Genomic DNA, 230686 nt, shown 5'->3' on the forward strand with positions numbered 1-230686 from the left:
TGGGCTGAGACGCCCCGGCTGGTGGACGGTAGGGTGCCTGTCCTGTTTCACCTGCTGTCTCCTGCGCGGCGGCCGCTCGCCGTGACGGATGACCTGGCCTCCTTCTGGTCCGGGCCCTATGCGCAGGTGCGGTCCGAGATGCGCGGCCGGTACCCCAGGCATCCGTGGCCCGAGGATCCCTGGACGGCTCAGCCGACTGCCCGGACCAAGGCCCGCATGTAGCGCCGGTCCGTCGGGAGGCTTTCTTGCGCCGTTTGCACAGGTGAGATGTCCGATACGTGGCCGAAACGTTGCGTCGACGCGCTGAAACATGGCGCAGTTAGGCTCGTTCCTACTTGGACAACGTGGTCCAGACCACCACACGAAGGGACACAATTATGTTGCTTTTGAGTAGCCTGAACTTCCTCTTTGACGCCGGCCGCGGAGAGGGTAGCCGCCCGCACAATGGCGGGATTGCGAAGACCGATTTCCCCACCGGCCGGCTGACCTCCACCGCATGGGAAGGCTGGTGGCACGAGGACGCTGCGTAGCTGACGATGGACGCGTCAGCCGTGGCTCCGCATGAACCCGGCCACCTTCGGCGCCAGCGACCCGCCGATCTCTGCTGCGTCACGCTTCTTCCCTGCGACGGCGAAGGAGTGGTCACCGCCGTCGATCCAGTCAAGGACGGCTGACGGGCCGATCCGCGACACCACTCCCTCCAGCAGGTCCGCTGTCGCGAAGGTGTCGCGGGTGCCCTGCAGGAACAACATGGGGAGCGTGAGCCCGTAGAGGTGCTCGTCGCGGAGCTTTTCCGGCTTACCGGGCGGGTGCAGGGGGTAGCCAAGATAGACGAGTCCGGCACTATCCATTCCGTCGGCAACGGCCATGGACGCCATCCGGCCGCCGAACGATTTACCGGCCGCCCACACCGGTCCGGTATCACCGTGCTCGGCTCCGAGCCGCGTTGCTTCATGCATGGCGGCACGCCAGGCGGCGATGGCTGCGGGAGGCCGGTCCGGGAATTTCCGTCCTGCTTCGCGGTAGGGGAAGTTGAAGCGCAAGGTGGCAACGCCGTCGTCGTTCAGTCCGCGGGTGAATCCGCTCATAAAGGGATGCTCCATACCTGCCCCGGCGCCGTGCGCCAGCACCAGGGTTCCAAAGGGGTTGTCCGGGCGGGCGTAAACGCCGGAGACTTCGACGTCGCCGACGGGGAAGGTGACAGGGAATTCAGCAGCGGCCATAGGTCCATGATGCCGGATCGCAGGCAACCACGCGCCGAGGTACTGACGCCGCGCGCGGCGCAGGGTAGGTTGTCCCCATGGCGAGCGAACAGACCACCCTCACTGTCCCCGGACCGCACGGCGAGCGCGAAATGCGCGTTTCCAGCCCCAGCAGGGTGCTCTGGCCGGACTTGGGCCTGACCAAGCTGGACCTCGCCCGCTACATGGTGGATGTGGGGGAAGCGTTCATTGCCGCGAACGGTGACCGGCCGGTGGCGCTGCAAAGGTACTCTGACAACGTCGACGGGGACCAGTTCTTTTCGAAGAACCCGCCCAAGGGAACCCCCGAATTCATCCGGTCGGTGAAGGTGGTCTTTCCAAGCGCACGCTCGCACCCCATGCTGGTCCTGGACGAACCTGCCGCGGCCGTATGGGCGGTGCAGATGAATACGGTGGTGTTCCACCCGTGGCCGTCACATACAGCTAACACCGACAACCCGGACCAGCTGCGCATCGACCTTGATCCCCAGCCGGGCACGGACTTCGACGACGCCGTCCCGGCCGCGCTGGCGCTGAAGGACGTGCTGGCGGAGGCCGGGCTGGAAACGTTCATCAAGACATCGGGGAACCGCGGCCTGCACGTCTACGCGCCCATCGAGCCCACCCATGAATTCCTGGACGTCCGCCACGCGGTGATCGCAGCGGCCCGCGAGCTGGAGCGGCGGTTGCCGGACAAGGTCACCACCGCCTGGTGGAAGGAGGAACGGGGCGTGAAGGTGTTCGTGGACTTCAACCAGGCGAACCGCGACCGGACCATCGCCGGCGCGTACAGCCCCCGCGCGCTGGCCCATGCGCCGGTCTCCTGCCCCATCAGCTGGGACGAACTGGGCAACGCGGATCCCAAGGACTTCACCATCCTGACGGTCCCGGAACGGCTCAGGACCCTTGGCGATCCCTGGGCAGACATGAAGGCGCATCCGGGCACCATCGATGTGCTGTTGGAGTGGTGGGAGCGGGACCTCAAGGCCGGCCTCGGCGAGCTGCCCTTCCCGCCGGACTACCCGAAGATGCCCGGAGAGCCCCCACGGGTACAGCCGAGCCGCGCCCGCAAGCAGGACTGAGTCCGTTTGAGCCGGTCCCCGTATACAGGAAGGGCTTATTCGAACCGGGACGGGTCGCCGGTGCCGCGACGAACCACCTCGGCCACCCCGCTCGAATAGTCGATAACCGTGGTGGGCTCCGCCCCGCAGTCGCCGGAATCGATGACGGCGTCAACCTCGTAGTCGAGGCGTTCCTTGATTTCCCAGCCCTGGGTCAGTGGGTCTTCCTCGTCCGGGAGCAGCAGGGTGCTGGAGAGCAGCGGCTCGCCAAGCTCGGCCAGCAGCGCCTGGACCACGCGGTTGTCCGGGATCCGCACGCCCACCGTCTTTTTCTTCGGGTGCAGCAGCCGGCGCGGAACTTCCTTGGTGGCAGGCAGGATAAATGTGTAGCTGCCGGGCGTGACGGCCTTAATGGCGCGGAAGACGTCGTTGCCAATGTTCACGAACTGGCCCAGCTGGGCGAAATCCTTGCACACCAGCGTGAAGTGGTGCTTGTCGTCGAGCTTGCGGATTTTACGGATCCGATCCAGCGCATCCTTGTTGCCCAGCTGGGCCCCGAGGGCGTAGCAGGAGTCCGTGGGGTAGGCGATCAGCCCGCCGTCGAGCACGATTTTCACGGCCTGTGTGATGGCGCGGGGCTGGGGATCCTGGGGATGAACATCAAAGTATCTGGCCATGCTCCTGAGCCTACGACAATTGCCGCCCTGGTCAGTAGACAAGGACGGTCCGTGCGCCCAACGCCCTAGGAGTATAGGTTCGTGGAGGATAGGTTCAGGGCGTAACGGTTCAGTCCGTCGTGTGAGCCCCGGGCGGACAAACGAAAGGTGGCAGCATGCCGGTGTGGCTTCAGGCGTTGACGTGGGGAACCCTGGCTGGTGGCGCCCTGGTGCTGGGGGCGGCCGCGTCCTGGAAATGGGCCATCCCGTCCAAACTCGTCTCCTCGATCATGTCCTTCGGGGCGGGCGTGCTGATATCGGCCCTGGCGTTCGAGCTCGTCGGTGAGGCGGTTGAAGGAGGGGGCCTGTGGCCCACCGTGGCCGGATTCCTGGCCGGCTCCGTGGTCTACGTCGGAGTTAACATGCTCCTGTCCCGGGCCGGCGCTAAACACCGGAAACGCTCCGGCGGCCAGCAACCGTCGGAGCAGGATTCCCCGGGCAGCGGCACGGCCATCGCCTTCGGCGCCCTCCTCGACGGGATCCCCGAGTCCATAGTGCTCGGCGTCGGATTCATCACCGCGGGATCGGTCAGTCCGGCCATGCTGGTGGCGGTGTTTATCTCCAACGTTCCCGAAGGTCTGTCCGGAACGGCCGGGATGAAGAAGGCAGGCCGCAGTACCGGCTACATCTTTGGGGTGTGGGGAGGCATTGCCGTGATGTGCGGGCTCGCCTCACTGCTCGGGTACGTAGCGCTGGAGAACGCGCCGGCAGCTGTCGTCGCCTTCATTACCGCTATCGCGGCGGGCGGGATCCTGGCGATGCTCGCAGACACGATGATCCCTGAGGCGTTCGAGGAGCATCACAACCTCACGGGACTCACAGCTTCCGTTGGGTTCCTGACCGCTTTCACAGTCCACCAGCTCGGGGGGTGACCTCCCGCCGTCGTCAACGGTCAGCCCACGTGCACCCACGGCCGCTTGGTGATATCCGGCTCGGCTTCGCGCAGAATCTCGCGTGTCACGGGAGCGATCTCGCCTTCGCCCAGCACCAGGAAGCGCAGGAGGTTCACTGCGGGATTGCCCTCGGTCCAGCGGAAGTAGACGTGCGGCATCAGCCCGGTCACATCGCGGATGTGCAGGAGCACCGAGGCGATGGTGTTGGGGACGCCTGGTCCGTGCACCTCAAGGACGGCAAACCCATGCCGCACCACGCCCCGGACTTCCAGGGCCGTCTCGAAGTCGGAGGAATCATCCACGATGACTTCCAGGAACAGTGTCTGGTAGTCGGCGGGGAAGTGGCTAGCTTCGGTGGCGGACGCCAGCTTCTGCCGGTAGGCGTCCGCTGACTGGCGCAGCGGTTCATGGGCGATGATCCCGATGGGGCCGGACAGATTCTCCGCCATGAACTCCAGGGCCTGGGTGTCCAACCGGACGTGCGTGGCGTGCAGTTCGAAGGAGCGCAGCACCCTGGAAAGCAGCGAGATGCTGACGATCCCCAGGATGAAGAAGCCGGCAATCCGGATTCCTTCAGGACGTTCAAAGATATTGGCCACCGTGGTGTACACAAAGAGCACCGTGATGATGCCAAAGCCGATGGTCCGCTTGCGCTGTTTAAGGCGCCGGGCCGAGAGCGTCACGGCAACGGCTGCGGAGGTCATCAGCACCAGGACGCCGGTGGCGTACGCACCGCCCTGGGCATCGACGTCGGCCTTGAACAGCCAGGTGATCAGGAATCCGATCAGCGTGAAGACGAGCACGAGGGGCCGGACTGCTTTCGCCCACGCAGGGGCCATGCCGTACCTCGGCAGGTAGCGGGGGACAAGGTTCAGCAGACCGGCCATCGCGGAAGCGCCGGCGAACCACAGGATGGCGATGGTGCTCAGGTCATACAGTGTTCCGAAACCCGGCCCAAGGTATTCGTGCGCCAGGAACGCCAGTGCCCGCCCGTTCGCCTCCCCACCCGGCAGGAATTCATGCTCGGGGATCAGGACCACCGTGGTGAAGCTGCTGGTGACCAGGAAGGAACTCATGATCACGGCCGCAGTGGTCAGCATCCGGCGGGTCCCCTGGATCCGCCCGGCGGGGTTCTCCTCGGTATCGCCCGCGCCGCCACGGATCTGCGGCATCACCGCGACTCCCGTTTCAAAGCCGGACAGCCCCAGCGCCAGCTTAGGGAAGACGAGCAGGGCGATCGCCACCGCCATCAGCGGATTCCCATGCGACGTGTTCAGGGTCTGCCACCAATCACCGACGGCCACCGGATGGGCCGCTGCCTCCACCAGAGATCTGGCAATGACCACCACGTTGAGCCCCAGGTACAGGACCACCAGTACAACGGCGACGCCGATGGCCTCCTTGAACCCGCGCAGGAAGACCGCAGCGAGCAAAGCAAGCAGCACCAGCGTCACGGCCACCTCCTGGCCATGCAGGACATCCGGGGCAAACGGATTCTCGATCAGGTGTGCCGTGGCATCCGCGGCGGACAGCGTCATGGTGATCATGAAGTCCGTCGCCGCGAACCCGAGCAGCACGAGCACCAGGAGTTTGCCCCGCCACTTGGGGAGCAGCCGCTCCAGCATCGCGATGGAACCTTCGCCGCGGTGGCTTTCGCCGGCAACCCGGCGGTAGACCGGGAGCGCGCCGAACAAGGTCACTGCCACAAGCACAAGGGTGGCCAGGGGAGAGATGGCGCCGGCAGCGAGCGCCGCAATGGCCGGCTGGTATCCGAGCGTGGAGAAGTAGTCCACGCCGGTCAGGCACATCACCTGCCACCAGTGGTGCTTCCTCTCCTGGTCCGCGAGACCGCCCGGACCCGGATGGGTGCCCTTGGCGTCCTCCAGCCCGAACATCAGCCAACTGCCGAGGGCCGACTTCCGCGTAGGCCGGAGGGCCGAGGGATCGGCGGGGGGCCTGCTCATGGTGGTCATAGAAGCCTTTCAGCCTGCGGCACAGCACCGCGGGCACACCCGAATCTAGTCCGCGCAGCACGCCTCGAAGCCGGATTCCGGCGGATCTTGACGCATCCTTAACGCCCCTACGACAGACAGCACAGCGCTGCCACGCGGCCGGCGAAAGTGGTCCGGTTAGTGGTGGGAGAATGGCGGCATGGCATGGGTACGGATAGTCATTGGCCTCAACGGCAGCGACGACGCAGAACAGCTCATCCGCCGCGCCGCCAGGATTCTCGAAAGGAGCGACGGCGGCGAGCTGGTGGCCGTCCACGTCCGCACCACCGGTGGTGCCGCGGGCGAGTCGCCCCAGGTCTTGGACGCACAACGGCGGCTCGTCAACGACTTAGGCGGGACGTACCATACCGTCTCCGCGGGGGACGCGGCCACGTCGGTTCTGGACTACGCCCGCAAGTCCGGCGCCACCCATATTGTCGTGGGGCAGTCCCGCCGCGGGCCGCTGGCCGGTGCGCTGGCAGGTTTGCTCGCCGGCGGCACCGTGGAAGCCCGGGTGGTCCGCGGTGCAGGGGACGTAGATGTCCAGGTGGTTCCCCGCGTCCCATCTCAACAGAACGCGCGGCGCTCGCGGCCTGACCTGGGCCGGACCAGGGTTGGCCTTGGCTTTGCGCTCGCAGCATCCCTTCCGGTACTGCTGCAGCTCCTGCTTACAGCCTTCGACCACAGCGTTGCCACCGCTGTCCTGATCCAGCTCGCGGGCGCCGTTGGAGTGGCGCTGGTGGGCGGGTTGTGGCCTGCGGTCGTCGGCGCGTTGTGGAGCAGCGTGCTGGTGAACTACTTTTCCACGCCGCCGCTGGGGGATTTGGCCATCAGTGATCCGCAGGATTTCCTCTCCCTGGGCGTATTCGCGGGGGTCTCCGTGGCTGTCGCCGGCGTGGTGGACCGGTCTGCCCGCCGGTCTAGGGAAGCCGCCCGCGCCCGGGCGGAGGCGACCACGCTGGGCGACCTTGCGTTGGGTGCCTCCCGTTCGGAGGACACCCTGGAGGGGATACTCGCGGAGGCCCTCGACGCTTTTGGGGCCACCGGCGCCGGTGTGTTCAGCCGCCGGGAGGGCATAGCGGAAGGTTCCGGCCCGGCGTCGGGAACCTCCGCAGTCCGCGGCGCGGACGGCCGGGTCTGGCGGCTGGTGGCCGGCGCGGGGGACACCGCAGGGTGGGAGCATGGCGACACCGGCGTGCCGGGCAGCACCGCAGAACCGGTCGACGCCGACACCCGGCTGGTGCTGTTCGGCCGGGAGGTGCCGGCGGCGGAAAGCAGGCTCCTGGGTGCGTTTGCGGTCCACGTGAAAGCCCAGCTGGAACGTCGCCAGCTGGCCGTCAGCCGGCGCGAGGTGCTGCGGCTGGCCGAGGGGAACACCATGCGCACGGCGATCCTGCGGGCTGTGTCACACGACCTGCGGACGCCTCTGGCCGGAATCAAGCTCGCCGCCGGCGGCCTGCTGCAGCGGACCGTCACCTATACCCCGGCGGAAGAAAGGGAGCTGCTGGAAACCATCGACGAGTGCACGGACCGGCTGGACCAGCTGGTGGGAAACCTCCTGGACATGTCAAGGATCACCGCCGATTCCGTCCGGCCGTTGCTTGGACCCGTACGTTGGAGCGAGGTTGTGGCTCCGGCCCTCCGCGGGCTCCCGGACGGAACGGTCAGGGTGGAACTCCCGGCCAACATGCCCACAGTCGAAGCCGATCCGGTGCTGCTCGAGCGCGTTATCGCGAACATTGTGGAAAACGCCGTCAAATACGCGCCGGGTGCGGGAATCACCATCACGGGCGCTTCCGATGGCATGGGCGCGGCCACCCTGGACGGCTATCCGTCCGGTGAACTGCGGATCATCGATCACGGCGCCGGTGTGCCCGCCGGGAAGGTGCTGGAGATGTTCCGGCCGTTCCAGCGGCTCCACGACCGGCCCCAGGCCACCGGGGTGGGACTGGGCCTGGCCGTCGCTGACGGTTTCGTCAAGGCCATGGGCGGCACGCTGACCGCACAGGAAACTCCCGGCGGCGGACTGACCATGGTGATCAGACTGGCCCTATCGACCGGCTCGCCGGGCGCGCGCCACGCGGCCGGGCAGCCGCGGCAGGAGGCCACATGAACACGGACCATAGGGGTTCTTCCGTCACGCAGGCCGGCCACCGCACCAGTGTCCTGGTGGTCGACGACGATCCCCACCTGCTGAAGGCGCTCCGGATCACGCTCCAGGCCCACGGCTACGCCGTGGACACAGCGTCCGACGGCGGCACCGCCCTGCGTGCCGCATCCCACCGTCCGCCGGACGTGATGATCCTGGACCTCGGACTGCCGGACCTTGACGGGGCCGAAGTACTGCGGGAACTCCGCCGGTGGAGCACCCTGCCGGTGCTGGTGCTGTCCGCACGCCACGGCTCAGCGGACAAAGTCGACGCCCTGGACGCCGGTGCGGACGACTACATCACCAAGCCGTTCGGACTGGACGAGCTGTTGGCCCGCCTGCGTGCGCTCCTCCGCCGTGTTCCGGAACCTGCGTCGGTGCCCACAGTGGCCGCGTCCTCCTTCACCGTGGACCTGGCCCAGCGGCAGGTCACGAGAGCGGGGAACGTTGTCCGGCTGACGCCGACCGAATGGAACATCCTGGAACTGCTGGTCCGGAACCCTTCGCGGTTGGTGACCCAGCAGCAGCTCCTCCTGGACGTCTGGGGACCGGCCTACGAGACTGAGGCCAACTACCTGCGCGTGTACATGGCCCAGTTGCGGCGGAAACTGGAGGCCGACCCCGGGAAGCCGCGCCACCTGCTGACCGAACCCGGCGTGGGGTACCGTTTTTTGCCCTGAATCAACCACCGGTGGTTGAGCCTGCCGAACCCCGTGAACCCTATGAACGCGGCTGGAAGTGCGGCAGGATGTTGACTGTTCCGAATCCTTTTCACTTCCGCACCACGAGGAGAACCGGCCATGCCAACGACGCTCAACCCCTACCTTGGCTTCCGCGAGAATGCCCGGGAGGCGATGACCTTCTATCAGTCCGTGTTCGGCGGTGACCTGGCCCTCAGCACTTTCGGCGAGTTCCACGCCAGCGAAGATCCGGCGGAAGCCGACAAGATCATGCACGGCATGCTGACGGCCAGCAACGGCCTGGTCCTGATGGGGGCTGACACGCCCAACGGCATGGACCTCGCGAGCGGCAGCTCCATTTCGGTTTCGCTCAGCGGCGACGACGAAGCTGAACTGCGCGGCTACTGGGACAAGCTGTCCGCCGACGGCGGCACTGTCACCGTTCCGCTCGAACCGGCACCCTGGGGCGACATCTTCGGCATGTGCACCGACCGGTTCGGTACTGCCTGGCTGGTCAACGTCAACAACCCGCAGGCGGCTCCCGCGACCTAGCTGCTGCACTTCAACCCATACCTACCAGAACGGAGCAGCGGCGGGAATTCCCGCCGCTGCTCCGTTTCCTGGTGTCCGTGCTGTGCCGGCTACCCCGAGGCCACAGACTCAGATCCACTGGGGGGCTGCGGGCGCTTCGGCCAGGCGTGCCCCGTTGTGTGTTGCCGTAACGGCGTCGATGCTGCGTCCCGCGGCCCATTGGACAACGCCGGGCAGGGTGCCTGTGATGAGGGTCGGGTACTGGGCAGTCGTGTCGCCGAATGTCAGGTCCGTGCCGGAGCCCGTACCGTCTGGCCTGATGAGCAGGCCGGTGTCGGTGCCGCGGGTTTTCCAGGCTCCGGCGATGTCTCGCAGGAGCCGTTCGAGGACGGGTGCGGGGATGTCGGCGAAGGTGGCCCCGTTGTCCAGGTCAACGGCGTGGGTCCAGACTTCGCGGGTCCGCATCCACACGGTTTCTGTGGCGGGGACTTCCCGGCCCTGGATGGTCTTCACTTTGTGCTGCCAAGCCTGTTCCGGCAGGTCACGCCATTCAACGTTCAGGTGCACGGCGGAGTGGTCAAAGAGGTTCCGCAGCGCGATCGGGGACAGGGTCGCCCCGAAGCTGATCTCGTGGTCCCGCACCTCGACGGACGCATACATGGGTGTCTCAACCCCCGTTGCTGCCCACTCGATCAGCCGGGCGATGGCACGGGCGTTGTAGCCGATGTGCGCGGTGACATGCCGGCGGTTCCAGCCCGGCAGCAGCGAGGGGCCGTCGAGGTCCTCGTCGGAGAGTTCATTGAGCTTCCGGGCGAAGAACGCGGTCCCGCGCCGGGCCTGGAGCAGCGCTTCGAGCAGCTCCGGGTCCGTCGCCTGGTCCTGGCGGGCAACCATCAGGCTTCCTTGACCACACGGTTCTTCAACTGTCCGAGCCCTTCGATGGTGGTGACCAGGACCTGGCCTTCCTGCAGGTAGCGCTTGGGGTCCTGGGCGTGGCCCACGCCGCCCGGAGTGCCAGTGGCGATGACGTCACCCGGGTTCAGGGTGATGATGGTGGAGATGTAGGAGACCAGGAATTCGGGGGTGAAGACCAGATCGGATGTGGGGGTCTGCTGCTGGATTTCCCCGTCCACGGCGCTGGTCATCAGCGGGCCGGCGGTGAACTCGTCTTTAGTGACCAGGGCGGGGCCGAACGGGGTGGAGTTCTCCCAGGTCTTGCCCTGGAGCCACTGGATGGTGCGGAACTGGTAGTCCCGCATCGATACGTCGTTGAGCACGGCGTAGCCGGCGATGTGGTCTGCCGCGTCGGCTTCGGAAATGCGGCGGCCGGTCTTGCCGATGATGACGGCGAGTTCGGCTTCCCAGTCCACGGTGTCGGATTCCTGCGGCAACGCGAGGTCGTCGTTTGGCCCGATCAGGGATTCTGCGTACTTGGCGAACAGGGTGGGGTACTCGGGGACTTCCCTCCCCATTTCCTTGATGTGGTTGCGGTAGTTGTGGCCCACGCAGATGATCTTGCCGGGGGAGGGGACGACGGCGGCGAGGTCAGCGCCGTCGAGGGCATGGGTTGCGCCGTTGGCGGCCTTCGCGGTGGTTTCCCAAGCGGGGTCCTTCAGGAGGGCCCCGACGTCGGTGAACCCGTCGATCTCGGTGAGGGTATCGCCGTCCTGGCGGACCGCCACGGTGTTGGTGCTGCTGCCGGTGCCGGTTTCGGTGCGGAGGGTGAGGAGTCTCATGCGTTGTTGCGTCCTTCGGTGTAGGTGCGGTTGAAGTTTAGGCGTTCGAAAATGGGGGCGTCGCTGAACCGGAACAAATCAAACTCGGCAGTCCCGTCCGACGTCAGGGACCATTCGGTCCAGGACGGGACTACGAAGAGGTCGCCCTTGGCCAAGGCTTTCGTCTCACCGTTCAGGGTGGCGGTTCCCGAGCCTTCGAAGACCTGCCAGACACTCGATCCGACTTCACGCAGGGGCTCGGTGGTGGCGCCGGGCCGGAGGCGGTGGAATTCGGCGCGGATGGTGGGCATCACGTCCCCGCCGGTGGTCGGGTTCGTATACCGGACGGCGGCGTGGCCCTGAGACACGGTTGCCGGGTGGCCTTCGTCCTCCAGGAGCAACTGTTCGCGCAGGGCGGCGTCGGTGTGTTCCCAGCGGTACGCGGCGATGGGTGAGTTGACCGTGTCCTGGAGCCCGGAGAGAGGGCGCAGGCCCGGGTGGGCCCAGAGTCGCTCGGATCGGGAAATATCCGGGGTGGCTTCGTCGGTGACGCGTTCGGTGCCGAACTCGAAGAACCCGGCGTCGGCGTAGTGCACAAACGGGATGTCCAGGCCATCGATCCAGGCCATCGGGGAGTCGGTGTCGTTGTGGTGGCCGTGGAAGTTCCACCCCGGTGTGAGCAGGAAGTCCCCGCGGCGCATCGCCACCGGGTCACCGTTGACCACGGTCCACACGCCTTCGCCTTCGACGACGAAGCGGAAGGCGTTTTGGGAGTGCCGGTGTTCCGGTGCGGTCTCGCGGGCGCCCAGGTACTGGATCGCAGCCCACAGGGTAGGGGTCGCGTAGGGGGTCCCTGCGAGACCCGGGTTCGCCAACGCGATCGCGCGGCGTTCCCCGCCGCGGCCCACGGGAACCAGGTCACCGGCACGGGCGGCCAGCGGGTACAGGTCATTCCACCGCCACACGTGCGGCACGGCCTTCGGCGTCGGGACCATCGGCATCAGGTCCCCGATCTGCGTCCACAAGGGAATCAGGTTCTCACTCTCAAAATCCTGATACAGCTTCTCCAGCTGTGCTGCCTCCCCCGGGGACGGCTCCGGAACAACGTGGCCGGCGGCAACAGAAGCATGCGTAAGATTCTCAGCGTTTACGGACACAGGGGGCCTCCTTGATGGTGCGATGAGCGTTCGAGCGTACGAACGACTCTAAGCAGCGGAGCATGTGACCCCCAGCATATTCTGCCTGGCAGAATCTTCGGCAGGCCCCGGCTTGCAGTGTCAATCCCTGCTGGCGGGGTTGGCGGCAATGTCGATTTCGAGTTGGCGCCGGGTTTCCATCATTACTCCAACCAGGCCGCCGTCGAACAGCCGGCGGAATCTTGCCACTGGCGTCGCCACGCTGAGCGCGCCCACAACGTCTCCGGCCCGGTTATGCAGGGCCATCCCGAACGCGCTGATACCTTCCTCTGTACCTTCGAAATTCGCAGCGAACCCGTTGCTCCGGACGGCTTCCAGTTCCCGGAGGAAGGCCGGATATTCGGCGTCCGGGATGTTGTCTCCACCGATCTCGGCGTTGCTGCTGCGGAACAGCTGGGCCAGCATCGCGGGTTCCAGTTCTGCCAGCATCGCCTTCCCGCCGGAGGCCTTGTTGGCCGGCAGGACCGTCCCTCGCCGGTCGCCCACGCGCAGGGCGGTGGTGCTCTCGACAGTCTCCAGGAATCTGACTTTCGTGCCCACCCGGATCATCAGGTTGACCGTTTCGTTGACCCGCGCCGAGAGCATCTCCATGTGCGGCCTGGCGACGTCCCGCAACAGCCGCGACCAGCTCACGCCAGCCGGACCGGCGCCCATGGCGGGGCCGGGCACGTACTGGCGGGTTTCGTCCTGGATGGCAAAGCCCCTATAGACGAGCATTGCCAGGAGTCGATGGGCAGTGGACGGGGCGACGCCGAGCTCGTTGGCGGCGTCCTTGAGCCTCAGGCTGCCTCCGTCACGCAGGAGCTGCAGCAACAGCAGTGCGTTGTCCACCGCTTCGATGGGGTAGGTGGGCTTTCGCTGCGCGGGTAAGTTCTGCATGCCAGAATTCTATAGCCGGGTCCGAGCGAGGTGGCCGACAGTGGTGGGATGAATCACACACCTACCGCCGCGGCGCCGGGCATCTCAGGCGGCGTCGGCCATTTTTCCCGTGGCCCATCGCGGTTCTCGAAGCCGTCCGCCATGGCTGTACTCGTTTGCTGGCTCCTGGTGGTCTTCGACGGCTACGACCTCATTGTGTACGGCACAGTGCAGTCGTCCCTCATTAATGACACCGGCTGGGGGCTGACGAAGGCCACAGCCGGGACCATCGGCTCGATGGCGTTCGTTGGCATGATGATCGGTGCCGTCTTCGCCGGTCGGATGTCGGACACCTGGGGACGCCGGCGGACCATCATCGGCTGCGCCATCCTCTTCTCCGTCTTCACCATCTTGTGCGCGTTTTCCCCCAACGCCGTCGTCTTTGGCGCCCTGCGCCTGCTGGCCGGCATCGGCCTCGGCGGCCTGGTTCCCTCAGCCAACGCGCTGGTGGCTGAACTGGTCCCCACCAAATGGCGTTCCACGGTTGCCACGCTCATGATGTCCGGCGTGCCGATCGGAGGCTCTATCGCCGCGCTTGTCGGGATCCCGCTGATTCCCGCCTTCGGCTGGCCGGCGATGTTCCTGGTCGCGGTGTTGGCCTTGATCGTGGTCATTCCGCTGGGCTTCCGCTACCTGCCTGAAACCCTGGCATCGCCCGCGCCCTCCGACGCTTCAGTAGCCCGGGAACCTGCCGGTTTCGGGTCCCTGCTCCGGGCGCCATTCCTCGGCATGAGCCTGCTCTTCGCCGTCGCCACCTTGGTGACCCTGTTCGCCTGGTACGGCCTCGGCACCTGGCTGCCCAACCTCATGCAGCTCGCCGGCTACAATCTCGGCTCTGCCCTGACTTTCGCCCTGGCACTGAACCTGGGTGCCGTCGCAGGTTCTATCATCACCGCCTGGGCCGGAACCCGGTTCGGCCCGATACCGGCGGCGATCGCTGCCGCCGCCGTTGCTGCTGCGGCGCTGCTGGTGCTGGTCACCGGCCCTCCGGTCGCCGTCGTCTACCTCATGCTGGTCCTGGCCGGCGTGGGAACCCACGGTACTCAGTGCCTCATCATTGCTGCCGTGGCCAGCCATTACCCTTCGCATTTGCGCGGAACGGCCCTTGGCTGGGCCCTCGGCGTCGGCCGCATCGGCGCCGTCGCGGCACCCCAGGTGGGCGGGCTGTTGCTCGCTGCCGGGCTTGGCGTCGGCTCCAACTTCTTGGCGTTCGCAGGCGCGGCGGCCGTAGCCGCCGTCCTCTTGGCCGCCATCAGCACCAAGATCAAATCCACTCGCAAAATCCCAGAAGGAGTCAGCAATGCCTGACCTGAAATCGTCCACCGAAGTCCTCGTTATCGGCGGCGGAATGGCCGGCCTGGCCGGCGCCCTCGCGCTGCGTGAGAACGGCGCCGAAGTCACCCTCGTGGAGCGCGCTCCCGAGTTCGGCGAGGTCGGAGCAGGCCTGCAGATGGCACCCAACGCATCCCGCGTGCTCAAGCGCTGGGGCCTGCTCGAGAAAGCCCTCGAAATCGGGGTGCGCCCCAAGCACCTCGTGTTCCGTGACGCTGTTACCGGTGAGGAACTCACCCGCCAGACGCTCGGCGCGGAATTCGAAGTGATCCACCGCAGCGACCTGCACCGTGTCTTGCTCGAAGCCTGCCAGAAAGCCGGCGTCAGGCTCGTCAACGACGTTATGGTCGAAAGCGTGGAGACAGTTGGCGGTCGCGGCGTTGCCCACACTGCCGCCGGCGTCGACTACGAGGCTGATGTCATCATCGGCGCCGATGGACTCAAGTCCACTTTGCGTCCGCTGGTGGCCAACGACCAGCCGGTGTCCTCGGTGTACGTGGCCTACCGCGGCACCGTACCGATCACCGAGGAGACGCCCAAGGCCGACCTTGAAGACGTCATTGTGTACCTCGGACCGGACTGCCATCTGGTGCAGTATCCGCTTCGCAAGGGTGAACTGCTGAACACCGTGGCCGTTTTCAAGTCCCCGTCCTTCGAACGCGGCGAAGAGCAGTATGGCGGAGTGGACGAACTGGAAGCTGCCTACAAGGACTGCGTTCCGGCCGTCCAGGAAGCACTCAAGAATCTGGCCACCGGCATCCGCTGGCCCATGTACGACCGCAACCCGATCGAAGACTGGGTAGCTGGCCGCATGGTCCTGATAGGCGACGCCGCCCACCCCATGCTTCAGTATCTGGCCCAGGGCGCCTGCCAGGCACTCGAAGACGCCGCGGTACTGCAGGACGTCAGCAACGGCACAGTCTTTACGGCGGAGGGGATCAACCCCGAAGCCTGGGACGGCGCCATCGAGGAGTTCAACACTGTGCGCGCCGGCCGGACCGCCCGCGTCCAACGCACCGCCCGCGTCTGGGGCGAATCCTGGCACGTCGCAGGACTGGCGCGGACGCTCCGGAACCTGCTGTTCAAGAGCCGCAAGGACGGGGACTTCCAGTACAACGACTGGCTCTACGGCCAGGACCAACCCGGAACTCCGGAGCGCCGCGACGCTGCCCGGTCGGAGACGCTTGCTGTCTGAGGACCCGCTCCAGCGGTTTGACTGCTAAGCGTCCTTGATGAGGGGCTGCAGGCAATGTAACGATTAATGCGTGCAGCCCCTCATCCACTTCATGGCCGGTCCGGGTCTGCCGGAGTGACGGAGAGCGGCCTTGCGGAACGTCACCCTCTACCTGGACGTCGACGGCGTGGTGTGCCCGTTTGGTGCAACGGACAACACGCCGTGGGGTTCCGGCTGGCGCCTCGCGAACGCCGGCGTGCTTGAAGTGGCATATGCGCGCCACCTGGTTGACGGGCTGAACCAACTTTCCCGCGTCCCGGGAGTCCGGTTTGTGTGGCTTACCAGCTGGGAGGACATGGCCGCGGATTACCTATGCCCTGCCGTTGGCCTGGCCGGCGGCCACTGGCCGTGCCTGACGGCGGAGGGTGGCGGAACGGGGGAGGCCTGGTGGAAGCTCGCTGCGCTCCAGGAGGACCTGGCGGCCAACACCCCGGATGGCATCGTGTGGATTGACGACCAGCTCCGGTATGAACAGGAAGCACTGGCCTGGGCAGCATTCCTGGGCCCGCGTATCCTCACAGTCTCGCCCGATCCGCGCCGGGGAATCTCGCCGGCCGAACTGAACGCCGTCAGCACCTTCGTCGCGAACCAGCTGTTTTGACCTCATGCCGTGGACGCGTACGATCGATAAGGTTTCAAGCCGGTTCTGTTAACGCCACAGGTCATTTCACGTGAACTGCAGGTGAATTATGCTGCAGGGCAGGCGGGGGTAAAGGAACTGCTGAACGTCGTCTCTGCAGATTGGGCAACAGGTGGATATCACCTTCATGGTGGCGCTGGTCATCGGACTGGCACTTTTTTTCGACTTCACTAACGGCTTCCACGACACCGCCAATGCGATGGCTACACCCATCGCCACCGGCGCCATCAAACCGAAGACCGCTGTGACACTCGCCGCAATCCTGAACCTGGTTGGCGCCTTCCTCTCAACGGAAGTGGCCAAAACAGTCTCCGGCGGCATCATCCGGGAAGGCTCCGACGGTGTCCAGATCACCCCGGACATTATTTTCGCCGGCCTGATGGGTGCCATCCTTTGGAACATGATCACCTGGCTCAAAGGCCTGCCCTCCAGCTCGTCCCACGCCCTCTTTGGCGGGCTGATCGGCGCAGCCATCGCCGGCATCGGTTTTAATTCCGTGAACCTGGAAACCCTGCTCCAGAAGGTCATCCTGCCCGCGATCTTTGCCCCGCTCATCGCCGGCCTTGTGGCGTACCTCTGCACCCGGCTCGCGTATGCCCTGACATCCCGGCACGATCCGGAAACCGGCAGCAAGCTGACGCAGAAGCGTGGCGGATTCCGCACCGGCCAGATCTTCACCTCCAGCCTTGTGGCGCTGGCCCACGGAACCAATGACGCCCAGAAGACCATGGGCATCATCACCCTGGTCCTGATTTCCGCCGGTACCCAGGCCCCGGGCTCAGGCCCACAGTTCTGGGTCATCACCGCGTGCGCCGTCGCCATCGCTGTTGGCACCTACGCAGGTGGCTGGCGCATCATCCGGACCATGGGCTCCGGGCTCACCGAGGTCAAGCCCGCCCAGGGTTTCGCAGCCGAGACCAGCACCGCCTCAGCCATCCTGGCGTCCTCCCACCTGGGTTTCGCCCTCTCCACCACGCAGGTGGCGTCCGGCTCCGTGATCGGGTCCGGCATGGGCCGTAAAGGCACCACGGTGCGCTGGAACATGGTGGGGAAAATCGCCCTGGGCTGGCTGTTCACGCTTCCCGCTGCCGGCATTGTGGGCGCGCTGACCGCGTTGCTCGTGAAGACGGGCGTGGTGGGTGTGGCGATTGCCGCCGTCGCCGGCACCGCCGCGGTGCTGTTTATGTTCGTCTACTCCCGCAAGTCGTCGGTGGGCCACCACAACGCCGTGGAAGTCGAAGAAGCGGGCCAGACCGTCCGCTTCGCCAAGAAGAAAGCCCTCGCCCGGGTCCGAGCCAGGGCGAACCAGCAGAAGGACGCCGCCGCCCAGGCGAACCAGCAGAAGGACGCCGCCGCCCAGGCGAACCAGCAGGACGCCGCCCAGGCAAACCAGGAGAAGGACGCTCAGCTATGAAGTGGTTAGAACTTTTGACTGTGGCCGGCACCACCCTGGTGTCCGCGGTAACGGTTGTGGTCCTGTATTCGCTGGGCGTGCGGCTGACGGCCATCGCCGGCGACGCCCAGCAGGCCTCACCCCGCGCCAAGCGCTACTTCGCCTACACCTGCTTTGGCCTCTGCGGCCTGGCTGTGCTGTTCGGGCTGTACCTGATCATTCCTTACTTCAGCAAGTAGCCCTTCAGCCCGTCAATACCGGAGGGCTACTCTGGTTCCATGTCCAGGATCCAGTATTTTGTCGCGGCCTCCATCGACGGGTTCATTGCCACCACCAAGGATGACCTCGCCTGGCTCCTGGAGTTCGACGGCTTCGAGGGCGGCAAGGAAAGCTACGAAACCTTCATGGCCGGCGTCGGCTGCATCGTGATGGGCGGCGAGACGTACGCCTGGCTGATGGAGCACGAACCCGGCAACTGGCCGTACCCTTCCACGCCCTGTTATGTGTTCACCCGGCACGAGCACATTGCGCCGGCCGGCACAGACATCACCTTTATCCGCGGACCCGTGCAGGAGTTCATCCAGGACTTCAAGGACCACGCCGGCGGGAACAACGTCTGGGTGGTGGGCGGCGGTAACCTCGTTGCGCAGTTCGCCAACGCAGGACTTCTGGATGACCTCATCCTGTCGGTCATCCCGGTGGTCCTCGGCAACGGCAAGCGGCTGCTCCCTTTGGAAGGCCCGACGGCGCCGCTGGAGTTGACGGCGTCCCGCACCTTGGGCCGGGGGATCGTGGAGTTGCGCTACACCCTCACAGCCCCGGATCCGGCCCGCTAGGGACCGAACTGACTGCGGCGGTTATCCCTCCGCCGGCTCGTTGTCCCGCAGCATGTTGGTGATGCGTGCGGTGGACAGGCGGCGGCCTTTCTCGTCGGTCATCAGGATTTCATGCGTTGTCAGGGTCCGGCCCAGATGGATCGCCGTGCAGGTACCTGTCACGGTGCCCGCAGCGATCGCACGGTGATGTGTGGCGTTCACTTCGATGCCCAGGGCGTGCCTGCCGGCGCCGGCGTGCATGCCGGCGGCGAAGGATCCGAGCGTTTCGGCCAGCACCACGTGGGCGCCGCCGTGCAGGATTCCCGCCACCTGGGTGTTTCCTTCCACCGGCATGGTGGCAACCGTCCGTTCCGGGCTCATCTCCAGGAAGTGGATCCCCATCTTTACCACCAGGGCGCCGATGCCCATGTGGCCGAGCCAGTCGTGGAGGTGCGCCGGGATACCTGCTGTGACCAATTCCTCAGTGAAGGGCCCGGGCGTGAAATTGTCCATCATGGGAACTAGGCTGGCACCTGTGAGTGAAACTACCAAACCGGCCCCCTTCCCGACCGAAACTACCGCGCTTGACGCTGCTGATGCCTTACAGGACATCAGTGTCCTGCCGGTCGGAGGCCAGGTTTCCGCCACGGATGCCCCCGTGGTTCCCATCACCGGCCAGCCACGGCTTCTGGTGCTTGACGGCCATTCGATGGCGTTCCGCGCCTTCTTCGCCCTCCCGGCGGATAAATTCTCCACCGCCAACGGACAGCACACCAACGCCATCCACGGCTTCACCTCCATGCTCATCAACCTGATCAAGGACCAGAAGCCCACGCATATTTGTGTCGCCTTCGACGTCTCGGATGACACCACGCATCGCAAGGCGGAGTACAGCGGGTACAAGGGCGGACGCAATGAAACGCCCCGTGAGATGAGCGGCCAGATCGACCTCATCGACCAGGTCATGGGCGCCTGGGGTATCAAAACCATCAAGCTGCCCGGCTACGAGGCTGATGACATCCTGGCAACCCTCGCCGCCATGGGGGAAAAGGCAGGTTTTGAGGTATTGCTCGTCTCGGGCGACCGTGACGCCTTCCAGCTGATTACGGACAACGTATTTGTGTTGTACCCGCGGAAGGGCGTCAGCGACATCCCCCGGATGGACGCGGCCGCCATCCAGGAAAAGTACTTTGTGACTCCTGCCCAGTATTCGGATCTCGCCGCGTTGGTGGGGGAGACGGCGGACAACCTCCCGGGCGTACCCGGCGTCGGCCCCAAGACGGCGGCAAAGTGGATCAACCTCTACGGCGGTCTCGAGGGGGTCCTCGAGCACTTGGATGCCATCGGTGGAAAAGTAGGGGAATCCCTGCGCGCCAACGTCGAGGACGTCAAGCGCAACCGACGGCTGAACAGGCTCCACACGGACCTCGAACTCCCGCTCACCCTGGACGACCTCGCGGAACCGCGGCCGGACGAGGCCGCCCTGGAGACGCTGTTCGACGAGCTCGAATTCAAGACCATCCGCACCCGGCTCTTCGCCCTGTACGGCAGTGAGGAAGTGGAATCAGCGGAACGCGAAAGCGTCGCCACGCCGGACTTCATGGTTCCCGCCGGGGCAACCGAGCTGGGCGCCTTCCTGGCGGCTGGCTCTGGCAAGACGTCGGCAGTCGCCGTCGATCTGGTGCCCGGGCGCATCGGCGAGGACGCCGCCGCGCTGGCCATCGTCCGTGACGACGCCGCCGTATATGTCGACCTCGCCGCCCAGGATGCCGCCGCCGAAAATGTCCTCGCGGACTGGCTGCGTGATGAAAACTCCCCGAAGGTCATGCACGGTTACAAGGCTGCCCTAAAAGCCCTCTCCAGCCGTGGCCTGGGCCTGGAAGGCGTCGTGGACGACACCTCCATCTCCGGGTACCTCATCCAGCCGGACCGCCGCACGTATGAACTTGCGGAGCTGGCCCAGCACCACCTCAACGTCAGTGTCCCGTCGGAGACCTCCAAGGCGGGCCAGCTGGAGCTGGCGTTCGACGGCGACGACGCCGCCGCTGCCGCTGCGCTGGTCCAGGTGGCGGCTGTGGTTCAGGCCCTGAGCCGGCACTTCGAATCAGAACTCACAGAACGCAAGGCGGGGGACCTGCTGACCACCCTCGAGCTGCCCGTCAGCCGGGTACTGGCCGACATGGAGACCGCGGGCATCGCCATCGACCTGCCGCGCATGGACGAGCAGATCGCCGATCTGGCCAAGGTGATCGACAACGCGCAGGAACTGGCTTTCGCCGCGATCGGCCACGAGGTTAATCTCGGATCGCCGAAGCAGCTGCAGACCGTGCTCTTTGACGAACTTGAGCTGCCGAAAACCAAGAAGATCAAGTCCGGCTACACCACCGATGCCGCGTCGTTGAAGAACCTCCTCGAAAAGACCGGGCATGAATTCCTGGTCCAGCTGATGGCGCACCGGGAGTCCTCGAAGCTGCGCCAGATGCTGGAGTCACTCAAGAAGTCCGTGACCGAGGACGGCCGGATCCACACCACCTACGCGCAGAACGTGGCAGCGACGGGCCGGATCTCTTCCAACAACCCGAACCTGCAGAACATCCCCATCCGCAGCGAGGAAGGCCGTCGCGTCCGCGGCATCTTTGTGGTCAGTGACGGCTACGAGTGCCTGCTGTCCGCGGACTACTCGCAGATCGAAATGCGGATCATGGCGCACCTTTCGGGGGACGCGGGCTTGATCCAGGCGTACCAGGAGGGCGAAGATCTCCACCGTTTTGTGGGCTCGAACATCTTCCACGTGCCCACCGAGGAAGTCACCAGCGCCATGCGCTCCAAGGTCAAGGCCATGTCCTACGGACTCGCTTATGGCCTGACTTCGTTCGGGCTGTCCAAGCAGCTGGAAATTTCCGTGGACGAGGCCCGCACCCTGATGAAGGACTACTTCGACCGGTTCGGCGCTGTCCGCGACTACCTTCGCGGTGTGGTGGACCAGGCCCGGGTGGACGGCTACACGGCCACCATCGAGGGGCGTCGCCGCTACCTGCCGGACCTCACCAGCACGGACCGGCAGCTGCGCGAAAACGCGGAGCGCATCGCCCTGAACTCACCCATCCAGGGGTCGGCCGCGGACATCATCAAGCGCGCCATGCTGGGTGTGCACGCTGAGCTGGCGGCCCAGGGCCTGAAGTCGCGCATGCTCCTGCAGGTCCACGACGAACTGGTGCTTGAAGTCGCCGCCGGTGAGCGGGAAGCCGTGGAGAAGCTCGTTACCGAGCAGATGGGTGCTGCCGCGGACCTCAGCGTCCCGCTGGATGTCCAGATCGGCGTGGGCCCCAGCTGGTACGACGCCGGCCACTAGGAACGGGCTGCCGGGACGGGCCTACCGGGAACGGGACTTGCGGAACGAACGGGGCGGGGCGCGATGGACAAGTACGACGTCAAGAAACAGTTCAAGGAGCTGTACGCGCCCCGGACCCGGGACTTCGACGTTGTCACCGTCCCGCCACTGAACTATCTGATGCTGGACGGGCAGGGAAATCCGGGGACGGCCCCCGCCTACGCTGACGCCCTCGAAGCACTGTACTCGGTGTCGTACGCCGTCAAGTTCGCCAGCAAGCATGCGGGCCGGGACTACGTCGTCGGGCCGTTGGAGGGCCTCTGGACTGCGGATGATCCAGACGCCTTCACCCGCGGCGAAAAGGACAGCTGGAAGTGGACCATGATGATCCAGCAGCCGGACTGGATCGGCGCCGGCGAGGTGCAGGACGGTATCGGGAAAGCGGCGGCAAAGAACGTTCCGGGGCTGGACCTGCTCCGTCTTGAGACCCTCGACGAAGGCCTTTCAGTGCAGATCCTGCACGTCGGCAGCTACGACGACGAAGCCCCCACTCTGGCCCGCCTGCACCATGACTACATGCCGGCCAACGGCTTTGGATTTGCCGGCCCGCACCATGAGGTCTACCTCAGCGACGCCCGCCGCGTGGCACCGGAAAAGCTCAAAACCATCCTTCGCCAACCCGTGCGGCGGCTCTGAGCCATTTCCTGCCGGCGCGCGCGTGTTGCTGCTGGCCAGGCGCCGGATTCATTGGTTAGGCTCGGCGGTGTGGCTGAACTGAGTGATGACTATGAAATCCGGCGCTTCGACCCGGCGGCCAAAGACGACCCTGCCTACCCGCAGTCGGTTGCGTGGATGCGGGCTGTGGCGTTCGGCTTCCACGACGTGCGCCGTTCCGATGAGCGGGTGGACAAGGGAATCGAGATGCAACGCGCCGACGGCCGGGTCATGACCGGCGTCTACCAAGCGGGAACGGTCGCAGGTCATTCACTGGGTGCCGACGTGCCGGTCGCAACGTTCGGGACCATGGTCAAGACCTTGAATATCGGATTCGGACGGCTGCTGGCCACCCGGCTGGTGACCGCGGTGACCGTCCGGACCTCACACCGCCGCCGCGGGCTGCTGCGCCGCATGATGGTCGAAGACCTGACGCTGGCCAGTAGGGACGGCTTGGCCATGGCTGCACTCACTGCCTCCGAAGCGTCCATCTACGGCCGGTTTGGATTTGGTGTGGCCACGTCCGAACAGTCCATAACGGTGGACACCACAACCAGGTTCAAGCTGAACCACACTCCTGTGGGAAGCGTCGAAGTAGCCGACCCTAAAGTCCTCCTGGACCTGGCTCCGGCGGTCTTCGACCGAAAGCACCGCCTCACGCCCGGGTCCATCGACCGCCATGAGTTCTACCGCGAGTTCATTTCCGGATCCATCAGCCGTGACGGCGGCGAGGACCCGAAGGTCAAAGTGGCGTTGCATTACGCGCCCGACGGCGAGGTAGACGGCTACGTCTCCTATAAGTTCTCCGGCTGGTCCAGCAAGCCATACACCATGGAAGTGCTTGACCTCGTGGCGGCGAACCGCGCAGCGTACCTGGAATTGTGGCAGTACCTTGGGGCCATTGACCTGGTTGAACGGGTTTCCTGCGACGAAGCCCCTGTGGATGACTCACTGGGCTGGGCGCTTGAAGATCCCCGTTGCGTCGAGACTTCGGCGGCCCGCGATATGCTCTGGCTTCGGATCCTGGATGTGCAGCGGGCCTTGGAAGCTCGCCATTACCCGGCTGACGGACGGCTCGTGCTGAAAGTGGCTGATCCGCTCGGTCTGTCGGACGGCACGTTTGCCTTGGCGGTGACGGGCGGATCCGCCGTCGTCACGGATGCGGGCACCACTGCAGCCGACCTTGAACTGGATGTGGCCTCGTTGTCGTCGATTTACCTTGGCGGCGTGCATCCGGTGACGCTGGTTGACGCGGGGAGAATCATCGAGCACGCGCCGGACGCGGCGTTCCGCGCCGCCCGGATGTTCGCCGTCGAACGCGCGCCCCACTGCCTGACGCACTTCTGAGCACCGGCGTTGCAGGCACCCCCGGCCAGGATGGTCGTAGTCATGCGCTTTGACCCCTGTTGGCCGCTGCGACTAGAATAAGTGGGCGCGTACTACGTGCACGTTTCTAAAATCCACAAATCAGGAAGACCCGGCAGGTCCTTGCGAGCTGCTGAGACCTGCGCCTGCGTTCCATAACGCGGGCGCGGTGGTTTGCCTGACCGACTAACTATCCACAACGGAGCCCCTACTACATGACCATCACCTCCACCGAGAAGCCCGGTACCCCCGTAGTCGCGATCAACGACATCGGTACCGCTGAGGACTTCCTCGCAGCAGTCGACGCCACCATCAAGTACTTCAACGACGGAGACCTCGTCGAAGGTACCGTCGTCAAGGTCGACCGCGATGAAGTTCTGCTCGACATCGGTTACAAGACCGAAGGTGTCATCCCCTCCCGCGAGCTGTCCATCAAGCACGACGTTGATCCCGGAGACGTTGTCTCCGTTGGCGATCTCGTCGAGGCCCTGGTGCTCACCAAGGAAGACAAAGAAGGCCGCCTGATCCTCTCCAAGAAGCGTGCTCAGTACGAGCGCGCCTGGGGCGACATCGAGAAGGTCAAGGAAGAAGACGGTGTTGTCACCGGTACCGTCATCGAGGTTGTCAAGGGTGGTCTTATCCTCGACATCGGTCTGCGCGGCTTCCTGCCCGCATCCCTCGTCGAGATGCGCCGTGTGCGCGACCTCGCTCCGTACATCGGTCAGAAGATCGAAGCCAAAATCATCGAGCTGGACAAGAACCGCAACAACGTTGTGCTGTCCCGCCGTGCATGGCTCGAGCAGACCCAGTCCGAGGTTCGCTCCACGTTCCTCAACAAGCTGGAAAAGGGCCAGGTCCGGCCCGGCGTCGTTTCCTCCATCGTCAACTTCGGTGCCTTCGTGGACCTGGGCGGCGTAGACGGCCTCGTTCACGTTTCCGAGCTGTCCTGGAAGCACATCGACCACCCGTCCGAGGTTGTCGAAGTTGGCCAGGAAGTCACCGTCGAGGTTCTCGAAGTCGACCTGGACCGCGAGCGTGTTTCACTGTCGCTCAAGGCTACGCAGGAAGATCCGTGGCAGACCTTCGCCCGCACCCACGCCCTCGGGCAGGTTGTTCCGGGTAAGGTCACCAAGCTCGTTCCGTTCGGTGCGTTCGTACGCGTCGAAGACGGCATCGAAGGCCTCGTGCACATCTCCGAACTGGCAGTCCGCCACGTGGAGCTGGCTGAGCAGGTTGTCTCCGTTGGTGACGAGCTGTTCGTCAAGGTCATCGACATCGACCTCGAACGCCGCCGTATCTCCCTCTCCCTCAAGCAGGCTAACGAGGGCGTTGACGCCGAGTCCACCGAATTCGATCCGGCTCTCTACGGCATGTCCGCTGAGTACGACGAAGAAGGCAACTACAAGTACCCGGAGGGCTTCGACCCGGAGTCCAACGAGTGGCTTGAAGGCTACGAGAACCAGCGCGCCGTCTGGGAGCAGCAGTACGCTGACGCCCAGACCCGCTGGGAAGCACACAAGAAGCAGGTTGCCCAGCACGCTGCAGACGACGCTGCGGCTGCAACGTCCGGTGACAGCGATTCAGGCACCACCAGCTACTCCTCGGAGCCTGCTGTAGCCGAGTCCAACACCGGTGGCGGCACGCTCGCTTCGGATGAGGCTCTTGCAGCTCTGCGCGAGAAGCTGACCGGCAACTAATTGCCACCGGTCCGGGACTTCCCGGGCCAACACAGCGGGCCCCTGCGAAAGCAGGGGCCCGCTGTGGTTAACCCACTATGTTCTACCCGCCGGGTTTAGCCGGCCACCTGACCAGCACTTAACGCTCCCAAAGGCGTGGTTCGGTACGCTACTGCGAGTCAGTTGAGAGTAGGACGGCGGCACTCACGGTGCCGCCGTCGTCGTGCGTCAGGACCGCACCGGCGGCGGTGAGGAGCCGCTGCGCGCCGATGTTTCCGGCAGTGGTGGAGGCCACCACGTTTCGCAGGCCGGCGCGTCGGGCTTCCGCCAACACCAACCGCATCGCGGCGCCGCCGATACCGTGGCCGCGATAGGTGCGGCCCAGCCAGACGCCTGTTTCCGCCGTTCCGTCGTCGATCCTTTTAAGCCTGATGGAGCCAGCAGGCTTACCGGCGCAGAGCACGGCCCAGCTCTTTTCCGAGGCCGGGCCGTCCAGGCCCGCGGCCGCGGCCCGGTGGTAGGTACGGAACCAGTTAATGCGTTCCGCGTTCCAGCCCTTCCCGTTGCCAAGTGGCGGCGTGACGTCAGCCGCGGACGCGTCCCGCTGTGCCAGTTCCAGCAGCTGCTCCAGCATGGGTTCGTCGACGTCTGCCAGGCGGACCTCAGGGGAGTGGGACATCGATCCACTCCGTCCCGTCCGGTGTGAGATCCGTCCTCCCGGCGGTGAGGGACAAGACGCGTTCGGTGGCTGCGGCGATTTCCGTGGCACCGTCAGGCACGGCCAGGCGCAGGATGGTTGCCTGCGCTCCGTAAGTGGTTTCCGCCATCACGAACCCGGCCGCCCGAAGATCGTTCTCCAGCCGTCCTGCAGCGGCGTGCGGCACCGGTGCCGAGCAGATTCGGAGCCGGCTGCGGCGGACCAACGGGGCGCGTTCCAAGGCGGCGGACACCGATTCCGAATAGGCGCGCACCAGTCCGCCTGCGCCCAGCAGGATGCCACCGAAATAGCGGACGACGACGGCACTGACGTCGCTGAGGTCCGTCACCCCCGGTGCCGTTTCCCTTTTGACGATGGCCTCAAGCATGGGGATGCCGGCGGTGCCGGAGGGCTCGCCGTCGTCATTGGAGCGTTGGATGTCCCGGTCCGGTCCCAGGACGAACGCCGAGCAGTGGTGGCGGGCGTCGTGGAACTCGCGGCGCAGGCCGGCCACCAGGTTCCGCGCAGTGTCCTCAGTGTCGGCGCGGCGCAGCACGGTGATGAACCTGGAGCGTTTGATCTCGATCTCGTGCCGGAAGTCTTGGCCCGAGGCGAGCGTGGCGTAAGTGGCGGCACGGCTGTCTTGCTCTTGCACCGCCCAAGTCTAGCGGGGCGTGGGCCCACGCCGCCGGGGTTCCCTGGCCGAGCGGAGCGAGGCGAGGGGGGCGGTGGGTGGGCCCACGCCGCCGGGGTTCCCTGGCCGAGCGGAGCGAGGCGAGGGGGGCGGTGGGGACTAGTAGGGTGGTGGGATGCTCAAGATTGGTTTGACGGGCGGCATCGCCTCGGGGAAGTCCGTGATCGCCTCACGCCTCGCCGGGCTCGGTGCGGTGCTGGTGGACGCGGATGCGCTGGCCCGGGAAGTGGTTGAGCCGGGAACGCCGGGACTGGCCCGGGTCGTGAAAGCCTTTGGACCGGACATGCTCGACGCCGGGGGCCGGCTGGACCGGGCAAGGCTCGGTTCCGTGGTGTTCGGTAACCCCTTGCAGCTGGCCGTGCTGAACGGCATCGTCCACCCCCTGGTCCGGGCCGCGGCGACGGGCATCATCGCCACGGCCCCGGCCGGCGCCATTGTGGTCCAGGATATTCCACTGCTGGTGGAGACCGGTCAAGGCAGCGGCTTCCATCTGGTCCTGGTGGTGGATGCACCCGATGACGTCAGGATCGGCCGGATGCTCGAACACCGGGGCATGACGGCCGGGGACGCCCGGTCGCGGATGGCGGCCCAGGCTTCGCGTGAGGCGCGGCTTGCTGCTGCCGACGTGGTCCTGGACAACTCCGGATCGCTGGCGGACGTGACCGCGCAGGTGGACCGGCTGTGGACGGAGCGGCTGGTCCCGTATGCGGACAATATCCGCCGCGGCGTCAGGGCGGCTAGGACCGGCACCGCGGAATTGTCTGCGCCGCAGGGGGATTGGGCGGCCCAGGCCGCACGGCTGGGATCCCGGATCAGGGCCGCGGCACCGGATGACATCCTGGCGGTGGACCATATTGGCTCCACGGCGGTGCCGGGCCTGGCAGCCAAGGACGTCATCGACCTCCAGGTCACCGTCTCGGATCTCAACGCCGCTGACCGGATCGCACCGCTGCTGGCGGCCGCGGGGTTCCCGGCCGTGCCCGGGGCCGGCTTCGACACCCCCAAACCGACGGAGCCGGATCCGGAGCAGTGGCGGAAACGCTTCCACGCCAACGCGGACCCAGGCCGCGCCGTGAACCTGCACGTCCGGGCAGCCGGATCGCCCGGGTGGCGGTACGCCCTGCTCTTCCGCGACTGGCTCCGGAACGACCCGGAAGCCGCCGCCCTCTACGGGGACCACAAGCGTGCGTTGGCCGAACTGTTTGCGGCCACAAACGGGACACGGGCTTACGCGGAGGCTAAGGAGCCGTGGTTCACGGACGAAGCCTGGCCACGCATGAAAGCGTGGGCCACGCGCGCAGGCTGGGCGCCGCCGTCGTACATCCCCCGAACTCCGCGCCCCCGGGACGGGATGTTCGCCGGTAACTGATCCGGCTTCCACTGTCGGTCCCCGGTTGTAGATTAGATGCATGAGCCTTGCCCAGGAGATCAACCGCGTTGTCGCTCCCTTTGAAGTCATCAGCGAGTTCCAGCCGGCCGGTGACCAGCCTGCCGCCATCACCGAACTGACGGAGCGGATCAGGAACGGCGAAAAGGACGTAGTCCTGCTGGGTGCCACCGGTACCGGCAAGAGCGCCACCACGGCCTGGCTCATCGAACAGGTCCAGCGGCCCACTTTGGTCATGGTTCAGAACAAGACCCTGGCCGCCCAGTTGGCCAACGAATTCCGTGAACTGCTGCCCAACAACGCAGTAGAGTACTTCGTTTCGTACTACGACTACTACCAGCCTGAGGCGTACGTGGCGCAGACGGACACCTTCATTGAGAAGGATTCGTCCGTCAATGAGGAAGTGGAGCGGCTCCGCCACTCCGCCACCAACGCCCTGCTGACCCGCCGGGACGTCATTGTGGTCGCTACGGTGTCCTGCATCTACGGCCTGGGTACGCCGGAAGAGTACATTGCCGGCATGGTCACACTGCGCAAGGGGGCGCAGATGAACCGTGACGACCTGCTCCGTAAATTCGTCTCCATGCAATACGCGCGCAATGACATGGACTTCCACCGCGGCACTTTCCGGGTCCGCGGCGACACCGTGGAGATCATCCCGATGTACGAGGAACTGGCCATCCGGATCGAATTCTTCGGAGACGAGATTGAGAACATCCATACCCTCCATCCGCTGACTGGCGAACTGATCCGGGACGAAGAGGAGATGTACGTCTTCCCGGCCTCGCACTACGTGGCCGGGCCGGAGCGGATGGGCCGGGCCATCAAGCGGATCGAGGACGAGCTCGCCGAACGCCTTGCCGTCCTGGAAGGCCAGAACAAGCTGGTGGAAGCCCAACGGCTCCGGATGCGCACCACCTACGACCTCGAAATGATGCAGCAGATGGGCTTCTGCAACGGCATCGAAAACTACTCGTCGCACATTGACGGCCGCGCCCGCGGGACCGCTCCGCACTGCCTCATCGACTACTTCCCGGACGACTTCCTGCTGGTGATCGACGAATCCCACGTCACCGTGCCGCAGATCGGCGCCATGTACGAGGGCGACATGTCCCGCAAGCGGAACCTTGTGGACTTCGGTTTCCGCCTGCCGTCGGCCATGGACAACCGCCCGCTCAAATGGGACGAATTCCTCCAACGCGTTGGCCAGACGGTCTACCTGTCAGCCACTCCCGGCAAATACGAACTGGGCAAGGCCGACGGCTTTGTGCAGCAGATCATCCGGCCCACCGGACTGATCGACCCCGAGGTGGTGGTCAAGCCCACCAAGGGCCAGATCGATGACCTGCTCGGCGAGATCAAAACCCGCACAGCAAAGAACGAACGCGTGCTGGTCACCACACTGACCAAGCGGATGGCCGAGGACCTCACCGACTACCTGCTGGGCCACGGCATCAAGGTCGAATACCTGCACTCGGACGTGGACACCCTGCGGCGGGTCGAACTGCTCCGTGAACTCCGGATGGGTGTCTTCGATGTCTTGGTGGGCATTAACCTGCTCCGGGAAGGCCTGGACCTGCCCGAGGTGTCCCTCGTGAGCATCCTGGACGCGGACAAGGAAGGCTTCCTGCGCTCGGCCACTTCCCTCATCCAGACCATCGGCCGCGCCGCCCGCAACGTCTCCGGCGAGGTCCATATGTACGCCGACCGCATCACCGACTCCATGGCCAAGGCTATCGATGAGACCAACCGTCGCCGCGCCATCCAGGTGGCCTACAACACGGAACGGGGCATCGATCCGCAGCCGCTGCGGAAAAAGATTGCCGACATTACCGACCAACTGGCCAAGGAAGACGCCGACACCCAGGAACTGCTCAACAACAACCGGCTGGCCAAGGGCGCCAAGCGTGGCAAGTCCGCGGCAAAGGGCGCAGCGCAGGTCCGCAAGGACGGCCTTGCCGCGGCACCGGCCGAAGACCTCGTGGGCCTCATCGAACAGCTGACCGAGCAGATGCATGGCGCTGCCGCCGAACTCCAGTTCGAGCTGGCCGCGCGGATCCGCGACGAGGTCAGTGACCTTAAGAAGGAGCTCCGCCAGATGCAGGCGGCCGGCCACGCCTAGGCCACGCCCGGGGCGGTGGGGGCACGCAGCGTTCGTGGCATGTTCCCGCATATGGGGGCGCCTGCTGTACAGTTAACGTCACGTAGGGGAGTATCCCGAGCGCTACGATCGTCAACACGCCAAGCACAGTTGCTTGGCCGGGCGTAGCGGGCCGCCATTTCAGCACCAAGTGCACAGGCTGGCCGGAGAGACTTACACCATTTCTCTGTACCCTGCGAAAGGCTACCTGTGCCCGAATTACCCGTGTGGTTCGAGGTCGGCTCACTTGTCGTCCTCGGACTGATCCTCCTCATTGACCTTCTGCTGGTCGTCCGGCGCCCCCATGAACCTTCCATGAAGGAAGCCGGCCTGTGGGTTGCGTTCTACGTCTCCCTTGCCCTGCTGTTCGCCGGGGCCATGTTCTTCTTTACCGGTGCCGAGTTCGGCGGCCAGTTCGTGGCCGGCTGGGTTACTGAATACAGCCTCAGCATCGACAACTTGTTTGTCTTCATCATCATCATGGCCCGCTTCTCCGTGCCCCGTAAGTACCAGCAGGAAGTCCTGATGGTGGGCATCATCATCGCCCTGATCCTCCGCGGCATCTTCATCCTCCTCGGCGCCATCGTGATCGAGCAGTTCAGCTGGGTGTTCTACATCTTCGGCGCGTTCCTGCTCTGGACTGCCTGGAAGCAGGCCCAGGATGAAGGTGAGGACGAAGAGGACAAGGAAAACCCGCTCATCGCCGGGATCCGCAAGATCATCCCCATGTCGGAGAAGTTCGACGGCGGCAAGCTGCGCACCACGGTGGACGGCAAAAAGGTCTTCACCCCCATGTTGGTTGTGTTCATCACCATCGGCATGACCGACCTCCTCTTCGCAGTGGACTCGATTCCCGCGATCTTCGGCCTGACGCAGAGCCCGTTCATCGTCTTCACAGCCAACCTGTTCGCCCTGATGGGCCTGCGCCAGCTGTACTTCCTGCTGGGTGGCCTGATGAACCGCCTGATCTACCTGAAGCACGCGCTGTCCTTCATCCTGGCGTTCATCGGTGTGAAGCTGGTGCTGCACGCCATGCACGTGAACGAACTGCCGTTCATCAACGGCGGGAACCACATCGAATGGGCCCCGGAGATTCCGACATTTGTCTCCCTGGCCGTCATCGTGGGCACCATCATCGTTGCCGTGGTTGCCAGCCTCCTGAGCTCCAAAGCCAAGACGGCCCACCTGGATCCCCGCCTCGAGGAAGACGCCAGGAAGAGCCACAGCGACGCCGAGTAAGTTGTACCCGCGTTTCCTTGACGCACCCAGCATTTTCGCTGACCCCGGCCGTACTTCGGCCGGGGTCAGCGGCGTTAAGGAATCCCTGCGTTGGCGGCCAGGGGAGGACTATGCTCGGAGCATGGCCCGCATCCTCATAACGGAAAGTGGAGTGCGCCAGGTGCAACGGCGCACTGTGGTGCTGCTGAGTGCGGCCCAGGTTTTTGGTGGCATCGGCACTGGAGCCACGGTTTCCATTGGTTCCATCCTGGCCGTGGAGCTTTCAGGTTCCAGCGCGTGGGCGGGAGCCGTGGCCACAGTAATGACCTTAGGGGCGGCGCTGACAGCCCTGCCCCTCGCTTCGCTGGCGGACCGTCGGGGCCGCCGGGCCGGGCAGGTCACGGGGCTTTCAGCCGCCCTGGCCGGCACAGTTCTGATTGTTCTTTCGGTGGTGTCCGGCTTGTTCGTCCTGCTGGTGCTGGGGGCCGTGGGCATCGGGGTGGGCACCGCGGCCAGCCTGCAGGCACGCTTCGCCGCCGTCGACCTTGCGGATGCTGAACACCGCGGCCGGGCGCTGTCAGCTGTTGTGTGGGCTGTGACGGTGGGCGCCGTGGCCGGCCCCAATCTGATCCAGCCTGGCACCGTTGTGGGCCTGGCCCTCGGCCTGCCGCCCGTCGCCGGACCGTTCGTGATCTCCGCAGCTGGACTACTGCTGGCGATCGTGCTGCTCTTCGCCGGCCTCAGGCCCGACCCGCTCCTGCTCGCCCGGGAAATCGCCGCCCGGGACCTCGCTGAACAGGAACCCGGCGCCCAGGACCTCGGCGCCCAGGAATCAGCCGCCCCTCCGGCTGGCGGGAAGACTCAGGCCACGCCGCCAGGTACGGCAACCCAGCAAGGCGGCCCCGCGCGGAGCGCAGCCGGGGGATCGCTGATCCGCGGCCTGCGGGCCATCCGCCACTCCAGGGCGGCCTGGCTGGCGCTTGCCGCCGTCGTCGGAGCGCACGCAGTGATGGTGGGCGTGATGTCCATGACCCCGCTGCACTTGCAGGAACTCGTGGCCGGACCGGGTTCCACCCATGCCGGCCACGCCGCCTCCGGCGATGTCCTGGTGATTATCGGCTTCACCATCTCCCTGCATATAGCCGGTATGTTCGCGTTGTCGCCCGTTATGGGCTGGCTGACTGACAAGGCAGGCAGGACTGAGACGATCATCATCGGCTTCGCCACGCTCATCGCGGCCGTCGCCGTCGCAGGGTTTGGCCAGACATCAACAGTGGCGGTTGCCGTGGGACTTGTCCTGCTGGGCATTGGCTGGTCTGCGGCCACGATTTCCGGCTCCACGCTGCTGGCGGAGAGCGTTAGCCAGGAGTCCCGTGTGGTGGTCCAGGGTGTGTCGGACATGCTGATGGGCGCCGCCGGCGCAGTGGGCGGGGCAACCTCCGGCCTGATCCTCGGCTGGGCCGGCTACCTGGGACTGAACATGGCAGGCGGCCTGGTGGGAGCCGCCGTGCTGACTGCAGCCGTCATGGTCCTTGTGGCGCGTCGCCGCAGCCCCACCGCCGGCACAGCCACCCGTTCAGTTGGCGGCCCTGCTGCCCGCTGAGCCGGCAACCGAGCGCACCATCCCCAGCAGACGACCGAAAATGGCCTCGCCGTCGTCGGCGATGCCGTCATGGTGGAAGTCGGCTGTCTCCCATACCTGGAGTCCGTGCACGGCAGCTGCCGTTTCCAGGGACAAATCGCGGTCCACGTAAATGTCGTCGCGGTAGACCGCGGCGGCTGCCGGAACGCTGTTCGCGGCCAGCTGCGTAGGGTCATACAGGGGCTTCCAGTCCGGCTTGGCAGCCAGCAGATGGGCCACCTGCCTCAGGGGCACCAAGGCGGCGTCCTGCTCGAAATACCACGGGTACACCATCTCGCCAGTCAGCAGCAACGGCTCCGCATCCGGGCGGAATGCCGGATTTTCCTGCAGCACCCGCCAGGCAGCCCAGTCGGTGGCCTGTCCCTGACCGTAGATGGACTCATGCAGCAGGGCGTAGAGCGGGTTCGCCAGTCGGGACACGATGCCCTGGACCTGCTCGAGGAAGGCATCCGAGAGCCTGTTCCCGTGCGGTGTCTCGGTGAAGGCGTCCTCCAGCAGGTAGTGCAGGCCGTCCACGCGCGTGTTTCCGCCCAGGAAGGAGCCCACCATCTGGAACCGTTCCGGCGTGAGCCGGTCGCCGTCGGGAAGGAACTCCTCGGTCTGCCGAAGATGCGATGCGATTGCGTTCACTGTCCGCCGGTCCTCCGGATACCAGCTGAAGTATTCGGTGTTGCGTGCCGCAACCCGCGCGAACGTGGAGCGGTAGACGTCGTCGGCGTGGCCGGCAAGCGGCGCCAACCCGCCCGTGATGAGGGCTTCCTTCAGCCCGTCCGGGGCAAAGGACAGGTACGTCAGCGCGCAGAATCCGCCATAGCTTTGGCCGTAGATGCTCCAGGGGCCGGAGCCGAGCGCCGCCCGGATGAGTTCCGCGTCGGACACGATGGAATCGGCACGGAAATGCTCAAGGTACGCAGCCTGTGCCTCGACCGTTCCACGCGCGGGCAGCGTGTTCCGGTCAAGGGGAGTCGAAAGCCCGGTGCCGCGCTGGTCCAACATCAGGATCCGGAAGTGCCGGGCCGCCGCCTTGTTCCAGCCGCTCAGCGAAGCCAGCCGGTTGCCGCGGCCGCCCGGGCCGCCCTGGAGGAAGAGAAGCCAGGGAAGCGCTTCGGCTTCAGCCTGGGTGTGGGCCGACGAGACGTACTCACGGGCGAAGACGGTGATAGTCTCGCCGTCGCCGCTTTCTGGCGCGAAGTGGTCCAGGGGAACGGTGAAGTAGTGCTCGGCGGTGCGCATGCCCCGGAATTCGTGCCTGGCCTTCACAAAATGCGGAGCAGGGGTCCGCGTCTGCGTGGTTTGGGCGGAAGCGTCGCGCTCAGCCACGGATGGACGCTGCCGTCCTGGTGCCAAAGCTCTCCAGCGCGTCGCCGGTCAGCCGGAACGTGGACCAGCCATCCAGGGGACGGGCGCCGAGGCTGCGGTAAAAGTTGATGGACGGCTCGTTCCAGTCCAGGACGCTCCACTCCACCCGGGCGTAGCCGTTCTCGACGGCGGTGGCAGCCAGGTGCTTCAGCAGCGCCTTGCCGTGGCCCTCGCCTCGGGCGTCCGGGCTGACGTAGAGGTCCTCCAGGTAGATGCCGTGTACGCCTTCCCACGTGGAGTAGTTCAGGAACCAAAGGGCAAACCCCTGGACCTCGCCCGCACTGTTCTCGGCCATCGTGGCAAACACGCGCGGGTTCTCGCCGAACAGGGCCCCGGCCAGCATTTCCGGGGTATTGCGGACCGCGTCCGGCTCCTTCTCGTAGATCGCCAGTTCGTGGATCATCTGGAGGATGGAGGGGACGTCTTGGCGGGTGGCGGGGCGGATTACACTCATGGTCCGAGTTTACTAGCGGGGCCGTGATCGCTACTGCCAGCGAAGCTGGGATGTCCCGTAGCGGACGGGACCCTTGGTGTACTCAAGCGGCACACCGTCCACCATGATGGGCGGCCCGACATACCGCAGGCGGCCGTAGGGGCTGTCCATCACGCGGAAGTCCGGTTCGGAAAGGGAAGCACCGTGGCCGGCCAATGCGGGGAGCCGGAACAGTTCTTCAGCGGTGCGTGCCAGGGAAAGCCGGGCCGCGCCGCCGCGTCCGTTTCGGAGCCGTTCGGCCAGCAAGGCAAGTGCTGCCGCCGCCAGGCCATATCCGGTGGCATGGTCCAGTGCCTGCACTGGCAGCGCCCCAGGTTGCCACCCGTCATCAGTGGTCCGGCCGTACCGTTCGGATATGCCGCAGGCGGCCTGCACCAGGCTGTCGAAACCGCGCCGTGCCTTCCAGGGACCGCCGCTACCCCACGCGCTGAGGGTGACTATCACGAGGTCGGGCCGTGCCTGCAGCAGCGCGTCGGGCGCCAGTCCGAAGCGGTGCAGCGCGCCGTCTCGGTAACCCATAACCACCACGTCGGCGGACTCAAGGAGACCCCTGATTGTGTCCAAGGCCTCCGGATCCCGGAGGTCCGCCTCCGCGCTTCGCTTATCAAAGCCGGAGTCAATGAACGCGTCGCTCAATTCCGGAAGCTGGGGCGGGTCGATGCGCAGCACGTCAGCACCCAGCGCGCCCAGGAGGCGGGTGGCCGTGGGACCGGCAATGACGCGCGTCAGGTCCAGCACCCTGAGCCCGGTCAGGGTGTGGCGCGGCACAGCCCCTGGAACCCACCGGGGGAGCTGCCGACTTTCACTGGCGTCCGCCGCTGGACGGGAGACGCTGATCCATGGCCCGGCGCCAGCCGCCTCATACATTGGGGTCGCGTTCCACTCCTCCCGCATGCGCACGGCAGCAGCGACGCCGTTCTTAGCCGTGATGGCGTCCTCGGCTGCCAGTGACGTCATGCCTAGAAGAGCGGTTTCCACATCCTGTGGCGTGCTCACGGAGAGTGCAGCCATCAGCCGGGCTGCGTGATGGGGATAGTTGGCGTGCAGACGGATCCAGCCGTCCGACGTGCGCCGAAAGCCGGACGTCGGAGCAAATCCTTCGGGCTTCCCGCCCGCGATCCGCAGGTGGCCGAGCGAATCGAAGGACGCTGCCGTGGCTCCGGATGCCAACGAGTACCTCCCGGGCACACCCACCAAGGCGTTCAGCGACGTCGCTGCTGCCTGGACCGCTCCCAAGGCCAGCCCCTCGACGTCCAGCGGGCCGTTCCACCACTGCCGTGGACCGTCGGCGGGCGCCACTGGCTGGGCCTTCAGGGCTTCCAAAACCCGAAGGCTGCCCGTCAGGTCGGGAACGGAGTCCACGGGGTCACAGCCTAGAGCCGGTTGACGTCGGTGACCCGGACCACTGCCGTCCCGGATTCGTCGGAAGCCGCCAGGTCCACTTCTGCGGAGATGCCCCAGTCATGGTTGCGGGCCGGATCGTCGAAAATCTGCCGGACCTTCCACAGCCCGGGCTCTTCGGTGATCATCAGGAGCCCGGGGCCGCGGGCATCAGGGCCGGTGCCAATATCGTTGTGTTCGTCGAAGTAGTCGTCCAGGATGTCTTCCCAGCGGTCGGCACCCCAGCCTGCGCCGCCGTCGAGCTCGCCCAGGGCTGCCGCGTTTTCGTCCGCGAACAGTTCCACGCGGCGGAACATCTCGTTGCGGACCATCACACGGAAAGCACGGATGTTGGACGTCAGCGACGGCGGCGGGGGAGGCGGAGCGTCGTGCGGGGTGGGCATCGCGCCGGACGTCAGCTCCTCCCATTCGTCCAGGAGGCTGGAGTCCACCTGCCGCACCAGTTCGCCAAGCCAGGCGATGAGGTCCTCGAGGTCCTCCCGGAGCATGTCCTGCGGCACGGTCTGGCGCAGCGCCTTGAAGCAGTCGGCGAGGTAGCGCAGCACGATTCCCTCGGAGCGGGCCAGCCCGTAGAACTGGACGAACTCGCCGAAGTTCATTGCACGCTCGTACATGTCGCGGACCACGGACTTGGGCGCCAGTTCAAAGTCCCCCACCCACGGCGCGGCCTTGCGGTAAACCTCGAACGCTTCGCCCAGGAGTTCCGCGAGTGGCTGCGGATAGGTGACGTCCTCCAGCATGGCCATCCGCTGGTCATACTCGATGCCGTCAGCCTTCATCGCGGCAATCGCTTCCCCGCGGGCCTTCTTCTGCTGGGCGGAAAGGATCTGGCGGGGCTTTTCCAGGGTCGCTTCGATCACGGACACCACGTCCAGGGCGTACGACGGCGAGTCCGGGTCAAGCAGCTCCAGCGCCGCCAGTGCAAACGGCGAGAGCGGCTGGTTCAGGGCAAAATTGGCCTGCAGGTGGACGGTGAGCCGGACTGTCCTGCCGTCGTGGCCCTGCTCTTCTGCCGGGATACGCTCCACCACCTCGGCGGCGAGGAGTTCGCGGTAGATTCCCAGGGCTTTTTTCATCAGCCGCAGCTGCGAGGCCCGGGTCTCGTGGTTTTCGGTGAGCAGCCGTCGGGCCGCCGTGAACGGGTCGCCGGGCCGTTCCATCAGGTTCATCAGCATCGAATGCGTCACGCTGAAACTTGAGGTCAAAGGATCGGGCACGGATTCCACCAGGCGCTTGAAGGTGGGTTCACCCCAGGAAACGAAGCCCTCCGGCGGCTTCTTCTTGACCACCTGGCGGAGCTTCTTCTGGTCATCACCAAACTTGGCGGTGGCCTTGGCCATAGCCTTCACGTTTTCGATCACGTGCTCCGGCGCTTGGACTACCACTGTCCCGGCGGTGTCATACCCGGCGCGGCCAGCCCGTCCGGCAATCTGGTGGAACTCCCGGGAGTTAAGCGGGCGGGTGCGGACGCCGTCGTACTTGCTCAGCGCGGTGAGCAAAACAGTGCGGATGGGCACATTGATGCCGACGCCCAGCGTGTCCGTACCGCAGATCACCTTAAGCAGGCCCGCCTGGGCGAGCTGTTCCACCAGCCGCCGGTACTTCGGCAGCATACCGGCGTGATGGACGCCGATACCGTGCCGGACCAGCCTGTTGAGCGTCTTGCCGAAGCCTGCGGCGAAACGGAAGTTCGCGATCAGCTCGGCGATCTTGTCTTTTTCCTCGCGGGTGCACACGTTGATGCTCATCAGCGTCTGGGCCCGGTCAATGGCCTCGATCTGGCTGAAGTGCACCACGTAGACGGGCACCTGGCGCGTGGAGAGGAGTTCCTCGAGCGTTTCGTGGACCGGTGTCTGGTGGTAGTAGTAGTGCAGCGGAATGGGACGCTCGGCTGAACTGACCGTGGTGGTGGGCCGTCCCGTGAGCTCGGTGATGCCGGTCTCGAACCGGCTGACGTCACCCAGGGTGGCGGACATCAGGAGGAACTGGGCCTGGGGCAGCTCCAGTAGCGGGACCTGCCAAGCCCAGCCACGCTGGGGGTCGGAGTAGAAATGGAATTCGTCCATGATGACCGCCCCGAGTTCGGCGGAGGTCCCTTCGCGGAGGGCGATGTTCGCGAGGATTTCTGCCGTGCAGCAGATGATCGGCGCGTTCTGGTTGACGCCTGAGTCGCCGGTGATCATGCCAACGTTTTCTGCGCCGAAGATGTCGCACAGCGCAAAGAACTTCTCGGAGACCAGCGCCTTGATGGGCGCGGTGTAGTAACTGCGCTGGCCCCTCGCCATGGCCTGGAAGTGCGCGGCGATGGCCACCAGCGATTTGCCGGAACCGGTCGGTGTGGCGAGGATGACGTTGGCGCCGGTGGCGAGCTCCATGATGGCCTCGTCCTGGGCAGCGTACAACTCCAGGCCCCGGCTTTCGGTCCACTCCAGGAATTGGGTGTACAGGGCGTCCGGGTCGATGCCTGCGCCGGAGGGGTTTGTGGCGGGCAGGACAGGCAGCTGGTCAACGAGTTTCATTGATTTCCAGCTTAGTGCCCAGCCGGTGCCTGATATCCGGGCGGGCCCGGGTTAGGCTCGCGGTACTGCCAGACAGCACCCGGCGATGGAGGTAACTGTGAAGTGGGACCCCGTAAAGTACGTCCAGTTCGGCGACTACCGCGACCGGCCCTTTTTCGACCTGACGGGCCGGATCCAGGCGGACCGGCCGCAGCACGTTGTGGATCTGGGCTGTGGTCCGGGGAACCTCACGGCGACGCTCGCCCGGAGATGGCCGGAAGCGAAAGTGGTGGGGATCGATTCGTCCGGGGAGATGCTGGACAAGGCTGAGGTCCAGGCCGGGAAGCATTCGGGCCTCAGCTTCGGGCTGGCGGATATCGCAGACTGGACACCTCCGGCTGAAACCGACGTGGTGGTCACTAACGCCGCACTTCAGTGGGTGCCGGGCCATCCGGAAATGCTGGCAGGCTGGCTGGCGGCGCTCAAGCCCGGTGCCTGGTTCGCCATGCAGGTGCCCGGTAATTTTAACGCCCCGTCCCATGCCCTGATGCGGGACCTCGCAGGTTCCACCCGATGGTCTCCCCGGCTCGACGGCGTTCTTCGCGGTGGAGAATCCGTGGGGGAGCCCACAGATTACCTCCGCCTCATGCTGGACGCGGGCTGTACAGCAGATGCCTGGGAAACCACGTACCAGCAGGTCCTCACGGGGGCGGACCCGGTGCTGAACTGGGTGCGCGGCACGGCGTTGCGCCCGGTCGTGGCGGCCCTTTCAGCCGAGGACGGCTGCGCCTTTGAAGCTGAGTATGCGGCAGCCCTGCGGGCCGCGTACCCGGAAACGGTCCACGGCACGGTGTTTCCCTTCCGGCGGATCTTTGCCGTAGCGCAAAAGAAAACCAGCACATAAACTCCATTCGTTTGAAGTTCTCGACATGGTCGGTAATGCCCTATGACTAAGAAGAGAATGTGATGCTGGTTACAATGGCGCAAGCGGCTTCTGGGGATGGCAAAACGGCCGAACCCTCATCAGCCTCCCAAAGCCCGTCCTGGAGGTGCGATGCTTTTCGGCTTAATGGCCCGGCTTCTGGCTGGCCATAAGGGTGCCGTAGCCGCGATCGTTGCTCTCCAGCTCGTCCAGACCGCAGGCAACCTGCTCCTGCCCACCATTAACGCTGCCATCATCGACGACGGCATCGTGGCCGGGAACACTCCGGAAATCTTCCGCTTGGGCACTGTGATGGCTTTGATCGCAGCGGTCCAGGCGGCGGCGGCCATCGCCGCGGGCTACTTCGGGGCAGTGGTGGCCATGAAGATCGGGCACCGGTTGCGCGGCGAGCTCTTCACCAGGATCCAGTCGCTTTCTTCCCAGGAAGTAGCAGCCTTCGGCACACAAAGCCTTGTCACCAGGGCCACCAACGACACCCAGCAGATCCAGTCGTTCGCCGTCCTGGTTTTCACAATGTTGGTGGCGGCGCCGGTCATGGCGGCCGGGGGCGTCCTGCTGGCCTGGCAGCAGGACAAGGTGCTTTCAAGCGTCGTAATCGTCATCATGCCCATCCTGTTGCTGATCATGTATCTCATCGTCCGGCGCCTGGTACCCCTTTACCGGCAGGGGCAGGAACTCCTGGACCGGACGGGGGAGATCCTGCGGGAGCAGATCATCGGCGCGAATGTGATCCGGGCCTTCGTCCGGCAGGGACACGAAACACGCCGGTTTGCCAAGACCAACAGCAGCCTCACCGGCAACAACCTTCAGTCCTCGCTGCTCGTTGCCGGGATGCTGCCGCTGATCATGATTGTGGTTAACCTGTCATCAGTGGCCGTGGTGTGGTTCGGTGGCCACCGGGTTTACGACGGCGGGATGAAGATCGGTGCCCTCACGGCCTTTATCGCCTACATCCTGCAGATTCTCCTGGCAATCATGATGGCCATGTACGTTTTTATGACGGCTCCGCGGGCCGCCGCTTGCGCTGAACGGCTGAGTGCCGTGCTCGACGCAACACCGTCCGTCCAGGACTACAAGACGCCCCCTGGGACCAGCCATGGTGGCATCTTGGACGGTGCCAGCGTAGCTTTCAGGAACGTCAGTTTTTCCTACCCCGGCGCCGAGAATCCAGTATTGGAAGACATCTGCTTCACGGCCGGACCAGGAACCACTGTTGCCATCGTCGGCTCAACGGGGAGCGGTAAATCGACCCTCCTGAGCCTGGTGCCCCGGTTCCTGGACTCCACGGCCGGAACCATCAGCATCGGCGGCCGGAACATCTGTTCCATGCCCTTGGACGACCTCCGCAGGACCATGGCGGTGGTGCCGCAAAGATCGCATCTTTTCTCTGGAACCATTGCCGACAACTTGCGCGTGGCAGCTCCGGAAGCATCCGACGGCCAGCTATGGGAAGCCATGGAGACAGCCCAGGCCGCCGGCTTCGTCCGTGCGCTGCCGCTGGGTATGGAGACAAAGGTCGGGCAGGAAGGAACCACCCTCTCCGGCGGCCAGCGGCAGCGCCTCTGCATTGCGCGTGCCCTCCTGCGGAAAGTCCCCGTCTACCTATTTGACGACAGCTTTTCCGCGCTGGACTTCGCCACCGAGGCCCGGGTCCGGGATGCCCTGGAGCTTGCCCTTGACGGCGCAGTGGTCATTGTCGTGGCGGAGCGGATCTCCACCGTTGCCGGCGCCGGCCAGATCCTGGTACTCGACGACGGCAGGTTGGTTGCAGCGGGGACGCACCTGCAGCTGCTGGAGACATCTGCCACCTACCGGGAAATCGCCGAGTCCCAACTGGCTCTGGACGACGCGCCATGACACCTTCGCCCGGCACCGGGGCGGCGCCCGACGGCTTCTGGCCCACAGCACGCCGTCTCCTTGCGTTGCTGCGCCCGTCACGGGGCCGGATGCTGGGTGCCGTTGCGGCCACCTGCGCTTTTGTTGTCCTCAATGTCGCGGCGCCGAACTACCTCGGTGATGCCACCGATGTGGTGGTGGATGGGGTCTCCAGCGGAGTGCTCGACGGGCAACGGCTGGGGATCCTGCTGGCCGCCGTTGCTGCGATGTACGTTGGTGCTTCCCTGTTCAACTGGATTCAGGGAGCCGTGACGGCCAGCGCGGTGCACGGCCTGATGTATAGCCTCCGGGCATCGGTCCAGGCAAAGCTGCACCGGCTTCCTTCCACGTTCTTCCAGACGCAGTCCAGGGGCGACGTCCTGAGCCGCGTCACCAACGACATCGACAATATTTCGCAAGCGCTCAGCCAGGTCCTCACGCAGCTGATCATGTCTGTCCTAATGCTGTGCGGCGCCCTGGCCATGATGCTGTGGATCTCGCCGCTCCTGGCACTTATCGCCCTTGTTTCAGTGCCGCTGTCCACGCTGATCACCTTTATGGTGGCCCGGAAATCCCAAGCACATTTTGCCCGCCAGTGGACCGAAACAGGTGAATTGAACGCCCACGTGGAGGAGTTTGTCACCGGGCACGAGGTCATTAAGGCCTTCGGGTACCAGGACCAGGCGGCGGCAGCCTTCAAGGCAAGCAACGACCGCCTTGCCCGTGCATCGGCACGTGCCCAATATTCATCGGGCATTGTCCAGCCGTTGATGGTCCTTATTGCCAATGTCAACTACATCGCCGTGGCGGTGGTGGGGGCGCTCCAGGTCACCACCGGGGCGATGACCATCGGCGGGATCCAGGCGTTTATCCAGTTCAGCCGGCTTTTCACCCAGCCTGTGGGCCAGATCGGCGGCATGCTCAACGTCATCCAGTCCTGCGTGGCGTCGGCGCGCCGCGTGTTCGACTTGCTCGATGGGGAGGAAATACCTGCTGAACGTGAAAGTAGCGGCCACCAAGCCGGTCCGGGCGGCCGGATTGTGTTCAGCGATGTCACTTTCGGCTATGTCCGGGCTGACCCGGTGGTCCGTGGACTCTCGTTCGCGGTGGAACCGGGTCAGACTGTCGCAATTGTCGGCCATACGGGCGCCGGCAAGACCACCGTTGTTAATCTCCTCATGCGGTTCTATGAGGTCGACGCCGGCAGGATCACCATTGGAGGTACCAACATCGCCGACATTCCGCGGGACGTCCTGCGTGAGGGGTTCGGGGTGGTGCTCCAGGATGCGTGGCTGTTTTCCGGCACCATCAGGGAGAACATCGAATACGGCCGGCCGGGGGCAACAGAAGCGGAGGTTACCGCGGCAGCAGAGGCGAGCCACGTGGATCACGTCATCAGGTCGCTGCCCGCCGGATACGACACCCTGCTGGGCAACGGCGGAGAGCCGCTCAGCCAGGGCCAGCGCCAACTGATATCCATCGCCCGGGCACAGTTGGCGGACCGCGCCGTCCTGGTCCTGGACGAGGCGACGAGTTCGGTGGATTCCCGGACCGAGGTCCTGATCCGCCAGGCAACGCGGAGGCTGCGCCGAGGAAAAACCAGCTTTGTCATCGCCCACCGTTTGTCCACGGTTCGGGACGCTGATCTAATTCTGGTCATGGATCACGGACGCATTGCAGAGCAGGGAACCCATCGAAGCCTCCTGGCAGGCAACGGCCGCTATGCGCGGCTCTACAACGCGCAGTTCGCCGGACGTGCGGGCCGCGCCGGCACGTTGGAGGCCGGACGATGACCTCGGGCGGCCCGTTCCCCGGCACCTGGAAGCCCAATCAGTCGAGCACGGTGCCACTGTTTGAACAGCTGCGCCTCCACGTGATCCGCCTTGCGGACAGTGGCGCCCTTCCTCCGGGTACCAAGCTGCCTGCGGTGCGGACACTGGCGGGGCTGCTCGACGTCGCGCCCCACACCGTTGCCCGGGCGTTCAAGGAGCTGGAGGCAGCCGGTGTGGTGGCCACGAAGGGCAGGAACGGCACTGTGGTGTGCGCGCGTGATGAGCGGGAGGATGCGCTGTCCCTTGCCGCCAACTCGTATGCGTCGGTGGCCAAGGCACAAGGTGCCACCTTTGCCGAAGCAGTCAAGCTGCTGGCAGCAGCCTACGACGCCAGCTAGCCGGACCCCGCATGGATATTCGAAGAAGTTTTCGATTAGCATTAGTGGGTGCCTAAAGCCGTAGCTGAAGAAACAGCAGTCGAATCCGTCCCCGTCGCCGTTACCCAGGCCCCAGCCACGCCTGCCCGGCCAGACCTCTCCCGCCTTGTGGTCAAGGGTGCGCGCGAGCATAACCTGCGCAATGTGGACCTGGATCTGCCCCGTGATGCCATGATCGTCTTCACCGGCCTATCTGGCTCCGGGAAGTCATCGCTGGCATTCGACACCATCTTCGCCGAGGGCCAGCGGCGCTACGTTGAATCCCTGTCGGCCTATGCCCGCCAGTTCCTCGGCCAGGTGGATAAACCGGATGTCGATTTTATCGAAGGCCTCTCGCCAGCGGTATCGATTGACCAGAAGTCCACCAGCAAGAACCCCCGCTCCACGGTTGGCACCATCACCGAAATTTATGACTACATGCGTCTGCTGTGGGCACGCGTGGGTCGGCCGCATTGCCCGGTTTGTGGTGAGGTTGTGGCCCGGCAGACGCCGCAGCAGATCGTGGACCAGCTCCTTGAGCTCGAGGAAGGCACACGCTTCCAGGTCCTGGCGCCGGTGGTACGTGGGCGCAAGGGCGAGTTCGTGGACCTCTTCAAGGAACTGACCGCCAAGGGCTATTCGCGTGCCCGGGTGGACGGCGAGCTGATCCAGCTGAGTGAGCCCCCCAAACTCGGCAAGCAGTTCAAGCACACCATTGAAGTGGTGGTGGACCGCCTGGTAGTCAAGGAAGGCATCAGCCAGCGCCTCACGGATTCCGTTGAAACGGCACTTGGCCTGGCTGAAGGCCGGGTACTGGCCGAGTTCGTCGATCTGGACGCAGACGCGCCGGGACGGCTGCGGGCATTTTCCGAGAACCTGGCCTGCCCCAACGAACACCCCTTGGCCATCGATGAAATCGAGCCGCGCTCCTTCTCCTTCAACAATCCCTTCGGCGCCTGTTCCGCCTGCAGCGGCATTGGAACACGGCTGGAGGTTGACGAAGAACTGATTATTCCGAACCCTGAGCTGTCGTTGTCCGAGGGTGCCATCGCGCCATGGTCACTCGGCACAGCAACTACCGAGTATTGGAACCGCCTGCTCGAAGGGCTGGCCAATGAGCTTGGCTTCTCCATGGACACGCCGTGGGAGAAGCTGGGCGACGACGTCCGCCAGACCGTCCTGCACGGCAAGGACCACAAGGTGGTTGTCCAGTACAAGAACCGCTTCGGCCGGGAACGCAAATACAGCACCGGCTTCGAGGGCGCCATCCAGTACGTCCACCGCAAGCACGGCGAGACGGACTCCGAGTGGGCCCGCGACCGCTATGAAGAGTACATGCGGCAGATCGCGTGCCCCGCTTGCAATGGCGCCCGGCTCAACCCCGCCTCGCTGTCCGTCCTGATCAACGGCAAGTCCATCGCCGATGTCGCGGCCATGCCCATGCGGGCGTGCGCGGACTTCCTGAACAACCTGGTCCTGACCGGCCGTGAGGCCCAGATCGCCCACCAGGTGCTTAAGGAAATCCAGGCCCGGCTGACGTTCCTGCTCGACGTCGGGCTGGAGTACCTGAACCTGGAGCGCCCTTCCGCCACCTTGTCCGGCGGCGAAGCGCAGCGGATCCGGCTCGCCACCCAGATTGGTTCCGGCCTCGTGGGCGTCCTTTACGTTCTGGACGAGCCCTCCATCGGCCTGCACCAGCGCGACAACCGCCGGCTCATCGACACCCTGACGCGCCTCCGGGACATGGGAAACACGCTCATCGTTGTGGAACACGACGAGGACACCATCCAGGTGGCGGACTGGATCGTTGACATCGGCCCGGGCGCGGGCGAGCACGGCGGCCAGGTGGTGCACTCGGGCTCGTACCAGGACCTCCTGGCCAACACCAACTCCCTGACCGGTGATTACCTGTCCGGCCGCAAGAAGATCGACATCCCCAAGAAGCGGCGCAAATACGACAAAAAGCGTGAGCTGAAGGTCGTCGGGGCCCGTGAGAACAACCTGGTCAACGTTGATGCGGCCTTCCCGCTAGGCCTGTTCACTGCTGTGACCGGCGTCAGCGGCTCCGGCAAGTCCACCCTGGTCAACGAGATCCTCTACAAGGTGCTGGCCAACAAGCTCAACGGCGCCAAGCAGGTGGCCGGACGCCATAAGAGCATCGTGGGCCTGGAGCACCTGGACAAGGTGGTGCACGTGGACCAGAGCCCCATCGGGCGCACCCCCCGGTCCAACCCGGCCACCTACACCGGTGTCTTTGACAACATCCGCAAGCTCTTCGCCGAAACCACCGAGGCCAAGGTCCGCGGCTACCTGCCAGGCCGGTTCTCCTTCAACGTCAAGGGCGGGCGCTGCGAAGCCTGCGCAGGTGACGGCACCCTGAAGATCGAAATGAACTTCCTGCCGGACGTCTACGTTCCCTGCGAGGTGTGCCACGGCGCACGGTACAACCGCGAGACCCTGGAAGTGCACTACAAGGGCAAGACCATCGCGGATGTGCTCAACATGCCCATCGAAGAAGGTGCGGAGTTCTTCGCGGCCTTCTCGCCGATCGCCCGGCACTTGAACACGCTTGTGGACGTGGGCCTCGGCTACGTCCGGCTGGGACAGCCGGCAACCACCCTCTCCGGCGGCGAGGCCCAGCGAGTCAAGCTTGCCGCGGAACTGCAGAAGCGCTCCAACGGACGCAGTGTGTATGTCCTCGACGAGCCCACCACGGGCCTGCACTTCGAGGACATCCGCAAGCTCCTGATGGTCCTTCAGGGGCTGGTGGACAAGGGCAATACAGTGATCACCATCGAACACAACCTGGATGTCATCAAGAGCGCCGACTGGATCGTGGATCTTGGCCCGGACGGCGGTTCGGGCGGCGGCCAGATCGTGGCTACCGGTACTCCGGAGCAGGTGGCGAAATCCACAAAAAGCCACACGGCATCCTTCCTCGCGGAAATACTGAGCTAGGCGGTTGGCTTCCAAGGACGTATGCCGTGTCGGGCATGCGAGTTTCAGGCATGCTCGGTGTCATGAGAAACTAAGCCGGTGACTCAAACAACAGTGCCCGTGATCTTTGACCTGGACGGCACTCTTGTCGATCCGGCCGGCGGAATAACCGACGGAATCGCAGCAGCCCTTGCCGCCGCAGGTCTGCCGGTTCCCGGCCGTGACGTCCTGCAGTCGATGATCGGCCCGAAACTCAGCGACGCCCTCCAGAGTGTCTGCAAGGTTCCGGCCGAGATGCTTGAGGAGGTCATCCGGACATACCGGCAGTATTACCTGGCCACGGGCATAGCCCAGGGCCGGCTATACCCCGGGATCAAGGAAGTGCTGGAGGCTTTTGCGGCGGAAGGCAGGCCGGTGGCCGTCGCCACGCAGAAGCCCGAGGGGCTGGCCCAGATTGTGCTGGGCCACCACGGCATCGCCGGCCTGTTCCAGTCCATCAGGGGCTCGTCGGACAACGAATCGTCAACGGATGGTCCGGTGGGGAAGGCAGAAATCATCGCCGCGGCCCTGGCTGACCTGTCCACCCAGCATGCCGTGATGGTGGGTGACCGCGCCCAGGATGTGGCCGGCGCTATCGCGAACGGGCTTGACTGCATCGGCGTGGGCTGGGGATTCGCGCCCGACGGCGAACTCGAGGAAGCCGGTGCCTTCACCGTGGTGGACACCGCCGCGGTCATGGTTGCGGCCATTGGGCGCCTCGAAGCCATCCACACTGCCGCCATGAGTGAGGTGCGCAACGATGGCGCTGTTTGAAGCAGTCCGCTGGACATTTCGCGGCCTCGTGGCGGGCACCTGCCGGCCCACCGTCGTCGGCCTTGAAAACGTCCCAAAAGAGGGGCCCTTTATTGTGGCCCCGAACCACCTCTCCTTCTTTGACAGTGTCATTGTCCAGGCGCTGATGCCGCGGCCGGTGGCCTTCTTCGCCAAAGCCGAGTACTTCACCACGGGTGGCGTGAAGGGCAAAGTCATGAAATCTTTCTTCGAATCCGTGGGCTCCATCCCCGTCGAGCGCGGTGAGCAGGCAGCAAGCGTCCAGGCGCTCAAAACCCTCCTGGACATCCTGGAGGCAGGCAAGGGCATTGGCATCTACCCAGAAGGCACACGGTCGCGGGACGGTATCCTCTACCGCGGCCGCACCGGCGTGGGCTGGCTCGCCCTGGCAACCGGAGCTCCCGTGGTCCCGGTGGGCCTGATCGGGACCGAGAGCCTGCAGCCAGCCGGTGAGAAGGGCTTCAAGCCGCATCACTTCACCATGAAGGTGGGGGAGCCCCTGTATTTCGACAAAACCGGCCCGGATCATTCGCTGCCGGCCCGGCGCCAAGTGACGGACAGCATCATGGATGCAATCGCCGAACTCAGCGGCCAGGAACGCTCCACCAGCTACAACCAAAGTAAAAGCACGGATTAGTAGAATGAAGTAGTGGCAGATCCAGCAACTTACCGGCCCCAGACGGGTGAAATTCCCACGAACCCCGGGGTATACCGGTTCCGCGATCCACACGGCCGGGTCATCTACGTCGGCAAGGCCAAGAGCCTTCGCTCGCGCCTGAACTCCTACTTCGCGAACCCGGCGGGCCTGCTGCCCAAAACCCACGCAATGGTCCACACGGCCAGCAGCGTCGAGTGGACAGTGGTGGGCAGCGAACTGGAGTCGCTGCAGCTCGAATACACCTGGATCAAGGAATTCAAGCCCCGGTTCAACGTGGTCTTCCGCGACGACAAAACCTATCCGTACCTGGCCCTCACCATGAGCGAGAAGCTCCCCAGGGTCCAGGTCATGCGGGGGGACCGCCGCAAAGGCACCCGGTACTTCGGCCCCTATACGGCCGGCGCCATCAGGGAAACCATGGACACGTTGCTGCGGGTTTTTCCCGTCCGCAGCTGCAGCGCCGGCGTCCTCAAACGGGCCCAGGCGAGTGGCCGGCCCTGCCTGCTGGGCTATATCGACAAATGCTCCGCCCCCTGTGTTGGCCGGGTATCCCCGGAGGAACACCGGGTCCTGGCAGAGGACTTTTGCGCGTTTATGGGCGGCGAGGCCAAACGTTTCATCACCAAGCTCGAAAAGCAGATGGCCGAGGCTGTTGGCACCCTCGACTACGAACGTGCCGCGAGGCTCCGTGATGACATCACCGCGTTGCGGAAGGTCTTTGAGCGTAATGCGGTAGTGCTCGCCGACGATACCGACGCCGACGTCTTCTCGCTGCACGAGGACGAGCTGGAAGCCGCCGTCCAGGTCTTCCACGTCCGGGGCGGCCGGATCCGTGGACAGCGCGGCTGGGTGGTGGAAAAAGTGGAGGATGCCACCACCCCGGACCTCGTGGAACACCTGCTGCAGCAGGTCTACGGCGACGACGGCGACAGCCATGGCAGGTTGCCCCGCGAAGTCCTGGTGCCCGTTGAGCCCAGCAACGCCGCGGAACTGACGGAATGGCTCGGCGGCCTGCGGGGAGCCAAAGTGGATATCAGGGTCCCGCAGCGCGGCGACAAGGCCGCGCTGATGTCCACCGTCCGTGAAAACGCCGAGCACGCGCTCAAACTGCATAAAACCCGCCGCGCCGGGGACCTCACCGTACGCTCCCAGGCACTGCAGGAGCTGCAGGAAGCCCTGGACCTGCCCGTGGCGCTCCTGCGGATCGAATGCTATGACGTTTCCCACGTCCAGGGCACCAACGTCGTGGCGTCCATGGTGGTGGTCGAGGACGGGCTTCCCAAGAAGTCCGATTACCGGAAATTCTCGGTCACCGGGGCCGCCGCTGCGGATGACACTGCCGCCATGCACGACGTCCTGACGCGGCGCTTCCGGTATTACCTGCAGGATAAGTCGGCGCAAGTCGAGGCGTCCGCCCTGCCGGGGCACCAAGCCGCAGTGGAAGCGGCCGCCGACGCCGCCGTCCTGGACACCACTACTGCGGCGCCGCGGGCGAAGTTTGCCTACCCGCCCAACCTTGTGGTGGTCGACGGCGGCCAACCCCAGGTCAACGCGGCAGCCCGGGCGCTGGCAGATCTTGGCATCGATGATGTGTACGTGGTGGGACTGGCCAAACGGCTTGAGGAAGTCTGGCTGCCGGACAGCGACTTCCCTGTGATCCTGCCCAGGACATCGCAGGGACTCTATCTGCTGCAGCGGATCCGGGACGAAGCCCACCGCTTCGCTATCACCTTCCACCGGCAGAAGCGCGGCAAGGCCATGACCGTCTCGGCGCTGGACGGAGTTCCAGGCCTCGGTGAGTCCAAACGCAAGGCACTGCTCACCCACTTCGGGTCCGTCAAGGGTGTCAAAGCTGCCACCGCGGCCGAGCTCACGTCGGCCAAGGGCATCGGCCCATCCCTCGCCAACGCCATCGTGGCCCACTTCAGCGGCGAAGACGCGGCCGGCGAGGCAGTTCCGGCCGTGAATATGGCCACCGGCGAAATCATTGAAACCTAGGTAGGGTAAGGAACGCAGGTTTCCGGCATTGCGGTTGCCTGCGTTCATCTGGACAGAAACGGGGCGGAACGAATGGCAGACTCTACGGCGGAATCCGGGACAGGGCAGGACGGAATGACGCCGGTCAAGCCCGTCGAAGCGGAACTGCTGGTGGTCACCGGTATGTCGGGGGCGGGACGCAGCACCGCCGCGGACGCGCTTGAGGACCATGGCTGGTATGTCGTGGAAAACCTGCCGCCCCAGATGCTGGGCACGCTGGCGGAGATCGTGTCCCACGCGCCGCAGTCCATTCCGCGGCTGGCCGTGGTGATGGATGTCCGCAGCAAGGGCCTCTTTGTCGATGTGCGTGCGGCTCTGGGTGCCCTCGCCGCCAGCGGTGTAACGTTCCGCGTACTTTTCCTGGACGCCAACGACGGTGTCCTGGTCCGCCGCTTCGAGCAGGGCCGCAGGCCCCACCCCCTCCAGGAAGGCGGCCGGATCCTCGACGGCATTGCCGCCGAACGGGAGGTGCTCAAGGAACTGCGCGACAGCTCCGACGTCGTACTGGATACCTCCACCTACAACGTCCACGCCCTGGCTACCGCCATCACTGAACTCTTCAGCGAGACCGGCCCGGTGGCCCTGCGGCTCAACGTCATGAGCTTCGGCTTCAAGTACGGCCTGCCGGTGGATTCCAACTACGTGGCGGACGTCCGGTTTATCCCGAATCCGCACTGGGTCCCGCAGCTGCGCCCGCACACGGGCCTGGACAAAGATGTCAGCGACTACGTCCTAGAGGCGGAAGGCGTGAAGAATTTCGTGGACCGCTATGTCCTGGCGCTTGAGCCCGTGCTGGACGGATACCGGCGTGAAAACAAGCACTACGCCACCATCGCGGTCGGCTGCACGGGTGGCAAGCACCGGTCCGTGGCGGTCGCCGTCGAGCTTTCCAAGAAACTGGCACAGTATCCCCGCGTGACCGTGACCACCACCCATCGGGATCTGGGCCGCGAGTAATGGGGATGTTCACCGGGCCGCTGCCGTTGGTACCGATTTCCAGCGGAACAGCGGTCGGCCAGCAGGACAAGGGCCCCAACGTTGTTGCGCTGGGCGGCGGGCATGGCCTGTCCGCTTCGCTCTCGGCGCTGCGGTTGCTCACCTCGGAGCTGACCGCCATTGTCACTGTGGCGGACGACGGCGGGTCTTCCGGGCGTCTGCGCGACGAGTACGGCGTCCTCCCGCCCGGAGACCTGCGGATGGCGCTCTCCGCCTTGTGCGATGACACGGACTGGGGCCGCACGTGGCGCGACGTGATGCAGCACCGGTTCCGGCCCGGCGAAGGCCGCGGCGGATCGCTGGATGAGCATGCAATGGGGAACCTGCTTATCGTCACCCTTTGGGAGCTTCTGGGCGACACTGTGGCCGGACTGAAGTGGGCCGGCGCCCTGCTCGGCGCCCGCGGGCAGGTACTGCCCATGTCCACCGTGCCGCTGACCATCGAAGGCGACATCCGCGTCACTGCACCTGACGGCACGTCCGCGCTCCAGACAATCCGCGGGCAGGCGCGGTGCGCCGTTGCCGGCTCGTTGGAACAGGTCAGGCTCCTGCCCGAACAGGCGCCGGCATGCATTGAAGCCCTGACGGCCATCGAGCTGGCCGACTGGGTCATCCTCGGGCCGGGGTCCTGGTACACGTCCGTGCTGCCGCACCTGTTGCTCCCCGAAATGCGGGCCGCACTGAGCGCCACAGCGGCAAAACGCTGCCTCACCATGAACCTGGCAACGGACACCAAAGAGACCACGGGCATGTCTGCGGCGGACCACCTGTACGCACTGCACCGGTACGCGCCCGACTTCAGTGTCGACGTCGTCCTCGCGGATCCCGCGTCGGTGCAGGACCGGCAGGAGTTCGAGAAAGCGGCCGGGATGATTGGAGCCGAGGTTGTCTTGGGTAAAGTGGGGGCGTCGGGCCGCCGACCCGTCCATGACCCCCTGCGTCTGGCAGCGGCGTACCACGACATTTTTGGGAACAGTTAGGAAGGTGCCATGGCACTGACATCATCGGTCAAGGAAGAACTGTCCCGTCTGGACATCAAGAAATCGTCTGTCCGCAAGGCAGAGGTTTCGGCCATGCTGCGCTTCGCCGGCGGCCTGCACATCATCTCGGGCCGGATCGTGATCGAAGCCGAGGTTGACCTCGCATCCACGGCCCGCAGGCTCCGGGCAGCCATCGCCGAGGTTTACGGGCACCAGAGCGAGATCATCGTTGTGTCCGGCGGGGGACTGCGCCGCGGCAGCCGGTACGTGGTGCGGGTGGTCCGCGACGGCGAGTCGCTGGCCCGGCAAACAGGGCTCCTGGACGGCCGCGGCCGTCCGGTGCGGGGCCTCCCCTCAGCCGTGGTCAACGGCTCCGCCGCCGACGCCGAGGCCGTCTGGCGTGGTGCTTTCCTGGCCCATGGATCCCTCACCGAGCCGGGCCGTTCGTCATCGCTGGAGGTCACCTGCCCGGGCCCCGAGTCCGCGCTGGCCCTCGTTGGCGCTGCCCGTCGTCTCGGCATCCAGGCGAAAGCCCGCGAAGTCAGGGGAGTGGACCGGGTTGTGATCCGCGACGGCGACACCATTGCCGCCCTGCTCATCCGCATGGGCGCCCACGATGCCCTGATGGTCTGGGAAGAACGCAGGATGCGCAAAGAAGTCAGGGCCACGGCCAACAGGCTCGCCAACTTCGACGACGCCAACCTGCGGCGCTCCGCGCAGGCGGCCGTGGCCGCCGGTGCCAGGGTTGACCGGGCACTTGAAATCCTGGGCGACGATGTCCCGGACCACCTCAAATACGCCGGCGAACTCCGCGTGGCCCACAAGCAGGCAAGCCTGGACGAGCTGGGACGCCTGGCCGATCCGGTGATGACCAAGGACGCCATCGCCGGCCGCATCCGCCGGCTTCTGGCCATGGCGGACAAGCGGGCCATCGATCTGGGGATCCCCGGCACTGATGCCAATGTGACGCCTGAGATGCTGGACGAGTAGCGGCGCCCCTAGAATCAGAGCGTTCACCCTGATCTTCCGGATGCCAGTCATCCGGATGCACAATCCGAGAGTTACAACCCGGACAGACCGTCCACGACATTGGAGGATTTTGTGACCGAGTACGTATTGCCAGAACTCAGCTACGACTACGCAGCGCTTGAGCCGCACATTTCGGCGCGCATCATGGAGCTGCATCACAGCAAGCACCACGCCGCATATGTTGCAGGCGCCAATAATGCCCTTGCCCAGCTGGCAGAGGCACGCGACAAGGGCGACTTCGCCAACATCAACCGCCTTTCCAAGGACCTCGCGTTCCACACCGGTGGCCACATCAACCACTCGGTGTTCTGGAACAACCTGTCCCCGGACGGCGGCGACAAGCCCGAGGGTGAGCTGGCAGCTGCCATCGACGACGCCTTTGGTTCCTTTGACGCCTTCCGTGCCCAGTTCTCCGCGGCAGCCCTCGGCCTGCAGGGATCGGGCTGGGGCTTCCTGGCCTACGAGCCGATCGGTGGCAACCTGGTCATCGAACAGCTCTACGACCAGCAGGGCAACGTAGCACTCGGTACCACGCCGCTGCTGATGCTGGACATGTGGGAGCACGCCTTCTACCTGGACTACGTCAACGTCAAGGCTGACTACGTCAAGGCATTCTGGAACATCGTCAACTGGGCAGATGTCGCCAAGCGCTTCGATGCTGCACGCACCAACGCTACGGGCCTCATTACCCTGCCATAGTGACCTGCAGTACATGTACGTGTAACAAACTTCACATTTCGGCGTGATTTCGGCCGGAAAGTGGATGGTCCGCCCCCGCACTTGCGGGGGCGGACCAACTTAAACGTAAGATGGATCACGGAAGGCGGTCTGCCTTCAGCAACGTGGCTGGTCGCCCTCCGATCTGTTAATCATCTCTGCCCAATGGCGTGCGGGATCTGTTAGTTGGCTTCAACGCCCGCTCAACTAGTTTGTGCTTAATCAAGCACCAAGGAGACTGAACAAGTGACGACCCGTATTGGTATCAACGGCTTCGGCCGCATCGGCCGCAACTACTTCCGCGCAGCCCTCGCCCAGGGCGCAGACCTGGAGATCGTTGCCGTCAACGACCTCACCAGCCCCGAGGCACTGGCCCACCTGCTCAAGTACGACTCCGTCGGGGGCCGCCTCAAGGAAACCGTTGAAGTCAAGGACGGCAACATCGTCGTCGACGGAAACGTCATCAAGGTTCTCGCCGAACGCGATCCCGCCAACCTGCCCTGGGGCGAGCTGGGCGTAGACATCGTCATCGAGTCCACGGGCTTCTTCACCAAGGCCGCTGCCGCGCAGAAGCACATCGATGCAGGCGCCAAGAAAGTCCTGATCTCCGCACCGGCCTCCGACGAGGACATCACCATCGTGATGGGTGTCAACGACGGCCTGTACGACAACGCAGCGCACAACATCATTTCCAACGCGTCCTGCACCACCAACTGCCTGGGCCCGCTGGCAAAGGTTCTCAACGACACCTTCGGCATCGAGCGTGGCCTGATGACCACCATCCACGCCTACACGGCTGACCAGAACCTGCAGGACGGCCCGCACAACGATCTCCGCCGTGCCCGCGCCGCCGCCATCAACATGGTTCCCACCTCCACGGGTGCGGCCAAGGCGATCGGCCTGGTCCTGCCGGAGCTCAAGGGCAAGCTGGACGGCTACGCCATCCGCGTGCCCGTCCCCACCGGCTCGGCCACCGACCTCACGGTCACCGTCTCCCGCGAGACCACTGTCGAGGAAGTCAACGCAGCACTGAAGAAGGCTTCGGAGTCCGAAGAGTTCCAGGGCATCCTCACTTACACAGACGCTCCGATTGTTTCCTCGGACATCGTTGGGGACCCCTCGTCGTCGATCTTCGACTCGGGCCTGACCAAGGTCATCGGCAACCAGGTCAAGGTTGTTTCCTGGTATGACAACGAATGGGGCTACTCCAACCGCCTCGTGGACCTCACGGAGCTCGTCGCAGCCAAGCTGGGCTAGGGTTAGACACATGACATTCCACACCCTCAACGAACTGATCGCTGAAGGTGTCCGCGGGCGGTACATTCTTGTCAGAAGTGACCTGAATGTGCCGCTCGACGGCTCTACAGTGACTGACGACGGCCGTATCAAGGCCTCTCTGCCAGTACTGGGAAAGCTCACGGACGCCGGTGCCCGCGTGCTGGTAACAGCCCACCTCGGACGCCCCAAGGGGGCTCCGGAGGAAAAATACTCCCTCCAGCCTGCCGTAGCGCGGCTCGCAGAAATTGCCGACTTCAAGGTCTCGCTAGCGCAGGACACTGTAGGCAGCTCCGCGAAGGAACTCGCTGCCTCGCTTCAGGACGGCGAAGTCCTCGTCCTGGAGAACGTGCGTTTCGACGCCCGTGAGACCAGCAAGGACGATGCCGAACGCGGCGCTTTCGCGGACGAACTGGTGGCCCTGACAGGGGACAACGGTGCCTACGTTGACGACGCCTTCGGCGCCGTACACCGCAAGCACGCCAGTGTCTTCGACGTCGCCACCCGGCTCCCGTCCTACCAGGGCGATCTCGTACACACCGAGGTGGAGGTCCTGCGGAAGCTGACGGCTGACACGCAGCGGCCGTACGTGGTGGTTCTCGGCGGCTCCAAGGTCTCCGACAAGCTCGCGGTCATCGATAACCTCATCGGCAAGGCCGACACCATCCTGGTGGGCGGCGGCATGCTGTTCACCTTCCTGGCGGCAGAGGGCCACAGCGTGGCCGGCAGCCTCCTGGAAGAAGACCAGATCCCGGTTGTCCAGGACTACCTGAATCGGGCTGCCGGAGCCGGCACGGAATTCATTGTGCCCACGGACGTTATCGTGGCCAGTAAGTTCGCGGCAGACGCAGATCACGAGACCGTGCCGGCGGACGGCATCGAAGGCACCAGCTTCGGCGCTCAGGGCATCGGCCTGGACATCGGACCGGACTCTGCAGCGGCTTTTGCGGACCGGATTAAAGGCGCCAAAACGGTGTTCTGGAACGGGCCCATGGGAGTCTTCGAGTTCGAAGCATTCTCGGGCGGAACCCGCGCCGTGGCCAAGGCCCTCACTGAGTCCGACGCGTTCACCGTGGTGGGCGGCGGGGACTCCGCTGCCGCCGTGCGGACGCTGGGCTTCGCTGACGACCAGTTCGGACACATTTCGACCGGCGGCGGCGCCAGCCTGGAGTATCTCGAAGGCAAGGAACTCCCGGGACTCAGCGTCCTGGACCGTTAGGAACCTGGACTGCCAAGTCCTCCGGCCGGCAGGGTGCCCGCGGGCACCCTGCCGGCCGCACACATATCAAGTACTTTTGGAGAACACGTGACTACGTCAACGAACGGCGCTTTTGACCGCACGCCTCTCATTGCAGGCAACTGGAAGATGAACATGGACCACGTCCAGGGCATCACCCTCCTGCAGAAGCTGGCCTGGACCCTGTCTGACGCCAAGCACGACTACAGCCGGGTTGAGGTAGCAGTCTTCCCGCCATTCACCGACCTCCGCGGCGTGCAGACCCTCGTCCAGGGCGATGAACTGGACATTGCCTACGGCGGCCAGGACCTCTCCCAGTTCGACTCGGGCGCCTACACCGGCGACACGTCGGGCCAGTTCCTGAGCAAGCTGGGCTGCCGCTATGTCCTGGTGGGGCACAGCGAACGCCGCACCATCCACCAGGAATCCGATGACGTCCTCAATGCCAAGATCAAGGCCGCATTCAAGCACAATGTCACTCCGGTCCTTTGCATTGGCGAGGGCCTGGAAATCCGTCAGGCCGGCACCCATGTCGAGCACACCCTGACACAGCTCCGGGCGAACGTCGACGGACTGGCGGCCGAGCAGGCGGCAGAGCTTGTGGTGGCCTACGAGCCCGTCTGGGCTATCGGCACGGGTGAAGTGGCCGGGCCGGAGGACGCCCAGGAAATGTGTGCTGCCATTCGTGCGGAACTGGCCACCCTCTTCGGCGACGATGTTGCGGCGAAGATCCGGCTGCTCTACGGCGGCTCGGTCAAGGCCAACAATGTTGCCGCGATCCTGAAGGAACGCGACGTCGACGGCGTGTTGGTCGGTGGGGCCAGCCTCGATCCCGCAGAGTTTGCTAATATTGTCAGGTTCGAGAGTCACCTGGTGACGGACTAGTCCGCCACGCAGTTCCAGGCTCCCGCAATTCCAATCTTCTGAAAGGCCGTCGTGGACGTTCTTCATGTCATTCTGCAGATTCTCCTGGGCATCACCAGCCTTCTGCTGACCCTGCTTATCCTTCTCCACAAGGGACGGGGTGGCGGGCTGTCGGACATGTTCGGCGGCGGTATGAGTTCCGGCCTCAGCTCGTCCGGCGTCGCCGAACGAAACCTGAACAGGTTCACCGTGATTCTGGGCGTCACCTGGGGCGTCGTGATCATTGCCCTCGGCCTGATTATGCGCTTCAGCGGTGCAGGGGACTCATAGCCCCCTGCAATTGATCGTCGCCCGGCACTGCCGCGATGAAGATCTCCGAACTAAACTGTGGCTGTTGGCTTCCAACAGCCACAGTTTCGTTTAAACAGCGTCGTTTAAGCAGCCAGGAGACCCGATGGTACATAGTGCGTCAGCGTTCCGTGGCACCCGGGTGGGTGTGACAGAGGGGGCCGGTCCCAAGAACCAGTCAGAAGCTGCCCCCAGCGAGAGGGTTCCCCGGATGCGGGTTTCCTTTTGGTGCGCCAAGGGGCATGAGACTCGGCTTGTCTTCCTGCGGTTACCGGACGAGCAGATTCCCTCAGTGTGGGACTGCCGGCGTTGCGGTGCGCCGGCATCTCGGGATGGCAAGGACGCCATCCTGCCCGACTCGCTGGACGAAGGCTTCAAGAGCCATCTTGAATACGTTAAAGAACGGCGCTCCGACCAGGACGCCGAAGCTGTCCTGGCCGGAGCGCTGGAAAAACTACGCGCCGGTGGCGTCCTTCCGGACGAGCTGCTGCGGGACACGTGACGCCGCGTTTTCATCGATAAGCCACAGGGTGCGGGACGTTCCGCGCGGGCCTGCCGCCGGAACCTGGACCGGGTTGGCGCCCGCCAGGGCCAGGCCAACCGCGCCGGCCTTGTCCTCGCCGGCAACAACTATCCAGACCTCGGCCGCAGTGTTAATGGCGGGAAGCGTGAGTGAGATCCGCTGGGGCGGCGGTTTGGGCGAATTCCTGACGCCTACTACCGTCAGTTCCTTCTCCCGGATTCCGCCCTGTTCGGGGAAAAGCGAGGCGACATGGGCGTCCGGGCCTACGCCCAGCAGCACAACATCCAGCCGCGGCAGTGCCCCCGGCTGGTCCGGGCGGTCGTCGGACATGTCGGCAGCGTGTTCGGCCTGGGCTGCTTCCCGGAGCCTGCGAGCGTAGTCTTCGGCGGCTTCCTCAGGCGTGTCGAAGTCATCCGAGGAGGCCGGCTGGTTGATCCTTGCGGGATCAACCGGAATGCCCGAGAGGAGTGCATCAAACGCCTGCTTGGTGTTCCGGTCGGGATCGTCTGCACCGACAAAGCGCTCGTCACCCCACCAAAAATTCACCCTGGACCAGTCGACGGCGGGCGCTGCGGGAGAATCCGCAACCGCCTTCAGCGTTCCGATGCCTACTGTCCCGCCGGTCAGCACCACCGTGGCCTCACCGTGCTTATCCTGCACATCCACCAGCTTGGTGATCAGGCGGGCCGCGATGGCGGCCATCAGGACGGAGGAATCTGGATGGATGCTAACTCTTGGCTCAACGCTCACTGGGTCGGACGCTCCTTAGATTGGTACGTGGCAGTCCAATAGTAATCACTTCGCCGAACACTTCGTCGGGGTCGAGGCGGCGCAGCTCTTCGGCGAGGCAGTCCTTGAGGCTGCGCCGCGGCAGGGAGATGCGTTGGGCGGGCTGGCCGGGCTGGGTGAGTTCCGCGACGGAGAGTCCGGGCCGGAAGAGCTGCACGTCGCCGCTGTGGCGGGTGAGCCTTACGCGGCGGATGCCGGTGCCGGCGGGGTCCGCGACGATGGTCACTGGCGCGTCCAGGGCCAGGGTCAGCCAGGCCGCTAGGAGGATGGTGGAGGGGGAGTCGGAGGCTCCTTCGACGGCGACGGCGGTAACGGGTGAGGAGTCCACCTGGTCCAGGACTGCCGCGAGCTGGATCCGCCAGTTGGTGAGCCGGGTCCAGGCGAGGTCGGTGTCACCGGCCTTATAGGTGGCCCGGATGTTCTCCAGCGCAGCCTGCGGGTCAGTTTCGTTCGCGGAGTCCGTGATCCTTCGGTGCGCGATCCGGCCCACGGAAGTTTCGCAGGCGTTCTCCGGTGCCCCGTGCGGCCACCAGGCCACGATCGGGGCGTCCGGGAGGAGCAGGGCCGCAACCAGGGATTCGCTTTCGTGCGCGAGTTCGCCGTAACCGCGGAGCACGATGACCTCCGAGGCGCCGGCGTCACCGCCCACCCGGATCTGCGCGTCCAGCCGGTTTGGAGCCTTGGCCCCGGCGTCCGCGAGGACGATGATCCGGCAGGGGTGCTCGCGGCTGGCCTCGTTCGCGGCCTCGATCGCTTCTTCCTCGAGCCCGGAGCGGGTCACGACCACCAGGGTCAGGACCCGGCCCAAAGCGATCACACCGCCCTGCTCACGCAGGGACATGATCTTCTTGGAGATCTTCGAGGTGGTGGTGTCCGGCAAATCTACAATCATGGCCTTCTCCAGGTTCGTCCGTCGCGGGCCAGCAGCTCATCCGCACTGGCAGGGCCCCAGGACCCCGGGGCGTAAGGCTCTGGCTGCTCAGCCAACCCGGCCCAGTAATCTTCAAAGGGGTCAAGGATCTTCCAGGACAGCTCCACTTCCGCGTGCCGCGGGAACAGCGGCGGCTCGCCCAGGAGCACATCGAGGATCAGCCGCTCATACGCTTCGGGGCTGGACTCGGTGAAGGAGTGCCCATAGCCGAAGTCCATGGTCACGTCGCGGACTTCCATCTGGGTGCCCGGGACCTTGGACCCGAACCGGATCGTCGCACCCTCATCGGGCTGGACACGGATCACCACGGCGTTCTGGCCGAAGTCATCCTCACCATGATCACGGAACAGCAGGTTCGGGGCGCGTTTGAACACCACCGCGATCTCCGTCACCCGCCTACCCAGGCGCTTGCCCGCCCGCAGGTAGAACGGCACACCGGCCCACCGGCGGGTATGGATGTCCACCCGGATCGCCGCGAACGTCTCGGTCTTCGAATCAGCCGGGATACCCTCTTCCTCCAGGTAGCCCTGGACCTGCTCCCCACCCTGCCAGCCGCCAGCGAACTGCCCGCGCGCCGAATGGGTGGACAGATCCTCCGGGAGCTTGACCGCGGCGAGGACCTTTTCCTTCTCCGCCCGCAGGTCATCGGCGTTGAAGGAAATGGGTTCCTCCATCGCGGTCAGGGCCAGCAGCTGGAGGAGGTGGTTCTGGATGACGTCGCGCGCAGCGCCCACACCGTCGTAATACCCGGCGCGGCCACCGGTGCCGATGTCCTCGGCCATCGTGATCTGGACGTGGTCCACATAGTTCGCGTTCCAGAGCGGCTCGAACAGCTGGTTCGCGAACCGCAACGCCAGGATGTTCTGGACCGTTTCCTTACCCAGGTAATGGTCGATCCGGAACACCGCGTCCGGCGGGAACACCGACTCCACAATGTCGTTCAGCTGCCGGGCGGACTCCAGGTCATGCCCGAACGGCTTCTCAATCACTACCCGCCGCCACTTATCCCCGTCAGCCTGCGCGAGGCCGTGCTTGGAGAGTTGCCGGCAGACCTGCTCGAACGCCTTCGGCGGGATTGAGAGGTAGAACGCGTGGTTACCCCGCGTTCCGCGGACCTCATCGAGTTCAGCGACCGTGTCGCCGAGCCGCTCGAAGGCGTCATCGTCGTCGAACTCGCCCTGGACAAAACGGATACCCTCAGCGAGCTGGTTCCACACCGCCTCATCAAACGGCGTCCGCGCAGACGCTTTCACCGACGACTTCACCTCGGCAGCGAATTCCGCATCCGACCAAGGACGGCGGCCGAAGCCCACCAACGCGAAACTCGGCGGCAACAGCCCCCGGTTCGCGAGGTCATACACGGCCGGCATGAGCTTCTTACGGGCAAGATCCCCGGTCACCCCGAAGAGGACCAACGAGGACGGACCGGCAATACGGTTCAGGCGACGGTCACGCGGATCCCGAAGCGGGTTACGCCCTGGCCGTCCCGAGCGCGTCGCGGAATTCCTGCCGTTTTCAGTTTCTGGCATGTTTGCTGTTGAGCCTTAGTTTTCGGTGACGGAAGCTGACCGGGCTGCAACTGCTGCAATGATCTCCTGCAGCTGTGCAACGCCGGCGGCGCGGTCGGTCAGGTGCAGTCGCAGGACGGGGCGGCCATGGCCGGCCAGGACCTGGGCGTCGCCCGCGGCCTGGGCGGAAATCAGTTCCCCGAACGTGAATGGACGGTCCGGGATGGCCAGGTCTTCGGCAGGAGCGGCCGTGACCTGAAGAAAAACTCCAATGGCGGGTCCGCCCTTGTGGAACTGACCGGTGGAGTGCAGGAACCGCGGGCCCCAGCCGAACGTGACGGGACGGCCGCTGACGCCGGCAAGCGGGTCGCGGATGCCTTCGAGCTCCGCGAAAGCCAGCCGGTCAAAGTAGGCCTGGACACTAAGGTAGCTGTCCTCGGCGAGGGTTCCGAGCAGTGCATTGACTGCATCCTCTGCAGTCGCTGCGTCGCCCAGCCAGTCCCCGCCGCGGACTTCAATGACGCCGTCTACGAAGGCGGCCGGAGTCGGTTCGGGCTGGGCGTCCAGCAGGCCGCGGGCGGCAACCTTGGCTGCCTCCACGTCCGGCTGGTCATACGGGTTGATGCCGAGCAGGCGCCCGGCCACCGCGGTGGCGAACTCCCACACCATCATCTGGGTGGCCAGGCCGCCCGCAATGGCCACCTCGTTCTCACCGAGTTCGACGTCGGCATCAGCCGCTACCAGCCGCACCACCAAGACGTCGGCGGCGCCGGACGTGGCCTCCGGGGACGTGGGTCCGGCCACGACCGGCAGCACGCCGGTGCCGAGCTTGCCGGTGGATTCGGCGATGAGCTGTTCGGCCCAGTCGGCAAAGCCCACGATGCCGGAGCCGTCCTCGGCGATGACAATCTTGTTGCGCAGCGGGTTGGTGCCGCCCAGCGCCGTTCCAAGGGCCAGCCCGATGTTCTCGGGGGCGTCCTCGTTCAGGATCTCGGCGGCTTCCTCGGCCTCATCCAGGAAGGCTTGGATGTCCACACCGGCCAGGCCCGAGGGGACCAGCCCGAATGCGGTGAGGGCTGAGTAGCGGCCGCCCACGTTCGGATCGGCGTTGAAGACAGCGCGGTAGCCGGCCTCGCGCGAGGCCTTGTCCAGCGGGGAACCGGGATCGGTGACGATGATGATCCGGCTCTTCGCATCGATGCCGGCTTCGGTGAAGGCGTGCTCAAAGATCCGGCGCTGGGAGTCGGTTTCCAGGGTTGAACCGGACTTGGACGAAACCACAATCGCGGTTTCGGCCAGCCGGTCGGCGAGGGCAGCCCGGACCTGGTCGGGGTCGGTGCTGTCCAGCACTGTCAGCTCGACGCCAGCGGTGCCGGCGATGACCTCGGGGGCCAGCGATGATCCGCCCATGCCGCAAAGCACGATCCGGGTCACGCCGTCAGCCTTGAGGGCATCTCGGAGCTCGAGGATGCCGGCCACGAGGGCCTGTGAGACGGTGGCCGCCTCAACCCAACCGAGGCGGACGGCGGACTCGGCTTCGGCGTCGGGACCCCACAGGGTATGGTCCTTGGCGAAGATCCGGGTGGCGATGCGGTCCGCCACGAGGGCGGGCAGGTGCTGCTCGAGTGCCTGCTGCGCGGCACCGGTGGCGTCGTAGCTGAGAGTGCTCATAGTGGGTTAGGAAGCCTTCCGTGCGGCGACAAGGGCACCTTCGACGTCGCCCAGGAGTTCCTTCCAGCTGGCCACGAACTTGTCCAGGCCTTCGGATTCGAGGAGTGCGACAACCTCGTTGTAGGAGATGCCCAGCGCGTCCAAAGCGTCAAGGGTGGCGTTGGCCTCCGCGTACGTGCCGGAGACGGTGTCACCGGTGACCACGCCGTGGTCGAACGTGGCGTCCAGGGTCTTCTCCGGCATGGTGTTCACGACGCCGGGGGCGGCCAGCTCGGTGACGTACAGGGTGTCGGGGTAAGCCGGGTCCTTGACACCGGTGGAGGCCCACAGCGGACGCTGGGGGAGCGCGCCGGCTTCGGCCAGCAGTGCCCAGCGCTCGGTGGCGAAGAGCTCCTCGTAGACCTGGTAGGCCAGGCGTGCGTTGGCCACGCCTGCCTTGCCCTTGAGGGCCTTGGCTTCATCGGTGCCGATGGCGTCGAGGCGCTTGTCGATTTCGGAGTCAACGCGGGAGACGAAGAACGACGCGACCGAGTGGATCTTGGACAGGTCGTGGCCGTTGTCCTTGGCCTGCTCCAAGCCGGACTGGAAAGCGTTGATGACGGCCCGGTAGCGCTCGAGCGAGAAGATCAGGGTCACGTTGACGCTGATGCCCTCGGCCAGCGTAGCGGTGATCGCTTCGAGGCCTTCAAGGGTTGCCGGGATCTTGATGTGGACGTTGTCCTTGTTGACCTTCTTGTACAGGTGCTTGGCTTCGGCGATGGTGCCGGCCGTGTCCCAGGCGAGGCGCGGGTCAACTTCAATGGACACGCGGCCGTCGACGCCGTTGGTGGCGGCGGCAACCGGTGCGAAGAGGTCGCAGGCGTCGGCGACGTCGGTGGTGGTGATTTCGAATATGGTCTCTTCGACGCTGGCGCCGGCTGCTGCCTGGGCCGCGATGGTGGCGTCGTAGTCCGTGCCGGCCGTGATGGCGGCGTGGAAGATGGACGGGTTGGTGGTCACACCAACAACGTTCTTCTCTTCGATCAGCTTCTGCAGTGTGCCTGTTTCAAGGCGGCTGCGGGAAAGGTCATCGAGCCAGATGGATACTCCGGCGTCGGAGAGCTGCTGTGTAGGGGTAGTCATGGTGATATCTCCTAAAATCTGTTTCAGGCCTGCAGGCCAGCGAGGGAGTCCTTGGCAGCGGCGGCGACAGCCTCCGCGGTGATGCCGAACTCCTGGAAAAGGCGCTTGTAGTCGGCGGAAGCGCCATAGTGCTCGAGCGAGATGGAACGGCCGGCGTCGCCGACGAATTCCCTCCAGCCCAGGGACAGTCCGGCCTCGACGGAGACGCGGGCCTTGACGGCAGCGGGGAGCACGGACTCGCGGTAAGCGGCGTCCTGCTTGTTGAACCACTCAACGCAGGGCATGGAGACAACTCGGGCAGCGATGCCGTCGGCCTGGAGCGCTTCGCGGGCCTGGACGGCCAGCTGCACCTCGGAGCCGGTGCCGATCAGGATTACGTCGGCGGGTACGGTGGCGCCGTCCTTGGAAGCTTCAGCCAGAACGTAGCCGCCCTTGGCCACACCGGAAACGGAACCGAACGTGTCGCCGTCGGCTTCGCTTTCACCACGCGCGTAGGTGGGGATGTTCTGGCGGGTCAGCACAATGCCGGCCGGGTTTTCGTGGTTCTCCAGCATGGTCTTCCAGGCCACGGCAACCTCGTTGGCATCGCCGGGGCGGACCACGTCAAGGCCCACGATGGCGCGCAGGGTGGCGAGCTGTTCCACCGGCTGGTGGGTGGGGCCGTCCTCGCCGAGCCCGATGGAGTCGTGCGTCCAGACATACAGGGACGGAACACCCATCAGGGCGCCGAGGCGGATGGCGGGCCGCTGGTAGTCGCTGAAGATCAGGAACGTGCCGGAGAACGCGCGGGTCCGGCCGTGCAGGGCGATACCGTTCACGATCGATGCCGCGGCGTGCTCACGGATACCGAAGTGCAGGACCCGGCCGTAAGGGTTGCCGGACCAGGTATCGGTCTGCTTGGAAGCAGGCACAAACGACGGCGAGCCTTCGATCGTGGTGTTGTTGGACTCCGCGAGGTCGGCCGAACCGCCCCAGAGTTCCGGCATGACCGGACCAATAGCGTTCAGGACCTTGCCGGAAGCCGCGCGGGTGGAGACGTCCTTGCCGGCCGGGAAGACCGGGAGGGCGGCGTCCAGGCCGTCGGGCAGTTCGCGGGCCTCGATGCGCTGCAGGAGTGCGGCGCCTTCGGGGTTGGCGGCCTGCCAGGCGTTGAAGGACTCTTCCCATTCCTTCTTGGCAGCGGCACCGCGGTCAACGACCGAGCGGGCGTGGGCCAGGACTTCCTGGTCAACGTCGAAGGACTTGGCGGGGTCGAAGCCCAGGACCTCCTTGAGGCCTGCGACCTCTTCGGCACCCAGCGCGGAACCGTGGATCTTGCCCGTGTTCTGCTTCTTGGGCGCCGGGTAGCCGATGATGGTTCGCAGCGAGATGATGGAGGGCTTGGACGTCTCGGCCTTCGCGGCGAGCAGGGCCGAGTACAGCTCCTGCACGTCCTCCTTGTATTCGCCGGTCTTGGTCCAGTCGACGCGCTGGGTGTGCCAGCCGTAGGCCTCGTAGCGCTTGAGGACATCCTCGGTGAAGGAGATGTCGGTGTCGTCCTCGATGGAGATGTGGTTCTCATCGTAGACAACTACAAGGTTGCCCAGTTCCTGGTGCCCGGCCAGCGAGGAAGCCTCGGACGTGACGCCTTCCTGGAGGTCGCCGTCGGAGGCAATGACCCAGATGGTGTGGTCGAACGGAGACGTTCCCTCGTCGGCGTCGGCGTCGAACAGGCCGCGCATCCGCCGCTGTGAATAGGCGAACCCTACCGAAGAGGCCAGGCCCTGGCCCAGCGGGCCCGTGGTGATTTCGACACCGGCCGTGTGCTTGTATTCAGGGTGGCCCGGTGTCAGGGAATCCCAGGTACGCAGCGCCTCAAGGTCCTTCAGTTCCAGGCCGTAGCCGGACAGGAACAACTGGATGTACAGGGTCAGCGACGTGTGGCCGGGGGACAGGACGAACCGGTCGCGTCCCAGCCAGTCGGGGTTGCGGGGGTCGTGGCGCATGAGCTTCTGGAAGAGAAGGTATGCGGCGGGCGCCAGGCTCATGGCCGTGCCTGGGTGGCCGTTACCGACCTTCTCCACGGCATCTGCAGCCAGTACGCGGATGGTGTCCACCGCGCGCTGGTCCAAGCTGGTCCATGACAGTTCTTGCTCTTCCAAATGTGGCACGAAAACCGGGCCCCTCTCTGTGCTGATGGTGGGCGGTACACGGGATCCGTTCCGGGGCACGCTGTGGTGCCCGCTGCGGTGTGTACCAGCCGTTCACCATCGAAACGTTGATCTATCATTCAGCAGGGCTGTGGGAACGCGTTTTCCAACGCTTTTCTGCCGCGTGCTGATCTGGTGACAGCTTAGCTCCATTCCACTCTCCGGTCAGCGCAAATCTCACCTTTTGGACGCAATTTCGCCTTATGTGAATCGTCATTTCGTGAGGTTGAGTTAATCTGCTCGAATCACCCTGCGCGCAATCATCAGGGCCTAATAGCGGGGCATCTGTTACAAATGCGCACGGTATGATATTTGGAGGCCGACGCCGGTAGCCGAGCCCTTGTATGGGCGGCGGCAGACTCCAGGCGTTGCCGGGACCTTCTTCTGATGACCATTGGCGGGCTGCCCGGCGAACGGCCGCATAACACAGCTGCACCGCCAGACAGAACTGCCAACCAGAACGGGTGACTGCCACCGTGAGCACAACAGATACGCCCCTTAATGCTTCCCGCACCAGAGGGGGAGCCGGGTTCGCCCGTAAGGCCAAGGCGTATTTCGCCCTCACCAAGCCGCGTGTCATTGAGTTGCTGCTGGTCAGCACCCTGCCCACCATGATCTACGCCGAGCGCGGCTTCCCGCCGATCGGGCTGATCCTGGCCACCTTGGTAGGCGGCGCGTTTGCTGCCGGCAGCGCCGGTGCCTTCAACTGCTACCTGGACCGCGACATCGACAAACTGATGCACCGGACCGAGAACCGTCCCCTCGTCACCGGCGAGGTGACGCCCCGCGAGGCACTGGTGTTCTCCTGGCTGCTCGGCGCGGCCGCAATTGTCATCCTCTGGTTTGGGGCCAACCCGCTGGCCGCGTGGCTCGGGCTGGGCGCGATCTTCTTCTATGTGGTCATCTACACCATCATCCTCAAGCGCCGCACCGCACAGAATATTGTGTGGGGGGGCGCTGCGGGCTGCTTCCCGGTGCTTATTGCCTGGGCCGCCGTGACCAACACCGTCGAGTGGCCGGCCGTCATCCTGTTTATGGTCATCTTCCTCTGGACGCCGCCGCATTACTGGCCGCTTTCCATGCGCTACGGCGAGGACTACCGCAACGCCAATGTCCCCATGCTGGGGGCTATCGCCGGCGCCAAGGTGGTTTCCGTCCAGGTGGTCCTCTATGCCTGGGCGATGGTGGCCTGCTCGCTGCTGTTGGTCCCTGCCGGTGGCGCGGGCTGGGTCTATACGGCCACCGCAGTCCTGGCGGGTGCCTGGTTCCTGTACGAGTCGCACGCCCTGTACAACCGGGCGCAGCGCGAGGACATCTCGGACAAGCGGGCCATGAAGGTCTTCCACGGCTCCATCAGCTACCTGACGCTGCTCTTCATCGCATTGGCCGTGGATCCGTTCGTCGGATCAGCCATCATCGGCTAGCACTCCCCACCACCCCGGACGCTCTCTCACTTAAGGTGGGTTTTTTACCGACCCTCTATCAGTACCTGGAGCTTTCCAAGCGACCCTCTCTCACCACCGTGAAGGAGGGTCGCTTCTTTGTCTCCAGGAAGTACGGAAGATACGAAACACCGCAGCAGTGAGAGAGCGTCTGCCGATTCCCTGCATTATGTGAGAGAGCGTCCTTTAATGCGGAGTGCCACGGTTCGTTGGGAACCGTGGCACTCTGTCGGGGCCAAAACAGTGGCAGCTACGTGACCGGGCTTGAGCGGGCGAGGTCGGCGGTGTTTGTTGCCGCACTCATCAGCAGTGCCGCGCCGAGCATGTGTGCGCCCACCAGCAACGCGGGGATGCCGTTGTAGTACTGGGTGAAGCCGATGACTGCCTGCAGCAGGGTTACAGCCAGGAGCAGAAGGACGGCGGTGCGGAACGGGCCCTGGATACGGCGGACAATCACCAGCACCAGTGCGAACAGTGTTCCGGCCGTGATCACGTAGGCCGGAACTGCGTGGATGTGGGAAAACAGGTCCCAGTCGAGGCCGTTGCGGGGAGCGTCGGCGTCACCGGCGTGGGGGCCGGAGCCGGTCACCACAACACCAAGCATCACGGCAAGAGCGGAGAAAAGCGCGACGGCGGCTGCCACCGGACGCATGACGCCCGGCAATGCGGGGAGCTGGATGCCGGCGTGGCGGCCAGTCCTGCCGTAGGCCCGGTTGACGAGCAGCGTGGCAATCACTACCAAGGCCATGGACACGAGGAAGTGCAGGCCCACCACCCACGGATTGAGGTTGGTCAGCACCGTGATGCCACCGATCACCGCCTGTGCCGGAATGCTGGCCAGCAGGCCAAGCGCCAGCAGGAAGAGGTCCCGGCGTTCCTTGCGAAGGTTCCACAAGTACACCAGCATGGCCAGCGCAACCGCTGCCAGCGCGAACGTCAGGAGCCGGTTGCCGAACTCAATGAAGCCGTGGATCCCCATTTCGGCCGTGTTCACCAAAGAGGTGTCCGTGCAGCGCGGCCAGGTGGGGCAGCCGAGGCCGGACGCGGTCAGCCGCACCGCGCCGCCGGTAACCACCAGTAGTGTCTGGCCAACCAGGGACGCCACCGCGAGGCGGCGGACGCTGGCGTCCACGGTGCGGGGCAGCCTCGCGATGAGGCGGCCGGCGATCTGGGGGAGGCGTGAAGCCGTACTCACGGATATCTCAATTCCACTTGAACCAACGGATGGCTGCTGCACCGGCAAGAACCGTCCAGAGCAGCAGGATAAGCGCGGCGCCGACGTTCAGCGAGCCGTGCAGGAAAGCTTCGCGCATGGCCTCGCCGAGTGCGCCGGAGGGCAGGTAGTGGACCACTTCCTGCGCCAGTGCGGGCAGCCGTTCCGCAGGGATCACGATCCCGCCCAGGGCGCCCAGCAGGATCCAGAGCAGGTTGGTGATGGCGAGGGTGGCTTCGGGCCGCACGGTGCCGGCCACCAGCAGCCCCAATGCGGTGAACGCCACGGCGCCCAGGGCCAGCAGCGACAGCCCGGGGAGCCAGCCGGAGGGAGGCGGCTGCCAGCCCAACGGAAGTGCCACCACTGCCACCACTGCAACCTGAAGGCAGAGCACAGCCAGGACCGCCAGCACTTTACCCGCGATGAGGCCTTCGCGGCCCAGGGGTGTGGTGGACAGGAACCGGAGAACCCCGTACCGGCGGTCGAAACCGGTGGCGATGCCCTGCCCGGTAAAGGCCGTGGACATTGCGCACAAGGCCAGGATGCCGGGGACCGCCACATTGATGCGGCTGGCTCCAAAGCCGTCCAGGAAAGGAGTAACAGTGAGCCCTACCAGCGCAAGCAGCGGCAGGACCACGGCGAGGATCAGCTGCTCGCCGTTCCTGAGCATGGCCAGTGATTCATACTTGCCCTGCAGCAGTATGCGGCGCAGCAGCGTGGCCGGTGCTCCTTGAGTGGCAGTGGATGCGGGAGCCGTCATCGGATGTCCTTTCCCGAGATGTCGAGGAAGACATCTTCCAGGCTTCGTGCCGCGAGGCTCATGGAACCGGGCATAACGTCGTGGGCGGCCCACCAGGCGGTCAGCGACGCGAGATCGTGGGGAGTCAGTGCACCCGAGGCCGTATAGCTTCCGGCCCGTGTTTCAGAGACGGCGATGGCAGCCGGCAGCACGCCGCTGAAATCCAGCCCAGGGGGCGCTTCGAACACCAGGGTGCGGACATGGTCCGCGCCGGACTCCACGGCCGGGTCCCGCTGCAGCAGTTGGGCAACTGTTCCCTCTGCGACGTTCCTGCCGGCGTCGATGATGTACACGTAGTCCGCCAACCGCTGGGCGTCGTCCATTAAGTGCGTTGTCAGAATGATGCCTATCCCAGTGGCCCGCAGTTCCGAGATCAGCTCGAAGACCAACTGCCGCGACTGGGGATCCAAGCCGGCGCTGGGCTCGTCCAGGAACAGGACTTCCGGATTTCCGATCAGGGCCGCGGCAAGTGCCAAGCGTTGTTTCTGCCCACCGGAGAGCCTGCGGACGGTGGTCCTGGCAAAGGTGTCAATACCGAGCCGTTCCACCAGTTCCTCAACGGAGCGGGGCTTCGCGTACATTCCGGCGATGTGCCGGAGGAGCGGGATGGGACGGGCCGACGGCGGGAGGCCGCCATCCTGAAGCATCACGCCTACGCGGGACCGCAACTCGGCGCCTGCTCGGCCCGGATCCTGGCCGAGCAGCGAGATGCTGCCGCCGCTGCGCTTCTGCAGGCCCTGCGCGCATTCGATGGTGGTGGTTTTTCCGGCTCCATTGGCGCCCAGGAGGGCTGTGACCTGACCGCGTTCGGCCATAAGGGATACGCCGTTGACCACCCGGAGCATTTTTCCGTCGAGGCTGGCCAGCGGACCAACATCCTTAATTAACCCGCTGATGGACAGAACCGGGGATTCGGGGGATCGCACCCCAGCATTCTACGCGATGTAGTACTGGCGGGTCGGCGGGGGACACCACCGTAGGTCAGCCTGACCTTACTAGTACACGGGAGTAAATTACGACATGATTGTGTTGTGTATTCCATGACCAATGCTGCTGCTGTGCCGTTTGCCGGGCACGGGGCGCCGCGTACCGCCGCTGATCGCGGCCACGTGGCCGCTGTGCCGGTGGCGGACTCCGACGAGCGTACCCGGGACCGGGTTCTTGGTGCCGTGCTTGAGCATGGCCCCATCAGCGCGGCGGAACTCGGCGACATGCTCGGCTTCACGCCGGCCGCGGTCCGGAGGCACCTTGATCATCTCGCCCGCAGCGGGGTTATTGAGGTCAAGCGCGTGGCCAAGGCCGGCGCCGGCGCGGGACGTCCCGCCCGCCGCTATGTCCTGAGCTCGCAGGGCCAGTCCACGCTCGGCAACGATTACCTCGACATCGCCACCCTCGCGCTCAAGCAGCTCCAGGCAGTGGCGGGCGAACAGGCAGTCCGCGCGTTCGCCGTCGAACGTTTTGCCGACATGGAACGCCGTTACGCACCGGAGGTCGAACTGGCCGGACCGGACATCACCGCCCGGGCGCAGGCACTGTCCACGGCGCTGAGCCGGGATGGCTTCGTAGCGTCCGCCGCCTCGATCGAGGCCAAGGCCCCGCTGCCGGCAGCACTGTCCAGCGTCCAGCTATGCCAGGGGCATTGCCCCATCCAGCAGCTCGCCGCCCAGTTCCCCGTCTTCTGCGATGTGGAGACCGAAGTGTTCTCCCGTCTCGTAGGCGTCGATGTGCGCCGCCTGTCCACGCTGGCGCGCGGTGGACACGTCTGCACCACCCACATACCCACAGGCCGGCTGGCTGCCGGCGGACCCCAGGTCCCGCAGGCAGCCCCCGCCAGCCTGGATGAAGTAACCAACCATCAGCAAGAAAGGCCGTGATGACGGACCAACTATCAGAGAAAGCGGTAGCCGAAGACACTGTGATCTCGGAGATTCTGCAGAAGAATCCCGAGCTCCACGGCATCGGCACCTACGAGTACGGCTGGTCTGACAAGAACGACGTCGGTGCCAACGCCCGCCGCGGTATCAATGAAGAAGTCGTTCGTGACATCTCGGCCAAAAAGAGCGAGCCCCAATGGATGCTTGATCTCCGGCTCAAGGGCCTGAAGTACTTCGACCGCAAGCCCATGCCCACCTGGGGTGCAGACCTCTCGGGCATCGACTTCGACAACATCAAGTACTTCGTGCGGTCCACCGAGAAGCAGGCCACCAGCTGGGAGGACCTGCCCGATGACATTAAGAACACGTACGACAAGCTCGGCATCCCCGAGGCCGAAAAGCAGCGCCTGGTTTCCGGCGTCGCCGCCCAGTACGAGTCCGAGGTTGTCTACCACCAGCTGCGTGAGGACCTTGAAAAGCAGGGCGTCATCTTCCTGGACACCGACACCGCGCTGCGCGAACACCCGGAGATCTTCCAGGAATACTTCGGCACCATCATTCCCGTGGGCGACAACAAGTTCGCGTCGCTGAACACGGCCGTCTGGTCCGGCGGCTCCTTCGTGTACGTCCCCAAGGGCGTCCACGTGGACATCCCGCTGCAGGCATACTTCCGCATCAACACGGAAAACATGGGCCAGTTCGAGCGCACGCTGATCATCGCCGACGAGGACTCCTACGTCCACTACATCGAAGGCTGCACCGCGCCGATCTACACCTCGGACTCGCTGCACTCCGCCGTGGTGGAAATCATCGTGAAGAAGGGCGCCCGCGTCCGTTACACCACCATCCAGAACTGGTCCACCAACGTGTACAACCTGGTGACCAAGCGTGCCATCTGCGAAGAAGGCGCCACCATGGAATGGGTTGACGGCAACATCGGCTCCAAGGTCACCATGAAGTACCCGGCCGTTTACCTGGTCGGCGAGCACGCCAAGGGCGAGACCCTGTCCATCGCCTTCGCCGGCGCCGGACAGCACCAGGACACCGGCTCGAAGATGGTGCACATCGCGCCGAACACCAAGAGCTCCATCATTTCCAAGTCCGTGGCCCGCGGCGGCGGGCGTGCTGCCTACCGCGGCCTGGTCCAGGTCCGTGAAGGTGCCAAGCACTCGGCGAACACCGTCCGTTGCGACGCGCTGCTGGTGGATACCATCAGCCGTTCGGACACGTACCCGTACATCGACATCCGCGAGGATGACGTGGTGATGGGCCATGAAGCAACTGTTTCCCGGGTCAGCGAAGAGCAGCTCTTCTACCTGATGTCCCGCGGCATGCGCGAAGACGAGGCCATGGCGATGATCGTCCGTGGCTTCATTGAGCCCATCGCCCGCGAACTCCCGATGGAGTACGCACTTGAGCTGAACCGCCTGATTGAACTGCAGATGGAAGGGTCCGTCGGATAACGATGACTGAAATCACTACTGAAAAAGCGCGCATCGGCGCGCCCTCGGCCCAACCGTTTATTAACGGTTTCACGGAAGAGGGCGAAAGCCTGTCTCCGATCAACGCGAACGCCTCCAAGGCCCCGCTGGCCGGCGAAGCGGTCAAACGCCACTCACACGGCGGCGGCATCGGCATTCCGGACAGCTCACGCGCCGGCCGGCTGACCTCGTACAACCTCGCGGACTTCAAGCCACTCACCGGGCTTGAGGAAGACTGGCGCTTCACCCCGCTCAAGCGCCTGCGCGGCCTGCACAGCGAGGTCCTGGCAGGAGCGGCTCCCACCGTTACCGTCAGCGGCCCGGAGCAGGTCACGGTTGAGACCGTGGCACGCGGCGACAAGCGCATCGGTTCGGCCGGGATCCCGGAGGACCGCGTGTCCGCCAACGCCTGGGAGAACTTCAGCGAAGCCACCGTCCTCACCATCCCGGCAGAATTTGAAGCCGACACCGAGGTCACCGTCGTGATCGAAGGCACCTCTTCAGAGGCAGCTGCCCAGCACCTGGTGATCGTGGCAGAGAAATTCTCAAAGGCCGTTGTGGTCCTGAACCACCAGGGCTCGGCCGTGGTGTCCGAAAACATCGAAATCGTTGTTGAAGACGGCGCCAACCTCACGGTTGTCTCGCTCCAGGAATGGAACGACGACGCCGTCCACGCCTCCTCCCAGCAGGCAAAGATCGGCCGCGACGCCAAGTTCAAGCACGTCGTGGTCAGCCTCGGCGGGGACCTGGTCCGCGTCACGCCGTCGGCCCGTTTCACCGCCCCCGGCGGCGAAGCGGAAATGTTCGGCCTGTACTTCGCCGACGCCGGCCAGCACTTGGAGCAGCGGCTCTTTGTTGACCACGCGGTGGCGAACTGCACCTCCAACGTGCTCTACAAGGGCGCGTTGCAGGGCCGGAACGCCCACGCTGTGTGGGTAGGCGATGTCCTGATCCGCAAGGACGCCGAAGGCACCGACAGCTACGAGGCCAACCGCAACCTGCTGCTCACGGACGGCGCCCGCGCCGACTCCGTGCCGAACCTCGAGATCGAGACCGGGCTGATCAAGGGAGCCGGCCATGCCAGCGCCACCGGCCGGCTGGACGACGAGCACCTGTTCTACCTCATGGCCCGCGGCATCCCCGAGGATGTTGCCCGCCGCCTGGTGGTCCGTGGCTTCCTGCACGAGATCATCCAGCAGATCAAGGTACCGGCCCTCGAAGAGCGGCTTACCGAGGCTGTTGAGCGCGAACTCGCCGTGACGAACAACTAGACGGCGCGGGAAACAGATGACTGACCAGCCAAAGGGCGAATTTGTCTGCAAGACGGATGAAATCCAGCTCAAGCAGGCGCTCCGGATCCTGATCGATGACTACCCCGTAGCCATCGTGAAGGACTCCATGGGAGACATCCACGCCATCGGGGACACCTGTTCGCACGCGGACATCTCACTGTCCGAGGGCGAAGTGGAAGGGTGCATGATTGAATGCTGGGGCCACGGCTCCCAGTTCGACCTGCGCAGCGGCGAGCCGCTCCAGCTGCCGGCCTACGATCCCGTCCCGGTGTTCGCCGTTGAGATCGTCGGCGACGAGGTCTACGTGGACTTCACGAACGTGCTCAACGGAGCGGAAGCCCCGAACTTCAGCTAGCAGCATCAGCCGTACAGATCAGCCGCGAGCGGCAATACTAAGCAACAGAACCTAACTTCCAGATACAGACCGCACCACCGCCGGAGGGCGCGGTGCAGAGGAGAACAAGACCTATGTCTACTCTTGAGATCAAGGACCTGCACGTCAGCATTGACACGGAGCAGGGCACCAAGGAGATCCTGAAGGGCGTCAGCCTGACCATCAAGACCGGTCAGACCCACGCCATCATGGGCCCCAACGGTTCGGGCAAGTCCACCCTGGCATCCACCATTGCCGGGCACCCGCGCTACAAGGTCACCAGCGGAACCATCACGCTCGACGGCGAAGATGTCCTCGCGATGAGCGTTGACCAGCGCGCCCGCGCCGGCGTTTTCCTGGCCATGCAGTACCCCGTGGAGGTCCCCGGTGTGAGCATGACCAACTTCCTGCGCACCGCCAAGACCGCCATCGACGGCGAAGCACCGAAGCTGCGTACCTGGACCAAGGACGTCAAGGCGGCCATGGCCCAGCTGCGCATCGACGCTGACTTCGCCGAGCGCAACGTCAACGAAGGCTTCTCCGGCGGCGAGAAGAAGCGCGTCGAGATCCTCCAGCTGGAGCTCTTCAAGCCGAAGTTCGCCATCCTTGACGAGACCGACTCAGGGCTGGACGTTGACGCCCTGAAGGTTGTCTCCGAAGGCGTCAACCGTGCACACGAGGCGGGCAACATGGGCACGCTGCTCATCACGCACTACACCCGCATCCTGCGCTACATCAAGCCTGATTTCGTCCACGTATTCGTCGACGGCCAGGTTGTCGAAGAGGGCGGCCCGGAGCTGGCAGACCGCCTCGAAGACGAAGGCTACGACCGTTACGCCACGGGCGCCGGCGCAGCCACCATCGCCGCTGCCGCACAGGCCTAGATAGGACTTGCCATGACCGAAATCAATGCGGCCCGCACGGGCCTCGAGGATGTCGAAGAGGCACTCAAGGACGTCATCGACCCGGAACTCGGTGTGAACATCGTGGACCTCGGGTTGCTGTACGGCCTGAAGTACTCCGACGACGACGGCGCGCTGCTGATCGACATGACGCTCACCACGGCCGCCTGCCCGCTCACCGATGTCATCGAGGAGCAGGTGGGCAAGTCCCTTGACGGTGTCGTCGACGACTGGCGCCTGAACTGGGTGTGGATGCCGCCCTGGGGTCCGGAGCGGATCACCGATGACGGCAAGGACCAGATGCGGGCCCTCGGCTTCAACATCTGATCCCCACCGCCTCCCTAGCCTCGCTTCGCTCGGCCAGGGAACCCTGGCGGCGTGGGCCCTGACATGAAGAGTACGACGACGGCCGGTTACCTCCCAGCGGAGGTGACCGGCCGTCGTCGTTCCCTCTTCGTCAGAGGCTGGGCGCCGAGAAGGTGTCGCACTGGTTGATGTCGCCGGTGGTGTACCCGGTGTAGAACCATTTCTGCCGCTGTTCGCTGGAGCCGTGCGTCCAGGCCTCGGGCGAGACCCGGCCCGTGGCGGCTTCCTGGATCCGGTCATCGCCCACCGCTGAAGCTGCGGACAGTGCATCGTTGAGGTCTTGCTGGGTGATCGGTTCCAGGAACGGCTGGCCGTCAGGTCCGGGCTGGGTTGAGGCGTGCTTTACCCAGAGGCCGGCATAGCAGTCGGCCTGGAGCTCCACGCGGACGGCGCCGGACTCGGGCCCCTGCGGATCCTGCTGGCCGCGGTCAATGTACCCCAGCACGTTCTGGATGTGGTGGCCGAATTCGTGGGCCACCACGTACTCCTGCGCCAAGGGACCTCCCGAGGACCCGAAGCGGTCCACAAGCTCCTGGAAGAAGCCCGGATCGAAATAGGCCGTGCTGTCCGTGGGGCAGTAGAAGGGGCCCACCGCGCTGGAAGCCGTTCCGCAACCGCTGTTGACTGCCTGATCGAAGATCACCGTCTCCGGCTGGGGGTACTGGACGTTGTAGTTCTGAAGATAGGCCGGCCAGAACGCGTTCAGGCTGTTCACCGTGCCGGTGATCCGGCAGTCCAGCCGCGCGTCCGCGTCGGCCCCCGTAGTGCAGGCGGGTGCCGTGCCCTGGCTCTGTTCAGCCGTGCCCGCCCCGCCGGTCAGGCCTTCGAGCAAGGCGGGGTTGACGCCGAGGAGCGCAGCGATCAGCAGGATGATCCCGCCTCCAATGCCGCCGCCGACTTTTACTCCGCGGCCCATGCCGCGCCGGTCCTGGACCTGGGACGGGTCCAGTTGAACGTTGTCGTTGAAGCTCATGAAGTCACAATAACCCTTAGCGGCACCCCCGAAGTGGAGTCCGGCCAGTAAAGTTGGGACGATGCCATTTCTCGACAATATCCAGCGCTGGGCCGAAGAACGCCCCTATGACACCGCCGTCGCAGTAGCGGGCCGGCGCCTGCGCTGGGCTGAGCTCCGGGACGCCGCAGCATCCGCCCTTCCAGGGACAGCGGCCGTCTCCGTCCTTGCGGAGGCCAACTCTGTAAACTTCGCCGTGAAGTTCTCCGCAGCCGTATCCGGCAGGCGGCAATGCGCCGTCCTGGATCCGACCTGGCCGGCGTCCCTGCATCAGGAAATTCTTCAGCGACTGGCGGAATCAGCCACGCCGGGCGAAGTTTCCGCAGCAGATATTTTGGCGGACGGGCCGCCGGAGTCGACGTTCCTGATCGGACTCACCTCTGGCACCACCTCAGTGCCGAAGGCGTTTACCCGGTCCAGGCAGTCCTGGCGCGAGTCCTTTGACGCGTCCATTGAGTTCTTTGGCCTCGCCCAGGACGACGTCACGCTCGCGCCTGGGCCCTTGGCCGCCAGCCTTAACCTCTATGCCCTCGCCGAGTGCCTCTACGCAGGCTCTGAATTTCAGACGCTGGAGAGTTTCGACGTCGGTGCCGTCCACGCCGCCATCACGCACGACGGCGTGACCCGGCTGATCCTCGTGCCCACCATGCTGCGGCTGCTGAGTGAGCGCGGCCTGACCGGCTGCGTGGATGCCGCCGGCGTCCGGACCATCATCTGCGCCGGCTCGAAGCTCGACGCACGCACCCTTGAGGCAGCACGGCGCTGGGCGCCGAACGCCACCATCTTTGAGTATTACGGCGCCTCCGAACTGAGCTTTGTCTCCGGTGCGGGGCTGGCGGCGGGGGACCTGCTTGACGCCGGGGGCACTGGAATCGGACACCCGTTCCCGGGCGTGGACGTCAGAATCCTGGACGACGCCGGTTCCGAACTGCAGGACGGCCAAGCCGGCAACATCTGCGTCCGCAGCGGCATGCTCAGCAACGGCTACCTCTGGGGTGACGACGGCCAGGCGCTCCGTTCCTTCAACGGCTGGTTCACGGTGGGGGACCAGGGCTACCTCGACGGCGGCGAACTGCACATCCTGGGCCGGCGCGCCGACATGATCCTGACCTCGGGCAAGAACGTGTACCCGCACGAAGTAGAACTCGCCCTGGCGGCCGTGCCGGGGGTGGCTGCGGCGGTGGCCGCCGGAATCCCAGATGATCTCCGCGGCCAGCGTGTTGTTGCAGGCGTCATTCCGTCCCACGGCGGAATCACGGCCATGCAGCTCAAGGCAGGACTGGAAAACATCCTGCCGCGGGACAAACGGCCCCACCAGTACTTCGCGCTCTCCGAACTTCCCACCACGGACCGCGGCAAGGTCAGCCGGAATATCCTGCTGGACTGGATCGGCTCCCACGACCCAAGGGCGCGGCATCTTGACCGCTGACCTGCTGCCCCATGGCACGCTGCCCGGCGACCTGCTGCCCGCGGACCGGCAGCCGGTGATCATCGCGGGGCGACGCACAGCGGTCCGGCGCGCCAACGGTGCGCTGAAGGAACTGCGTGCCCACCAGCTGCTGGCGCCGGTCCTGGTCGACCTCCTGGCAGACACCCAGGTGCCGGCCGAAGCGGTCACGGATGTGGTGATCGGCAACGCCGTGGGCGGCGGCGGCAACGTGGCCCGTCTGGCCCTCCTTCAGGCAGGGTTGCCGGTCAGCGTGCCGGGACTGACCGTTGACCGCCAGTGCGGGTCAGGCCTCGACGCGATCGTCCTGGCCGCCCGGCTGGTGGCCGCCGGCGGAAACCCCGTGTATCTCGCCGGGGGAGTGGAGAGCATCAGCACGGCTCCGCTGCGGGCCTACCGGGACGACGACGGCGAGCCCGCCTTTTTTGCACGTGCCCAGTTTGTGCCGCACAGTTTCGGCGACCCGGATATGGGTGTGGCGGCTGAGAACGTTGCTGCACGGTTCGAGGTCAGCCGGGAGCGGCAGGATGCGTCGGCGCTCCGCAGCCACCAGCGGGCGCTGGCCGCCGCTAAGGCAGGCTATTTCGCCGCCGAAATCACTACGCTGGAAACGCCGGCCGGACCCATCAGTGCCGACGACGGCCCCCGCGCCGGCCTGACCGCCGCCGTCCTGAAGCGGTTCCCGCCCGCTTTTGTACCAGGGGGGACTGTCACCGCCGGGAACTCATGCTTCGACGCGGACGCCGCGTCCGCCGTCGTCGTCACCTCATTGCAGCGGGCCCGGGAACTGGGAGTCGCAGACGGGCTCCTGGTGCTGGCCACGGACACTGCCGGCGTGGACCCCGACGTGCTGGGCATCGGCGCAGCGGTTGCCGGGGAACGGCTCCTGCAGGCGCGGGGACTGTCCGCGGACAGCGTCGACCTGGTGGAGTTCAACGAAGCTTTCGCGTCCCAGACCCTGGCCTGCCTGGATCAGCTGGGCATTGATCCGGGTCGGGCCAACCTCGACGGCGGGGCGCTGGCATTGGGCCACGCGTACGGGGCGTCCGGGGCGGTACTGGTGGCCCGGCTTCTCGCCCAGGCCCGGCGTGCCGGGAACCATGGCTCGGTGGCGCTGGCCCTGATCAGTATTGCCGGTGGCATGGGAACGGGGGCGCTGCTGCGCTATGAGTTGCTGGCCGGCGGGCAACAGATCCCCTAAGAGCCCTAAGACGCACGGAAGAAACGGCAGCTCAGTCTTCCGCGTCGCCCAGCCCGCGTGCAGCCAGCGCTTCGCCGGTTTGGCGGGCGAAGGCCACAGTGGTGATAAAGACGGGCAGCACGAGGGCGCGCGGATTGCGCTCAAGCCCGCGGGCCCGGGCGGAATCCCTGACGTCTGCAAAGGCGCCGGCGATGTACGGGATGCTGCGGAGCATGATGGCGATGGTCAGCGCAAAACGCTCGGGGTCCGCGCCGAAGCGGCGGAACGGCGTGGCCAGCGATACAACGCCGTCCAGGATCCGCTGCATGGGCGTCGTGGCCGTCAGCAGGGATGCCGCCACCACGCAGACCAGGATGTTCAGAACAATCCGGGCGGCTGTGGGTCCACCCAGCTGCCACCACTGGAACAGGCCGATGACCACCAGCACCAGGGCCACAGGACGGACAGCACTTACGAGCCGCCGGGTTCCCGCGCCCGTCAGGAGAAACAGCACCCCGAGCACCGCCAGCACCGCGGCGGAGACCAGCCAGTCAACCACCAGGAAGGACACCAAACCGCAGCCCACCACCAGCAGGAACTTCACTGCCAGCGGCGTCCGGTGGATGACGGAGTTCCCCGGGACGTAGTTGGCCAGCAGGAAACCGTGCCCTCTCATGGCGCGGCCAGGCCGTTGGTGACCAGCGCGCGGTATGCGTCCACGGCCGCGACCGGGCCGCCGTCGAACATCACGCGTCCTGCCTCCACCACCAGCACGCGGTCCATCTCCAGGGCGAGGTCGAGGTCGTGGGTGGACATCACGATCTGCTGGTCGAGCCCGGACAACGTGCGGCGCAGGAGTTCGCGGTTCCGGAGGTCCAGGAGAGTGGACGGTTCGTCCAGCACCAGGACCGAGGGACCCACGGCCAAGACAGCGGCGAGGGCCATCAGCTGGCGTTCACCGCCGGACAGCTCATAGATGCTTTGGTCCGCGAGCGGCAGCAGGCCGAGGCCCGCAAGGGCAGCTTCCGCCAGCCTCCGCCGCTCCGCACCGTTGCGGACGGGGCGGCGCAGGGACAGCTCCACGTCTTCGCGCCCCGTGGGCATGACCAGCTGCGACAAGGGATCCGTGAAGACGAACCCCACCTGCCGGCGGACTGCCCGCACCGCCCGGACCGTATCGGCGCCGTCCACAGACACGCTGCCGGAACTTGGCTGGACCAGGCCGTTAATCAGCCGCAGCAGCGTGGACTTGCCGGACCCGTTGGCCCCGATCACGCCGATGCGCTGTTCCGTCAGCTCAAGGGTGACGTCCTGGAGCAGGGACTTCGGTTCCGGGCGGTTGTCAACGGCAACAGCCACCGAGGCCTGCCGGAAGGAAATGGTTGCCATGGCGGGACTAGTTCTTGATCCGCTTCACCCGGCGGACCAGGACGTCGGGAAATGCCCGGTGCAGCGCCACTGCGATCACTGCGGCCAGGATGTTCTTAATCACGTCGCCGGGGTAGAAGACCAGGTCTGCGAGGAAGGCGTCACCCAGTGAAGCTTTGGTGTTCAGGGCGATCCCGGCAACTCCGAGCGTGTGCACGAAGGCGATGCTGGTGACCATCGCCGACGCGAAGAACCACAGTGCCCGTGCCCGTGTTGTCCGCCGGATCACTACGGTGGCCAGCCAGCCGACAACCGCTGCGGCGATGGGGAAAGCAATGATGTAACCGGCCGACGGTCCGGCCAGAATGCCCAGGCCGCTGCGGCCCTGGCTGAAGATCGGCAGGCCGGCCAAGCCCAGGAGGGTGTACAGGCCGACGGCGGCGAAACCCCGGCCGGGGCCCAGCATCAGGCCGGTAAGCATCACCGCAAGAGTCTGGAACGTGATGGGAATGCCGAACACGTTCGCCGCGATGCCGGGCACCATGGCGGAGCCGGCAACGAGTGCAGCGAAGACGGCGATCAGGCCCAGGTCGGTGGCGTTCCACCGGCTCCGGAAGCGGGAAGCGGTGCCGGTGACGGCGCTGTCAGTCTGGCTCATGGGGTGTTCCTGTCGTGGTTGTGCAAGCAAAGCATGGGGATGATCCTGACGTTACCGGCCGCCGTCGGACGCCATTTTGTAGGGGACCTACTAAGCGGGATGCCCGGGATTGACGGCAGGGCACAAACGTCAGCCAACGCACGACGGCGGTGCGGCGGTTATGGGGTCAAGCTGGGGCCGGTAGACTTGGAAAGGCCGTTCTGTCGGTCATTCTGCCCGGCTGCTTCCAGACGTCATCCGATGAGCTGCGGCGTTTCCCTGTTGTGAAAGGCCTTACCTGCTGTGATTACTGTCCAGGATCTTGAACTGCGCGCCGGCGCCCGGCTCCTCATGGACCAGGTGAGCTTCCGCATCGACAAGGGCGACAAGATCGGCCTCGTGGGCCGTAATGGCGCAGGCAAGACGACCCTGACCCGGGTGCTGGCGGGCGAAGGCCAGCCCGCCGGCGGCAAGGTTACCCGCAGTGGCGAGATCGGGTACCTGCCGCAGGATCCCCGGACCCCGGACATGGAACAGCTGGCCCGCGACCGCATCCTCTCCGCCCGCGGCCTCGACGTCGCCGTCAACAACCTCAAGCAGACCCATGAGGACATGGCCAGCGAGGACACCGAGATCCAGCGCAAGGCGATGAACCGCTATGACCGGCTGGAATCCGAGTTCCTGGCCGCAGGCGGATATGCGGCCGAGGCTGAGGCCGCCGCAATCTGCTCCAACCTGGCCCTCCCGGACCGGCTCCTGAACCAGCCGCTCAAAACCCTGTCCGGCGGCCAGCGCCGCCGTGTGGAACTCGCCCGGATCCTGTATTCGGACGCCGAAACGATGCTCCTCGATGAGCCCACCAACCACCTGGACGCGGATTCCATCACCTGGCTCCGCGAGTTCCTGAAGAATCACCAGGGCGGCCTGATCGTGATCAGCCACGACACCGAGCTGCTCGAAGCCACTGTCAACAAAGTGTTCCTTCTGGACCCCAACCGTGCCAAGGTCGACTTCTACAACATGAACTGGAAGCGTTACCTGCTCCAGCGCGAAACGGATGAACGCGCCCGCAAACGTGAGCGCGCCAACGCGGAGAAGAAGGCCCAGGTCCTCATCGATCAGGCCAACAAAATGCGGGCCAAGGCCACCAAGGCCGTTGCAGCGCAGAACATGGCCAAGCGTGCCGAACGCCTGCTGGGCGGCCTCGAAGCCGTCCGCGCTACCGACCGCGTCGCAGCCCTGCGCTTCCCGGATCCGTCACCCTGCGGCAAGACCCCCCTCACCGCGGACGGACTCAGCAAGTCCTACGGCTCGCTGGAGATCTTCACCGACGTGGATCTGGCCATCGACCGCGGCTCCAAGGTGGTCATCCTGGGCCTCAACGGCGCCGGCAAGACCACCCTCCTGCGGATGCTCGCCGGCGTCGACAAGCCGGACACCGGCGAGGTCGTGGCGGGCCACGGCCTGAAGGTGGGCTACTACGCCCAGGAGCACGAGACGCTCGACGTGGACCGCACCGTCCTGCAAAACATGCGCTCTTCGGCCCCGGACATGAACGACGCGGAAGTCCGCAACATCCTGGGCTCGTTCCTGTTCTCCGGAGACGACGTCGACAAGCCCGCCGGTGTGCTTTCCGGCGGTGAGAAAACCCGGCTGGCCCTGGCCACCATCGTGGCCTCAAGCGCGAACGTGTTGCTCCTTGACGAGCCCACTAACAACCTCGACCCGGCCAGCCGCGCCGAAATCCTCGGGGCCCTGAGCAACTACACCGGCGCCGTCGTCCTGGTCAGCCACGATGAAGGTGCCGTCGAAGCACTGAACCCCGAGCGGGTTGTGCTGCTTCCCGACGGCATCGAGGACCACTGGAACGAAGACTACCTGGACCTGATCACGCTGGCTTAGTCCCTGCTGCAAGGCATGCGTTCGCTGCTGGGGTCGCGTTCGCTGCGCTTGTGCCTTAGTCACCGATCAGCTCGGTTCAGTCGTCAGCGGACTGTTAGTTCCTCGGCGTCTGTGATCCGCTGCAGGTCTTCGTAGGTGATGCGGAACATTGAGTTGTGGTCTCCTGCTCCGGCCCAGAGGATTTTGTGGGCCTTGAGGGAGTTGTCCAGGAGTGTCCTGATCTTTGCCGGGTGGCCTATGGGGGCTACTCCACCTACTTCCTGACCTGTATGTTGCAGGACGAAGGCGGCGGCGGCCCGGCGGATCTTTCCTGTTCCCAGCTGTGCCGCCACGAGCTTTGTGTCCACTTTGGCGGCACCACTGGCCAGGATCAGGAGCGGGACGCCGTCGACGTCGAAGATCAGGCTGTTGGTGATGGCCGCGACGTCGCAGCCGAGGGCCTCCGCCGCGGCAGCCGCCGTCGGGACCGTCGTGTCGAAGATCCGCACTGTGTCCTGGACACCGGCTGCGGTCAGGGCGCTTTTCACGTTCGCCACCGGGGCGGCAATCTCCACACTGTGCATGCGTCAGTAGCCCTGCGCGTCCAGAAGGGCGTCTTCCTCTTCTTCTGAGGTTGCTTTCTTGCCTTTGCGGGCAACCGTCGGACGACGGCGGGCTGCCGCGGCGGCGGAGTGCACCGGGCTGCCGGAGTCGCGCGACCCGTCTTCACCGTCCGGCTCGTCTTCGGCGTCGATCGCGGCGTTCCTGGCCTGCTGCCTTGCGGCATACCCGAAGCCCACGAACATCAGCACGCCGAACGCGAACCACTGCAACGAATAGGACAGGTGCGTGCCTTCTTCGGTGGCCGGCTTGGGGAACGGAAACGGCATGTCAGCCGGGGCGGGAGTTTCAGACGCGAGCTGTCCGTAGGCGCCCGTCAGGACCGGATATCCCAGTTGGCCTTCGTAGGTGGGGAGATCGATGGAAGCAAGCTGGCCCTCGGGGGCACCACGGTCCAGTTGGGGCTCCCCGTGCTTGAGGCGGACTACGGCGGTGACTTGGCCAGCGGGAGGCGCCGGAATGGAATCGGGGCTGCCTGGGTTCTTGTTGCCGATGGGCAGCCAGCCGCGGTCAATTACCACGGTTTCGCCGGTCTCGAGCGTGAACGGGACAACCACCTCATACCCGGGCTGCCCGTTCAGCGGACGGTTGCGGACAATGCGCTGACCGTCGGGATCGTACGTGCCCAGGAGTTGCACCTGGGTCCATTCCTTCGACGGGTCCAGCGCGGCGAACTCGTCCCTTGCCTCGTCGAAGGAGATGGGTGTGGCGGAGTAGTTGGTGACCACGCGGTTGATCTCTGCGAGGGTCTCTGCGCGGCGGTCCATCTGCCAGCGGCCAAGGAAGACGCAGGCAGCGGCAAAGATGGCGGCAAGGAGGAGGTATCCCAGCCACTTGCTGGAAAAGAGGAAGCGGTACATTCAGCCGTCCTGCCCTACCGGCGCCTGGGCGGCGTCCTGCCCGGCCTCCAGGATCAGGGTTTCCTTCCAGAGCCCGCGGGTCTGGAGGTAGTCTTCGAGCCAGTCACGGTGCTCGTCGCAGGCAAGCCAGGTTTTGCGGCGTTCAGGCGTATGGATTTTGGGGTTGTTCCAGAGCAGTTGCCAGGAGGCTTCCGAGCGGCAGGCCTTGCGGGAGCACATGGCAGCCATGGCCGACGGGGGACCAGCGGTCCCTGCGGCCAGGTCAAAAATGTTCATGAGGCGCGCCGTTCCTGTCCTTGCGTGGGTTCGTCGTCGTCATCAATAAGCTCGCCCTGGATGACTGCGGACGTGGAGCCGTCCTGCTCAAGCGGCCCGGCTGGGCTTTCCAGCTCGGCAAGCGGGGCCGAGTCCAGCAGCGAGTCGCTGTGGACCTCCGCCTGGTCGCTGCCGTTCGCGATCACCACCGCGATCCACGGGAGGAAGACGGCACCGGCGACCATAACGAGCTTGAACCAGCCGTCCACCACAAATATGAGGATGAGGCAGACCATGCGGATTCCCATGGCCAGCGCGTACTTGATCATGCGCTGGCGCATGTCCTCCGAGTGGGCCTCCGCCGCGTCCGTAATGCTGTGGACCCCGGAATCCCCAGAGAACCTTTCGGGGTCTCCGGGCACGGACTGTCCGGCATGGTTTTCAAGGGTCACGGCTGATTGATCACGCTCCAAAGGCTTGCCTTAATTCTCTCACCATCGGCAGTGGCGCCCAAACGCGGGCTAAGATCGGAGGCAGCAAAAATCACACCCGTCTACTACCCGCGGCTAAACATGCCGCAGAATCCCGGAGCGTTTAATGTCTGAAGCAGTTACAACGGCCCGCAGCGTCCTGATCACCGGTGGAAACCGCGGCATCGGCCTGGCCATCGCGCAGGCTTTTGTGGCCAACGGCGACAAGGTGGCCGTGACGTACCGGAGCCCGTCGGAGCTGCCTGCCGGGATTCTGGGTGTGAAGGCCGATGTCACTGACGAGGCCTCCGTGGATGCGGCCTTCGCCGAGGTGGAGGCTGCGCACGGTCCCGTTGAGGTCTTGGTGGCAAACGCGGGAATCACCAAGGACACGCTCCTGATGCGGATGAGCGAAGACGACTTCACATCGGTGATCGACACCAACCTCACCGGCGCTTTCCGGGTCATCAAGCGCGCCTCCAAGAACATGATCCGGGCGCGCAAGGGGCGCGTGGTCCTCATTTCCTCGGTCTCGGGCCTCTATGGCGCGCCGGGACAGATCAACTACTCCGCATCCAAGGCCGGCCTGGTGGGTATCGCCCGGTCCCTGACCCGGGAGCTCGGCTCACGCGGGATCACAGCAAACGTGGTGGCCCCCGGATTCATTAACACGGACATGACGGCGGAACTGCCCGAGGCCACCCAGAAAAACTACCTCTCCGGCATTCCTGCCGGTAGGTTTGCCGAGGCGTCGGAAGTGGCGAACGTGGTCCGTTGGATTTCCAGCGACGAGGCCGCCTACATTTCCGGCGCCGTCATCCCCGTTGACGGCGGACTCGGCATGGGCCACTGACCTCGAAAAACTGACCACAGAACACTGACCAAGAGGCCCGTCAGGCGGCGGCTTCGAACGCTTCCCGCAGCCAGGCGGTGACCTCGGCGTCGACATCCCCAGCGGTGTTCAGTTCCAGGTGGTGCATCCACACGCCGTGGGACGGCTGGACCACTTCCTTGAATCTGGGCGAGTCAATTCGCCGTGAAAGTGCGATGGAGAGAACGGCCGGCACGCCGGTCCTGAGGTGCCGGCGTGGATTCCAGACGTAGGCGAAGCCTCGCCTGTTCCGGAAGGACACCTGGCTGCTTGTGGCGCGCATGGTCGCGGGCACGGCGTTCATGATGGCGCTGTGGACTGCCTCGCAGAGTTGAAGTCCGGCAGGTGAATCCCTGAAGACTTCCTCCGGTGTGGATGCCGTCCCGGCGCTGCCCGTCATAGGGGGAGCATACGCCGGGCGGAACACTGCCGGGAGGCTCCGCGGAACTAGCGGGAACTGCCTTCTTTGTGGGGGTCACACAAGCGAATGTGGAGAAGTCGCTGGCATGATGGACTCCAGACCTCATGCGATTTAGACGTTTCGAACAAAGGAGCCCATATGGGACTGCTGGACAACAAAACTGCCATCGTGACCGGATCCTCACGGGGAATCGGCGCCGAAGTGGCCAAGAACCTCGCTGCCGAAGGCGCTGCCGTCGTAGTGAATTACCGCCAGAAGGCGCCGCGAGCTAACAAGGTGGTCGCAGGAATCGAGGCGACCGGCGGCCGCGCCACCGCCGTAGGGGCGGACCTCACCACGCAGGAAGGCGTGCAGGCCCTGGCCAGCGCTGCCATGGAGAACTTCGGTTCGCTGGACGTCCTGGTGCTTAACGCTTCCGGCGGCATGGAGTCCGGCATGGCAGACGACTACGCCCTGAAGCTGAACCGCGATGCGCAGGTCAACATGCTGAACGCCGCCGTGCCCCTGATGAAGGAAGGCTCCCGCGTGGTTTTCGTGACCAGCCACCAGGCCCACTTCATCAACTCCGTGCCCACCATGCCGGAATACGAGCCTGTGGCCCGCAGCAAGCGTGCCGGCGAGGACGCCCTGCGTGCGCTCCTCCCGAACCTCGCGGAAAAAGGCATCTCGCTGGTGGTTGTCTCCGGCGACATGATCGAGGGCACCGTCACGGCGACGCTGCTGGACCGCTCGAACCCGGGCGCCATCGAAGCCCGCCGCGCCGAGGCCGGAAAGCTCTACTCCGTGGAGGAGTTCGCTGAAGTTGTGGCCAGCATGGCTACAGCCGAGGTTGAATCCGGCCACACGGAGTACGCCGGCGGCTCCGACTACTTCGGCAAGGGCGCCGAGTAGCGTTTCCGGGCATCCCGCAAGGGCAGCTTCTCCACGCGTAAAACCCATCACCATGACGAGCCCCGGGCGGTACTGCTGCCCGGGGCTTTTGTCTGTCGCGAAGCCCGGCGTTCCTGGCGAAGGCGTCTGTCGAGGGCGTTGTTTATGGGGGCAACGCCGCCTAGGGTCCTATGCATGGCACAGCAACGAGAGGTGACGGGCCGTAGCTATCCGGCAGGTGTGCCCTGCTGGGTGGACACCGAGCAGCCCGAGGTGGAGGCCGCCATCCACTTCTACGGCGGAATCTTCGGGTGGGAGTTCGAGGACGTTGCCCCACCCGGCAGCACTGGCAGGTACGTCATAGCCACCTTTGGGGGCCACGAAACGGGCGCGATCGCGGGCCCCGGCACAGGTGCCGGCTCGTGGAATACGTACATTTCCGTCGACGAAGCAGATGCTGCCGCGCGCCACCTGCTCTCCGTCGGCGCAACACTGAAATCGGCCCCTGCCGATGCGGGCTCAGGTGGCGTGCAGGCGGTGCTGGCGGATCCCGAAGGTGCCGAGTTCCGCATCTGGCAGGCCCGCGAGCGACTCGGTGCCCAGGCGGTCAACCTTCCCGGCGGATGGAACTTCAGTGACCTCCACACAACAGACACCGAGGCAGCAGCCGCCTTCTACACAAAGGCATTCGACTGGCAGTTCGACACCCTCGACTTCGGCATCATGATCCGCCGCCCCGGATACGGCGATCACCTCGAGGCAACCGTCGACCCCAACATCAGGGTCCGCCAGTCGGGCGACCTCGTGCCCCGCGGCTTCGAGGACGCCGTTGCCTGGCTTGCCTCCGCGGCGCCCGGTGAGCGGCCGCATTGGCACGTGACGTTTACGGTCGCAGACCGGGACCGTACGGCCCAGGAAGCGGAGCGACTCGGCGCCGTCGTCCTCGGGCAGGACGATAGCGAGTGGACCCGCACCGTCCTGATCCGGGATCCCGGCGGAGCCGTTTTCACCGCAAGCCAGTTCACGCCGCCGTCGGGATGATCCGACCCGGCGGAGCTTCAGACCCCGGCGATGTGGCGCACCGCATCGAGGTACGGCATGTTGATCGCGGAATCCGCGACGGCCCGGACCGCAGGTTTGGCGTTGAACGCCACACCGATCCCTGCGGCCCCGAGCATATCCAGGTCGTTGGCGCCGTCGCCCACGGCAATGGTGTGTTCCATCGCGATGCCTTCGGCGGCCGCCCACTCACGCAGGTATTTTTCCTTCGCCGCACGGTCGATGACGGCGCCGAGCACCTTGCCGGTCAGGGCGCCGTCCACAATTTCAAGTTCGTTGGCGAGCCAGTAGTCCAGGCCCAGATCCTCCGCGATGGGACGCAGGATCTGGTTAAACCCACCGGACACCACGGCCACCACGTGGCCGGCTGCCTTGAACGCTGCAACCAGCTCAGCGGCACCTTCGCTCAGCTTCACTTCCGTCCGGACGGAATCGACGACGGCGGCCGGCAGTCCTGCGAGCACGGCCACCCGCGCGTGGAGGCTCTGCGCAAAGTCCAGTTCACCTCGCATCGCGGCTTCGGTGACTGCCGCTACTTCCTCCCGCTTGCCCGCATAGGCCGCCAGGAGTTCAATGACTTCCTGCTGGATCAGCGTCGAATCAACGTCCATGATCAGCAGCTTCCGCGGAGCCGCACGCAAACCTGCGGGAACGATGGCGGTGTCCAGGCCATCCTGCGCCACCTCAGCCACCGCCCTGCGGAGGGCGGAAATGCCGGCGTCCGTGCCATCGGCGATGGCGAGCTCGGTGATGTGGACCTCAAACCGGCTGTCCCCGCCCCGTGATTCGGATTGGACCATGGCGCCACTGCCCGTCAGGGCGGCGCGCAGGGTGTCGAGCCCGGGGGCGGTCAGTTTTGGGCCATAGCTGACCGCAGTCACGTTCGAAGTCATGGCTGCAATCTTAGTCAGCGGGGGAGAACCACCCGAATTGATTGCGCCAGGTTGATGGCGAACCCCCGCGGGCCAGCCGGCAGGGCGGGGCGGTGACCGTGCGTGTGACGCGTGTCGCTGTCCAGGTTTGAGTTATCAGTCCGTCCCTGTTTTGTCCTAGTGTCTACTCCTATGAGTGATGTTCTTGAATTGGCCGCCGTCAGCGTTGTCCGTGGGGCTAAAACGCTCCTGAACAAGGTGGACTGGCAGGTCAAGGAGGGCGAACGCTGGGTTATCCTCGGACCCAACGGCGCAGGCAAGACCACGCTCCTGCAGATTGCTGCCGCCCGGCTTCACCCCACCAGCGGCATGGCCGGCATCCTGGAGGAAATCCTCGGCAACGTGGACGTGTTTGAACTCCGTCCCCGCATCGGCCTGTCCTCCGCCGCCCTGGCCAACCAGATTCCCGGGCACGAAACTGTCCTCAACGTTGTTGTCACCGCGGCGTACGGCGTCACCGGCCGCTGGCGCGAGGGCTACGAGAAGGCTGACGAACGCCGGGCCTTCAGGCTGCTGAATGATTGGGGCATGGGGCCGTTCCTGAACCGGCCGTTCGCGTCGCTGTCCGAGGGTGAGCGCAAGCGGGTGCAGATTGCCCGTGCCCTGATGACTGATCCGGAACTCCTCCTGCTGGACGAACCGGCCGCCGGCCTGGACCTGGGTGGGCGCGAGGACCTGGTGCACCGCCTTAGCGAACTGGCCGGTGATGCGTCCGCTCCGGCCATTGTCCTGGTCACCCACCACCTCGAAGAAGTGCCGCCGGGCTTCACCCACGCAATGTTGCTCCGTGACTCCAACGTGGTGGCGTCCGGACCGCTCGAGGGCGTGCTGACGGCTGAGCACCTCAGCAAGACCTTCGGCGTGGAACTCGACGTTACTGTCAACGCCGGCCGCTACACCGCCACCGCCCGCCGCTAGGCCGCGGCGCCGCCAACCGTGGATCTTCTCAGCAACATCTTTGTGTTTTTTGCCGGCCTGTGGGCCGGCACCATCAACGCCGTTGTAGGCTCCGGCACCCTGGTCACGTTCCCGGTCCTGATCGCCCTCGGGATAACTCCCGTCGTGGCTTCCATGAGCAACGCGATGGGCCTTGTGGCCGGCACCGCAGCGGGGGCGTGGGGGTACCGCCGCGAGCTCAAGGGCCGAGGCTTGCAGCTGCTGAAGCTCCTGCCGGCGTCGCTGCTGGGCGGCATCACCGGAGCCTGGCTGCTGCTGCACCTGCCGGAGAAGGTCTTCCACTACGTCGCCCCGGTCCTCCTGGTCCTGGCCCTGCTGATGGTGGTGTTCCAGCCTCGGCTCCAGTCCTGGGTCCGCAATCGCGAGGAGAACCCCGAGCATGCCGTACGGGACAAAAGGCACGGCGTCCTCCTGATCGTGCTGGTGTACCTGGCCGGCGTCTACGGGGGCTACTTCGTGGCCGCCCAGGGCATCCTCCTCGTCGGAATCCTGGGCGTGTTCCTCACCGGCACCATCCAGAACGCCAACGCCATGAAGAACATCCTGGTCCTCGGCGTGAACCTCGTCGCCGCGGTGTCCTACCTGCTCTTCGCCTTCGACCGGATCAACTGGCTGGTGGTGCTCCTGATCGCCGTGAGCTCCACCATCGGCGGTCTCCTGGGCTCCAAGGTGGGGCGGCGGCTGTCCCCGGCTGTGCTGCGGACCATCATCTTCGCGCTCGGCCTGATGGCCCTGGGCTTTATGATCGCCAACCTGCTGAAATAATCAGCCGGTGACAATCCACTATCTTGAATCCGCCGGGGACCCCCGCGTCTCCGACTACACGCAACTGACCGACGTGCACCTGCGGAAGCTCCGCGAACCGGCTGAAGGAATGTACATCGCCGAATCCTCGCGGGTCCTCCGCCGGGCCTTGGCGGCAGGCCACCAGCCAAGGTCGTTCTTCCTGGCGGAAAAATGGCTGGCTGACCTGCAGGATGTCCTCAGTGCCTACCCGGACGTTCCCGCCTTTGTCGGCAGCGCCGCCCTGCTCGAAGAGATCACCGGATTCCACCTCCACCGCGGCGCCATGGCAGCCATGCAGCGGCCGGAACCGGTGCCCCTCCGCGAGCTGCTGGCCGGCGCACGCCGGGTTGCGGTCCTGGAGGACATTGTGGACCACACCAACGTGGGCGCCATCTTCCGGTCGGCCGCGGCACTGGACATCGACGCCGTCCTGATTTCACCGCGCTGCGGCGATCCGCTCTACCGCCGTAGCGTCCGCGTCAGCATGGGAACGGTCTTCCAGGTGCCGTGGGCGCGGCTGGAATCCTGGCCGCAGGACCTGTCGCTGCTCAAGGAAGCCGGCTTCACGGTGGCCGCGCTCGAGCTCACCGAAGACGCCGTGGACGTGGATGGTCTCGCCGCGCGCAATCCGGACCGGCTGGCCTTGGTGCTCGGCACCGAAGGTGCCGGCATGAGCGCCGAGACGCTTGCCGCCGTCGACCTCGCCGTGAAAATCCCTATGCGCACCGGCGTGGACTCCCTCAACGTGGCGGCGGCCTCCGCCGTGGCGTTCTGGGAACTCCGGCCCCGCGGTTCGCGGGGTCCGCGTTGATCAGCTATTATTAACAGCTGGCTGTCCTGCGCTTTCTGCCTTGCGGCAGTGAAGCAGACACCAGCCATCCCATTCATACCTGGCAGCTGGCAAAATCCAGTTGTGCGAACAAAGGCCCCATTATGAAGTCTGATATCCACCCGAAGTACGAAGCTGTTGTTTTCAACGACCTGGCTTCCGGCGTCAGTTTCCTGACCAAGTCCACCGTGTCTTCCAAGAAGACCATCGAGTGGGAAGACGGAAACACCTACCCGGTTATCGACGTCGAAATCTCCTCCGAGTCCCACCCGTTCTACACGGGCAAGCAGCGCATCATGGACTCTGCAGGCCGCGTCGAGCGCTTCAACGCTCGCTTCAAGGGCTTCGGCGGATCGAAGTAATTCACTTCACCCCCAAGGTTCTTTGGAAAGCCCGCACCGGCAACGGTGCGGGCTTTTTGCGTCTGGGCTTTTGTCGTTCCGGGAAGCCCTGATCGTGGGGCAGGATGGATGGCATGACTGCCACACCATTTGCCCTTGAAGACCGCCCCCGCAGCCACCACGGTGAGTACAAAGTCCCCGGCGGCAAACTTGTGGTGGTGGACTTCGACGTTGTGGACGGTGTCCTTGCCGATGTCTCCCTCAGCGGCGATTTTTTCCTCGAACCTGACGAGGCGCTGCCTGCCATCAACCGGGCGCTGACAGGACTTCCGGAAAACACGACGGCGGCGGAGCTGTCCGCGGCAGTCACCGCTTCGCTGCCTCCCGGCGCAGTCCTGTTCGGCTTTTCGGCCGACGCCGTGGCCGTCACCGTGCGCCGCGCCCTGGCCAAGGCAACGGCCTGGACCGACCACCACTGGAACATCATCGCCCCGACGGTACTGCCCACGCATATCAATGTCGCCCTGGATGAGGTGCTGACCGAAGAGGTGGGCGCAGGCCGTCGCAACCCCACCCTGCGGTTCTGGGACTGGGAGGAACCATCCGTGGTGATCGGCAGTTTCCAGTCCTTCAGGAACGAGCTGGATCCCGACGGCGTGGCCCGGCACGGCATCAGTGTGGTCCGCCGGATCAGCGGCGGCGGAGCGATGTTCATGGAGGCCGGCAACTGCATCACCTACTCCCTGTACCTGCCGCAGACGCTGGTGGACGGGATCAGCTTCGCGGACTCGTACGCGTTCCTGGACGCCTGGGTGATGGCTGCCCTCGAGAAGATCGGGGTGACGGCGTTTTACGTACCCCTGAACGACATCGCCACGGACCAGGGAAAGATCGGCGGTGCTGCGCAGAAGCGCCTCGCCAACGGGGGCATGCTGCACCATGTCACCATGAGCTACGACATCGATGCCGACAAAATGGTGGAGGTGCTGCGCATCGGCAAGGAGAAGCTCTCGGACAAGGGGACGCGCAGTGCGAAGAAGCGTGTTGATCCGCTGCGCCGGCAGACCGGGCTGGCCCGCACGGAGATCATCGCGGCCATGATGGAAGTGTTCAGTGAACGGTACGCCGCCACCCCGTCCGAACTCACTGCCGCTGAGCTCAGTACCGCCCGGGACCGGGTGGCCACCAAGTTCGGTGCCGAGGATTGGCTGCACCGGGTTCCCTAGAACCTTCATCGACTGCTCCGTAGACGCCGTTTTCACGGGTCAAAAGGGCCCTCACGGAGCAATCGATGGTGAAGCCACGGCCTGTGCGGTGAGCGCCCGGAGCAGGTGGCTCCGCTGCTCCACAATGATCCGGCGCAGCGCCCGGGGCGCGTCGGTGTTGGCCGTCAGCCAGGCATCCGTGCGGAGCACCACGGCGTGGTCCGCTGGCAGGGTCTCCGCCGCCAGATTCTGCGTCATGGGATACAGCCCCCGGACGATCCTGCTGGCGATTTCGATGCTCCGGTGGTCCCAAACGCCGCGGAGGCACTCAAAGTAGGGCTCCACATAAGGGTCCAGCAAGGCAGGGGGAGCCGTGGCAAAGCCGGCGATGGTGGCGCTGAGGAGCTGGTTCGACAACTCCGTCCCCTCCACGGCTTCCCGCCAGGCGGCAGCCTTCACGTCAGGCTCCGGTCGGGCGGCCAGTGCGGTGGCGTGGCCCGCCCGGCCTGAGGCGGTGGTGTCCCGTTCGAGTTCTGCGTCCAGCTCATCGGCGGTGGCCTGCCCGTTGGCCGCCAGGGCCTGCCAGAGGCTCCAGCGCAGCTCGGCGTCAACGGCCAGGCCGTCCACCACCACCGCGCCGTTCAGGAGGCCCCTGAGCCGGGGGAGGAGGGCAGCGTCGTGGCGGCTGACGGCGGCGAGCGTCCGCGCCCAGGCCAGCTGGTGGTCCGAGCCCGGCGCAGCCTTACCCAGCTGGGCCTCAGCCGCCGCCAGGAAGGAGCCACGCACCGCGCCGCGTTGGGCGAGGGGGGTGTAGCGTTCGACGGCGGTGGAGGCGTTCTCGAGGATGTTCAGCAGCACGCCGATTCCCGCTTCGGACGGTCCGAATTCCGTTACGGCCTGCACATAGCGGGAGGCCGGGCTGTCGCCGTCGCGGGCGGAGTTCCACAGCGCAGTCCAGCAGAGGGCGCGGGCCATGGGGTCGGTGATCCGGTCCAGCGAGGCCAGGACTGTCGCCTCGGACACCGGGTCCAGCCGCACTTTGGCGTAGGTAAGGTCATCATCGTTGACGAGCAGGAGGGCAGGCCGCGGCTGCCCGGCCAGTTCCGGGACCTCGGTCCGCGCTCCGGCAACGTCCGTTTCGATGCTCCCGGTGCGGACCAGGGCGCCGTCGGCGTCAAAGTTGTACGAGCCCACGCGCAGCCGGTGCGGACGCAGCTCCTCCCGTCCGGTAACGGCGTCTTGGCTCTCCTGGACGATTGTCAGTGCGCCGAGGACGCCGTCGTGCGTGTCTGATTCCAGCGACAGCGTGGAGATGCCGGAGGTCTGCAGCCAGGCGGCAGCCCAGCCAGCCAGGTCGCGGCCGGAAGAAGCACTGAGGGCTTTCAGGAGGTCCGCCAGGGTGGTGTTCCCGTAGGCATGGTCGAGGAAGTACTGCCGTGAGCCGGCGATGAACGCGTCAAACCCCACGTATGCCACCAGCTGCTTGAGCACGGACGCGCCCTTGGCGTAGGTGATGCCGTCGAAGTTCTGCTTGGCGGCCTCGAGGTCCGGGATGTCGGCAACAATCGGGTGGGTGGTGGGCAGCTGGTCCTGGACATAGGCCCAGGCCTTGCGTTTGTTGGCGAAGTTCACCCACGCCGTATCCCAGTCGGTGGCACGGTCCACGCCGAGGGTGCCCATGTAGTCCGCAAAGGACTCCTTCAGCCACAGGTCGTCCCACCACTGCATCGTGACGAGGTCGCCAAACCACATGTGCGCCATTTCATGCATCAGTGTGTTGGCCCGCGCCTGGTACTGAGCGTCGGTGGCGCGGGACGTGAACACATAGCTTTCGGTGAAAGTGACCAGCCCCGGATTTTCCATCGCGCCCAGGTTGTATTCCGGGACAAAGGCCTGGTCGTATTTCCCCCAAGGGTAGGGGTAGTCGAACAACCGGTTGAAGAAGTCCAGCCCGTTTTTGGTCAGGCGGAAGAGCTCCGCAGCATCGAAGGATTCCGCCATGGAGGCCCGGCAGTACAGGGCCAGGGGCACCTCCAGCGGCGTGCCGTCGTCGAGCGTGGCGCTCCAGTGGTCCTGGGCCTTGAAGTACGGCCCGGCAAGCACTGTGGTGATGTAGGTGGACATGGGGCGGGTGGCGGCAAAGTCCCAGCGGCTGGTGTCCGGATCGCTGGTCAGCTGCGTGCAGGCCGCTTCAATGCCGTTGGAGGCCACCTCCCAGCCGGACGGTGCCATGACGTGGAACGTGTACTCGGCCTTGAGGTCGGGCTGTTCAAAGTTTGCGAATACGCGCCGGGCGTCGGCGGGTTCGTACTGCGTGTAGAGGTAGCACTGGCCGTCGGCGGGATCCACAAAGCGGTGCATGCCCTCACCGGACCGACTGTACAGGGCGGTGCCGGTGACGGTGACCTGGTTTTCTGGCTGCAGGTTGTCCAGCTGGATCCGGGAACCGTCCACAACGTCGGCCACGGGGAGTCCAACGCCGTTGAGGAACACGCTGTGGACCTCGCCGGCGATGAAATCCAGAAATGTAGACGCCGCCGCCTCCTGCCCCTGGCCCGGAACGGCTGCGGAGAAGTTGATGACGCTGCGGCTGGTGTAGCCCGCCACGTCGGGGTCCGCTGCCTGCCGCACATCCAGGGAGACGTCGTAACTGTGGGTGCTGATCAGGGCTGACCGGTGAGCGGCTTCATTGCGCTGCAGATTCTCATGTGACACTCAGCTATCTAATCACGGGTTCCGGGGCCGCGGCTCACCATCCGGCCGCGGCCTAGGCGGTCATCAGCAGGGCCGCTGTCAGGCCCAGCACCGCGATCAGCAGCCACGCCGCCAGCGCTGCGAGCAGTGCCCTCGCTCCGGTGTGCAGCAGCGTGCGGATCCGCACGGCGGACCCGAGACCGAACAGGGCCGCCCCTAGGAGAATGTCCTGCAGCCCGGCACCGGCGTCGAGCCAACCGGCGGAGAGCCATCCCGTGGAGCGGAGCGCCACCATGGCCACGAACCCCACCACGAACAGGGGCACCAGCGGTGGCAACGCCTGGTGGCTCGAAGTGCTCATGCGGTGGTGCACGCCTGCAACGGCAACCACCGGCGCCAGGAGCAGCACACGGGTGAGCTTAACGACGACGGCGATGCCCAGAGCCGCGGTGCCGGCAGTCTGCGCCGTGGCCACCACCTGGCCGACGTCGTGCACGGACGCACCCGTCCAGGCGCCGAAAGCGAGCGGGCTTAAGTGCAGGGGATGCATCAGCAGCGGCAGGATGCCGATCGCCAGGGTGCCGCACAGTGTCACCAGCGCCACCGGCAGGACGGTATCCGCATGCCGGATCCGGCGCACGGCCGCCATGGCTCCGATGGCGGACGCCCCGCAGATCGAGAAGCCCGTAGCTACCAGCAGCGCGGTCTCACGCGGAAGTCGGAACAGACGCACCAGCAGGTAGGTGCCGCCGAAACTCAGGAGCACCACGCAAGTGATGAGGACCATCGCCAGCCAGCCCAGGCCCAGGATGTCCATGATGCTCACTTTGAGGCCCAGGAGGACAATGCCACCGCGCATCAGGTGCTTGCCCGCGAAGTCGAGGCCCGGGCGCGCCCGGCCAGCGATCCAAACCGCCGTGCCGGGCAGGTTTGCGGCAAGCAGGCCCAACGCAACGGCAGTGGTCATGGCCGGCAGCGCCGGCACCACGGCATGGACGGCGAAAGCGACCGCCAGGGCAGGGATAGCCGTCAGGAGGCCAGGCAGGAGCCTGCGTGAACGCATCGCCCCACCGCGAAGGCGGGCCCGCAGGGCGCTGCCGCGGTCGCTGTTCCCGCCGTCTCCGAAGCTCTCGGGATTACTTGTCACTGGCACTCACTAACCTTGCCGGATAGGACACAGATCCAACGAACCGGCATTGCCCCGGCAACACGCCACAATGGATGGCAGTAATGAATTCGAAACAAAAAGATGGTTGGCTTTAGGACATGTCAGACCTATTTCAGGATTACTCCGAGGCCGCCGAACGTACCGGTGCCTACGACGAGATGTTCGCTCCCGGCCAGGAAGCACGCGAGTCGTACGGCCAGGTGGCCGACGCCCTTAGCAAGCTCTCCCTCGCTGACGTCAGCGCCAGGGCAGACTCCATGGCACGGACCTTCCTGGACCGCGGTGTCACCTTTGACTTCGCGGGGGAGGAGCGGCCCTTTCCGCTCGACATCGTCCCCCGCGTTATCCCCGCTGATGAGTGGACGGTGCTGGAAAAGGGCGTCGCACAGCGGGTCCGGGCCCTGGAAGCCTTCCTCAACGATGTCTACGACAAAATGAACGTGGTGGCCGACGGCGTCATCCCGCGCCAGCTCGTCACCACCAGCGCCCACTTCCACCGCCAGGTGCATGGCTTCGAACCGGCCGGCGGAGTCCGCGTCCACATCTCCGGCATCGATGTGGTGCGCGACGCCGCCGGCACCTTCCGCGTCCTGGAAGACAATGTGCGGGTGCCGTCAGGCGTCAGCTACGTCCTGGAGAACCGCCGGGCCATGGCCAAGGGCCTGCCCGAAGCATTCGGGCAGCAGCTCATCCGGCCCGTGGAAGAGTACCCCCGCCGGCTGCTGTCCGCCCTGCGCAAAACGGCGCCCTCCGGCGTCGACGATCCCACAGTGGTGGTGCTGACCCCCGGCGTCTTTAACAGCGCCTACTTTGAACACACCCTGTTGGCCGGCCTGATGGGCGTGGAACTCGTCGAAGGCCGCGACCTCATCTGCCGCGGCAACCGGGTCTACATGCGCACCACGGCAGGTGAGCAGCGCGTGGACGTGATCTACAAACGCATCGACGACGAGTTCCTGGACCCCCTGCAGTTCCGCTCGGATTCCATGCTCGGCTGCCCGGGCCTGGTCAACGCTGCCAGGGCAGGCGGCGTGACAATCGCCAACGCCGTGGGCAACGGCGTGGCCGACGACAAACTTGTCTACAGCTACGTTCCGGACCTCATCCGCTACTACCTGAGCGAGGAGCCCGTCATCGCGAACGTGGACACGTTCCGGCTGGAGGAGAAGGAATCCCGGGAGTATGTCCTGGACAACCTTGCCGAGCTTGTGGTGAAGCCCGTGGACGGCTCCGGTGGCAAGGGCCTGGTCATCGGGCCGGACGCCTCCAACGACGAACTCGAGGCCTTGCGCAAGCGGGTCGTCGCTGACCCGCGCGGCTGGATCGCCCAGCCGGTCCTGCAGCTGTCCACGGTTCCCACCCTCGGTGGGGACAAATTCGGCCCCCGGCACGTGGACCTGCGCCCCTTTGCCGTCAACGACGGCGACGACGTCTGGGTCCTTCCCGGCGGACTCACCAGGGTGGCGCTCAAGGAAGGCTCCCTCATCGTAAACTCCAGCCAGGGCGGCGGTTCCAAGGACACCTGGGTGCTGGCAGACTCACCCCAGGTGCCGGTGGAAACTGTTCCGCGGCCCACCATTTCCATCCGCGAGCGGGTATCCGTCTGGCCAGTGGAGAGCAACTGGCGCGACCGCCAGTCGGAGCAGCAGCAGTGAGCCGGGCCATCGAACCGGCACAATTGTTCACGGGGTCATCCCCACAGATTTCGGACGCGCAGGAGGTCACCGCGAATGCTTAGCCGTATTGCTGAGTCCCTATTTTGGATCGGCCGCTATGTGGAGCGGGCCGACGGCACCGCCCGCATCCTGGACGTGCACCTGGAACGCCTGAACCACCTCCCCATGGACGAACGCCGCAGGGTGGCCCAGGAACTGCTCGCAGTGATGGGCGCCCGGCCGCAGAGCGAAGACTTCGGCCTGCCCGAACTCCTCCACGCCCTGGCGTACGACAAAACCAGCGCAACCTCCATCGCCGGGTCGCTGGGGGCCGCGCGTGAGAATGCCCGCCGTGCCCGCGAGACCGTGTCCTCGGGCCTGTGGGAAAGCCTCAATACCACCTACTACGGGCTGAGCCAGCACCGTAAGGACGTTGTGGGGACGTACCGCTTCTGCAACTGGACGCTGGAACGGACGGCTATGGTCAGCGGCCTGGCCGACACCACGGTGAGCCATGACGAAAGCTGGCTGTTCCTGGTGTTGGGCCGGTCCCTGGAGCGCGCCGACATGACCGCGCGGATGCTCTCCACCCGGGATGTCCTCTCTGCGGGCATGTCCTGGGTCAACATGCTGCGGTGCGCGGGGGCCTATGAGTCGTTCCTGCGGACGCGCCGGGCCGCGTTCGGGGACCAGCATGCCGCCGAGTTCCTCCTGCTCGACCGGCTGTTCCCGCGGTCCATCGTGTACGCCCTGCGCGACGCCGATGAGTGCCTCGCAAAGCTGGACCCTTCGGCGCAGCGCGTGGGCTTCATCAACGACGCCCGCCGGATCGTGGGTCAGGCCCGCACGTTCCTCGAGTTCCACCGGACGGACGATCTGATGTCCGAACTGCCCGAGCACATGGAACGCGTGCAGAAGGCCGTCTCTCAGGCCTCGGACGCCATTTCCCGTAAATACTTCAATCAGGCAGACGAACTGGCCTGGGTGGGAGAAGTTTCATGACCCGGCTCAGCATCATCCACACCACGGCCTACAAGTACAACAAGCGGGTCACGCTCTCCTATAACGAGGCCCGCATGACACCGCTGACCGACCCCCAGCAGGTGGTCCTTGAATCCGTGCTCAAGGTCTCGCCGACGCAGGCGGCCGTGAGCAACTACCGGGACTACTGGGGCACGCGGGTCACCGCCTTCGACATGCAGATGCCGCACGACCACCTTGAGGTCATTTCCAATATCACTGTCGAAGTACACCGGGCAGAAAAAATCCCCGCCGACGCTGACATCGCCGGCTGGGACGTCCTGGCCTCGAAGGAATCGTTGAACGCGTTCAGTGACTGGCTGCCGCAGTCCCAGCTGAGCGGTCCCGGTGACGAGGTGCTGGGCATCATTCCAGGTGTCGTGGAGGGCAAGAACCCGCACGAGGCCGCCATGGCCATCTTCGAGTGGATGCGCGGCGAGATGACATACATGTCCGGTTCCACAGCGGTCACCACCAACGCCGAGGAAGCCTGGGGACAGCGCCAGGGCGTCTGCCAGGACCTCGCGCACCTCGCCATCGGCGCGCTGCGCAGTTGCGGGATTCCCGCCCGGTACGTTTCCGGTTACCTGCACCCGAGGTCGACGGCGGCCATCGGCGAGACGGTCGCCGGACAGTCACACGCGTGGCTGGAGTTCTGGGACGGCGAGTGGCGCAGCTGGGATCCCACGAACCACAAGCCGGCGGGGGACTACCACGTCACCGTAGCCAGGGGCCGTGACTACCGGGACGTGCCCCCGCTCAAGGGCATTCTGTCCGGCGGCGGAGGCTCGGCGCTCAGCGTGAGCGTGGAAATCACCCGCCTGGCTTAGGCGGGGCCTCCACCGCGGCGTGGCCGGGTTTTTCCTGCACTACTCGGGAGCTGCCTTGGCTGCTCCGCTGAGCTGGGTCCACCAGGTCATGGGCGCGGTGACCTTGAACCGGCGCCCGGTCACAATGTCCGGGCTCACCCGCACAAACGTGTCCTTCGTCCCCGCCTGCCATGGGAAAAGATACAGGGCTGCGGAGTCCAGGATGCCCTCGGTTCCAGTGATGGCCTTCGCCGGTCCCTTGACCACCACGCTCCAGGCCAGGCCACTGACGGCATCCACGCCATCGGCCTCCAACGCCACGGCGGCACCACCCGAGGCGGCGGCCAGCTTCGTTCCTGCGCCGGTGCGGAAGACCAACGTTCCGCCATCCACGGTGTAGTTGATGGGGAAGATATCAGGCTGGCCGTCCACCAGGACGGCCAGCCTGCCTACGGAAACCGTCCGCAGCAATGCCCAACATTCGTGGTGTTCTAGGTTTTGGACCTGGGCCGTGGACTCGCTGGAGTTGGACTCGCCGGACGTTGCTTCGCTGCTCATGCCGCCGAGCCTACGCCCAACGCGCCGGAGAGGACAGCGGCCGTCCTACCAGGGGCTGGGCTTGTAGTCCTTGAGGAAGACCCCGTACTCGTCCTCGCCGTTTTCGCCCATCACGATCGGATCGTAGACGCGGGCGGCGCCGTCCACCAGGTCCAAGGGCGCGTGGAAGCCCTCTTCCATGAGTCGGACCTTGGTGAAGTGCGGGCGTTCGTCGGTGATCCAGCCGGTGTCCACGGCCGTCATCAGGATCCCGTCGGCGTCCAGCATTTCCTGGGCGCTGGTCCGGGTCATCATGTTCAGGGCCGCCTTGGCCATGTTGGTGTGCGGATGCCCTGGGCCCTTGTAGGCGCGCGAGAACTGCCCTTCCATGGCGGAGACGTTGACAATGTACTTCCGGTGCGCTGTGGAGCGTTTCATGGCGTCGCGGAGCCTGCTGACCAGCAGGAACGGGGCCGTGACGTTGCAGAGCTGAACTTCCAGCATTTCCAGCGGGTCAACCTCGTCCACCACCTGGGTCCAGCTATTGATGCCGGCCAGGTCCGGGACGAGCCCGCCGGCGTCGATGGCTGTACCGGCGGCGATCCGCTCCAGCGAGGCCGAGCCGGTGGAGAGCGCCAGCGAGGTGATGGCGTCGCCGGCCAGCACCGGGTGATCGGTGACACTGCTCGCCAGCGCGAGGGGGTGTTTGTCGTGGGCGTGGCCGAACGTCACCAGTTCCGGTCCGCCGTTGGCGGGCTCCAGCGCGGCGGGCAATGGCTCGTCCTCGGCGTCCACCAGGGGCTTGTAGGCGTTGCCGGACCGGCGCACGGTCTGGGCGGCATTGTTGATGATGATGTCCAGCGGGCCCGCGGCGTTGAGCGAATCCGTCAGGGCCATCACCTGTGAGGGGTCGCGCAGGTCAATGCCCACAATCCGGAGCCGATGCAGCCAGTCGCCGCTGTCTTCCATGGCCGCGAAGCGCCGCGCGGCATCTTTGGGGAACCGGGTGGTGATAGTGGTGTGGGCGCCGTCCCGGAGCAGGCGCAGCGCGATGTACATGCCGATTTTGGCGCGCCCGCCGGTGAGCAGCGCACGCCGACCGGTCAGATCCGTGTGTGCGTCCCGTTTGCTGTGGCTGAAGGCGGCGCATTCCGGGCAGAGCTGATGATAAAAGGCGTCCACCTGCGTGTAGTGCGTCTTGCAGATATAGCAGGGCCGGGAACGGATCAGGTGCCCCGCCACCTTGCCTGTCGCCGACGTCTCCAGCTTGTTGCCGCGGGTCTCGTCGTCGATCCGGTCCGGTGCTGCCGTAGCGGTCTGGGCGAGGACCGCCCGGTCGGCTTCGGAGATCAGATCCCGTTTGGTTACGCGGCGGTGACGCTTCACGGCCTTGAACATCTTCCCGGTGGCGCGGCGCACCGAGACGTAGTCGGGGTGTTCCTCGTCGTAGACGTGGATGGTGTTCAAAACCTTGAGGCAGGCCTGGATTTCCTCAGGCGTCAGATCGGGGGAGCTCATTGTACCCATTTTACAGCCTGGCCAAGATCCGGCCTGACCGTGCCGCTGGGTCCGCAGTCCGGCCAGGCCTGCCCGTCCTTCGTTTAGGCGCGACGGCCGCCCGGGGCGTCCTGGGCTGCTGTTTCCGCGTGAACCGCAGCAACCTGTTCGACTGATTCGCGGAGTTCTGGGTAGTTGGCCGTGGCCGCCTTGACGGCATCCGGTACCAAGTGGAGGTTCCTAGCGGCCAGCGCACGTTCCGCGTCCCCAGGCTCCGGCACCTGCTGACCTTTGGCGAGCACGGTGATGCCGGATTCGGTCACCTTGAAACCGCGGGCACGGTCCAGGTCGTGGTCCAGGCCGATCGCGGCGCCAGCCGGGACCTTCACGTTTTTGTCCACGATGGCCCGGTTGACCACAGCGCCTTCGCCGATGTTCACCTTGTCCATCAGGACCGAATCGATGACCCTGCTGCCGTTCCCCACAAAGACGTCGTTGGACAGGACGGATCCCTCCACCACACCGCCGGAGACCACCACGCCGTTGGACACAATGGAGTCCAGGGCGGTGCCCACGGTGTCGCGTTCCCCCCGGACGAACTTGGCCGGCGGGGAAATGCTTTGGCGCGTGTAAATGGGCCATTCAGAGTTGTAGAGGTTGAACACCGGCAACGGCGAGATGAGGTCAATGTGGGCGTCGTAGAACGAATCGATGGTGCCGACGTCGCGCCAGTAAGTCCGGTCGCGTTCCGTGGAGCCGGGAATGTCGTTGAGGGTGAAGTCGTAGACTCCGGCCTCACCCTGGCTGACGAAGTAGGGGATGATGTCCCCGCCCATGTCGTGCTTGGTATCGAGCCGTTCTGCGTCGACGTGGAGGGCATCCACCAACGCGTCGGCGTCAAAGACGTAGTTGCCCATGGACGCCAGGAACTGGGTGGGATCAGCGGCCAGGCCAGGAGTTGTGGCGGGCTTCTCCACAAATGCGGCGATCTTCTGCGGGTCCTCCTGGTCCACCTCGATCACGCCGAACTGGTTGGCCATGCTCAGCGGCTGGCGCACGGCGGCCACAGTGGCCTTGGCGCCGCTGAGCACATGCTGCTCTACCATCTGCGCGAAGTCCATGCGGTACACGTGGTCCGCACCCACCACAACGACGATGTCGGGGTTGGCGTCATGGATCAGGTTCAGGGACTGGTAGATGGCGTTGGCGCTGCCAAGGAACCAGCTCTTGCCGACTCGCTGCTGCGCCGGCACGGACGCCACATAGTTGCCCAGCTGCGTAGACATCCGCCAGGTCTCGGAAATATGGCGGTCCAGGCTGTGGGACTTGTACTGGGTCAGCACCACAATCTGCAAGTAGCGTGAATTCACCAGGTTGGACAGCGCAAAGTCGATCAGCCGATAACTGCCCGCAAAGGGCACAGCAGGTTTCGCCCGGTCTGCCGTCAATGGCATCAGCCGGTTTCCCTCGCCGCCCGCGAGGACAATGGCCAGGACTTTTTTGTTCAACGGCATGGTGGTCGCTCCTGTACGCCTTCGTAACTCCCCAAACAGTCCGGCATGCCCGGACTACTTCACACTAGAACAGATAGTGCGGAACGACTACCTTGGGTAACGTGCGAATAGACATTGTGACTAAAGAGTTCCCGCCCGAGATCTACGGAGGCGCCGGAGTCCACGTGGCCGAATTGAGCAGGGTGCTTAGTAAGCACGTTGACCTGCAGGTTCGTGCCTTCGGAGCGCCCCGCGACGCCGATTACCACGGTGCCGGGGTGACCTCCTATTCCGTTCCCGAAGACCTGGGCTCGGCCAACGCCGCCGTCCAGACGCTCGGGGTGGACCTGCGCATCGTCCCGGACGTCGCCGGGGCCGATCTGGTCCATTCGCACACCTGGTATGCGAACATGGCCGGCCATCTGGCGTCCCTGCTCCACGGCATCCCGCACGTCTTGAGCGCCCATAGCCTGGAGCCCTTGAGGCCGTGGAAGGCCGAGCAGCTTGGCGGCGGCTACGCGTTGTCCTCCTGGGTGGAGAAAACCGCGTACGAGGCGGCAGCGGCGATCATCGCCGTTTCCGAAGGCATGCGCCAGGACATCCTCCGCAGCTACCCCGATGTTGACCCTGCCAAAGTCCGGGTGGTCCACAACGGCATCGACGTCGAACTGTGGCAGCGCGATGAAAACCAGGATGTCGTCCGCGCCCTGGGCATTGACCCGGACAAGCCGAGCGTGGTGTTTGTCGGACGCAACACGCGCCAGAAGGGCGTGCCGTACCTACTGCGTGCGGCCGCGAAGCTTCCGGCCGACGTGCAGCTCGTGCTGTGCCTTGGGGCGGCGGATACCCCCGAGCTCGCGGCAGACACTGCACGCCTGATCGAAGAACTGCAGAGCCAGCGGACCGGCGTCATCCTGATTGAACGGATGCTGCCGCGGAACGAACTCATCCAAGTCCTCAGCCACGCCACAGCGTTTGCTTGCCCATCCATTTACGAACCGCTGGGCATCGTCAACCTTGAGGCGATGGCCTGCGGTGCCGCCGTTGTGGCCAGCGCTACGGGTGGCATTCCTGAGGTGGTCCAGCACGGCGAGACGGGCCTCTTGGTGGATATTGAGCAGGTCACCGACGGCACTGGCACGCCGCTGGATCCGGAGAAGTTCGTGACGGAATTCGCTGCCGCGCTCACGGAGGTGGTGTCCGATCCCGAACGGGCACGTGCCATGGGCCAGGCCGGCCGCCGCCGCGCGGAGGAGCACTTCTCCTGGGAATCCATCACGGAGACCACCCTTGAGGTCTACCGCTCAGTGCTCCCTGGCGGACAGCAGTAACCACAACAGTACCGACCAAACAGCGCACGACGGCGCCGCTCCCCACCGAGGGGAGCGGCGCCGTCGTGCGTTACCCGCCAGTGGAACGCGGAGCGGTCAGTTCCGCTGGGTGCGGCCGCCGGCTGAGGTGCGCGCCAGCAGCACTTTTTCGTCGACGGGTGCGTTGCCGCTGACCCGCTGTGCCCTGACGTACGCACGGGCCTCGTCCTGCCGGGTCTTCTCGGCACCGGTGGCGATGGCGGCGCGCACGTGCTCGTCGCCGTACCCGAAGGCGTCCACCAGGTCCAGGGCGTGCGGCCTGATCTTGACCAGGAGCCGGTTGATGTAATCACCCACAGTGCGTGCCCGTTGCATAGAGAGCCGGCCGTTCATGAGGTACCAGGACAGGTTCTTTTCGATCAGCGACAGGCCGAAAAGGTCGCGCAGCCAGGTCAGGACCCGCTTGGTGCCGGGGTCCGAGGCATCTTCCAGCGCCTCCGTGAACGCCTCCCATTGCAGGAGCTCGGCGTGCGCCTGGGCAGCATCGATCAGCTCGTTCTGGTGCTGGTTGAAGAGGGCCGCCCCCTTTTCGACGGGCAGCTTGTTGGCCCCTTTCAGGGCCGCCCCGACGTCAGCCACCATGGTCTGGACGCGGTCCGTCAGGAGGGCGCGCTGGCCTTCCTCGTCCCGGAGCGCAATGGCAGCCTTCTGGACTGATCCGGTATCGGCGACAAACTGTGCCACCTGCCGCAGGCCGGTGCGATGGATCGCGACGCCCGTTGCCTGGGCCACCACGTACCGCGCCAGCACGCCGAAATCGACATTCCTGAACTCCTTGGCGTAGTCGGCCAGGAGGCGCTTGGCCACCAGCTGGAGCAGGACAGTGTTGTCGCCCTCGAACGTGACGTAGACGTCCAGGTCCGCCCGGAGGGAGGCGAAGCGGTTTTCGATCAGGAAGCCGGCGCCGCCGCACGCCTCACGGCATTCCTGCAGCGTGTCCAGGGCATGCCAGGTGCTCAGCGGCTTCAGGGCCGCGGCGAGTGTCTCCAGGTCCTGCCGGTCCTCATCGGTATCGTGGGCTCCGGAAAAGACGTCGTCGAACTTCTGGAGGAGTTGCTCGTGCGCAAAGCCCGCGGCATACGTCGTGGCCAGCCGGGTAAACAAGCGCCGCTGGTGGCGCTGGTAGTCGAGCAGGACCTCTTCGTCAGTGTGGGACGAGGAGTTGAACTGCCGGCGTTCGGTGGCGTAGCGGATGGCTGCTGTCAGGGCGACCTTCGACGCCGCAACAGCGGCGCCGTCCAGGGACACGCGGCCTTGGACGAGGGTTCCCAGCATAGTGAAAAAGCGGCGGCCGGGGCTGGCTATGGAGGACGTGTAGGTTCCGTCCGGTGCCACATCGCCGTACCGGTTCAGGAGGTTCGTGCGGGGGATGCGGACCTTGTCGAAATGCAGCCGGCCATTGTCGATCCCGTTGAGACCGCCCTTGACGCCGTCGTCCTCGCCACCGATCCCGGGCAGGAACTCCTTTGTGTCGGGGTCCCGGAGGTCAAGGTAGAAGGCGTGCACACCGTGATTAATGCCCTTGGTCACCAGCTGGGCGAACACAACAGCGGCGAGGCCGTCGATGGCTGCATTGCCGATATAGTCCTTCCACGCAGCACGGAACGGCGTGTGGACCACAAATTCCTGGGTTTCGGCGTTGTACGTCGCCGTGGTGGCGATGCTGGCCACATCGGAACCGTGGCCGGTTTCCGTCATGGCGAAGCAACCGGGGATCTCAAGGTTCATGATGCCCGGCAGCCATTTGCTGTGGTGCTCGTGCGTGCCGAGGTGCATCACCGCCGAGCCAAAGAGGCCCCACTGGACACCGGCCTTGATCTGCAGGGACGGGTCGGCGGTGACCAGTTCCTCGAACCTGGCCACGTTGCCGCCGTGATCATCCGCACCGCCCAATGCCGCCGGGAAGGCCCGCTGCACGGCGTTGTTGTCCACAAGGTACTTCAACTGGCCGAAGGCCCGCGTCCGGTGTTCGGTGTGCGTCAACCCTTCGATCTTGTGCAGCGCAGGGTCGCCGGCCAGTGCGCGCGATTGCCGGCGGGATTCCGCCCATTTGCCCAGGAGCTGCTCGCCAAGGGCGGCAACGTCAACGGCGGACTGCGCTGCCGTTCCGTGGCCGGGAGTGGGGCTGGTGGCGGCGGCCTCCGGGCCGGTGGTGCGGTCCGCTACTTCGGTCATGTCAATGTCCTTCGTTGGTTCTGACAGGAGGGTGTGTGGTTCTTGTGGTGGCATCATGTCGCGGTGACAGGGATAAGTTCGGGGGCGATTCCCACACACAGCCACGCCGTGATCTGTCGGGCCATGGCTTCCTGGTCAGGCTTCGCCGCGGAATCAGGTGTGCTGAGCCATTGTTCGCCGGCATTCCGGACCAGGCCGATGGCCGCCGTGGGCCAATAGCCAATCACGGCCTCCTTGCCGTCGCCGAGGTGCGTCCGCATCGGCGCGGCGATCATCTCCGCGATGGAATCGAAGAAGTGGCCCAAGGCTCCGGAGATGGCCGCCGATCCCTGCCGACCGTCCGAGTCCACCGGCGCATAGCGCGTCACGAAGCTGTAGACGTTGGGGCTGGTTTCCGCCATCTGGAGATAGGCCGAGATCATGGCCAGCAGCCCCTCCCGAGGGGTCTGGGCGCCCTGTGCCGCTTCGCGGATCTTACGCTGCATCTGGCTTAGGACTACTTCCCCAACAGCGTGCTGGAGGCCGGCTTTATCGCCGAAATAGCGGTAGAAGACTGACTTCGATGTTCCGGCGGCGGCTGCAATCTCCTCCATGGAGGCGTCGCTGCCTAGTGCGTGGACCGCCCGACGTGCGGACTTGATGAGCTCCCGGCGTCGTTCCTCCCGGTGGGTCTGCCAGCGGGCCGAGCGGCCGTCGGCATTTCCGCCGGCAGCCGGCGACGGGGCTTCTGAGATGAGGTTGTTCACGATACTCAGCGTATCAGGTACGCTGGGTATCGGTAACCGTCGCAGATCAGAGGAGTCACTCATGTCCGTCAATGGACAGTCCGGCACCGGACCCCAGGAATTCACCAACCCCACGCCGTCCGGCATGGCGCGCCCGGTCCGCCGGGCCGTGATTGTGGGTGGAAACCGGATCCCGTTTGCCCGGTCCGGTGGAGCCTATACAAAGTCTTCCAACCAGGACATGCTCACCGCCGCACTGGACGGTCTTATTGCCAGGTTTGGGCTCCAGGATGAGCGGATTGGCGAGATTGCGGCCGGGGCCGTGCTCAAGCACTCCAGGGACTTCAACCTCACCCGCGAGGCAGTCCTGGGTTCGGCGTTGTCGGCGGAGACCCCGGCCTACGATCTGCAGCAGGCGTGCGCCACCGGCCTGGAAACGGTTTTGGGCCTGGCCAACAAGATCAAGCTGGGCCAGATCGATTCCGCGATCGCCGGTGGTGTGGATTCGGCGTCGGATGCGCCCATTGCTGTCAGTGAAGGCCTCCGCGAGGTGCTCCTGGACCTCAGCCGCGCCAAGACCCTGCCCCAGCGCCTGCAGGTACTCAGCCGGCTGCGGCCCAAGGACCTGGCCCCCGACGCTCCGAGTACGGGGGAGCCGCGCACCGGCCTGTCCATGGGTGAGCACCAGGCGCTGACCACCGCGCAGTGGAACATTTCGCGCGAGGCGCAGGATGAGTTGGCTTTCAACAGCCACCGCAACCTTTCCGCCGCGTACGACGCGGGTTTCTTTGATGACCTCCTGACGCCGTACCGCGGCCTTGCCAAAGACTCCAACCTGAGGGCGGACACCACGCTGGAAAAGCTGGCTACGCTCAAGCCTGTCTTCGGGAAGAGCCTGGGCGCCGAAGCCACCATGACGGCGGGAAACTCCACGCCGCTGACCGACGGGGCATCGACGGTCCTGCTCGCATCCGAAGACTGGGCTGCTGCCCACGACTTGCCGAAGCTCGCCGCCGTGGTTGACGGAGAAGCTGCTGCTGTGGACTTCGTCCACGGCAAGGACGGCCTGCTTATGGCCCCCGCGTTCGCTGTCCCGAGGCTGCTGGCCCGCAACGGACTGACGCTGGACGACTTCGACTTCTTTGAGATCCATGAAGCGTTTGCGGGGACCGTCCTGAGCACACTGGCCGCCTGGGAAGATGAGGAGTTCGGCCGCACCCGACTGGGACTCGAGGGTGCCTTCGGCAGCATCGACCGCACCAAGCTGAACGTCAACGGCTCCTCACTGGCCGCGGGCCACCCGTTCGCGGCCACCGGCGGACGCATCGTGGCCTCGCTGGCCAAGATGCTGGAGGCCAAAGGAACGGTCGACGGAAGGCCTGCGCGCGGACTTATTTCCATCTGCGCCGCCGGCGGCCAGGGCGTCGTCGCAATTCTCGAAGCACTCTAGGGGCACCGGATGACGGACAAATACACCACCCTGGTCAACCAGGGCGTAGGCAAGAACATCGCCAAACGGCTGGGCCTGCCCCGCCCTGTCCTGCTACGCCGCTACACGCCGGGCCAGCCCCTAGCCACCGGCCCCATCCTGGTCCAGGGCAACACCCCCGGAGCCGACGAACTGGCCGCCAAGCTGCTTTCCTGGGATCTGGACGTACGGCGCCACGCGGTACCCCGCGAAAAACTTGGCGCGATCATCCTGGTCCTGGATGAGCTGAACCGGCCGGAGGATCTTGAGAGGCCTGTGCTGTCCGCTGCGGCCTCACTGCGTGATCTCGGCGCCAGCGCCCGCGTCATCACTGTCTCCCGACCAGCCACTGAAAGTGCGTCCCCGGCACAGTCAGCTGCCCGGCAAGGCGTGGATGGTTTCCTGCGGTCCCTGGCCAAGGAACTCCGGGCCGGCGCAACAGCGAACGGCATCGTCCTGGCCGAGGGTGTCCAGAGCACCAGCCCCAGCGCTCTTGCCGCCCTGCGGTTCTTCCTGTCCGGCCGGTCTGCATTCGTGGACGGCCAGTTCCTGACGGTCGGAACCGAACAGGGTCAGCTGCCCCCGGATTTCGAGAAGCCACTTGCCGGCAAGGTTGCCGTGGTGACCGGTGCCGCCCGCGGCATCGGTGCGGCTATTGCCCGGACCCTCCACCGGGACGGTGCCACCCTGGTCCTCGTTGACATCCCCGCGGCCGGGGACCATTTGGCGGCCGTTGCCAACGAAGTCCGCGGGACGGCGCTTCAGCTGGATATCAGCCGGGAGGATGCCGGGCAGCGGATCATCGAGCACGCCGTGCAGCGTCATGGCCGCCTGGACATCGTCATCCACAACGCCGGCATTACCCGGGACAAACTGCTGGCCAACATGGACCACGCCCGCTGGAGCTCCGTGCTCAACATCAACATTGCCGCCCAGCTCAGAATCAACGAAACACTCCTGGCCTCTGAGCACTTCCGCAATTCACCACGGATCGTTTCGGTGGCATCCACCAGCGGCATTGCGGGCAACCGTGGGCAGACCAACTACTCGGCATCCAAGGGCGGCGTGATAGGGATGGTGCACGCTTCCGCGCCGCTGCTGGCGGCCAACGGCGGGAGCATCAACGCGGTGGCGCCCGGCTTTATCGAAACAGACATGACAGCGCGGATCCCGTTTGCCGTCCGGGAAGTGGGCCGGCGGCTGAATTCGCTGCAGCAGGGCGGCCAACCCTCCGACGTCGCGGAGGCCATTGCCTTCCTGGGGAGCGACGCCGCCGGAGGCATCAACGGCGACGTGCTGCGGGTCTGCGGACAGAACCTGGTGGGGGCATGAGCACGGTCCAGCCGGTCATCCTGGGGGAGATGCCATCCCTGTCCAAGCTGTACGTCAATGCCGCCGCGCAGGCGGCGCGACGCCGCGTGCTGGGCACGCACAACGGATCAAGCCTTCCGGTCACCGGCCACGAAGTGCGCGGGGTTACGGCCGACGTCGGGAACCTCACCGCGTACCAGCACCTCATCGGACTGACCGCCAGGGACACCCTGCCGGCCGGGTACCTCCACGCGCTGGCATTCCCGCTGGCCATGAGTGTGATGAACCGTGACGATTTCCCGCTGCCGCTCCTGGGCATGATCCACCTGAGCAACCATGTAGAGCAGAGGTCGCCGGTGTTCTTCACCGACGCCCTGGATATCCAGGCCAGGGTCGAGAATCTCCAGGGTCACCGGGCCGGCACACAACTTGAGGTGGTGGCCGAAATCCGTGGCGCCGGTACGCCTGACATCAAGTGGACCGGGCGCTCCTCCTATCTGGCGAAGGGCGTGTTCCTCCCCGGCATCGACAAGCCGACCCCCCACAACGGCCAAACCGGGTTCACGCCCCCGGACCCCACCGCGATTTGGGACTTGGGGGTCGACACGGGAAGGGCGTATGCGGCTGTTTCAGGCGACTTTAACCCAATCCACCTGAGCGTGCTATCTGCCAGGGCCCTGGGCATGCGACGCTCCATTGCGCACGGCATGTACTTGGCCTCGAGGGCCCTCGCGGATGTTGGGCCGGCCAAGGGCGAAACGTTCACGTGGGATGTCACGTTCGAGGCGCCGGTGTTCCTGCCGGCCCGCGTTGCGCTGGATATCACCACGGCGCAGACGCCTGGCGAAGACTGGCGGCGGGCCGGCTTTGTGGCGTGGAACCCCCGCTCAGGCCGCCGCCACTTCAGCGGCTCGGTGGCACCGCTCTAGGACGCCGGCCGTGCAGCCCGGAGGATACGGTGCAGGCTCAGGAGGATGGACTCGGACGCTGTCATGGTCGAATCTTCCTGGGCCCGCACCTTAACTGCTGCAATGCCGGCCTCCACCGCTGACTTTGCGGCAGCGAACAGCCGCCGCTGGTCTGCTTCATCCTCACCGTCGAGCGAGGCCAGGAGCTCACCCGTAGCGGTTATGGCCGCTGCCAGGGGTGCACTGTCCTCGAAAGGGACCGTGTACGGCGCGTCCTCTGTCCAAATGACATCCGACAGCACTTCTGTCATGTCCTGGATGTGGAATGTCACCCGCTCCAGAGCACGAAGGTTCCGGTAGTCGAGATCCACATCGCGGGGATGTAGCCGCCTGCGCGGATTGGCCCGGCGGCTCGCGTCAGCCTCCTGGATTAGATGCCGGACTGTGCTGGTGGCTTCGGCCAGCTCAGTTGACCGTCGGGACCAGTTCTCATGCTCGGGAGGCCACTTTTCAGTCAGGGCCGCTCCCATGTCGGTCAACTGTTGCCCGAGGGCCAGCCGGAGTTTGCCCAGGCTGGCGGCTGCCGCGTCGAAGTGCAGGGGAGGAAAGACCAGGAAGTTGACGGCAATGCCCACGCCGACGCCGACGCCCATCTGAATCAGGTAGCCGAAGGAAAAATCGTCCTTGTTACTTCCACCCACGAGGAGAACCAGCAGCGCCGCCGTCGGAATCCAATCACTGCCCGAGCCGATGTGGGGGAGGCCGCCCAGTAACACACCCATGCCCATAACGATCGCCACAGTCAGCGGGGACGGATCACCGACGCTGACCAGTGCAAAGGCCAGCCCAATACCCAGGGCGAGTCCGACGAGTGCTTGCAGACCATGCCGGAAGGATCCGGCCACGTTGTGGTACATGGACACCAGCGCCCCGAGCGGCGCGTAGTACGGATACTCGGCAGCGGATCCGGGCATCAGGGGAGCAACAGCAAAAGCGAGGCCGGCGGCTAAAGCGGCCTTCGCTGCCAGCTGCAAGCGCTGAACCGTTACTGCTGACGAAAGACCGGCCACCGAGTTCCTCAGGAGGCTGGTTCCGCCGGCCGCCCAGCGCTGCGGCTGCGCTTGATTGTCACCCATCCGCCCCACATTAGGTGCAGCCGCTTCCTACGACAAGGCAGACACGGCTCGCCGAACTTCCGCCGCCAGCCGGTGCGCTTTACCCTGGGTGCGTCCGTCCTCCGCACGCTGCGGGATGTAACCGAAGCCGAGACCGTACGCGGGATCGGCGAACCCCAGAGCAGCGTTTGCTCCTTCGTGGCCGAAGGCTCGGTAGCTACCGAAATTCCGCGACACGTGCGGCTTCATAAAAACCACGGCAAATGCGTTGTCCAGTCCCGACATCCGGTCCAGGCCCCACACCTGCTCCTGGGACATGGCGCTGGCCGTCTCAGGGGTCAGCAAGGGAGCCAGGCCGTCCACACCGGTTGTGGCCGCGGCGTAGAGCCTGGCGAGGCCCTCCGCCGAACCCACACCGCCGGCGGCACTCATCCCCGCGACGCGCACGGACCGCCGATTGGGAAGTTCCATGATTGAGCTGACCGCCGCGTTGCTGTTTAGCCCGTTCAGGCTCAGTGGATCAAGCCATGGTTGAAGGGGATCGACGTCGTAGAGGACGGCACGGTAGCGCGGTTCCAGCTGTTCGGGCAGTCCCAGGAAGAAGTCGATGCCGTAGGCCGTGCGGATGCGGTGGTCATAGAGGCTCTGAAGGCTGGTTCCTGTGACCCGCCGGCAGAGTTCCTCCATGATGATGCCGATAGTGAGGGCGTGGTATCCGAAACAAGTACCGGGTCGCCATGCCGGCGTCTGCGCAGCCAACCTTGCCGCGGCCCGGGAAGTGGTGAATTCGTCCAATGCGAATCCATCCTCGACGCCCAACAGGCCGGCCTGGTGGGACAGGGCTTCACGCACCAGCAGCCGGTCCTTGCCGTGGACACCGAACTCGGGCCAGTAGTGCGCCACCGTCTGGTCAAGGTCAAGCAGCCCATCCTGGACGAGTAGGGAAATTACCAGGGCCGCCACGCCTTTAGACACCGAATACGCCCCGGTGATGGAATTGGCCGTGATATGTGGTCCGCCAACAAGGTCCACTTTCTTGACGCCGTCCTGGTAGGCGGCGAGTTGGGCACTGTATTGCGGATCCGCGGCAAGGAGGGCCTCAAACAGATCCAAAACGCCCTCGTAGCCGGGCGCTGCAAAGCCATGAGATTTCTGCATGCGCCCAGCCTAGCCGGTTAGAAAGCGCTTTCCTGCGCTGCGGCCGCTCCGTGGCCCGGGGACACTTCTTCGCCGGAACGCACCGGGCCCGGGGGAGTGCCTTCGCCGAACGGCCGGCCGCCCAGTGTTTCCCTGCTATGGGGCTCCAGCCAGCCGGACAGATCGGGGCCCTGCGGCACAATCCCGGTGGGGTTGATGTCCTCATGAACGATGTAATAGTGCTGCTTGATCTGGACAAAGTCGATGGTGTCGCCGAATCCGGGCGTCTGGAAAAGATCCCGCGCGTAGCCCCACAGGGCGGGCAGCTCGGTCAGCTTTTGCCGGTTGCATTTGAAATGCCCGTGGTACACAGCATCGAACCTGGCCAGGGTGGTGAACAGGCGGACGTCGGCCTCCGTGATGGTGTCACCCACAAGGTACCGCCGTCCGGTGAGGTGATCCTCGAGCCAATCCAGGGCGGTCCACAGCCGGGAATAGGCGGAGTTGTAGGCCTCCTGAGTACCTGCAAACCCGCACCGGTAGACGCCGTTGTTGATCTCCGTGAAGACGCGTTTGTTGACGGCGTCAATTTCGGCGCGGAGGTGTTCCGGGTAAAGGTCAGGCGCTCCGGCCCGGTGGAAGCGGGTCCATTCGGTGGCAAAGTCCAGGGTGATCTGGGGGAAGTTGTTGGTGACCACCGCACCGCTTGCAACCTCTACGATGGCCGGCACCGTAATGCCCCGGGGGTAGTCCGGGAACCGCCGGAAATAGGCGCTCTGGATGCGCTCGATGCCAAGGACCGGGTCCACACCACCCGGATCGAGGTCAAAGGTCCACGACCGTGCATCGTGGGTAGGGCCGGGCTGGCCCAGGGAGAGGGCATCCTCCAGCCCGAGGAGCCTCCGCACAATCGCCGTCCGGTTCGCCCACGGGCACGCCCTGGCAGCAATCAGCCGGTACCGGCCGGCCTCTACACGCCATCCGGGCTCGCCATTGACGCCGGGGCGGCCGTCGTGGGTGATCCGGTCCTCAATGTAGTTCGTGTCCCGGTTGAACTCGGCACCGCCGGTCACGTACGCGCCCCGGGTGGTGTGTTCGGCTCTGTCCGCGCTGTCGCCGTCGTCGGCATTCGTGGCCTCCGGCCCGCTCGAAGTTTCCTGGCTCATGGGGACCAGCCTAGGCTCCGGCTGCCAGGACTGCCGAGATGGGCTGCCAGGCAACCAGCCAGGAACCGGCAATAACGGCGACAAAGAGCGCGATCCAGACGCCGGAGGGTATGGACGTTGCACGGAAGAGCAGGTAGGCGTCGGAGCTGGCCAGCCTGTCCCGGCGTCGCAGATGCACATTGGTCAGCTTGGCGAGGTCCCGGACGGCGGCCACCAGCAATGCCAAGCCCAGAACGATGGCAACATGGCCAGTGAAATTGTGCGGCACAACGAGGACCAGCACCCCTCCGCTGGCAACGGCGAGGCCGGTGATCAGCAGCCCCGCCACGTTCCTGATGAACACCAGCGAAGCCAGGAGGATCAGGGTTCCGGTGGCCAAGGCGGCCGGACCCCAGCCGGCAAAACCGGAAGTTACCAGGGCAGCGCCGGTCAGTGCAGGAACCGGATAGCCCCAGAACCCTGACCAGACGGCGGCGGCCCGGCCTCGGCTGTAACTGGTGGTTGTTCCTGAGTGGTCCAACCGGAGCCGGATCCCGCCGAGTCGTTGGCCGCTCATGACGGCGGCGAAGGCGTGGCCGAGTTCGTGGGTGGCGGTGGCCAGCAGTCCAAAGTACTTCCAGGTCGCCCGGGGAACGGACAGTGCAGTCGCCAGGGCCAGCACCACCGCCAGTTCAGCGACAGTTACCTGGGGGATGGCGGCACGGTTGAAGGCTTCAATGATCCGTTGCCACAATTGCTCGGGAATCAAGGTCTTTCCCAGCCGGACCGGGAGTAGTGATTGTCAGCCATAGCCCTCTACGGTACTAGAGGGATGGTTCACCGCTGTCCTGCTGCCCTGCCGGTTCGGGGCGCTCAACGAATTGAGGAATGCCGTGACCACTTTGAAGGAACGCCTGCACGCTGATGTTGTGGTGCACATGAAGGAGCGGAACAAAACCGCGCTGACAACGGTGCGCAATGTCCTGGGCGAGATCGAAACACGGGAGAAGTCGGGAAAGACGCCCATTGTCCTGGACGACGCCCAAGTGACCTCGTTGTTGCAGAAAGAGGCTGCGAAGCGTCGTGACACCGCAAGGATCTACACGGAAGCCGGAGAATCCGGACGGGCGGCAGCTGAGGTCGCCGAGGCGGAAATCATTGAGGCCTACCTGCCCCAGCCCCTGACAGTCTTGGAAGTCGAGGCAATTGTGGACGAGACCATCGCCGGGTTGCGGAATGAAGGCGTGGAGCCCGGCATGCGACAGCTGGGCGCCGTAATGAAGCCTGTCACGGCCAAAGTCGCCGGACGCTTCGACGGCAAGGCAGTCAGCGAGATCGTCCGCAGCCGTCTCTCCTGAGCCTTCGGCCCAAGCCTGTTACAGGAAAGGCACGCCTACTGTGCGTGGGCGTGCCTTAACTTCCTGTTGGCGGAACTCTGCCGCCACGGAAAACTATCGGGTGTTCTTCAATCAGCCTTCGCAGTCAGTGCAGTAGCTGTGTCCGTCTTTCTGCCGCGCAATCTGGGAGCGGTGCCGGACCAGGAAGCAGGAGTAGCACGTGAACTCGTCTTCAGCCTGCGGGATAACCTGCACGACCAGTTCCTCGGCAACGAATTCGCCCCCGGGAACGCCGGCGCCATCCAGCCCGTCGGCCTCATCGAGCTCGAGGACGACACTGCGGGCGTCCGGTGCATTGGCGGACTGCAGTGCCTCGAGTGAGTTGTCCTGCGACTCCTTGACGTCGGAGCGAAGTTCGTCGTAATCGGTTGCCACTTAGGTGTATCTCTTTTCTTTGGTTCGTCTGTCGCGTATGCAACGTACAGCATCCGGCGGGTATTCCCCAATAGCTTGGCGGGAAAATTTCTCTGCGGAGCCAATATTTCCGTGCGGACACCCGGTGGAATCGGTGTCGGGTGACATTGGGCACCCTGGCGGCAGCCACCTGAGCACGGTGCCCGGCCGCGGTTGTCCTTCTGTCGGGGATCGGGGCGGTGTTCGGCGGGGTTTGGACCTGCCGGTGTTCCCACTGGTTTCGGCGCCACCATTCCGCCCGGCTGTCTGCCTCCGTATTGTGCCGGAGTCCCTGCCCGGAAGCAGAAAAAACCCCTGAAATCCATGGATTTCAGGGGTCTTCCCGTTTGTGCGCGGAGGGGGACTTGAACCCCCACCCCCTTTCGAGGACTAGCACCTCAAGCTAGCGCGTCTGCCATTCCGCCACCCGCGCAGGTGGTAATTCGGAGATCGTTTCCGCCTTTCAGCGTTTCGCTTTTCTCCGAAGCAGCGAGAAAGACTCTACATGAACTTTCCAGGAACATGAAATCGGCCCGGATGGGTAGGCTGAAGGCAAGCGAATCCGCCCTTGGTTCCCAGCAGCCGCCACCTTCATGAGGAGTGCCCAATGACTGAAATCCGTCCCGAAGATGAAGTTGTCCGGATCTGCCAGGAACTCATAAGGATCGACACGTCGAACTACGGAGACGGCTCCGGGCCGGGGGAGCGGGTGGCGGCCGAATATACAGCCGGCCTGATCGAAGAAGTGGGCCTCTCTGCCGAGATCTTCGAGTCGGCGCCTGGCCGGGCAAATGTTGTCACCCGGATGAGCGGCGACGACCCGTCCGCCAGCGCGCTGGTGGTCCACGGGCACCTTGACGTCGTTCCCGCCCTGCGTGAACAGTGGTCGGTGGATCCCTTTGGTGCCGAACTCAAGGACGGACTCATCTGGGGCCGCGGAGCCGTGGATATGAAGGACATGGACGCCATGATCCTTGCCGTGATGCGGGATTTGGCCAGGTCCGGGCGAAAGCCCAAGCGCGACATCATCTTTGCCTTCTTCGCCGACGAGGAAGCCGGCGGTGAGTACGGTGCCCGCTACGCCGTCGACAAACGGCCCGAGCTCTTCGAAGGCGCAACCGAAGCAATCTCGGAAGTAGGGGGGTTCTCGGCAACCATCGGCGGGCAGCGCACGTACCTGCTCCAGACGGCTGAAAAGGGCATCTCCTGGCTCCGGCTGGTGGCGCACGGCCGGGCGGGCCACGGCTCCCAGATCAACACGGACAACGCCGTCACCCGTCTGGCTGCGGCGGTAACCCGGATCGGCGAGTACAAGTGGCCCATTGAGCTGACGCCCACCACACGGCAGTTCCTGGACGGCGTGACAGAACTCACGGGGGTGGAATTCGATCCCGACAATCCTGACCGGCTGCTGGACCAGCTCGGCACTGTGGCGCGCTTTGTGGGGGCAACCCTGCAGAACACCACCAACCCCACGCTCCTCAAGGGCGGCTACAAGCACAACGTCATCCCGGAATCGGCTGAGGCCCTGGTGGACTGCCGGACGCTCCCGGGCCAGCAGGACCACGTGCTGGAGATTGTGCGGGAGCTCGCAGGGACCGGTGTCGAAGTCAGCTACGTCCACAACGATGTCTCTCTCGAGGTCCCGTTCGCCGGGAACCTGGTGGATTCCATGATCGACGCACTGCACACCGAGGACCCGGGCGCGAAGGTGCTTCCCTATACGCTCTCCGGCGGCACTGATAACAAATCATTGAGCCGGCTTGGTATCACGGGCTACGGCTTCGCTCCCCTTCAGCTGCCCGACGATCTCGATTTCACCGGGATGTTCCACGGCGTGGACGAGCGGGTCCCGGTGGATTCCCTGAAGTTCGGCGCGCGGGTTCTCAACACACTCCTCACGAACTACTGAGCCGGACAGGAGATGACGCCCGAGGAAGTTCTCCCGGAGCCGCTCCTGGAGGCTGTCCGCGGCCGGGCTGCGGGCTACGACCTGGACAACACCTTCTTCGTTGAGGACCTTGCGGAGCTGACCGCGGCCGGCTACCTCAAGCTCTTTGTGCCTGCGTCCGACGGCGGCCTGGGGCTTGGGCTCGAGGCGGCAGCGCAGTGCCAGCGGCGGCTTGCTACGGCTGCCCCGGCCACCGCTTTGGCCATCAACATGCATCTGGTCTGGACCGGCGTCGCCCATGTCCTGGCCGCAAGGGGCGACCGTTCCCTTGACTTCGTCCTGCAGGAGACTGCCCGCGGCGAGATCTATGCCTTCGGCAATTCCGAAGCCGGCAATGACTCAGTCCTCTTTGATTCAAAAACGGCAGCCGCGCCCTTGCCGGGCGGCGGGTACCGCTTCACGGGTACCAAGATCTTCACCAGCCTCTCGCCTGCCTGGACGCGGCTGGGTATCTTTGGCAAGGACACACTCGCCAGGGGAGGCGAAGGGGAACTGGTGCACGGATTCATCGAGCGCGGCGCTGCCGGCTATACCATCCTGGACGACTGGAACACCCTGGGCATGCGGGCCAGCCAGTCAAACACCACCGTCCTGGACGGCGTCGAGGTCCCCCCGGACCGGATCTTCCGGAAACTCCCCGTGGCGCCCAACGCCGATCCGCTCATTTTCGCCATCTTCGCCTGCTTCGAGTCATTGCTGGCCGCCGTGTACACCGGCATCGGCGAACGTGCGCTGAACGTGGGTGTCGAGGCGGTCAAGCGCCGGACATCATTCAAGAACGCCGGCCGAAGCTATGCCCAGGATCCGGACATCCGCTGGAAGGTCGCGGAGGCTGCCATGGCCATGGATATCCTCTACCCCCAATTGCTGGCTGTCACCCGCGATGTGGATGCCCTCGTTGAGCACGGGCCGCAATGGTTTCCCAAACTTGTGGGACTGAAGGTCAATGCAACGGAAACGGCCCGCCGCGTTGTGGACCTGGCCATCAGGGTGAGTGGCGGGTCCAGCTACTTTCGCGGGTCAGAACTTGAACGCCTCTACCGGGACGTGCTGGCGGGGATGTTCCACCCGTCAGACGATGAGTCGGCGCACAACACGGTGGCGAACGCCTGGCTGGGTCCGCTGGAGGCCTGAACGGGCCGGCGGCCGGTGAATCCCTGGCCTGTGCAGCCCTAAACGGTTCGCTGGACCTGCATCACCCGGCGGCGGAGCCAGAAGCGCCTGCCGCCGCCCAAGTACAGCTTGCTGCGCTCCAGCTCCCACTTGCCGTACTCGGAATGTTCCACGAGCCGGCGCCTGGCGTCAGGCAGTGAATCGTCAGGACTGACCGTCAGCACGAGGTACTCGTACTGCCTCAGAATGTCCCGTTCCCGCTGGACCGAGCTGGTGAGAAAATGTTCCTTCATTGCTCTCCATTTTCGTCCTTTTCCGGCTAACGTGAAGTCATGAGCATCGATCCGCGTGTCGCGCTTCAGTCCTTGACAACCGCCTTGGAAGAACACCTTATAGCAGCATCCAACCGGCGTGGCGATGGCGATCCCGCTGTGGAAGCGGCTTTTTTTGCGGTCGCGGATGCGTTCGAGGTTTATGAAGACGCACTCTACGAGGCTTACAACGAAGTTACACCCCTTCAGGTCTTCGATGATGAAGAAGATGAGGACGACGAAGCCGGCATCGACGATGACGAGGATCTGGAAATCGTCCAGGAATGAGACCTCCACGCCACCTGCAGCGGAACGTCCAACAGCTGCGGCCCTGACCGGCGTGTCAGCCGGGCAGGGAAACGTCCTCAAGGGCACAGGCGATTTCAGGCGGCAGGCGGGTCAGCTGAGCGGCCATGATTTCTTTGGCCTGCACGGGAGTTCGGGGCCCGATGATGGCCGTGGCCACACCATGCTGGGACAACAGCCAGCTCAGCGAAACATCCAGCGGCGTCCGGCCCAGGCCCTTGGCCGCCATGGCCACTGCTTCCACCACGCTGGACGGCTGCGCCTCCAGATACGGCTCCACGTAGGGTGCCGAGTCTGATCTGGCTGCCCGGGAATCCCCGGGGATGGCGCCGCGATACTTGCCGGTCAGGACGCCGCGTCCCAGCGGCGCCCAGGCCATCAGCCCCAGCCCTGCATCTTCGACGGCGGGAACCAGCTCCGCTTCTGCCTTTCGCTGCAGCAGTGAATATTCAGCCTGCGCGGCTACGAGCGGAAACCCGGCCACCGCCGCTGCCTTGGCGCTTTGCCACCCGTTGAAGTTGGAGATTCCCGCGTAGCGGGCACGTCCGCTACGGAGCGCGAATTCAAGCGCGGAGAGGGTTTCCTCCAGCGGGACGTTGCCGTCCCACGCCTGGGCAAACCATATATCCACGTAGTCAGTCCCCAGCCTCGCCAGGCTGGCGTCCAGGCCCGAGAGCATCGCGTTCCGCGACGTATCCACCGTGAGGCGGCCGTCCGACGTCGACATCCCCGCTTTAGTGGAAATGCAGACTTCGGTGCGGGAGACAACGTCACCGAGGAGCGATCCGATCATCGCCTCTGCGCGGCCATCGGCGTATGACGCCGCGGTATCTATGAGTTTTCCGCCACCATCGACAAACGTCCGCAATATCTCCGAGGCGTCCTGTTCGTCGGTATCGCCGGACCAAGACATGGTGCCGAGGGAAAGGGCGGAGACTCGCAATCCACTGTTGCCGACGTAACGCTGCTGCATAGCTGCAAGCTTACGGGGAATCAACAGGGTCAATGACGTAGGGTCTTAGCGTGAACTGGTTTGAGGCGGCCCTGCTGGGCCTAGTGCAGGGACTGACCGAATTTCTACCGATTTCATCGAGCGCGCACCTGCGGATTGTGGGGCAATTCCTGCCCAACGCATCCGATCCCGGGGCCGCGTTTACCGCCATCACCCAGCTGGGTACTGAAACGGCGGTGGTGATCTACTTCTGGCGTGACATCGTGCGGATCGTCAGGGCGTGGGCGGGATCGCTGACCGGAAAGGTCTCCCGCCAGGACCCGGACGCCCGCATGGGCTGGCTGGTGATTTTGGGAAGCCTCCCCATCATCGTGCTGGGTCTGCTGTTCCAGGACCAGATTGAGTCGGTGCTGAGGAGCCTGTGGCTGGTAGCCACCATGCTGATCGTCTTTGGGCTCTTCCTGGCCGTGGCCGACGCCATCGGAAAGCAGGATAGGGACCTCACCCAGCTCACCTACAAGCACGGTATTTTGTACGGCTTCGCCCAGGCGCTGGCTCTTATTCCCGGCGTGTCCCGATCCGGCGGCACCATCACCGCGGGTCTCCTGATGGGCTACACGCGCGAAGCCGCCGCGCGGTATTCCTTCCTCCTGGCGATCCCGGCCGTGTTCGGCAGCGGCCTTTACCAGCTGTACAAGGTGGTCTCCAAGGATGGCATCACCGGGCCGTATGGCCTGCCGGAGACGGCGCTGGCCACCGTCATCGCCCTGGTGGTGGGATATGTGATCATCGGATGGTTCCTCAAGTTCATTTCCACCCGAAGCTACCGGCTCTTCGTCTGGTACCGGATCTTCCTGGGCCTGGCCTTGTATCTTTTGCTCGGTTTCAATGTCATCAGTGCCTAGCCGTAGGCTTAGGCTGTGAAATCCTGGACCTCCCGCCCTGTCCCTGCGCTGCCCGGCGCCATGCCTGCCATCCGGCTTTTCGACACAGCTAAGGGGAGTGAAGTCACACTCCGGGCCGGGGGAGAGCAATCCATGTACGTCTGCGGGATCACTCCCTATGACGCAACCCATATGGGCCATGCGGCCAGCTACGTGGCATTTGACCTGCTGAACAGGGCCTGGCGTGACGCCGGCCAACACGTTTCCTACGTCCAGAACGTCACCGACGTCGACGACCCCCTGCTGGAGCGAGCGACTGCCACCGGCGTGGACTGGCAGGACCTGGCCGCGAGCCAGATTGAACTCTTCCGGACCGACATGGAAGCCCTGAACGTCCTTTCGCCGGACCATTACGTGGGTGCCGTTGAATCAGTTGACATCATTGTTCCGGCCATTGAGCGGCTGGTCCGCCTTGGGCTGGCCTACCGCGTGCCCGGAACAGCCGGGGAGCCCGACGGCGACGTCTACTACGACGTCGAAGCCGCCGGCAAGCAGACCGTCGCCCCTGACGCCTGGACCCTGGGCTCAATCTCCGGCCTCGGTGAAGCCGAAATGCTTGAACTGTTCGCCGAACGCGGCGGCGACCCAGGCCGGGCCGGCAAGCGGCAGGCGCTGGACCCCCTGCTCTGGCGCGTGGCCCGCGACGGCGAGCCGAGCTGGCCAGGCGGCGAGCTGGGCCAGGGCAGGCCTGGCTGGCATATCGAATGCACGGTCATCGCCCAGCGCTACCTGCCCGCACCCTTCACTGTCCAGGGCGGCGGCTCGGACCTCATCTTCCCCCATCACGAGATGGGTGCCGGTCACGCATATTCCCTCGCCGAAGTACCGCTGGCCCAGCACTATGCCCATGCGGGCATGGTGGGCCTGGACGGCGAAAAGATGAGCAAGTCCAAGGGCAACCTGGTCCTGGTCTCCAAACTTCGGGCCGCAGGTGAAGATCCGGCCGCCATCCGATTGGCCATCCTGGCCCACCATTACCGGTCAGACTGGTCCTGGACCGCGGAGGGCTTTGAGGGTGCTAAGGACCGGCTGGCTGCGTGGCGCCGCGCACTTGCCACCGCGCCGGAAGGATCGGCGTCCCGCCTGATCGCCGAGATGCGGTCCGCCCTTGCCGCTGACCTGAACGCACCGGCTGCCCTGGAAGCTATCGACCGCTGGGCTGCCGCAGCGGATTCCGCCGCGGCAGCGGGCAGCCAGCATGATCAGGCGCTCGTTAGTGACGCTCTGGATGCCCTGCTTGGCGTCGTGCTTTAGGGCTTGTCCCGGCCCCGACGCTTGAGGTAGCGCTCAAACTCCCGCGCGATGGATTCCCCGCTTGCCTCAGGAAGATCGGCGGTATCTTTTGCCTCTTCCAACTGCCGGACGTAAGCGGCGATCTCCGGGTCCTCAGTCGCCAGCTCATCGACGCCGCGTTCCCACGCGGCGGCCTCTTCGGCCAGTTCGTGGGTGTCCAGCGGGACCTGGATCAGCTCCTCGACCCGGTGCAGGAGAGCCAGCTGCGCCTTGGGTGACGGGGCCTGTGCCACGTAGTGCGGGACGGCTGCCCAGAGGGAAACGGTGGGAAGGCCGGCCAGCAGCGAAACTTCGGACAGGACTCCGACGATGCCGACGGGACCCTCATACTGGGAGGCTTCAAGGTTGAGGCGCTCCCGCAGCACGGCGTCATCCGAGGAGGTGCTGACCGGAATCGGCCTGCTGTGCGGAACGTCAGCCAGAAGGGCTCCCACCAGGACCACGTAGTCCACCTTCAGCGCCTCTGCGTGGACCAGCAGCTCCGCCGTATACGCCCGCCACTTGTAGGACGGCTCGATGCCCTGTACGAAAATGACGTCCACATTCGAATCCGGCGCACTGGCCTTATAGATCCGCGTGGATGGCCACTTGATCTTGCGTTCCCCCGAGGCGTTCCGGCGGACCGTGGGACGGGTGAACTGGAAATCGTAGTATTCGTCGGCGTCAATGGACGCGACCTTCTTGCCGCCCCAGACCCGGTTGAGATAGCGCAACGAATCACTCGCGGCTTCCCCGGCATCATTCCAGCCTTCAAATGCGGCCAGCATCACAGTAATGCGCTCCCCGTCCGCCACTGGCAGCAGGAACTGCTCCGGTTCAGGTGCGGCACCCGGTTCCGCGGTGTCTCCGTCGAAGCTATTCATCTCATCACCCTACGTCCAAGAACCGGCGGGATGCATTGAATGAAGGGCCAAAAAGCGCGCCGCGGCGCGTGGGCGCCTGACGGATATGCCGATATTCGCCGAGGGCGTATCCACCGGCTGGCGTTCAGGTGCGCCCCGTAGACTGGCACCATGCAATCCGTACCCTCCATTTCCCCGCTCCGAGCCGTTCTTTGGGATATGGACGGCACCATTGTGGACACGGAGCGCTACTGGATTGCCGCCGAGCACGCCCTCGTGGAAGCCCACGGCGGCACCTGGTCGCATGGGCAGGCCATGCAGCTCGTGGGACAGTCACTGACTTATTCGGCCGGAATCCTCCAAGCGGCCGGCGTCCGGCTGGAGCGCCGGGAGATCATCGACACGCTGACCGCCGAGGTCATCAGGAGCGTCCAGCGCACTGTTCCCTGGCGTCCCGGGGCCAGGGAACTGCTGGATGACCTGCACCGCGCCGGTGTGCGGTGTGCGCTGGTGACAATGTCGGAGGAGCCGTTGGCCCGCGAAATTGTGAACAGCCTGCCCAGGCCCTACTTTGAATTCCTGGTCACGGGGGACACTGTCACCCAGGGCAAGCCGCACCCGGAAGCGTACCTGAAGGCAGTGGGGCTGCTTCAGGAAGCGGACCCGGATCTGACCGTGGATCATTGCGTTGCCCTGGAGGATTCGGCACCAGGAGTGGCCGCTGCTGTGGCCTCGGGCGTCGCCACCGTGGCCATTCCGCACATTGTCCCGATCCCCGAAGATCCCAGGCACATCATCTGGGAGTCCTTGGCCGGTCGAACCGTTTCCGAGTTGGAGGCCATCGCAGCGCGCAGCCTGGCCGCCGCGACGGCCGGGTCTGCCGTGCCCATGACGGGGAGCCGGCCATGACTTCCCAGCCCGCTCCCGCACGCCGCGAAGGAATACCGCTCGGCAGGATCGCCGGAATTCCGATCATCCTGGCCTACTCGTGGTTCGTGATCGCCGCCTTTACCGTCATTGTCTACGGGCCCCTTCTGCTGGAGCAGAATCCGGCGCTGGGCATCTCCGCGTACTACATGGCGTTCGCTTACGCCTTGCTGCTCCTGATCTCCGTCCTGGTCCACGAACTGGCGCACGCCCTCACGGCCAAGATCTACGGCTGGCCCACGCAGAAGATCGTGTTGAATCTCTGGGGCGGCCACACCCAGTTTGAGAACTTCACGGCGACGCCGGCGCGCTCGGTCATCGTGGCCCTGGCAGGGCCGGCAGCCAATCTGGTCCTAGCCGGCGGTGCCTGGGTACTCCTTTCCACCACGAGCATGGGCACCGTGGCAGAGATCCTCACGAACATCTTTATGTGGGCCAACTTCGTCATCGGCATCTTCAACGTCCTGCCCGGACTCCCGCTGGACGGCGGACGGATCGTCGAGTCCGCCGTGTGGAAAGCCACCGGGAGCCAAGCCAAAGGCACCGTCGCCGCCGGCTGGGCCGGCCGCGTCATCGTGGTGGCGCTGGGTTTCTGGTTCGTGGCCCGGCCGCTGCTGGCCGGTGATGCGCCCGATTTCAGCCTACTGATGATCACCGTCCTCGTCGGCGGCTTCCTGTGGATGGGTGCCAGCGCGTCCATCCAGCAGGGCACCCTGCGCGGAAGGATGCACCTGGTCAGCGCCGCTGCCCTGGCGACGCCCGCCGTCGGGATTCCCACCACCGCAACCGTGGCGGACATCCGCAGGCTCTCACAGGAAGGGTCCCGGGCAGTTGTGGTCTGCGGCCCGGATGGACGCCCGCAGGGTGTTGTGGACGCCGGCGCCCTCGCCGCTGTTCCTGACGACGCGGCCGGTTCCACTCCTGCTACCGCCGTGTCCTATGCCCTCGCCGCGGGAGCCTACGTGCCTGAATCGTCGCAGGGGCAGGAACTTATCCAGTACCTTTCCCAGCTGGACGGACACGAATACGCAGTGGTGGACCACCATGGCACCGTCACCGGCCTTCTGGCTCAGAACACGGTGGTGGCCGCCATCACCGGTAAGGCTGACCGGTCGAATAGGCATCCGCAGGGTCAAAGCCGGTAGAGTTACGTGCCGGCCGTGCATTGCCGCCGCGTGGCCGCCCGGAGGCCTGCGCCGCACCGGACGGACCTTTTTCGATGCGTGGCCCCACAGTTTTACAGGAGCGAGGAAAATCCATGAGCAGCGAATCTGTCGCCGAAGCCGCAGCACCATCCACCACAGCGCCGTCCACCACAGGTGGGGCTGCCAATGGCACCCAGCCGGTGGGGGCTGCCCGCCGCCGCGGACCTTTCCGCGAAGGGGAACGGGTCCAGCTGACCGACGAGCGCGGCCGCATGAACACCATCACCCTTGAAAGCGGCGGCGCCTTCCACACGCACAGGGGCTTCCTGAACCACGACGAGATCATCGGACAAGCTGATGGCTCAGTCGTTGTGAACAACGTCGGCCAGCAGTACCAGACGCTGCGCCCGCTCCTCTCGGATTTTGTCCTCTCCATGCCGCGTGGCGCCGCAGTGGTCTACCCGAAGGACGCAGGCCAGATCGTCACCATGGCCGATATTTTCCCCGGCGCCAGGGTAGTTGAAGCCGGCGTTGGCTCGGGCGCACTGTCCATCTCGCTGCTCCGGGCCGTTGGCGACAACGGCTACCTGCACTCCTTCGAACGCCGTGAGGAATTTGCGGACATCGCCCGCGGGAACGTGGAAACCATCTTTGGCGGCCCGCACCCGGCGTGGAAGATTTCCCTCGGTGACTTCCAGGAGGAAGTAGTCCGCACCGAGGCGCCCGGGTCCGTGGACCGTGTAGTGCTGGACATGCTGGCACCCTGGGAATGCCTCGACGCCGTTGCCACCGTTCTCGCGCCAGGCGGCGTCTGGATCAACTACGTGGCCACGGTCACCCAGCTGTCCCGGACCGCGGAGGCCATCAGGGCTGACGGCCGCTTCACCGAACCCGATGCCTGGGAATCCATGGTCCGCGGCTGGCACCTGGAGGGCCTGGCCGTCCGTCCGGACCACCGCATGGTGGCCCACACCGGCTTCCTGCTGGTCACCCGCCGCCTTGCCGACGGCGTCACCGGCATCTCCGTCAAGCGCCGCCCCTCGAAGACCGGGTTCAACGAAGAGGACGTCAACGCCTGGACCCCGGGTGCCGTCGGCGAACGCCTGGTCTCCGACAAGAAGCTCCGCCGGGCCGCGCGGGATGCCATCGCCGGAACCAACGTCAAGGACGAACCGGAGATCACGAACTAGTCCACATTTCGGGAGTCTCCAGCAGTACCTGCCAACTTGGGGCTAAGGTCTAAAGAAGAAGAGCAGGAAGGGGCTGATGCACCATGGAGACGCCGAATCAGGACTCCGGACGTACACCGGCGGAGCAGTCCGCCGCCAACGAACTGTCGGCTGCGGACCGACAGGCCAATGTCCTCCGCGACAAACTCAGGCACATTGACCGCCAGTTGGCTGCCGCCACGCAGAACAACGCCAAGCTGGTCAGCATGCTGGAAGCGGCCAAAGCCGAGATCCTGCGGCTGAAAAATGCCCTGGACCAGGAGGGCCAGCCCCCCTACAGCTTCGGCACAGTGCTCCAGCTCAACCCCAGGCGGCTGCCCTCGCCGGGGAGCAGCGGCCAGGCTGCCACCGAGGAATCGGTGGATATTTTCAACGCCGGCCGGAAGATGCGGGTGGGCATCAGCCCCCTGGTCAACATCAACCAGCTGGCGGTGGGCCAGGAAGTCCTGCTCAACGAAGCACTGCTCATTGTTGCCGGCCTCGGCTACGAACGCGCCGGTGAACTCGCAACCCTGAAGGAAATGCTCGGAACAGACCGCGCGCTGGTGGTGGGGAGGGCCGATGAAGAGCGTGTCATCAGGCTGTCCGGAGCACTGCTCACCGAAAAGCTCAGGGTGGGGGACGCCCTGTCCATCGATTCGCGTACCGGTTACGCTCTCGAAAAAGTGCCCCGCTCCGAGGTGGAAAACCTGGTCCTCGAAGAAGTCCCCGACATCACCTACGAGGATATCGGCGGCCTTGGTCCGCAGATCGAGCAGATCCGGGATGCAGTGGAACTGCCGTTCCTGCACCCGGACCTCTACCGGGAACATGGGCTGAAAGCCCCCAAGGGAATTCTGTTGTACGGCCCGCCAGGGTGCGGCAAGACCCTGATTGCGAAGGCTGTCGCCAACTCGCTTGCTGCCCGCGCGGCGGAGCGGTCCGGCAATGTGGACCTGAAGAGCTACTTCCTCAACATCAAGGGCCCGGAGCTTCTGGACAAATACGTGGGCGAGACGGAACGCCACATCCGGCTGATCTTCGCCCGAGCCCGGGAGAAGGCCTCGGACGGCAGCCCAGTGGTGGTTTTCTTTGATGAAATGGATTCGCTGTTCCGTACGCGCGGAACCGGAATCTCCTCTGACGTCGAAACCACCATCGTCCCGCAGCTGTTGAGCGAGATCGACGGCGTGGAGCGGTTGGACAACGTCATTGTGATTGGTGCATCCAACCGCGAAGACATGATCGACCCCGCCATCCTCCGTCCCGGCCGGCTCGACGTAAAAGTGAAGATCCAGCGCCCAGACGCAGAGGCCGCGGCAGACATCTTCAACAAATACATCACCACGGACCTGCCGTTCCACGAGTCCGACCTCGCCGAACACAGTGGCGACGTCCAGGCGACGGTGGACGCCATGGTCCAGCGCACGGTTGAAGCCATGTACTCCACGGAGAAGTCCAACGAGTACCTGGAAGTCACCTACGCCAACGGCGACACGGAGATGCTCTATTTCAAGGACTTCAATTCGGGCGCCGTTGTACAGAACGTTGTGGACCGGGCCAAGAAGTACGCCATCAAGGATCTCCTCACCCTGCACCAGAAAGGTCTTCGGATCGAGCACCTGCTGCGTGCCGTGGTGGATGAGTTCCGCGAGCACGAGGACATGCCCAACACCACGAACCCGGACGACTGGGCGAGGATCTCAGGCAAGAAGGGGGAGCGGATCACCTACATCCGCACCATCGTGCAGGGGAAGGCAGGCCAGGAGCCTGGCAAGTCCATCGAAACGATGCCAAACACGGGACAGTACCTGTGACGGCTGCCGCGGAACGCGCCAGCGGGGGAGGGCTCCCGGCCGGCGGGGCCATGCGAGTCATGGGGGCGGAAACGGAATACGGCATCCACGCCCCCTCGGCGCCGGGTGCAAACGCCACCATGATGTCCGCCCGTGTTGTCCAGGCGTATGCGCAGGTGACACGGCAAAGGGCAGCCGGAGGGGCGGAAACCCGGTGGGATTATACGGACGAGGAGCCACTCCACGACGCCCGCGGCTGGACCCTGGAACGGGCCTCGGCCCACCCCAGCCAGCTGACGGACCAGCCGCCAGTCCTCGACGCGGAAGCGGTGGCGCTTGCCTACGGCCGCGAGGAACTGGAATTGGACGGCGACGACGAGTCCGGCAGCCTCCTGATGAACATGGTCCTGGGCAACGGAGCCCGCCTCTACGTGGATCATGCCCATCCGGAATACTCCAGTGCCGAGGTGACCAACCCGCGCGATGCGGTGATCTGGGATGCGGCCGGGGACCTCGTAGCGCTGGCGGCCGTCCGTCGCCTGGCCGCCGATCCGGAGCTGCCCCCGGTCAACCTGTACAAAAACAATACTGACAACAAATCCGTCTCCTACGGTTCCCACGAGAACTACCTCATGCCGCGCTCGGTGCCTTTCGGGGACATCGTGCGGGGACTCACACCGTTCTTCGTCACACGCCAGATCATGTGCGGCGCGGGCCGGGTGGGCCTGGGGCAGGACAGCTCCACGCCCGGTTACCAGATCAGCCAGAGGGCGGATTTCTTCGAGGCCGAAGTAGGCCTCGAAACCACCATCCGGCGTCCCATCATCAATACCCGGGATGAGCCGCACGCCACCGCCGACAAGTACCGGCGCCTGCATGTGATCATCGGCGACGCCAACCTGAGCCAAACTTCCAATTATCTCAAGTTCGGCACCACGGCCATGGTCCTGAGCCTGATCGAAGCCGGATTGGCGCCCAAGGTGGAGGTCCACGAACCCGTCGCGGCCCTGCAGACGGTCAGCCACGATACGTCGCTGACCGCCAAACTCAGGCTTCTGGACGGGCGCCGCGTGACGGCCCTGGACCTGCAGTGGATCTACCACGAGGCGGCGGCAAAACTGGCTCAGGACACCGGCGTTTCCGATGCCGTGGACGGGGACGGCCATACGCATGACGTGCTGGAAAGCTGGGCTGCCACGCTAACCCAGCTCGATTCCGACAGGAACGCGGCGGCCACCTCCGTGGAATGGCTGGCCAAACTGTCCCTCCTGGACGGCTACCGGAACCGCGACAACCTTGCCTGGGGCGACGCAAGGCTTGGCCTTGTGGACCTCCAGTGGGCAGACATCAGGCCGGAGAAGGGGCTGTACTACCGGTTCCTGGCAAGGAACCGCATGCAGCGGATCGTCGACGACGGTGCCATTGCCGCAGCGATGACCGAACCGCCGTCGGACACGCGTGCTTTCTTCCGCGGACGGTGTATCAGTAGCTTCGGGAAGGACGTGGTGGGGGCCAGCTGGGACTCGGTCATCTTCGATGTGCCGGGCTACGGCCGGCTCCAGCGCGTGCCAACCCGGGAACCCCTGCGCGGCACGAAGGCCCTCACGGGAGGGCTGTTTGCGCGCCACCGGACGGCAGGTCCGTTCCTCGCCGAACTTTTGGGGCAAAACACCGCTCCGCCTGCGGCGTAAACCGCGCCGTCGGACGGACGGCGTGGCAATATGGGCGTATCAGCAGATCCACCCGGATCCGAGGATTTTAGAGGAGAGATCACCATGGCAGGCCAGGAGCAGCAGAAGCCACAATCACACGACAGCCAGGTCGAGGACGAGATCCCCGAGGCTCCTCCGGCGGCCCCGGAAGCCCAGGCATCCGCCGCCACCCAGGGCGTCGACGACCTCCTCGATGAAATCGACGGCGTCCTGGAATCCAATGCCGAGGAATTCGTGCGCGCCTTCGTCCAAAAGGGCGGCCAGTAACCCGGAACCGGATGGGTGGCGGAAGCCGCGTCCGGCCGGAATCTGTACCGACGTTGAGGGACCACGTACAAGGAGTGCATCAGTGCAGGAAACAACCGCTAACCAGGTAGCCGGCAACGCGACATCTTCATTCACCGAGCATCTGCAGCGCGACCGGCCGGACCTGCTTCCGTACAACCGGGCCATGCCTGTAGCAGCTGGGGCGGCTCCTTTGCAGGTGCCCCATGCCACCACCATCGTCGCGATGAGTTATGGTGGCGGCGTCCTGATGGCCGGGGACAGGCGGGCCACCATGGGCAACGTCATTGCCAGCCGGCATATCGAAAAGGTGTTTCCGGCCGACAGGTATTCGGTGCTGGGGATCGCCGGCACGGCAGGTATCGCGATTGACCTGACGCGGCTCTTCCAAGTGGAGCTGGAGCACTACGAAAAGATCGAGGGCACCCTGCTGAGCCTCGACGGCAAAGCCAACCGCCTCGGGGCAATGATCCGAGGGAACCTGCCAATGGCCCTGCAGGGACTCGCCGTTGTGCCGCTGTTTGCCGGCTTCGATACCACTGCCGGCGTGGGCCGGCTCTTCTCCTACGATGTCACCGGCGGCCGGTACGAGGAACGCGAGCATCACACTGTGGGCTCCGGTTCCGTGTTTGCCCGCGGTGCGCTGAAGAAGCTCTGGCGGCCCAACCTGGCCGAAGCCGAGGCCGTCTCCGTAGCGGTCGAGTCCCTTTACGACGCGGCCGACGACGACTCCGCTACCGGCGGTCCGGATCCCGTCCGCCAGTTGTGGCCGGTGGTGTACACCGTGAACAGGGACGGCGCACGGCGTATCCCCGAATCCGAGCTCGCCGCTGTGGCGGGCAGGATTATCGAAGCCCGGTCGGCCGAGCGGCGGGAGGCCTGAGATGACGCAGCAGTTTTATGTCTCGCCTGAACAACTGATGAAGGACCGTGCGGACTTCGCACGGAAAGGCATCGCCCGCGGCAGGTCCGTGGTGGTCATCAGCTGCCAAGACGGCATCGCCCTGGTCGCCGAAAACCCTTCGCCCTCACTCCACAAAATCGGCGAGATTTACGACAAAATCGCCTTTGCCGCCGTCGGCAAATACAACGAATTCGAAAGCCTGCGCCAGGCCGGGGTGCGCTACGCGGATGTCCGTGGTTACTCCTACGACCGCGAGGATGTCACGGCGCGGGGGCTCGCCAGCGTCTACGCGCAAAGCCTCGGCGCTGTTTTCACCGCCGAACAGAAACCCTTTGAAGTGGAACTCGCGGTGGCCGAAGTTGGGACCACGGCGGAACTGGACCACCTCTACCGGCTCACATTCGACGGGTCCATCGCTGACGAGCACGGATTCATCGTCATGGGCGGCCAGGCGGAACGTGTCTCTGCGGTCATCGCCGAGGGCTGGCGACCGTCTCTGAGGTTCGCTGGTGCTGTCCGCCTGGCTACGAGCGGCCTGTCCAGCAGCGCCGACCAGGCCGCTGAGCAGGGCGAAGCGGGAGGAACCCTTCCCGCCAAGGCCGTGGAAGTCGCCGTCCTGGACAGGCAGTCGGAGACCTCCCGGGGTTTCCGCAGGGCCTTCCGGCGGCTCAACGATGCTGATATCACGGCGCTGCTTGCTGAGGAGGACTGAGATGGACAAGAGAATCTTCGGTATCGAGACCGAGTTCGGAATCTCGTATTCGAGCCCTGATTCGAGGCCGTTGGCCCCGGAAGAGGTGGCCCGGTACCTGTTCCGCAAGGTGGTCAGCTGGGGACGGTCATCCAACGTGTTCCTGACCAACGGTTCCCGGCTGTACCTCGACGTCGGCTCGCATCCTGAGTACGCCACGGCCGAATGCGACGACCTGGCACAGCTCATCGCGCACGACCGCGCTGGTGAGCTGATCCTGGACGACCTCGTTGACGAGGCGCAGGCAAGGCTGGCAGCGGAAGGGTTCAACGGCACTGTCTACCTGTTCAAGAACAACACCGATTCGGCCGGCAACTCCTATGGCAGCCATGAAAACTACCTCATCCCGCGCCGCGGCGAATTCTCCCGGCTCGCGGAGATCCTGATCCCCTTCCTGGTAACCCGCCAGCTGATCGCCGGGGCAGGAAAGATCCTGAAGACTCCGCACGGGGCCACGTATGCGTTTTCCCAGCGGGCAGACCACATCTGGGAGGGCGTATCCTCGGCCACCACCCGCTCACGGCCCATCATCAACACCCGCGACGAACCGCACGCCGACGCCGAGTTCTTCCGCCGGCTCCATGTCATTGTGGGCGACTCCAACATGTCTGAAACCACCGCATTGCTCAAGGTCGGAACCGTGGACCTCATCCTTCGCATGATCGAGGCGGGGGTGATCATGCGGGACATGAGGATGGAAAATCCCATCCGCAGCATCCGCGAGATTTCCCACGACCTCAGCGGAAGGGCACTGGTCCGCCTGGCCAACGGCCGCCAGCTCACTGCGCTGGAGATCCAGCAGGAGTACCTCACCAAGGTCACGGTCTTTGTCCAGGAACACGGGGCCCACAATCCGCACGTTCCGTTCATCCTTGATCTGTGGCAGCGGACCTTGAACGCGATCGAAAGCGGTGACACCAGCACCATTGACACGGAAATCGACTGGGCCATCAAGAAAAAACTGATGGACAACTACCGGCAGCGGCACGGCCTGGGGCTCGACGCACCCAGGATCGCCCAGCTGGATCTTACCTACCATGACATTTCCCGGAGCCGGGGGCTGTACTACATCCTGCAGTCAAGGGGTGCGGTTCGCCGGGTCGTGGACGACACCGTGATCAAAGATGCCGTGGACGTTCCGCCGCAAACCACCCGGGCCAAACTGCGGGGCGATTTCGTCCGCCGCGCCCAGGAACTGGGCAGGGACTACACGGTCGACTGGGTGCACCTGAAACTCAACGACCGCGCGCACCAGACCATCCTGTGCAAGGATCCCTTCCGGAGCGTCGACGAGCGGGTGGATGCCCTGCTGGGCTCTATGGGCTGACGTTCAGGTTCACGGGCTATCCTTGATAGGGCCGTTCCTTGGCCTTGAAGCGGTGCCGAGCGCCTGATTCCGGCACCGCGTCCACCCTGCCCCGACGAAAGTTCTCTTACGTGCGCCGACTCCTAGCAATCCTGATCCCCGGCCTGCTGCTGCTTACCGCTTGTGGCGGTTCACCCGCAGCACCGGAACCCACCAGCCAGTCTGCCGGTGACACTGCCAAGTTCGACTCCCTGAAACTGACGGACAACGGGGACAAGAAGGCTCCCGGTGTCGAGTTCTCCAAGCCCCTCGAGGTCGCCGAACCCACCATCAAGGTGGTCACCGAAGGTGAGGGCGACCGGGTCAAAGAGAACCAGGTCGCAAATATCTCCATCCTCGCGCTCAGCGGCGCTGACGGATCCACTCTGGAGGACACTTTCCCCAGCGATCCCGAACCGCTGCCGCTGAACGAAGAGCTCAAGACCCAGAGCCCGGTCATCTACAGCGCCTTTGTTGGCTCCAAGGTCGGCTCGAGCCTTGCCCTGGCCATCCCCGGCCAGGCCGCAACCGCCGAAGGCGCACCCGCCCAGCCAACGCAGCTTCTCCTGATCAAGGTGCTCTCCACCAAGGATGTCGCGCCGTCTGTTCCTCCGCTCGCAAAGCCCGAAGGCGAGACTGTCACCCCGCCGGCCGGCCTGCCGACCGTAAAGGATAACGACAAGGGTGTGCCGGAGATCTCCGTCGACGGAATCGCTGCGCCCGCTGCACTCGTGTCCCAGGACCTGATCAAGGGCACCGGCGCTGCAGTCAAGGAAACGGACACGCTGACCGTCAACTACGTTGGCGTTAACCTCGTGGGCGGCACTAAATTTGATTCAAGCTTTGACCGCGGCGAGCCGGCCAGCTTCCCGTTGACCGGCGTGATCCCGGGCTGGACCCAGGGCCTGGCAGGAAAGACGGTGGGCTCCCGGGTCCTCCTGGTGGTCCCCAAGGACCTCGCCTACGGTGATGCCGGCCAGGGCGAAGCCAAGGGTGACCTTGTCTTCGTTGTGGACATCCTCGGTGTCAAGTAACAGCAACACATCACCCACCCGAATAATCAAAGGAGCAACCATGTCATTTGGTCAGCGCGATTTCGACCGCCAGAAGCCGGAAATTGACTTCCCGCAAGGCGATGTCCCCACCGAACTGGTCATCACCGACCTCATCGAGGGTGACGGTGCCGAGGCCAAAAAGGGCGACACCGTCTCCACCCACTACGTCGGCGTGGCCTGGTCCACCGGCGAAGAGTTTGACGCTTCCTGGGGCCGCGGCGCCCCGCTGGACTTCCGCGTGGGCGTGGGCCAGGTCATCCAGGGCTGGGACCAGGGCCTGCTGGGCATGAAGGTGGGCGGCCGCCGTCGCCTGGAAATTCCTTCCGAGCTGGCGTACGGCTCCCGCGGCGCCGGCGGAGCCATCGGCCCCAACGAAGCGCTGATCTTTGTAGTGGACCTCGTAGGCGTCCGCTGACCGAAGCATTGTAGGGCCGGAAGGCGCGGTAACAATCAGGGTTCTGTTTTCCTGTTGTTGCCGCGCTTTCTGCTTTCCGCGGAGGAGTTTAGTAACGTAGCCAGCGTGTCCGTCTCCCGTACTGAACGCCTGCTGAACCTCCTGATAGCCCTCCTGAACACCAAATACGGCCTGGGTCGTGCAGAGTTGCGGGCGAAGGTCTACCACGACACGTCCGGCAACGACGTGGCCTTCGGCAGGATGTTTGAACGGGATAAAAATGACCTCCGTCAGTTCGGCTTCGATGTGGAAACCGTGACGGACCATGGCTGGAGCGAAGATGACCCGGCCACCACCCGCTACCGCATCGGCAAGGAATCGAACCGGCTGCCCGATGTGCAGCTCAGCCCGGGGGAGTGGACCGTCCTCCTGTTGGCGTCCCAACTGTGGGAGCGTGCCGCCCTGGGAACCGCCGCCGCCAACGCGCTCCGCAAGCTCCAGGCCTCCGGCACCCTGTCCGACGTTGAACTCCCCGTCGGCGTGCAGCCGCGGATCCGGCCGGCGGGCCAAGCCTTCGATGACGTGGTGGCAGCCATGCACGCCCAGCACCCCGTCAGCTTCCCCTACCTGGCAGGGACCACCGGTAACGAAGAGCAGCGGATCGTGGAGCCGTGGGGCCTCGGCAGCCGCTTTGGCCAGTGGTATCTGACCGGCTACGACCGCTCGCGCCAGGCGCCGCGCCACTTCCGGCTCTCCCGGTTCACGGGCCCCGCCACGGTGTTGGACAAGGAAACGTACTCGGCCCCGCCGAACTTCAATGTCCGCGCAGAACTGGACCGGCTTCCGGAACTCCCGCTCCGGACCGCCGTCGTGGACGTCCGGGAGGGCCGCCTCCTTGGCCTGCGCCGTCGCACCACTCCGGTTCCCGCCGGGAGTGAAGGAACGCCCGACGCCGGCTACGAACGGCTGGCGGTCAACTTCAGGGACGTTGAGGTACTGGCCGAGGAGCTCGCCTCCTATGGCCCCGACGCTGTGGCATATGCTCCCCAAGAGCTCGTGGCAGCTGTGCGGCACCGGCTGCGCAACGCGGCCGCCTTCTGTGCGGCTCCCAGCCCTGCCTATGTGTTTACCGATGCACCGCGGGGCCGCGCCGTCCGCAAACGCACCTCAGAGGACCAGCTCAAGCGCATGCTGGCACTGGTTCCGTTCCTGGTCCACAACCAGGGCCTCCACATCCAGGATGTCGCGGCCCGCTTCGACGTCACGCCTGGGGAGCTGGAAAGTGACCTGCGGATCCTCATCTGCTCCGGACTTCCCGAGGGATACCCGGACGACCTCCTGGACATCCACTGGGAAGAGGGCCACGTTTACATCACCCAGGACCTGGATCTCAACCGACCGGTCCGGTTTACCGTGGACGAGGCCTGTGCGCTGCTGACCGGTCTTGAGACGCTCAACGGGCTCCCGGAACTTGCCGAGGGCGGCGCATTGGAGTCCGTGACCCTCAAGCTGATGGCAGCGGCCGGGGAAGAAGGGCTCCGGGCCGGTTCGCTTGCCGGTCCGGAGGTTGGGCCCGCTGATTCGGCCGTCCTTGACGTTGTCCGCGGGGCCATCCAGGAGCGGTCGCAGCTGCGGCTCGTGTACCTCTCAGCCCAACGCGACCAGGTTTCAGAACGTGACGTGGACCCGCTCCGCCTGTATTCCCTGGATAACACCTGGTACTTCGAGGCCTACTGCCATTCGGCCCAGGGGCTGCGGAACTTCAGGCTGGACAGGGTCCAGGCCGTCCACCCGAACGGACATTCAGCATCCACGCAGGTCCGGGCCGGGGATGGCTTCCCGGCCAAGCTGTTCACCCCCAATGACGACGACACCACGGTCCTCGTGCAGCTCACCAGGCAGGGCGCCGGCCTGGCGGACGATTACTACGCCGAACGTGTGGCACCTCTTCCCGACGGCGGCCTCGTTGCCGAGATACGGTTCGGCAGCACGGCCTGGCTGCCCATGTTCGTGGCCCAGCACGGCGGGGCCGCCAAGATTCTCGAACCATCCGAGCTTGGGGCGGCGGCGCTGGATTGGATCGAGGCGGCCCTGGCCCGGTACGACGGCTAGACTCGTCAGCATGCCTTGGTGGTCTTGGATCTTGATCTGGATTGCGCTTATTGCGCTCTCCCTGCTCTTTTATGTCCTTCTGGGCATCCGGCTGTACCGCCAATTCATGAGGGTGATGAAGGACCTGGGTGCTGCCGGGGCTAAGGTGGCACACCTGGCACCGGAAGCGACCACGGTAGATGACGGCTTACAGCCTGCGGAATCGCTTCAGCCCGGTGCGGCTGTTTTTGCCTCACCGGCGCAGATGCGTCATGATTACGACGCGTCCAAGTCATCCCGCCGGGAGGACCGCCGCCAGAGGCGGATCCAGCGGAGGCGCGACCGGGGCCAGCCCCAGTCACTTCGCGATCTCAATCTCAGTTAGACGTAGGATGTTGTAAGAGGAAAGGATTTCCCGTGGGAAGACTCTTTGATGGCCCGTGGCCAATTGTTATTATCATCGTCGTTGCGCTGCTGCTTTTCGCGGCGCCTAAACTCCCTGCCATGGCGCGCAGCCTTGGCCAGTCCATGCGGATCATCAAGTCCGAGGTCAAGGAGATGAAGAACGACGGCAAAACCGACTCCACTGACACAGCTTCCGGCCCGGTGGAAGGCAAGATCGTTAACCACCCGCCGGCGAAGCCCGGTGAGCCGACCGACGGCACTGACGTTCCGCCGTCGACCCGCGCTTAACCCGAAGTGGCACTAACGCGGGGCCGTAAGTCCAACCCTGAGGGTCGGATGGCTCTTTGGGACCACCTCAAGGAGCTCAAGAACCGGCTGATCAAATCGGCAATTGCTGTGCTGCTCGCTGGTGTGGGTGGCTGGTTTCTTTACGACCCTGTGGTCACCAACCTGTCGGATCCGCTGATTTCCATTGCCCGGGACACGGGGCGCACTGCCGTCCTGAACTTTGCGACCATCGCGGATCCTTTTGCGTTCAAGATCCAGATTGCCATCCAGATCGGGCTGGTGATCTCCAGTCCTGTCTGGATCTATCAGGTGTGGGCTTTCATCACGCCGGGGCTGACCAAGAAGGAACGCGGCTACACGCTCGGATTTATGGCGGCCGCTGTGCCACTGTTCCTGGCCGGGGTTTTTGTCGCCTGGCTCGTGTTTCCCACCGTAGTCAGGGCGCTGCTGCAGTTCACACCCGCCACCGGCGCCAACAACATCTCGGCCACTGACTACCTGACGTTCGCCACCCAGATGTTGCTTATCCTCGGGATCTCCTTCCTGGTCCCCGTGATCCTGGTCGGCATCAATATGGCGGGCGTGGTCAGGGGCAGGACCATCCTCAAAGCCTGGCGGATAATCGTCTTCCTGGTCTTTGTACTGGCCGCCCTGGCCGCACCAGGCACGGACGCACTGTCCATGTTCCTGCTTGCTGCGCCGCTGTTGATTCTGTTTTTCGCGGCGATCGGGCTCTGCATCTTCAACGACAAGCGCCGTGACAAGCGCGTGGCGAAACAGGCTGCGGAGACGGACGCAACGGCCGACATCGCGACGCCCGGCAACGAACTGAAGAACCTGTAGCGCGCGGCGCACTAGGCTTGAGGCATGTCCTCTAACTCCGGGCCACTCTCGCCCTCTGAAAGCTACCGGGCCAGCACGGAACGCACCGCCGAAGCGGGCACCTACCTCGGCGGGTTTGTCCGCACCCTTGATTTTGAACTTGACGAATTCCAGCGCCTCGCCTGCCGCTCCCTCCAAGAGGGCAAGGGAGTGCTGGTGGCGGCCCCCACCGGCGCCGGCAAAACCATCGTGGGCGAATTTGCCATCTACCTGGCATTGGAACGAAACCTTAAAGCTTTCTACACCACGCCGATCAAGGCACTGAGCAACCAGAAGTTCACCGAGCTGTCCGAAAAGTACGGCGCGGAAAACGTCGGCCTCCTGACCGGGGACACAAGCATTAATGGCGACGCTCCCGTGGTGGTCATGACCACGGAAGTCCTCCGGAACATGCTCTACGCAGACTCCGAAACCCTGGACGACCTCGGCTTTGTGGTTATGGACGAAGTCCACTACCTCGCGGACCGCTTCCGTGGTGCCGTCTGGGAGGAAGTCATCATCCACCTCCCCAGTGAAGTCCAGGTGGCTTCCCTCAGCGCCACAGTGTCCAACGCAGAAGAATTCGGCGCCTGGCTGGATACTGTGCGCGGCGACACCGACATCATCGTTTCCGAACACCGGCCGGTTCCCCTCTGGCAGCACGTCATGGTGGGCCGCGACATCGTGGACCTGTTCGCCGGCGAAACCACCTTCGACGAGATCGCCCCGCCCGCGGACGCTGAGACCGGAGTTCCGATACCGGTCCAGGAACGGCTCACCGCAGCCACCAAAGACGCCGATGGCCACGGGTTTGAGGTCAACCCGGACCTGCTCAGGATGGCCCGCACCGAAGGCCAGCAAAGTTTTGCCGGCCGCTTTGGCCACGGCGGCCGGAGCCAGCGCCGGCAGCACCGGCAACGAACAGAGGAGCGCCCCCGGCAGGGCGCCCAGCCCGGCGCTGTCCGGAAAGCCAGCCGGCCCCAGGTCATCGCGAGCTTGGACAGGCAGGACCTCCTTCCTGCCATCACGTTCATTTTCTCGCGGGCAGGCTGCGACGCCGCCGTTGCGCAGTGTGTATCTTCCGGACTCTGGTTGACCACGGAGAAAGAGCAGCAGATTATTGCCCAGCGCGTTGACGAGGCCGGGCAGGACATCCCTTCCGATGACCTGGACGTCCTAGGATTCTGGACGTGGCGGGACGGCCTGCTCCGTGGTTTCGCGGCCCATCATGCCGGCATGCTTCCCACTTTCAAGGAAGTAGTGGAGAAGCTTTTCGTTGAGGGCCTGGTCAAGGCTGTGTTCGCCACCGAAACGCTGGCACTGGGCGTCAACATGCCCGCCCGCTCCGTAGTCCTGGAAAAACTCGACAAGTTCAATGGCGAAGCCCATGTGGACATCACAGCGGGGGAGTACACGCAGCTGACCGGCCGCGCGGGCCGCCGCGGCATCGATGTCGAAGGCCATGCGGTTGTCCTCTGGCAGCCCGGCACAGACCCTGCCGCCGTTGCCGGCCTGGCCTCGCGGCGTACCTATCCGCTGAACTCAAGCTTCCGGCCGACGTACAACATGAGCATCAACTTGTTGGCACAGTTTGGCCGTGCCCGTGCGCGGGAAATCCTTGAATCCTCCTTCGCGCAGTTCCAGGCGGACCGGTCCGTGGTGGGACTTGCCAAGCAGGTGCGCAGCCGCGAAGAGTCCCTCACCGGATACGCCAAGTCCATGAACTGCCACCTCGGAGACTTCACCGAATATGCCCGGTTGCGCCGTGAACTGTCCGACGCCGAGAATGTCACCTCCCGCAGCAAGTCCCGGGCCCACAAGTCCCTGAATGAGGATTCGCTGGCGCGGCTGATGCCTGGCGACGTGGTGGACGTCCCGGGAGGGCGGGCTCCCGGGCCAGCGATTGTGTTGAGCTCGGACCACAGCGGCAGGGAACCACGGCCCGCCATCCTCACGCTTGACAACCAGCTCAGGCGAATCGGCACCGAGGACCTGGAAGGCCCCATCGCGCCCCTGACGCGGATCCGGATCCCGAAGTCGTTCAACGCAAAGGTCCCCAAATCACGGCGCGACCTCGCATCGTCGGCCCGGAATGCGCTGCGGGAGAACCGCCCGCCGGCACCCGGCCGCAGCACCGACTTTGGTCTGGGATCCGTCTTGCCCCATCAGGAGAAACGCATCACGGAGCTTCGCAGGGCACTCCGCGCCCACCCCTGCCACGGCTGCAGTGAGCGTGAAGACCACGCGCGCTGGTCCGAGCGGTGGTGGAAGCTGCGCCGGGAGACAGATGCCCTGGTGCGGCAGATCCAGGGCCGGACCAACACCATTGCCAAAACATTCGATCGTGTCTGCGACGTCCTTTCCGCCTACGGCTACCTGGAAGCGGGAGCTGACGGCCGGCTGGCGATCAGCCCGGACGGCCAGCGGCTCCGACGGATCTATGGCGAGAAGGACCTGCTGATTTCGCAAGCCCTGCGGCTGGGCGCACTGAACGACCTGGACGCCGTCGAAGTAGCAACCCTGGCCAGCGTCCTGGTCTACCAGGCAAAACGCGAGGACAGAGGCCTCCGCCCGCGGATGCCCAGCGTCTCACTTGAATCGTCCGTGGATGTGGTGATCCGGGAATGGTCGGCCCTGGAAGACGTGGAAGAGGCCAATAAGCTGCCGCTGACTGCTGAACCCGAGCTGGGTCTCGTCTGGCCCATGTACAAATGGGCCAAGGGACGGCACCTCCAGGAAGTGCTCAACGGCACCGACCTGGCGGCGGGCGATTTTGTCCGCTGGGTCAAACAGGTCATCGACCTCCTGGACCAGCTCGCCAAGATTCCCGGCCTGGATCCGCGCGTGTCAAGGCTTTGCGCAGAAGCAATTTCGCTCATCCGCCGCGGCGTCGTAGCCTACTCCTCCGTACTTTGATGAACCCGCCCTGACGCACCGGCACCCCGACTTCTTTCCCTAGCCCCAGGAGCTTCGCCCGCATGACCACTGAACGTTCCACCACACACGCACCGCACGAGCGGAAGGTGGTCCTCTACCGCAACGGCTCGGTCTACACGGCAGCGGACCCCTTCGCCACCGCCATGCTGGTTGACGGCGACACCGTTGCCTGGGTCGGCTCCGAGCAGGCTGCCTCCTCCATTGCCGACAGCTCCATGGAAATCATCGACCTCCATGGGGCCCTTGTCGCGCCGGGGTTTGTCGACTCGCACGTCCACCTCACCGAAACCGGCATCGCACTGGGTTCCCTCCAGCTGGGCGGGATCCGCTCCGCCCGGCAATTACTCGATGCCGTGGCCGCAGCCAAGGGCGACGGCCCCCTGCTGGGTCACGGCTGGGATGAATCCACGTGGGAGGACCCTGCCCTGCCGGCGGCCGAGGAACTTGAACGGGCGGCGGGCGGCAGGTCAGTGTTCCTGGCCAGGGTGGATGCGCATTCGGCGCTGGTCTCATCCTCCCTGGCAGCCGCCGCCGGGCTTGGCGGCCTCGACGGCTACACCACAGATTCACAAGTAAAGCGGGCCGCCCATACGGCGGCCCGCCGGGAAGCACGACGGCTCCCGGAGGCCAGCCTCCTGGAGTACCAGCGGCGCGCCCTGACCGAAGCTGCCGAAAACGGTTACGTGGCATTGGCGGAGATGGCCGCACCGCATATCGGGGGTGTATCCGACCTCCGCCTGGCCGCCACATGGAACACGTCCACCGAAGAGGCAATGACAGGGGCCATGCCCGAAATCCTGCCGTACTGGGGCGAACTGGCCACCTCGGAGGAGCAGGCCCAGACGCTGCTGGACGACCTTGGGGTATCTGTGCGCGGCCTGGCAGGTGACCTGAACATTGACGGTTCCATCGGCTCCAGGACAGCGGCCCTGAGGGCCGGCTACAACGACGCGGCGGGGGAGCGGGGCAACCTGTACATCTCGGCAGAGCAGGCCGGCGCCCACCTGGCGGCCTGCTCGCTGCTGGGCATTCAGGGCGGCTTCCACGTCATCGGCGACGCGGGACTTGACGCCGCGCTGGACGCGCTGGAACTCGCGGCCGCCGAAGTGGGGGAGCAGCGGGTCCGTGCCGCCGGCCACCGCTTCGAGCATGTAGAACTGGCCGACGCGGACGCCGTACAACAGCTAGCCCGCTACGCCGTCAGCGTCAGCGCCCAGCCAGGCTTCGACGCTTCCTGGGGGAGCGACGGCGGAATGTATGCGCAGCGCTTGGGGAGCCGGAGCCGGTCCATGAACCCGTTTGCCTCGTTCTACGCTGCCGGTGTCCCCATCAGCTTCGGCAGCGACAGCCCGGTGACACCGCTCCGCCCGTGGTCCAGCGTCCGCGCCTGCCTGGAACACCACAACCACGCTGAACGGATCTCGGCCCGGGCAGCGTTCCTTGGTCACACCCGGGCGGGGTGGCGGGCCGCTAAGTACCACAATCCCATGGCCGGGCAGCTGGTTCCCGGCGCACCAGCAAGTTTTGCCGTCTGGGAAGTTGAGGAGCTCATGGTCCAGGTGGCGGACGGACGTGTCCAGTCCTGGAGCACGGATCCGCGGGCCCGCACGCCTCTTCTCCCCGCCCTGGACACCGGCGCGGACCCGGTGTGCCTGCAGACGGTGAAGGACGGCCTCGAGCTGTTTTCCAGTCCGGCACTGCGGTCCTGACCGAACACTCCGGCCAGCGCCCCAATAAACCGCCCTATAATGGGTAGTTGCGCCTGACCGCCAGCTGTTACTCTGCCGTTCAGCCGCTCCGACCGCTCCCGTCCAGGAAGGCCCTTTGTGCGCGTCCTCACCATCATTCCTACCTACAACGAGCTGGAATCGCTGCCCAAGACTCTTCAACGCCTGCGTGCAGCCGTACCGGCCTCCGACGTTCTTGTGGTTGACGACAACAGCCCGGACGGCACCGGGCAGCTTGCGGACGGCTTTGCCGCCGAGGATTCACAGGTTCACGTCTTGCACCGCAAAGGCAAGGCAGGCCTGGGAGCCGCCTACATCGCCGGGTTCAAATGGGGGCTTGAGGCAGGCTACGACGTTCTGGTGGAAATGGATGCTGACGGCTCACACCAGCCCGAACAGCTTCCCCAGCTGCTGGAAGCCGTTGAACAGGGCGCGGACCTTGCCATGGGATCCCGCTGGGTTCCCGGTGGCAGCGTGGTCAACTGGCCGCTGTACCGGCAGGCGATTTCACGCGTTGGCAGCACCTACGCCCGGCTGATGCTGGGCCTGAAGATCAAGGACGTCACCGGCGGCTACCGCGCCTTCCGGCGGACCACACTGGAAAAATTGAACCTCGACCTGGTCGATTCGGTGGGCTACGGCTTCCAGGTTGACTTGGCGTGGCGTGTAGCCAAGTTGGGCCTCCGGATCGAGGAACGCCCCATCACATTCGTGGAGCGCGAGCTCGGAGCGTCAAAGATGAGCGGCAACATTGTTGTCGAGGCCATGATCAACGTCACCAGGTGGGGCCTGCAGGCACGCTGGAACAAGCTCACAGGCAAGAAGGATCCGGCACAGGGCTGACGTGCACCGCCGTTAGGACAAAGGATAAGGGCCGGCCCGGCAACGTGATCACGTTGCCGGGCCGGCCCTTTCTCAATCATTGGGCTCGCGTCAATCCATGACGCTGTGACCTCCGTGGAAGGCCGTGTCCACCACTGGGTCAGGCAGTGCGCCGTTCGCCACGGCGTTCGCGCAGGATGGTCAGCCGGTCCTCGAGGATCTGCTCCAGTTCCGGAAGGGAACGGCGCTCCAGCAGCATATCCCAGTGGGTTCGAACAGCCTTTTCGTTGCTGGTGTCCGGGCGTTCGCCGTCGACGAGGAGCGCTTCCTTGCCGGTCTTTGAAACCCACACAGGAGGAATTTCAGCCTCTGAAGAGAACGTCACGAAGACCTGCTCGCCGTCCTCGCACCGGTATTCGACGCGCTGGCGCGGAGCCGGCTCAACGCCGGACTCGGTCTCCATGCTCTGCGCGCCAAGGCGCATACCCCGCAGGCTGCGATCGCTCATGTTTTCTCCCTCTGGTCGGTTCGCGGAGCAGGACTCCACGCAAGCCGGTGCGGCATAACCGCCCCGGACTACTGTGTGCACTGTGCTGCATCATATGATTCAACGCATTGCGAAGCATTCTTGTTCCAGCGGATCTGGTCCGACCGGACAAATACTCAATCATACCGGCGTGGGGCCACGCCGCAAAACGGGAGGGGACCCGCGACGAATCGCGGATCCCCTCCCGGCCTGTCTGAGGTCGATCCGGGTCAGGACCCAGGCTGTTTGGCGGGTTCCTCGTCGAACAGCCCGCTGCCGCCGGCGCTAGGGTCAGGATTGGTTCCGCCAAGTGCCTGGCCGATGCCCTTGAGTGCCTCACCAATTTCGCTGGGAATGATCCAGAGCTTGTTCGATGATCCTTCGGCGATCTTCGGAAGCGTCTGGAGGTACTGGTAGGCCAACAGCTTCTGGTCGGGGTTGCCCTTGTGGATGGCATCGAAGACCTTCTGAATGGCCTGTGCCTCACCGTCTGCGCGGAGGATCGCTGCCTTGGCGTCGCCCTCGGCCGCAAGGATCGAAGCTTGCCGCTGGCCCTCGGCCGTGAGGATGGCCGACTGCTTGGTGCCTTCGGCGGTGAGGATCGCAGCGCGGCGGTCGCGCTCGGCCCGCATCTGCTTCTCCATCGAGTCCTGGATGGAGTGTGGCGGGTCGATGGCCTTGAGTTCCACGCGTGAGACGCGGATGCCCCAGCGGCCGGTTGCCTCGTCCAATACGCCGCGCAGCTGGCCGTTGATCTGGTCGCGGGACGTGAGCGCCTCTTCCAGGTTCAGGCCGCCCACGACGTTGCGCAGGGTGGTAGTGGTGAGCTGCTCGACGGCCTGGATGTAGTTGGCAATTTCATATGTGGCGGCGCGCGGGTCAGTGACCTGGAAATACACCACGGTGTCGATGGACACCACCAGGTTGTCTTCGGTGATGACCGGCTGCGGCGGAAAGGACACCACCTGCTCCCTCAGGTCCAGGAGCGGCAGGAGCCGGTCCACAAACGGGATCAGGATGGTGAGTCCCGGGTTGAGGGTCCGCTGGTATTTGCCGAGCCGTTCAACGACACCGGCCCTCGCCTGCGGGATGATCCGCACTGAGCGGACCAAAACAATAATCACGAACACGATCAGGACCACCAGCACAATGGCCAAGGCGGCTCCTCCTGCGTTATCCATACGACTCCAATTCCCCAATTGTTAGGCAGTACTTAGGACTGTGTGGACTGCTCCGGCGGTGCGGAGACAACTGCCGTGGCGCCGTCGATGGCGGAGACCACTGCTTTCTGGCCGGCAGGCAGGACGCCGCCGGAAGACCTGGCACTCCAGACATCGCCCCCGATCTTGACGAGGCCGCCGGTGGAGCTCACTGATTCCATCACAAGGGCCTGCTCGCCGATGAGCCGGTCTATGTTGGTGCGCTGGTCGGCGGGGCCTTTTTTCAGGTGGCTTAGTGCGACCGGACGGACAAAGGCGATCATCAGCAGTGAGACGACGCAGAACACCACGATCTGCAGCCACAGGTCAGCGCCAGCGAAATCTGCGACGAGCGCGGCAAGTGTTCCGCCGCCGAGCATAATGAAGAACAGGTCAAGGGTGATCATTTCGATCACTGCGAACGCGAGGAAGGCTGTGAGCCACAGGGCCCACCAGTTTTCGCCGAGCCATTCAAACATTCCGTCCCCCTTGACCTTCCGGTAGCTGTCTATTTATCCTAGTCCGCTGCAAAGCAGGACGGCAGGTTGTGTGCAGGGCAGCGGTTGAACGTGTTCAAGTCGTTACTGTGCGGCCGGTGCGAGGCGGAAGACGCTGATCCGGAACCGTGCCTCCACCTGCGGGGACACCTCGCCATTGCCGATTTTTGCGGCAATGGCTGTGCGGTCCAGATGGTGCCCGGCCGGACCCATAAAGGCCAGGTCAGCCAGCTCGCTGGGCGTCAGCATCAGCCGGACATCCAGGTCCCGGGTGGACTCTGTGACGAAGTGCGGCGAGAGGGATCCTGCCAGCCGCGCGTCCTTGTCGTCCTCGATGGACAGCATCCCTGCCTGGACGGCGATAGCGGCCAGGTGCCCTGCGCGCGGCGTCACCACCACGAGGCGCCCGCCGGGGCGGAGGACCCTGGCGAATTCGGCGGCATTACGCGGAGCGAAGATCACCGTAATCGCGTCGACTGCGGCGTCGGCCACCGGAAGCGGCTGCCACACATCGCAGGCGAGGCTGACGGACTCGGGGTTGAGGCGCGCGGCGCGTCGAAGTGCAAACTTGGAGATGTCGAGCGCGACGGCGATGCAACTGCCCGTAGTCCGCTGCACCTCATCCAGCACCACCCTGAGATAGTGGCCTGTCCCCGTGCCCGAGTCCAGGACTGTGAATGGTTCTCCGGGGGATATCCCGGGCACGACGGCGGCGGCGACGGCGTCCGCCAGGGGACGGTAGTGCCCGCCGTCGAGGAACGCGTAGCGGGCCGCCACCATCTCGGCGGTGTCGGCTTCGAAGACTGTCCCCTTGCCCACCAGCAGGTTGAAGTAGCCCTGCTTCGCCGCATCGAAGCTGTGCCCGGATCCGCAGACCAGGGCCTTGCGGGCTGCGTCAGCTGCGCCGCCCTGGACATTCAGTGCGGCCCCGCACAGCGGGCAGCGCAGCGGAGGGCGGGGGCTTGATGGCATACGGACTATCTTAGGCGGGGCGCGGTCCAGGGTGGCGGCCGCGCCAGCTTTCAGGGGGTGTTCGCCTGGGGGAAAGCCGCACGTTAGGCTCACGTGGGTGAAGCCAGAACACCTCCCGCTGCTCAATTCCGTCTCCGCGCCGGCCGTTCACCCGGACGGCAGCCGTGCTGTTGTCTCGGTGACCCGGCCCGATTTCGACACTGATTCCTACGTGGGGCAGCTGTGGAACGTCCCGCTGAACCAGGAACAGCTGCCGCGGCGAATTACCCGGGGCTTTCGGGACACCGCCCCTGCCTTCTCTCCTGACGGGCTGGTCCTCGCTTTCCTCCGGACGGGCGGACCGTCGTCGAAAGCGCAGCTCGTTGTGGTGGAGGCCGGCGGCGGTGAACCCCAAGTCATTACCAACAGGCTGCTCGGAGTGGAATCCTTCGCATGGTCTCCCGATTCGCACCGGATAGTTTTCAGCTCCCGCGAGCCGGAGCCAGGACGGTACGGCAGCAGCGAGTCCGTCACCGCGGATGGGGAGCAGCCACGGTTGATCGCCTCGCACCAGTACAGGCTGAACGGCGTGGGCTACACGCGCGACAAGCCACAGCAGCTGTTCATCGTGGATGTCCCGGAACTTGGCGGCGAGCCACAGACGGCCCCGGCTGCTCCCTCGCTGCCGGCAGCCCGGCAGCTGACATCGCTCGCCACCGACGCCAGCTGCGGGGTTTTCAGTGCGGACGGATCAGCCGTCTACTTCGTGGCAGCACCGCCGGAGAACGACGACGACTTGTCCACCTTGATTTTCACGGTGCCGGTCGCCGGCGGCAATCCCGTCCCGGTGGATCTGGGAGCAGCCGCACCTCAAAGCGTCACGGACGTCCGGCATTCCCGGGACGGCAAATGGCTGTTCTACATTGCCCGGGACCTGGGGAGCTCGGGCCGGGACTTTGTGGCACGCAACGCCGTTTTCTACTGTGTCGCGGCCGACGGCGGCGTGCCGGTTGCGCTGACTGACCCTGACCTGATGGACGTGGCAGCCCCGGGTGCCCGGATTGAGCTCCGCGGCCCGGACCGGGCCCTGGTACTGAACATTGCGCAGGGCACTGTTGAGCTCCTCGAGCTGGGAGCGACGGGCGGGCATGCCCTGCTGGTGCACGGTGACAAGGTGGTGACCGGGGCCGCCTGGGCGGGGGGTTCGCTCCTCGTTGTATTCAGCGATCCGTCCACCCATGGGGATGTTGGAGTGCTCGACGACGGGCAGCTAAGGCTGCTGACAGACTTTTCGGCCATCCTGCGGACGCAGGCGGACATTGTGGTTCCACAGGAAGTGACGGTTGAAGCGTCCGATGGGTATCCCGTCCATGGCTGGCTGGTGCGGCCCCCAGGCAAGGGGCCGCACCCGGTCCTGTTGAACATCCATGGTGGGCCCTTCGCCCAATTCACAGTCGCCCTGTTCGACGAAGCCCAGGTATACGCGGCTGCCGGGTACGCCGTGCTGATGTGCAACCCACGCGGCTCCGCAGGCTACGGCCGGGAACACGGGCTGGCCATCAAGGGCCGCTTTGGCACCGATGACATGGCGGATGTCCTCGCCTTCCTGGACGGCGCCCTGGCCAAATTTCCGGCGCTGGACGCCGGCCGGCTGGGCATCATGGGCGGCTCCTACGGCGGATACCTGACCGCCTGGACCATAGCGCACCACCACAGGTTCGCGGGTGCCATTGTGGAGCGCGGGTTCCTGGACCCGGTCAGTTTCGAGGGCTCGGCCGACATTGGCTGGTACTTCGGCAGCGAATATCTCGGCAGCTCGGCGGTGGAGGTCGCCGCGCAAAGCCCTCTCGAACACATCGGCAACGTACAGACTCCGGCCCTGGTCATCCATAGCGAAAACGATCTGAGGTGTCCGCTGGAGCAGGGCCAGCGGTACTTCACGGCACTGAAGCGGTGCGGCGTGGAAGCCCAGCTGCTGATATTCCCGGGTGAGGACCATGAACTTTCCCGCTCGGGCAAGCCGCAGCACCGGCGCCAGAGATTCGAGCACATCCTGCGCTGGTGGGCCCGGCTCCTCCCGACCGAAGCAAATCCGGCAACCATACCGCTGGAGTGACGCGGCGACGCGTCGGCGTTTCAGGGATTCCCGGGCAGGAATCCCAAGGCCGCACGTGCCTTTCCGATCCCCGGTTCCGCCCAGTTGGCGGCGTACTCGGCGTTGGAGCTCAAGGACCTCAACTCGGCCCGGTCAACGTACAGAGTGCCATGGAGATGGTCGGTTTCGTGCTGCACAATCCTCGCCTGCCACCCCTCGAATTCCCGTTCCGAGGCCAGGCCGGCGGGGGATTCGAACCGGAGCAACACCCGCTCAGGCCTGACCACCACTGCCTGCAGCCCGCTCAGCGAGAGGCACCCCTCGAAGAACGCGGCGGTTTCCGATCCTACGGCCGTGTAGCGCGGGTTGATGATGGTGAGGAACTCCAGCGGGCTCCGGTGCCGCAGCGCCGCAGCCTCCGGGTCGACGTCGTACTGGTCCTCAAGGACTGCCAGCTGCAGTGGGATTCCGAGTTGCGGGGCGGCCAGCCCCACGCCAGGGGCATCGTGCATTACTTCGCGCATGAGGGCTATCAACTGCTCCAGCTCGCCAGCGCTGATCTGGCCGTCGACGGCCGCGGCCCGCTGGCGGAGAACGGGATTCCCGGCCTGGACGATGGGCGGCAGCGATCCCGCGGACAGGATTTCCTGTACCCGTTCCCTCAGGTGCGCAGGAGTGAATGAAGTGGGCGGAGATACGGCGGTCATGCGGAAAGCCTAGCGGCGGACGCCGCACGGCGTGGGCCGCGTCGGCTAATGTCGATGCCATGGCTGAACTGATTGCGCCCCAAACCAACGCACTGGAACTTGTCCTGGACTTTATCCGGGTCCTGGAAGCCGGCGGTGACGGCGCGGCCATCGGGCCTTTCCTCGCTGCGGACTTCGTGCTAGTCGAGGCGCCGCATCTGCTCGCGGCTGAAGGCTCCACCCGGACGCGGGACCAGGCGATGGCCGGCCTCGACCAAAGCGGCGAAGTAGTGGCGGACCAGAAGTTCGAGATCCGCCGCACCACCTGCGAAGGCGGACGCGTGGTGGTGGAGGCAGCCTGGTCGGCGCGGACGCTGATGGACCTGCGGTACTGGGATGCCGGTGAGACCATTCGGGCCCGGACGTCGTCGGTCTTTGAAGTCCGGGACGGCCTGATCGTCAGCCAGGACAGTTACGACTGCTACTTCGTGAACTCCTGACCCGGCGGCTCCTTCCGGCGCGGGGTCACTGCATGGTGAATCGGCGGGCCACCAGCCTGTTGGCCGGCGGGATGCCGGACACCGCGCTGACTGCGGCGTTCCTCAACGCCAGGAACGGCGGCGCCAACGGCCGCCCCAGCGCCATATTAACTTCGGACTGCCACCGCGCCGCTAAGGCAGCTTTCCGACGCCGGGTGGAATAGGCGCGCAGGCGCTGGCCAACCGGTTTCCCCGCCAGGGCCGCACAGATGATCGGCGCCAGTTCCGCCGCGTCCAGCCAGCCAAGGTTCATGCCTTGGCCTCCGATGGGGCTTAGTTCATGGGCCGCATCACCGATCAGGACCGCCCGGCCCGCGACTGACCGGCATGCCACCGTGGACCGGGGGCTGAAGCTGCTGAGCATGCTGTTGCTGGCCGGGTCCGGCCGGACCCCCGTGCGCCGGTGGACCATTCGCACCAGCTCGATCACGTCCAGGGCCGGTGCGGGCTGCGGAATCCTGACAACCCAGCGGCGGAGACCGCCAGGCAACGGAAAGGATTCCACTATCCCTTCGGCTTCGAGGTACAGGACGGCTTCGTGGTTGCGGGTGTCCTCAGCTGCGAAATCACCCATCACATAGTGGTGGGGATAACTTCGGGACGTGGCCGGGATGCCCAGCAGGCCGCGCATCCGGGACCGCGAGCCGTCGGCGGCGACCACAAGGCGTGAGGTGATGCGGCTGCCGGCGCCACCCGCGTTGCCGGCCTCGGCGACGACGGTGACCAGTCCGCCGTCGTCCCCTATTTCCGTCACCCTGGCGCCCCTGACCAACGCCGCGCCATCCAGTTCGTGTACCCGCTGCTCCAGCAGGGATTCCGTTGTGGACTGGGGAAGGGACAGGACAAACGGGAACCGATCCGAGACCGATGCGAAGAACATTGACCCCACGGTCTTTCCGCCGCTGACCGCAGTACCGCCGCGGATCTGCACGCCGGCACCAACCATGGCCCTGGCCACGCCAACTCGGTCCAGGGCCGCGAGGGCGGGGGGATGGATGCCGATGGCCCGCGAGTGGGATTCCCGGTGAACCCGCTGTTCAAGGACCCTCACCGCGACGCCTTCCTGCAGCAACAGGGCCGCGAGATAGAGGCCCACGGGTCCGCCGCCGATGATCACCACCTCAACCATCTGGATGGTCCCGGCGGTGGATGAGGACCTGGTGGAAAGGGGAGTGGCGTGCCACCTGCCAGCCCGGGGGAGCGGCGGCTGTGAGTTCCTTCGGTGTGTAGCTGCGCCTGATCGAGGTCAGGCCGTCAGCACGGATGAACGAGCCGCGGAAAGGGAGGGCCGCCAAAGAGAACAGTGCGTAGGCTGCGAGGTTCCGTCGCAGGTCGTTGTGCAGGGAAAGCCGCCGCGCCAGGGCTTGCGAATCTTCCAGGAGATGCGCAAGGTCCGCTGGACGGAGGTGGTGGATGACGTGGTTCGAGATCACGACGTCGAAACGGCGGCCTTCGCGGACCAGTTCTGTGCTGTCGGCCTGGCGGAACCGGACTGAGGAATGGTGGGGGCGGTGTGACGAGTAGCTATATGCCCTGGCGTCCGGGTCAATGCCGGTGACGTCGAGCAGCAGTTTGTCCCGGGCGGACCAGAGGACGAGCTGCCGCGCCAAGTCCCCTCCGCCGCATCCTATGTCGAGGACGGTCGTTGCAGAGTCGTGGGAGAGCAGAGGGCGAAGCTCATTGCAGTACAGCCGACGCCAGCCTGAGAAGAGCAGGTTCACCAGTCCGAATTGCCGGTATGTGCGCTCCAGTTTGGTGGGGTCACAGTCCGGCAGGTCCATCATTTCCACGGCGTCCACGGCCCGTTGCCGCATCAGGGACACAGGTCAGGCCAGTGACGACGCCGCCTCAGGCTGCACCGCACGCTTCCCCGTGGCGGCCTGGCGGAGTTTCGTAAAGAGGCCTGTTTCCACTGTCAGGCCGGGGCCGAACGCCATGGAACAGATGCGTTCCTCACCCTCCACCGGGGGCTGCTCCAGGATGTGCCGGAGGACAAACAGCACCGTGGCGCTGCTCATGTTGCCGTAGTCCCGCAGGGTATCCCGGGCCGGAACGAGTTGCTGGTCCGTGAGTTCAAGGCGCGCCTGGACCTTGTCCAGAATGCTCCGGCCGCCGGGATGGATGGCCCAATGGCGGATGTCCCGGTAGGGGAGTCCACGCAACGACGGATCCCGGGCCAGCAGCGGTGTCAGGGCGCCGATGATGTGGTCGTCGATGATGTGGGGGACGTAGTTACCGAGCACCATCTCAAAGCCGTGGTCGCCGATGTTCCACGCCATGGATTCCTCGCCCACCGGTGTGAGCACGGTTTCGAAGTGGTCCAGCTGCATCAGGGCAGGTGCGTCCGGATCGTTGCGGGCCGTAATGATGGCTGCCGCGGCGCCGTCGGCGAACAGCGCCGAACCCATGATGGTGTCGGGGTCGTTGGACGTCCGCACGTGCAGGGAGCACAGCTCGGCACAGACCACCAGGACAACGGCCTGCGGGTCCGCTTCGCAGAAGGACTTGGCGGCCCGCAGCGCCGGAAAGGCTGCGTAGCAGCCCATGAATCCGAGGTGATAACGCTGGACGGCCGGGTCCAACCCCAACGCGCGGACGATCTTATAGTCAGGACCAGGGTTGAAGAACCCCGTGCAGGAGACGGTGACAACATGGGTTATGTCAAGTAGGGAAAGATCCGGGCAGGCGTCCACGGCGGCCCGGGCGGCCTCGATGAAGAGTTTGGTGACCTCCCGGGCGAAGATCTCGTTGCGCACCTTGGTGGTGGGGTTCAGGAGCAGGCCGGTGGCGGGATCAAAGAACTGCGGATCATCCGAGCGGAACGCCATGGTCATTTCGTCGACGGCGGTATGGCGGGTGTCGATGGCGGCTGAATCAAAGCAGGTGTTTACCAGCCGGGAGCCCAACCTGGTCAGGCCGGGCTGGGCCGCAAAGACTTCACGGGCTTCGGCCTGGACCAGCACAGTCGGCGGAACAGCAGTTTCAAGTGAACGCAGGTAGACCGTCATTGGTTCATTCTTGGCGAGCCCGCCGGATTAGACAATGGCCGGGCTGGCCGGGGGAGCCGTTCCGGTGCCGCAGGCTGGTGCTCTGGACACAAAAGCGGGGGCCGGCGAATTATCGCCGGCCCCCGCTGGGCCCCGGTTCGCTACGGGGCCAATTCCTTGATAGCTACTGCTTCACGAGTGCGTTGCCATAACCGGCATCACACGTGCCATCATGGATGACACCCGCGCCTGGTGCCACGACGTAGTTGCTCGCCGGGTTGAAGACGGCCGTGTTAACGGCAGTCACCTTACCGGCGCACTGGTCGGCGCCGCTGGCGTTCATGCTCTGGCCGCCGATCCACATGTCGATCCAGATGGTGGAGTTGCTTCCATCCACGTTTGTGCCCTGGTGGCAGGGGCCGCCCTGGGGATCGTTGCCGTCGCCACACGTGTCTTCGACAATAAAGTAGCGGCGCACGTCCGGAAGGTAGATCCGCGTTCCGGCCGGGAAATCGAGCACGTCCTTGCCGGTGGCGAGGGAATGCCCCACGGCGATGGTGATGGGGTCATCGTAAGTGCCGGTGCCCCCAGCGGACTGGTGCAATACCGGGTGGCTGATTTCAACTGAGCCGGCCGGCGTGTTGTCGTGCCAGGTGTATGCCGTTGTGTACGCGGTGGTGACAATGTTCTCGGAGGACGACGCCGGCTGGACAGGGGCCGGTGCCGGTGCAGGCTTCGGAGCCGCTGCAACCACAGCCGGCGCAAGGGCAGGCACGGGAACAGCCGCAGCAACCGGGCTCGCCGCCGGTGCCTCTTCGGCTGGCTGTTCCGCTGCCGCGGCCGCTGCAGCCGCTGCGGCTGCCTCTGCCTTCTCTGCGGCGGCACGCTGGCTGGCGCCGATCTCCGCGGATTTGTCGGGCCGGGTGCTGGAGCTGGCTTCGATGCCGGCGCTGGCCGAGCCCGAAGCCTGGGCGGGTGAGTTTGGGGCGCCAGTGACGGAGCCACACGCCGAGGTGGCGAGTAGGACCGTGAGCATGCCGGCGGCCAGCAGATCATTTCTGCGCATGGAAAAAGCCTCTTCATGGGAGTACGGAACGGGCATTTCCCTTAGGGATATGCCCTGCCCGGAGTTGGACACGGCCTGCGGCAACGCGAAGGCGCTGCCATCTGGGGACTTATCACACGCAAGAGCATTTCGGGCGATCTTTTCGGCGTGTGCGCCGACCGGTGACCTAAACGTTACCTTGCGGTCAGTGGAACAGGCCAATCACTGGCGTGTCGTCTGCGTGCCACCTAAATCAGGGGCCTGGAGGTCTATCCGGCAAGTTCCGCCTGACCTGCGGCAACATCTGAAGGAAGCCTGGGAGGCGCCCACATAACGTTGGCGTAACATAGACCGCTCTCCACTCTCAGATAACGCCGATAATCTACATTATGTAAAGTAAGTCGTTATCCTGCACCTGATCCAAGCACGCCTCGGCGATTGCGTCCGAGTCTTTTCGCGCATCGGATGGGCCCGGACACAGCCACTCAGTTGCGAGCAATCAAGATCAAATCGCATTGGCCGCAACGACTTCCGCACCGCCCGCTGAATTTCTTCACCCAGGGCCGCCCGGCAGACGCCGACCTGAACGCCAACCGAACTCTGCTGATGGAACCAAACATGACCATCAATTCTCACCCCACGGCTCCCCCGGCTCGATCACTGGTCCGGGACAGTTTGACGGTCATTTGCGGCGGTGGCGGACGACGGCGGCCTCCCGCCGTCGCCGGACGCCGTCCGCGACAGCAGGTAGCCAACCTCGAAAAGTCGAGTACTTCGTACGCATGCGCGGCACAGGCCGGACTTCTAGGGTTGGTTGCATGGCGGCACGCTGGGTACGTCTAGTTACCACGCACCCACGGGCAGATCAGTGTCGATCTTCCACTCGAAGCGGCATTGTTCAGTTCCGGCACTCCTGAGGACGCCATATGCTGAATTCCCGTATCCCCCAGGCACGCGAGCATGCACTGGGACAAGCCCCCGGAACGCCTGTGATCATGCTCAGGCCGGCCCCCGTCAAAGTACGTTCCATCATCGGCAACGCCATCGCGTACACGGTCACTCATGTGTTGGTTGAGTCGAACACCAACGGCGAGTACAACGTCCGGTGGGAAGCCACCTGGCTGGTGCGCCGGGTTTAGAAAAGCCCCTGAGCTGGGGCGCCGTGCCCAAGTCTTGTCAGCAAGTAGCGCCCCGAAAAAACTCGAGTACCTGCTACGCATGTGTACCTGTGTCTTGCGCTATTAGGTTCCTAGGTACGGTGACACTTCGGAGCGGCTGGCTCTGCGGCACCAGGTTGGGGGCAGATTTATCCCTTTCTGCTTCTCCCTTGGCGGTCACTTGCCTGATTCAGTCAGGTTGCCCTGCACTCACGACCACCTCGCGAGGCGTATATGAGAAAACCAGCCCCTCCTCGTTCAACTGCTCCGGCACCGGTATTCTTCGACGCCAGCGGACATCGCTGGCGGCGGGTCCGGACATGCCTGCTTGCCGCAGTGATGTTGATGGTTCTGTCCCTCGTTGCAATCCTCCCTGCGGCGACTGCTCCTTTACGGCTTGGAGAAAAGAACCAGGCCGCCGCCTATCCAAGGCAATTGCTGAGCCAGCAGGACCTGGAGAACATCCCGAGGATCGGTTTCAGGGAGGGCACCGCCATCTTTCACCGGATCGCGCTCGTGGTTCCGAAGGATGGCAAGGTCCTACTCAAGGATCCCTTCAGCGACACTGTCTGGCGGGAAGCCACCGCAGACGAGACAGAGGTGATTGGCCAAAGCCCCTACGTTGTGGAAGCCTACGGCCAGGCTCTGGACCACACGCTGATGCTGACCTTCGATGACGGGCCCGATCCCCACTTCACCACGCAGCTCCTGGACCTGCTATCGCACGAAGGCGTGCCGGCGACCTTCTTCCCCGTCGGTGACAACATCGTCAAACACCCGGACATCTTCCGCCGCATGATCCGCGAAGGGCACATGGTCGGCAACCACACCATGTCCCACGCCGATTTCTGGGCCCACGACGACTCGTACAACCGTCAGCAGATCATTGGCGAGGACCGGGTCATTCGAGCTGCGGAGAGTTACGAAACCCGGTTATTCAGGATCCCCACCGGCAACCCGGAAAACAACACCCTGGCGCTTCTGCAGGCTCAGCAGCTGGGCTACCTCAACATCAACATGGACCTCGATACGAGGGACTGGGAACACGCCCCGGGGGTGCCCGTTGAGGTACCGCAACTGAACGGCGAAGGGCACGTCGTGCTGATGCACGACGGAGGCGGGGACCGCACCGCAACGCTCAAAATGCTGGAAGCCCTCATCCCGCAGGCCAAAGCGCAGGGCTACACCTTCACTACTCTCCAACCCCTGCTGCCCCCGGAGTATGTACCGCGGCACAGCATCACCGCCAGCGTAGAGGACACCATGACCCTCGCGGCACTCACAACCTACCTGATCACGCCGAACGTTGTCCTCAACTGGTTGTTCTGGTTCGGCATCGGCTCCATGACCATCCTGACATTCCTGTTCGTGGTGCTGGCCGTGATCAACAATTCCCGCCAGAAACGACGCCACTGGGACGCCATCGACGAGAAAGACTGGCCATTCGTCAGCGTCGTCCTCCCCGTCTTCAACGAGGAACTCGTCGTGTCCAGAACCCTTGATGCACTGAGAGCAAGCGACTACCCCCGCATGGAAGTCGTCGCCATTAACGACGGGTCGACGGACGGTACCCTTGCCGTGCTGACGGACTACGCCAGGACGTGGCCCAATCTTCGCGTCGTTGACCAGCCGAACGGTGGCAAATCTGCTGCAAGCAACAACGGAATCGCCCAATCCCGCGGAGAAGTTGTGGTCACGCTCGATGGTGACACCCTTTTTGAACCACAGACCATCAAGATGTTCGCCCGCCACTTCCTGGCCCCCCGGCACGACAAAGAGGTTGGGGCTGTGGCAGGGCACGTCAAAGTCGGAAACCGCCGCAATCTCATCACTGCATGGCAGAGCCTGGAGTATCTGTCCGGTATCTGCGTCACCCGCATGGCTGAGGGCCTCATGGGCGCGATTTCCATCGTTCCGGGCGCCTGCGCCGCGTGGCGCCGGGAGGCCCTGGTCAGGGCCGGCGGCTACTCCCATGACACACTTGCTGAAGATGCGGACCTCACGCTTTCACTGCAAAGACTTGGCTACAGCATCGTCCAGGAAAACGAGGCCGTCGCCTGGACTGAGGCACCGCTGACAGTCCAAGGCCTGTTCAAACAACGGCTCCGCTGGACCTACGGCAATTTCCAGACCCTGTATAAGCACCGCTCAATGCTCTTCAACCCCAAGTACGGGGCGCTCGGTTTGCTCACCATGCCTTATGCGCTGATCTCAGTCATCGTCCCGCTAATCTTCATGCCCCTGACAGTCATCGTCGCAATTAACAGCCTGGCCCACGGAGAATGGCAGGCCATCGCTATCTTCTCGGCGTTCGTCGCCGCAACTCATATGATCATCTCGATTGTGGCCATCCTGATGGTCCGCGAGACCCTCCTCCACCTGCTCATGGTGCCGATCTACAGGCTTATCTACGAACCACTTCGCGCCTACGTGGTGTTCGGCTCAGCGATCATGGCCCTGCGCGGCACCGCCGTGGGCTGGTACAGGCCCGAGAGGACCAACAGTGTCACGCTCCCCGCGGTGCCGGGGCCGATCGTTGCACGGGCTCCCGTTCCTGTTCTGGCGGTTTCACCCGCGCCGCGAACCCTCCAGGATTCCCTATAGCCCAACCGTTCTGCTTGCGTTATGCTGATCGACCCCATGAACTACGCACGCAGAAGTGCAGCGAGGCGGCAGCAGCACATGCCTACATCCGACCGGCCGGGAAGGAACCTCACGATCCTGATGGCAGTTCTTACGCTGGCCGCCTGCGGCTCTACGCCGCCGGACGGACCCGGCCGGGAGGTGGAGGTAACTCAAAGCGCCATCAGGCCTGGTTGGTTCGGCGGCTACCTCGACGTCACACTGTTCCCAAGCCTCCCTCCACAGGAACTACCTTCGCCGGGAAGGGTAACAACGGTGCTCTCCTTTATCAGCTCAGATCCCGCCCGGCCATGCGAGCCTGTCTGGGGCGGCTTCTATGATCTTGACCGGGCCAGCGACAAGCTGGCTCTCGACTCCCGGCTGGACGCATTCCGCACGGCAGGCAACGACGTCGCAGTCTCCTTCGGCGGGCAACGGGGTACAGAACTGGCCGCAGCCTGCACCGACGGTGATGCCTTGGTTCGCGCCTACACATCAGTCATCAGCAGGTACGGACTGGACACCGTGGACCTCGACATCGAAGGTGCAGGTGCTGCCGACTATGCAGCGGTGAAGAGACGCGCAACGGCAGCGGCGCGCCTTCAGGCCGAGCGGCCTCCTGATAAACCTCTCAAGGTCTGGCTGACGCTTCCTGTCTCGCGGGAAGGGCTCACGCCCGCAGCCGTGGTCTCCGTGGAAACCATGCTTGAGTCCGGTGTTGACCTCGCCGGCGTGAATATCATGACCATGAACTTCGGCCCGCTCGCTCCCGGCGAAACCATGCTTGACGCTGCGGTGGCCGCCGCCGAGGCTACCCACCGGAGGCTGGACGGGTTGTACGCAACGGCAGGCAGACCCCTCGACGCTGCTGCCCTATGGAACAAGATCGGGCTCACGCCGATGATCGGCGTCAACGATGTCGAGGGGAACGTCTTTACCCTGGCGGATGCTGAGGGACTGAACAGCTTCGCGTTGGAGCGCGGCATCGGCCGGATGTCGATGTGGTCCCTGAACAGGGACGCTGCCTGCAATTCCCCGGGCCAAGGTCAACCGCACAGCAGCGTAGCCAGTGACTGTAGCGGCATTGAGCAGGAACCCGGCACCTTCGCGGAGATGTTGTCCAACTCGCTGACGCGTCAGCCCTAGGAACGGCCCCGGGATCGCACTGAGCTGGCTGCCGGGAGATGGCACGAACAATTCGAGGAGGCCAGGAATGCACAGAAGATTCCCTTCGGCAGCAGGATTAGTCTGTGTCGTCCTGGCGACTGCCGCCTGCGTCAGCCCGTCGTCGCCCCGGACAGCCGGTGAAAAAGACGATTCGAAGGTCTTTGTCACCGCCTATACGTGGTACGACAACACTCCTGCTGGGTCGCCCGCGATCAGCCACCCCGTGGTGCATAACGAGGCCGGCGGAACTGGAACCTATGAGGATCCCGTTACCCTCGCCGTCGGGCATTCCAAAGCGACCGGGGAGGATGTCCTTGACATCCCCGCAGGCACCCGGATCTACCTGCCCGATGTGCGGCGCTACTTCATCGTGGAAGACTCCTGTGGAGACGGACCGGCTCCGGAGAAGGGACCATGCCACGTCGGCGCGGACAAAAACGGTGCTGGTTCCCTGTGGATTGACATGTGGATCGGCGGCCAAGAGGAAAGTGCGTCCTTTGTCCGCGAATGCACGCGAACCGTCACGGGGGTCTTTGAGGTGGTCTTCGACCCTGCAAAGAACTACGTCGTGGCCCCGGGGTCAGGTGTGATCCACGACGGCAAATGTGATTCAGGCTACGGCAACGACCTCATTGTCAGATAAGCCCGGCGCTGGACACCCTAGAGCCTAGCCCGGGACCATTCCAGGCACAGCCGGGAGATGCCGGCTGACCAGCCCCACTGTGTTCCCTTCCGAGTCGCGGATGAAGGCCATCCACTCATCCGTTCCTGCCGGACCCAGGGCAGCGTCGTCATGGTGAAAGATCACCTTCGGCAGTGCAATTACCTCCACTCCCCTGCCCTGCAGGGCGCTGATGCTCCTCCGGACGTCCTCCACCTCCAAATAGAGGACCGACGACGGCGCGCCGCGTTCCAGCAAGAGCCGAACGCCATCCAAATCGAAAAACAGCAGTCCCGGGGGGTCGTAGATCGCCGCTGGTTGCACCCCCAGCAGCTGTGAATAGAACTCAGCGGCCCGTTGGAGGTCATGTGCCTGCTGGGCCACCTGGATCAGATGCACTGTGCCTCCCGCGTGATGAGCACCGCTGTCCCACCCATCTTCCATAATCCCCCGTACCCCGGCAAGCATCCGGACCGGGCTGGCGCACTCCCCGGGTTAGGCTCGAAGCCATGAATTCCGAGACCAAACAGTCCACCAAAGCCCCACGGCAGGCCATTATTGCCGCCGCCATGTCAGACGCCTTCCTGATTTTGGTCTTCGCGGCGATCGGCCGGGATGCCCACCAGCGCGGCGACATCGTCACCGGTGTCTTCCTCACGGCATGGCCGTTCCTGGCTGGGGCTGCCATCGCCTGGTTTGCGGGACGGGCCTGGCGGCGTCCACTGTCCATGGCGACAGGCGTCGTGGTCTGGCTTGGAGCCCTAGCCGGCGGCATGATCCTGAGGGCGCTGACGGGACAAACCGTGGTCGTCGCCTTCGTGATTGTTGCGCTCCTGAGCCTGGGGCTCTTCCTGGTGGGCTACCGGGCACTTCTTGCACTGGTGCGCAGGTTTCGAAAGTCGTGACACCGCTGCAGGCCTCGCCCCCTGGGACAGACATGATGGACACCGCCCATGTAATAGGCTGGCATCACCATAGAGTCTTGCCGGGCACAGCTACGGCGAACAGATCCGGAAGGATTGAACAGTGATCACCGCATTCGTTCTGATCAAGACCGACGCCGCCCGCATCCCGGAAACCGCCGAGGAAATTTCTGCGATCCCCGGCATCAGCGAGGTCTATTCCGTGACAGGCGAATGGGACCTGATCGCCGTTGCCCGCGTCGCCCGGCACGAGGACCTGGCTGACGTCATCGCCGACAAGCTGTCAAAGGTCCCCGCGGTGGTTCACACCACCACACACATTGCGTTCCGCGCCTATTCCCAGCACGATCTCGACGCGGCATTCGCGCTGGGCTTCGAACAGTAGGACCAATTCCCGGAAAAGACGGGGCCCGGCTTCACAGCCGGGCCCCGTCTTTTGTGTAGTCGGGTCAAGGCCGCGTCAGCGCAACCCACTTATCGAGGACCGCCGCCGCGGCACCGGTATCAATGGATTCCGCGGCCCGGGCAAGCGCCAAACGCATCCGCTCCAGGAACGGGGCCTCGGCCGATTCATCAAAGGCCAGCAGTCCAGCGGCCGCGTTAAGCAGCACGGCATCCCGCGCTGCGCCGGCTTTGCCGGCAAGGACATCACGTACGACGGCGGCATTCGCCTGGGCGTCCCCGCCACGGAGTTCCTCCACAGTCGCGGGACGGATGCCCAGCGCGGCCGGTTCAAAATTCAGTTCAACGACCGCGCCCTCACGGATTTCCCAAACGGTGGAGGGACCCGTTGTGGTCAGTTCGTCCAGCCCGTCGTTGCCCCGGAAAACCAGGCCGCGGCTGCCGCGCTTCGCCAGGACGCCCGCAACCAGCGGTGCCATCCGGGCATTCGCCACGCCCACGGCGGATGCCTGTACCCGCGCCGGGTTGGTCAGCGGCCCCAGGAAATTAAAAGCGGTGGGGATGGCGAGCTCCCGGCGGGGCACGGCGGTGTGACGGAAAGACGGGTGGAATACCTGGGCGAAACAGAAAGTGATCCCGGCCTCACCCGCGTTGCGTGCCACCTGGGCCACCGGGAGGTCGAGCCTGACCCCGAGTGCTTCGAGTACATCGGCTGATCCGGAGGACGAGGACGCTGCCCGGTTGCCGTGTTTGACCACTTTCGCTCCAGCGCCCGCGGCGACGAGGGCGGACATGGTGGAAATGTTGACGGTATTTAGCTGGTCACCGCCAGTACCCACAATGTCCAGCTTCTCGCCGGGGATGTCGATTGGTGTTGCGTGGCGCAGCATCGCGTACACCAGGCCCGAGATTTCGTCCACGGTTTCGCCCTTAGCGCTGAGGGCAACCAGGAATCCGGCAATCTGCGAGGGGGTGGCCTCCCCTGACATGATTCTGTCCATCGCCCACGCGGTGTTGCCCGCCGTGAGGTCAGTTCCGTTGATGAGGGCCGATATGAGCCGCGGCCAAGTGTTGCTGTCCGCGGGCGCGGTTGCCTGAGAAGTCACCTTCTGATGCTATCGAGCCACCCCGGACCTGACCAATGTGAACGCCGCCGGGAACTTTTCCCGGTGATTTCGCGTCTTTGTAGAAAAAGTCCCCCGAAAAGGCGGTTCGCGTTGGGAAGTACGGACTTTTATAGACATAATGTCTATGTGACATCTGCGACCCATGCCCCCAGTACCCCGGCGCACCCCACGCTGAACCGCCCCAATATGGTTTCTGTTGGAACCGTAGTCTGGCTGTCCAGTGAGTTGATGTTCTTCGCCGGTCTCTTCGCCATGTACTTCACGTTGCGCTCCACGAGCGGACAGATGTGGGCTGAAGAGACAGCAAAGCTCAACTTCCCCTTTGCGCTAGTCAACACGATCGTCCTCGTGGCCAGTTCCTTTACTTGCCAGATGGGCGTCTTCGCCGCCGAACGGCTGCAGCCCCGCAAAACAGGCGGTCCGTTCCAGTTCTCCCGCTGGGGCATGAACGAATGGTTCACACTGACCTTCATCATGGGTGCGTTCTTCGTCGCCGGCCAGGCAACCGAATACGCGATGCTTGTTTCAGAACACGTTTCGCTCTCGTCCAACGCGTACGGCTCAGCGTTCTATATGACCACCGGCTTCCACGGCCTGCACGTCATTGGCGGCCTCATAGCTTTCCTCTTCATCATCGGACGCTCGTTCGCAGCAAAGAAGTTCGGCCACTTCGAGGCAACTTCGGCGATCGTCACGTCTTACTACTGGCACTTTGTGGACGTTGTCTGGATCGGCCTCTTCCTGGTCATCTACGTACTGAAGTAGTCAAGCTTTGATTCCTTTTCTACAAGAGGCAGAATTTCAAGAAGCGGCTCACGGAGCCGGCGCACGATCGAATAAAGGAACCACCACGTGAAGGCTCTCTCGCAAAAGCGGCGTCACCCACTCGCAGTAATCGCGCTGCTACTGATGGGTCTCCTCATCACTGGTGGGCTGTACGCCGTTGCCACAACCGTCAACCAGGCCAAGGCATCCACCACCAGTTTCAGCGCCAATGACACCGCCGAGGGCGAAAAGCTCTTCGCAGCAAACTGCGCTACCTGCCACGGCATGGGTGCTAGCGGCAGCCAAGATGGCCCTTCCCTGGTCGGCGTCGGTGCTGCAGCGGTTGACTTCCAGGTCGGTACCGGCCGGATGCCCATGCAGATGAACGGTCCGCAGGCTTACAAAAAGCCGGCCCAGTTCAACGACGAGCAGACTCACCAGCTTTCAGCCTACGTAGCTTCCCTGGGAGCCGGCCCGGCAATTCCTGAAGAACACCTGCTTGATGAGCAGGGTGACGCCGCCAAGGGTGGCGAGCTCTTCCGTGTGAACTGCGCGATGTGCCACAACGCAGCAGCCGCCGGCGGAGCACTGACCCGCGGCAAGTTCGCTCCCGCCCTTGCCGATGTCTCCGGAAAGCACATCTACGAAGCGATGGTCACCGGACCGCAGAACATGCCCGTCTTCAATGACGCGAACGTCACCCCCGAGGGCAAGCGCGACATCGTCACGTTCCTGAAGCAGATCGAAGCCAACGGCTCCCCCGGCGGCGCTGATCTCGGCGCCCTGGGCCCGGTCGCGGAAGGACTCTTCGTCTGGGTTGCTGGCCTGGGTGTCATCATCGCGTTTACCATCTGGCTTACTTCCCGGACGTCGTAGGCGCAACGGGAAACTTAAGAACTTCTGCTGCCCTGTCAGCAGTTTGAAATTGAAAACTAACCCGGCAGACGCCGGGACGAGAGAAGGATGAGGCGAATTATGGGCAACCATAGTGACGGCAGTCCGAACCACTCGGGCACCGTAGCTACGGCTGGTCAGAATGAGGTGGAGAAGTTCCAGGATCCTGGAATTCCCCCGCACCGTTTGCGCCTGGCCGACACGGACCCGAAGGCCGCTAAGCGTGCAGAACGGCAGGTCGCCGTACTTTTCGGCGCGTCAGTTGTCGGCACCCTGATCTTCCTGGTGGCGTACTTCGCCATCGACCTGGGCGAGGGCACCAGCATCGCCACCATCCGGCTGCAGAACGCCCTGCTTGGCGTTGGCACCGCGTTTGCCATGCTCGGCATCGGCACCGGTATTGTGCACTGGGCCAAGGCCCTCATGCCGGACCATGAAGTCTCCGAGGAGCGCCATCCCATCCGCACCGAAGAAGACCGCCTCGCGGCAGTCCGGATTGTGGATGACATCGTGGAAGAGACCGGCATTAAGCGCCGCCCCCTCATCCGCAACACGCTGCTCGGTGCCATGGCCCTGGCACCGCTTCCCGCAATTGCGGTTTTCGGTGACCTCGGCCCCCGCCCAGACCGGGCGCTGTCCCACACAATGTGGGCACCGCAGGAGGGCAAGCTCAAGCGCCTCACCCGCGACCCCGACGGCACACCTATCAAGGCCTCTGACGTCACCATCGGTTCGGCCTTCCACGTAATTCCTGAAGGGCTTAACGAACTGCATGAAGGCAAGCTCAACGAAAAAGCCAAGGCAGTGGTCCTTTTGATGCGCCTTGACCCCGCTTCGCTGAACCCCTCTGAGGGCCGCGAAGACTGGAGCTACAACGGAATCGTTGCCTATTCCAAGATCTGCACCCATGTCGGTTGCCCCGTTGCTCTGTACGAGCAGCAGACGCACCACCTGCTGTGCCCGTGCCACCAGTCCACCTTTGACCTCACGAACGAGTGCAAAGTGATCTTTGGCCCGGCCAGCCGGCCCCTCCCGCAGCTGCCGATTGCAGTGGACGCCGAGGGCTACCTGGTCGCAACCAGCGACTTCAATGAACCTGTAGGACCGAGTTACTGGGAGCGTGATGAGCATGAGCGCAGCATCAAGAGCTGAAGCCCCCGCCTTCGTCGCCAAGACTAAAGCCGGACGCATCACTGATTTTGTTGACGCGCGAGTTGGCGGATCAGGAATCCTGCGTGAATTCGGTCGCAAGGTGTTCCCGGACCACTGGTCATTCATGTTCGGTGAAGTCGCCCTCTACTCCTTCGTCATCCTGTTGCTCTCGGGCACCTTCCTGACCTTCTTCTTTGATCCTTCCATGGCGGAGACGCACTACGACGGTTCATACCTGCCGTTGAAGAACGTCGAAATGTCCGTTGCGTACAGTTCCTCGCTGGACATTTCCTTCGACGTCCGTGGTGGCCTGTTTATGCGTCAGGTGCACCACTGGGCCGCGCTGCTCTTCGTCGCGTCGATCGGCGTGCATATGCTGCGCGTTTTCTTCACCGGGGCTTTCCGCAAACCGCGTGAAATGAACTGGGTTGTCGGCAGCGTACTGCTGATCCTCGCCATGGCAGCCGGCTTCACCGGTTACTCCCTTCCCGATGACCTGCTCTCTGGCAACGGACTCAGGATCATTGACGGTGTTATCAAGTCCATCCCCGTTGTTGGAACCTACATTTCCTTCTTCCTCTTCGGCGGGGAATTCCCGGGAACGGCTGTGATCGGCCGCCTCTACATGCTGCACATCCTGCTCGTGCCTGCGCTGATCCTCTTGATGATCGTTCTGCACCTCTTTATGGTGGTGGTGCACAAGCACACCCAGTACCCCGGCCCGGGCCGCAACGACGGCAATGTTGTTGGCTACCCGCTCGGTCCCGTGTACGCAGCCAAGGCCGGCGGCTTCTTCTTCATCGTGTTCGGTGTCATTGCCCTGATGGCGGCATTCTTCACCATCAACCCGATTTGGAACTACGGCCCCTACGACCCCTCCCCTGTATCGGCCGGTACACAGCCTGACTGGTACATCGGATTTGTTGACGGCGCGCTGAGGCTTATGCCTGGTGTTATCGGCGACTTCCACTTCGAGTACGTCATCTTCGGATACACCCTGACGCTGAATGTTCTGCTGCCTGCCCTGGTGCCGGCCGGCATTCTGTTCACGGTGATGTTTATGTACCCGTGGATCGAAAGCTGGATCACCAAGGACACCCGCGAACACCATGTCCTGGACCGTCCGCGGAACGCCCCCACCCGCACCGCTATCGGGGTCGCCGGCTTCGTCTGGTACTGCGTGATGTGGGCAGCCGCCGGTTCGGACCTCATCGCGACACACTTCCATGTGTCCCTGAACGATGTGACGTACTGGCTCCGCGCCCTGTTCTTCATCGGCCCGGTCATCGCGTTTGTCGTCGCCAAGCGAGTAGCCCTGGCACTCCAGCGCAAGGACCGCGAGATCGCGCTCCACGGCCGGGAAACAGGACGTATTGTCCGTCTCCCGCACGGTGAATTCATCGAAGTGCACGCGCCCCTGGATGAATACAAGCGCTACAAGCTCGTCGGCTTCGAATCACCCTCGCCGCTGCCCGCGGTCCCCAACGACCACGGCATTGTGACGCGCAAGGAAAAGCAGCGTGCATTCCTGTCCAAGTGGTTCTTCGAGGACCGTGTTGCACCGGCCACGCCTGCAGAACTGGAGGCCGCCCACGGCCACCACGCCCCTGCGGTAGAGGCCGGCGAGGAAACCAAGAGCCTCAGCCACTAACATTCATAGCAGCAACGGGAAAGGCCCGGTCCACATGGACCGGGCCTTTCCCGTTGCCGGCGACAGCCGCTGTGTGGCTGCTGCCGCCCCGCTACTAGTGGTTCCGGTAGCCCAGCGATTGGTTACGGGCAGGCCTCGCGCCCGGCCGCTGGAGCGGTACCCATAGCTTGTATCGGTCGGCACGGTAGTACGAAACCGAGTAGTCAACCATCGCCCGGGCAACAAAGGCGTGCCTCTGGATTTTGAGCAAGGGGGCGCCGACGTCGACATTGAGCAACCGTGCCGTCGAAGGGGAAGCAGCCGTCGCTTCGATCATATCTTCCCCCCACTCCATCACGAGGCCATACTGCTCACTCAGCACGTTGTAGAGCGATGTTGGGGGCTCGCCGTCCAGCAGTCCCGGGACCCGCTGTGCCGGGATGAAGTTCTCGTCCACGCTCATGGGCTCACCGTCCGCCAGCAGCAGCCGACGGAACCGGACCAGTGGCGTCCCCTCCTCCACCTGCAGTTCACGGGCCAGGAAGGCACTGGCGCCGATCTGTTCAAAGCTCAGGACTTTGGCGGCCGGGATCATGCCGCGGCGTTGCATCTCCTCGCTGTACGAGGTGAGCTTCACCTGAAGGTCGAGTTTGGGCTTCCGCACGAACGTGCCGAGGCCAACAACCCGTTCGAGGACTTCCTCGCCGACCAGCGCATCGATGGCCTGCCGGACTGTCATCCGGGCCAGGCCGAACCGTAGGGCAAGGTCACGTTCCGAGGGCAGGGCGGATCCGGGCGGACAGGAATCGCTGATGTAGGCCCGCAGGATCTCTCTGAGTTGGATGTAGATGGCAATCCCGCTGCTGCGGTCAATCTCACCGGCAACGCCTCGGGCATCAGCCACGGAGGTAAGCCCTTGCTTCAGTTTTCACTATCCAAGCTTAGGGCAAGCAATACCGCTGGACTAGACCACTTCCAGCTCCGAAGTGACCGGCTTCACCTGTTTGGTCGCGCGGCCATCCAACCCGCTATATTTGACAGGAAATTCAGCGATGATGGTTTGGGGGCCGTCAGGAAATGGGAGACCCCTTGCCAGTGCATAAGGCCGTTGTGTCAGCTTCCGTCGGCTTGCATGCCCGTCCCGCCGCGATGTTCGTCAGGGCAGTGACCGAAACGGGACTGCCTGTGACCATCCGCAAGGCCGGTATCCAGGGTGTCGACGCCCGTTCCCTGCTGGAAGTCATGACTGCCGACTTCCCGTTCGGCTGCGAAGTAGAGCTTTCAGTCGCCGAGACCGCCCTCAGTGGCCCTGACGGTCACCACGACGCCACGGCGGCACTCCGTGTACTGGCAGAACTTCTGGAGTCACAGGGAGCCAGGTAGCCGCCCCCAGGGCGCATTGGCCCCCGACTCCCCCGCGGACTCCCCCACGCGAAATCGTACGGACAAGAACGACGTCGGGCCCCACCAGAAGGTGGAACCCGACGTCGTAATTTCTAAATCATTGCTGAAGCCTGGCGGCTTCTAGTGGGCGTGGTCCCCACGGCTGTACTCGAAGACCCAACCCACAAGGGCTACGACTGCGAGGCCGGCTGCGATGAACAGGATCCACCAGCCAATTGCGAGGCCCAGGAATCCGCCCGCACAGGCAAGCCCCAGAACCAGCGGCCACCAGCTCCAGGGGCTGAAGTGCCCCTGCTCGCCGGCACCTTCGTGGATCTCGGCGTCGTTCCGGTCCTCGGGACGCATCCCGATGCGCTTGCCGGTGAAGCCAAGGTAGCCGCCGATCATCCCGGAGAGACCGCCCACCAGGAGGATCCCGAGGGTTCCGACCCACTCATGCCAGTTGGTCAGGAAACCGTAGACCAGGGAAACCGGTACGAAGAAGAAAGCTCCGGCTCCAAATATCCATGATTCGATTTTCACTTGGCGGTGTCCTTCTGGTCGGCGTTACCGAGCACCGCTGCTGCGGGTGCAGGCGATTCAACGGTATGTACCTGCGAGAGCTCCGGGTGGTGGAGGTCCAGGGCGGGACGCTCTGAACGGATCCGGGGCAGCGAGGTGAAGTTGTGGCGCGGCGGCGGGCAGGACGTAGCCCACTCGAGCGAGGCGCCGAAGCCCCAGGGATCGTCCACTTCGACGCGCTCGGAGCTGCGCCAGGTGATGTAGACGTTCCAGAAGAAGGGAATCAGGGATGCACCCAGCACAAACGAGGAGATGGTCGAGAACTGGTTCATCCACGTGAAGTTGTCCTCCACCAGGTAGTCCGCGTAACGGCGGGGCATGCCTTCAACGCCCAGCCAGTGCTGGATCAGGAACGTGCCGTGGAATCCCAGGAACAGGAGCCAGAAGTGGATCTTTCCGAGGCGCTCGTTCAGCATCTTGCCGGTCCACTTGGGCCACCAGAAGTAGAAGCCCGCGAACATCGCGAACACCACCGTACCGAACACCACGTAGTGGAAGTGCGCCACCACGAAGTAGGAGTCGGAGACGTGGAAGTCCAGCGGCGGCGACGCCAGGATGATGCCGGTCAGGCCACCGAAGAGGAAGGTGATGAGGAAGCCGATGCTCCACAGCATGGGAGTCTCAAATGTAATGGATCCTCGCCACATGGTGCCGATCCAGTTGAAGAACTTCACCCCGGTGGGGACCGCGATCAGCATCGTCATGAAGGCGAAGAACGGCAGCAGCACCGAACCGGTTACGTACATGTGGTGCGCCCACACCGTCACGGACAGGGCCGCAATGGCGATGGTCGCGTAAACCAGGCCCTTGTAGCCGAAAATCGGCTTGCGGCTGAAGACCGGGAAGATCTCGGACACAATGCCGAAGAACGGCAAAGCAATGATGTACACCTCGGGGTGGCCGAAGAACCAGAACAGGTGCTGCCAGAGTACGGCGCCACCGTTTTCCGGATCGAAGATGTGGGCCCCGAAGCGGCGGTCGGCGCCAAGCGCGAACAATGCGGCAGCCAGCGGCGGGAAGGCCATCAGCACGAGGATGGACGTCACCAGGGCGTTCCAGGTGAAGATGGGCATCCGCCACATGGTCATGCCCGGAGCGCGCATGCAGATAATGGTGGTGATGAAGTTGACCGCGCCCAGGATGGTGCCGAAGCCGGACAGCGCCAGGCCGAAGACCCACAGGTCACCACCGATGCCAGGGCTGAACGTCGTGTTGGACAGCGGCGCGTATGCAAACCAGCCGAACGACGCCGCACCCTGCGGGGTGATGAAGCCGGACACCGCGATGGTGGAGCCGAAGAGGAAGAACCAGAAGGCCAGTGCGTTCAGCCGCGGGAACGCGACGTCGGGGGCACCGATCTGCAGCGGCATGATGACGTTCGTGAAGCCAGCGAACAGCGGCGTCGCGAACATCAGCAGCATAACGGTGCCGTGCATCGTGAAGAGCTGGTTGTACTGCTCTTTGGTCTGCAGGATCTGCATGCCCGGTTCGAACAGTTCAGCCCGGATGAGCAGCGCCATGACGCCACCGAAGCAGAAGAACACAAACGACGCGATCAGGTACATGTACCCGATGGTCTTGTGGTCGGTGGAGGTGATCCAGTTGACGACAATGCGTCCCTTGGACTTAGGAACTACGGGAGCCTCAAGGGTTCCGGCAGGTGCGGTCTGGGTATAAGTAGCCACGTCGCTCCCCTTACTTAATTTCGTTCAGGTTCGGGTTGCGGTCATACTCTTCGCCGAGAAGTCCCGTGTTGCCATCTGCCTTGAGCTTGTCCATGTGAGCCTGGAATTCGGTTTCGGAGACAACCTTGACGCGGAACAGCATTTCGGAGTGGTACTCACCACAGAGCTCGGCGCACTTGCCGTCGTAGGTTCCCTCTTTAGTGGGGGTGAACCTGATGTAGTTGGTCTTGCCGGGGATCATGTCGCGCTTCTGCAGGAAGGCGGGAACCCAGAAAGAGTGAATGACATCGCGGGAGTTCAGTTCGAGGTCAATTGACTTTCCAACCGGCAGGTAGAGCGTCGGGAGCGCTTCCTTATTGATGGTGTTGCCCGTCAGGTGTGCCTGGACTCCTGCCTCGTAGACGTCCTCGGTCACGACGTCGCCGGACTTGTAGTTGAAGTCCCAGGCCCACTGCTTGCCGCGGACGTCAACAACGACGTCGGCCGGCTTGGAGCGGTCATCGATGGCCTGCTGGTCGCGGTCGGTGAAGTAGAAGAACACCAGGACCATGAACAGCGGGATGGTCAGGTAAAAGACCTCCAGCGGGAGGTTAAAGCTGGTCTGCCGCGGGAAACCCGTGGTGCCCTTGCGGCGGCGGTAGGCGACAAGGCACCAAACGATCAAGCCCCACGTGATGATGCCCACAACAAGGGCTGCAATCCATGAGTTGACCCAGAGGTCCATGATCCGGTCAGTGTGATTGGTGGTGCCACGCTCGGTGGGCAGCCACCCCTTCTCTACCTCTGGCGAACATCCAGTCAAAACCAACGCGCCGGCAACTGCCAAGCCTGAGATCGTAGTGATCGTTTTGCGTCGGCTGCCGGTTCGGTTCTGCGAACTCACAGACGGCCCTTCCTACTTGTTGCTGTTGCCCGTCCACCCAAAGGGCCGGCCGGGCACACTAAAAGTTTTACTACTCGGTGTAGAGCTTACCGCTCTGCCGGGCGTTTCGCCCACATGTCGGCGCCGTGCCTCCGTGCCGTTTTTGGCAGACGGAAAGCAGGCGCCGGCATCGGGCGAAATAACCGGGTCAGTGGAACGAATCACCACAGGCGCAGGAGCCACCGGCGTTGGGGTTGTCGATGGTGAAGCCCTGCTTGGAGATGGTGTCCTCGAAGTCGATGCTGGCTCCGCTGAGGTACGGCACGCTCATCTTGTCCACCACAACTTCGACGCCGTCATAGTCGCGGACGGCATCTCCATCGAGGAGGCGCTCGTCGAAGTACAGCTGGTAAATGAGGCCGGAGCAGCCGCCGGGCTGGACGGCAACGCGGAGGCGGAGATCGGTCCGGCCTTCCTGCTCCAGGAGGCTGCGCACCTTGCCTGCTGCGACGTCGGTCAGTTTGACCTCGTGTGTGGCCAGTTCATCGCTGGCAGCGCTGGTGGTCTCGGTGATGTTCTCGTTGGTTGCGGTGCTCATTTGGCCTACCTTAGGACGGTCCTGGCGGCCCCGCGTCAGCGGTGCCTGCCCCTACGGATACGGTACGGGCTATAGCTACATGCTACTTCGGTCAGCCCTGTAGCTCTAACTCCTGACGTAACCAAGCCTGACCGCTGATTGTTCCCAACGGTGGAGGAATGCCGGCATCCGCGGGGTCTGCGATTCAGGCCAGGCCTTCTGCGTTCAGCCGGGCGAGCAGCAGCGCCTCGGCCACCACGGCGTTCTGGAAATCACCAATGTGGAGGGACTCATTGGCACTGTGGGCACGGGAATCGGGATCCTCGACACCGGTCACGAGGATCTGGACGTCCGGATAAACGTCCATCAGGTCCGCGATAAAAGGAATTGACCCGCCGATTCCCATCTCCACCGCCGGAACACCCCAGGCCTCCCCCAGCGCCCACATGGCGAACTTCGCTGCTTTTGAGGATGTATCAGCGAGGAATGACTTTCCGCTTTCCCCGGGAGTGAATACCACCTTTGCCCCAAAGGGTGCATTGGCCTGGACGTGGCGTTGAACGGCTTCCATCGCTGCCGCCGGATCCTGGCCGGGCGCCAGGCGCAGGCTGAACTTGGCACGCGCCCGCGGCAGGAGCGTATTCGAGGCCACGTCCACGGCGGGCGCATCGAAGCCGATGATGGACAGAGCGGGCTTAGTCCACAGCCGTGCGGCGATGCTACCCGTGCCGGCGAGCCGGACGCCGTCGAGAACGGAGGAATCGGCACGGTACTCCGCTTCGGTGAGCTCCACACCGACGTTGTCATTCGATACGAGGCCTTCGATAGCAACGTTGCCGTCTGCGTCGTGCAGGGTGGCAATCAAACGGGCCAGCAGGGTAGGCCCGTCCAGAACGGCTCCGCCGAACATACCCGAGTGGACAGCATGCTCCAGCACCTGAACTTCAATGGTTCCGTCCACAAGGCCGCGCAGGCTGGTGGTCAGGGCCGGAATGCCAACCTTCCAGTTACTGGAGTCGGCCACCACGATCACGTCGGCCTTCAGCAGTTCCCGGTGCGTTTCAAGGAACGAACGGAAGGTGGGGGAACCTGCTTCCTCCTCCCCTTCGAAAAAGAACGTCACGCCAAGGCCAAATTGAGTGCCCAGAACTTCGGTCGCGGCAGCATAGGCGGCAACATGGGCCATGATCCCGGCTTTGTCGTCAGCAGCGCCACGGCCGTACAGCCTGCCGTCCCGTTCGACAGCGGCAAAAGGCTCAGTTTCCCACAGCGCCGGGTCTCCGGGCGGCTGGACGTCGTGGTGGGCGTACAGCAGGATGGTCGGCTTCCCTTCTGCTGCCTGGTGGCGTGCGACGACGGCAGGACCTCCGGGGGTGCCGTCGTCCTTATTACTGCGCAGGACGTGGACATCGTCCACGCCGGCGGTACGCAGCAGTTCCGCTACGGCCTGCGCGCTGGCTTCCAAGGGGGCAGGATCGAAGCTGGGCCAGGCGATGCCGGGAATGGCCACAAGTTCCTTGAGCCGGTGGAGGGTGGAGTCGAACGAAGCTGCGACGGAGAGCTTGAGTCCGTCCGCGTCGATGGCCGGTGCAGGGTGACCGGAGCCGGGGATGTTGGCGTCGGACAGGTTGGCTGCTGGAGTGGGAGTCATGGCGAACACAATACCCGCGCCGAAACTCCTTGGGCCGCAAGGTATTCTGTTCACGTGTTCGGACGTAAAAAGGAAGCGCCAACGGCGCAGCAATCAATAGACCAGCAGGCCGCTGAAGCGGCAGCCCGGCAGGATGCCGCGTTGGGCAAGGGTTCGCCCACGCCCAAGCGCAAAGCCCAGGAGGCAGCCCGCAAACGGCCCCTGGTGCCGGAGGACCGCAAGGCGTCCAAAGCCGCTGAGCGCCAGGCCATCCAGGACCAGCGGACCAAGATGCGCCAGGCGCTCGATACAGGTGATGAGAAGTTCCTGCCCTTGCGCGACAAGGGACCGCAGAAGCGTTATGCCCGCGACTACGTCGATGCGCGCTTCAGCCTGGGCGAATACCTGATGTTCGGCGCCCTCGTATTTGTGATCATTTCCCTGATTGTTCCGGCTTCCAGTGAGCAGATGGTTTATGTCCTGGGCGGTTTCTGGGTGATGTTCCTGGCCGTTTTTGTGGATGTTTTCATTCTGTCCCGGCAGCTCCGCAAGAAGCTGACCGAGAAGTTCGGCGAAGTTGAGCGTGGCACCGTTTGGTACGGCTCCATGCGCTCCCTGCAGTTCCGCAAACTGCGCCTGCCCAAGCCGCTTGTGAAGCGCGGGCAATACCCGTCCTGATAGGCACGCCGGACCAAAATCCGGCAGCGCATTTTTCCTTAGACAGCAAACCCCGGCAGCCAGACTGCCGGGGTTTTTGTTGCTTAATCAGCTGTTGCGTCGGGCCTTCGCCAGGTCGCGGTTGATTCGCGCCGCCCAAAATGGGCCTTCGTACAGGAAGGCCGTGTAGCCCTGGACCAGCGTGGCCCCGGCATCCAACCGGTCCTGCACGTCTTTCGCCGTCTCGACGCCGCCGACGGCCACCAGCGTGATCGCACCTCCGGTGGCCTCCTTAAGCCGGCGAAGGACTTCCAAGGAGCGCTGCTTCAGTGGTGCCCCGGACAGGCCCCCGGCACCACATTCCTCCACTTTCGCAGCCGGCGACGCCAGCCCCTCACGCCCGATGGTGGTATTGGTGGCAATAATGCCGTCCAGCTTGAGGTCCAAGGCCAGCTTGGCGACGTCGTCGATGTCCTCATCGCTGAGGTCCGGTGCAATCTTGACCAGCAGCGGGACGTGCCGGCCAGCCGCCTTGTCCGCTGCTTCCCCCACCGCCGTGAGCAGCGGGCGCAGCGTCTGGACATCCTGCAGTAGGCGCAGCCCAGGCGTGTTGGGTGAGCTGACATTGACCACCAGGTAGTCCGCGGCCGGTGCCAGGTTCCTTGCACTGATCAGGTAATCGGCCACGGCGTCGTCGAGTTCCACGACTTTGCTCTTGCCGATGTTCACCCCGATCACGGGGCGCACGGTGGGATGCCGGCGCTGCAGCGCCGCGCGTGCCGCTTTGAGCCGCGGTTCGACGGCGGCCGCGCCATCGTTGTTGAACCCCATCCGGTTAATGACAGCCCGGTCCTCGATCAGCCTGAAAAGGCGCGGCTTCTCATTGCCCGGCTGCGCCTGCCCGGTGATGGTCCCTACTTCGACATGGCCAAAGCCAAGTTCGGTGAGGGCCTCGATACCGAATCCCTCCTTGTCGAAGCCGGCCGCGAGGCCGAACGGGGACGGGAACGTCAGCCCAAAGGCAGACGTCTGCAGGGAGGCCGCGGGCGCCGTGAACCGGTGCAGCAGCCGTCCAGCTCCGGAAGCATGGGCGAACTTGATTCCCTTGAATCCGATCTTGTGGGCGCGTTCCGCGTCCATCCACGAAAAGGCCAGCCTGAAGAATGTCGGATATACGCGCATGGCTCTAGTTTTCCGTCTCGGACGGTGCAGACCAAACCGGGACGCCATACAGGCGACCCCGGCTAGCATAAAGCCATGAGGTGGCAGCCAGATATCCTCGGTGCCGGCTTCGAAGCCTGCACCTTCGAGGCCGCGGGCGAGGACGGCGTCCTCCGCACCGCGACGCTGGTGCGCTTCCGTCCGGCGAAGGAATCGGTGGCCTCCGGCCGGCGACGGACCCTGCTGTTCCTCCACGGTTGGAGCGACTACTTCTTCAATGTGGATCTGGCACAGTTCTGGGCGGACAGGGGTTACGAGTTCTATGCCCTGGACATGCACAACCACGGCCGCAGCCTGCGCCCGGAAACGCCGGGCGGCTACGTGGCGAACCTGGCGGACTACGACGCCGAGATCGAAGCGGCTATTGCCATCATTCAGGCGGACACGCGCACTCCGGAACCGGAACCCGAGGTCTCCCTCACGCTGATGGGCCACTCCACCGGCGGCCTGGTAGCCGCCCTCTGGGTCAGCAACCACCCCGGCACAGCCTCTCAACTCGTGTTAAACAGTCCTTGGCTGGAGATGCACGGCAGTTCCCTGGTGCGCCGTGCGGCGTCCACGATGGTGGGACCCGTGGCGCGGTTCCGGCCGGAGGCTGTCCTGCGGCTGCCTGAGCGGGGGTTCTATTGGCGGACCATCAGCAGTTCAGCCGAGGGCGAGTGGCCGCTTGATGACAAGTTCCGGCCGCCCATGGCATTTCCGCTCCGCGTAGGCTGGCTCAGTGCCATCCTGGCCGGCCACACCAAGGTGGCCCGAGGGCTGGACATTGACATACCCATCCTGGTGCTGCTGTCCAGGGGAAGCGCCACAGGGCCGTTCTGGTCCGAGGAAATGCGGCGAACCGACGCTGTACTGGACGTCAATATCATCGCCCTCCGCGCCCTGACGCTGGGGCGCAGCGTCACCGTGGAACGGATCGACGGCGCGCTCCATGACGTTTTCCTCTCCCCTGCCAAAGTGCGGGCCGACGCCTATGCGCGGCTCGCCCGCTGGCTGCGGGGTTACGGTACTACTGAACCCGGCGCAGCGTCGACGGCACCGCCGTAGCGCCGGTCGCGCTGGGCATAGATTTCTACGGCGTCCCACAGCGTCCGCCGGTCGACGTCGGGCCACAGCGTGTCCATAAAGACGAACTCCGCGTACGCCGACTGCCACAGCAGGAAGTTTGAGAGCCGCTGCTCCCCCGAGCTCCGCAGAAACAGATCCACGTCCGGCAGGTCCGGCTCGTCCAGGAACTTCTGGATGGTTTTCTCGGTGATCGCACCGGGCTTGAGCCGGCCTGCGGCAACCTCGGCGGCAATTGCCGATACGGCGTCTGTGATTTCCGCCCGGCCGCCGTAATTAACACACATGGTCAACGTGCAGGTGCCGTTGCCTGCGGTAAATTCTTCGGCCTCTTCAAGTTCACGGATCACCGAGCCCCACAGCCTGGGACGCCGGCCGGACCACCGCACGCGGACACCCCACTCGTCCAGCTGATTGCGCTGCCTTCGTAGCACATCCTTGTTAAAACCCATCAGGAAGCGGACTTCTTCGGGTGAGCGGCGCCAGTTCTCCGTGGAAAACGCATACACGCTCACGTACTCGATACCTAGTTCGATAGCGCCCGCCACAACATCCAGCAGGGCGGGCTCGCCCGCTTTGTGACCCTCGATCCGCGGCAGGCCCCGCTGGTTGGCCCAACGGCCATTGCCGTCCATCACAATGGCGACATGGCGAGGGACGAATTCGGCGGGGATCGCCGGGGCAACCGCGCCTGACGGGTGCGGATACGGTGCCACCACCGGGGTGGTCCGCTGCCGCGAAAGACTCTTCTTTTTTCCCAAGGCCACTGTCAGCCACGCTCCACATGTTTGAGGGATTTCAGGACACGTTCAAGGTGCCATTGCAAGTAAACGGCCACCAGCCCCGCGGCTTCCCGGCGGTGCGGCACCTGCGAACCGTCCGCCGTCGTCCAGTCCCCAGTCAGGAGGGCACCCAGCAGAACGACGGTCTCCGAGGCCGGGGCAGGCGAGCCGGGCGGCCTGCATTCAGCGCAGACCATGCCGCCGAGCGGAGCCGAAAACGCCGTATGCGGGCCGGGCCGGGCGCAGCGGGCGCAGACGGTAAAACTCGGCGCCCAGCCGCCGGTGGCAAGGGCCCGCAGTAGATACGAATCGAGGATCAGTCCGGGCGCGTGTTCGGCCCGGCTCAGCGAGGCCAGCGCACCCACCAGCAGGTTGTACTGGGCGGTGCCGGCCTCGCCATCGACGTCGGTCAGCTTTTCCGCAGTTTCCGTCATGGCAGCGGCAACGGTGTAGCGGCCATAATCTGCGGCGATGTTGCTGCCGTAGGCGCCCTTGGCAACCGCCTGGGTGACGATGTCCAGTGTCTTTCCGGAGACCAGCTGCAGGTCGGCAACCATAAAAGGCTCCAGCCGCGCCCCAAACTTGCTGCTGGTCCGCCGCACACCCTTGGCGACGGCGCGGACCTGGCCGTGGTGCTTGGTCAGCAGGGTGATGATGCGGTCGGCCTCGCCCAGCTTGTGAGTACGGAGCACCACGGCGTCATCCCGGTAGGACCGGGCAGCAAAGGATTGTTGGACCACGGTTAATCTTCGCACTGAGTTCCGGAAAGCCGGCAATGCCGGTGCGTGCGCGCCGGGAATCCCGGCGCGCAACGTCTTCCGAATCAGGCGCGGGAATCCCGGATGGCCCGGTTGACCGCGGAAATGACGGCCTTGAGCGAGGACATGCTGGTGTTGGCATCAATACCGACACCCCACAGGACCCGCTCTCCCACAGCGCACTCGACGTAGGCCGCGGCCATGGCATTGCCGCCTTCCGAAAGGGCGTGCTCACTGTAGTCCAGCACCCGGACATCCACGCCGTCCTCGCGCAGGATGCTCAACAGCGCGGCGATTGGCCCGTTTCCGGTGCCCGTGCGTCGGGCCTGGACACCGTCAACAGTGAGCGAGGCGTGCAGGGTCATCCCGCCGTCGTCATCGGTTTCGGTGCTGACGGAACCGAGCGAGTACTGGCCCCACTGGCCGTCCGTTTCGCTGGAGGGCAGGTACTCGTCCTGGAAATGCTGCCACAACTGGGCGCCGCTGACCTCGCCGCCCACGGTATCGGTCTTCTTCTGGATGACGCCCGAGAATTCCATCTGGGCGCGGCGCGGCAGGTCCAGGCTGTGCTCGTTTTTGAGCAGGTAGGCCACACCACCCTTGCCAGACTGCGAGTTGACACGGATGACGGCCTCGTAGCTGCGGCCCAGGTCCTTGGGGTCAACGGGCAGGTAAGGCACCTGCCAGGTGAAGTCCGCGACGTCCTTGCCGGCGGCCGCGGCATCCTTCTCCAGCGCCTCGAAGCCCTTCTTGATGGCGTCCTGGTGCGAGCCTGAGAATGCGGTGAACACAAGGTCGCCACCATAGGGGGAACGCTCGGCGACGGGGAGCTGGTTGCAGTACTCCACCGTGCGCCGGATCTCGTCGATATCAGAGAAGTCGATCATGGGGTCGATGCCTTGGACGAACATGTTCAGGCCCAGGGTGACGAGGTCCACGTTGCCGGTCCGCTCGCCGTTGCCGAACAGGCAGCCCTCGATCCGGTCCGCGCCGGCCAGGTACCCCAGCTCGGCGGCGGCCACGCCCGTGCCCCGGTCATTGTGCGGGTGCAAGGACAGGATGATGCCTTCCCGCGGGTGCAGGTTCCGGCTCATCCACTCAATGGAATCGGCGTAAACATTCGGCGTGGCCATTTCCACCGTGGCGGGCAGGTTGATGATGACCTGGCTGTCGGCGGATGCTTCGAAGACGTCGGCGATCGCGTTGCAGACCCGTACCGCGTAGTCCAGTTCGGTTCCGGTGAACGACTCCGGCGAGTATTCATACGTGATGTGCGTGTCCACGAGGGTTTCCTCGTACTTCTTGCACAACCGGGCGCCCTGGAGCGCGATGTCCAGAATGCCGTCCTGATCCTGGTTGAACACCACACGGCGCTGCAGGACGGACGTTGAGTTGTACAGGTGGACAATCGCTTGCTTGGCGCCGACCAAGGACTCGTAGGTCCGCTCGATCAGGTGCTCGCGTGCCTGGGTGAGGACCTGGATGGTGACGTCGTCCGGGATGTGGTTTCCGACGATGAGCTGACGGACGAAGTCGAAATCGGTCTGCGACGCAGACGGGAAGCCGACTTCGATTTCCTTGTAACCCATGCGGACCAGCAGATCGAACATCTTCATCTTGCGGGCAGGGCTCATGGGGTCGATCAGCGCCTGGTTGCCGTCACGCAGGTCCACGGCGCACCAGCGTGGGGCCTTGGTGATGACCTTGTCCGGCCACGTGCGGTCAGGCAGTTCAACAGTGATCTGATCCTGGAACGGCGTATAGCGGTGGACGGGCATTCCGGAGGGCTTCTGTGCGTTTCGCATTACTATCGGGGCCTTTTCTGTGGTTCAAATCTGAAAGGGTGGCCGGGCAACACAAACTCCGCGACGAGGATGGGCCTTGCGCTAGATCGCGTCTGAGGCCTCGCCGCGGCAGCTAAGAAGGAGCAGTTCTGCGCGCACCATTTCACAGTAACACGGGTGCGTAAGATGAAGGAGCAACACTTCCAGCACCGTCCACCATGCAGACGCCGCGCCGGTGCCAGCGCAGGCCGCGGCTCGTCACACGAAGGAGCTTCTGTGCCCATCTCGGGGATCGATCTGTCCAACATTGACCACGCCGTCAGGCCGCAGGATGACCTGTACCAGCACGTGAACGGGTCCTGGCTCAAGGACACGGAAATTCCGGATGACCGGCCCCTCGAGGGAACATTCACCGCACTGCGCGACGGAGCGGAGATCGCGGTCCGGGACATCATCGAGGAAGCAGCCGCCAAGGGTGAGGCCGCCAGCGGGATAGAACGGAAGGTCGGCGAGCTCTACAACAGCTTCATGGACGAGGCCACCGTGGAAGCCAAGGGCATGGAGCCCATCCGCGGTCGCCTTGCGGACGTTTTCGCCACCACCTCGGTTGCCGACCTCGTGGCCCTGGCCGGGCGCCTGTTCCGGTCGGACGTTTCCGGGCTCTTCTACATTTACCCGGCGCCGGACGCGGGCAACCCGGACCGCATCCTGCTCTATACCGGCCAGGGCGGCCTCGGACTGCCGGACGAGTCCTACTACCGGGAAGAAAAGTTCGGCCCCATAGTCAAGGCCTATGGCGAGCATGTCCTGACTATGTTCACCCTGGCAGGGGTGGACGACCCGGAGGCGGCGTCCGCGCGCGTGGTTGCGCTCGAAACCAAACTTGCTTCGCACCACTGGGACAACGTCACCCTGCGCGACCCGCAGAAGACCTACAACCTCAAGTCCGCCGAAGAAGCAGCCACGCTGTTCCCGCTCCTCAATACCTGGTTCGAAGCTGCCGGGATCGACGCCGAGAAACGCAGCGAGATCGTTGTGAGCACTCCGGACTTCTTCAGCGGGGCAGCAGGTCTGTTGGAGTCCGAGCCGCTTTCCGTTTGGCAAGAGTGGCTGGCTCTACGCGTCGTCAACAGTGCTGCGCCTTACCTGTCCGCAGAGTTCGTGGACGCCAACTTTGCCTTCTATGGAACAACCCTCAGCGGCACGCCCCGGAACAAGGACCGCTGGAAGCGGGCCGTCGCCGTCGTGGAAGCCGCACTCGGTGAGGCCGTTGGACAAATTTACGTCTCTAAGCACTTCCCCGAAACCCACAAGGCCCGCATGCAGACCCTGGTGGCCAACCTGATTGAGGCTTACCGGCAGTCCATCACCGGCCTTGCGTGGATGGGTGAGGAAACCAAGGCCGAGGCCTTGCGGAAACTGGAAGCTTTCCGCGCCAAGATCGGCTACCCCGACAAGTGGATTGATTACTCCGCTGTGGAAATCGACCCCACGGACCTCCTGGGGAACGTCGAGCGGGCCCACAATGCCGACGTCGACCGCCACCTGGATGAGGTCGGCAAACCGGTGGACCTCAACAAGTGGCTCATGACGCCGCAGACGGTCAACGCGTACTACCACCCGATGCTCAACGAGATCGTCTTCCCGGCCGCCATCCTGCAGCCGCCGTTCTTCACAGCCGACGCGGACGACGCCGTCAATTATGGCGGCATCGGAGCGGTGATCGGCCACGAGATCGGCCACGGTTTTGATGACCAGGGGTCGCAGTTCGATGGCGGCGGGGCGCTGCGGAACTGGTGGACCGAAGACGACAGGACGGCCTTTGAGGCGCTCACGGCGAAGCTGGTGGCACAGTACGACGCGTTGTCGCCGTATGCCGCGCCAGGGCACAACGTCAACGGTAAGTTGACGCTCGGGGAGAATATCGGCGATCTTGGCGGCCTCACCATCGCCTACAAGGCTTACCTCCTCAGCCTCGATGGCAGGGAACCCGAGGTGCTGGACGGGCTGACGGGGCAGCAGCGGTTCTTCGCGTCCTGGGCGGCCGGCTGGCGGCAGGTGATCCGGTCTGAAGAGGCCATCCGGAGGCTCGCCACGGATCCCCACTCCCCCAACGAGTTCAGGACAAACGCCATTGCCAAGAACCTGGATGCCTTCCACGAAGCCTTTGGCGTGACTGAGCAGGACAGCATGTGGATGCCGCAGGAAGCCCGCGTCAGCATCTGGTAATCATTCCCTGGTACAGACAGATTGCGCTAAACACAGGGAGGCAGGGCCGCCGGGCCCTGCCTCTCTGTGTCTGCTCGGTTCTGCCGTCAGTCTTGGACGATCAGAAACGGGTTAGCCTGCTGGCACACAGTATCGCCGGCTGTCTGGTTGACGATGTCCTCAGGCAGGGCAGCGCCGGCGCCGGAGCCGTAGGTCGCCCCGGTGGTGAAGTCAGTTCCAAGGTAGACCTGAACTCCGGCGATGCGGGGTGCCGGCTGGACCTGAGCGGCCGGGATCCCGAGCAGCGCAGCCACATCGGCCGCGACGTCGGCGAACTCGGGACCGTAGTAGACAACGCTCTGTGCCACAGGTGCGGCTTGGAGCGGCCCGGATTGGGTGAAACCGCCGGCGACCAAGGCCTGCACGATTTCCTGGGCGCGTCCCGGGATGCCGCTGCCGTTGGCCACGGTGACTGGCTGTAGCGCCTTGTCATACGGTGGCGCAGCCGGGGATGTTTCTGTGGGCGGGGCTGTCGTTTCTGTCGGCGCCGGGGTAGGCGTGGTCGGCGCTGTTGGATCAGTGAGGTCCACGTCCTCGCGGAGGGCCGCAAACAGCTGGGACCCTGCAGGCTCCGCAATCTGCAGGCGGTTGATGTCCGTAACAGCCGGCGCGGTGGGCACTGATACAAACGCCACTTTGCTGATGTCGATGTTCTTCAACCGGCTCCCGATGCCCACGAGCGACGGGACGGAGGCCAGCCCTTCATCCACGGTGAGGTTCTTGGTCACAACATCGGCAATGTTCAACAGTTTAGAGGGGTCGGACAGTGTGCCGTCGTCCTTGATCTTGCGCGTAAGGGAGGACAGGAATCCCTGCTGTGCCCTGATCCGGCCGAGATCGCCGCCGTCGGCGAAGGCGTGCCTGGTCCGCAGGAAAGCAAGGGCCATTTCGCCCTTAACCGAGGATGTGCCCTTCGGCAGGCGCAGCCGGGAGTCCGGATCGTAGACGGCGTCACTGATGCAGACGTCAACGCCGCCCACCGTGTTGGAGAGTTCCTTCACGGCCGTGAAGTCCGCCATCATGAAGTGATCGATCTCCAGGCCAGTCAGTTTGTTGACCGTGTCCACGGCGCAGCCGATGCCGGCTTCATTCATGGCCTCGTTGATCATGACACCGGTGCGGGCAGGATAAGTCCGCTTGGTCTTCTGGTCGGTGCACTCCGGAATATCGACCAGCAGGTCCCGGGGGAAGCTGATGACGCTGACGCGCTTGTTGTCGGCCGATACGTCCATCAGCATCATGACGTCGGATTTGCCGTAACCGGTTGAGGAGTCGGCGGCGCCGTACTCCGCGTTTGCGCCGTCCCTAGTGTCCGAGCCGAGGATCAGGATCTGCATCCGCTCCGATTTGTCGGCCTCGGGGTTCGCCGTGCCACCGGCATTCAGGGGCGCCGTAGTGATGTTGGACTGAAACCGGAAATACCAATAGCCTGCAAAGCCAAGGCCGCCAACCACCAGGATGGTCACCACTGCAGTGGTGACCTTCAGCCACGCCGGCATCCGGCTTTGGGAGCCGAGATGCCGGGCAACGCCGACGGCGGTGCCATCAGCGTGGCGGGAGACCGGGCCGTGCCCGGCTGATGCGTCAGCTCCGTACTCGCGATTGTCGCGGCCTCGCCCCATGTGTGGTGTACCTTCCTCGAAAAAATGAATCCGGCCTATTTTAGTTGCCCAATCTGGGAACTTCCCGACGACCGGCCGGGGGCATGGCGAATGGGGTTGCCTAGAAGCCCAGCTTGACCAGCTGCTTCGGGTCACGCTGCCAGTCCTTTGCCACCTTCACATGCAGGTCAAGGTAGATTCGGGCGCCGAGCAGCGCCTCGATCCCCTTGCGGGCGTTGGTGCCGACTTCGCGGAGCCGTGCACCCCCCTTGCCGATGATGATGGCCTTCTGGGACGGACGTTCCACATAGACATTGACCCGGACGTCGAGGAAGGGCTTGTCTTCGGGCCGGCCTTCACGCGGAACGATCTCATCAACAACGACCGCCAGTGAGTGCGGCAGTTCGTCTCGTACGCCTTCGAGGGCCGCTTCCCGGATGAGTTCAGCGATCATCACAGCCTCGGGTTCGTCCGTCAGGTGGCCGTCCGGATACAGGGGCGGCGACGCCGGCATGTGGCTGATCAGGACGTCTGCGAGAGTCTCGACCTGAAACCCGTCGGTGGCGGAAACGGGCACGATGTCCTTCCAGCCGTCCTCGCCGATGACATCCCGGCCCAATTCGGCGACGGCGAGCAACTGCTCGGTCAGCGCCTGCCGGTCCACCGTGTCCGCCTTGGTGACGATCGCGATAACGGGCTTGTTTCCGATGGCGGCGAGCTGGGCGGCGATGTACTTGTCGCCCGGGCCGATCTTCTCGTTGGCAGGAAGGCAGAAGCCGATCGCGTCGACCTCGGCGAGGGTGTCGGCGACGAGTTCGTTCAACCGCTTTCCCAGCAGGGTACGGGGGCGGTGCAGTCCCGGGGTATCCACCAGGATCAACTGGGCGTCATCGCGGTGCACGATCCCCCGGATGGTGTGCCGCGTGGTCTGCGGCTTGGCGGAAGTGATCGCCACCTTTTGGCCCACCAGGGCGTTCGTCAGGGTTGATTTGCCCGCGTTCGGCCGCCCCACGAGGACCGCAAAGCCCGCCCTGTAACCGCCGAACTCTGGTGCGGCTGAATCCGGGTTGGCCGGACGACTATTTTTCTTGCTCACGTGGAACTCCCTGCTGGGTTGCTTCCGCCTCGTTGAGGAGGTCTTCAAGGTCATTGTCTGTTTTTGGTGCTGCTGCGGCAATGATGTGGCTGACGCGGTTGCGGCGGCCCTCGAGCCGTTCGGCGAGCAGCGAGATGCCGCCCACCTCCACGCGGCTGCCCACAATGGGAACGCGGCCCAGGGCCTTGGCCAGCAGCCCGCCCACGGTGTCAACTTCGTCGTCGTCGAGCTCTATGTCGAAGAGCTCTCCGAGGTCATCGATGCTCATGCGGGCGCTCACGCGGTACGAACCACTGCCCAGGGCCACAGCCTCGGCGCTCTCCGTGTCATACTCGTCCACGATTTCGCCGACGATTTCCTCGATGAGGTCTTCGAGAGTGACAAGGCCGGCCGTGCCACCGTATTCGTCAATCACGATGGCAACGTGTGTTGACTCCTTCTGCAATTCCCGGAGGAGGTCGCTCACCGGCTTGGACTCCGGGACGTACCGGACCTCGCGGGCCAACGCTTCGACCGGGGGTGGTTCGTCGTCGGGCCCCAGCTCATGAAGCGTCGCGGCAACGTCCTTGAGGTAGACAATTCCGAGGATCTGGTCCGTGTTATCGCGGATCACAGGGATCCGCGAATAGCCCGACCGCAGGAACATCGACATGGCCCGCCTGAGGCTGGAACCGGCGTCGATGCTGAGGATATCGGTCCTGGGCACCATTACGGCGCGCACCAGGGTATCGCCGAAGTCAAAGACTGATTGGATCATTTCCGCTTCGGTGTCTTCGATCATGTCCGATTCAGAGGCGCGGTCCACCAGTTCGCGGAATTCCTGTTCGCTGAAGAACGCGTCATCACCGGCAGGGGCGCCGGGAGCGGCGGCACTGCCCAGCGCCACCAGCCACCCGGGGATGGGACCGAGGATCCACGTCAGGAACCTGATCAGCGATGCCGTATACCGGACCACCTCGGCCGAATGGAGCCTACCAATCTGCCGCGGCGAAACTCCGACGATGACAAAGCCGAGCAGGGCCATGATCCCGGTGGCGGCCAGCCCGGCCAGCCAGACGTTATCCAGCAGACTGTGGAGCAGGACGGCCACCGCCACGGCTGATGCCATCTCGAACCAGACCCGCCAGAACCTCAACGCCCGGATATGGGCCACAGGCTGGGCCAGGATGCGCTGCATGGCGTTTCCGCGGCTTTTCAGCAGGGCGTCTTCGGCGTCATGCCGGGAAAGAAACGTGAACGCGGCCTCGGCTGCGGTCAGGAGTGCTGCGGTGCTGAGGAACGCCAGGGCCATGCCGACAAGGATCAGGGGCGTCACTGCGTGGTCTCGGCGGGTGCTTCTTTGCCGGTGAAGCCGGAAAGCAGCTGGCGCTGGAGGCCGAACATCTCTTCCTTTTCCTCGGGCTCTGCGTGGTCATAGCCGAGCAGGTGGAGGATCCCGTGGGTGGTCAGCAGCAGCATCTCATCCTGCAGGGAGTGCCCGGCGTTGACTGCCTGCACCTGCGCCACCTGGGGGCACACGGCAATGTCACCCAGCATCCCTTGCGGTGTGGGCCGGTCCGGCGTACCGGGGGTCAGTTCGTCCATGGGAACCGAGAGCACGTCTGTGGATCCCGGCTCGTCCATCAGTTCGATGTGGAGCTTTTCCATGGCTGGTTCATCCACCAGGAGAATGGAGAGTTCAGCCTGCGGGTGGATAAACAGCTGTTCGAAAACGTACCGGGACAGTGCCACGAGCTCCGCTTCATCAACATGGATGCCGGATTCGTTGTTAACCTCAATGCTCACGCGTTTTCCCCCCGCTTTTCCCGGCTCACCGAGTGTTTTACTTTGTTCCGCTGGACGTCATCCCAAAGACTGTAGGCACGCACGATGTCACCCACGAGGCGGTGGCGGACCACGTCAGTGGAGTCCAGGACGGTGAAGTTCACGTCCTCGATTCCCTGCAGGATCTCTTCTACGATCCGCAGGCCTGAGCGGGTGCCGAAGGGAAGGTCCACCTGGGTGACGTCGCCGGTGACCACCATTTTGGAACCGAAGCCCAAGCGCGTCAGAAACATCTTCATCTGTTCAGGTGTGGTGTTCTGCGCTTCGTCCAGAATGATGAAGGCGTCATTCAGTGTGCGCCCCCGCATATAAGCCAACGGCGCCACTTCGATGGTGCCGGCCGCCATCAGGCGCGGGATGGACTCGGGGTCCATCATGTCGTGCAGCGCGTCGTACAGCGGGCGCAGGTAGGGATCGATCTTGTCGCTCAGGGTGCCCGGCAGGAAGCCCAGCCGTTCGCCGGCCTCCACTGCGGGCCGGGTCAGGATAATGCGGCTGACTTCCTTCTGCTGCAGCGCCTGCACAGCCTTAGCCATCGCGAGGTACGTCTTGCCCGTGCCTGCAGGGCCAATCCCGAAAATCACCGTGTTCGCGTCAATCGCGTCCACATAGTTCTTCTGGTTCAGGGTTTTGGGCCGGATGGTCTTCCCCCGGCTGGAGAGGATGTCATGGGTGAGGACGTCCACAGGGTTCTGCAATGACTGGCTGCGGAGCAACGCAACGAGCTGCTGCAGCACCGCGGGGCTGATGACGGTGCCGCGGGCCACGAGGCCGCGCACTTCATGCAGGAGCCGCATAATGCGGGGAACTTCGGTGGCAGGGCCGCTGATGGAGAGTTCGTTTCCACGGACGTGGAAGTTAACAGACGGGAACTGTTCTTCGATGTAACGCAAGGCCTCGTCATGGCTGCCGAGCGATTGGACCATCTGGTCGGAGTTGTCAAAGAGAACCACCTCCGTCCGGACACCAGGAAGTGAATGGGGGAATTCTCCGGCGGCGCGGTCAGTATTGAGCCGGCGCTTTCCGTTCGCTGATTCAGTCATGGTGCTGGCCCGCAGGCCTGTGGTCTCCTCCACTTCGAAACTTAAAGTGCCGCCGGCTGCTGCGTGGGCGGGGTTGTTGCCGAACACGCGGGAGCCAGCGGAGTCCTTCCATCTTACGCCAGGAGGCACCTCCCGGCAGCGCCCGGCAGCCGCCGGGAAGGGTGCCCGTCACCGGCGTGCTGCGGGATGGTTGGCTTCATTAGGTATCAACTTCGCATCAGGCTCATATCGTTCCCGTTGCAGTTGGGCCGGCAGGCCGGTTTCGGTCCTTTTGGCAGAACCGGCTATGCCATGCTGGAAATCACAGCCGTTCGGGGGCCGGCTGACGGGGCCCAGGCCTCACCATTTCACAGCCGGGAAAGGACAGGCCACGAGAGTGCCGGAAACAGCGACCCCCCTCACTGCCAGACGCGCCGGGCCGCGTTTCCGTCCGCAACGGCTCCTTGGTCTACTGCCGGCGTTTCTCCTTCTCACCGGCTGCATCGCGGACCCCAGCCCCGAGCCCAACCTGACTTCCAACTCCAGCCAGGCTGTCACCGGCTCCCCCGGGGCGCCCTCCACCAGCGCACCCCTGGAAACCACACAGTCTTCCAATAAGGCACCCGTCTACTGGATCGGCCGAAGCAACAACAACGTGTTCCTGTACCGGGAGTTCCGGGACGTGCCGGAGCAGGAGAATCCTGTGACTCGTGCCCTGCGGGCCATGATGTCCGAGAAGCCACTGGACCCGGATTTCTTCACGCCCTGGCAGAATCCCGAGAAACTCGCCTCGTCCATCTCAGGCAAGAACGTCATCACGGTCGACATCTCCGAGGATGCTTTCAACAGTAACCTCGACGCTGACATGGCCGCCCGCGCCATCCAGCAGCTGGTTTTTACCGCTACGGCAGCGGCTGCGAGTTCCGGTTTGATCGATTCCGGCCAGCAGATCCAGGTCCGGATCCTGGTGGATAGCCACACAGACTACGTTGCCTTCCGCCACGTCCAGCTTGGCGACCCCATGTCCCGGGCTGCCGGCATGGTGGCGCCTGTCTGGATCATCGATCCGCAGGAAGGGACGGACCTGGCAGGCGGAAGCGTCAAGATCACCGGCCGCAGCACGGTTCCGGGCGGTAAGCTCCGCTGGCAGATCCTGAGGGCCGAAGCGAACGGGAACAAGACGCCATACCTCACCGGGGAAACCACAGCGGCCGCAGAAGCGGCCCAGGCCGGAGTGTTCACGCTTGCGCTTAGCTTGTCCGCCGGGAACTATGAGCTCCGTGTTTCGCAGGTGGATACGGCCGGCAGCAGCCAGGAGCTGAATGTGGATACGCGGAACTTCAACGTCCGGTAACAGGCCGCATCAAAAGACTGGGGCTGTCCAGCGTCCCAGTACATCGCTCGCCAGGACAACCGCTGCCGGTCCGGCCGTGGATGACCTGAGGACATGGTGTCCCAGGAGGGCCGTCACGGCGCCGGCGTCACAAAGCCGCGTGACCTCGCGGGGACTGATTCCGCCTTCCGGGCCAACGATGAGCAGAATTTCCAGCGGTCCCGCGTCAGCCTGGGCGCCCTGCCATGATTCCAGGACTGACCGGAGCGGCCGGACCGCGTCTTCGTGCAGTATTACGGCAAGGTCCGCGGCAGCCACTGCCGCCGCAAGGCCTGGCGTTTCGACGGCGGCGCGCACCTCGGGGATCCAGGCGCGGCGAGCCTGCTTGGCGGCCGCAGTGACCACGGACTGCCATTTTGCGTGGGCCTTGACCGCACGCTCGCCCTTCCAGCGGACTATTGAGCGCTCAGACTGCCAGGGAACTACGGCATCGATCCCGAGTTCGGTTGCCGTTTCCACAGCCAGTTCGTCGCGGTCCCCCTTGGCCAGGGCCTGCACCAGCACCAGCCGGATGTCGGGCCGGTCCTCCACGGCGAGGGCCGAGCATTCCACGGTAAGCTCCGCAGGCGACGCCGAGACAACAGTTCCTGTCAATCGTTTTCCGGCGCCGTCGGCAATGTCCACGGCCTCACCAGGAGATAGCCGTTTCACGGTCACGGCGTGGCGTGCCTCAGGCCCTTGAAGGATGAAACGGGCACCGGGCACCAGCTCGTCCAGCGCCCCGGCACCGCTGAAGAAAACGGGATTGCTCACTGCTACAGGTTACCGAACCGGTCCCGCAGCTTGGCAAAGACGCCGCCGCTGGCCGCCAGTTTGCCTTCCGTGAACTGCTCGCCCCGAAGCTTCGCCAGTTGGCGCATAAGGTCCTCCTGCGCAGCATCCAGCTTTGCCGGCGTCTCCACCTGGAGATGGACCATCAGATCCCCACGGCCGTAACCGCGCAGGTGCGTCACGCCGAGTCCACGGAGCGTGATGATCTCCCCTGACTGTGTGCCTGCCTTGACGTCGATCTCCTGCAGCCCGTCGAAGGTTTCCAGTGACAGTTCGGTGCCCAGGGCGGCGGCCGTCATCGGAATGTGCAACGTTGCGTGCAGGTCGTCGCCGTCGCGGGCGTAGGTGGCGTCGTTGTTGACCCGCAGTTCCACGTAGAGGTCCCCGGATGGTCCTCCGGCCGGGCCTGCTTCGCCCTGCCCGGAGAGCTGGATCCGGGTGCCCGTGGCAACACCGGCCGGCACCTTGATGGTGAGCGACCGCCGGCTGCGGATGCGGCCCTGGCCGGCACATTCGTTGCAGGGGTCCTTGATGACCGTCCCGAAGCCTTCGCAGCTTCCGCACGGGGCCGCCGTCATCACCTGGCCCAGGATGGAGCGCACCGCGCGCTGGACTTGGCCGCTGCCGCCGCAGATATCGCAGCGGACAGGGTGGCTGCCTTCGCGGCAGCAGGAACCGTTGCAGGTGGGGCAGGTGACTGCGGTGTCCACTTCGAGTTTCCGGTTGACGCCGAACACGGCATCGCGCAGTTCGATCCGGACACTGATCAGCGCGTCCTGGCCGCGGCGGACCCGGGAGGCAGGGCCGGAGGAGCCGCCCGCGCCGAAGAACGTGTCGAAAATGTCCTGGAACGCGAAGCCCTGGCCGGAGTAACCGCCGCCGCCGGACCCGTTGTCGGTGCCGTTTTCGTTGCCGGTGGTGTCATAGATCCGGCGCTTCTGCGGGTCCGAAAGTACCTCGTAGGCGTGGGTCACGGCCTTGAAGCGGTCCGACGCATCGTCCCCGGGGTTTACGTCCGGGTGAAGAGTGCGGGCCAACTTGCGGTAGGCCTTCTTGATCTCTTCCCCGGTGGCTTCCGGCGAGACTCCGAGGACGTCGTAGTGGCTGCTCAAAGTTCGTATCTCTTCCTTGTTGTACTGCCGGCAGCAGGGCTGCCGGCACTGCTCTTCGTGCCTGGACCGTAGTGCTGTTACGGACCCAGAATTCTTGAAAGGTATCGGGCTACTGCCCTGACGGCGGCCATGGTGGTGGGATAGTCCATCCGGGTGGGGCCCAGCACACCGATCTTGGCTGTGCTGTCTGGTCCGTAGCCCGTGGCCACCACGGACGCTTCCGCGAGCCCGTCGTAGGGGTTTTCACGCCCAATACTCACTGTCACGCCCCTTGGATCCTGCGCCATGTCGCTAAGGAGGCGCAGCAGGACAACCTGCTCCTCAAGGGCTTCCAGGACCGGTCCGATACTGAGCGGAAAATCCACATTGGAGCGGGCGAGGTTCGCTGTTCCGGCCATGACCATGCGTTCCTCGCGGCTGTTGTGGGCGAGCGTTTCCAGCCCGTGTGCCAAAGCCTGCGCCGCCGCACGCTGGCCAGGGCTGACGGACGAAACGACCCCCGGTAGCGACGGCGTCAGGCGGCTCAGCGCGATGCCCGCGAGAGAACTGAGGAAGTGTGTCCGCAACGATGCGATGGCGTCGTCGCCGAGGTCCTGGCCGACGTCGATCACGCGCTGTTCAACCTTGCCGGTGGTGGCGATGAGGACCACGAGGACCTGCCGCGGCGCAAGCAGGACGAATTCGATGTGGCGGATGGTAGCGCGGCTCAGATGCGGATACTGCACGACGGCGACCTGGTTGGTCAGCTGCGACAGCATCCTGACGGTCCTGTCCAGGACGTCGTCAAGATCGTCTGCGCCCTCCAGCAGCGCCTGGATTGCCCTCCGTTCCGCCTGGGAAAGCGGCTTCACCGCTGAAATCTGGTCCACAAACAGCCGGTAGCCTTTGTCTGTGGGGATCCGCCCGGCGCTGGTGTGCGGGGCCGTGATCAGTCCGTCGTCTTCCAAGGCCGCCATGTCGTTGCGGATGGTGGCACTGGACACGCCGAGGTGGTGGCGTTCCACGAGCGCTTTGGAACCCACCGGCTCGCGGGAGTGCACATAGTCCTCCACGATGGCGCGCAGTACTTCGAGTTTGCGCGGCTCGCTCATACTCCACCTCCATCCGTGGTCACTGCAGGGTTAGCACTCGACATGCCTAAGTGCTAACAGTCTAATATGAGTCACCCCGTTGTTAGCATTGGTACCGCTCCGGGCGAAATTCCGGGCCAGGATCTAGCGGCAAGGCGGAATCAATCCATGCAATACCAGAACTGGGGTCCGCAGGAGATCACCGCACCCGTCAGAAGCGAACTTCCTGAGGTTCCCGTGGAACGCGGCATGGTTCTTGAAGACGCCCAGTCCGGCTGGGTGGGAGCGGTGACCCGGGTGGAGAAGTCCGGTGGCATGCATGTAGTGGCCCTCGAAGATCGGCGCGGCAAGTCCCGATCCTTCCGGCTCGGCTTCGGGTTCCTCCTGGAGGGGCAGCCCATCCGGCTCGTTCCCCCTGCGCCCAGGCAGGCTGCCCCCGTCGTAGCAGGCCGGACAGCGTCCGGCTCGGTCCGCGTGGCCGGCCAGCGTGCCCAGGTGGCCAAGGCGAGCAGAATCTGGGTAGAAGGAAAACACGACGCCGAACTGGTGGAGAAGGTCTGGGGTGACGATCTCCGCGTAGAGGGCATCGTCGTCGAGCCTTTGCACGGCATTGATGACCTCACGGGGGCGGTGGCCGCGTTCGGTCCCGGTCCGGGCCGCCGGCTGGGGGTACTGGTGGACCACTTGGTCCCGGACTCGAAGGAGTCGCGCATTGCTGCGGCCGTAATGGCTTCCCCCGGCGCTGCCGGCAATGTGCTGATCGTCGGCCACCCTTACGTTGACGTGTGGCAGGCCATCCGGCCCGCTGTCCTGGGCATCGAACAGTGGCCCGTGGTGCCCCGCGGGCAGGACTGGAAGACGGGCATCCTGACGGCGTTCGGCTGGCCGCACTCCACGAAGGAAGATATCGGGCTTGGCTGGCAAAGGCTGCTGGGCGCTGTCCGCAGCTACGCGGACCTGGAGGCATCACTGCTCGGGCGGGTGGAGGAAGTCATCGACTTCCTGACGGTGCCTTAACGCCGGATCCGGCTCGGGCGGCGGCATTTGGTGGATGAACCAGTATTCTTGGTACTGCGGAGGCTGCAGTTGCTTCAGTCCAGCATTTTCCAACCCAGCACCATTGCACTTTCGAAGGAAGAAAACCGTGGCACAAAACGCACGCGAGCACCGGGACGACCACGGCGGTCAGGGACGTTCCGAGTACCAGGGCGTTCCGGCTAATGCGCTGCCGCTGACGGCCAGCGAAGACCGCCAATGGGCCACGCTGGCACACTTCGGCGGGATTCTCGGCTGTGTTCCGTCGCTGCTGATCTACCTGATTTTCCGTGAGCGCGGGCCCTTTACCGCCCAGGAATCCAAGGAAGCACTGAACTTCAGCCTGCCTCCCACCATTGCTGCGCTGGTGGCCAATGTCCTGGTGTTCATCCCGGTGGTAGGAAACATTTTCGCTGTCATCGCCACCCTGATCTGGATTGCCCTGACCTGCTTCTCGGTCGCCGCAGGCATCCATGTCAACAAGGGACAGCCGCACCGCTACCAGTACAACCTGCGCTGGCTGAAGTAAGCCCCACCAACGCGGGGTCAAGCGTCAGTCCGGCAGGATCCTGCGGACCACTGCGTCGGCCAACAGGCGGCCCTTCAGGGTCAATACCAGCGTGCCATGGAAGGCTGCCGGTGGCTCCACCAGGCCGTCGGCGATGAGCCCGGCCACGGCGTGACGGCCGTGTTCGCCCAGCGTTGACGTTGCCAGCCCCGACACAAGCCGGGCCTCGAGCATCACGCGCTCCACATCGCGGGTTTCGGCGTCGAGCGTTTCCCGCCCGGCGGCCGGTGACAGGCCCTGCGCGAGCCGTCCGGCATAGGCCGTGGGGTGCTTCACGTTCCACCACCGCACTCCGCCGACGTGCGAGTGTGCACCTGGTCCGATGCCCCACCAGTCGTCCCCGCGCCAGTACGCCAGGTTGTGCCGGCATGCCTGCTCCGGCGTCCGGGACCAGTTGCTGACTTCATACCAGCTGAGGCCGGCCGCACCGATCAGCTGGTCGGCGAGTTCGTATTTGTCGGCATGGTCGTCGTCGTCGATTCCCGGGACTTCGCCCCGGCGGATCTGTGCGGCAAGTTTGGTGCCGTCCTCCACGATCAGCGCGTAGGCACTGATGTGGTCGGGCTGGTAGGACAGTGCCGTCTCCAGCGAGAACCGCCAGTCCTCAAGGGACTCCCCCGGTGTCCCGTAGATAAGGTCCAGGCTCACGGCCAGTCCGGCCTCGCGCGCCCACTGCACCACCTGCGGCACGCGGCTGGGCGTGTGTGTGCGGTCCAGGACTTTGAGGACGTGGGGAACAGCCGACTGCATGCCAAAGGAAACCCGGGTGAAACCGGCATCGGCCAGCACCTGCAGGGAGGCAGGGGTGACCGAGTCCGGGTTTGCTTCGGTGGTCACTTCGGCGCCGGGTTCCAGGCCCCAGTGCCCGACGGCGGCCGTCACGATCCGGGCGAGGTCCTCCGCGGGAAGCAGCGTGGGGGTGCCGCCGCCGAAGAAGACTGTGCTCAGGGGCCGGTCCGGAAGACCAGAGTCCCGCAGGACCGTGGCGGCAAAGTCCACTTCAGACACTGCCGTGCTGGCATAGGCGTCCTGCGACGCTCCGCCGCCGAGCTCGGTGGCCGTGTACGTGTTGAAATCGCAGTATCCGCAGCGCACCGCACAGAACGGGATGTGTACGTAGAGTCCGAAGGCCCGGTCCGCCGCACCGTCCACTGCCTGGGCGGGCAGCAGACCGTCCGACGGCGCCGGGTCACCGAGCGGAAGAATGCTAGGCATTGCAGGGGCCTCCGGTGTTGCCGGCCACTGTCATCACTACTTCTTGGCCTTGTCCTTGGACTCGTCAGTGGTCAGCGCAGCGATGAAGGCTTCTTGGGGAACCTCAACGCGGCCCACCATTTTCATGCGCTTTTTGCCTTCCTTCTGCTTCTCCAGCAGCTTGCGCTTACGGGAAATGTCGCCGCCGTAGCACTTGGCCAGAACGTCCTTGCGGATGGCGCGGATGCTTTCCCGGGCGATGATCCTGGAGCCGATGGCAGCCTGGATGGGTACCTCGAACTGCTGGCGGGGAATGAGCTCGCGCAGTTTGCCGGTCATCATCACGCCGTAGGCATAGGCCTTCTCACGGTGCGTGATGGCCGAGAAGGCATCCACCTGTTCGCCCTGGAGCATGATGTCCACCTTGACCAGGTCGGCCACCTGCTCGCCGTCGGCCTTCCAATCCAGCGAGCCGTAGCCCCGGGTCTTGGATTTGAGGATGTCAAAGAAGTCGAACACGATCTCGGCAAGCGGCAACCGGTACCGGATTTCCACCCTGTCCTCGGACAGGTAGTCCATGCCGCCAATAACACCGCGGCGGCTCTGGCAAAGTTCCATGATGGCGCCCACAAACTCATTGGGCGCCAGGATAGTGGCAGCCACCATCGGCTCGCGGACCTCGGCGATCTTGCCGGAGGGGTATTCGCTGGGGTTGGTCACGTGGACCACCTTCTTGTCCTCCAGCGTGACCTCATACTCCACGTTGGGGGCGGTGGAGATCAGGTCAAGATTGTATTCGCGCTCGAGCCGCTCCCTGGTGATTTCCAGGTGGAGCAAACCGAGGAAGCCAACGCGGAAGCCGAAGCCGAGCGCGGCTGACGTTTCGGGCTCATAAACCAGCGCGGCGTCGTTAAGCATCAGCTTCTCCAGCGCATCGCGGAGCACGGGGTAGTCCGTGCCGTCCAAGGGGTACAGGCCGGAGAAGACCATCGGCTTGGCATCCGCATAGCCGGGAAGCGACTGCGTGGCGGGCTTGGCAAGATTGGTGACGGTGTCGCCCACCTTGGACAAGCGGACGTCCTTCACACCGGTGATGAGGTAGCCCACTTCGCCGACGCCGAGGCCCTTGGAGGGAGTGGGCTCCGGGGAGCTCACCCCGATCTCCAGGAGTTCGTGGGTGGCCCGGGTGGACATCATCTGGATGCGTTCACGGGGGTGCAGCATGCCATCAACCACACGGACGTAAGTGACCACACCGCGGTACGTATCGTAGACGGAGTCGAAGATCATGGCGCGCGCTGGCGCGTTCGGGTCCCCCACGGGAGCCGGCAGGTCGCGGACAATCTTGTCCAGCAGGACCTCGACACCCATGCCGGTCTTGCCGGAAACGCGGAGCACGTCGTCGGGGTCGCCGCCGATCAGGCTGGCCAGTTCGGCCGCGTACTTCTCGGGCTGAGCCGCCGGGAGGTCGATCTTGTTCAGCACCGGGATGATGGTGAGGTTGTTTTCCATCGCCAGGTACAGGTTTGCGAGTGTCTGCGCCTCGATGCCCTGCGCCGCGTCAACAAGCAGTACTGCCCCTTCGCAGGCTGCCAGCGAACGGGACACCTCGTAGGTGAAGTCCACGTGACCGGGGGTGTCGATCATGTTCAGCGCGTAGCTTGTCCCGTCGAGCTCCCAGGGCATACGGACCGCCTGGGACTTAATGGTGATGCCGCGTTCGCGCTCGATGTCCATGCGATCCAGATACTGGGCCTTCATATCGCGGGACTTAACCACCCCGGTGAACTGCAGCATGCGGTCAGCCAGGGTGGATTTACCGTGGTCAATGTGCGCGATGATGCAGAAATTCCGAATGATGGCCGGATCAGTCGCGGCGGGCACCGGGGCGGTGCGGGCCATGGGAGACACGCAGGGTCCTTACTGTTGACATTCGTGCCGCCGCCGCCAGGACGCACCGAAGGCACCCTGCGGCTGGACCGCACATTTGGAACTTCCAGTCTCCCACGTCCGGACGCATCGTATTGCATTCAGGTCAAACCCGCACGGGGGCCCGACGATAGTCTTGCCCCATGCCTATCAACCTCCGCTCCTTGGCCAACGCCGTCCGGACCTCCGTCAGGTTCCTGCAGAAGTTCCGTTCCGACCCAAACCGATCTGCAGGATCGGGCGTTCCCAAGCCGGCCCGGCAGGCACCGCAGGCCAAGCCGGCCCCGCCCGGCGCCTACCCTGGCGACTTCAACGGCACAGCAGCCATCCGGTACGCCCCGCAGCCCGACGGCAGTCCAGACCCCGGCGAAATTGTGTGGGCATGGGTTCCGTACGAGGAGGACCACAGCCGGGGCAAAGACCGGCCGGTTCTCCTCGTGGGCAAGAACCGGCAGTATCTGCTGGGGGTGATGCTCACCAGCAAGGACCACGACCATGCCGGCAACGGAACCGGAGACTACGTGGACATCGGAACCGGCAGTTGGGACCGCCAGCAGCGGCCCAGCGAGGCGAACCTCGGGCGGATCCTGCAGCTCAGCCCGGACGCCATCCGGCGCGAAGGTGCTGTTCTGGACCGGAAACGCTACGATCTGGTGGCAGCAGGCATCCGGCGCCGACACGGCTGGAAGTAGGCCGCCAAATGGCCAGCTTCCGGGGGGTCTGCTATTCTATATAGCTGTGTGTCCGTGCAGGTCGACGGCCACTCATGGTTGGTCGCCATAGGTATCCCCACGCCGCTCAGTCAATGGCCAATCTGAAAGCCCTCTAGACCATTTCCGCATTAAAAAGAGAGTTCACACGTGGCTAATATCAAGTCCCAGAAGAAGCGCATCCTTACCAACGAGAAGGCCCGCCTGCGCAACAACGCAGTCAAGTCTGAGCTGAAGACGGCCATCCGCGCCGTCAACACCGCCGTTGAGTCCACCGACAAGGATGCAGCTGCCGCTGCCCTGCTTGTTGCCGGCCGCAAGCTGGACAAGGCTGTCAGCAAGGGTGTTCTGCACAAGAACAACGCAGCAAACCGCAAGTCGGCCATCTCCAAGAAGGTCAACGCGCTGTAAGGTTTCCAGTTCACCTGAACTGATGATTGTGGCCGGCACCCGATGGGTGCCGGCCACACATCTTTAAGCCATCAAGGCTTCCGTCAGGGCCACCGACCGCAGCCAAGATCAGCTGGAGTCAGTGCCCCCGCACAGAGGTCGCAATGATGGTCACGGCGTGTTCGACGGCATAGACAGGATCACGCGAAAGGCCCTTGACCTGGGCGTCGGCCTCGGCAGTGGCCTGGATGGAGCGGACCAGGCCCTCCGGGGTCCACCGGCGCACATCGCGTTGGGCCTGCTCCACAAGCCAGGGCTGCATGCCCAGTTCCCGGGCGATCTGCGCCGGAGACCCGTGGGCGCCAGCAACCTTGGCCACCGTCCGCAGCTTGGCCGCCAGCGCCGCCACCAACGGAACCGGATCGGCTCCGGTGGCCAGCGCGTGGCGGAGGGTGGAAAGCGCCAGTGGCCCGTTTCCGGCCATGGCGGCGTCCGCGACCTTGAAGGCCGTGGCCTCAATCCGGCCGCCATAGTAGCGGTCCACCAACTCCGGGGTCACCGCCCCCGTGGCATCCGCAATCAGTTGACTGCATGCCGCCGCGAGTTCCGAAAGGTTGGCGCCCACAGCATTGACCAGCGTCTGTACGGCGTCTGAACTGATCTTCCGTCCGGCGGCCCTGAATTCAGTTGCCACGAAGGTAGCCTTGTCCGCGTCCTTCTTCAGGGGCTGACAGTCCACTACCGGCCAGCCCCCGTTTTTGACGGCATCAAGCAGCTTCTTGCCCCGGACTCCCCCGGCGTGGCGCAGGACGAGCACCGCGTCCGGCTCCGGGCGGGCCAGGTAGGTCAGTGCGTCGGCCAGGAAGGCGTCGTTCATGCCTTCAACGCCTTCGACCTCGATCAGCTTGCGCTCACCGAAGAGTGAGGGACTGACGTTCATGGCGAGGGTCCCCGCTTCGTAGGTGCCGGCCATGAGGCGGCTGACTTCGACGTCAGGGAACGCCGTCCGCACCTGGGCGCGGATATGGTCCATGGCGCGGATGCCGAGGTATTCCTCCGGTCCGCCCACCAGGACGATTTCGGCAGGCGTCACGTCCCGCCAGGTGGCCGAGTTGGACGCCGAAGTTTTGGTTCGTATGGTCGGGGCTGCGGCCATGGTGGATTCCTCCCGGAAATTCTGGTGCAGTGTCTAAGCCTGCCACGGTGGGCCGCGGCCACCAAGCCGGCGCTATGCTGTGCGGTCCCACGCCGGCCTGACCCGGAGCGCTCGAAGGTGGCCAACACGTACCGTTCCACGAAGCCCAGCATCTGTTCTGTCCGGGAGTGTAGTGCCAGGACCCAACGGAACACCTGACGCGGCCGGACGGCGAGCCAGAGAATACCAAGCGTCAGCACGGAGAACAGCACCATAGTCAGGAGACCGAACGGGCCCTCGGGCCACGGCAGCGCGGCCCCCGGCAACCCGGCCGTAATCCGCGCGGTTCCTGCCACCCCGGCACTGAAAGTCCCGGCCACGGCGATCAGGACCGTTGCCAGCCACGGTGCGGCGACCACCAGCGGGACCGCTGCCGTTCCCAGCAACGTCACCGGCGCCACCAGCGGGGCTGCCATCAGGTTCGCAAGCAGTGAATAGGTCGAGAACTGGGGCTGCAGGAGCACTATCACCGGACCGCACAGCAATTGCGCGGAGAGCGGGACGGCCCAAGCCGCAGCCGCCCAGCGCGGAATCACCGCCGGAGTCCACTCAATCATCCGCCGTCCCAAAACGATGATGCCCAGAGTCGCGAGCACCGACAACAGAAAGCCAAAGCTGGTACCGAGACCGGGATCGATCAACAACAGACCCATCACAGCGAGGCAGAGGAAACTGAGTCCGCGGCCCATACGACCCCCTGCCAACGACGCAACTGCGATTGAACCCATCAACGCAGCGCGCAGCACGCTGGCATCCGGGCCCACCAGCACCACAAACAATCCCAGCCCGGTCAAAGCCAGCCCTGCCGCCGGGAACCGGGGCAGGCGAAGGCTACGTGCAGCAAGCAGCAGCGCGCCAAGGACCAGGCTGCAGTTTGCCCCAGAGACCGCGGTCAGGTGGGTCATGCCCACCGTTTTCATGGCCGCATTCAGCCCTTCGTCCAGGGCGCTGGTATCTCCGGTGACCATGCCCGGGAGGAGACCGGCTGGATCCGCAGCAAGGAAGGACGCACTGGAGACATACCGGACGCGAAGATCCTTCGCAACGAGCTGCCAGGCCGGGGCGTTGGCATCATCGAGTGCGGCGCTGCTGACCGTCCCGGAACCGGCCCGGGGTGGGAGGGAAGCCGACAAGACAGCGCTTTCTTGCTGGCCTGCGTCCGGCGCCTTCAGCTTCCCGGCCGTCCGGACCAACTGCCCGGGCACCAGATCTCCCCAGCCCTTGCCGCCCATGACCACAACTGGGGCTCGGGTGCGGATGACCTGGCTGCTGACCGTAACCTCCTGCGTCTGCGCCGTCACCGACCACCGTTCGGGCGGCCCCGAAGTTCCCGGGACGGTCATGGCCCGCGGGGATCCGGTCACTTCCAGGATGGCCACCACAGAGTTCCCGGCCGCGACAGCTTCGGCAAACGGCCCATCGTGGCGTTGCGACGAGGAGACGGCCGAATGGGCAGCGGCGGTCGCAGCCAGTAATAAGGCAACCGCGGTGGTCATCAGAAAGCTCCGCCGGCAGGACACCAGCCCCCTGCCGCGAGAGGCCCGGATCAACAGCAACGTGGCCAATAGCACCAAGCCGCTGCACAGCCCTACCAATGCCGCAGGCGTAAGCCAGACGCCCGCCAAGGCGGCACTCCAGACGAGGAAGGTGGGCAGCGCCAGCCTGACGTCCGTGCGCCGACGCGGCGCGTCCGCTGATGAAGTAGATCGCTCCTGGCCCTGAAGTTTCGTCCCGGCGCGTTCACCCAGCCTGCGGAGGTTTAACCCCACGGTTTGAACTCCAGTGGGCGGAGTCACGGCCGGCCTACCCACCGAAGCCGGGAAAGCGCCGGGAGCCCGCTGGCCCTGCACGGCTGAGTCAACAAAGCGGCTCCACTGGCTGCGCCCGGCCATCTCAGACGCCCACCAGGGGAAGGAGTGTTTCAAGCATCTTGGGACCCACACCGTCCACGGCGTCCAGCTCCTCGACGGACTTGAAGGCGCCGTGCTCCTTGCGCCAGTCCACGATCCGCTGCGCCAGTACCGGCCCAACCTTCGGCAGGGCGTCCAGTTCTTCGACGCTTGCTGTGTTGAGGTTGACCTTCCCCCCTGCTGATGCAGTCCCGCCGCCAGTCCCCTCCCCCGAGTCCCCTGGTGGGCCGGACGAATCGGCGGGGATTTCCTCACCGGCCTGGGGAACGAAGAGCTTTTGTCCGTCGGTCAGCACGGCAGCAAGGTTGAGGCGGTTCAGGTCTGCCGTGGGCGTACCGCCGCCGGCTGCGGCGACTGCCTGGTGAACCCGGCTGCCAGCGGGCAGTTGCACAACCCCTGGCACGGCCACGGCACCGGCCACATGGATGATGACTGTTCCGGCCGACGAAGTTTCCGATGGCAGCCCAGGCGGATCGGCCACGTGGGGCTCCTGGTCCTGGGTTCCTTCCTCCGTGGGGAGGCTGGCCTGGGATGAAATGTCGCTGAGTGGCCTGACTTCGGGCTGACCGTCAGCCACCTGTGACCAGAACCAGGCGCCGGCCAGCACCGCGAGTACGGCGATGAACAGAGCGACCCGCAGGCCCACCCGCCACCTCAGGGCCGGTCCAGTCCTGCCTGTACCGGCCGGGGACTCCTCAGCAGCCCCCGAAGTGGCGTCATCGCCGGAGCCGTGAGCATCGCCGTCGTACTCAAAAACCTTTGTGCCGCCGTCGGTGAGCAGAAGCCCCCGGCCAGCTCCGAGCGTGGACTGCAGCCGATCCCGGGCATGCCGGGCCCCCTGGCGTGCTGCTGCTCCAGCGTCCCGGCGTGACATGCACCCAACGCTAGGGAACCAAGGCCGCCGGTGACAGTCCCGGCAGTACCTATGTGGAAACTGCCGGCAACTCCGGTTCCGAGTTCGGCACAGTCAGGCCGCTCTCCCCCACGATCACCGCGAGCACGCCGAGCCCCGCGTGGGCTGCCAGGACGGCGGGCAGGGAGCTGATCTGGGCCGGCGGACAGCTGGGCAAGGCAGCGGACAACCGGGCTGCCAAAGCCTCTGCCTCCGCCGGATTCCCGAAGTGGTGGACGGCGAGGCGGGCCTGGCCGTGGGGGCGCGATGCGGCGTCCGCGGCGGCCAGCTCCTCCAGGCGGGCGACGGCTCTTACCGCTGACCTGACCTTTTCCAGCGGTACGATCTTGCCGTCGTCGACGGCCAGGATGGGTTTGATGGCGAACATGGTCCCCAGCAGCGACGCGGCGGCGCCGATCCGGCCGCCCCTACGGAGCTGTTCAAGGCTGGGCACGTAGAAATAGACCTTGGTTCGCGCGAACTGCTCAGCCGCCGCGGCGGCTACGGCTGTGATGTCGCTGCCTTCCGCGGCTGCCGCCACCGCGGCCTGCACACCCATGCCCAGGGCCATGCCCACGGTGGAGGAGTCGAGGACTTCCACGGGGATTGTCACCCTGGTGGCCGCGAGCCGCGCCGCATCCGCCGTTCCGGACAGGCCGCCGGAGATGTGGATGGAGACCACGCCTTCGAAACCCAGGCGTTCGGCGACCAGGAAGGCCTGTTCGAACTGCCCGGGCGACGGGCGGGACGTTTTGACCGAGGTGCCACTGGCGAGTGCCAGCGCAATGGTTTCGGTGATGTCGTCTTCGCCCTCGCCGTAGATTTCCGCGCCCACCATGACAGGCATCGGGATGACAGTCAGGCGGCCGTCACCGGTACACGAATGCACCCAGTCGGCCGGCAGCGCGGAGGCAGAATCGGTCACCACCGCGGTACGGACGACGACGGCGGGCGCCGCCGGGACTGGCGACGGCTGCGTGCCCTGGCGCGGCGCGGGACGGAGGGAAGCCAGACGCTCCCGAACCCATTGCCATGCGGCGGCGTCACGGTCAGGCAAGAGCGCCTCCTGGTCTAGGGCCGGCCGCCGGTTGGGCCCGGCGGCCGGTGCCCCGGGCTAGGCCGGGACGATGTTGACCAGTTTAGGCGCTCTCACGATCACCGTGCGGATGCCGCGGCCGTCAAGCGCGCGCTGGACGTTTTCGCTGGCCAGAGCCAGTTCCCGCAGTTCGTCTTCGCCGATCCCGGGCGAGACTTCGAGGCGGTCACGGACCTTGCCCTGGACCTGGACCACCGCGGTGACGGTGTCCTGGACCAGCAGCGCTTCGTCGTGTACCGGCCAGCCGGCGTTCGCCACGGATGCGGGATGGCCCAGGACGTTCCACATGTCTTCCGCGGTGTACGGCGCGAAGAGGCTCAGGATGACGGCAACAGCTTCCGCCGCCTCCCGGACGGCGGGATCCGCCCCGCCGGCGCCGCTGGCTGCATCGATGGTTTTGCGGGTGGCATTAACCAGCTCCATCAGCTTGGCCACCACCACGTTGAACTTGTTGGTGTCCAACAGCGCAGCGGCGTCAGCAATGGTGCGGTGCGTGACGGAACGCAGAGCACGGTTACCGGCGGTCACGTCGGCACCCGGCTCACTGGTGACGTCCTGCGCCAGGCGCCAGGCGCGGGCCAGGAACTTTGCGGAGCCCGACGGCGAAACGTCCGCCCAGTCGACGTCGTCCTCCGGCGGGGACGCGAAGATCATGGTGAGGCGCACGGCGTCCACGCCGTACTTGTCCAGCTGCTCACTGAGGTCCACGCCGTTGCCCAGCGACTTGCTCATGGCCTTGCCCCCGTTGAGGACCTGGCCCTGGTTCAGCAGCGCGCTGAACGGTTCGTCGGCGTCAATCATGCCGAGGTCGTGGATGACCTTGGTGAAGAACCGGGCGTACAGCAGGTGCAGGATGGCGTGCTCCACGCCGCCCACATACTGGCCTACCGGCATCCACTCGTTGATCTTGGCGGGATCGAACGGGCCCTCGGTGTACTGCGGCGAGACGAACCGCAGGAAGTACCAGGACGAGTCCACGAAGGTGTCCATGGTGTCGGTATCGCGCTTGGCCGGCCCGTTGCAGTTGGGGCAGTCAACATTGACCCAGGCTTCAGCGGCGGCCAGCGGTGACGTGCCCTTCGGGGACAGGTCCTCGCCGCGCAGGTCCGCCGGCAGCCGCACAGGCAGCTGTTCATCGGGAACAGGAACCTCGCCGCAGTCAGGGCAGTGGATGATCGGGATAGGCGTGCCCCAGAACCGCTGGCGGCTCAGCAGCCAGTCACGCAGGCGGAAGTTAACGAACTTCTCGCCGGTGCCCTGCTTTTCCAGCATGCCGATGGCGGCGGGGATGGCTTCTGCCTTCGGCAGCCCATCGAGGACGCCTGAGTTGATCAGGGTGCCCTCGCCGGAGGTGGCCTTGCCGGAAACGGTGGGGTCCTCTTCGCCGGTGTCCAGCACTGCGCGGACGGGCAGGTCGAACGTCTTGGCAAAGTCGAGGTCGCGCTGGTCGTGGGCGGGGACGGCCATGATGGCGCCGGTGCCGTAGTCAGCCAGGACGTAGTCAGCAGCCCAGACCGGCAGCTTTTCGCCGTTCAGCGGGTTGACGGCGTAGCGGCCGGTGAACACACCAGTCTTTTCCCGTTCGGTGGACTGGCGTTCGATTTCGGTCAGTGCCTTGACCTGTTCGCGGTAGGCGTCCAGGGCGGCGGTGTGCTCTTCGGTGACGAGTTCGACGGCGATCGGTGCGTCGGCGGCCACAACAAAGAACGTGGCACCGTAGAGGGTGTCCGGGCGGGTGGTGAAGACCGTGACGTCCTTGGCTGGCTTGACGCCGTCGGCTTCGATCACAAAGTTGACGTGCGCACCTTCGGAGCGGCCGATCCAGTTCTTCTGCATCGCCAGCACGCGCTCGGGCCAGTGGCCGCGCAGCTCGTCCATGTCATCGAGCAGCCGGTCAGCGTACTCGGTGATCTTGAAGTACCACTGGTTCAGGGACTTCTTGGTGACGGGGGTGCCGCAGCGTTCGCAGGCACCGTTGACCACCTGTTCATTGGCCAGGACAGTCTGGTCCTTGGGGCACCAGTTAACCGGGGAGTCCTTGCGGTATGCCAGGCCCTTCTCGTAGAAGCGCTTGAACAGCCACTGGGTCCAGCGGTAGTACTCGGGGTCCGAGGTGTGGACGCGCCGGGACCAGTCCGCGGAGATCGCGTAACGCTTGAACGACGCCGCCTGGGTGTCGATGTTGGCGTAGGTCCACTCGCTTGGGTGGGCGTTGCGCTTGATGGCGGCGTTTTCCGCAGGCAACCCGAAGGAGTCCCACCCGATCGGGTGCAGGACGTCGAAGCCCTTTTGCCGCAGGTACCGGGCCACAACATCGCCCATGGCGAAGGCCTCGGCGTGGCCCATGTGCAGGTCACCCGAGGGGTACGGGAACATGTCCAGCACGTAGCGGCGCTCGCGGGAACCATCATCCACCGGCGTGAAAACTTTGAGGTCTTCCCACACCTGCGGCCACTTGGCCTCCATCGCCGCGAAGCTGTAGGCACCCTCTTCGGGTGATTCTGCCGCCACTGCTGCTGTTCCGGTCTCTGTCTCCGGCTGAACGCTCACTGCTGCCCTCTTCTGTTCTGTAGTGGCATCGGTGCTGCCACAACGGTCTGATCCCTTCTGCTGCCGGCCCGTCAAACTTGCCCGGACACACAAAAGCCCCTCTCCATGGAGGGGCAGCCGCGCGGCATTCCGGTAGTTTCCGGACACCGGGCGGCTAGCTAAGCAGAAGGATCGCACGCATAGAACTACTTTAGCGCACCCGCCCCTCCACCTAAACGCAAGTCGCCACGAGCGGAGTGAAGTCACGTAGGGCAGCAATGGACGGCGCGCTGGCCAGTAAGCGGGGAAGGCGGCCCCTCGCCCGGGTGTGGTGGGCACCGCGAAGCGGGCGGGGCAGGGGCCGCCTTCCTCGCCGAGGTAAGGCGGCCCCTCTCATTCAACTCGGGACTACTTCACGTCCTCGTCGACCCAATCCATGGACTTCGTCACGGCCTTCTTCCACAGGCGCAGCTGCCGGTCCTGCTCGGCCTGGTCCAGCTTCGGTTCCCACCGCTTGTCCTCGGACCAGTTGGATGAGAGTTCGCCGAGGTCCTTCCAGAAGCCGACGGCGAGGCCGGCAGCGTAGGCTGCGCCCAGGGCGGTGGTCTCCACAACCTTCGGCCGGATCACGGGAACGCCCAGGATATCCGCTTGGAACTGCATCAGCGCGTCGTTGGCCACCATCCCGCCGTCGACCTTCAGCTCGGTGAGCGGGACGCCGGAGTCAGCGTTGACTGCATCCAGTACCTCGCGGGTTTGGAAGGCCGTGGCCTCCAGCGCCGCTCGGGCGATGTGGTTCTTGTTGACGAACCGGGTCAGGCCCACGATGGCGCCGCGGGCGTCCGAACGCCAGTACGGGGCGAAGAGCCCCGAGAAGGCCGGGACGATGTAGACGCCGCCGTTGTCCTTAACGGCCGCCGCTAGCGTTTCCACTTCCGGCGCGCTGCTGATCATGCCGAGGTTGTCCCGGAGCCACTGGATCAGGGAACCCGTGACCGCGATGGAGCCTTCCAGCGCATAGTGCGTTGGGGCATCGCCAAGCTTGTACCCGACTGTGGTGAGCAGTCCGTTCTTCGAGTGGACGATCTCCTCGCCGGTGTTGAAGATCAGGAAACAGCCGGTGCCGTACGTGTTTTTGGCTTCACCGGCCTCGAACGCCGCCTGGCCGAACGTAGCCGCCTGCTGGTCACCCAGAATGCCGGAAACCGGAACTTCGCGCAGCAGCTGGGAAGTGTGCACGGTGCCGTAGACCTCCGAGGAGGACTTGATGGCCGGCATCATGCTCAGCGGCACGCCGAAGATGCCCAGGATCTCCTCATCCCAGCTCAGCGTTTCGAGGTCCATGAACAGCGTGCGTGAGGCATTGGTGACGTCTGTGACGTGCACGCCGCCGTCCACCCCGCCGGTCAAGTTCCAGAGGACCCAGGCGTCGGTGTTGCCAAAGACCAGATCCCCGGCTTCCGCCTTGGCCCGGGCGCCGTCGACGTTGTCCAGGATCCACTTGATTTTCGTTCCGGAGAAGTAGGTCGCCAGGGGCAGGCCCACCTTCTGTTTGAACCGCTCCGGACCGCCGTCCTTGGCCAGCTCATCCACGATGTCTTGGGTCCGGGTGTCCTGCCAGACAATCGCGTTATAGACGGCCTCGCCCGTGGTCTTGTCCCAGACAACGGCGGTCTCGCGCTGATTGGTAATTCCGACGGCGGCGATGTCGTGCCGGGTCAGGTTCGCCTTGGAGAGGGCGGAAGCAATTACCTCGCGGGTGTTGTTCCAGATTTCGGCGGGGTTGTGCTCTACCCAGCCCGCCTGCGGGAAGATCTGCTCGTGTTCCATCTGGCCCGAGGAGACGATGTTGCCGCTGTGGTCGAACACGATGGCGCGGGTGCTGGTGGTGCCTTGGTCAATGGCGATTACGTACTGGTTCATGTTGACGTCCTTGTCTTGTTTTTGTGTGTGTTTATGAAAGCAGTTACTAGCCGGCGAGGGTAGGCATGATCATGGGCACCCAGAGGGCCACCAGGCCGGCAAGCGCTCCGCCAACCAGCGGCCCCACCACGGGAATCCAGGAGTAGGCCCAGTCACTTGAACCCTTGCCCTTGATGGGCAGGATTGCGTGTGCGATGCGGGGCCCGAGGTCACGTGCTGGGTTGATTGCGTAGCCTGTGGGTCCGCCCAGTGACACACCAATGCCCACCACGAGCAGGGCGACCGCCAGCGGGCCCAGGCCTGAGGGTGTCCCACCAAATGTCAGGATGACGAAGACCAGGACGAAGGTGCCGATGATCTCCGTGACGAGGTTCCACGGCGTGGAGCGGATGGCCGGACCGGTGGAGAAGGTTGCGAGCTTGTTGGCTGCCACGGGCTCGGCATCGTAGTGCTGCTTGTAAGCGGCCCAGCAAATGACCGCGCCCAGGAAAGCGCCAAGCAGTTCGCCACCGAAGTACGTGAACGTGGACGCGACGTCCACGGGGACGTCCTTGGCGTACTCCTTGCTGCCCTTAACCAGCAGGCCCAGCGTGACGGCGGGATTGAGGTGGGCGCCGGATTTGGCGGCAACAAAAACACCCGCGAAGACGGCTATCCCCCACCCCCAGGTCACCATCAGGAACCCGCCGCTGTTGCCTTTTGTGCCCTTCAGGGCAACGTTGGCCACGACACCGCAACCCAGCAGGGTGAGCATCGCCGTTCCGAAGACTTCGGAAAGAAAAACAATTCCCAGAGACATCATTGACTCCTCTATTTTCTATTTTGCGGTCCTTCGCGGGTTGAAGGACCGTTGAACCGGAGCGCTTTGACGCCCCGGCTGCAGCCTGGCCTGCCTAGGCCACCAGGCTGTGGATCTGCACGCCGTGGAGGCGCTCCAGCACCTCCCGGGCATGTTGGATCTCGTCCGCCCTGGTGGCCGCGTCCCAGCCGAGCGGGCCTGAAAGGACATCGGCTATCTCGACGAGGAGTTCACCGGTCACCAGCCCCCGGAAGGCAAGCGACGTACGCCGGACAAGGACATCGATGAGGTGCCCGATCTGCTCGTTCCGGGCCATGAACTCCAGCTCCCGGACACTAAGTTCACGTGTGGAACGGAGCAGCCTGTCCGGGCCGGCATCAAGGTAGCGGACCACGTCGTTTGCCCTCATGCCGTAGCGCGTCAGCAGGACAGCGGAGCGGTCCGCGTCCCGGCCGCTACCCGTGTGGGCCTTGATCCATTTCTGGATTCCGGCCTCATCCTCGGGGAAGCCGGCGCCGCCTCCGATGGCGAGTTTCGCCGTCGAGACTTTGCGTTCCATCCCCAGCTCGGCAAGCACATCATTTGCCATGTGCTCCGCCAGCGCCCGGAAAGTGGTCCACTTGCCGCCCACCAGGCTGAGTACGACGGCGGCTCCTGAGCCGGGTGCCCCGGCAGCCGGGGTGCGCCGTTCGATCCGGTAGTCGCGCGAGACAAACCCGGGCTGGGTGGCGTCGTGGCGTGGCAGCGGACGGACGCCGGAGAACGTGTAGACGATCTGGTCACGCTGCACGCTGATGTCCGGGAAGACGTGGCCGATCAGGTTGAAGAAGTACTCGATCTCCTCGTCCGTGCACACGGCGTCCTGCGTCATGTCGGCGTTGATATCAGTGGTTCCCACCAGGACCCGGTCGCCCATGGGGTAGATGAGGACGATTCTGCCGTCCGTGTGTTCAAAGAAGATCTCCCGGCCCTTGCAGGCCTCGAGCAGGACCGGGTGGTCGAGCACAATGTGTGATCCCTTGGTGCCGCCCATAAAGGCCGACGCCGCCCCCATTGCTTCGTTGGTCAGGTCCACCCAGGCGCCGGTGGTGTTGACGATGACGTCCGCCGTGAAATCGAACAGCTCGCCTGTCAGTTCGTCGCGGAGTTGGACCGTAGTGCCGGACTGGCTGGGGGCCCCGCCGAGAGAATGAAGTGCGAGGTAGTTGCTGGCCCGGGCTGTTGAGCCATTCGGGCCGCCGTTGCCTTTGCCTGCCTTTTCGCCGTCCTGGAGTACATCGAGCGTGAGCCGCTCGGGGTTGTGGACAGAGGCGTCGAAGTAGGTGGCAGCGTATTTGATGCCGGGGTGCAGTTGCGGCAGTTCGGCAAGGGCCCGCTTCCGTCCGCGGAACTGGTGGCGCGGCACGGCGCCGCCGTCGCGGGAAAACGAGTCGTACATGCTCAGACCCAGTTTGATCAGGAACGCACCACGCTCCTTGGGCTTGCCCTGCTGCTTGTGCGTGAGGAACCGCAAGGGTGCGGACAGGACGCCCGAAAAGGTGCTGAAGATGGGGATGGTCGTCTGGAGGGGCTTCACATAGTGCGGTGCGATCCGCAGGAGGCGGTTGCGTTCCACCACGGATTCCCGGACAAGGCGGAATTCCCCGTTTTCCAGATATCGGATGCCGCCATGAATCATGTGTGAGGACGCACCGCTGGCACCCTGGCAGTAGTCGCCACGCTCCACCAGGGCCACGTCCACTCCCTGCAGGGCGAGGTCGCGGAAAGTTCCCACGCCGTTGATGCCACCGCCGATGATCAAGACCTTGGCGTGCGGACGATTCCGCAGACCCTGCACCGACGTGCGCGGCACCGGGCTGTGGGCGGGCGTGGCTCCGCTGTGGCTGAATGAATCTCTGATTCCCAAAACTGCTCCCTGGGTTTGTTGGCGTGCGGGCATCCGCCGGACGCCACGTCGTTCTTCAACTATTGTTTGGAGTAATGGAAAATGGAGTCAAGCACTATGCACAAACGTGCAGAATGGAATCCGAATGACGCCTTCCCGGCACTCAGATGCGCTCAGGGCTGCACAGATGTATTACCTCCAGGACCTGACCATGGACGCGATCGCCCGCGAACTGCGGACGTCCCGGTCCACCGTCTCCAGGCTCTTGTCGGCCGCCAGGGATACGGGTTTGGTCCAGATCCAGATCCGCAACCCGCTCGATACCGGCCCCGAACTCGAAAGCATGATCAGGCGGGAATACAGCGTGGACGTGCACGTGGTTCCGGTGGTGGAGTCCCTGAACGAGGCGGAAACCTTGGACCGGGTGGCTATCCAGGCGGCACGAACCATCGGCCCCCTGGTGGATTCCAATGCGATCATCGGCGTCGCCTGGGGATCAACGCTCAGTGCCGTCAGCAGGCACCTCACCCGCAAGATCACGCACGATACCGTGGTGGTCCAGTTGAACGGCGCCGGCAACATGCACACCACCGGCATCACCTACGCGAGTGACATCATGCGCCGCTTCGGAAGTGCGTACGGCGCCCGCGTAGAGCAGTTCCCCGTTCCAGCCTTTTTTGACCATGCGGCCACCAAAACCGCCATGTGGAATGAGCGCAGCGTGCAGCGCATCCTGGACCTGCAGGCCCGGATGAGCATCGCCATCTTCGGCGTTGGATCCGTGCACGCCGACTACCCGAGTCACGTCTACGCGGGTGGCTACCTGGACGAAAGCGACCTCAACGTGCTTGCCCATTCTGATGTTGTGGGTGACGTCGCCACGGTCTTTTTCCGGCGTGACGGATCCTCCGACGGCATCGTCCTGAACGAACGCTCCACGGGCCCGGCGCTCTCACAGCTGCGCCAGGTCCGGCGCCGGATCTGCGTGGTCTCCGGGGCATCGAAGATCAACGGCCTGCGGGGCGCCCTGTCCGCCGGGCTCGCCACCGATCTGATCGTGGATGAAGCCACCGCGCGCCGCTTGGTGGGCTTTGGCGGTGTCGCCTGGCCCAATGGGTAAAGTCAATGCTATGAAAACCTCACCCCGGCTCAGCCTTAACAACGGTGTGCTGATCGACCAGTTGGGATTCGGGCTGTACAAAGTTCCGGCAACGGAAGCCTCCGGACTGGTGGCCGCGGCCCTGGGCACCGGTTACCGCCACTTTGATACGGCAGCCATGTACGGCAACGAAACCGGCGTGGCGCGCGGACTCGGCCCCGCCATGGATTCCGAAGGCAGAAGCGGTGGTTCGGGGGAATCCTCGCCTGGCCTGCGGCGCGAGGACGTATTCATCACCACGAAGGTCTGGAACGATGACCAGGGGTACGACGCAACCCTCCGTGCCTTCGATACCTCCATGGTCAACCTCGGCCTGGACTATGTGGACATGTACCTGATCCACTGGCCCTGCGCCAAGCGGGAACTGTTCACCGATACGTACCGCGCCCTCGAAACTCTGTACCGCGAAGGGAAGGTCCGGGCCATCGGTGTCTGCAACTTCCAGCCGGTGCACCTGGACCACCTGCTCGAGAGCGCCGAGGTGGTGCCCGCCGTGAACCAGATTGAACTGCACCCGTGGCTCCAGCAGACGGAACTCAGGGAGAAGCACCACGCCCTGGCCATCCGGACCGAAGCCTGGAGCCCACTGGGGCGCGGACACGTGCTGTCGGATCCCGTGGTCCTGGCCCTGGCGGCCGAGCACGGCCGGACTGCGGCCCAGATCATTCTTCGGTGGCATATCCAGCTCGGGAACATCGCCATCCCGAAGGCAAGCTCCGAGTCCCGGATCCGGGAAAACCTGGACGTCTTCGGCTTTGAACTTTCAGACCGCGACATGGCAGCCCTGGTTGAGCTTGACCGCGGGCAGCGCACCGGGTCCCACCCGGACAACGTCAACTAGGACCGAGGCTCATGAAATCCACCGCTCAACAGCCATCCCCGGCGCCCTCGTTCTTCAGCGCCGGCCTGGCGTCCCGCACCCGTGCCGCAGACATCGTGATCAACGGCAGCGCCGTGGCGTACTGGACGTACGAACCCGTCCAGCCCTCACCTGAGACCCGCACCATCCTGGTCATCCACGGCTTCCGCGGCGACCACCACGGCCTTCTCCGGGTGGCTGACCAGTTGCCGGAAATGCGCATCATCATGCCGGACCTGCCAGGGTTCGGCAGTTCCGCCGCGTTCGCCTCCGGCAAACATTCGGTGCAGCAGTACGGCACCTTTGTCACGGACTTCATGGCGGCGCTGGGCCTTGGTCCGGACACCGTGCTCCTGGGGCACTCCTTCGGCTCGATCGTGGCCGCCCATTTTGTGGCGACCCACCCGGGTGCCATCACACCGCTGATCCTGATCAATCCCATCGCCGCGCCCGCGCTGGAAGGCCCCAAGGGGATCATGACCAAGCTGGCCGTCCTCTACTACCGGCTGGCAGCCCGGCTCCCCCGCCCGCTGGGCCTGGCACTGTTGCGCAGTCCGCTGATTGTCAGGGTCATGAGCGAGGCCATGGCCAAGACGCCTGACAAAGAGCTGCGCCGATTCATCCACGGCCAGCACCATGCCTATTTCAGTGCGTTCTCGAACCGGGAGAGCCTCCTCGAATCGTTCACAGCCTCGGTCAGCGGCCATGTGGCCGAAGTTGCCGGGAAGCTGGAACTGCCGGTGCTCCTGGTGGCCGGTGAAAAGGACGAGATTGCCACCCTGCCCGACCAGCACCGCCTCGCCACGCTCCTCCCCGACGGTGTCCTCCAAGTCATTCCCGGCGTCGGCCACCTGATCCATTACGAAACGCCGGGCCCTGCCGCCGGTTTCATCCGCAGCTTCCTTAAGGACCACCCCGCGTGAAGATTGTCATCGATGCACGATTCACCCGGACCGACCACCATGACGGCATCAGCCGTTACGGGGCGAGCCTTATAGCGGCCACTGCGAAGGTGGCCGATGTTTCCATGCTGATCAGCGACATGCGCCAGCTGGCGCTTCTCCCGGATGTTCCGTACACGCTGATCAACAGTCCGCTGTCCCCGCTGGAGTTGTTCGTGGCCCGCAGGATCAACCCCTTGGGGGCCGATGTTGTGGTGTGCCCTATGCAGACCATGGGCAGCTGGGGGCGCAAGTACGGCCTGGTCCTGACCCTGCATGACCTCATCTACTACGAGCACCCCGCTCCCCCGGGATTCCTGCCGGCGCCGGTCCGTGTCCTGTGGCGCCTGTATCATAAGGCGTTCTGGCCGCAGCGCGTCCTCCTCAACCGGGCGGACACCGTGGCCACGATCAGCCGGACCACTGAAGCCCTGATGGCCAAGTACAGGCTCACCCGGAGGCCGGTGCGGATTATCAGCAACGCCCCGCAGCCCGCGCAGGACCCGCGCGATCCTGCTGCCGGTGCAGAACATTCACTCGTGTACATGGGCTCGTTTATGCCCTACAAAAACGTTGAAACGATGGTGGCCGGGATGTCTGAGCTGCCCGATTTCACCCTTCACCTGCTGAGCAGGATCACCGCGGAACGCCGGGCCGAGCTGGAGATCATGGTTCCGCCTGGCGCCAAGGTGGTCTTCCACAACGGGGTCACCGACGACGAATACGCCGTCCTGCTCAAGCGGGCCACCGCACTGGTGAGCCTCTCCCGCGCCGAAGGATACGGTCTCCCGCTGGTGGAGGCCATGGCCCTCGGCACCCCGGTCATCGCCAGCGACATCCCGATTTTCCGGGAAGTGGGCGGTGACGCGGCAACGTACGTTGATCCAGCGTCCCCGGCAGAGTTTGCCGCGGCAGTGCAGAAACTACGCGACGACGCCCACTGGCAGCAGGCGTCGCGCCGTTCCGTTGTTCGTGCCCAGGAGTTCAGCTGGGACGAATCCGCGCAGCAGCTGGTGGACGTGGCCCACGACATCATGGCGCGCCGCCGCCCCTGAAGCCGCCAGTCCGCTCAAGGACGTCTGCTACAGGACGTCCACGCCGTCAAGCCTGACCTGCACCGGTTCCATGCTCCTCTTGGCGGCGGCCGCGGCCTTTGTTGCACGCAGCACTCGGGTGACCGTGGCTGCCTGCCCGTAGGCAAAGAACAGCAAGGTCCGGGCATCCTCCCCAGCCGCTGCGGCACTCCCGGCTCCACCGGTGGCGGGCCCGGTCAGCACCAGCGGGGCCGGACCTGCGGTCCGCAGTGCCACGCCGGCAGTGGCCAGCTCCTTCTCAACGGTCCCGGAAAAATGTACGACGGCGGCCCGGGGGCCGGTGATTGAGGCAATCCTGACCGCCGGCGGCAGCTGGAGTTCCATCCGGAGTTCGAGCTCGCGGCGGGCGTACCCGGCCGGGTCCCACCGCAGCAACGCACCAACAGCCACGCTTTCCGTTGCCGTGATGACCACCAGCCCGCCGTCGGATGCCGGACGCACCAGGGCTGCGGCGTTGAACCAGCGGCGCACCGTGTCCTCCCCAGCACGGAGGTTCTCCCGGCGCAGCAGGGAGTCACCGTCGAGGAGCAGCGCCGCAGCGTAACCACCCTCCGCTACGGGCTCAGCCCCGACGGTGGCCACCACCAGGGCTTTGGCGCTGCCAACTCCGGCTTTGATGTTTCCACCCGAGGACGTAATAACGGGTTTTCCGGGAAATGCCCGGCCCAGCTCTTCAGCTGTCCGCAGCACTCCGGTGGCGCCCTTGCGGAGCTTGTGCCCAGCGCAATGTGCACACTGCCACTCCGGCGCCGGCGTGGAGCACCAGCGGCACTGCGGGATCGCGGAGCTGCCGCTGGAACCGGCCAGGGCCAGGGGCCCCTGGCAGGCCTGGCAGCGGGCAGGTTCCCGGCAGGTCTCACAGACGAGGGACGGCGCATAGCCGGCGCGGGCCACCTGTACCAGGACTGGGCCACGTTCCAGCCCGTCCTTGGCAGCTCGCCACGCAGCACCCGGAAGCCGCGCCACCAAGGCCAGGGGGTCGCGTTCCTGTTCGAAGCTGTCCGCTGTGTTCAGCACACGGGGCACGGTCCGCCGTGCGAAAGCCCGATCGGCCTCGACAGGCATGGCCCAGCCGGCCTCCACCAGTCGCTGGAGTTCCGTGCTCCTGGAATGACCCGCCATCAGGCAGGCGGTGCCTTCCTGGTCTGCGCGCAGCAACAGCACGTCGCGGGTATGGGCGTACGGGGCACGCTGTTCGATGTGGAGGTCATCGCCGTCGTCCCAGCAGGCAACAAGGCCAAGATCCCGAACCGGGGCAAATGCTGCAGAACGCGTGCCGATGGCTACTCGCGCGCACCCGGCTAGGAGGCGCAGGAAGTTCCGGTAGCGGGGGGTGGGCCCGTCATCGGCCGTCAGTCGGGCGATATCGTCGGCGGGCAGTACCTCCAGCAACGCCTTTTCCAGCAGGTCCAGGTCCCGGTAGTCCGGCACCACCACCACGGCGCCACGGCCGGAGGCCCGGACTGCAGCCACGGCGGTGGCCAGCAGGTACGGCCATGCTGCCGGACCGAATCCCTGGAGCGGGTTGAAGACGGCCCGGGGAGATCCGCCGTCCCGCAGGTGGCGGACAAATGCCGGGCCGTTGCGGTACCCGGCCCAGTCGGCTTCCGACCCGGCAAGGGCGTCCGGGCCAGCAACGGCCGCGACGTCGGCATCAGCTAGTGGACCCGGGGCCGCTGGCTCTTCTGAAGAGGCGGCGAGGAAATCCTTTTCGACCCTCGCCATGCGCGGAGGCACCGCAACGCGCAGGACGTCACTGGCCGTCCCCGCGTACCTGGCTGCAACGGCGGACACCAGATCCCGGACAGCGGGCGTCAGGACAACGACCGGAGAGACGACCTTCTGGAGTGGCACCAGGGTGTGACCGGCGTCGGACTCTTCCGTCCGTTCAATGATGAAGCCGGACAGGTCCTGGCCGTTGAAGCTGACTTTGACCCGGACACCGGCCTGTGCGACCTCGTCCAGCTCGGCCGGCACGCTGTAGTCGAAGGGCCGGTCCAGATGCGGCAGCGGCGTCTCCACAAGGACCCTGGCCACCGGAAGATGCGCGGCCAGCGGAGGTCCGGACGGCCTGGCCTTTTCCGGGAATCCCTGCAGCAGGGACAACTGGACAGCACCGGGAGGGACAGACTCATCAGAGGCCATGGCAGGCTGGCCTACGCGTTGAAGAAGGCCTTCAGGTCCTCCACCCGGTCCAGGCGCTCCCAGGTGAAATCGGGATCGTCGCGGCCGAAGTGACCGTGTGCAGCGGTCTTCGCGTAAATGGGCCGCTTGAGGTCAAGGGCATCAATGATGGCACGCGGGCGGAGGTCGAAGATCTCCGCGATGGCGGCGCTGATCCGGGCCGGGTCCACTGTTTCGGTGCCGAACGTTTCCACGTACGTGCCCACGGGGCGGGCCTGGCCGATGGCGTAGGCAATCTGGATCTCGGCGCGCTTTGCCAGTCCGGCCGCGACAACGTTCTTCGCAACCCAGCGCATCGCGTAGGCAGCGGAACGGTCCACCTTGGACGGGTCCTTGCCTGAGAAGGCGCCGCCGCCGTGGCGGGCCATGCCGCCGTAGGTGTCCACAATGATCTTGCGTCCGGTCAGTCCGGCGTCACCGACGGGCCCGCCGATGACGAACTCGCCGGCAGGGTTCAGGATGTTGGCGGCCCGGGAGATGTCCAGGTTGGCTGCAGCCAGGACGGGCTCAATCACAAAGGAGGCGAGGTCCGCGCGCAGGCGGTCCAGGCTGGTTCCTTCGGCGTGCTGGCTGGAAATGACGACGGTTTCCACGGAAACCGGCACGTCCTTGTCGTAGCCGATGGTGACCTGGGTCTTGCCGTCGGGGCGGAGGTAGGAGAGCTCGCCGGACTTTCGCACCTGGGTGAGGCGTTCGGACAGGCGGTGCGCGATCCAGATCGGGACCGGCATGTATGAGGGGGTCTCGTCGCTGGCATAGCCGAACATGAGGCCTTGGTCACCGGCGCCCTGGAGGTCGTAGTCGTCCTCCTGGCGGCCTTCGCGTGCCTCGAGGGAGTTGAAGACGCCGCCGGCGATGTCGTTGGACTGCTGGCCGATGGAGACGGACACACCGCAGCGGGCGCCGTCAAAGCCATTGGCCGAGGAGTCGTAGCCGATGCCCAGGATAGTCTCCCGGACGATCTGCGGGATTTCGACGTAGGCGTCTGTGGTGACCTCACCGGCAACGTGGACCAGGCCGGTAGTGGCCATGGTCTCCACCGCGACGCGGGACTCGGGATCGGCGGCGAGCAGTGCATCCAGGATGGCGTCACTGATCTGGTCACAGATCTTGTCCGGGTGCCCTTCAGTGACCGACTCGGACGTGAAGAGCCGGAGGGCGGAGGGCGTAGCCCCGTGCGTGAGGGGAATGTGCAGCGGTAAAGTCACTCAACTACCTTACTGGTTGGGAATCGGACCTTCGGCGGCATGTGTCCCTGTGCTAAGGAAACGGTGCGTGGCTTTAGGTCAGGCGCGTGGCAAAACGTGGTTCAGCTCATAGCCGGCCCGCGTGATGACGGCCACCGAAACCTCTGTTTTGGATCCGGCGGCCAGTTGTGGTTCGGCGCCGGAGCGGGCAAGGATGACTACCGAGTTGCTGTCCTGGCCAAAAACCTTGTCCGCTCCCACCTGATTGACCACCAGGAGATCGCAGCCCTTGCGCCTGAGCTTTGCCTCCGCGTAGGAGAGGACATCGCCCTGGCCGTCACCGGTTTCGGCCGCGAAGCCGACAATCAGCTGGCTGCGGCGGGTGGCCTGGTGTTCGGGCGCATGGTCACGGAGTTCGACCAGTTCCTGGAGGATGTCCGGATTCCGGACCAGGGAAATGACGGGGTCAGCGGTGTCATCACGTTTTTTGATCTTGGTGCCGGAGATCTCCGCGGGGCGGAAGTCCGCCACGGCCGCCGCCATAATCACGACGTCGGAATCCACCGCCGCTGCCAGCATCGCCTCCCGCAATTCCAAGGCAGTCTCAACCGTGACGACGTCGACTCCGGCCGGTGCCGGGACTTCCATATGCGCGGCTACCAGCCGTACCGTGGCTCCGGCATTGCGGGCAGCAACGGCCAGCGCCACACCCTGCTTTCCGGAGGACCGGTTGCCCAGGAAACGGACAGGGTCCAGCGGCTCCCGGGTTCCCCCTGCGCTGACGGTGACGGTCCGACCGGCCAGCGGAAGCTGGAAATCGGACTGACCCTGGGCAAGCGCCATAGCGGCGTCGAAGATGGCTTCGGGCTCAGGCAGGCGGCCGGGACCGGAGTCCGTGCCGGTGAGCCGGCCGCTGGCCGGCTCCAGGACCGCCACGCCCCTGCTCCGCAGCGTTTCAACGTTGGCCCGGGTGGCGGCGTGCTGCCACATTTCTGTGTGCATGGCCGGGGCGAAAAGCACCGGCCCACTGGCCATCAGCAGCGTGTTGGTGAGGAGGTCGTTAGCCTGACCGGTGGCAGCGCGTGCCAGCAGATCGGCCGTCGCCGGTGCCACCACAATGAGGTCGGCCTCATGGCCGAGCCTGACGTGGTTGACCTGGTGCACGTCGTCAAAAACGCTGTTACTGACCGGGTTGCCGGACAGGGCCTCCCACGTGGCTACACCCACAAAGCGGGTGGCTGCCTCAGTGGGAATCACCGTGACATTGTGGCCGGCTTCAGTAAAAAGCCGGAGGAGCGATGCGACCTTGTAGGCCGCAATCCCTCCCCCGACTCCGAGGACTATGCGCACGTGACCTCCGTCAACAGGGCAGTCTGAACTTACTCTGCGGCTTCGATCGGCGTGGAAACGAGCTTGCCTTCGTTGATTTCGCGCAGGGCGATGGACAGCGACTTCTCGTTCAGCTTGGTGTCGACCAGGGGGCCGACGTACTCGAACAGGCCCTCGTGCAGCTGGGCGTAGTAAGCGTTGATCTGACGTGCACGCTTGGCACCGAAGATCACCAGGCCGTACTTGGAATCAGCTGCCTGAAGCAGTGAGTCGATCGGCGGGTTGATGATGCCTTCAAGGTTCGTGGACACGAATTCTCCAAATTCTAACGGGCTGACTGGTACGGGCTACTAGTGCGGGTGCGGGGTCAGCCCCATGAGTGAAACTAGCTCGTCCGCTGCCCGGCGAACGTCATCATTGATGACGGTGTGGTTAAACTCCGGTTCAGCGGCAAGTTCCAGTTTAGCTGTTTCCAGCCGCTGCTGCTGCTCCTGCTCGGTTTCCGTGCCGCGGCCCACCAGGCGGCGGACCATTTCGTCCCAGGTGGGCGGTGCCAGGAACACAAACTGGGCGTCCGGAACGGCTTCCTTGACCTGGCGCGCACCCTGCAGATCGATCTCCAGCAGGACGGACCGGCCGGCAGCGATGGCCTCGTTTACGGTGCTCTTCAGCGTGCCGTAGGTGTTCTGTCCGTGGACGACGGCCCACTCCAGGAACTCGCCGGCCGCAACGAGCGACTCGAACTCTTCCTTGGACTTGAAGAAGTAGTGGACGCCATCCTGCTCACCGGGCCGCGGAGCGCGGGTGGTGGCCGATACGGAAAGCCACACTTCGGGGTAGTTATCCCGGATGTAGGTGGACACGGTGCCTTTGCCAACAGCCGTCGGACCAGCGAGGACTGTCAGTCCCGGTTTCTTGCTCACGTATTCCTTTGCGGCGGAGTTTGGGTTCGGGCGCCTGTAGGAACGCCCTATTTCTCGTCTATAAAATCTACCAGCGCCTGGCGCTGGTGAATGCCCAGGCCCCGGAGCCGGCGCGACGCCGCGATGCCCAGCTGCTCCATAATGGCGGCAGCCCTGACTTTTCCAATGCCAGGCAAGGCCTCCAACAGCTCCACCACCCGCATCCGGGCCAGGGCGTCGTCCGCTGCGGAGGCGTTAAGGAGGTCCGCGGCCGATGTTTTGCCGTTCTTGAGGCGATCTTTTGCGGCCGCCCGTGCGGCCCGGGCGGCGGCCGCCTTGGTCAGGGCGGCCGCGCGTTCCGAAGCGGATAAGGGTCGCAGGCTCATGGAGGACACCCCCGGATTCATCGGCAGAGTCCAAGGCGACCGCCATTGGACTTGTCCTGAAACCTACCCCTTGGCGGGCGGTGAATCAATGGATGCCGCCATGAGGGACCTATTCGCCGAGGAGCCCGACAAGCGTGCGCAACGCAGCATTGCGGAGGCCCTGGATCCCCGGACCGGCAGCAAGGATATCCCGGCTGGACGTCCCCAGGACCTGCGGGTACGCGGCCCCGAAGGTCCGGCGCAGGTCCGCAGGGGTGGCACCCTGCGCTCCCAGTCCAGGCGCCAGGATCGGTCCGCGGACCGCCGGCAGGTCCAGGTCCAGATCAATCAAGGCTGACCCCACGGTTGCGCCGACGACGAGTCCAACGGACCCCATCGTGCCGGCATAGCGGCCGTTTTCTGCCGCTGCCGCCTCGACGATCCGCCGGGCAACGGAGTCGGCTCCGCCCACATGCTGCACGGATGCCCCCTCCGGATTTGAGGTCAGCGCCAGCACAAAAACGCCGCGGCCGTTGTCGGCCGCCAGGTCAAGGGCGGGACGGAGCGACTCAAACCCCAGGTACGGGCTGAGGGTCACGGAGTCGGCCGCCAGGGATGAGCCGTCCCGCAGCCAAGCATCCGCGTAGGCAGCCATTGTGGAGCCGATGTCCCCCCGCTTGGCGTCGGCAATAGTGAGGACCCGTGCCTGTGCTGCCGCGGCCAGGACCTCCTCAAGGACTGCCATCCCGGCGGAGCCGTGGCGCTCGTAAAGCGCCACCTGCGGCTTTACCGCGGCAGCGAGGGAACCGACGGCCTCCAGGACCGTCAGCGAAAACCGCCGCAGCCCTGCGGCGTCGTCGGCCAATCCCCAGTCCTTCAGGAGAGCCGGGTGCGGGTCAATGCCCACGCACAGCGGCCCGCGGGACTCCATGGCCGCCCCGAGCCGGGAGCCGAAGGACTCCCGGCCGGCAGGGCTGGATGAGGTGGAACCCGCCTCAGGCATGCTGCGAGACCGCAGACTCGGCTGCCGCATTCTCCGCCGCTGCCTTCTGGGACGCCACCAGCGCGGCGGCGTGCTCCTGCAAGCTGGTCACCGACCACTCGTAGGTGCGCATGGCCTCAATGGCCTGCACCGCGGCGTTGAACTCGGCCACCGTGGTGATGCAGGGGATGCCGATGGAGGTCGCGGCAGCACGCAGGGCGTAGCCGTCGCTGCGGGCTTCGCCGCCGGAGGGCGTGTTGAAGACCATGTCGATCTCGCCGGCGATGACGAGGTCCGCGATGGTGCCCTCTCCTTCGGCACTGCTGCCCTCGGCGACCTTGCGGACCGTGCTGGCCTGGATGCCGTTGCGGCGCAGGACGTCGGCGGTGCCACCGGTGGAGACGATCTCAAAGCCGAGGTCCGAAAGGCGCTTGACCGCCATGATGACCGCACGCTTGTCCCGGTTGGCCACGGAAACGAAGATCTTGCCTTCAGTAGGCAGGGCGTTGTTGGCGGCTGCCTGGCTCTTGGCGAAGGCGGTATCGAAGTGCTTGTCGATGCCCATAACTTCGCCGGTGGAGCGCATTTCCGGCCCAAGCAGCGAGTCCACCACCTTGCCTTCCGGGGTGCGGAAGCGGCTGAACGGAAGCACGGCTTCCTTGACCGAGACCGGGGCGTCGAGCGGCAGCGTGGAACCGTCGCCGGTTTCCGGCAGCATCTTGTAGGCGGTCCGGAGCTGGTGGATGGTGACACCGGTGCCGATCAGCGCTGCTGCCTTGGCCATCTGGACGCCCGTGGCCTTGGAGACGAACGGCACGGTGCGGGAGGCACGCGGGTTCGCTTCGAGCACATAGAGAACATCCGAGGCCAGTGCGAACTGGATGTTGATCAGGCCGCGGACGCCCACGCCCTCGGCGATGGCGCGGGTGGCCGTCCGGACACGCTCGATCACGTTGTTGCCCAGGGTGATCGGAGGCAGGACACACGCGGAGTCGCCCGAGTGGATGCCGGCCTCCTCGATGTGTTCCATGATGCCGCCCAGGTACATGTCGGTGCCGTCGAAGAGCGCGTCGACGTCGATTTCGACGGCGTCCTCCAGGAACCGGTCGATCAGCACCGGGTGGTCCGGGGTGATTTCCGTGGCGTTGGCGATGTACCGGGAGAGATTCGGCTCGTCGTAGACGATTTCCATGCCGCGGCCGCCGAGCACGTAGGACGGGCGGACCAGGACGGGGTAGCCGATCTCGTCGGCGATCTTCTTGGCATCGTCGAAGGACACCGCGGTGCCGTTCTTCGGGGCGATCAGCCCGGCGTTGTCGAGCACGCGCGAGAATTCGCCGCGGTGCTCGGCGAGGTCGATGGCCTCGGGCGAGGTGCCCAGGATGGGGACACCTGCGTCGGCCAGCTGCTGTGCCAGCTTCAGCGGCGTCTGGCCGCCGAGCTGCACAAAGACGCCCATTACGCCGCCGGTGCGTTCCTCCGCGGCGATGACCTCGAGGACGTCCTCAAGGGTCAGCGGCTCGAAGTACAGGCGGGTGGAGACGTCGTAGTCGGTGGAAACCGTCTCCGGGTTGCAGTTGACCATCACGGTCTCGTAGCCGGCCTTGCGCAGCGCCATCGAGGCGTGGACGCAGGAGTAGTCGAACTCGATGCCCTGGCCGATGCGGTTGGGGCCGGAGCCGAGGATCAGGATGGACGGCTTGGAGTGCAGCGCAATCTCGTCCTCCTCGTCGTAGGACGAGTAGTGGTACGGGGTGTAGGCGGCGAACTCGGCGGCGCAGGTGTCCACTGTCTTGTAGACCGGGCGGATCCCGAGGGCCTGCCGGACACCGCGGACCACGGCTTCGGAGTTGTGCGTGAGCGAACCGATCTGCTCGTCCGAGAAGCCGTGGCGCTTGGCGCGCTTGAGCATCTCCACGGTCAAGGCTCCGGCCTGGCGGATCTCGTGGGAGATCTCGTTGAGCAGCTGGAGCTGGTCCAGGTACCAGGGGTCGATCTTGGTGGCTTCGAACAGCTGTTCCACGGTGGCGCCGCCGAGCAGGGCGCGCTGGACCTGGTGCAGGCGTTCCGTGGTGGGCCGCTTGGCCTTCTCGATCAGCTCCGGGACTTCCCATTCGGGGACGGAGGAGAAGTCCAGCTGCGAGCCCTTCTGCTCCAAGGAGCGCAGCGCCTTCTGCAGGGCCTCGGTGAAGTTACGGCCCATGGCCATGGCTTCGCCCACGGACTTCATGGTGGTGGTGAGGGTGTCGTCAGCGGCCGGGAACTTCTCGAAGGCGAAGCGCGGAACCTTGACCACCACGTAGTCCAGGGTGGGTTCGAAGGACGCCGGGGTCTTCTGCGTGATGTCGTTAGGGATCTCGTCCAGTGTGTAGCCGAGGGAGAGCTTGGTGGCGATCTTGGCGATGGCGAAGCCCGTGGCCTTGGACGCCAGGGCCGAGGACCGGGACACGCGCGGGTTCATCTCGATGACCACGACCCGGCCGGTGTCCGGCTCGATGGCGAACTGGATGTTGCAGCCGCCGGTGTCCACGCCCACCTCACGGATCACGGCGATGGAGATATCGCGCAGGCGCTGGTATTCGCGGTCGGTCAGCGTCAGCGCCGGTGCCACCGTGATGGAGTCGCCAGTGTGGACACCCACGGGGTCGAAGTTCTCGATGGAGCAGACCACAACGACGTTGTCGTTTTTGTCGCGCATCATCTCAAGCTCGTATTCCTTCCAGCCGAGGATGCTCTCTTCGAGCAGCACCTCGGTGGTGGGGCTGTACTGCAGGCCCTGGCCCACGATGCGGCGGAGGTCGTTTTCGTCGTATGCCAGGCCGGAGCCGAGCCCGCCCATGGTGAAGGAGGGCCGGACCACCATCGGGTAGCCCAGGTCTTCGGCCGCGGTCAGGGCCTCGCCAATGGTGTGGATGATGTGGCTGCGGGCGGATTCGGCACCGCAGCGCTCCACCACACCCTTGAACTTTTCGCGGTCCTCGCCGAGCTCGATTGCCGCGATGTTCGCGCCGATGAGCTCCACGTTGTACTTTGCCAGCACGCCGTTTTTATCCAGCGCGATGGCTGTGTTCAGCGCCGTCTGGCCGCCCAGGGTGGGCAGGATGGCGTCCGGGCGCTCCTTGGCGATGATCTTCTCCACCACCTCTGGGGTGATGGGCTCGATGTAGGTGGCATCGGCGAACTCCGGGTCCGTCATGATGGTGGCCGGGTTCGAGTTCACCAGGATGACCCGCAGGCCCTCCTCCTTGAGGACACGCAGTGCCTGGGTACCGGAGTAGTCGAACTCCGCGGCCTGGCCGATGACGATCGGGCCGGAACCGATGACCAGGACGCTCTTAAGGTCAGTTCTCTTGGGCATTACTTCTTGTCCTCAGTCTTGGAATCGGTGGTGTTCTCTGAGCCGGTTTTGGTGACGGCCATCAGGTCGATGAAACGGTCAAACAGGTAAGCGGCGTCGTGCGGGCCGGCCGCGGCTTCCGGGTGGTACTGCACCGAGAAGGCGGGGATGTCCAGGCAGGCGAGGCCTTCGACGACGTCGTCGTTGAGGCTGATGTGGCTGACCTCGACGCGGCCGTAGCATTCCTCGGGAGCCTGCGTGGCGCCGTCGAGCGGTGCGTCCACGGCGAAGCCGTGGTTCTGCGAGGTGATCTCCACCTTGCCGGTACGACGGTCCAGGACGGGCTGGTTAATGCCGCGGTGGCCGTAGCGGAGCTTGTAGGTGCCGAAGCCCAGTGCGCGTCCCAGGATCTGGTTGCCGAAGCAGATGCCGAAGTACGGCAGCTTCTCGTCCAGGACGGACCGGAGCAGCTTGACCTGGGCGTCTGCCGTGGCGGGGTCGCCCGGGCCGTTGGACATAAAGAAGCCGTCCGGGTTGACGGCCTTGACGTCCTCGAGGCTGGAGGTTGCCGGCAGGACATGGACCCGGACGCCACGCTCGGCGAAGCGGATGGGGGTCATGGCCTTGATGCCGAGGTCGATCGCGGCGATGCTGAAGCGGGCTTCGCCGTCCCAGCCGTGGTCCTTGGGATCCACCACGTAGGCCGTATCGACGCTGACTTCCTCAGCCAGCCGCGCGCCTTCCATCGGGGCGCTGGCCAGGACCGCGTCAACGAGTTCCTTGTCCGTGGCCTTCGCAGCTTCACCCGAGAAAATGCCGGCGCGCATGGTCTTGTGCTCGCGCAGGTGCCGGGTGATGGCGCGGGTGTCCACGCCCTGGATGCCCACGATCCCCTGCTCAATGAGTTCCTCGTCCAGGGAGCGTTCGGAGCGCCAGTTGGAGGGGCGGCGGGCGGCGTCGCGGACGATGTAGCCGGCCACCCAGATGCGCCGGGATTCGGCGTCCTCGCTGTTCACACCGGTGTTGCCGATGTGTGGCGCGGTCTGCACTACCAGCTGGCGGGCGTAGGAAGGATCAGTGATGGTTTCCTGGTATCCGGTCATGCCGGTGGCGAATACTGCCTCGCCCAGGGCAGTGCCCTGCGCGCCGTAGCTGGTACCGCGGAACATGCGGCCGTCCTCCAGGACCAGCGCCGCCGGTATGGGAACTGTGGTGGGAACCGTGGTGGAAAGGGCTGCTGGTGCCGCGGTCTCTGTTTTTGCTGCTGTTTCTGTCACTGTCTTACTTTCCACTCTGGGGATCCTGGGAATGTTCCTGGGGGGCGGCGGCGATCAATTGCTGAAGGGAGTCATAGAGGGCGTCTTTGTCGGCGGCGCGGCGGGTCCGGAAGCCCGTGTCGAGTTCGCGGGTCCCGAGGTCCCAGGTGAGGACCAGGAGCCCGTCCTTTTCCACGAACTTGCCGGCCATTCCGCTTTCCTGCCGGACGGCGGTGAGGCTGCCGGCCGGGATGTAGAGCGCGGGGGCGCCGGTTCTGTCGAACAGGACGCCATGCGGGTACACGCTGAGGACGGCATTGGTCCGGATGCCAAGCCGGTGTACCGCGATCCGGTCCAGCCAGTCTCCGGCGGTGGTGGACGCAACGTACTGGCCATCGGCCCCGGCGAGCGGCACCCCGGGCGACTGGGGCACGTCGGGCAAGCGGCCGACGTCGGCCTGCCGCCTGAGTCGGTTGCGCCAGCCTACCCAGATCATCAGCAGGACGACGGCGATGAGCACCGTCGTGATGAGGCCGGTGAGTAGTTTGGTGTCCATCAGGAGGCGCCCGCCGCGGAGGGTTCCCGGTACGGCGTGTTGAGCTTGCCGTCCAGGACGGTGGGGTGGCCCTTGTAGAAGGTTGCCACCACCTTGCCCGGCAGCTCCAGCCCGGCGAACGGGGAGTTACGGCCCATGGTTGCCATCTTGGCCGGGTCAACGGTCCAACGGGCAGCCGGGTCCACCAAAACAATGTTGGCGGGTTCACCGGCGTCCAGAGGACGCCCCTGGTCCGTCACCCGGCCGATCTGCGCCGCCGCGGTGGAGGTCACGCGGGCGAAATCGGCCCAGGTCATGAGGCCGGTTTCGATCATGGTGTGCTGGACCACGGACAGTGCGGTTTCCAGCCCGGTCATGCCCATCGCCGCCTGCGCCCACTCGCATTCCTTGTTCTCGCTCGGGTGCGGGGCGTGGTCGGTGCCCACCACGTCGATGGTCCCGTCCGCCAGGCCGGCGCGCAGTGCCTGCACATCTGCATCCGTCCGCAGCGGCGGGTTGACCTTGTAGACCGGGTTGTAGCTGCGGACCAGGTCGTCGGTGAGCAGCAGGTGGTGCGGGGTGACTTCGGCCGTGACGTTGATGCCGCGTTCCTTGGCCCAGCGGATGATCTCCACGGAGCCGGCGGTGGAGACGTGGCAAACGTGCAGCCGGGAGTCCACGTGCTGCGCCAGCAGGACGTCACGGGCGATGATGCTCTCCTCGGCGACCGCCGGCCAGCCGGTGAGCCCCAGTACGGCGGAGACGGCGCCCTCGTTCATCTGGGCCCCGGCGGTAAGGCGGGGTTCCTGCGCGTGCTGGGCCACCACGCCGTCGAACGCTTTGACGTACTCCAGGGCGCGGCGCATCAGCACGGGATCGTGGACGCAGATGCCGTCGTCGGAAAACACGCGGACCTGGGCACGGGAATCTGCCATCGCACCGAGTTCGGCGAGCTGCTCGCCGGCCAGGCCGACGGTCACGGCGCCGACGGGACGGACGTCCACCCAGCCGGCAGCGCGGCCCAGGCTGTGGACCTGTTCCACCACACCGGCGGTATCCGCCACCGGGTTGCTGTTGGCCATGGCGTGGACTGCAGTGAAGCCGCCCAGCGCTGCGGCGCGGGTGCCGGTCTCTACGGTTTCGGCATCTTCGCGGCCGGGTTCGCGCAGGTGAGTGTGCACGTCCACCATGCCGGGCAGCGCCACCAGGCCGGCGGCTTCGATGACGGTGGCGCCGTCCGCGTCTTTGTGGGTGGCAGCGGCTGCACCCCGAGCGGCGATGACGCCGGCACTGATGAGCAGGTCCTCGGCCCCGGCGCCCAGGATCGATGCACCGCGGATCAGGTAGGTTCCGTTGTTCTCTGCCATCAGTTGCTCTCCTTGGTGGAATGGGCGGCGTTTGAACGCGCTGCATAGGGGTGGGCTGTGTTGGCGTGGACT

Annotated in this window: 212 protein-coding genes and 1 tRNA gene (2 of these 213 running past the window's edge); 113 read left to right on the forward strand and 100 right to left on the reverse strand. The window is 64.8% G+C overall.

What is annotated here, in order from left to right; genetic code table 11:
* On the forward strand, positions 1–222 hold the end of the coding sequence (gene hrpB / locus ACZY0Q_RS02075; RefSeq protein ID WP_463914103.1) for an ATP-dependent helicase HrpB. 2562 nt of this gene lie to the left of the window's left edge; only the last 222 of its 2784 coding nucleotides appear in the window; the start codon falls outside the window, past its left edge; its stop codon occupies positions 220–222.
* A gap of 155 nt (positions 223–377) precedes the next feature.
* Positions 378–530: a hypothetical protein gene (locus ACZY0Q_RS02080; protein ID WP_463914105.1), complete on the forward strand. Its 153-nt coding sequence runs from the start codon at positions 378–380 to the stop codon at positions 528–530.
* A 15-nt stretch (positions 531–545) separates the two neighbouring features.
* On the opposite strand, the gene ACZY0Q_RS02085 is transcribed toward ACZY0Q_RS02080, so the two are convergent.
* The gene (locus ACZY0Q_RS02085) at positions 546–1223 is read right to left on the reverse strand and encodes an alpha/beta hydrolase family protein (RefSeq protein ID WP_463914108.1); all 678 of its coding nucleotides are present in this window, start codon (positions 1221–1223) and stop codon (positions 546–548) included.
* 77 nt (positions 1224–1300) lie between these two features.
* Between ACZY0Q_RS02085 and ligD the strand changes: the two genes are divergently transcribed.
* Positions 1301–2323, forward strand: a complete 1023-nt coding sequence (ligD, locus tag ACZY0Q_RS02090) for a non-homologous end-joining DNA ligase (protein ID WP_463914111.1) — start codon at positions 1301–1303, stop codon at positions 2321–2323.
* 35 nt (positions 2324–2358) lie between these two features.
* Here the strand turns inward: ligD and ACZY0Q_RS02095 are convergent, their stop codons facing one another.
* On the reverse strand, positions 2359–2979 hold the full coding sequence (locus tag ACZY0Q_RS02095) for an L-threonylcarbamoyladenylate synthase (protein WP_463914114.1): 621 nt from the start codon (positions 2977–2979) through the stop codon (positions 2359–2361).
* A 155-nt stretch (positions 2980–3134) separates the two neighbouring features.
* On the opposite strand from ACZY0Q_RS02095, the gene ACZY0Q_RS02100 reads away from it, so the two are divergent.
* Positions 3135–3890, forward strand: coding sequence for a ZIP family metal transporter (locus tag ACZY0Q_RS02100; protein WP_463914116.1), 756 nt, complete (start codon positions 3135–3137; stop codon positions 3888–3890).
* Positions 3891–3910: 20 nt separating this feature from the next.
* Here ACZY0Q_RS02100 and ACZY0Q_RS02105 read toward each other — a convergent pair whose 3' ends face one another.
* On the reverse strand, positions 3911–5884 hold the full coding sequence (locus ACZY0Q_RS02105; RefSeq protein ID WP_463914119.1) for an APC family permease: 1974 nt from the start codon (positions 5882–5884) through the stop codon (positions 3911–3913).
* Positions 5885–6062: 178 nt separating this feature from the next.
* On the opposite strand from ACZY0Q_RS02105, the gene ACZY0Q_RS02110 reads away from it, so the two are divergent.
* The 3 genes from ACZY0Q_RS02110 to ACZY0Q_RS02120 all read left to right on the forward strand — a co-directional run bounded on the left by ACZY0Q_RS02110 (position 6063) and on the right by ACZY0Q_RS02120 (position 9283).
* The gene (locus ACZY0Q_RS02110) at positions 6063–8015 is read left to right on the forward strand and encodes a DUF4118 domain-containing protein (RefSeq protein ID WP_463914122.1); all 1953 of its coding nucleotides are present in this window, start codon (positions 6063–6065) and stop codon (positions 8013–8015) included.
* Positions 8012–8731 carry a response regulator gene (locus ACZY0Q_RS02115; protein WP_463914125.1) on the forward strand — a complete coding sequence of 240 codons (720 nt, stop codon included), beginning with the start codon at positions 8012–8014 and terminating at the stop codon, positions 8729–8731. The genes ACZY0Q_RS02110 and ACZY0Q_RS02115 overlap by 4 nt, the downstream gene beginning before the upstream one ends.
* A 120-nt stretch (positions 8732–8851) precedes the next feature.
* A complete protein-coding gene (locus ACZY0Q_RS02120; protein ID WP_463914127.1) occupies positions 8852–9283 on the forward strand; it encodes a VOC family protein in 432 nt (143 codons plus the stop codon).
* 108 nt (positions 9284–9391) lie between these two features.
* Here the strand turns inward: ACZY0Q_RS02120 and ACZY0Q_RS02125 are convergent, their stop codons facing one another.
* The 4 genes from ACZY0Q_RS02125 to ACZY0Q_RS02140 all read right to left on the reverse strand — a co-directional run bounded on the left by ACZY0Q_RS02125 (position 9392) and on the right by ACZY0Q_RS02140 (position 13052).
* The gene (locus ACZY0Q_RS02125) at positions 9392–10156 is read right to left on the reverse strand and encodes a maleylpyruvate isomerase family mycothiol-dependent enzyme (RefSeq protein ID WP_463914130.1); all 765 of its coding nucleotides are present in this window, start codon (positions 10154–10156) and stop codon (positions 9392–9394) included.
* Positions 10156–10998 carry a fumarylacetoacetate hydrolase family protein gene (locus ACZY0Q_RS02130; RefSeq protein ID WP_463914133.1) on the reverse strand — a complete coding sequence of 281 codons (843 nt, stop codon included), beginning with the start codon at positions 10996–10998 and terminating at the stop codon, positions 10156–10158. The genes ACZY0Q_RS02125 and ACZY0Q_RS02130 overlap by 1 nt, the downstream gene beginning before the upstream one ends.
* On the reverse strand, positions 10995–12134 hold the full coding sequence (locus tag ACZY0Q_RS02135) for a cupin domain-containing protein (protein ID WP_463914136.1): 1140 nt from the start codon (positions 12132–12134) through the stop codon (positions 10995–10997). Before ACZY0Q_RS02135 ends, ACZY0Q_RS02130 begins: the two co-directional genes overlap by 4 nt.
* A gap of 120 nt (positions 12135–12254) precedes the next feature.
* On the reverse strand, positions 12255–13052 hold the full coding sequence (locus tag ACZY0Q_RS02140; protein WP_463914139.1) for an IclR family transcriptional regulator: 798 nt from the start codon (positions 13050–13052) through the stop codon (positions 12255–12257).
* Positions 13053–13100: 48 nt separating this feature from the next.
* Here ACZY0Q_RS02140 and ACZY0Q_RS02145 point away from each other — a divergent pair, with 48 nt between their 5' ends.
* The 6 genes from ACZY0Q_RS02145 (at position 13101) to ACZY0Q_RS02170 (ending at position 18526) form a co-directional block, all read left to right on the forward strand.
* A complete protein-coding gene (locus tag ACZY0Q_RS02145; protein WP_463914142.1) occupies positions 13101–14399 on the forward strand; it encodes an MFS transporter in 1299 nt (432 codons plus the stop codon).
* A complete protein-coding gene (locus ACZY0Q_RS02150) occupies positions 14392–15618 on the forward strand; it encodes an FAD-dependent oxidoreductase (protein WP_463914144.1) in 1227 nt (408 codons plus the stop codon). The genes ACZY0Q_RS02145 and ACZY0Q_RS02150 overlap by 8 nt, the downstream gene beginning before the upstream one ends.
* Positions 15619–15748: 130 nt before the next feature.
* Positions 15749–16258: an HAD domain-containing protein gene (locus tag ACZY0Q_RS02155; RefSeq protein WP_463914147.1), complete on the forward strand. Its 510-nt coding sequence runs from the start codon at positions 15749–15751 to the stop codon at positions 16256–16258.
* Positions 16259–16409: 151 nt separating this feature from the next.
* Entirely contained in the window at positions 16410–17711 is a 1302-nt protein-coding gene (locus ACZY0Q_RS02160; RefSeq protein ID WP_463914150.1) for an anion permease, read from the forward strand.
* Complete coding sequence (locus ACZY0Q_RS02165; RefSeq protein ID WP_463914152.1) at positions 17708–17929, forward strand: hypothetical protein; 222 nt, start codon at positions 17708–17710, stop codon at positions 17927–17929. The genes ACZY0Q_RS02160 and ACZY0Q_RS02165 overlap by 4 nt, the downstream gene beginning before the upstream one ends.
* Positions 17930–17968: 39 nt before the next feature.
* Complete coding sequence (locus ACZY0Q_RS02170; RefSeq protein WP_463914155.1) at positions 17969–18526, forward strand: dihydrofolate reductase family protein; 558 nt, start codon at positions 17969–17971, stop codon at positions 18524–18526.
* Positions 18527–18547: 21 nt separating this feature from the next.
* Here the strand turns inward: ACZY0Q_RS02170 and ACZY0Q_RS02175 are convergent, their stop codons facing one another.
* A complete protein-coding gene (locus ACZY0Q_RS02175) occupies positions 18548–19021 on the reverse strand; it encodes a hotdog fold thioesterase (RefSeq protein ID WP_463914159.1) in 474 nt (157 codons plus the stop codon).
* A 193-nt stretch (positions 19022–19214) separates the two neighbouring features.
* Here ACZY0Q_RS02175 and polA point away from each other — a divergent pair, with 193 nt between their 5' ends.
* The 4 genes from polA to rpsA all read left to right on the forward strand — a co-directional run bounded on the left by polA (position 19215) and on the right by rpsA (position 25612).
* The gene (gene polA, locus ACZY0Q_RS02180) at positions 19215–21857 is read left to right on the forward strand and encodes a DNA polymerase I (protein ID WP_463916217.1); all 2643 of its coding nucleotides are present in this window, start codon (positions 19215–19217) and stop codon (positions 21855–21857) included.
* 63 nt (positions 21858–21920) lie between these two features.
* Positions 21921–22532 (forward strand): GyrI-like domain-containing protein, encoded by a 612-nt coding sequence (locus ACZY0Q_RS02185; protein ID WP_463914162.1) that lies wholly within the window; start codon positions 21921–21923, stop codon positions 22530–22532.
* Positions 22533–22610: 78 nt separating this feature from the next.
* Positions 22611–23897 carry a GNAT family N-acetyltransferase gene (locus tag ACZY0Q_RS02190; protein WP_463916218.1) on the forward strand — a complete coding sequence of 429 codons (1287 nt, stop codon included), beginning with the start codon at positions 22611–22613 and terminating at the stop codon, positions 23895–23897.
* Positions 23898–24130: 233 nt separating this feature from the next.
* Positions 24131–25612, forward strand: a complete 1482-nt coding sequence (gene rpsA / locus ACZY0Q_RS02195) for a 30S ribosomal protein S1 (RefSeq protein WP_463914165.1) — start codon at positions 24131–24133, stop codon at positions 25610–25612.
* Between the two features lie 148 nt (positions 25613–25760).
* Here rpsA and ACZY0Q_RS02200 read toward each other — a convergent pair whose 3' ends face one another.
* Together ACZY0Q_RS02200 and ACZY0Q_RS02205 are read right to left on the reverse strand one after the other, a co-directional pair.
* Positions 25761–26270 carry a GNAT family N-acetyltransferase gene (locus ACZY0Q_RS02200; RefSeq protein WP_463914168.1) on the reverse strand — a complete coding sequence of 170 codons (510 nt, stop codon included), beginning with the start codon at positions 26268–26270 and terminating at the stop codon, positions 25761–25763.
* Complete coding sequence (locus ACZY0Q_RS02205; RefSeq protein WP_463914171.1) at positions 26254–26943, reverse strand: IMPACT family protein; 690 nt, start codon at positions 26941–26943, stop codon at positions 26254–26256. The genes ACZY0Q_RS02200 and ACZY0Q_RS02205 overlap by 17 nt, the downstream gene beginning before the upstream one ends.
* Before the next feature lie 154 nt (positions 26944–27097).
* On the opposite strand from ACZY0Q_RS02205, the gene coaE reads away from it, so the two are divergent.
* The 4 genes from coaE to ACZY0Q_RS02225 all read left to right on the forward strand — a co-directional run bounded on the left by coaE (position 27098) and on the right by ACZY0Q_RS02225 (position 33330).
* Positions 27098–28351 carry a dephospho-CoA kinase gene (gene coaE, locus ACZY0Q_RS02210; protein WP_463914175.1) on the forward strand — a complete coding sequence of 418 codons (1254 nt, stop codon included), beginning with the start codon at positions 27098–27100 and terminating at the stop codon, positions 28349–28351.
* Between the two features lie 40 nt (positions 28352–28391).
* Positions 28392–30491 carry an excinuclease ABC subunit UvrB gene (gene uvrB / locus ACZY0Q_RS02215; protein ID WP_185263563.1) on the forward strand — a complete coding sequence of 700 codons (2100 nt, stop codon included), beginning with the start codon at positions 28392–28394 and terminating at the stop codon, positions 30489–30491.
* Between the two features lie 228 nt (positions 30492–30719).
* The gene (locus tag ACZY0Q_RS02220; protein ID WP_463914178.1) at positions 30720–31748 is read left to right on the forward strand and encodes a TerC family protein; all 1029 of its coding nucleotides are present in this window, start codon (positions 30720–30722) and stop codon (positions 31746–31748) included.
* A gap of 121 nt (positions 31749–31869) precedes the next feature.
* Positions 31870–33330 carry an MFS transporter gene (locus ACZY0Q_RS02225; protein ID WP_463914181.1) on the forward strand — a complete coding sequence of 487 codons (1461 nt, stop codon included), beginning with the start codon at positions 31870–31872 and terminating at the stop codon, positions 33328–33330.
* Here the strand turns inward: ACZY0Q_RS02225 and ACZY0Q_RS02230 are convergent.
* The 4 genes from ACZY0Q_RS02230 to ACZY0Q_RS02245 form a co-directional block, all read right to left on the reverse strand.
* Positions 33304–34602 (reverse strand): alpha/beta fold hydrolase, encoded by a 1299-nt coding sequence (locus tag ACZY0Q_RS02230; RefSeq protein ID WP_463916219.1) that lies wholly within the window; start codon positions 34600–34602, stop codon positions 33304–33306. The genes ACZY0Q_RS02225 and ACZY0Q_RS02230 overlap by 27 nt on opposite strands.
* Positions 34603–34681: 79 nt before the next feature.
* On the reverse strand, positions 34682–35182 hold the full coding sequence (locus tag ACZY0Q_RS02235) for an N-acetyltransferase family protein (RefSeq protein ID WP_463914184.1): 501 nt from the start codon (positions 35180–35182) through the stop codon (positions 34682–34684).
* Positions 35183–35212: 30 nt separating this feature from the next.
* Positions 35213–36583, reverse strand: coding sequence for a CoA transferase (locus tag ACZY0Q_RS02240; RefSeq protein WP_463914186.1), 1371 nt, complete (start codon positions 36581–36583; stop codon positions 35213–35215).
* Between the two features lie 11 nt (positions 36584–36594).
* Positions 36595–39141, reverse strand: coding sequence for a DEAD/DEAH box helicase (locus ACZY0Q_RS02245; protein WP_463914188.1), 2547 nt, complete (start codon positions 39139–39141; stop codon positions 36595–36597).
* Positions 39142–39238: 97 nt separating this feature from the next.
* On the opposite strand from ACZY0Q_RS02245, the gene ACZY0Q_RS02250 reads away from it, so the two are divergent.
* The 17 genes from ACZY0Q_RS02250 (at position 39239) to ACZY0Q_RS02330 (ending at position 58537) form a co-directional block, all read left to right on the forward strand.
* Positions 39239–40024: a trans-aconitate 2-methyltransferase gene (locus tag ACZY0Q_RS02250; RefSeq protein WP_463914189.1), complete on the forward strand. Its 786-nt coding sequence runs from the start codon at positions 39239–39241 to the stop codon at positions 40022–40024.
* Positions 40025–40174: 150 nt separating this feature from the next.
* Entirely contained in the window at positions 40175–41920 is a 1746-nt protein-coding gene (locus ACZY0Q_RS02255; protein WP_463914192.1) for an ABC transporter ATP-binding protein, read from the forward strand.
* The gene (locus tag ACZY0Q_RS02260) at positions 41917–43731 is read left to right on the forward strand and encodes an ABC transporter ATP-binding protein (RefSeq protein WP_463914194.1); all 1815 of its coding nucleotides are present in this window, start codon (positions 41917–41919) and stop codon (positions 43729–43731) included. The genes ACZY0Q_RS02255 and ACZY0Q_RS02260 overlap by 4 nt, the downstream gene beginning before the upstream one ends.
* Positions 43728–44108, forward strand: coding sequence for a GntR family transcriptional regulator (locus ACZY0Q_RS02265; RefSeq protein WP_463914196.1), 381 nt, complete (start codon positions 43728–43730; stop codon positions 44106–44108). The genes ACZY0Q_RS02260 and ACZY0Q_RS02265 overlap by 4 nt, the downstream gene beginning before the upstream one ends.
* 48 nt (positions 44109–44156) lie before the next feature.
* Complete coding sequence (uvrA, locus tag ACZY0Q_RS02270) at positions 44157–47084, forward strand: excinuclease ABC subunit UvrA (RefSeq protein WP_463914199.1); 2928 nt, start codon at positions 44157–44159, stop codon at positions 47082–47084.
* A gap of 78 nt (positions 47085–47162) precedes the next feature.
* Complete coding sequence (locus ACZY0Q_RS02275; RefSeq protein WP_463914202.1) at positions 47163–47876, forward strand: HAD hydrolase-like protein; 714 nt, start codon at positions 47163–47165, stop codon at positions 47874–47876.
* Entirely contained in the window at positions 47863–48531 is a 669-nt protein-coding gene (locus ACZY0Q_RS02280) for a lysophospholipid acyltransferase family protein (protein ID WP_463914205.1), read from the forward strand. Before ACZY0Q_RS02275 ends, ACZY0Q_RS02280 begins: the two co-directional genes overlap by 14 nt.
* A 12-nt stretch (positions 48532–48543) precedes the next feature.
* Positions 48544–50550: an excinuclease ABC subunit UvrC gene (uvrC, locus tag ACZY0Q_RS02285; RefSeq protein ID WP_463914207.1), complete on the forward strand. Its 2007-nt coding sequence runs from the start codon at positions 48544–48546 to the stop codon at positions 50548–50550.
* A gap of 72 nt (positions 50551–50622) precedes the next feature.
* On the forward strand, positions 50623–51546 hold the full coding sequence (gene rapZ, locus ACZY0Q_RS02290) for an RNase adapter RapZ (RefSeq protein ID WP_463914210.1): 924 nt from the start codon (positions 50623–50625) through the stop codon (positions 51544–51546).
* The gene (locus ACZY0Q_RS02295; protein ID WP_463914213.1) at positions 51546–52565 is read left to right on the forward strand and encodes a gluconeogenesis factor YvcK family protein; all 1020 of its coding nucleotides are present in this window, start codon (positions 51546–51548) and stop codon (positions 52563–52565) included. The genes rapZ and ACZY0Q_RS02295 overlap by 1 nt, the downstream gene beginning before the upstream one ends.
* A 9-nt stretch (positions 52566–52574) precedes the next feature.
* Positions 52575–53555: a DNA-binding protein WhiA gene (gene whiA, locus ACZY0Q_RS02300; RefSeq protein WP_056339766.1), complete on the forward strand. Its 981-nt coding sequence runs from the start codon at positions 52575–52577 to the stop codon at positions 53553–53555.
* A 111-nt stretch (positions 53556–53666) separates the two neighbouring features.
* Complete coding sequence (locus ACZY0Q_RS02305) at positions 53667–54293, forward strand: superoxide dismutase (RefSeq protein WP_056339769.1); 627 nt, start codon at positions 53667–53669, stop codon at positions 54291–54293.
* A 264-nt stretch (positions 54294–54557) separates the two neighbouring features.
* Positions 54558–55568, forward strand: coding sequence for a type I glyceraldehyde-3-phosphate dehydrogenase (gap, locus tag ACZY0Q_RS02310; protein WP_185263579.1), 1011 nt, complete (start codon positions 54558–54560; stop codon positions 55566–55568).
* A 10-nt stretch (positions 55569–55578) separates the two neighbouring features.
* Positions 55579–56805, forward strand: coding sequence for a phosphoglycerate kinase (locus ACZY0Q_RS02315; RefSeq protein ID WP_463914216.1), 1227 nt, complete (start codon positions 55579–55581; stop codon positions 56803–56805).
* Between the two features lie 87 nt (positions 56806–56892).
* The gene (gene tpiA, locus ACZY0Q_RS02320) at positions 56893–57708 is read left to right on the forward strand and encodes a triose-phosphate isomerase (RefSeq protein ID WP_463914218.1); all 816 of its coding nucleotides are present in this window, start codon (positions 56893–56895) and stop codon (positions 57706–57708) included.
* Positions 57709–57759: 51 nt separating this feature from the next.
* Positions 57760–58017, forward strand: coding sequence for a preprotein translocase subunit SecG (secG, locus tag ACZY0Q_RS02325; protein ID WP_160670806.1), 258 nt, complete (start codon positions 57760–57762; stop codon positions 58015–58017).
* Positions 58018–58141: 124 nt separating this feature from the next.
* Positions 58142–58537, forward strand: coding sequence for an RNA polymerase-binding protein RbpA (locus tag ACZY0Q_RS02330; protein ID WP_463914220.1), 396 nt, complete (start codon positions 58142–58144; stop codon positions 58535–58537).
* Here the strand turns inward: ACZY0Q_RS02330 and pgl are convergent.
* From pgl to tkt, 6 genes are read right to left on the reverse strand one after another with little or no spacing between them, the layout of a single operon-like run.
* A complete protein-coding gene (gene pgl, locus ACZY0Q_RS02335) occupies positions 58490–59308 on the reverse strand; it encodes a 6-phosphogluconolactonase (RefSeq protein WP_463914222.1) in 819 nt (272 codons plus the stop codon). The two genes, ACZY0Q_RS02330 and pgl, sit on opposite strands and share 48 nt — an antisense overlap.
* Entirely contained in the window at positions 59298–60239 is a 942-nt protein-coding gene (locus ACZY0Q_RS02340) for a glucose-6-phosphate dehydrogenase assembly protein OpcA (protein WP_463914224.1), read from the reverse strand. The genes pgl and ACZY0Q_RS02340 overlap by 11 nt, the downstream gene beginning before the upstream one ends.
* Complete coding sequence (gene zwf, locus ACZY0Q_RS02345; RefSeq protein WP_463914226.1) at positions 60236–61807, reverse strand: glucose-6-phosphate dehydrogenase; 1572 nt, start codon at positions 61805–61807, stop codon at positions 60236–60238. Before zwf ends, ACZY0Q_RS02340 begins: the two co-directional genes overlap by 4 nt.
* Positions 61808–61822: 15 nt before the next feature.
* Positions 61823–63457, reverse strand: a complete 1635-nt coding sequence (locus ACZY0Q_RS02350; protein ID WP_463914229.1) for a glucose-6-phosphate isomerase — start codon at positions 63455–63457, stop codon at positions 61823–61825.
* A gap of 6 nt (positions 63458–63463) precedes the next feature.
* On the reverse strand, positions 63464–64579 hold the full coding sequence (gene tal / locus ACZY0Q_RS02355) for a transaldolase (protein WP_463914230.1): 1116 nt from the start codon (positions 64577–64579) through the stop codon (positions 63464–63466).
* Between the two features lie 23 nt (positions 64580–64602).
* Positions 64603–66720, reverse strand: a complete 2118-nt coding sequence (gene tkt, locus ACZY0Q_RS02360) for a transketolase (RefSeq protein ID WP_463916221.1) — start codon at positions 66718–66720, stop codon at positions 64603–64605.
* Positions 66721–67232: 512 nt separating this feature from the next.
* On the opposite strand from tkt, the gene ACZY0Q_RS02365 reads away from it, so the two are divergent.
* Positions 67233–68192 carry a heme o synthase gene (locus tag ACZY0Q_RS02365; RefSeq protein ID WP_463914231.1) on the forward strand — a complete coding sequence of 320 codons (960 nt, stop codon included), beginning with the start codon at positions 67233–67235 and terminating at the stop codon, positions 68190–68192.
* A 268-nt stretch (positions 68193–68460) separates the two neighbouring features.
* On the opposite strand, the gene ACZY0Q_RS02370 is transcribed toward ACZY0Q_RS02365, so the two are convergent.
* The 3 genes from ACZY0Q_RS02370 to ACZY0Q_RS02380 are packed head-to-tail and all read right to left on the reverse strand — an operon-like array spanning position 68461 to position 71148.
* Entirely contained in the window at positions 68461–69405 is a 945-nt protein-coding gene (locus ACZY0Q_RS02370; RefSeq protein WP_463914232.1) for a COX15/CtaA family protein, read from the reverse strand.
* Between the two features lie 7 nt (positions 69406–69412).
* Positions 69413–70183: an ABC transporter permease gene (locus ACZY0Q_RS02375; protein WP_463914234.1), complete on the reverse strand. Its 771-nt coding sequence runs from the start codon at positions 70181–70183 to the stop codon at positions 69413–69415.
* Positions 70180–71148, reverse strand: coding sequence for an ABC transporter ATP-binding protein (locus ACZY0Q_RS02380; RefSeq protein WP_463914236.1), 969 nt, complete (start codon positions 71146–71148; stop codon positions 70180–70182). Before ACZY0Q_RS02380 ends, ACZY0Q_RS02375 begins: the two co-directional genes overlap by 4 nt.
* 105 nt (positions 71149–71253) lie before the next feature.
* On the opposite strand from ACZY0Q_RS02380, the gene ACZY0Q_RS02385 reads away from it, so the two are divergent.
* The 6 genes from ACZY0Q_RS02385 (at position 71254) to ACZY0Q_RS02410 (ending at position 76471) form a co-directional block, all read left to right on the forward strand.
* A complete protein-coding gene (locus ACZY0Q_RS02385; RefSeq protein WP_463914237.1) occupies positions 71254–72096 on the forward strand; it encodes a helix-turn-helix transcriptional regulator in 843 nt (280 codons plus the stop codon).
* Entirely contained in the window at positions 72096–73559 is a 1464-nt protein-coding gene (gene sufB, locus ACZY0Q_RS02390; RefSeq protein ID WP_104061440.1) for a Fe-S cluster assembly protein SufB, read from the forward strand. Before ACZY0Q_RS02385 ends, sufB begins: the two co-directional genes overlap by 1 nt.
* A 2-nt stretch (positions 73560–73561) precedes the next feature.
* A complete protein-coding gene (sufD, locus tag ACZY0Q_RS02395) occupies positions 73562–74848 on the forward strand; it encodes a Fe-S cluster assembly protein SufD (RefSeq protein WP_463914239.1) in 1287 nt (428 codons plus the stop codon).
* Positions 74849–74864: 16 nt separating this feature from the next.
* Complete coding sequence (locus tag ACZY0Q_RS02400) at positions 74865–75224, forward strand: non-heme iron oxygenase ferredoxin subunit (RefSeq protein ID WP_056339825.1); 360 nt, start codon at positions 74865–74867, stop codon at positions 75222–75224.
* Between the two features lie 113 nt (positions 75225–75337).
* A complete protein-coding gene (gene sufC, locus ACZY0Q_RS02405; RefSeq protein ID WP_463914241.1) occupies positions 75338–76126 on the forward strand; it encodes a Fe-S cluster assembly ATPase SufC in 789 nt (262 codons plus the stop codon).
* A 12-nt stretch (positions 76127–76138) separates the two neighbouring features.
* Positions 76139–76471, forward strand: coding sequence for a metal-sulfur cluster assembly factor (locus tag ACZY0Q_RS02410; RefSeq protein ID WP_056339832.1), 333 nt, complete (start codon positions 76139–76141; stop codon positions 76469–76471).
* Positions 76472–76601: 130 nt separating this feature from the next.
* On the opposite strand, the gene ypfJ is transcribed toward ACZY0Q_RS02410, so the two are convergent.
* A complete protein-coding gene (gene ypfJ / locus ACZY0Q_RS02415; RefSeq protein WP_463914243.1) occupies positions 76602–77483 on the reverse strand; it encodes a KPN_02809 family neutral zinc metallopeptidase in 882 nt (293 codons plus the stop codon).
* A gap of 61 nt (positions 77484–77544) precedes the next feature.
* On the opposite strand from ypfJ, the gene ACZY0Q_RS02420 reads away from it, so the two are divergent.
* Together ACZY0Q_RS02420 and ACZY0Q_RS02425 are read left to right on the forward strand one after the other, a co-directional pair.
* The gene (locus tag ACZY0Q_RS02420; protein WP_463914245.1) at positions 77545–78951 is read left to right on the forward strand and encodes a class I adenylate-forming enzyme family protein; all 1407 of its coding nucleotides are present in this window, start codon (positions 77545–77547) and stop codon (positions 78949–78951) included.
* Positions 78941–80170 (forward strand): thiolase family protein, encoded by a 1230-nt coding sequence (locus tag ACZY0Q_RS02425; protein ID WP_463914247.1) that lies wholly within the window; start codon positions 78941–78943, stop codon positions 80168–80170. Before ACZY0Q_RS02420 ends, ACZY0Q_RS02425 begins: the two co-directional genes overlap by 11 nt.
* Before the next feature lie 31 nt (positions 80171–80201).
* On the opposite strand, the gene ACZY0Q_RS02430 is transcribed toward ACZY0Q_RS02425, so the two are convergent.
* From ACZY0Q_RS02430 to ACZY0Q_RS02440, 3 genes are read right to left on the reverse strand one after another with little or no spacing between them, the layout of a single operon-like run.
* Complete coding sequence (locus tag ACZY0Q_RS02430) at positions 80202–80825, reverse strand: energy-coupling factor transporter transmembrane component T family protein (protein ID WP_463914248.1); 624 nt, start codon at positions 80823–80825, stop codon at positions 80202–80204.
* The gene (locus tag ACZY0Q_RS02435; RefSeq protein ID WP_463914250.1) at positions 80822–81538 is read right to left on the reverse strand and encodes an energy-coupling factor ABC transporter ATP-binding protein; all 717 of its coding nucleotides are present in this window, start codon (positions 81536–81538) and stop codon (positions 80822–80824) included. The genes ACZY0Q_RS02430 and ACZY0Q_RS02435 overlap by 4 nt, the downstream gene beginning before the upstream one ends.
* A 7-nt stretch (positions 81539–81545) precedes the next feature.
* Positions 81546–82175 (reverse strand): biotin transporter BioY, encoded by a 630-nt coding sequence (locus tag ACZY0Q_RS02440; protein WP_463914252.1) that lies wholly within the window; start codon positions 82173–82175, stop codon positions 81546–81548.
* A gap of 282 nt (positions 82176–82457) precedes the next feature.
* On the opposite strand from ACZY0Q_RS02440, the gene ACZY0Q_RS02445 reads away from it, so the two are divergent.
* A complete protein-coding gene (locus ACZY0Q_RS02445) occupies positions 82458–84056 on the forward strand; it encodes an ABC-F family ATP-binding cassette domain-containing protein (protein ID WP_463914254.1) in 1599 nt (532 codons plus the stop codon).
* Between the two features lie 83 nt (positions 84057–84139).
* Here ACZY0Q_RS02445 and ACZY0Q_RS02450 read toward each other — a convergent pair whose 3' ends face one another.
* The 4 genes from ACZY0Q_RS02450 to ACZY0Q_RS02465 are packed head-to-tail and all read right to left on the reverse strand — an operon-like array spanning position 84140 to position 86223.
* The gene (locus tag ACZY0Q_RS02450; protein WP_463914256.1) at positions 84140–84619 is read right to left on the reverse strand and encodes a YbaK/EbsC family protein; all 480 of its coding nucleotides are present in this window, start codon (positions 84617–84619) and stop codon (positions 84140–84142) included.
* A gap of 3 nt (positions 84620–84622) precedes the next feature.
* Positions 84623–85516 (reverse strand): SURF1 family cytochrome oxidase biogenesis protein, encoded by an 894-nt coding sequence (locus ACZY0Q_RS02455; RefSeq protein WP_463914258.1) that lies wholly within the window; start codon positions 85514–85516, stop codon positions 84623–84625.
* Entirely contained in the window at positions 85517–85792 is a 276-nt protein-coding gene (locus ACZY0Q_RS02460; protein WP_463914260.1) for a hypothetical protein, read from the reverse strand. It abuts the gene before it with no gap.
* On the reverse strand, positions 85789–86223 hold the full coding sequence (locus ACZY0Q_RS02465) for a DUF3099 domain-containing protein (protein WP_463914262.1): 435 nt from the start codon (positions 86221–86223) through the stop codon (positions 85789–85791). Before ACZY0Q_RS02465 ends, ACZY0Q_RS02460 begins: the two co-directional genes overlap by 4 nt.
* Positions 86224–86368: 145 nt before the next feature.
* On the opposite strand from ACZY0Q_RS02465, the gene ACZY0Q_RS02470 reads away from it, so the two are divergent.
* Complete coding sequence (locus ACZY0Q_RS02470) at positions 86369–87094, forward strand: beta-ketoacyl-ACP reductase (protein WP_463914264.1); 726 nt, start codon at positions 86369–86371, stop codon at positions 87092–87094.
* 40 nt (positions 87095–87134) lie between these two features.
* On the opposite strand, the gene ACZY0Q_RS02475 is transcribed toward ACZY0Q_RS02470, so the two are convergent.
* On the reverse strand, positions 87135–87512 hold the full coding sequence (locus ACZY0Q_RS02475; protein ID WP_463914267.1) for a DUF5655 domain-containing protein: 378 nt from the start codon (positions 87510–87512) through the stop codon (positions 87135–87137).
* 159 nt (positions 87513–87671) lie between these two features.
* On the opposite strand from ACZY0Q_RS02475, the gene ACZY0Q_RS02480 reads away from it, so the two are divergent.
* Both ACZY0Q_RS02480 and ACZY0Q_RS02485 read left to right on the forward strand, forming a co-directional pair.
* Positions 87672–88424, forward strand: a complete 753-nt coding sequence (locus tag ACZY0Q_RS02480; RefSeq protein ID WP_463914270.1) for an SDR family oxidoreductase — start codon at positions 87672–87674, stop codon at positions 88422–88424.
* Between the two features lie 174 nt (positions 88425–88598).
* The gene (locus ACZY0Q_RS02485; RefSeq protein WP_463914273.1) at positions 88599–89444 is read left to right on the forward strand and encodes a VOC family protein; all 846 of its coding nucleotides are present in this window, start codon (positions 88599–88601) and stop codon (positions 89442–89444) included.
* Between the two features lie 17 nt (positions 89445–89461).
* Here the strand turns inward: ACZY0Q_RS02485 and serB are convergent, their stop codons facing one another.
* Positions 89462–90355 (reverse strand): phosphoserine phosphatase SerB, encoded by an 894-nt coding sequence (serB, locus tag ACZY0Q_RS02490; RefSeq protein WP_463914276.1) that lies wholly within the window; start codon positions 90353–90355, stop codon positions 89462–89464.
* A gap of 171 nt (positions 90356–90526) precedes the next feature.
* On the opposite strand from serB, the gene ACZY0Q_RS02495 reads away from it, so the two are divergent.
* The 5 genes from ACZY0Q_RS02495 (at position 90527) to ACZY0Q_RS02515 (ending at position 94533) form a co-directional block, all read left to right on the forward strand.
* Positions 90527–91312: an ABC transporter ATP-binding protein gene (locus ACZY0Q_RS02495; RefSeq protein ID WP_463914279.1), complete on the forward strand. Its 786-nt coding sequence runs from the start codon at positions 90527–90529 to the stop codon at positions 91310–91312.
* 18 nt (positions 91313–91330) lie between these two features.
* Complete coding sequence (locus tag ACZY0Q_RS02500) at positions 91331–92116, forward strand: sulfite exporter TauE/SafE family protein (protein WP_463914282.1); 786 nt, start codon at positions 91331–91333, stop codon at positions 92114–92116.
* 7 nt (positions 92117–92123) lie between these two features.
* Complete coding sequence (locus ACZY0Q_RS02505; RefSeq protein ID WP_463914285.1) at positions 92124–92948, forward strand: TrmH family RNA methyltransferase; 825 nt, start codon at positions 92124–92126, stop codon at positions 92946–92948.
* 122 nt (positions 92949–93070) lie between these two features.
* Complete coding sequence (locus tag ACZY0Q_RS02510) at positions 93071–93328, forward strand: type B 50S ribosomal protein L31 (RefSeq protein ID WP_463914288.1); 258 nt, start codon at positions 93071–93073, stop codon at positions 93326–93328.
* A gap of 113 nt (positions 93329–93441) precedes the next feature.
* A complete protein-coding gene (locus ACZY0Q_RS02515; RefSeq protein ID WP_463914291.1) occupies positions 93442–94533 on the forward strand; it encodes a lipoate--protein ligase family protein in 1092 nt (363 codons plus the stop codon).
* A gap of 51 nt (positions 94534–94584) precedes the next feature.
* Here ACZY0Q_RS02515 and pepN read toward each other — a convergent pair whose 3' ends face one another.
* Both pepN and ACZY0Q_RS02525 read right to left on the reverse strand, forming a co-directional pair.
* The gene (pepN, locus tag ACZY0Q_RS02520) at positions 94585–97227 is read right to left on the reverse strand and encodes an aminopeptidase N (RefSeq protein ID WP_463914294.1); all 2643 of its coding nucleotides are present in this window, start codon (positions 97225–97227) and stop codon (positions 94585–94587) included.
* Between the two features lie 52 nt (positions 97228–97279).
* Complete coding sequence (locus ACZY0Q_RS02525) at positions 97280–98269, reverse strand: YeiH family protein (protein ID WP_463916222.1); 990 nt, start codon at positions 98267–98269, stop codon at positions 97280–97282.
* Between the two features lie 203 nt (positions 98270–98472).
* Here ACZY0Q_RS02525 and ACZY0Q_RS02530 point away from each other — a divergent pair, with 203 nt between their 5' ends.
* From ACZY0Q_RS02530 to ACZY0Q_RS02540, 3 genes are all read left to right on the forward strand, one after another.
* Positions 98473–100029, forward strand: a complete 1557-nt coding sequence (locus ACZY0Q_RS02530; RefSeq protein WP_463914297.1) for a circularly permuted type 2 ATP-grasp protein — start codon at positions 98473–98475, stop codon at positions 100027–100029.
* 75 nt (positions 100030–100104) lie between these two features.
* A complete protein-coding gene (locus ACZY0Q_RS02535) occupies positions 100105–101031 on the forward strand; it encodes an alpha-E domain-containing protein (protein WP_056339904.1) in 927 nt (308 codons plus the stop codon).
* On the forward strand, positions 101028–101879 hold the full coding sequence (locus ACZY0Q_RS02540; RefSeq protein ID WP_463914301.1) for a transglutaminase family protein: 852 nt from the start codon (positions 101028–101030) through the stop codon (positions 101877–101879). The genes ACZY0Q_RS02535 and ACZY0Q_RS02540 overlap by 4 nt, the downstream gene beginning before the upstream one ends.
* Before the next feature lie 39 nt (positions 101880–101918).
* Here the strand turns inward: ACZY0Q_RS02540 and ACZY0Q_RS02545 are convergent, their stop codons facing one another.
* The 3 genes from ACZY0Q_RS02545 to glgC all read right to left on the reverse strand — a co-directional run bounded on the left by ACZY0Q_RS02545 (position 101919) and on the right by glgC (position 105406).
* The gene (locus ACZY0Q_RS02545; protein WP_463914304.1) at positions 101919–102416 is read right to left on the reverse strand and encodes a pyridoxamine 5'-phosphate oxidase family protein; all 498 of its coding nucleotides are present in this window, start codon (positions 102414–102416) and stop codon (positions 101919–101921) included.
* Positions 102417–102461: 45 nt separating this feature from the next.
* The gene (locus ACZY0Q_RS02550) at positions 102462–103913 is read right to left on the reverse strand and encodes an SDR family NAD(P)-dependent oxidoreductase (protein WP_463914306.1); all 1452 of its coding nucleotides are present in this window, start codon (positions 103911–103913) and stop codon (positions 102462–102464) included.
* Positions 103914–103996: 83 nt separating this feature from the next.
* A complete protein-coding gene (glgC, locus tag ACZY0Q_RS02555; protein ID WP_463914308.1) occupies positions 103997–105406 on the reverse strand; it encodes a glucose-1-phosphate adenylyltransferase in 1410 nt (469 codons plus the stop codon).
* A gap of 101 nt (positions 105407–105507) precedes the next feature.
* Between glgC and glgA the strand changes: the two genes are divergently transcribed.
* The gene (glgA, locus tag ACZY0Q_RS02560; RefSeq protein WP_463914310.1) at positions 105508–106716 is read left to right on the forward strand and encodes a glycogen synthase; all 1209 of its coding nucleotides are present in this window, start codon (positions 105508–105510) and stop codon (positions 106714–106716) included.
* Between the two features lie 96 nt (positions 106717–106812).
* On the opposite strand, the gene ACZY0Q_RS02565 is transcribed toward glgA, so the two are convergent.
* Together ACZY0Q_RS02565 and ACZY0Q_RS02570 are read right to left on the reverse strand one after the other, a co-directional pair.
* Positions 106813–108930, reverse strand: a complete 2118-nt coding sequence (locus tag ACZY0Q_RS02565) for an acyl-CoA dehydrogenase family protein (protein ID WP_463914312.1) — start codon at positions 108928–108930, stop codon at positions 106813–106815.
* Between the two features lie 53 nt (positions 108931–108983).
* The gene (locus ACZY0Q_RS02570; RefSeq protein WP_463914315.1) at positions 108984–109676 is read right to left on the reverse strand and encodes a TetR/AcrR family transcriptional regulator; all 693 of its coding nucleotides are present in this window, start codon (positions 109674–109676) and stop codon (positions 108984–108986) included.
* 61 nt (positions 109677–109737) lie between these two features.
* On the opposite strand from ACZY0Q_RS02570, the gene ACZY0Q_RS02575 reads away from it, so the two are divergent.
* From ACZY0Q_RS02575 to ACZY0Q_RS02585, 3 genes are read left to right on the forward strand one after another with little or no spacing between them, the layout of a single operon-like run.
* A complete protein-coding gene (locus ACZY0Q_RS02575; RefSeq protein ID WP_463914318.1) occupies positions 109738–111105 on the forward strand; it encodes an acetyl-CoA C-acetyltransferase in 1368 nt (455 codons plus the stop codon).
* 9 nt (positions 111106–111114) lie between these two features.
* Entirely contained in the window at positions 111115–112455 is a 1341-nt protein-coding gene (locus tag ACZY0Q_RS02580) for a 3-oxoacyl-ACP reductase (protein ID WP_463914320.1), read from the forward strand.
* Positions 112452–113363, forward strand: a complete 912-nt coding sequence (locus tag ACZY0Q_RS02585; RefSeq protein ID WP_463914323.1) for a MaoC family dehydratase — start codon at positions 112452–112454, stop codon at positions 113361–113363. Before ACZY0Q_RS02580 ends, ACZY0Q_RS02585 begins: the two co-directional genes overlap by 4 nt.
* On the opposite strand, the gene ACZY0Q_RS02590 is transcribed toward ACZY0Q_RS02585, so the two are convergent.
* From ACZY0Q_RS02590 to ACZY0Q_RS02605, 4 genes are all read right to left on the reverse strand, one after another.
* Positions 113360–114412, reverse strand: a complete 1053-nt coding sequence (locus tag ACZY0Q_RS02590; RefSeq protein WP_463916223.1) for an FUSC family protein — start codon at positions 114410–114412, stop codon at positions 113360–113362. The genes ACZY0Q_RS02585 and ACZY0Q_RS02590 overlap by 4 nt on opposite strands.
* A 93-nt stretch (positions 114413–114505) precedes the next feature.
* Positions 114506–115615: a serine hydrolase domain-containing protein gene (locus ACZY0Q_RS02595; protein WP_463914326.1), complete on the reverse strand. Its 1110-nt coding sequence runs from the start codon at positions 115613–115615 to the stop codon at positions 114506–114508.
* 17 nt (positions 115616–115632) lie between these two features.
* A complete protein-coding gene (locus tag ACZY0Q_RS02600; RefSeq protein WP_463914329.1) occupies positions 115633–116760 on the reverse strand; it encodes a glutathione S-transferase family protein in 1128 nt (375 codons plus the stop codon).
* A gap of 10 nt (positions 116761–116770) precedes the next feature.
* Entirely contained in the window at positions 116771–117508 is a 738-nt protein-coding gene (locus ACZY0Q_RS02605; RefSeq protein WP_463914332.1) for a M50 family metallopeptidase, read from the reverse strand.
* A 124-nt stretch (positions 117509–117632) separates the two neighbouring features.
* Here ACZY0Q_RS02605 and ACZY0Q_RS02610 point away from each other — a divergent pair, with 124 nt between their 5' ends.
* Complete coding sequence (locus ACZY0Q_RS02610) at positions 117633–118097, forward strand: GatB/YqeY domain-containing protein (protein WP_463914335.1); 465 nt, start codon at positions 117633–117635, stop codon at positions 118095–118097.
* Positions 118098–118208: 111 nt separating this feature from the next.
* Here the strand turns inward: ACZY0Q_RS02610 and ACZY0Q_RS02615 are convergent, their stop codons facing one another.
* A complete protein-coding gene (locus tag ACZY0Q_RS02615) occupies positions 118209–118511 on the reverse strand; it encodes a DUF4193 domain-containing protein (RefSeq protein WP_056339942.1) in 303 nt (100 codons plus the stop codon).
* Between the two features lie 368 nt (positions 118512–118879).
* Positions 118880–118962, reverse strand: a tRNA-Leu gene (locus ACZY0Q_RS02620).
* Between the two features lie 174 nt (positions 118963–119136).
* On the opposite strand from ACZY0Q_RS02620, the gene ACZY0Q_RS02625 reads away from it, so the two are divergent.
* Both ACZY0Q_RS02625 and ACZY0Q_RS02630 read left to right on the forward strand, forming a co-directional pair.
* Complete coding sequence (locus ACZY0Q_RS02625) at positions 119137–120441, forward strand: M20/M25/M40 family metallo-hydrolase (RefSeq protein WP_463914337.1); 1305 nt, start codon at positions 119137–119139, stop codon at positions 120439–120441.
* Positions 120442–120453: 12 nt separating this feature from the next.
* The gene (locus ACZY0Q_RS02630) at positions 120454–121614 is read left to right on the forward strand and encodes an acyl-CoA dehydrogenase family protein (RefSeq protein WP_463914340.1); all 1161 of its coding nucleotides are present in this window, start codon (positions 120454–120456) and stop codon (positions 121612–121614) included.
* A 38-nt stretch (positions 121615–121652) separates the two neighbouring features.
* Here ACZY0Q_RS02630 and ACZY0Q_RS02635 read toward each other — a convergent pair whose 3' ends face one another.
* Positions 121653–121886, reverse strand: coding sequence for a DUF5703 family protein (locus tag ACZY0Q_RS02635; RefSeq protein ID WP_056339951.1), 234 nt, complete (start codon positions 121884–121886; stop codon positions 121653–121655).
* Positions 121887–121925: 39 nt separating this feature from the next.
* Between ACZY0Q_RS02635 and ACZY0Q_RS02640 the strand changes: the two genes are divergently transcribed.
* Positions 121926–122192: a hypothetical protein gene (locus ACZY0Q_RS02640; protein ID WP_463914343.1), complete on the forward strand. Its 267-nt coding sequence runs from the start codon at positions 121926–121928 to the stop codon at positions 122190–122192.
* 55 nt (positions 122193–122247) lie between these two features.
* Here ACZY0Q_RS02640 and ACZY0Q_RS02645 read toward each other — a convergent pair whose 3' ends face one another.
* Complete coding sequence (locus tag ACZY0Q_RS02645; RefSeq protein ID WP_463914349.1) at positions 122248–123183, reverse strand: aldo/keto reductase; 936 nt, start codon at positions 123181–123183, stop codon at positions 122248–122250.
* A gap of 50 nt (positions 123184–123233) precedes the next feature.
* On the opposite strand from ACZY0Q_RS02645, the gene ACZY0Q_RS02650 reads away from it, so the two are divergent.
* Positions 123234–124067: an undecaprenyl-diphosphate phosphatase gene (locus ACZY0Q_RS02650; RefSeq protein WP_185260546.1), complete on the forward strand. Its 834-nt coding sequence runs from the start codon at positions 123234–123236 to the stop codon at positions 124065–124067.
* Between the two features lie 15 nt (positions 124068–124082).
* A complete protein-coding gene (gene mshC / locus ACZY0Q_RS02655; protein WP_463914352.1) occupies positions 124083–125360 on the forward strand; it encodes a cysteine--1-D-myo-inosityl 2-amino-2-deoxy-alpha-D-glucopyranoside ligase in 1278 nt (425 codons plus the stop codon).
* Here mshC and ACZY0Q_RS02660 read toward each other — a convergent pair.
* Positions 125357–126262, reverse strand: coding sequence for a PAC2 family protein (locus ACZY0Q_RS02660; protein ID WP_056339966.1), 906 nt, complete (start codon positions 126260–126262; stop codon positions 125357–125359). The genes mshC and ACZY0Q_RS02660 overlap by 4 nt on opposite strands.
* Positions 126263–126412: 150 nt before the next feature.
* On the opposite strand from ACZY0Q_RS02660, the gene ACZY0Q_RS02665 reads away from it, so the two are divergent.
* The 18 genes from ACZY0Q_RS02665 (at position 126413) to ACZY0Q_RS02750 (ending at position 146915) form a co-directional block, all read left to right on the forward strand.
* Entirely contained in the window at positions 126413–127150 is a 738-nt protein-coding gene (locus ACZY0Q_RS02665) for an HAD family hydrolase (RefSeq protein WP_463914356.1), read from the forward strand.
* Positions 127147–128313, forward strand: a complete 1167-nt coding sequence (locus tag ACZY0Q_RS02670) for a site-2 protease family protein (protein ID WP_463914359.1) — start codon at positions 127147–127149, stop codon at positions 128311–128313. The genes ACZY0Q_RS02665 and ACZY0Q_RS02670 overlap by 4 nt, the downstream gene beginning before the upstream one ends.
* Positions 128314–128426: 113 nt before the next feature.
* A complete protein-coding gene (locus ACZY0Q_RS02675) occupies positions 128427–129503 on the forward strand; it encodes a tRNA (adenine-N1)-methyltransferase (RefSeq protein ID WP_463914361.1) in 1077 nt (358 codons plus the stop codon).
* An 83-nt stretch (positions 129504–129586) separates the two neighbouring features.
* Positions 129587–131338: a proteasome ATPase gene (gene arc, locus ACZY0Q_RS02680; RefSeq protein WP_463914363.1), complete on the forward strand. Its 1752-nt coding sequence runs from the start codon at positions 129587–129589 to the stop codon at positions 131336–131338.
* 50 nt (positions 131339–131388) lie between these two features.
* The gene (gene dop / locus ACZY0Q_RS02685) at positions 131389–133008 is read left to right on the forward strand and encodes a depupylase/deamidase Dop (protein WP_463916224.1); all 1620 of its coding nucleotides are present in this window, start codon (positions 131389–131391) and stop codon (positions 133006–133008) included.
* 84 nt (positions 133009–133092) lie between these two features.
* Complete coding sequence (locus ACZY0Q_RS02690) at positions 133093–133296, forward strand: ubiquitin-like protein Pup (RefSeq protein ID WP_056339984.1); 204 nt, start codon at positions 133093–133095, stop codon at positions 133294–133296.
* Positions 133297–133378: 82 nt separating this feature from the next.
* Entirely contained in the window at positions 133379–134197 is an 819-nt protein-coding gene (gene prcB, locus ACZY0Q_RS02695; RefSeq protein WP_463914366.1) for a proteasome subunit beta, read from the forward strand.
* A 1-nt stretch (position 134198) separates the two neighbouring features.
* Entirely contained in the window at positions 134199–134930 is a 732-nt protein-coding gene (prcA, locus tag ACZY0Q_RS02700; protein WP_463914369.1) for a proteasome subunit alpha, read from the forward strand.
* 1 nt (position 134931) lies between these two features.
* Complete coding sequence (gene pafA, locus ACZY0Q_RS02705) at positions 134932–136296, forward strand: Pup--protein ligase (protein ID WP_463914372.1); 1365 nt, start codon at positions 134932–134934, stop codon at positions 136294–136296.
* A gap of 110 nt (positions 136297–136406) precedes the next feature.
* Positions 136407–137348, forward strand: coding sequence for an FKBP-type peptidyl-prolyl cis-trans isomerase (locus ACZY0Q_RS02710; protein ID WP_463914375.1), 942 nt, complete (start codon positions 136407–136409; stop codon positions 137346–137348).
* Between the two features lie 40 nt (positions 137349–137388).
* Positions 137389–137784, forward strand: coding sequence for an FKBP-type peptidyl-prolyl cis-trans isomerase (locus tag ACZY0Q_RS02715; RefSeq protein ID WP_056340002.1), 396 nt, complete (start codon positions 137389–137391; stop codon positions 137782–137784).
* A 105-nt stretch (positions 137785–137889) separates the two neighbouring features.
* Entirely contained in the window at positions 137890–139875 is a 1986-nt protein-coding gene (locus ACZY0Q_RS02720) for a helix-turn-helix transcriptional regulator (RefSeq protein ID WP_463914378.1), read from the forward strand.
* A 10-nt stretch (positions 139876–139885) separates the two neighbouring features.
* The gene (locus ACZY0Q_RS02725; protein WP_463914381.1) at positions 139886–140239 is read left to right on the forward strand and encodes a hypothetical protein; all 354 of its coding nucleotides are present in this window, start codon (positions 139886–139888) and stop codon (positions 140237–140239) included.
* A 32-nt stretch (positions 140240–140271) separates the two neighbouring features.
* Complete coding sequence (gene tatA / locus ACZY0Q_RS02730; RefSeq protein ID WP_056340008.1) at positions 140272–140547, forward strand: Sec-independent protein translocase subunit TatA; 276 nt, start codon at positions 140272–140274, stop codon at positions 140545–140547.
* 48 nt (positions 140548–140595) lie between these two features.
* A complete protein-coding gene (gene tatC, locus ACZY0Q_RS02735; RefSeq protein ID WP_463914383.1) occupies positions 140596–141390 on the forward strand; it encodes a twin-arginine translocase subunit TatC in 795 nt (264 codons plus the stop codon).
* Between the two features lie 24 nt (positions 141391–141414).
* A complete protein-coding gene (locus tag ACZY0Q_RS02740; RefSeq protein ID WP_463914385.1) occupies positions 141415–144324 on the forward strand; it encodes a DEAD/DEAH box helicase in 2910 nt (969 codons plus the stop codon).
* Between the two features lie 62 nt (positions 144325–144386).
* Positions 144387–146054: an amidohydrolase gene (locus tag ACZY0Q_RS02745; RefSeq protein ID WP_463914387.1), complete on the forward strand. Its 1668-nt coding sequence runs from the start codon at positions 144387–144389 to the stop codon at positions 146052–146054.
* A 117-nt stretch (positions 146055–146171) separates the two neighbouring features.
* Positions 146172–146915, forward strand: a complete 744-nt coding sequence (locus ACZY0Q_RS02750) for a polyprenol monophosphomannose synthase (RefSeq protein ID WP_463914390.1) — start codon at positions 146172–146174, stop codon at positions 146913–146915.
* A 139-nt stretch (positions 146916–147054) separates the two neighbouring features.
* On the opposite strand, the gene ACZY0Q_RS02755 is transcribed toward ACZY0Q_RS02750, so the two are convergent.
* The 4 genes from ACZY0Q_RS02755 to ACZY0Q_RS02770 form a co-directional block, all read right to left on the reverse strand.
* Positions 147055–147402, reverse strand: coding sequence for an RNA polymerase-binding protein RbpA (locus tag ACZY0Q_RS02755; RefSeq protein WP_056627246.1), 348 nt, complete (start codon positions 147400–147402; stop codon positions 147055–147057).
* Positions 147403–147650: 248 nt separating this feature from the next.
* Positions 147651–148601 carry an SPFH domain-containing protein gene (locus ACZY0Q_RS02760; RefSeq protein WP_354162696.1) on the reverse strand — a complete coding sequence of 317 codons (951 nt, stop codon included), beginning with the start codon at positions 148599–148601 and terminating at the stop codon, positions 147651–147653.
* 32 nt (positions 148602–148633) lie between these two features.
* A complete protein-coding gene (locus ACZY0Q_RS02765; protein ID WP_463914393.1) occupies positions 148634–149098 on the reverse strand; it encodes an NfeD family protein in 465 nt (154 codons plus the stop codon).
* Positions 149099–149200: 102 nt separating this feature from the next.
* The gene (locus ACZY0Q_RS02770) at positions 149201–150088 is read right to left on the reverse strand and encodes a putative RNA methyltransferase (protein ID WP_463914396.1); all 888 of its coding nucleotides are present in this window, start codon (positions 150086–150088) and stop codon (positions 149201–149203) included.
* Positions 150089–150185: 97 nt separating this feature from the next.
* Between ACZY0Q_RS02770 and ACZY0Q_RS02775 the strand changes: the two genes are divergently transcribed.
* Positions 150186–152183, forward strand: coding sequence for a S9 family peptidase (locus ACZY0Q_RS02775; protein ID WP_463914399.1), 1998 nt, complete (start codon positions 150186–150188; stop codon positions 152181–152183).
* A gap of 20 nt (positions 152184–152203) precedes the next feature.
* Here the strand turns inward: ACZY0Q_RS02775 and ACZY0Q_RS02780 are convergent, their stop codons facing one another.
* A complete protein-coding gene (locus ACZY0Q_RS02780; protein WP_463914402.1) occupies positions 152204–152869 on the reverse strand; it encodes a peptide deformylase in 666 nt (221 codons plus the stop codon).
* 59 nt (positions 152870–152928) lie between these two features.
* Here ACZY0Q_RS02780 and ACZY0Q_RS02785 point away from each other — a divergent pair, with 59 nt between their 5' ends.
* Positions 152929–153348 (forward strand): nuclear transport factor 2 family protein, encoded by a 420-nt coding sequence (locus tag ACZY0Q_RS02785; protein WP_463914405.1) that lies wholly within the window; start codon positions 152929–152931, stop codon positions 153346–153348.
* Positions 153349–153373: 25 nt separating this feature from the next.
* Here ACZY0Q_RS02785 and ACZY0Q_RS02790 read toward each other — a convergent pair whose 3' ends face one another.
* The 4 genes from ACZY0Q_RS02790 to ACZY0Q_RS02805 all read right to left on the reverse strand — a co-directional run bounded on the left by ACZY0Q_RS02790 (position 153374) and on the right by ACZY0Q_RS02805 (position 157440).
* On the reverse strand, positions 153374–154516 hold the full coding sequence (locus ACZY0Q_RS02790; RefSeq protein ID WP_463914408.1) for an FAD-dependent oxidoreductase: 1143 nt from the start codon (positions 154514–154516) through the stop codon (positions 153374–153376).
* Positions 154509–155201, reverse strand: coding sequence for a class I SAM-dependent methyltransferase (locus ACZY0Q_RS02795; protein WP_463914411.1), 693 nt, complete (start codon positions 155199–155201; stop codon positions 154509–154511). The genes ACZY0Q_RS02790 and ACZY0Q_RS02795 overlap by 8 nt, the downstream gene beginning before the upstream one ends.
* Positions 155202–155213: 12 nt before the next feature.
* The gene (locus ACZY0Q_RS02800) at positions 155214–156395 is read right to left on the reverse strand and encodes a type III polyketide synthase (RefSeq protein ID WP_463914414.1); all 1182 of its coding nucleotides are present in this window, start codon (positions 156393–156395) and stop codon (positions 155214–155216) included.
* 163 nt (positions 156396–156558) lie between these two features.
* Complete coding sequence (locus tag ACZY0Q_RS02805; RefSeq protein ID WP_463914417.1) at positions 156559–157440, reverse strand: hypothetical protein; 882 nt, start codon at positions 157438–157440, stop codon at positions 156559–156561.
* A 905-nt stretch (positions 157441–158345) separates the two neighbouring features.
* Here ACZY0Q_RS02805 and ACZY0Q_RS02810 point away from each other — a divergent pair.
* The 4 genes from ACZY0Q_RS02810 (at position 158346) to ACZY0Q_RS02825 (ending at position 163008) form a co-directional block, all read left to right on the forward strand.
* A complete protein-coding gene (locus ACZY0Q_RS02810; RefSeq protein ID WP_463914420.1) occupies positions 158346–158558 on the forward strand; it encodes a hypothetical protein in 213 nt (70 codons plus the stop codon).
* 453 nt (positions 158559–159011) lie between these two features.
* Positions 159012–161180 carry a bifunctional polysaccharide deacetylase/glycosyltransferase family 2 protein gene (locus tag ACZY0Q_RS02815; RefSeq protein WP_463914423.1) on the forward strand — a complete coding sequence of 723 codons (2169 nt, stop codon included), beginning with the start codon at positions 159012–159014 and terminating at the stop codon, positions 161178–161180.
* A gap of 120 nt (positions 161181–161300) precedes the next feature.
* Complete coding sequence (locus ACZY0Q_RS02820; RefSeq protein ID WP_463914426.1) at positions 161301–162344, forward strand: chitinase; 1044 nt, start codon at positions 161301–161303, stop codon at positions 162342–162344.
* A gap of 67 nt (positions 162345–162411) precedes the next feature.
* Positions 162412–163008: a hypothetical protein gene (locus tag ACZY0Q_RS02825; protein ID WP_463914428.1), complete on the forward strand. Its 597-nt coding sequence runs from the start codon at positions 162412–162414 to the stop codon at positions 163006–163008.
* Positions 163009–163032: 24 nt separating this feature from the next.
* Here the strand turns inward: ACZY0Q_RS02825 and ACZY0Q_RS02830 are convergent, their stop codons facing one another.
* Complete coding sequence (locus ACZY0Q_RS02830; RefSeq protein ID WP_463914430.1) at positions 163033–163425, reverse strand: VOC family protein; 393 nt, start codon at positions 163423–163425, stop codon at positions 163033–163035.
* Between the two features lie 110 nt (positions 163426–163535).
* Here ACZY0Q_RS02830 and ACZY0Q_RS02835 point away from each other — a divergent pair, with 110 nt between their 5' ends.
* Both ACZY0Q_RS02835 and ACZY0Q_RS02840 read left to right on the forward strand, forming a co-directional pair.
* Positions 163536–163931, forward strand: coding sequence for a DUF3054 domain-containing protein (locus ACZY0Q_RS02835; RefSeq protein ID WP_463914433.1), 396 nt, complete (start codon positions 163536–163538; stop codon positions 163929–163931).
* A 121-nt stretch (positions 163932–164052) separates the two neighbouring features.
* Complete coding sequence (locus ACZY0Q_RS02840) at positions 164053–164334, forward strand: Lrp/AsnC family transcriptional regulator (protein ID WP_056340053.1); 282 nt, start codon at positions 164053–164055, stop codon at positions 164332–164334.
* A 64-nt stretch (positions 164335–164398) separates the two neighbouring features.
* On the opposite strand, the gene trpD is transcribed toward ACZY0Q_RS02840, so the two are convergent.
* Entirely contained in the window at positions 164399–165457 is a 1059-nt protein-coding gene (gene trpD, locus ACZY0Q_RS02845) for an anthranilate phosphoribosyltransferase (protein ID WP_463914436.1), read from the reverse strand.
* A 147-nt stretch (positions 165458–165604) separates the two neighbouring features.
* Here trpD and ctaE point away from each other — a divergent pair, with 147 nt between their 5' ends.
* From ctaE to qcrB, 4 genes are all read left to right on the forward strand, one after another.
* Positions 165605–166243 (forward strand): aa3-type cytochrome oxidase subunit III, encoded by a 639-nt coding sequence (ctaE, locus tag ACZY0Q_RS02850; protein ID WP_205630599.1) that lies wholly within the window; start codon positions 165605–165607, stop codon positions 166241–166243.
* A gap of 87 nt (positions 166244–166330) precedes the next feature.
* A complete protein-coding gene (gene qcrC / locus ACZY0Q_RS02855) occupies positions 166331–167119 on the forward strand; it encodes a cytochrome bc1 complex diheme cytochrome c subunit (RefSeq protein WP_463914439.1) in 789 nt (262 codons plus the stop codon).
* A gap of 99 nt (positions 167120–167218) precedes the next feature.
* A complete protein-coding gene (qcrA, locus tag ACZY0Q_RS02860) occupies positions 167219–168289 on the forward strand; it encodes a cytochrome bc1 complex Rieske iron-sulfur subunit (RefSeq protein ID WP_282331366.1) in 1071 nt (356 codons plus the stop codon).
* On the forward strand, positions 168267–169940 hold the full coding sequence (gene qcrB, locus ACZY0Q_RS02865; protein WP_463914442.1) for a cytochrome bc1 complex cytochrome b subunit: 1674 nt from the start codon (positions 168267–168269) through the stop codon (positions 169938–169940). Before qcrA ends, qcrB begins: the two co-directional genes overlap by 23 nt.
* Before the next feature lie 94 nt (positions 169941–170034).
* On the opposite strand, the gene ACZY0Q_RS02870 is transcribed toward qcrB, so the two are convergent.
* On the reverse strand, positions 170035–170823 hold the full coding sequence (locus tag ACZY0Q_RS02870) for a GntR family transcriptional regulator (RefSeq protein WP_463914445.1): 789 nt from the start codon (positions 170821–170823) through the stop codon (positions 170035–170037).
* 185 nt (positions 170824–171008) lie between these two features.
* Between ACZY0Q_RS02870 and ACZY0Q_RS02875 the strand changes: the two genes are divergently transcribed.
* Positions 171009–171302 carry an HPr family phosphocarrier protein gene (locus ACZY0Q_RS02875; RefSeq protein WP_463914448.1) on the forward strand — a complete coding sequence of 98 codons (294 nt, stop codon included), beginning with the start codon at positions 171009–171011 and terminating at the stop codon, positions 171300–171302.
* A gap of 141 nt (positions 171303–171443) precedes the next feature.
* Here ACZY0Q_RS02875 and ACZY0Q_RS02880 read toward each other — a convergent pair whose 3' ends face one another.
* The 5 genes from ACZY0Q_RS02880 to ACZY0Q_RS02900 form a co-directional block, all read right to left on the reverse strand.
* The gene (locus ACZY0Q_RS02880) at positions 171444–171845 is read right to left on the reverse strand and encodes a cytochrome c oxidase subunit 4 (RefSeq protein ID WP_463914451.1); all 402 of its coding nucleotides are present in this window, start codon (positions 171843–171845) and stop codon (positions 171444–171446) included.
* The gene (gene ctaD, locus ACZY0Q_RS02885) at positions 171842–173569 is read right to left on the reverse strand and encodes an aa3-type cytochrome oxidase subunit I (RefSeq protein ID WP_463914454.1); all 1728 of its coding nucleotides are present in this window, start codon (positions 173567–173569) and stop codon (positions 171842–171844) included. Before ctaD ends, ACZY0Q_RS02880 begins: the two co-directional genes overlap by 4 nt.
* Positions 173570–173579: 10 nt before the next feature.
* Complete coding sequence (ctaC, locus tag ACZY0Q_RS02890) at positions 173580–174452, reverse strand: aa3-type cytochrome oxidase subunit II (RefSeq protein WP_463914457.1); 873 nt, start codon at positions 174450–174452, stop codon at positions 173580–173582.
* A 187-nt stretch (positions 174453–174639) separates the two neighbouring features.
* A complete protein-coding gene (locus ACZY0Q_RS02895) occupies positions 174640–175029 on the reverse strand; it encodes a HesB/IscA family protein (protein WP_463914460.1) in 390 nt (129 codons plus the stop codon).
* Between the two features lie 184 nt (positions 175030–175213).
* Entirely contained in the window at positions 175214–176659 is a 1446-nt protein-coding gene (locus tag ACZY0Q_RS02900) for a M20/M25/M40 family metallo-hydrolase (protein WP_463914463.1), read from the reverse strand.
* Positions 176660–176713: 54 nt separating this feature from the next.
* Here ACZY0Q_RS02900 and ACZY0Q_RS02905 point away from each other — a divergent pair, with 54 nt between their 5' ends.
* Entirely contained in the window at positions 176714–177316 is a 603-nt protein-coding gene (locus ACZY0Q_RS02905) for a DUF3043 domain-containing protein (protein WP_463914466.1), read from the forward strand.
* Positions 177317–177403: 87 nt separating this feature from the next.
* Here the strand turns inward: ACZY0Q_RS02905 and ACZY0Q_RS02910 are convergent, their stop codons facing one another.
* A complete protein-coding gene (locus ACZY0Q_RS02910) occupies positions 177404–178477 on the reverse strand; it encodes a quinone-dependent dihydroorotate dehydrogenase (protein WP_463914468.1) in 1074 nt (357 codons plus the stop codon).
* Positions 178478–178552: 75 nt separating this feature from the next.
* Between ACZY0Q_RS02910 and ACZY0Q_RS02915 the strand changes: the two genes are divergently transcribed.
* Complete coding sequence (locus ACZY0Q_RS02915; protein WP_463914471.1) at positions 178553–179563, forward strand: alpha/beta hydrolase; 1011 nt, start codon at positions 178553–178555, stop codon at positions 179561–179563.
* On the opposite strand, the gene ACZY0Q_RS02920 is transcribed toward ACZY0Q_RS02915, so the two are convergent.
* From ACZY0Q_RS02920 to leuA, 3 genes are all read right to left on the reverse strand, one after another.
* Entirely contained in the window at positions 179518–180348 is an 831-nt protein-coding gene (locus ACZY0Q_RS02920; RefSeq protein WP_463914474.1) for an isoprenyl transferase, read from the reverse strand. The genes ACZY0Q_RS02915 and ACZY0Q_RS02920 overlap by 46 nt on opposite strands.
* A 2-nt stretch (positions 180349–180350) precedes the next feature.
* Positions 180351–181103 carry a DNA repair protein RecO gene (recO, locus tag ACZY0Q_RS02925; protein ID WP_463914476.1) on the reverse strand — a complete coding sequence of 251 codons (753 nt, stop codon included), beginning with the start codon at positions 181101–181103 and terminating at the stop codon, positions 180351–180353.
* An 83-nt stretch (positions 181104–181186) separates the two neighbouring features.
* Positions 181187–182926 (reverse strand): 2-isopropylmalate synthase, encoded by a 1740-nt coding sequence (gene leuA, locus ACZY0Q_RS02930; protein ID WP_463914478.1) that lies wholly within the window; start codon positions 182924–182926, stop codon positions 181187–181189.
* 255 nt (positions 182927–183181) lie between these two features.
* Between leuA and ACZY0Q_RS02935 the strand changes: the two genes are divergently transcribed.
* Positions 183182–185134: a M13 family metallopeptidase gene (locus ACZY0Q_RS02935; protein WP_463914481.1), complete on the forward strand. Its 1953-nt coding sequence runs from the start codon at positions 183182–183184 to the stop codon at positions 185132–185134.
* A gap of 86 nt (positions 185135–185220) precedes the next feature.
* Here ACZY0Q_RS02935 and ACZY0Q_RS02940 read toward each other — a convergent pair whose 3' ends face one another.
* From ACZY0Q_RS02940 to ACZY0Q_RS02960, 5 genes are all read right to left on the reverse strand, one after another.
* A complete protein-coding gene (locus ACZY0Q_RS02940) occupies positions 185221–186795 on the reverse strand; it encodes an LCP family protein (RefSeq protein WP_463914484.1) in 1575 nt (524 codons plus the stop codon).
* A 100-nt stretch (positions 186796–186895) separates the two neighbouring features.
* Positions 186896–187924, reverse strand: coding sequence for a GTPase Era (gene era / locus ACZY0Q_RS02945; RefSeq protein ID WP_463914487.1), 1029 nt, complete (start codon positions 187922–187924; stop codon positions 186896–186898).
* Positions 187854–189185 (reverse strand): hemolysin family protein, encoded by a 1332-nt coding sequence (locus ACZY0Q_RS02950; protein ID WP_463914490.1) that lies wholly within the window; start codon positions 189183–189185, stop codon positions 187854–187856. Before ACZY0Q_RS02950 ends, era begins: the two co-directional genes overlap by 71 nt.
* Positions 189182–189655: an rRNA maturation RNase YbeY gene (gene ybeY, locus ACZY0Q_RS02955; RefSeq protein WP_463914493.1), complete on the reverse strand. Its 474-nt coding sequence runs from the start codon at positions 189653–189655 to the stop codon at positions 189182–189184. The genes ACZY0Q_RS02950 and ybeY overlap by 4 nt, the downstream gene beginning before the upstream one ends.
* The gene (locus ACZY0Q_RS02960) at positions 189652–190737 is read right to left on the reverse strand and encodes a PhoH family protein (RefSeq protein WP_463916226.1); all 1086 of its coding nucleotides are present in this window, start codon (positions 190735–190737) and stop codon (positions 189652–189654) included. Before ACZY0Q_RS02960 ends, ybeY begins: the two co-directional genes overlap by 4 nt.
* A 376-nt stretch (positions 190738–191113) precedes the next feature.
* Here ACZY0Q_RS02960 and ACZY0Q_RS02965 point away from each other — a divergent pair, with 376 nt between their 5' ends.
* Positions 191114–192070 carry a GerMN domain-containing protein gene (locus ACZY0Q_RS02965; RefSeq protein ID WP_463914496.1) on the forward strand — a complete coding sequence of 319 codons (957 nt, stop codon included), beginning with the start codon at positions 191114–191116 and terminating at the stop codon, positions 192068–192070.
* Between the two features lie 9 nt (positions 192071–192079).
* Here the strand turns inward: ACZY0Q_RS02965 and ACZY0Q_RS02970 are convergent, their stop codons facing one another.
* The 3 genes from ACZY0Q_RS02970 to hrcA form a co-directional block, all read right to left on the reverse strand.
* Positions 192080–192862, reverse strand: coding sequence for a 16S rRNA (uracil(1498)-N(3))-methyltransferase (locus tag ACZY0Q_RS02970; RefSeq protein ID WP_463914499.1), 783 nt, complete (start codon positions 192860–192862; stop codon positions 192080–192082).
* A 2-nt stretch (positions 192863–192864) separates the two neighbouring features.
* A complete protein-coding gene (dnaJ, locus tag ACZY0Q_RS02975; RefSeq protein ID WP_463914502.1) occupies positions 192865–193992 on the reverse strand; it encodes a molecular chaperone DnaJ in 1128 nt (375 codons plus the stop codon).
* A 77-nt stretch (positions 193993–194069) separates the two neighbouring features.
* Positions 194070–195083, reverse strand: coding sequence for a heat-inducible transcriptional repressor HrcA (gene hrcA / locus ACZY0Q_RS02980; RefSeq protein ID WP_463914504.1), 1014 nt, complete (start codon positions 195081–195083; stop codon positions 194070–194072).
* 147 nt (positions 195084–195230) lie between these two features.
* On the opposite strand from hrcA, the gene ACZY0Q_RS02985 reads away from it, so the two are divergent.
* Positions 195231–196079, forward strand: coding sequence for a DUF3097 domain-containing protein (locus tag ACZY0Q_RS02985; protein ID WP_463914507.1), 849 nt, complete (start codon positions 195231–195233; stop codon positions 196077–196079).
* Between the two features lie 127 nt (positions 196080–196206).
* Positions 196207–196626, forward strand: coding sequence for a DUF4870 domain-containing protein (locus ACZY0Q_RS02990; RefSeq protein WP_463914510.1), 420 nt, complete (start codon positions 196207–196209; stop codon positions 196624–196626).
* Positions 196627–196650: 24 nt separating this feature from the next.
* Here the strand turns inward: ACZY0Q_RS02990 and hemW are convergent, their stop codons facing one another.
* Together hemW and lepA are read right to left on the reverse strand one after the other, a co-directional pair.
* On the reverse strand, positions 196651–197880 hold the full coding sequence (gene hemW, locus ACZY0Q_RS02995; protein WP_463914513.1) for a radical SAM family heme chaperone HemW: 1230 nt from the start codon (positions 197878–197880) through the stop codon (positions 196651–196653).
* Between the two features lie 36 nt (positions 197881–197916).
* Positions 197917–199770, reverse strand: a complete 1854-nt coding sequence (gene lepA, locus ACZY0Q_RS03000; RefSeq protein WP_463914516.1) for a translation elongation factor 4 — start codon at positions 199768–199770, stop codon at positions 197917–197919.
* A gap of 161 nt (positions 199771–199931) precedes the next feature.
* Here lepA and ACZY0Q_RS03005 point away from each other — a divergent pair, with 161 nt between their 5' ends.
* Positions 199932–200480 carry a type II toxin-antitoxin system PemK/MazF family toxin gene (locus ACZY0Q_RS03005; protein ID WP_463914519.1) on the forward strand — a complete coding sequence of 183 codons (549 nt, stop codon included), beginning with the start codon at positions 199932–199934 and terminating at the stop codon, positions 200478–200480.
* 168 nt (positions 200481–200648) lie between these two features.
* Complete coding sequence (gene rpsT, locus ACZY0Q_RS03010; protein WP_056340153.1) at positions 200649–200909, forward strand: 30S ribosomal protein S20; 261 nt, start codon at positions 200649–200651, stop codon at positions 200907–200909.
* Between the two features lie 118 nt (positions 200910–201027).
* On the opposite strand, the gene holA is transcribed toward rpsT, so the two are convergent.
* The gene (holA, locus tag ACZY0Q_RS03015; RefSeq protein WP_463914522.1) at positions 201028–202044 is read right to left on the reverse strand and encodes a DNA polymerase III subunit delta; all 1017 of its coding nucleotides are present in this window, start codon (positions 202042–202044) and stop codon (positions 201028–201030) included.
* Positions 201978–203579 (reverse strand): ComEC/Rec2 family competence protein, encoded by a 1602-nt coding sequence (locus ACZY0Q_RS03020; protein WP_463914525.1) that lies wholly within the window; start codon positions 203577–203579, stop codon positions 201978–201980. The genes holA and ACZY0Q_RS03020 overlap by 67 nt, the downstream gene beginning before the upstream one ends.
* Between ACZY0Q_RS03020 and ACZY0Q_RS03025 the strand changes: the two genes are divergently transcribed.
* Complete coding sequence (locus ACZY0Q_RS03025; protein WP_463914527.1) at positions 203572–203805, forward strand: hypothetical protein; 234 nt, start codon at positions 203572–203574, stop codon at positions 203803–203805. The two genes, ACZY0Q_RS03020 and ACZY0Q_RS03025, sit on opposite strands and share 8 nt — an antisense overlap.
* 171 nt (positions 203806–203976) lie before the next feature.
* On the opposite strand, the gene ACZY0Q_RS03030 is transcribed toward ACZY0Q_RS03025, so the two are convergent.
* The 6 genes from ACZY0Q_RS03030 to ACZY0Q_RS03055 form a co-directional block, all read right to left on the reverse strand.
* On the reverse strand, positions 203977–204867 hold the full coding sequence (locus ACZY0Q_RS03030; RefSeq protein ID WP_463914530.1) for a ComEA family DNA-binding protein: 891 nt from the start codon (positions 204865–204867) through the stop codon (positions 203977–203979).
* Between the two features lie 49 nt (positions 204868–204916).
* Positions 204917–205942, reverse strand: a complete 1026-nt coding sequence (locus ACZY0Q_RS03035; RefSeq protein ID WP_463914533.1) for a DegV family protein — start codon at positions 205940–205942, stop codon at positions 204917–204919.
* Positions 205943–205999: 57 nt separating this feature from the next.
* Entirely contained in the window at positions 206000–208531 is a 2532-nt protein-coding gene (leuS, locus tag ACZY0Q_RS03040; protein WP_463914536.1) for a leucine--tRNA ligase, read from the reverse strand.
* Between the two features lie 387 nt (positions 208532–208918).
* Positions 208919–210433 carry a glycerol kinase GlpK gene (gene glpK / locus ACZY0Q_RS03045; RefSeq protein ID WP_463914538.1) on the reverse strand — a complete coding sequence of 505 codons (1515 nt, stop codon included), beginning with the start codon at positions 210431–210433 and terminating at the stop codon, positions 208919–208921.
* A gap of 46 nt (positions 210434–210479) precedes the next feature.
* Positions 210480–211232, reverse strand: a complete 753-nt coding sequence (locus ACZY0Q_RS03050; RefSeq protein ID WP_463914539.1) for an MIP/aquaporin family protein — start codon at positions 211230–211232, stop codon at positions 210480–210482.
* A gap of 94 nt (positions 211233–211326) precedes the next feature.
* The gene (locus ACZY0Q_RS03055; protein ID WP_463914541.1) at positions 211327–213171 is read right to left on the reverse strand and encodes a glycerol-3-phosphate dehydrogenase/oxidase; all 1845 of its coding nucleotides are present in this window, start codon (positions 213169–213171) and stop codon (positions 211327–211329) included.
* Positions 213172–213262: 91 nt separating this feature from the next.
* Between ACZY0Q_RS03055 and ACZY0Q_RS03060 the strand changes: the two genes are divergently transcribed.
* From ACZY0Q_RS03060 to ACZY0Q_RS03075, 4 genes are read left to right on the forward strand one after another with little or no spacing between them, the layout of a single operon-like run.
* On the forward strand, positions 213263–214237 hold the full coding sequence (locus tag ACZY0Q_RS03060; protein WP_463914543.1) for a sugar-binding transcriptional regulator: 975 nt from the start codon (positions 213263–213265) through the stop codon (positions 214235–214237).
* Between the two features lie 10 nt (positions 214238–214247).
* Positions 214248–215117 carry an aldo/keto reductase gene (locus ACZY0Q_RS03065; RefSeq protein WP_463914546.1) on the forward strand — a complete coding sequence of 290 codons (870 nt, stop codon included), beginning with the start codon at positions 214248–214250 and terminating at the stop codon, positions 215115–215117.
* A gap of 11 nt (positions 215118–215128) precedes the next feature.
* Positions 215129–216058, forward strand: a complete 930-nt coding sequence (locus ACZY0Q_RS03070; RefSeq protein ID WP_463914549.1) for an alpha/beta fold hydrolase — start codon at positions 215129–215131, stop codon at positions 216056–216058.
* On the forward strand, positions 216055–217131 hold the full coding sequence (locus ACZY0Q_RS03075; RefSeq protein ID WP_463914552.1) for a glycosyltransferase family 4 protein: 1077 nt from the start codon (positions 216055–216057) through the stop codon (positions 217129–217131). The genes ACZY0Q_RS03070 and ACZY0Q_RS03075 overlap by 4 nt, the downstream gene beginning before the upstream one ends.
* Before the next feature lie 27 nt (positions 217132–217158).
* Here ACZY0Q_RS03075 and ACZY0Q_RS03080 read toward each other — a convergent pair whose 3' ends face one another.
* From ACZY0Q_RS03080 to ACZY0Q_RS03135, 12 genes are all read right to left on the reverse strand, one after another.
* Positions 217159–219315 (reverse strand): primosomal protein N', encoded by a 2157-nt coding sequence (locus ACZY0Q_RS03080; protein ID WP_463914555.1) that lies wholly within the window; start codon positions 219313–219315, stop codon positions 217159–217161.
* An 11-nt stretch (positions 219316–219326) separates the two neighbouring features.
* Positions 219327–220562: a methionine adenosyltransferase gene (metK, locus tag ACZY0Q_RS03085; protein WP_463914557.1), complete on the reverse strand. Its 1236-nt coding sequence runs from the start codon at positions 220560–220562 to the stop codon at positions 219327–219329.
* A 78-nt stretch (positions 220563–220640) separates the two neighbouring features.
* Positions 220641–221891 carry a bifunctional phosphopantothenoylcysteine decarboxylase/phosphopantothenate--cysteine ligase CoaBC gene (gene coaBC / locus ACZY0Q_RS03090; protein WP_463914560.1) on the reverse strand — a complete coding sequence of 417 codons (1251 nt, stop codon included), beginning with the start codon at positions 221889–221891 and terminating at the stop codon, positions 220641–220643.
* Between the two features lie 29 nt (positions 221892–221920).
* Positions 221921–222181 (reverse strand): DNA-directed RNA polymerase subunit omega, encoded by a 261-nt coding sequence (rpoZ, locus tag ACZY0Q_RS03095; protein WP_307028775.1) that lies wholly within the window; start codon positions 222179–222181, stop codon positions 221921–221923.
* A 39-nt stretch (positions 222182–222220) separates the two neighbouring features.
* Positions 222221–222793, reverse strand: a complete 573-nt coding sequence (gene gmk, locus ACZY0Q_RS03100; protein ID WP_463914563.1) for a guanylate kinase — start codon at positions 222791–222793, stop codon at positions 222221–222223.
* A gap of 47 nt (positions 222794–222840) precedes the next feature.
* The gene (mihF, locus tag ACZY0Q_RS03105) at positions 222841–223158 is read right to left on the reverse strand and encodes an integration host factor, actinobacterial type (RefSeq protein ID WP_463914566.1); all 318 of its coding nucleotides are present in this window, start codon (positions 223156–223158) and stop codon (positions 222841–222843) included.
* Positions 223159–223267: 109 nt separating this feature from the next.
* Positions 223268–224140 (reverse strand): orotidine-5'-phosphate decarboxylase, encoded by an 873-nt coding sequence (gene pyrF / locus ACZY0Q_RS03110; RefSeq protein ID WP_463914569.1) that lies wholly within the window; start codon positions 224138–224140, stop codon positions 223268–223270.
* On the reverse strand, positions 224133–227477 hold the full coding sequence (gene carB, locus ACZY0Q_RS03115) for a carbamoyl-phosphate synthase large subunit (protein ID WP_463914571.1): 3345 nt from the start codon (positions 227475–227477) through the stop codon (positions 224133–224135). Before carB ends, pyrF begins: the two co-directional genes overlap by 8 nt.
* Entirely contained in the window at positions 227477–228757 is a 1281-nt protein-coding gene (gene carA / locus ACZY0Q_RS03120; RefSeq protein ID WP_463916228.1) for a glutamine-hydrolyzing carbamoyl-phosphate synthase small subunit, read from the reverse strand. Before carA ends, carB begins: the two co-directional genes overlap by 1 nt.
* Positions 228738–229268: a PH-like domain-containing protein gene (locus tag ACZY0Q_RS03125; protein ID WP_463914573.1), complete on the reverse strand. Its 531-nt coding sequence runs from the start codon at positions 229266–229268 to the stop codon at positions 228738–228740. Before ACZY0Q_RS03125 ends, carA begins: the two co-directional genes overlap by 20 nt.
* A complete protein-coding gene (locus ACZY0Q_RS03130) occupies positions 229268–230614 on the reverse strand; it encodes a dihydroorotase (RefSeq protein WP_463914576.1) in 1347 nt (448 codons plus the stop codon). The genes ACZY0Q_RS03125 and ACZY0Q_RS03130 overlap by 1 nt, the downstream gene beginning before the upstream one ends.
* A protein-coding gene (locus ACZY0Q_RS03135; RefSeq protein ID WP_463914578.1) for an aspartate carbamoyltransferase catalytic subunit crosses the window boundary here: on the reverse strand, positions 230614–230686 show its 3' portion. 998 nt of this gene lie beyond the right edge of the window; 73 of the gene's 1071 nt are visible here — the last part of the coding sequence; its start codon lies off the right edge, out of view — the gene reads right to left on this strand; its stop codon occupies positions 230614–230616. The genes ACZY0Q_RS03130 and ACZY0Q_RS03135 overlap by 1 nt, the downstream gene beginning before the upstream one ends.

The sequence above is a fragment of the Pseudarthrobacter lactosi genome (assembly GCF_055412785.1).

What these genes read in the sequence shown, in the direction of transcription:
- hemW (WP_463914513.1), bottom strand. Translation starts at nt 197,880, where the DNA reads ATGCCTAGCATTCTTCCGCTCGGTGACCCGGCGCCGTCGGACGGTCTG.
- dop (WP_463916224.1), top strand. Translation starts at nt 131,389, where the DNA reads ATGCGAGTCATGGGGGCGGAAACGGAATACGGCATCCACGCCCCCTCG.
- ACZY0Q_RS02765 (WP_463914393.1), bottom strand. Translation starts at nt 149,098, where the DNA reads ATGTTTGAATGGCTCGGCGAAAACTGGTGGGCCCTGTGGCTCACAGCC.
- ACZY0Q_RS02095 (WP_463914114.1), bottom strand. Translation starts at nt 2,979, where the DNA reads ATGGCCAGATACTTTGATGTTCATCCCCAGGATCCCCAGCCCCGCGCC.
- ACZY0Q_RS02235 (WP_463914184.1), bottom strand. Translation starts at nt 35,182, where the DNA reads ATGAGTGTAATCCGCCCCGCCACCCGCCAAGACGTCCCCTCCATCCTC.
- coaE (WP_463914175.1), top strand. Translation starts at nt 27,098, where the DNA reads ATGCTCAAGATTGGTTTGACGGGCGGCATCGCCTCGGGGAAGTCCGTG.
- ACZY0Q_RS02635 (WP_056339951.1), bottom strand. Translation starts at nt 121,886, where the DNA reads ATGAAGGAACATTTTCTCACCAGCTCGGTCCAGCGGGAACGGGACATT.
- ACZY0Q_RS02265 (WP_463914196.1), top strand. Translation starts at nt 43,728, where the DNA reads ATGACCTCGGGCGGCCCGTTCCCCGGCACCTGGAAGCCCAATCAGTCG.
- ACZY0Q_RS02340 (WP_463914224.1), bottom strand. Translation starts at nt 60,239, where the DNA reads ATGATTGTAGATTTGCCGGACACCACCACCTCGAAGATCTCCAAGAAG.
- ACZY0Q_RS02670 (WP_463914359.1), top strand. Translation starts at nt 127,147, where the DNA reads ATGACTTCCCAGCCCGCTCCCGCACGCCGCGAAGGAATACCGCTCGGC.
- ACZY0Q_RS02530 (WP_463914297.1), top strand. Translation starts at nt 98,473, where the DNA reads ATGTCAGACCTATTTCAGGATTACTCCGAGGCCGCCGAACGTACCGGT.
- ACZY0Q_RS02295 (WP_463914213.1), top strand. Translation starts at nt 51,546, where the DNA reads ATGGGGATGTTCACCGGGCCGCTGCCGTTGGTACCGATTTCCAGCGGA.
- ACZY0Q_RS02760 (WP_354162696.1), bottom strand. Translation starts at nt 148,601, where the DNA reads ATGGATAACGCAGGAGGAGCCGCCTTGGCCATTGTGCTGGTGGTCCTG.
- uvrB (WP_185263563.1), top strand. Translation starts at nt 28,392, where the DNA reads ATGAGCCTTGCCCAGGAGATCAACCGCGTTGTCGCTCCCTTTGAAGTC.
- ACZY0Q_RS02715 (WP_056340002.1), top strand. Translation starts at nt 137,389, where the DNA reads ATGTCATTTGGTCAGCGCGATTTCGACCGCCAGAAGCCGGAAATTGAC.
- arc (WP_463914363.1), top strand. Translation starts at nt 129,587, where the DNA reads ATGGAGACGCCGAATCAGGACTCCGGACGTACACCGGCGGAGCAGTCC.
- ACZY0Q_RS02675 (WP_463914361.1), top strand. Translation starts at nt 128,427, where the DNA reads ATGAGCAGCGAATCTGTCGCCGAAGCCGCAGCACCATCCACCACAGCG.
- hrcA (WP_463914504.1), bottom strand. Translation starts at nt 195,083, where the DNA reads ATGAGCGAGCCGCGCAAACTCGAAGTACTGCGCGCCATCGTGGAGGAC.
- ACZY0Q_RS02435 (WP_463914250.1), bottom strand. Translation starts at nt 81,538, where the DNA reads ATGGCAACCATTTCCTTCCGGCAGGCCTCGGTGGCTGTTGCCGTTGAC.
- rapZ (WP_463914210.1), top strand. Translation starts at nt 50,623, where the DNA reads ATGGCAGACTCTACGGCGGAATCCGGGACAGGGCAGGACGGAATGACG.
- ACZY0Q_RS02475 (WP_463914267.1), bottom strand. Translation starts at nt 87,512, where the DNA reads ATGACGGGCAGCGCCGGGACGGCATCCACACCGGAGGAAGTCTTCAGG.
- ACZY0Q_RS03055 (WP_463914541.1), bottom strand. Translation starts at nt 213,171, where the DNA reads ATGCCCGCACGCCAACAAACCCAGGGAGCAGTTTTGGGAATCAGAGAT.
- ACZY0Q_RS02910 (WP_463914468.1), bottom strand. Translation starts at nt 178,477, where the DNA reads ATGCGCGTATATCCGACATTCTTCAGGCTGGCCTTTTCGTGGATGGAC.
- zwf (WP_463914226.1), bottom strand. Translation starts at nt 61,807, where the DNA reads ATGCCAGAAACTGAAAACGGCAGGAATTCCGCGACGCGCTCGGGACGG.
- ACZY0Q_RS03030 (WP_463914530.1), bottom strand. Translation starts at nt 204,867, where the DNA reads ATGTCACGCCGGGACGCTGGAGCAGCAGCACGCCAGGGGGCCCGGCAT.
- ACZY0Q_RS02690 (WP_056339984.1), top strand. Translation starts at nt 133,093, where the DNA reads ATGGCAGGCCAGGAGCAGCAGAAGCCACAATCACACGACAGCCAGGTC.
- tatC (WP_463914383.1), top strand. Translation starts at nt 140,596, where the DNA reads ATGGCTCTTTGGGACCACCTCAAGGAGCTCAAGAACCGGCTGATCAAA.
- leuA (WP_463914478.1), bottom strand. Translation starts at nt 182,926, where the DNA reads ATGCGAAACGCACAGAAGCCCTCCGGAATGCCCGTCCACCGCTATACG.
- era (WP_463914487.1), bottom strand. Translation starts at nt 187,924, where the DNA reads ATGACCTTGAAGACCTCCTCAACGAGGCGGAAGCAACCCAGCAGGGAG.
- pyrF (WP_463914569.1), bottom strand. Translation starts at nt 224,140, where the DNA reads ATGCCTGAGGCGGGTTCCACCTCATCCAGCCCTGCCGGCCGGGAGTCC.
- ACZY0Q_RS02625 (WP_463914337.1), top strand. Translation starts at nt 119,137, where the DNA reads ATGACTGAAATCCGTCCCGAAGATGAAGTTGTCCGGATCTGCCAGGAA.
- ACZY0Q_RS02985 (WP_463914507.1), top strand. Translation starts at nt 195,231, where the DNA reads ATGCAATACCAGAACTGGGGTCCGCAGGAGATCACCGCACCCGTCAGA.
- carB (WP_463914571.1), bottom strand. Translation starts at nt 227,477, where the DNA reads ATGCCCAAGAGAACTGACCTTAAGAGCGTCCTGGTCATCGGTTCCGGC.
- ACZY0Q_RS02585 (WP_463914323.1), top strand. Translation starts at nt 112,452, where the DNA reads ATGAGCACGGTCCAGCCGGTCATCCTGGGGGAGATGCCATCCCTGTCC.
- ACZY0Q_RS02080 (WP_463914105.1), top strand. Translation starts at nt 378, where the DNA reads ATGTTGCTTTTGAGTAGCCTGAACTTCCTCTTTGACGCCGGCCGCGGA.
- ACZY0Q_RS02495 (WP_463914279.1), top strand. Translation starts at nt 90,527, where the DNA reads ATGAGTGATGTTCTTGAATTGGCCGCCGTCAGCGTTGTCCGTGGGGCT.
- ACZY0Q_RS02660 (WP_056339966.1), bottom strand. Translation starts at nt 126,262, where the DNA reads ATGAATAGCTTCGACGGAGACACCGCGGAACCGGGTGCCGCACCTGAA.
- glpK (WP_463914538.1), bottom strand. Translation starts at nt 210,433, where the DNA reads ATGAACCAGTACGTAATCGCCATTGACCAAGGCACCACCAGCACCCGC.
- ACZY0Q_RS02455 (WP_463914258.1), bottom strand. Translation starts at nt 85,516, where the DNA reads ATGTACCGCTTCCTCTTTTCCAGCAAGTGGCTGGGATACCTCCTCCTT.
- ACZY0Q_RS02565 (WP_463914312.1), bottom strand. Translation starts at nt 108,930, where the DNA reads ATGACCGAAGTAGCGGACCGCACCACCGGCCCGGAGGCCGCCGCCACC.
- ACZY0Q_RS02785 (WP_463914405.1), top strand. Translation starts at nt 152,929, where the DNA reads ATGGCTGAACTGATTGCGCCCCAAACCAACGCACTGGAACTTGTCCTG.
- ACZY0Q_RS02120 (WP_463914127.1), top strand. Translation starts at nt 8,852, where the DNA reads ATGCCAACGACGCTCAACCCCTACCTTGGCTTCCGCGAGAATGCCCGG.
- ACZY0Q_RS03125 (WP_463914573.1), bottom strand. Translation starts at nt 229,268, where the DNA reads ATGGACACCAAACTACTCACCGGCCTCATCACGACGGTGCTCATCGCC.
- ACZY0Q_RS02260 (WP_463914194.1), top strand. Translation starts at nt 41,917, where the DNA reads ATGACACCTTCGCCCGGCACCGGGGCGGCGCCCGACGGCTTCTGGCCC.
- ACZY0Q_RS02595 (WP_463914326.1), bottom strand. Translation starts at nt 115,615, where the DNA reads ATGCAGAAATCTCATGGCTTTGCAGCGCCCGGCTACGAGGGCGTTTTG.
- ACZY0Q_RS02900 (WP_463914463.1), bottom strand. Translation starts at nt 176,659, where the DNA reads ATGACTCCCACTCCAGCAGCCAACCTGTCCGACGCCAACATCCCCGGC.
- ACZY0Q_RS02460 (WP_463914260.1), bottom strand. Translation starts at nt 85,792, where the DNA reads ATGAACATTTTTGACCTGGCCGCAGGGACCGCTGGTCCCCCGTCGGCC.
- rpsA (WP_463914165.1), top strand. Translation starts at nt 24,131, where the DNA reads ATGACCATCACCTCCACCGAGAAGCCCGGTACCCCCGTAGTCGCGATC.
- ACZY0Q_RS02485 (WP_463914273.1), top strand. Translation starts at nt 88,599, where the DNA reads ATGGCACAGCAACGAGAGGTGACGGGCCGTAGCTATCCGGCAGGTGTG.
- ACZY0Q_RS02540 (WP_463914301.1), top strand. Translation starts at nt 101,028, where the DNA reads ATGACCCGGCTCAGCATCATCCACACCACGGCCTACAAGTACAACAAG.
- ACZY0Q_RS02535 (WP_056339904.1), top strand. Translation starts at nt 100,105, where the DNA reads ATGCTTAGCCGTATTGCTGAGTCCCTATTTTGGATCGGCCGCTATGTG.
- ACZY0Q_RS02740 (WP_463914385.1), top strand. Translation starts at nt 141,415, where the DNA reads ATGTCCTCTAACTCCGGGCCACTCTCGCCCTCTGAAAGCTACCGGGCC.
- ACZY0Q_RS03020 (WP_463914525.1), bottom strand. Translation starts at nt 203,579, where the DNA reads ATGACCACCGCGGTTGCCTTATTACTGGCTGCGACCGCCGCTGCCCAT.
- ACZY0Q_RS02800 (WP_463914414.1), bottom strand. Translation starts at nt 156,395, where the DNA reads ATGACGGTCTACCTGCGTTCACTTGAAACTGCTGTTCCGCCGACTGTG.
- ACZY0Q_RS02140 (WP_463914139.1), bottom strand. Translation starts at nt 13,052, where the DNA reads ATGCAGAACTTACCCGCGCAGCGAAAGCCCACCTACCCCATCGAAGCG.
- ACZY0Q_RS02145 (WP_463914142.1), top strand. Translation starts at nt 13,101, where the DNA reads ATGAATCACACACCTACCGCCGCGGCGCCGGGCATCTCAGGCGGCGTC.
- ACZY0Q_RS02795 (WP_463914411.1), bottom strand. Translation starts at nt 155,201, where the DNA reads ATGCGGCAACGGGCCGTGGACGCCGTGGAAATGATGGACCTGCCGGAC.
- ACZY0Q_RS02645 (WP_463914349.1), bottom strand. Translation starts at nt 123,183, where the DNA reads ATGCAGCAGCGTTACGTCGGCAACAGTGGATTGCGAGTCTCCGCCCTT.
- ACZY0Q_RS02150 (WP_463914144.1), top strand. Translation starts at nt 14,392, where the DNA reads ATGCCTGACCTGAAATCGTCCACCGAAGTCCTCGTTATCGGCGGCGGA.
- ACZY0Q_RS02100 (WP_463914116.1), top strand. Translation starts at nt 3,135, where the DNA reads ATGCCGGTGTGGCTTCAGGCGTTGACGTGGGGAACCCTGGCTGGTGGC.
- ACZY0Q_RS02805 (WP_463914417.1), bottom strand. Translation starts at nt 157,440, where the DNA reads ATGCGCAGAAATGATCTGCTGGCCGCCGGCATGCTCACGGTCCTACTC.
- mihF (WP_463914566.1), bottom strand. Translation starts at nt 223,158, where the DNA reads ATGAGCCTGCGACCCTTATCCGCTTCGGAACGCGCGGCCGCCCTGACC.
- ACZY0Q_RS02940 (WP_463914484.1), bottom strand. Translation starts at nt 186,795, where the DNA reads ATGGGGCGAGGCCGCGACAATCGCGAGTACGGAGCTGACGCATCAGCC.
- ACZY0Q_RS02350 (WP_463914229.1), bottom strand. Translation starts at nt 63,457, where the DNA reads ATGAGCACTCTCAGCTACGACGCCACCGGTGCCGCGCAGCAGGCACTC.
- ACZY0Q_RS02330 (WP_463914220.1), top strand. Translation starts at nt 58,142, where the DNA reads ATGGTACATAGTGCGTCAGCGTTCCGTGGCACCCGGGTGGGTGTGACA.
- ACZY0Q_RS02745 (WP_463914387.1), top strand. Translation starts at nt 144,387, where the DNA reads ATGACCACTGAACGTTCCACCACACACGCACCGCACGAGCGGAAGGTG.
- ACZY0Q_RS02725 (WP_463914381.1), top strand. Translation starts at nt 139,886, where the DNA reads ATGCCTTGGTGGTCTTGGATCTTGATCTGGATTGCGCTTATTGCGCTC.
- ACZY0Q_RS02820 (WP_463914426.1), top strand. Translation starts at nt 161,301, where the DNA reads ATGGCAGTTCTTACGCTGGCCGCCTGCGGCTCTACGCCGCCGGACGGA.
- ypfJ (WP_463914243.1), bottom strand. Translation starts at nt 77,483, where the DNA reads ATGAGCTTCAACGACAACGTTCAACTGGACCCGTCCCAGGTCCAGGAC.
- ACZY0Q_RS02755 (WP_056627246.1), bottom strand. Translation starts at nt 147,402, where the DNA reads ATGAGCGATCGCAGCCTGCGGGGTATGCGCCTTGGCGCGCAGAGCATG.
- ACZY0Q_RS02550 (WP_463914306.1), bottom strand. Translation starts at nt 103,913, where the DNA reads ATGAGCTCCCCCGATCTGACGCCTGAGGAAATCCAGGCCTGCCTCAAG.
- ACZY0Q_RS02110 (WP_463914122.1), top strand. Translation starts at nt 6,063, where the DNA reads ATGGCATGGGTACGGATAGTCATTGGCCTCAACGGCAGCGACGACGCA.
- ACZY0Q_RS03080 (WP_463914555.1), bottom strand. Translation starts at nt 219,315, where the DNA reads ATGGCCTCTGATGAGTCTGTCCCTCCCGGTGCTGTCCAGTTGTCCCTG.
- ACZY0Q_RS02200 (WP_463914168.1), bottom strand. Translation starts at nt 26,270, where the DNA reads ATGTCCCACTCCCCTGAGGTCCGCCTGGCAGACGTCGACGAACCCATG.
- ligD (WP_463914111.1), top strand. Translation starts at nt 1,301, where the DNA reads ATGGCGAGCGAACAGACCACCCTCACTGTCCCCGGACCGCACGGCGAG.
- sufB (WP_104061440.1), top strand. Translation starts at nt 72,096, where the DNA reads ATGACGGACCAACTATCAGAGAAAGCGGTAGCCGAAGACACTGTGATC.
- ACZY0Q_RS02450 (WP_463914256.1), bottom strand. Translation starts at nt 84,619, where the DNA reads ATGCACAGTGTGGAGATTGCCGCCCCGGTGGCGAACGTGAAAAGCGCC.
- ACZY0Q_RS02410 (WP_056339832.1), top strand. Translation starts at nt 76,139, where the DNA reads ATGACCGAAATCAATGCGGCCCGCACGGGCCTCGAGGATGTCGAAGAG.
- glgC (WP_463914308.1), bottom strand. Translation starts at nt 105,406, where the DNA reads ATGCCGTTGAACAAAAAAGTCCTGGCCATTGTCCTCGCGGGCGGCGAG.
- ACZY0Q_RS02130 (WP_463914133.1), bottom strand. Translation starts at nt 10,998, where the DNA reads ATGAGACTCCTCACCCTCCGCACCGAAACCGGCACCGGCAGCAGCACC.
- ACZY0Q_RS02630 (WP_463914340.1), top strand. Translation starts at nt 120,454, where the DNA reads ATGACGCCCGAGGAAGTTCTCCCGGAGCCGCTCCTGGAGGCTGTCCGC.
- pafA (WP_463914372.1), top strand. Translation starts at nt 134,932, where the DNA reads ATGGACAAGAGAATCTTCGGTATCGAGACCGAGTTCGGAATCTCGTAT.
- ACZY0Q_RS02665 (WP_463914356.1), top strand. Translation starts at nt 126,413, where the DNA reads ATGCAATCCGTACCCTCCATTTCCCCGCTCCGAGCCGTTCTTTGGGAT.
- ACZY0Q_RS02185 (WP_463914162.1), top strand. Translation starts at nt 21,921, where the DNA reads ATGGACAAGTACGACGTCAAGAAACAGTTCAAGGAGCTGTACGCGCCC.
- ACZY0Q_RS02170 (WP_463914155.1), top strand. Translation starts at nt 17,969, where the DNA reads ATGTCCAGGATCCAGTATTTTGTCGCGGCCTCCATCGACGGGTTCATT.
- ACZY0Q_RS03130 (WP_463914576.1), bottom strand. Translation starts at nt 230,614, where the DNA reads ATGGCAGAGAACAACGGAACCTACCTGATCCGCGGTGCATCGATCCTG.
- ACZY0Q_RS03005 (WP_463914519.1), top strand. Translation starts at nt 199,932, where the DNA reads ATGCCTATCAACCTCCGCTCCTTGGCCAACGCCGTCCGGACCTCCGTC.
- ACZY0Q_RS03070 (WP_463914549.1), top strand. Translation starts at nt 215,129, where the DNA reads ATGAAATCCACCGCTCAACAGCCATCCCCGGCGCCCTCGTTCTTCAGC.
- ACZY0Q_RS02835 (WP_463914433.1), top strand. Translation starts at nt 163,536, where the DNA reads ATGAATTCCGAGACCAAACAGTCCACCAAAGCCCCACGGCAGGCCATT.
- ACZY0Q_RS02640 (WP_463914343.1), top strand. Translation starts at nt 121,926, where the DNA reads ATGAGCATCGATCCGCGTGTCGCGCTTCAGTCCTTGACAACCGCCTTG.
- ACZY0Q_RS02515 (WP_463914291.1), top strand. Translation starts at nt 93,442, where the DNA reads ATGACTGCCACACCATTTGCCCTTGAAGACCGCCCCCGCAGCCACCAC.
- ACZY0Q_RS02315 (WP_463914216.1), top strand. Translation starts at nt 55,579, where the DNA reads ATGACATTCCACACCCTCAACGAACTGATCGCTGAAGGTGTCCGCGGG.
- ACZY0Q_RS02165 (WP_463914152.1), top strand. Translation starts at nt 17,708, where the DNA reads ATGAAGTGGTTAGAACTTTTGACTGTGGCCGGCACCACCCTGGTGTCC.
- ACZY0Q_RS02280 (WP_463914205.1), top strand. Translation starts at nt 47,863, where the DNA reads ATGGCGCTGTTTGAAGCAGTCCGCTGGACATTTCGCGGCCTCGTGGCG.
- ACZY0Q_RS02085 (WP_463914108.1), bottom strand. Translation starts at nt 1,223, where the DNA reads ATGGCCGCTGCTGAATTCCCTGTCACCTTCCCCGTCGGCGACGTCGAA.
- ACZY0Q_RS02400 (WP_056339825.1), top strand. Translation starts at nt 74,865, where the DNA reads ATGACTGACCAGCCAAAGGGCGAATTTGTCTGCAAGACGGATGAAATC.
- ACZY0Q_RS02125 (WP_463914130.1), bottom strand. Translation starts at nt 10,156, where the DNA reads ATGGTTGCCCGCCAGGACCAGGCGACGGACCCGGAGCTGCTCGAAGCG.
- prcA (WP_463914369.1), top strand. Translation starts at nt 134,199, where the DNA reads ATGACGCAGCAGTTTTATGTCTCGCCTGAACAACTGATGAAGGACCGT.
- ACZY0Q_RS03060 (WP_463914543.1), top strand. Translation starts at nt 213,263, where the DNA reads ATGACGCCTTCCCGGCACTCAGATGCGCTCAGGGCTGCACAGATGTAT.
- ACZY0Q_RS02105 (WP_463914119.1), bottom strand. Translation starts at nt 5,884, where the DNA reads ATGACCACCATGAGCAGGCCCCCCGCCGATCCCTCGGCCCTCCGGCCT.
- ACZY0Q_RS02430 (WP_463914248.1), bottom strand. Translation starts at nt 80,825, where the DNA reads ATGAGAGGGCACGGTTTCCTGCTGGCCAACTACGTCCCGGGGAACTCC.
- ACZY0Q_RS02780 (WP_463914402.1), bottom strand. Translation starts at nt 152,869, where the DNA reads ATGACCGCCGTATCTCCGCCCACTTCATTCACTCCTGCGCACCTGAGG.
- ACZY0Q_RS02510 (WP_463914288.1), top strand. Translation starts at nt 93,071, where the DNA reads ATGAAGTCTGATATCCACCCGAAGTACGAAGCTGTTGTTTTCAACGAC.
- sufD (WP_463914239.1), top strand. Translation starts at nt 73,562, where the DNA reads ATGACTGAAATCACTACTGAAAAAGCGCGCATCGGCGCGCCCTCGGCC.
- ACZY0Q_RS02825 (WP_463914428.1), top strand. Translation starts at nt 162,412, where the DNA reads ATGCACAGAAGATTCCCTTCGGCAGCAGGATTAGTCTGTGTCGTCCTG.
- ACZY0Q_RS02230 (WP_463916219.1), bottom strand. Translation starts at nt 34,602, where the DNA reads ATGCGCACCGCCGAGCACTACTTCACCGTTCCCCTGGACCACTTCGCG.
- ACZY0Q_RS02545 (WP_463914304.1), bottom strand. Translation starts at nt 102,416, where the DNA reads ATGAGCAGCGAAGCAACGTCCGGCGAGTCCAACTCCAGCGAGTCCACG.
- ACZY0Q_RS02575 (WP_463914318.1), top strand. Translation starts at nt 109,738, where the DNA reads ATGTCCGTCAATGGACAGTCCGGCACCGGACCCCAGGAATTCACCAAC.
- ACZY0Q_RS02480 (WP_463914270.1), top strand. Translation starts at nt 87,672, where the DNA reads ATGGGACTGCTGGACAACAAAACTGCCATCGTGACCGGATCCTCACGG.
- ACZY0Q_RS02960 (WP_463916226.1), bottom strand. Translation starts at nt 190,737, where the DNA reads ATGACTGAATCAGCGAACGGAAAGCGCCGGCTCAATACTGACCGCGCC.
- tal (WP_463914230.1), bottom strand. Translation starts at nt 64,579, where the DNA reads ATGACTACCCCTACACAGCAGCTCTCCGACGCCGGAGTATCCATCTGG.
- serB (WP_463914276.1), bottom strand. Translation starts at nt 90,355, where the DNA reads ATGACTTCGAACGTGACTGCGGTCAGCTATGGCCCAAAACTGACCGCC.
- sufC (WP_463914241.1), top strand. Translation starts at nt 75,338, where the DNA reads ATGTCTACTCTTGAGATCAAGGACCTGCACGTCAGCATTGACACGGAG.
- qcrA (WP_282331366.1), top strand. Translation starts at nt 167,219, where the DNA reads ATGGGCAACCATAGTGACGGCAGTCCGAACCACTCGGGCACCGTAGCT.
- ACZY0Q_RS02225 (WP_463914181.1), top strand. Translation starts at nt 31,870, where the DNA reads ATGGCCCGCATCCTCATAACGGAAAGTGGAGTGCGCCAGGTGCAACGG.
- polA (WP_463916217.1), top strand. Translation starts at nt 19,215, where the DNA reads ATGGCGTTCCGCGCCTTCTTCGCCCTCCCGGCGGATAAATTCTCCACC.
- ACZY0Q_RS02420 (WP_463914245.1), top strand. Translation starts at nt 77,545, where the DNA reads ATGCCATTTCTCGACAATATCCAGCGCTGGGCCGAAGAACGCCCCTAT.
- ACZY0Q_RS02895 (WP_463914460.1), bottom strand. Translation starts at nt 175,029, where the DNA reads ATGAGCACCGCAACCAACGAGAACATCACCGAGACCACCAGCGCTGCC.
- ACZY0Q_RS02255 (WP_463914192.1), top strand. Translation starts at nt 40,175, where the DNA reads ATGCTTTTCGGCTTAATGGCCCGGCTTCTGGCTGGCCATAAGGGTGCC.
- ACZY0Q_RS02790 (WP_463914408.1), bottom strand. Translation starts at nt 154,516, where the DNA reads ATGGTTGAGGTGGTGATCATCGGCGGCGGACCCGTGGGCCTCTATCTC.
- ACZY0Q_RS02470 (WP_463914264.1), top strand. Translation starts at nt 86,369, where the DNA reads ATGTCTGAAGCAGTTACAACGGCCCGCAGCGTCCTGATCACCGGTGGA.
- whiA (WP_056339766.1), top strand. Translation starts at nt 52,575, where the DNA reads ATGGCACTGACATCATCGGTCAAGGAAGAACTGTCCCGTCTGGACATC.
- ACZY0Q_RS02245 (WP_463914188.1), bottom strand. Translation starts at nt 39,141, where the DNA reads ATGAAACTCGTTGACCAGCTGCCTGTCCTGCCCGCCACAAACCCCTCC.
- ACZY0Q_RS02115 (WP_463914125.1), top strand. Translation starts at nt 8,012, where the DNA reads ATGAACACGGACCATAGGGGTTCTTCCGTCACGCAGGCCGGCCACCGC.
- holA (WP_463914522.1), bottom strand. Translation starts at nt 202,044, where the DNA reads ATGGCCGCAGCCCCGACCATACGAACCAAAACTTCGGCGTCCAACTCG.
- ACZY0Q_RS02440 (WP_463914252.1), bottom strand. Translation starts at nt 82,175, where the DNA reads ATGAGCCAGACTGACAGCGCCGTCACCGGCACCGCTTCCCGCTTCCGG.
- ACZY0Q_RS02600 (WP_463914329.1), bottom strand. Translation starts at nt 116,760, where the DNA reads ATGAGCCAGGAAACTTCGAGCGGGCCGGAGGCCACGAATGCCGACGAC.
- ACZY0Q_RS02525 (WP_463916222.1), bottom strand. Translation starts at nt 98,269, where the DNA reads ATGCGTTCACGCAGGCTCCTGCCTGGCCTCCTGACGGCTATCCCTGCC.
- ACZY0Q_RS02375 (WP_463914234.1), bottom strand. Translation starts at nt 70,183, where the DNA reads ATGACGGCTCCCGCATCCACTGCCACTCAAGGAGCACCGGCCACGCTG.
- ACZY0Q_RS03065 (WP_463914546.1), top strand. Translation starts at nt 214,248, where the DNA reads ATGAAAACCTCACCCCGGCTCAGCCTTAACAACGGTGTGCTGATCGAC.
- ACZY0Q_RS02810 (WP_463914420.1), top strand. Translation starts at nt 158,346, where the DNA reads ATGCTGAATTCCCGTATCCCCCAGGCACGCGAGCATGCACTGGGACAA.
- qcrB (WP_463914442.1), top strand. Translation starts at nt 168,267, where the DNA reads ATGAGCGCAGCATCAAGAGCTGAAGCCCCCGCCTTCGTCGCCAAGACT.
- ACZY0Q_RS03050 (WP_463914539.1), bottom strand. Translation starts at nt 211,232, where the DNA reads ATGTCTCTGGGAATTGTTTTTCTTTCCGAAGTCTTCGGAACGGCGATG.
- ACZY0Q_RS02175 (WP_463914159.1), bottom strand. Translation starts at nt 19,021, where the DNA reads ATGATGGACAATTTCACGCCCGGGCCCTTCACTGAGGAATTGGTCACA.
- ACZY0Q_RS02770 (WP_463914396.1), bottom strand. Translation starts at nt 150,088, where the DNA reads ATGCCATCAAGCCCCCGCCCTCCGCTGCGCTGCCCGCTGTGCGGGGCC.
- ACZY0Q_RS02915 (WP_463914471.1), top strand. Translation starts at nt 178,553, where the DNA reads ATGAGGTGGCAGCCAGATATCCTCGGTGCCGGCTTCGAAGCCTGCACC.
- ACZY0Q_RS02580 (WP_463914320.1), top strand. Translation starts at nt 111,115, where the DNA reads ATGACGGACAAATACACCACCCTGGTCAACCAGGGCGTAGGCAAGAAC.